Here is a 230,686-nt window from a genome sequence, read left to right as displayed (position 1 = left end):
GAGTTGCGCGAGGCAGCAGTGACGGTACTCTGCAACGGCGCGGAAAAACAATTGGAGCTGATTGACCAACAGTTGGTCGTCGGGGATGTACTGGGCGCAGTACCTTCCACATTGGCGGTGCCACCGCTCAAGGCTGATTTTGAGCAACAGGCGAAAAGTTGTCGTTTGAAAAAAAACACGCAAGAAGAGGTGCTCGAACTTGACTTGCGCAAAGAAGCACATTTGCAAAAAAGCCGATTGTTGCACCGTCTCAACCTCTTGGGGGTGGCTTGGGGAAAAATGCGGGAAGTCGGCGGCGGCAAGCAGGGGCGTTTTCACGAGCATTGGCAACTCAAATGGCTGCCCGATTACGAAATCAGGCTCATCGAAGCAGGCACATGGGGCAACACAGTGGAAGATGCCGCATCGAGGCGCGCTTGGCGCAAGGTGCGCGACTCGGACGAGCTGCCCGAACTTACTCAATTGCTGGATACGACGCTCAAGGCCGACCTACCCGCCATCGTGCCCGATTTGCTCCATAAACTCCGCACGGTCAGCGCCTTGGCCAAAGATGCGCTATTGCTCGCCGATGTGGTGCTGCCGCTGGCCGAAGTGCTGCGCTATGGCGCTGCCCGCCAACTCAATCTCGACGCGGTGGCGCAGCTGCTCGGCCAGATTGTGCCACGGGTGTGCATCCAGTTGCCCGCCGCCAGCACTGGCGTGGACGAGACCGCGGCTGCCGTTATTTTGAAAAAAATACTTGCCGTCAACCGCGCATTGGGCATTTTGCAAATGCTCGATTATGAGACATCTTGGGGCAAGACGCTGGAACACATCACCCAACTGAACAACGCGGCACCCCTGCTCGCCGGGCTTTGCTCCCGGATGCTCTTCGACAAGGGCATTCGCTCTTCAGCCCAAACTGGCGACTCCATGCGCTTCCGCCTTTCGCGTGCCGAAGTGCCCGCGCTGGCCGCCCAATGGCTGGAAGGCTTTTTGCACGGCAGCGGCCTTTTGTTGTTGCATCACGCCGAGCTGTGGCAAACGCTTGATGGTTGGGTGCGCACACTTTCGCCAGACGATTTCAAGGAGCTGCTCCCCTTGTTGCGCCGAACATTCGCCCAGTTCAGCGAGCCAGAGCGCCAGAAAATGCTGGACTTGGCCAAGAACGACACCCCGCTCGCCGTGAATGCGGGGCAAGAGGAAGGATGGGACGACGAGCGAGCCGCGGGCGTGTTGGCGTTGGTGCAAGCCATCTTTAAGGATGCTACAACAGTCCAAAGCGGCTGACCGCTTGCACGATGTCGTCGCCCACCGGGTGCAAAATGCCGCGAATGCCCAACGCCGCCGCCGCTTCCACGTTGGGGGGCAGGTCGTCGAAAAAAACACACTCCTCCGGCACCATCCCGGCATCGGTCAGCACATATTCATACACCTCTCTGTCGGGTTTGCGCAGGCGAATGAGATGCGAGTAGTAGACCCCGTCGAAATAGCGCGTTTGGAAATCTTCGATTCGATGCTCCCGCACCATGTAGTCGTCAATCCAAGTGGCGTGCAGGTCGTTGATGTTGCTCAGCAAAAAAACCCGATAGCGTGCTCGAAGACGCAGCAACATCTCGAACCGCTCCCGTGGCATTTGAAGGAAGATGGAATTCCAAGCCGCCACGACTTGCGCTGCGTGAAGCGGCGGAACGGAGGCAAAACGAACGGCTTCCACGAATTCTTCCGTGCCAAGCTCGCCTACCTCGTAGCGTTCAAAAACCCGGTCATTCAGGAGTTTTTCTATGGCTGCCGCAAAATTTTCCCCAAAAAGTTGTTTCAAATGACGCTCGATATTCGATAGTTCGAGGTCGAAAAGGACGTTTCCGAAATCAAAAATGACGTTTTTTACAGACTGCATGATGCGGCAAAAGTGAGGATTTATACCCGAACGAAAACGTTTTGCGAGTTTGCTTTGACCGATAAAACAGAACTATTTAGCCAGAGAGCACGCCCCGAAAAATTTGTGGCAACTTCCCTTACCTTTGCCCCCGCTTTAACCATTTATTTCAAAAATAAAAAAAAACGAGGCCGCAGGATAAAAACAAACGTGCCTCAACCCTCACATAATGGCTCGCGTAGAACTTGTGATGCCCAAAATGGGCGAAAGCATCATGGAAGCCACCATCTTGAAGTGGCGCAAAAAACCCGGCGACCGCATCGAACTCGACGAACCGGTGCTCGATATTGCTACCGACAAGGTGGATAGCGAAGTGCCGTCACCTGTGGAAGGCGTGCTGCTCGAAATCCTCTTTCAGGAAAACGATGTGGTGCCAATCAACAAAGTCATCGCAATTATCGAAACGGAGGCGGCCAACGCTCAGCCCGCTGCCTCGCCTGCCACGGCACAAGCCACAGCGACCAACGGCGCGCAGCCACAGCCTGCCACGGGCAGCGAAAGCGCCAGCAGGGCTGCGAGTGCCCAATCCGTGCCTGCCGATGCCGGGGCGCTGGGGCGGCAGTCCTCGTCGGAAGGGCGTTTCTACTCGCCTTTGGTGCGCACGATAGCCAAGCAGGAGCAAATCGGCCAAGCCGAATTGGACCGCATCCCCGGCACAGGTCAGGATGGTCGCGTCACGAAGAAAGACATACTGGCCTACGTCGCCAGCAGAGGCAGCGGCCAGCAGCAGCCCGTAAGCAGCCAACCGCCAGTGCAAGCCCCCGCCGCACAGCCTCAGCGCCCAGCGGTCAGCATCGAGGGGAACGTGGAAATCGTGGAGATGGATAGGATGCGCAAGCTCATCGCCGAACACATGGTGATGAGCAAGCAAACCAGCCCGCACGTCACCTCGTTCGTGGAGGTGGATGTGACCAATCTCGTGAACTGGCGCAACCGCGTGAAGGACGAGTTCAAGAAAAAGTATGGCGAGAATATCACGTTCACGCCTATTTTCATCGAAGCGGTCGCTCGTGCCATCCGCGATTTCCCGATGATAAACATCTCGGTGGACGGCACGCGCCTCATCGTGAAAAAGGACATCAATATTGGTATGGCTGCCGCGTTGCCAACGGGCAATCTCATCGTGCCCGTCATAAAAAACGCCGACTTTCTAAATCTCGCGGGCCTTGCCAAGCAGGTGAACGACTTGGCGAACCGCGCGCGCCAGAACCAACTCAAACCGGACGAGATTCAGGGCGGCACTTTCACCCTCACCAATGTGGGCACTTTTGGCAATGTGATGGGCACCCCCATCATCAATCAGCCGCAAGTGGCCATCATGGCGACGGGGGCGATTCGCAAAAAGCCTGCGGTGCTTGAGACGGAGTATGGCGATGTGATTGCCGTGCGCCAGATGATGTTCCTCTCCATGTCCTACGACCACCGTGTGGTGGACGGCAGCTTGGGCGGCTCCTTCATTCGTCGAGTGGGCGATTATCTGGAGCAGTTTGATGTGAATAGAGCGGTTTAGATTTCAAAAATCCGCTCCATCGGCACCCATTTTTCCCCGGGCTTGGCTGAGGGCAATGCTTGTTGGTATTGCCACATGAGTGTTTCCCATTCTTGCACTTTCGGATTGGCGGCATCGAGCGCGGCTTTTTTTTCAAAAGAAAAATGGTCGTCGGCCTCCAAGAGCATGAAGAGCCTTTCCCCCACGCGGTAAATTTCCAACCGCTCGATGCCCGCCGCCCGAATGCTCTCGAGTATTTCGGGCCACACGGCGCGGTGGTAGTCCTCGTATTCGGCTATGAGGACGGGGTCGGGTTTGAGGTCGAGCGCGAGGCAAAATCGTTGCATGGGAATGGGTGTTGAAAGAGGGTGGAAGCATGAAGTATTGGCGAGGGTTAGAGCAAAGCCGCGCCGAACACGCCTGCGCTGTCGCCGAGTTCGGGTTTCAGGAAAACGGTGTCAATGCGCGTGTTGAACAGGTATTTTTTTGCTTCGGCCACACCGTCGGTGTAAAGGCGCTCGATATTGCCCACGCCGCCGCCGAGCACGATGGCATCGGGGTCCATGATGTTGATGACGACGGCGATGGCTTTGCCAAAAAAGTGAGTGAGGCGCTCCATCGTTTGGGCGGCAGCCTCGTCAGTTCCAGTCTCGGCGGCTTTTGCGATGTCGCGCAGGGGCAAGTGTCGCGCCGTCAGTTTTTCATAATAACGCTCCAAAGCTGGGCCAGAAATCACGGTCTCGACGCAGCCTGTGCGCCCGCAGTAGCAAGGGCCTCCACTCTCGTCGAGAAAATTGTGCCCCCATTCGCCGCCGATGCCTTGCCGCCCGTTGATGACTTTCCCATGTATAACCCAGCCGCCGCCGACCCCCGTGCCCATGATGACGCCAAACACGACTTCCGCATTTGGCACGGCGGCCGGCACTTTCCCCAGCAGGGCCTCTGCCACGGCGAAGCAGTTGGCATCGTTGGCCAAACGAACCGGTACGCCGATTTTTTGCTCCAAATCCACGTTGAAGGGGCGCCCGTTCAGGGCGGTGGTGTTGGCGTTTTTAATCGTGCCGGTATTGGGGTCGAGGGTGCCCGGATGCCCGATGCCGATGTGGGAGGGCCGCAAGCCAGACTCGGCAGCGAGCATTTCCACCAACTTGGCGACTTGATTGACGATGTGTTCGTAGCCTTTGCCCGACTCTGTGGGGATGCGCAGGCGGTGCAACACCTTTGGGTTGTGGCGGCTTTCGAGTATGACACCTTCTATTTTGGTGCCGCCGAGGTCGAGTCCCCAGAGCGGGGCGTGCCCGTTGACCTGACCTGAAGGAAGCGGGATTGCTTGTTGTGTGTTCGGCATGGCTTCTCGTTTTATACCTTGATTCGCTAGGATTTGTCAGTTCACCATGATTGATGTCCGTGATTTTGAACAGATTGCGATTGCAGCCATGCCCAAAAATCTGGTGGCGCGAAGCATACAGTGTGCTGTATGCTCGATTTCTTTGCGGCGAAGATATACCTTGATTCGCTAGGATTTGTCAGTTCGCCATGATTGATGTTCTTGATTTTTAGCAGATTGCGCTTTTAGCCATGCCCAAAACTTGGCGGTGCGAGGCATGATGATTGCTGATGTGCTCAATCTCTCTACTTTTGCTTCGCAAACCAACGACCCATCACCAATCCAACCAGTCACCATCCCATGTCTCTTTCCGAAAAGATTGACGCTCCCTCTGCTCCCAAACCCGTCGGCCTGTATCCTCACGCACGCCGTGTGGGCAACCTTTTGTTTCTCTCCGGCATTGGCCCACGTGACCCGGCGACGGACGGCGTGCCGGGCCTGAAACGCTCTCCGGCAGGCAACTATATGGAATTTGACTTTGAAGCACAGGTGCACTCGGTATTCCGCAACGTGCAGGCCGTATTGGAAGACAGTGGCGCCCGATGGGAGGATTTGGTGGACGTGACGGTGTTTCTCGTCAACATGGAGCGCGATTTTCACACGTTCAATCGCATCTACGCCGAGTATTTCAAGGATAGTCAGCCCTGTCGCACCACAGTGGGCATTGACAGCCTGCCTACGCCGATTGCGATTGAGTTGAAGTGTATTGCCGTGATTTCGGGCTAAACCGCAGAGTCACGGGGAGACGCAGGGCTTGTCTTTTGGAAGAATCTTCTCTGCGTTTTCGCGTCTCTTGTACCTTGATTCGCTAGGATTTGTTAGATGAACATGATTGATGTTCTTGATTTTTAGCAGATTGCGATTGCAGCCATGCCCAAAACTTAACGGCGCGAAGTATACCGTGAAAAAATCACTCATTCGCAACGACTCGAATCCCCAATTCCTCCAGTTGCTTTTTGTTGATAGTGTCCGGCGCGTCAATCATCATGTCGCGGCCTTGATTGTTTTTTGGGAAAGCGATGAAATCACGGATGCTGTTCACGCCGTTCATCACGGAGCACAGGCGGTCGAAGCCGAAGGCGATGCCGCCGTGTGGGGGCGCTCCGTATTCAAAAGCGCCGAGCAAAAAGCCGAATTGAGCCTCTGCCTCTTCGGTAGCGAAGCCCAAGAGTTTGAAATTGCGGCTTTGCAAGTCGCGGTCGTGAATACGGATGGAGCCGCCGCCGATTTCCACGCCGTTGAGCACCAAGTCGTAGGCGTCGGCGCGGATGCCTTTGAGCACGGCGTGGTCGTTCGATTCCATTTTCACGATGTCGGCGGGTTTGGGCGAGGTGAAGGGGTGGTGCATGGCGAAGAATCGGCCTTCGTCTTCGTCCCATTCGAGCAGTGGGAAATCCACGACCCAAAGGGGCTTGAAGTCGTCGGGTTTGCGCAAGCCGAGCCGCGAGCCCATTTCGAGGCGTAGCTCGGATAGTTGTTTGCGCGTTTTTTCGTCCTCGCCACAAAGGATGAGCAGCAAATCGCCCGATTTCGCGCCGCCTTTTTCTAACCAAATTTTCAACTCATCGGCGCTGTAAAATTTGTCAACAGAGGATTTGACGCTTCCGTCGGCTTCGTATTTTACGTAGACCAAACCCTTCGCGCCGATTTGGGGGCGTTTCACCCACTCGGTCAATTCGTCGAGTTGTTTGCGGGAGTATTCGGCGCAACCGGGCGCTGTAATGGCGATGACAGACTCCGCGCTATCGAACACTTGGAATCCTTTCCCTTTCGCAATGTTTGATAAATCAACGAATTCCATCCCAAATCGCAGGTCGGGCTTGTCGCTGCCAAAACGCCGCATGGCCTCGTCGTAGGTCATTCGGGGAAAATCGCCGAGCGTGATGCCGAGAGTGTTTTTAAACAAGTATTTGGTCAAGCCCTCGAAGGTCTGGAGAATGTCCTCTTGGTGGACGAACGACATCTCGCAGTCAATCTGCGTGAATTCTGGCTGGCGGTCGGCGCGCAAATCCTCGTCGCGGAAGCATTTTACGAGCTGAAAATACTTGTCGAAACCCGCCACCATCAGGATTTGCTTGAAGGTCTGCGGGCTTTGCGGCAGTGCGTAGAACTGGCCTTTGTTCATGCGGCTTGGCACCACAAAGTCGCGCGCGCCTTCGGGTGTGCTTTTGATGAGGTTGGGGGTTTCCACTTCCACAAAGCCTTGGCTCGCAAGGTATTTGCGGGTTTCGATGGCCAAGTTGGAGCGGAACAGGAGGTTTTTCTGCACGGTGTTTCTCCGCAAATCGAGGTAGCGGTATTTCATGCGCAGGTCGTCGCCGCCGTCGGTGTCGTCCTGAATTGTGAAGGGCGGTGTCTTGGCCGCGTTCAGCACTTTGAGGTCAGTCACGCGGATTTCGATGTCGCCTGTTTCGCGGTTGGGGTTTTTCGAGGCGCGTTCGCGGACTTGGCCGCTCGCTTGGACGACGTATTCGCGACCCAAGTTGCGGGCGCGTTCGCACAGGGCGGCGTTGTCGTCCATGTCGAACACCAATTGCGTGATGCCGTAGCGGTCGCGCAAGTCCACGAAAGTGAGGCCGCCGAGGTCGCGGCTGATGGCGACCCAACCGGAAAGGGTGACTTCTTTGTTTATGTCCGAAAGGCGGAGTTCGCCGCAGGTATGGGTACGATACATGGTGTTCGTTGTTTGTTGTTTGTTGTTCGTTGTTTGTTGTTTGTTGTTCGTTGTTTGTTGTTTGTTGTTCGTTGTTTGTTGTTCGTTGTTTGTTGTTTGTTGTTCGTTGTTCGTTGTTTGTTGTTTGTTGTTTGTTGTTCGTTGTTTGTTGTCCGACTATTGTCAGGAGTGGGGGCAACGAAAAAAGAGCCGCAAATGTAATTGAAAGCGCCATAAACGATGGGGGAGGGTTTTTACTTTGCTCCCAAACGTATGCGATGTGGCAACAGATTTTGTTTTTGTTAAATCCACATGACGCAATGACAGGTTCGCGGTGGGTTTTGCAAAATTTGCATGGTTTTTGACTTGACGGGAACCCGTGGGTTATGTATCCGAGAGACTGACACATAATCACCTTTGTAACCCATCCAAAACACATACACACGACATACATGGAAGGCAGCCTAACGCAGTACATGGTTGATTTCACCATGCCCCAAGATTTGCCTGAGGAATTTGTTAGCCGCATCCCACATCAGCGCGCTGCCGTCAACAGGCTTCTCAACGAGGGCAAAATCCTCAACTACGCCCTGTCGCTCGAAAACTCCAAATTGTGGGCGGTTTTTTCCGTCCAGTCCGAGGCGGAGCTCTTGCAAATCATTCAAACCTTACCTTTGACCCGCTACATGAAAGTACGCATCAGCGAACTGACTTTCTACAACGCGGCTCATCCATTTTTGCCCGCTTTTTCTGTGAATTGAGCGCGTTGGTTTATTGATGTAACTGCTTGCCCCCACGACTATTGGCTACATCAATAAATTGGCTTTCTATGTGCAAATTTCCTCTCCGTTTCCCTGCCTGTCTGACAGGGTTTGTTTTCCTGTTTTTCACCCATGCGCAAGCGCAGTTGCCTGCCGGGGCCAATGCTTTTGCTTTTTTGCAGCAGCACGATTCGCTCAACATCAGCATCGAGACCGACCTGAAGCAGCTGAAAAGCGACAAGGCCGATGAAAAGTGGCAACCCGCGGTGTTCAAAATTTTGAAAGGCGACAGCGTGGCCGTGCGGCTCAACGTGAAGGTGGCGGCGCGTGGCAATATGCGCAAAAAGACTTGCGAGTTCCCGCCCGTGAAGGTGCGTTTCTACGAACAAAAACCTGAGAACGATAGCCTTGCCGATATCAACGAGCTTAAATTGGTGACGGGCTGCGACCAATCGCCGCTGAACGACGAGTGGGTCCGGCGCGAATATGTGCTCTACGAGCTTTACAACCTCGTGACGGAGCAGAGCTTTCGGGTGAAGCCAGCTCATGTTCGCTTTGATGACACGCAGCGTAAGGGTCGCAGCGCGGAGAGTTTTTCGTTTTTTCTTGAAAGTGAGCGAGAAATGGCTGCTCGCATCGGTGGCTTCCCCATGAAGCCGCGGGTGGGAAGCACCCGCACGCTCGATTCGGTTTCCTACGACAGGATGTGCTTGTTTGAGTTTATGATTGGCAACACGGATTGGAGCGCCCGCTCCCGCCACAATATCAAACTTGTGTACTTGAACGGCAGCGACAAAATAATCGCCGTCCCTTACGATTTTGACTACGCGGGCGCTGTGGGCACCAACTACGCCATCCCCAACCGCGACTACCCGATTCAGACGGTGCAAGACCGATATTACTTGGGATTATGCCGCTCTGAAGCGCACTACCAGGAGCAATTCGACTTTTACCTGAGCAAAAAGGCTGCGTTGCTTGGGCATTGCGAGCGGTCGGCCTATTTGCCAGCCAACGCCCGGCGGCAGATGACAAATTATTTTGAGGGCTTTTTCAAAATATTGGAAGACCCGCGATTGGCCCGACGGGATATTCTGAAAAACTGCAACAAAGGCAGGTGAGAGGAATCTGATAATTTGAGAATGAGATATACCTCGCGCCGCCAAGTTTTTTTTTAGCATGGTTAAAAGCCCCATCTTTTCAAAATCAAGGAGAGCGAGCATGATGAACTGACAAATCTCGACGAATCAAGGTATCGTCCGAGAATCCGAATGTCCGATAGATTTTCAGAAGGACTTTGTGCGCGCAACAAAATGGTTTTTTGCAAAAACCGTTTTTGGAGCCATGAAAAGATTTATCCTACCTGCCTTACTGTTGTTGCATTGCCACCTCTTTGCTCAATTGGAGCACATTCTCGAAGACCCTTCGGTGAATTGGGCGGCAGAATTTGAAATCATCCTGCCTGCCGACCCTCTGGCGTTTGCCACTCACGAGGACCGGTCGGCTTCGATAGCCGTGCTCAAGATAACCTCCGAGTACGAGTCTTCGCTACACAACTATGTGAATCACTCGCTGAGCGCCATTTTGTGGGAAATCGCCGAAAACGAAGAGTGGGATGTGTTTGCCAATGCCGAGCTGACGCGCCCCGTAGATTCGGAAGAGCTGATGCAGATGCTGAGCGGCCCGGACACCATCGTTCGGTTCGACCCCTCCACTTACGAAGAAAAGGTGCAGATTGCTTGGGATATGCGCTCTTCTCCGCAAGATGCGCGGTTCGTGAAGGTGCGCCAATTGCTCACCTACAACGACGAGGCGGCACGATTCCATGTGCACACGTTGGCCATAGCGCCTGTGGCTCGCAACGAGGTGCCTCGTTTTTGGCTCAAAGTGCCCGAAACGGAGGATTTTCGCCCCGACACGCTTATTGCCAATGCCGAGGTGACGTGGGCGGCGCGATATGTGACCAATGTCAGCAGTCCGCGCATCAGCGATTTTCAAGTGTTGAAAGACGATACGGATATGCCCATCATGGAGCGTTTTTTCTACCGCATCATGGCCGATACCTCGGTGCTGCTTTATGGTGGGCTGCTGGACGAAGCGCCGCTGCCCCCCGACCGGCGGGCCTGCCTGTTCTCTTGCATGGACTCGGTCAGCACATTCGATCCGGAGACCTATCTGGAGCACGTGGAAGTGTTTCACACCGAGTTGATGCCCGAGCAAATCATTGATTTGCAGATGATTCAAGAGTTTTTCTGGCACGATGAGGATGGGCTGCTCTACACGCGCCTGGTGGCTGTGGCACCTCGATACAAATTCTATTATCGAGAGGGTCAATGGTATCCAAGAGTAGGTTTCCTGCTGCGCTGCGACGAGTAGGAAAGCGGGGCAAGACAGGGGAAAAGTATTCCTCAATACTTTTTAGACTTGTTGCGGTGGAGGCCTTTGGCGAAGGGAAAGCCTTTTTTCCGACTGGCTTCGTTAAATTTTTCGCCGAATATGCCCGATTTCGACTGCAAAATTTGCCTTGCCAGTCGAAAAAATGACAATCCCCTTCACTCAAAACCCTCCGCCGCAACAAGTCTTTTCATCACCTTATACCTTTGCGCAAAAAACAAGCGGAGCCGAGCTGCCTCCACAATGCACTGCTTCTGCTCCTCCATCCACCGTGAATATCACCGCACTCTCCATTCGCCGCCCCTCCCTCATTATTGTCGTGTTCGCCGTGCTGACGTTTATGGGCGTGGCCAGCTATTTCAGCTTGCCCATTGAGATGGTGCCAAAATTCAGCCCGCCAGTGGTGACGGTGATTACCATTTATCCGGGTGCTTCTCCGAGCGAGGTAGAGAACGCGGTGAGCAAGCCTATCGAGGATGCCGTTTCGTCGTTGGAGGGTATTGAGCAAATTCAAGTCAGCTCGCAGGAAAACTCCTCATTCGTCACGCTCGAACTGGCGCAGACGGTGGATGTGGACAAGGCGGTGCAGGAAATTCAGCGAAAAATCAATCAGATACAATCCAGTTTCCCCAAAGAAGTGCGCAACCCGTTTGTCAATAAGTTCGCTATTGACGAGTTGCCAGTGTTGCGCTTGGCGGTGGCTGGCAATCTTTCCGGCACGGCGTTCTACGATTTGGTGAAAAATCGCGTGGTGTCGGAAATCGCGCAGATTAGGGGGGTGGCGCAAGTGAGCATATTGGGCGGCGAGGAGCGCGAAATCAAAATCAACATCTCTTCGCAGCGCCTTGAGCAATATGGGCTGTCGCTCCTACAGGTGGCTCAGGCCGTTCAGGCGGCCAATCTTGACTTTCCCACGGGCAAGGTGACTGGCTCGGATAGTCAGCTGCGCATTCGACTGGCTGGCAAATTCCTCACACTCGACGACATTCGGAATCTTGTGGTGGGGAGGAGCCGGTTTGGCGCCTCTATCTTTTTGAAGGATATCGCAGAGATTCAGGACGGCGCGCGCGACCCCGACGTGATTTGCCGCACCGACGGACAGCCTGCTGTGGGCCTCGTCATTCGCAAGCAAGGCGATGCCAACGCGGTGGAAATGTCGGATCTGGTGCTGGCGAAACTCAAGACGCTGGAGCAGATATACGCCGCGCAGGGGTTGCGATTTCAGGTGGTGGCCAACACCAGCACCTTCACCAAGGCTGCCACCGATGCGGTCATCCATGATTTGTTCATCGCTGTGTTGCTGGTGGCCTTGGTGATGTTGCTGTTCCTTCACAGTCTGCGCAACGCGCTCATCGTGCTGGTATCTATCCCGACATCCATCGTCAGCACGTTCGTGATGATGAAATTGTTCGGGTATTCGCTCAATTTGCTTTCGCTGCTCGGCCTGTCGCTGGCTATCGGTATTCTTGTGGACGACGCGATTGTGGTGATTGAGAACATATACCGACATCTTGAGATGGGCAAAAACCGGGTGCAGGCATCTTACGACGGGCGCATGGAAATCGGCTTCACGGCTATCAGCATTACCCTTGTGGACGTGGTGATTTTTTTGCCCATTATTTTTCAAGTGGGGCTTGTGCCGAATTTGCTCCGACAATTTTGCATGACAGTGCTGACCAGCACCTTGATGTCGCTGTTCGTCTCTTTCACCTTGGTGCCGTGGCTGACTTCGCGTTTTGCCAAAGTGCACCGCTTCAAGGGGAAAAATCTTGCGGGGCAAGCCGTGTTGCGTTTTGAAAAATTCATCGAATGGCTCACCGATGTCTTTGTGGGAGCGTTGGGCTGGGCCTTGCGCAGCTGGAAAACCAAGGCACTGACACTGCTCACCGCCACGAGTTTGTTTTTCGGCTCGTTCTTGCTGCTGACGGAGGGGTTCATCGGAAATGCCTTTTTTGACACCGGGGAGCGCGGAGAGTTTTTGCTCGACATCGAACTGCCAAAGGATGCCTCGCTCGCACAGACCAACGTCGTCGTCAAAAAAGTGGAAGAATGGCTCCGGCAGCAGCCCGATGTCGTGCGCACTTTTGCTACCGTGGGCGCTAACAACAAATCCTTCGGCGTAAGCGCTCCCTATCTCGCGGAGATTCAAGTCTATCTTACTCCCTATGGCAAACAGCGCGACGTGTCCACGTTGGTGTATGCGCGAAAAACAAAAATAAAGTTGGAGGAAATCATTGCTGGGGCCACCATTCGAGCCTCTCCGGTGGATATCCTCGGCTTGTCGTTTTCGCCCATCGAAGTCAAGCTGAACGGGCCTGATTTGGATAGCTTGCTTGTCCTTTCCGAGCGGGTGGAACGGGAGATGGCGCTTGTGCCTGGCTGTGTCGAAATCACCCCTACCGTCGAAGGCGGCAACCCTGAAGTGAGCGTGGAGGTGAACCGCCAACGCATGGCTGACTATGGGCTGGCTATGGCGCAGGTGGGACTGACGCTGCAAACGGCTTTTAGCGGCAATACCGACGCAAAATTCAGGGATGGCGACTATGAGTATCCCATTCGGGTCGCGCTCGACGCATTCGACCGCCGAAGCGCCGACGATATCCGCAACCTTTCCTTCGTCAATCCGTTGGGCACCACGGTCTATCTCAAACAATTTGCCGATGTGCGTCAGAGCACCGCGCCCACCCGCTTGGAACGCCGCGACCGCACCGCATCGGTCATGCTGACGGCGCAAGTGATTGGCCGACCCAACGGCTCGGTGGGCCGCGACATAAAGGCTCGGCTCGATACCATGCCGTTGCCTCCCAGCACGCAAATCAAGTATGGCGGCGACCTCAAGCGCCAAGAGCAAGGGGTCGGCACCCTCGGCTTCGCTTTGTGGACTTCGTTGGTGCTGGTTTACCTAATCATGGTGGCACTCTACGACAACTGGGTGTATCCGCTTGTGGTATTGGTGTCCATCCCTCTTTCGGTCATTGGGGCGTTTCTGGCGCTGGCGCTGGCACGGGAAAACCTTACCGTTTTCACGGGACTTGGCTTGCTTATGCTGGTTGGTCTGGTAGGGAAAAACGCTATTCTGGTGGTTGATTTTGCCAATCAATTGCGCGAGCGCGGCACGCCCTTGCGCGAGGCATTGCTGCAAGCCACCAAACTCCGCTTCCGGCCCGTGTTGATGACCAATATCGCGATGGTCATTGGCCTTTTGCCCATCGCGCTGGCACAGGGCGCGGGCGCCGACTGGAAAAACGGTCTCGCTTGGGCCATCATTGGCGGGCTGAACTCCTCGATGTTCCTCTCTCTCATCGTGGTGCCGGTGGTGTATTGGCTATTCGACCGAGGGTTGGAAAAGCTGGGTTTGGACAAAAAGGAGAAGGTGGAACTGGAGGAGTGAGGTTTTGGCGGATTTGACCGAGATGGTTGCAAAAAACGTAAAGACTTAGCGTCTCGACCCCTCCCGCCAGGCGGCGGGAGGGGTCGAGACGCTAAGTCTTTACCCAAAAACAAAAAATCCCGCCGCAACCGTTGTGCGACGGGATTTTTCAATTCAAAAACCAAAAAAGTTATTCTTCACAGCGTCATCGGCACTTCCATCAGCAGCAATTGGGCATTCGAGTCTGCGCTGATGTCGAGTTTGTCCACGTTCCAGATGCCAAGGCCGTCGCGGCGGTTTAGCGCCTGCCCATTGATGGTCACGTCGCCTTCGATGACGAAAGCATACACGCCGTTTTTCTCCTTGTTTTTGAGCGTATAATCCACTTTGGTGTCTTTGTCCAAATGGCCGAGGTGGAACCACGCATCCTGATGAATCCACACGCCGTCGTCGTCGGCATTGGGCGAGAGGATTTGCAGGAGCTGGTTTTTCAATTTCGCGGTGTCGAGCGAAATCTGGTCGTAGCGCGGTGTCACGGCGCGTTTGTTTGGGAAAAGCCAGATTTGCAGGAAGCGCACATCCTTGTCCTTGTTTTTGTTGAATTCCGAGTGTTGGATGCCCGTGCCTGCGCTCATCACCTGAATATCGCCTTGCCGAATCACAGCCGTGTTGCTCATCGAATCCTTGTGTTCGAGGTCGCCGGAGAGCGGGATGGAGATGATTTCCATGTTGTCGTGCGGGTGGGTGCCGAAGCCGCGTCCGGGTGCCACGATGTCGTCGTTGAGCACACGGAGCACGCCGAAGTGCATCCGTTCGGGGTTGTAATAGTTGGCAAAAGAAAAAGTATGGTGGCTATCAAGCCATCCATGATTGGCATGGCCGCGTGTGCCAGCCTTGTGCAAAACTGTGTTTGCCATGATGTTTGACTCCGTATTTGGAAGGTGATTGAAACCAAGTATGTCGAGCGGCTTGAGTTCGTCAATGCCGTTCTGGGCGAGGTTGCCCACCGCTTTCGACGCGGCGAAAATGCCTACACCGAAAAGCCCTGTTTTGAGAAAATCTTTGCGCTGCATTTTTCAGTATTTGATAGGGAGTTTTAATGCTTTTGGCGAGAAAATGTTCAATGGGGTGCCTCGAAAAATGCGACGGGAGGTGTTCGAATCAATGCTTATTCAAATACTGACCTCCAGCCATATTCGCACCCCTTTACCGGGTGCGGTCTGCACGTCGAGTCTCCCGTTGATGTCGGCAGCGCGTTGGCGCATATTGGCGATGCCGTTGCCATAGTGGGTGCTGGCGGGGTCGAATCCCTTGCCATTGTCTTTTATTTCCAGCGTCAATTTGCGGCGCTCCAAGCGCAGGTTCACTTCCACTTGATTGCACTCCGCGTACTTTGCTGCATTGTTCATGGCCTCTTTAAAAATAAGGTAGATGTTGCGGCGCGTGTCGGGGCGAAGGGCAAGAGTGGGGAACGAAGTGGGTATGTCGGCTAGGAATTGGATGTTGCGTGCCTCGCTGATTTTTAGCCCAAATGCTCGGATTCGGGCAGCCAAATCCTCGATATTGTCGTGTCGGGCACTAATGGCCCACACGATGTCTTGGATGGATTCGGATAGGGTGGCTGCGCTTTGATTGATGCGGGCGAGCATATTGTGGGCTTCGGCTGAGTGTTTGGTCAGTTGGCTTTGCGCCAGTTCGCTAAAGAACCGAATGCTGCTCACGGTGCTGCCCATGTCGTCGTGCAGGTCGCGGGCGATACGACGGCGGATGGCCTCCAATTGAAGGCGCTGCTGCTGGCGATACCACGCGATGCCCGCGATGATAGCCGCTGCCAGGCCTAACAGCATGAGTCGGAACCAGACCGTTTTGGTGAAGGGTGGTATCACTTTCAATTCGATGCGCACGGTTTCGCGGCTCCAGATGCCGTCGCCATTGCGGGCGCGGACGAGCAGGGTGTAGTTGCCACCGTCCAAGTTGGTGTAGGTGATGGTGTTTTGCTGCGTCTCGGCCCAATCTTGGTTGAAGCCTTCGAGTCTGTACACCAAGACTGTTTTTTCGGGCTGGGTGAAATTGAGTGCGGCAAAGTCGAACGTCACCACGTTGTCGCCGGGCCGCAGCACTATGCGCTCGCCCATGTGCCATGCGAAGGGTTTGTTCAAGACGAATACCTCGACCAGCGCCGTGCGCGGCGGGTAGGGGTTCATGGGCAAGCGGGAAGTGTTGGCAATGTTGAAGGCATCGTTGAAACCGAAAAACAGCTCGCCGTTGGGCAGCATTTGATAACCATCCGCGATGTCGTTGTTGAAAACGCCGTCCGGGCGGCGATACACGTTGACCGCGCCAGTGGTGGGGTAGTATCGGTGCAGCCCGTTGGCGGTGGCCAGCCACATACGGTCTTCCAAATCAATCTCGATACCGCGTATCAAGTCGTTTTGCAGGCCGTTGTGGGTGCCGAGCGCAAACGCGATGCGGTTGTGGTCGTCGAAGCGAAGCAGCCCTTCGCTGGAGGCTATCCAGAATTGGCCCTTGCGGTCGAATGCAAAATCGTTGCAGGCGACATAGGAGCTGTCTTTCAGGACGAAGTGCTCGTGTTGTTGGGTGTTCGGGTCGTATCGCAGGAAGCCAAACGAGTCGCCGACCAAAATGCGACCTTGGGGATCTTCCCCCAGCCCTCTGATGTAGCGTTTTTTGCCGTCCAATGGCACATTTTCAAATTTGCCGGAGGCGGGGTCGAGCCAGTAAAGGCCTTCGTAATTGCAGCCAAACCATATTCGCCCGTCACGGCCTTCCAATACTTTCAAGACTTTGTGGTTGAGACCCGGCGTGGGGAAGGTTGGCTTGAACGTGCGAAACCGCCTCGTAGCAGGGTCGAACTCCTGCACGCAACTTCTTTCCGCCAGCCAGACCTTCCCGTTTTTGGCTCGAATGACCTCAAAAATTTCCTGATTGTCCAGGCCATTTTTTATTTGCTTGAATTCGCCAGTCTGGCGATTCCACTCATAGAACCCTTTCACCCAAAAGCCGACAAAGTAGCGGTCGTGTTGCGAGGCATCTTGTGCGATGCCGGCGAAGCCGCCCATTTGACCCATGCTGAATGAATCGGGCAGCATGATGCGGGTGAATTTCAGGTCGTTGGGGTCGTATTTTTCGAGGCCGTTCTCCGTGCCTATCCACACGATGCCGTTGGTGGGGTCTTTAAAAAAATAACTTGCCGGGGCGTTGTTGTGCGAGAAAGGTTCGCGTGGGCGAGGCGGGAATGGGACTGACTTGCCGTTGAGCAGGGTGCGCCATTCCAACCCATAAAGTCCACCGCCACACCATATAATGGGGCCTGCTCTTGGGTCGCGGTCGAAAAAGAAAACGGACGCGACAGAGGTGTCGTCGGGGTAATCGTCGAACTCGCCGGTCTTTTCGTTGTAAATGAAAAAGCCCCACCCCCACGAGGAGCACCAGATGCGCCCGTACTCGTCTTCTCTAATGTGGCCCGCCACCACGTTTTTGTTAAGGTCATCGTTGACCCTGCCAATTTTATACTCAAAAGCACTGCTTTGGCGATGGTAGAGCAAGATGTTGCCGCCTGCCTTTACCCACATTCGACCTTTGGAATCTTCGAAGACCTCGTGGATAAAACCATATTTCAAGGGAAGCGGATAGAGGCTGGCCTGAAAACTGCGAACATCCAATCGCACCAAAAATGTGTCGCCGCCAGCCCACCCGTAGCCTTCTTGGTCGAACACGAAGGGCGTGAGCGCGAGGGGTCGGTCGCTGTCGGGGTAGTTCAAGGGGATGCGTTCAAAATGGCGAGCGGCGTAGTCCCATAGGCAAAGCCCTTTGTTGGTAGCCACCCACATACGTCCAAACGTGTCGAGTGATAGCCCTGTGATGTAGTTGCCCGGAAGCGAGTGGCTGTCGCCTTCGCGCGGGCGAAAGACGGCGCAGCGTTTCCCATCGAATCGAGTGAGGCCATCAATGGTGCCGACCCATATGAAGCCCTGTGTGTCCTTGACGATACTGGTGACATGATTGTGGGCCAGCCCATCGTCGGTAGTGATATGCCGGAGCGCGATGCCTTCGGGTTGGGCTTGTGGGCGAGCGAGACAAAAAATAAGGGCGATAAAAATCAGCGAGCCATGCTTGAATTTTCTGCGGCGCACACCCCTGCCCGGCGTGCCCCCGCTTGTTGGCGGGAGCGGGGCCGAGCATCGAAGGGAAGCTCTTCTCGATATATTTTTCCGAAAACCCAACTCGAATCGGTTTTTAAAGGCGCAAATTACGGATATAGTGTTTGCCCGACCGTCGAAAACACAGTCGGGTTTTTTGTTTTCCCAAAAACACCATACTCTGCCGCATTACCCCTAAAATTGCCCCGTTGCATCACAGTTGTCTTCAAACACATGGCTCAAGTACACACATTCGAGTTCAATCCTTTTGCGGAAAACACCTACATTGTGTCTGACGAGACGGGCGAATGCGCCATTTTCGACCCCGGCTGCTACACAGCGGAGGAACGCGCCGCGCTGAGGCATTTTATCGAAAGCAAACAACTGCGCCCGGTGCGGCTCATCAACACCCACTGCCACATTGACCATGTTTTTGGAAATGCTTTCGTCGCAAAAACGTGGCATCTCGACCTTGAAATCCATGCGGGCGAACTACCCGTGCTGGAATACTTCCCACAAGTGTGCAAGATGTATGGCATCCCGTTCGCGGAAGAGTCGCCTACTCCTGCTCGATTTATCGAGGCTGGCGATTGGGTGGCATTTGGGCGCACACGCTTGAAGGCGTTGTTCACGCCCGGCCACTCGCCAGCCAGTTTGTCTTTCCACTGCGAGACAGAGGGCTTTGTGTTGGCGGGTGATGTGTTGTTTTTGGAGAGCATCGGGCGTACCGACCTGCCCGGCGGCGACATGGAAACGCTGCTACACAGCATCCGCACCCAACTGTTCGTGTTGCCCGACGCGACATTGGTTTATCCCGGTCATGGCCCCGCCACCACCATACGGCATGAGAAGGAGTACAATCCGTTCCTTTGACCTGTAACTTTGCTCCCCATGTTGCGCTATGTGCTTCGCCGAATCCTGCTCGCCGTGCCCACCCTGCTCGTCATTTCGATGGCGGTATTTGGGCTGAGCAAATGCGCTCCCTACGATTCGAGTTTGGGCTTGGGCGAGGTGGTGCTAGGCAATATGCAGCAACAAGCGGCTGATGCGCTGCTTCGCGCGGAAGCACTTGGCGCGGACAAGCCCACCTTTTATTTTGCCCTAACGACAGCTGCTTTCCCCGACACGCTCCACCGTGTGTTCCCCTACTCGCGCCGAGAGCGCATGAAAAGGCTTTGCGCCCAAACGGGCGATTGGCCGTTGCTGAGCCGTTTTGAGCTCGCGCTGTGGGATTTGGCGGCAGCGACCGACCATCTGCCCGACACGCTGGGCGAGGTGGCGGGCGATTTTCGAGGCGCGGTGTCTCAAATGTTGCGCAACGACCGGGCAGCCCAGTTGGCGCCGCTCATGGCAGACATACGGGCCAAAGCGGGCGGCTTGCCGCCCGATGCACTGCCAACAAACCTCATTGACTCGCTGCAAACACGGGTCGCGGAGATATGCGCCCATTTGAACCCAGGGAGAATGAATGTGCCTGCCATGCATTGGCACGGCCTCGACAACCAATATCACCAATGGCTTTCGGGTTTTGTTGTGGGCAACTGGGGGATGTCCACCTCAAAAAAGCCCGTCTGGGAATGGCTGAAGCTATCTTTGCTCTCCACGCTCATCATCAACGGATTGGCCATCATGTTGGCCTATTTGGTCGCGGTGCCGTTGGGCGTGGCGATGGCGCGTCGGCGCGACCGTTTTTTCGACCGATTCGTTCGATGGGGTTTGTTGTTTCTTTATTCCATGCCCTTGTTTTGGTTGGGCAGCTTGCTCATCATCCTCTTTGCCACACCTCATGTCGGGTTGCACCTCATCAACGGCATCGCCATCGAGATGTATCACAGCAGCGGCAAGACCTATCTCGAATGGTGCCTGAGCAATTTTGACAAGTTCATTTTGCCCATTCTTACGCTCAGCCTTCATGCGCTGGCTATTCTGGCGCTGCAAATGCGCGGAGGCATGTTGGATGCGCTCGGCCAGGATTATATCCGCACGGCTCGAGCCAAGGGCTTGGCGGAGCATGCCGTTCATTGGCGACACGCCTTTCGCAACGCTTTGTTCCCCCTCATCACCGTTTTTGCAAGCGTGTTTCCGGCTATTTTCACTGGCTCGCTTGTGGTGGAGTATCTGTTTCAGTTTCCCGGTTTGGGCACGAAGACGTATGAGGCATACGCGCTTCGAGATTATCCCGTGCTCTTCACCATCCTGATGCTGGCGGCTACGTTTACCGTGCTGGGCAATTTGCTCGCCGATATGCTCTATGCTTGGGCCGACCCGCGCGTGCGTTTTTCGAGAAAATGAAAAAGCCGCCCCTGCCAATGGCAGCGGCGGCTCGAACCAATTGAAAGCGCGAAAATTTGTCAATCTGTCAATGTTCCAAAAAATTGACAAACCGGGATGCGCTGCCCATTAGTTTGGATTGAAACCGTAATTGGACAGTATTTTTTCCTTCAACTCTTTGCGGGCGAAAAAGATGCGGCTTTTCACCGTACCAAGTGGCAAATGAAGCTCATCCGCGATTTCCTGATATTTGAAGCCCTCGAAGTGCATCGTGAACGGAATGCGGATACTGTCGTCGAGCGACGACACCATTGCGTTCAGTTCCTTCAGCATGATGCCTCCTTCGGCTGCATTGGATGTGGAATGATTGCCAGAGTTGATGTAATACTGGTTGTCAGTGGTATCGAGGATGGTATTGGCCTTTACTTTTTTGCGATAGTTGTTGATGAAGATGTTCTTCATTATGGTGAACATCCACGCTTTGAAGTTTGTGCCGGGTTGAAATTTGTCGCGATTGAAAAGCGCGCGATAGGCCGTCTCCTGATATAGGTCCTTGGCATCCTCCATGTTCTTCGTCAGATTGTAGGCGAAAGAGTGGAGCAGGGTGGTCAGGCCATTCAGTTTGGTATTAAATTCCATGCTGGTCATGGTAAGCCTCCTTGTTTGTTGAATTGATGCCTCAAAAGTACAAGCCTGTTTAACAACCACCAAATTTTTCTTCAACAAAAAAATGTCAATAATTGGCAAATTTTGATGTTGCTACATTTAAAATAGATACAAAACATTGATTTTAAATTACTTGCATAATTTTGACAAAATCTATCAAAAGGGTGATTTTCAAAAAAAAATGAAAATTGGGAGAATTTGTGGAATGAAACAAGGGAATAGTTCCACAATTTCGATTGCCAGCCCATTGCAATTCGCGTCTTCGCTGCCAATGAAGCACAAACGCAAATTTTTCCCAAACGAGTGGCCTTTGCCGAACCCTCGCGTCTAACCGCCGTTTCATTCGCTTTTCGTACCTTTGCAGCGAAACCATCACCGGGCATTTTCTTTCACATCACTCCTCTTCAATGAGCGACCAGATTAAGCATGAATGTGGCATCGCGATAGTGCGACTGCTCAAACCGCTTGATTTTTACCACAAAAAATACGGCACCCCTTTCTACGGCCTCCAAAAGCTCCAACTCCTGATGCTCAAAATGCGCAATCGGGGGCAAGACGGCGCAGGACTGGCCACCATCAAACTCAACCCCGCCCCCGGCACTCGATACATCAGTCGCAAGCGCTCCAACGCGACCAACTATCTCGACGACCTCTTCCAAATGGTATGGGCGCGACTCAACGCCGTCGCCCCCGAGCTACGCAACGACCCTGCTTGGCTGAAGGCGAATATGCCTTACATGGGGGAGGTGCTGATGGGGCATCTGCGCTATGGCACACATGGCGACAACAGCATCGAACAGGTGCACCCTTTTCACCGACAAAACAACTGGATAACGCGCAACCTGCTGCTCGCCGGAAACTTCAACATGACCAACGTGGATGAGTTGTTTCAGGAGCTGGTTGACCTCGGGCAATATCCCAAAGAACGCAGCGACACCGTCACGGTATTGGAGAAAATCGGCCATTTCCTCGACGACGAGGTGCAGCGGCTCCACACTTGGTTCAAGCCCGACGGATATTCGAACCAAGACATCAACCACCTGATTTTCGACAACTTGGATATACAAAGGCTGCTGCGCCGTGCCACCAAAAAATTCGATGGCGGCTATGTGCTGGGGGGGCTGTTGGGGCATGGCGACGCTTTCCTCATCCGCGACCCCAACGGCATCCGCCCTGCTTATTGGTACATCGACGACGAGATTGTGGTGGCTGCTTCCGAGCGTCCCGCTATCCAGTCGGTGTTCAACGTGCGCTACAAGCATGTGAAAGAAGTCAAGCCGGGACACGCGCTTATTTTGAAGTACAACGGCCAGGTGGAAGAGCTGCCATTCGCCGAGCCACGCGAGAAACGCGCCTGTTCGTTTGAGCGCATCTATTTTAGCAGGGGCAATGACCGCGAAATTTACCAAGAACGCAAAAAACTCGGCGAGCAACTCGCCCGCCCCGTGCTGGAAGCCGTGAATTTCGATATCAAAAACACGGTTTTCTCTTACATTCCCAACACGGCAGAGGCTGCGTTTTATGGTTTCGTGGAAGGGGTCGAAAAGGAGTTGAACCTGTGGAAGCAAGAGCAGATATTAAAATTGGGCAAAAAAATCACGCCCGAAAAACTCACTGAAATCCTAAACGTGCGCCCGCGATTCGAGAAACTCGTGCACAAAGACGAAAAACAGCGCACGTTCATAGCAGACACCAAAGCCCGCCACAATATGGTCGGCTACGTTTACGATGTCACTTATGGCCTCGTGCAGGATGACAAGGACACGCTCGTGCTGCTCGACGACTCCATCGTGCGGGGCACTACCTTGCGCGATAGCATCGTGAGCATCACCGCTCGCCTGCGCCCCAAGCGCATTATCATATTGAGCAGCGCCCCCCAGATCCGCTTCCCCGACTGCTATGGCATTGACATGAGCAAGATGGGTGATTTCGCGGCGTTCAACGCATTGGTGGAACTGCTCAAGGAGAGCGGCCGCGAGCATTTGCTCCAAGAAACGTATGAACGCTGCAAGGCATCCGAGCATTTGCCCGCCGAGATGGTGAAAAATGAAGCCGTCGCGCTCTACGACCTATTTGAGTATTGCCAAATCAGCCAAAAAATCGCCGAAATCGTCACGCCCAAGCACATCAAACCAGAGGTGCGGGTCATGTTTCAGACCCTCGACGGCCTGCACGCCGCTTGCCCCAACACAACGGGCGACTGGTATTTTTCGGGCCGCTATCCCACACCGGGTGGCAATCGGGTGGCCAATCGGGCGTTTATGAACTTTGTGGAAAAAAGGGACGTGCGAGCCTATTAAACTGGCGCGTCGGCCTTTGCAATATCCTTTTACTACATGCAGTATCTATCTCGGTTTGCCCTTGCAGCATTTTTTGCTTTCGTTTTTTTCTCTGTCCCCACGCTCGCCCAGCATATCAGCATCCGGCCTGCGACGGAATACGACACTTGCGCCCCTTTCCCGTTGACTTTGCGTGCCGACACGTCGGGCATCGGCATCGTGGAATGGCCCGATGGCAGCAAGGCCGACACCTTTGTTATCATTGACTACGGGACGTACTCGACTACCTTCACCACGATTGACACGGTGGTGAGCGCATCTTTCTCCATCGAAAAAATAGACTGCTGCCATCCGGTGCTACCCACCGCCTTCACCCCCAACGGCGACGGCGTGAACGATACCTTTGGGGTGCTGCTTCGATATTGCGAGGTCGAAATTCTCGAATTTAGTGTTTATTCTCGCTGGGGCGAGCTCATGTTCACGGTCAACGAATCCGCCTCTCGCTGGGACGGCACCACGCTCAACGGCACCGAGGCGCCTTCAGACGTATATGTGTATGTGACACGCTACAAAGTGGCGGACGAAGCAACGGAGAAATTCGAGAAGGGCAGCGTGGTGCTGCTGCGCTGAGTCGCGTTCATCGTCGCCTCATCCGGTCTTCATCGAAAAAACCGGCGCGGGTATGCGAACCGCCAGCTCTTTTGCCCCAAAATAGTTTGAAAAATGCACTGCTACGGTTCTCGCAAGTTTGCTGCCCATCATGCCATCCACGCACATCCATTTTTTCAGCACAAGAAAAACAAAAAGAAGATGCGCTTTTTTCTCCCCCTACTCATGCTTTTCCTGCTGGTCGGCTCCATTGTCGTCGGCGTGTTTTACCTGATTGCCAAAGTGCTGGGGCAAATCAATCTAAACCCCGAAAGTCAGGCTTGGAAAAAAACGGTGGAGCAACTCCGCACTCGCCTGAAAACGCTCGCTGCGGGGGCGCTTGTGCCGTGGGACAAGGAGATGCTATCGCTACTCTCGCTCAATCGCTCGAATATGAAAAAGCCCGGCTTTTTCAACAGCACGGCAGAGGGCATTTTTACCACGATTTTTCAAGAGCCGGTACTGGCTTATGCCGAGCAAAAAAGTGGCAGCACCGCAGTCAAAATAGCTCGCACGAGCGATAGGGAATTTATTTTCAGGCTGAAAGGCAAGGAGACCGAAATCTGGCTGAATGGCCAGCCGTTCGGCGTGTTGGTGGATGGGGCGCTCATCGCTGCCGGAAAGTCGGGCCGCTTGTTGGCCCGTCTTGGGCGAAAAACGGGCGAGGCACAATTCCCCGTGCTGCTTGGCGACGCGGTGGCTGCTTCCATTGCCAACCCAGCCTTGGCCGATTCGCCCAACCCCCGTGCGCTTACCTTGTTGCGCGAGGTTTCAGCGGAAGAGGAGAGCGTGTTGTTGGCGTTGGTGGTGGTTGTTTGTTGATGGTTGTTCGTTGCACCCCTTTGTTTCTCTCGTACTGCTTGCTACATATCCTGCTTTGCGAACGGAATAACCAACAACAAACAACCAATTTATGCTCCACCTCCCGCATCCTGCTGGTTGATTTTTTTGAACTGTTTGTCCAAATAAAACAGGTTGCGGTCCTCAAAGCCCATGCGCTCTACGATGGTGATGATTTCCTGCACCTTGCGCTCGGCATCTTGCTGCTCCACCACGAAGGGCTGAAGGAAAATGTAAGTGGCGTGCTCGCCATTTTGCAGGCACCAGGTTGACAGTTCGTTGATGGCCACTGTGACACCGTGTTCCAAGTCAAAGACGTGCCTGAAGGCTTCCAACACGTTTTTGAAATTGTCTTTCACTTTGCCGAGTTTGTCTTCCAAGCGGGCCTCGCCGCCATTGGCGTTGATGTATTTATAGAGTTGGAGCGCGTGGCCGCGCTCGTCGTCGGAGGCGAGGTAGAAGTATTCGGCGATATTGGGCAGGCACTTTTTCTCGGCCCATGTGGCCATGGCGAGGTAAGCGTTGGAAGCATAGGCTTCTTTCTGGATTTGCTCGTTGAGCTTGGATTGGACGGTTTTGGATAGCATATTTCTGGAAGGTAAATGGTGAAAAAAATGTTGGGAAACGAGGTCAGAAACGCCGGCGAATGCCCGCTTCGAGTGTCGGAATCAGTAATGCGGAGCTGCCTCTCGAAAAAACGGAGCCGGGTACTCTGAAAATATACCGAGTCGAGGGCTGCACAAATATGGCAATGCCGCTTGCCGCAGGCTGCCATGCCAGTCCGACCCCGATGCCCAGAGAAGGGCGTAGTTTCGTCCGAGGGGTGTTGGGCGGCTCTATGAAGTCCGCGATGCCGAATTCAGCATCGGCATACCAAGACCAAACGCGGGGAAGGGCCAACCATCGGATGCCAGTAAAGTATTGCAAAACCCTGTCGGTATGCTTGATTGTGACATAGTGTGGAAGATTGGGGTCTGGGATGTAGTTGCCGTCAGCATCAAACTCCGATGGGTATATAATATAATCGCTTTGAGATTCGGCGTTGAAAACGCTGTATCGAAAGCCAAATTTGGCTTGCCATCGTGGGGCGAAATGGGTGGCATAGTCCAGGCTGAGGGCGTAGCCCATTTTTTCGTCGCTGCTTCCACACCCACGACAGATACCCATCATTTTGTGTGCCCAGTTGGGGCCAACAACGAGCGACAGCGAATGTTGTGGGAGAGCGTCCTGTGCATCGGACCACCTTCCCAAAAGAACAAAAGCGAGCGGCAACAACTTTTTCATTGGCAGATAGTTTTGATAAAAAAATTTCCTGCGAAAGTACGGCACTGCCTCAACTTCCCAATCCCTCAACATTCCTCAACCCCTCTTAACTTTTCTCAACAAAAATGCTCCGCGAACGTATTTCCGCCTTTTTCAAGCAATTCGGCGCCTTGCGCAATATCCCGCCGTTTTTCCGAATGATTTGGAATGTGGCCCCGGGCATGACACTTCTCAATGCCGGGTTGCGCGTCGCGCAGGCAGCCATCCCTGTCGTGATGCTGTATGTGGGCAAGGAAATCATTGATACGGTGTTGTTGTTGGTCGAGCAGTACCAAAAAACAAACACCGTAGGCGACACCTACACCTTGTGGCAATGGGTTGGCGCGGAGTTCGCCCTCGCCGTGGCGAATAGCCTGCTGGGCCGAGCCATCACGCTGACGGAGAGCCTGTTGGGCGATTTGGTGAGCAACGACAGCAGCGTGCGCATCATGCGGCACGCGGCCACGCTCGATTTGTTTCAGTTTGAGAATGCGGAATTCTACGACAAACTCGAACGTGCCCGCACCCAGACAACTGGCCGCACCATGTTGATGAGTTTGGTGATGTCTCAATTGCAGGACTTCATCACGATGCTCTTCCTCGTGGGTGGCTTGGCGGCTTTCAACCCGTGGCTCATCGTGATATTGGTGGTGGCGGTCATTCCGTCGTTTTTGGGCGAGACCCACTTCAATCGTCGCTCCTATTCGCTCACCAACTCTTGGACCCCTGAGCGGCGCGAGCTCGACTATCTGCGCTATATCGGCGCGAGCAACGAAACCGCCAAGGAAATCAAGATTTTTGGGCTGGAGCATTTTCTGACCGACCGCTTCAAGACCATTTCCGATAAATACTACGAGGCGAATAAAAATCTGACCCTCAAACGCGCCGCGTGGGGCAGCCTTTTTTCCATCGTCGGCACGGCTTCTTATTACGGTGCTTACGTCTTCATCGTCCTGCAGACGGTGAAAGGCGTCATCACGGTCGGGATGCTGACCTTTTTGGCCGGCTCGTTCCAGCGGATGCAGGGCCTGCTGTCGGGCGTGATGAGCCGGTTTTCAAGATTGTCGGAGACGGCTCTTTACTTGCAAGACTTTTTTGACTTCTTGGAAATGAAGCCGCTTTCGGACAATCATCAGGGGAAACTGCGCGTGCCGCGCCCCATCCGCGAGGGGTTTGTTTTTGAAAACGTCAGTTTCAAATATCCCGGCAGCGACCAGTGGGCGTTGCGCCACCTGAGTTTTCACCTCCGCGCTGGCGAAAAACTCGCCCTCGTGGGCGAGAACGGCGCCGGAAAAACCACCATCGTCAAACTGCTTGCCCACCTCTATGAACCCGACGAAGGCCGCATCCTGCTCGACGGCATAGACCTCTGCGACTACGACCCCGAGGACCTGCGCAGCCAAATCGGCATCATCTTTCAGGATTTCTTTCGCTACGCCTTCACCGCTGCCGAAAATATCGCCGTCGGCAATATCGCAGAGCGCACCGCCCGCCCGCTCATAGAGGAATCTGCCCGCAAGAGCCTCGCCGATGAAGTGGTGAAAAACCTGCCCAAGAAGTACGACCAAATGCTCGGCAAGCGATTCTCCGGCGGGATTGACCTGTCCGGCGGCCAGTGGCAGAAAGTCGCGCTTGCTCGCGCCTACATGCGCGAGGCTCAGCTCATCATCCTCGACGAGCCGACCGCCGCGCTCGACGCCCGCGCAGAGCACGAAGTGTTTGTCCGTTTTTCGGAACTCATCAAAGGGAAAACAGGGGTGCTCATCAGCCACCGCTTCAGCACCGTGCGCATGGCCGACCGCATTTTGTTTTTGGAACACGGCCAACTGCTCGAAATCGGCAGCCACGAGGAATTGCTCACCCAAAATGGGAAGTACGCGGAGCTGTTCAAGTTGCAAGCGAAGGGATATTTGTGAGGATGCGCTCGTCACGACGTTTTTTGGCACGTCTAGAAGCGTATGCGATTCGGGCGGTGATTTGAAATCGCCGCCTGAACAGGTGTTTGAATACCAAGCGCCAAAAAATACTCAGCTTCTTATTTGCATAAATTCACCAACCTCCATTTCCAAACGCACCCTCAGTCCCCTTTGCCTGGGTGCTGCACTTGCTCCCATTTGATGCCCAACATTTCTTCCAAGCTTATTTTAGCCAGCGTCACGTCCGTCTCCGCTTTCAGACGCGCCTCTTGCGCTTGATAGTAGGCAGTGGCAGCGGTGGTGTATTCCTCGAAAGTTTTTTCGTCGTTTTTGTAGAGCTGCTGAATGAGCAGGTAGCTGGCGCTGGCTTCTTGCTCGGCCAGGGTGCGGGTCTTGAAGAGTTCTTTCGCCAGCCTGTACAGGGCATATCGCTGGAGTGTCTCGGCGCGTATTTCGAGTTTTCGTTGGTTCACCCGATGCTCGGCGATTTTGATGTCGCGCTTGCCGATGGTGTTTTTCGATTTTTGGCTGGTGATGTTGTAGAGGTTCAGCCCCAGACCGAAGTTGTAGCGTGGGAAGAAGATGTTGCCGTTGTCGTCGGCTCCTCTCAGATTGCCTTCGTTGAGGTTAAACGTGGCTTGCACATCGCGCATCCATTCCTTGCGGGTGTTTTTGGCTTCGTCATGCGCGTTTTTCACTTCCTCTTGGGCAATGGCGCTTTCGGGTTGGTTGAGCCAAGCGATTTGCACAAGATATTCCGAGAAGTCGCGCGCCTTTGTTTCCACGGGGATGACGACGGCATCGAAATTGGCTTGTTGGGCACTTAGGAGGCCGTTCAGGCAGAGCAAAATGCTGAGGGTAAAGGTGTGGTTGCGAAACATAGTATGGTGTGGATTTATTTCGATTGCGGATGGGAAGGCTATGCGCTTTTTTCCGGCACTTCTGTGCGAGACACGGAATACGGAGCCGGATTGTCTGAAGAAACCGGGGGCGCGTGCTCATTGACCCGAAAAGCAGGGTCAAAATTTTTCAGCGTCACCAAAAGCGCAAGCGACACGTTGTAAATCACATTCATCGGCAATTGCAGAATGGCTTCCTGCGCGTAGCAAGCCACAGCAAGCATGAAAGTCCAAGTCGTTATGCCCGCATAAATAGCCTTGATGAGCGGGTCGCGGCACCGAATGAAATAGTAAAGCCCTGTGCGAAGCACGGCATAGTGAAACAAGGTGTAGAGAATCAAGCCAATCCAGCCCAATTCCACCGCCATGCGCACGAAACTGGAATCGTGAGGGAAATGAGAAAGCTCCGCGTCGGGGTTGAAACGCTTGCCCCACACCCCGCAGCTGCCCAAGCCCCCCCCGATGGGATGGCTTTGGATGAACGGCTGGATTTTTTTCTGGTTCTCCAACCGGAGGTTCATCGAGTCGTCCTGAGTAGGCTTGAAAGCCGACTGGATGCGGTACATCACGCCGCTGCTGGTTGATTTCAACACCAAACCCGCCCCCAGCACAGCAAGTATGCCCCCCACCAGCAGCACCTTGCGGTTCAGGATGAGTCCCGCGTAAAAAATGGCACCCACAGGAACCAAGGCAAACGCCGTGCGTGTCCCGGTGTAAGCCATTGCCCACAACGAGCACATCAACATCACAATCAACGCGATTTTGTGGTTGCGCTTCGTGGGGCCAATTATCAGGGCCAGACAGAACAGCGCAAAGCACGCCATAAGAATCCCGAAGGTGGTGGGGTCGTAGCAAAAAGAGGGCACACGCATCATGTTCCACTGATAGTAGAGCTGAAAACGCTCCGGGTCGGCCATTACCCATGCGGTTTCCGCCGCGCTAAACCCAAAAAATTGCTGTTTCAATCCGTACAGTGCCGCGGCAAAACACAATACGACGATTAGTTTCAAAATGCCAAAAACAGCTTTCCGATTGTGGCGAAAAGCATACGCCCCAATGAAGAACACCACCTGCTGAATGGCCACGCTGCGCACCGTGTAGAGCCATGCCATTTTCGACTCGGCATAAGGGTTGAGCACCTGCATAAGGTTGTAATACAGCCATATGAGAATCATGTAACTCAGCGGATGCTTCGCAAATGACCAATCTCGCTCTTTTATTTGCCTCAATAAAATGCCTACCGCGCCGAGCAATATCAGCAAGTCGAGCAGTGTGCCAATCGGCACGTTCGTGAACTTCAGCACAAAGGGCACCATGAATGCCGTGAAAATCATCATCCCGATGGAAAACGCCACATTGAACAAGCACAACACAATCAAGGGCGCGCCCACCACCACCACATACAGCACGAAACTCGTGCGAATGCTCAAAGACGACATGATGTAGGCAACCGCCAACGATGCCAACAGCAGGAGCGCCACCCCCAAGGGGTTGTTGAGCTTTTGCACCCAAAGCTGTCGCTCCAGCCAAGTTTTGGCCCGGCCCAACGCATTGCTGTTGCGTGTGAAAAGATGTCCGTGGTCGAATCTGCGCATATTCTTGCTATCGTGTCATCACTGCTTCGGCAGCGGTTCGGTTTAGAGGAAAAGGACTTTCACGAAAATCGCCAGCAACGTCACAATGATGAATATGTGCATCATTGTTTCGATAAGACGCTGGTAGCGTGTAAGTTCTATTTTCGGCTCTTTCATTTTGAACACAGTTGTAGTGGCAATTTGGTTTTCAAATTATGGGTTCTTGGCGGCATCGAGCAGGTGGGCATCCATTATTTCCCACAGTTGTTTTATCCGGGTCTCCCAAGTATTCGCGTCGGCCACTTCCACACGGCGCTGTGACAGCTCAGCGCTATTTTCGGCAATGGCTTCATCAATGCGGCGGATGAATTCCTCGTGATTTTCCGACAGGTAAATACAATTTGCAAAACTGCGAATATCCTCTGAAAAACTAGTGGAAACAACTGGCTTTCCTGCCGCCAAATACTCATTGATTTTAAGTGGGTAAATGCTCGCTGTCAGCGTGTTGCACAAAAAAGGAATCAGCACCACGTCCATGTGTTGCAACAAGGGCGGCAACTGCTCCAATGGGCGACTGCCCGCGAAAACCACGTTGGGCAACTTATCCAAACCGAGTGCTTTTGGCTTGGGGCTGTTCACTGGCCCCACGAGCAACAGGGTTTTGTCCATGTTCGCCAACGCAATTTTTTTCAGCAAATCATAATCAATGCGCAGTTCGTCCAAGTTGCCGATAAAGCCGACGACGTGTCCTTTGCGGCCTTCCAGCGCTGCCGGGCGCGGAAATTTTTCGGAAATAACTTTCCGAAAAACAGACACATCGGCAGCGTTGAAAAAAGTGCGCACTCGCTCTGATAGCGGTTGTTTCAGCCGTCTCAAATTGGTGCTCGTCACCAATGTCACATCGGCGTTGCGTATCGCCTCATGTTCCAAATCTGTGCCGTGTTTGGCCGTGTAGGGGTCTTGCGTGATGTCGTCAATGCAGTGATAGATGCACAACCTGGCACCCATTTCCTTAGGCAAACAACCAGCAAAAAATGGGTCGTAACAATTGATATACACATAGTTGCGCACGTTGTGGTCGGAGAGCGCTCGGCGGATGGCACGCAGGGCGACGCGGTTGTTCAGCCTTTGAAAGAAATCATACACCCTCCCTTTGGGTAGCCAATTGATGGGCAACGTCAGCGGTGGTTGCGCGGCCACAAAATTGTGAGGAAGCGCGTCCAACCCCTCATAACGCACCCGCCCGCTGACGAGCCAAGGCATACGCGAGCGCAGCATCTTGTCGCCTCTAAACAAACCCACCACGAGGTCTTTCAGCGAATATGGATGATTCACATAAAAGACCCGGTGCGTCTTCGCCAATTCCTTCGCCATGGAAAGCGAGATGGACGAATACGGGTTGTCTGTGCGAAACAGCGTGAAGAAAACGATGTCCAATTTCTCCTCCATGGGTGCGCTACGCTTTGCGGCCTCGCTTGGTGGGTTCAGCGCCGAGCGGCCATTTTTTCCCGGGCCATTTTCCAGACCATCCCATACACCTCCGGCACATACCGCAACACATTCAAAGCGTTGATTTTGAAATTTTTGAACAAATAAATCTGCATCAAGACAAAACTTGCGGCATACCCCGAAAGGGTTGCAAATGCCGCGCCAAAAAGACCAAATTCGGCCACGAGCCGGTAGCTTAATCCCAAGTTGAGCAACGCTGTGAACAGGGTGTAGGCAAAATTCGTCGCTGGCTGCCCGGTGGAATCCAGCACGGTTCCGAACTGCACCGCAAAAGGCAAGAACAACCCAAAAAACGCGGTCAGCCGCAACACATCCGCAGAGGCCATGTATGCCTCCCCCGCAAGCAGCCATATTATTTGTTCCGCAAACAGCAGCACCAATGCGAGGAACGGCAAAATGAACGCGAGTATGGCCGCCACGCTGCGCTCATAGAGGCGCTTCACGCCGGCCGCCCCTTCCCGCGCCATGCGCTCGGCGCTGTGAGGGAACACCACAGCTGCCGCACTGAACGAGGGCGCTTCCACCATTTGAGTCACTTTGCCCGCCGCGTCGTACACCGCGAAAGCCGCCGGGCCGAGCAAGTGACCCAGCGTCAGTTTGTCTATGTTTTTGTAAAACATGGTGCTTAGGTTGGTGCCCAACACATATTTTCCAAAAGAAAAAAGCCGCCCAATCCACCTAAAATCAATCTTCCTGCTCCACGAAAGATATGGGCGGGCAAAATACCACATCGCAAGGCCCCCAACCAGCGCGCCACCCAACATCGAAAATGACAAGTGAACCAACTCAATAGGCTGGTGCGTGAGCCAACAAAACAACACCCAAGCAAACGGCAGCCCGCGAAAAAAAACCGCCCCCCAAAAGATGCCTCGAAACTCCGAGTTGGCCTGCTGCACAAAGTATCCGTGAGTGTAAGGGGCCATCACCAGATTGACGGCAAAATACACGGGAAGCAAGGCTGCAATTTGTGGCACTTGATATTGACGAGCCACCCAGTCGCCGCCCCACCAAAGCAATGCGTTGGAGAGTAGGGAAAAGAGCAAATTGAGCGTGAAAGACGCTGTGGACACGGCAGCATAGGTGGCGGCATCGTCGCGGGTAAGGGCAAGTTGGCGCACCAATCCGTTCTGAATCAAGCCGCTGCGCCCCATTTCCACAAAATAGCCAACGATGATGAAGACCCCCCACGCGGCAAACTCCTCTTTGCTCACAAGCCTCAGGAGCAGCACCGTGGTGCCGAGGTTGAAGGCCAACGCTGCCACTTTTTCGAGCAGGGAGAAAAAGCCGGAACGAAGCAAACGGGACGGTTGGCTCATGGCCATGCGTTTTGCTGATTTTTCTGAAAAGGAGGCGAAGAGCCGTTCTATCTCAATTCAAGTTCCGTGTGTCAACCTCCGTCAGAACGGCACCAGCAAACTTGTCGCCCATGTTGCGCAAGTAGTCCAGCGAATCTTTGTCGGCAGGCTTGATGACGGAGCGGGCATTAAAGACAGCAATCACTTTGTCAACGAAGGGCACCAGCTCCTGTGCGTCGGAATACTCATTGAGAGAGGCCGACTCAAGGAAAATGTAGTCGTAATGCTCGCGCAAATCGGTGAGGAATTGCCTGAATTGCGTCGGCTCAAGCACTTCGGAAGGCGATTTTTGCAAGCCATGATTGCCGATGATGTCCACCTTCTGCTTTTTGCCAGCACCTCCAAGTGGGGTCTTGAGTTGGAACACCTTGGCCAAGTTGTTTTCTCGGATGGTTTTGTTCAGAATCGCGCTGCTCTGCGTGGGGCGGTCGGTATAGTCCTCTGGTAGCGGTGTCTTGAAATTGGTATCGAGCATGAGCACTCGCTTGTGATTGGCCGCAAGCGAATAAGCCAATGCGTGCATGGTAAAGGTCTTGCCTTCTTGTCCTTTCAGGCTGACGACCAGAAAGACATGGTCGTCCTCATTTTGAAGGAGCAGGGTTCGGATTTTCCGCAAGCTCTCGCGGAAGTGGGTGTACTTGGGCATTTCGCCGTTGGTGGAAAAAACCTGTCCCAAGTTCAACCCCTGCAAAGGCACTGTGCTGACCGCGCCCAACAAGGGGAGGTTGCCTGTGTAGCGCTTGAACAATTCAGGCGAGTGCATGCTGCCATCCATGTAAGCCAACAAGAAAATGGCGATGGTGGTGAGCGTGCCTGCCACCACGGCGGCAAAAAGGCTCAGCAAGACGCGGCGGTCAGGCTCGGGCCACTCGGGCAATTGGGCGTTCTCCACGATGGAAAGCGGGCTTTCCTGCTTGGACAAGTCGAGGCGAGCGTCAATAAGTTGGGCATTTACCTTGTTGAACTCCTCACGGGCGCGCTCTTCGCTCACGGCCAAGCTGGAAGAGTACTCGTCGTCCACCACAATGGAGCTCAATCTGCTTTTCAGCACGGCAATTTTCCCGTTCAGTTGGCTCACGGTCTTCTCGGCATCAATGCGGTTGAGGTCAGCCGATACGCGCTCCTTGTAAAGGTCTTCGCGGGTGCGTTTCGATTCGTCTTTTTCCTTAGGCTTGCCAATGGTGCGAGCCGACTTCTGAATGGCTTCTTGCAGCTGCTGCTTGGCTTCGGCAAGCTCTTCCTCTATATCGGGGTCTTTGCCGCCAGCGGCGATACTTTTTTGCGTGAGCTCGCGCACCCGGGCCAATTGCTCGTCGGTGTCAGTCTTGTCAATGATACGGGCGCGAGTCTCTCCTGCGTCGCTGCTGCCCCTCCGATTCATGTAGTCGTCTATTTTTCGCACAGAGGCCTCCGCCGCGTCGCGTTTGGATGAGGCCAACTCCCTGTCGCGCTCGAAGTTCGAGATTTGAGTAATCAAATCCTCGCTTTGTTTGCCGATGGACGGCAGTCCCCGTGTGCGCAAATAGGCAAAGCGAATTTCTGTGATGGAGTCCACCGTATGCTTGCGCCTCGCAGCTAAATCGGTCAGGAAATCCACCTTTTTTCGCTTCTCGCGCACGGAGAGGTTTTGGTAATAAATCATGAACCGATTGACAAACTCATTGGCCATGTACTGCGAAAGGCGAGGGCTCTCGGTTGTCATTTCGATGCCGAGATAATCGGTGGCCGTGCGGCGTTTCACCAAAAGGCCGCGCAGGATAGCATCATTGTCGTAGCCGTAAGCCCGTGCGATTTTGTCGAGCAGGTAGTCAAATTGCTGGCTGAACGAGGGGTCGTTGATGCTGTCGAGGTTAACTTTCTGCAACTCCTCCAACAAAGTCTGGCGCTCATCATCCGTGAAATTTGAAAGACTTTTGTTGACGCGGCGAAATGGCCGCCCTTCTTCATCATCCTCCGCGAGAAGGTCGTGTCTGAGCATGGAAATAGTTAGCAATTTCACGCTGGAACGCGAGCGGATAAATTCAATGAGGTTGGAAAAAGCGTTCTCGACTTGATATTGCTGCACAAAGGCATCATCGTTGTTCGAGTTGAGCCCCTTGTAGTTGACGATGCCCGTGGACATGATGACCGTCGCCTTGTAGCGCTCCGGTTTTCGCCCAATAAGCAAAAATGTGGCAACCGCCGCCGCCAGCATTGCGAAAATAATGAGCCATTTGCGGCGAGCCAATATGCGAAGAAGGTAACCTACGTCCATTGAAACGATATCAGTTTTGGGTGAAAATTCGATTAAAAGGCAGACTTGGACTCGAAAGCGGCGAGGATATAATAGGCAAAGGTAATGCCAAACGACACATCGGGAAAAATTCAGCACAGAAGCGCCGCAAAAGATTTTCACCCGCTCGCATGCAGCACAAAACCCCTTCTGTCACAAGTTCGTAGAAAAAATGAAGCAACCCGACACAAACGATACATTCTTGCGTTTGTAAAGTCCTGTGCGTGTTAAATTTTGCAAAACAAAACCGCATCGCAAAATCGAAACACTCGTCTGCCTATCTTTGTTAATTCAAAAACCACATCATTAGAGATGTTAAACTCGGAACGCCTCTTCGGCAATTTTGACTTTGATAAATTCCTTCTGGACATGAAACTGAAAACGTCCGTAGTGCTTTTCTCCTTCATTGGCGTCGCTGGCATCGCATTTCTCGTCAGCCAGTACAATCCATTTCAGAGCACAACCAACAACCCCCAGCGAGAAGCCGCCCTCATGCAGGCTATTTTGCAGGGCATGAACCGATTGCATTTTCAACCTAAAACCGTTGACGACAACTTTTCGCAACAAGTTTATGGCCTTTATCTGGACGATTTGGACGGGGGCAAACGTTTTTTCACAAAGGCAGATATTGATCAACTCAAAGTGTTCGAGAAACAATTGGACGATGAAGCCAACCGGGGCACCTTCCAGTTTTTCAACCTCTCCGTGACACTCATGGACAAGGCGGTTTCGAAGACCCAAAATTGGTATCGCGAGATACTGTCCGAGCCATTGGATTTTTCCAAAAACGAAACGCACGAAGGCGATGGCAAAAAGCTCGATTGGGCAAAAGATGACACCGATCTGCGCAACCGCTGGGTGAAGCAGATGAAATATGAAGTGCTTTCGCGCGTCACGGAGGAACTCAGCAAGCAAAGCAAGCCCGATTTCACGGGCGACAAAAAGACATTCGCCCAACTGGAAGCCGAACAGCGCCAAAAAGTGTTGGATACCTACGACAAGTGGTTCAAACGGCTGCAAAAGGCCGACCGCAACCGCCGCTTGGAAGTGTACCTGAACGCCATCACCAACGTGTTCGACCCCCACTCCGGCTACTATTCGCCCAAGGAAAAAGAAAATTTCGACATTCAAATGTCAGGCAAGCTTGAAGGCATCGGCGCACGCCTGCAAAGCGACGGCGAAAAAACCTCCGTCACCGAAATCGTGCCCGGAGGCCCTGCATGGAAACAAGGGGCGCTGCAACCCAAAGACGTAATCCTAAAAGTCGCGCAAGGCGAGTCCGATGCCGAATCGGTGGACGTGATGGGTTGGGACATTGATGACGTGGTAGGCAAAATTCGCGGCCCCAAAAACACAAAAGTCACGCTTACCATCCAAAAACCCGATGGAGTAGAGCGGGTCATCACCATCACGCGCGACGTGGTCATCATGGAAGAGGGGTTCGCCAAGTCGCTCATCCTCGGCGGCGAGGAAAAACTTGAAAAAGTAGGTTACATTTATTTGCCGAAGTTTTACGCCGATTTCACGCCGCAAGGGCTGACCTCATGCGCCCAAGACGTGGCCAAGGAAATCGAGAAACTCAAAAAGGAAAACGTGAAAGGGCTTATCCTCGACCTGCGCGACAATGGCGGCGGTTCGCTCCGCGATGTGGTACAGATGAGCGGCCTTTTCATCGAAGAAGGCCCCATCGTGCAGGTGAAAAACCGTACGCGCAAGCCCGAAATCATGACCGACAATGACCCCCGTGTGCAATGGGGCGGCCCCTTCATCGTCATGGTCAATAGCTTCAGCGCATCCGCATCCGAAATCCTCGCAGCCGCCATGCAAGACTATGGCCGCGCAGTCGTTGTCGGCTCGGCGCACACTTATGGCAAAGGTACCGTTCAGCGTTTTCTCGACCTCGACAACTCCACCAGCAACGAATCTGTGAAGCCCCTCGGCGAGATGAAACTGACGATTCAGAAATTTTATCGGGTCACCGGCAAAACGACCCAGTTGGACGGCGTGAAGCCAGATATCGTGTTGCCCGATTTCTACAATCTCGTGGACATGGGCGAGCGCGAAAACGATTATCCGCTCGAATCCACCATTATAGAATCAGTCCCGTTCAGTCAAAACGCCTATCACATCACAGACATGGGCAAACTTAAATCGGCAAGCGAGGCGCGCGTCAGTAGCAACGAAACCTTTAAAAAAATCAATGACAATGCGGCGCGTCTGCGTAAGATGAAAGACCAATCTCAGTATCCGCTTCAGGCTGATAAATATCGCCAATGGCATCAGCGCCAAAAAGAAGAAGCAGAGCTCTACGAAAATTTGTTCACCCCGATTGATGGGTTTAGCCTGAAAAATCTTGGTGAAGACTTGCAGCAAATCCAAAGCGACACCTCTCGCACCGCGCGCAACGATAGCTGGCTCAAGGACAAAAAGAAAGACATCCAATTGTTCGAAGCATTCAACATCATGCAGGACATGATTCGCTTGGATGCCTTGGCTGGCAAAAATTGAAATCTCAAAAAGTCGTCACCAAAAGTCACCGCCCCGTCGCGCAGCATTCGCGTGACGGGGCGGTTTTGTTTTGCCATAGAGAGGCACATACACCATCGAAAGCCCTCAAAGAAAGTTGTTGGCAATTCGACAGAATGCCGACGAAAAATCTCGCAAGCCCCTCAAAATCAGACGAATCAAAGGGGCAAATAAAAAAAGCCGCTGGACTTTCGTCCAACGGCTAAACCCCAAAAAACCAAATGAAAACAATCTTCCTTTTTTGCTTTGTGTCCCCTGCTCGCTTGCAGGTTACGTCATTAAAACGCTCGGACACAGGTTTTGTCATTCGGGCAAAGGTAGTTTAACGATACATTTAAACAAACGTTTGATTCAGTCAAATTTGTTAACAACACCGACATTCGCATGACCTTTATCACCTCGAGTTTCTCCTTTACCGAACTTCAACAATCTGACTTCTTTGCCCATGACCTCAGCCTCAAGCCCCACATCCAACAAACATTTCTCTCCGCTCGTAGCCCAAACTTGGTGCAAAGTTACAACCTCTTTTTTATTTCTTGCACAATATCTCAACCCAACTTTTTTTCTCGTGTTAAACGCGACGTATTAATTGTTGTTCAAAAAAAATCACAATGCCCACTGTGTTGCTTGCCGGAGGCACTGGTCTCATCGGAACACGCCTCGCCGAAATGCTTCGCGCAAAGGCATACTCCGTCCGCATCCTAACTCGCACTCCCAAACAGGCAGGACAATTTGCTTGGAACCCCTCGGCTGGCACTATGGACGAGACCGCCCTTCAAGATGTTGATTTCGTGGTCAACCTCGCAGGAGCGGGCATCGCCGAGCGCCGCTGGACAAAGGCCCGCAAACGCGAAATCGTGGACAGCAGGCTGCGAACCGCCCACACCTTGCGCGATGCCTTCCAACGAACCAGCGGGCGGCCAAAGGCATATCTGTCTGCCTCCGCCATAGGTTACTACGGCAATTCGGGCGAACGACTTATGACGGAAGCCGATTCGCCAGTAGACCAGAGCTTCATGGTGGAATGTTGCAAACAATGGGAACAGGCTGCGGATGAAATAGCACAACTGGGAGTTCGCACCGTGAAATTTCGCATCGGAATCGTGTTGGCGAAAGAAGGCGGCGCTTTGGCGGAATTTATGAAGCCTCTCCGTGTAGGCATCGGCGGTTATTTTGGCGACGGACAGGCATGGTACTCGTGGGTTCACCGCGACGATGTGTGCCGGTTTTTCATTTGGGCCATGGAGCATGAAACAGTAGAGGGCGTGTTCAATGCAGTCGCGCCCCAACCTGCACGCAACAAGGATTTGATCAAGTCCATTGCCAGCGCCATGCGACAGCCCGCCCTTTTTATCCCTGCCCCGACGTTTGGCCTGCGCATGATTTTTGGGGAGATGTCTGCGGCGATTCTCAACAGCAACCGAGTCTCCGCGGAGAAGGCGCTGAAAGCAGGATTTGAGTACGAATTCCCCGCTCTTGATGAAGCCTTGAAGCAAATTCTTTGATACCTTCTCTTGGAAAAACCCACCACCCGCCTCGCCGAAAAGAGCACCCCGAGTCAGCATCCGATTTCGTTAATCTTTCAACAAACGAACGTTAACACCTTGATTGCCCGCGCCATTGCGCAGCCCGCTAATTCCAAACTATATTTTCTCACCCTCGCATTTTAGTCCCTTCCCCACATTGATTTTTGGAAAAAAGCGACAAAAAAGAATGAAGTTTTAAATCTAACAAAAAACTCCAAACACGCAGCCTTTTCGTATCGTATCTTTGCGCGTGACAAAAAGAGGTATTCCACGTTTCCACTTTTCAAAAGAAAACCTCCGCTTATGCTACTGAATCAAATTTTCTGTGTCGCCCTATTGGCACTCCCCCTGCCGCTCTTTGCACATGGAGAAGAACCAATTGACGACCGCTCCAAGGCGGATGTGGATGGCCCACATGTGTTTTATCGCGGCTCAAACGTAGTGGTAAAAAGTGTGGAGCGATACGACACCAGCACCGTCGCTCGCACCAAAGTGTACACCAATAAAAACATGGTGACGCTCACCTGCCGCATCCCAGAGACGGGCGACCAATTTAGTTTCAAACTTCGCGACTCACTCGCCATAGAACCCGACCACTACGAAATGCCTGCCAGACTGCTGGCGCTATCAGACATCGAGGGCAACTTCAAAGCATTCAAAACCATGTTGCTGGGTGCCAAAGTAATTGACGAGCAGTTCAATTGGACATTTGGGGATGGGCATCTCGTTTTGCTGGGCGATTACTTCGACAGAGGCCTGAACGTGACCGAATGTCTTTGGCTGGCCTACAAACTCGAAGCCGAAGCCGAAGCAGCAGGAGGAAAAGTACATTTTATTCTCGGCAACCACGAGACCATGAACCTAGAGGGCAATACCTCTTACGTCCGCAAAAAATACCTCGAAAACGCCACGTTGATTAACGAAGAATACAAACGCTGGTACGACAACCACAGCGAACTCGGTCGGTGGCTACGCACCAAAAATGCCGTGGAGAAAATAGGCACTTTTGTTTTTTGTCACGGCGGCATAAGCCCCGAACTGGCGCGAACCAAACTGACCCTTTCGGAAATCAATCACATCACCCGCAAAAACCTCGGCATCCCACTCGAATCCATGAGCGGTGCGGCCAGAGCGATATTCGATTACAAAACGGGCATCTTTTGGTACAGAAGCATCGCCAAGAACATCGTTCCTCAAGAAGATGTCAACACCGTGCTTCAATATGCCGGTGCCACCAAGATGATAGTCGCACATACCATCTACCCCGATGTGACGGCGCTATACGGAGGCAGTGTGATTTGCATTGATGTGTTCCACGACGAAAACATCCGTTTGGGGTTCGTCCGAACCCTCTGGGTGGAGGACGGCCTGTGCTACACCCTCGATACTCGGGGCATAAAAACCACTTTGCTGCTGAAATAATTCATGGAAGATTGGGAACTTGACTTCGAATGGCTGCATGTGCAGAACAAGGTAAAAGAGGCCATGCAGCGGGAGACGCTGCCTGACCTCAACACAGTCTTGTTCCTCATCGGCATACAGGAGTTGGGGCGATGGAAAAAAAGCTTTACCAAAGAAGAAAAGCAAGATTTGATGCACATCGCGGTTTGTTGCCTCTTAGGCTACGAAGGATATTTTGAATTCATCGGACGCGACGAAGACGGCTGGCCGCACTATCGTCAAGTGCTGGAAATGCCCCAACAAACCACGCAACAACAGGAAAGGTTGCTTAAAATCAATGCTGTTCGTTATTTCAAAGAGTTGGAATTAGCCTAAAATTTTCCCGATAAAAACGGGACACGATATGTATGCCACAATTAGTTGAACTCGTTCTCCTTCCCGGCGAACGCCACGACGAGGCTGCGCTGCAGCTAAAAGCCGCCCGGCAAGCAGACCTACGCCCCGACCAAGTTTCCCACATCGAAATCCTGAAATCGTCGCTCGATGCCCGCTCACGCCAGCCAGTGTATCGGGTGCGAGCGGAAGTGTACGGGCCTCAAGACATCTTCCGCCCCGAACCCGCCATCCTTGCGGGTTTCAAGCCAGTGGCTACCCAGAAAAAAGTCATCATCGTCGGGGCTGGGCCAGCAGGCTATTTCGCCGCACTCGAATTGTTGGAACAGGGCATTCGACCCATCGTGCTCGACCGAGGCAAGGACGCGCAGACCCGGCGGCGCGATTTGCGTGCCATTCAGCAATTCGGCAAAGTCAACCCACATTCAAATTATTGTTTTGGCGAGGGAGGGGCGGGCACCTATTCCGACGGAAAACTCTACACCCGCTCCATCAAACGCGGCGACGTGCGCAAGGCACTTCGACTTTTGGTGGAACACGGCGCGAAATCGGATATTCTGACCGAGGCTCATCCGCACATTGGCTCCAACAAATTGCCGGGAGTGGTACAAAACATCCGCGCCACCATCCAGCAGTTTGGAGGAGAAGTGCATTTCGGCCAACACGTCACCGATTTCATTCTAAAAAATGGCCGAATCCTCGGAGTCGCCACAGAAAAAGTCCAATCCACTGACGAGCCAACAACCAACCCCTTCCCCCCGATCGAACACTCATCCGGGCCGACAACAACAGAGTGGCTCGCCGACGCGGTCATACTTGCCACTGGCCATTCGGCACGCGACATATACCGATTGTTGCATCGGAAAAACATTCGTATCGAGGCCAAGCCATTTGCCTTAGGGGTGCGTGTGGAACATCCTCAGCCTTTGATTGACGACATTCAGTACAAACGACAACGCAGCCACGAACTGCCCGCAGCCAGCTACAGCCTTGTGTGCCAAATAGGGCATCGCGGCGTGTTTTCCTTTTGTATGTGTCCCGGAGGGCTGATTGTGCCTGCAGCCACCGCTCCGGGCGAAATCGTGATGAACGGCATGAGCATGAGCCGCCGAGACTCGCCTTTTGCCAACTCTGGCATCGTCACAGCCGTAGAATTGGAAGACCTGGCCAACTGGCAGCGCCATGGAGCATTTGCTGCCATGCAATTGCAAGGCGAAGTGGAACAGCGACTCTTCCAAGCGGGCGACGGCAGCCAGAAAGGCCCCGCCCTGCGACTACCCGACTTTATAGCGGGCAAACTATCCGCTACCCTCCCCCCATCGTCCTACATTCCAGGACTATATCCCGCACCTCTTTTTGAACTACTTCCCACGTTCATCTACAAGCGATTGCGCGACGGACTGGCGCAGTTTGGCCGAATGATGCGCGGCTTTCACACCTCAGAGGCCAATGTGGTGGCCACCGAAAGCCGCAGCAGCGCCCCGGTGCGCATCCCGCGCGACCCCACCACGCTGATGCACCCCGACGTGATAGGCTTATTCCCCACAGGAGAGGGAGCAGGCTATGCCGGTGGCATCATCTCGGCAGCGATGGATGGGCAAAGAATAGCCCGCGCAGTGATGGTGACGCTGGAAAACTGAAATTGCCCGCTGTAGATTCCAGTCAATGAAAGGTTGCCGTTGAGTGACCCGCCCAGGGCAAACGCATCAAAATACAACCGACCTCGAAGAGGTTTGACATGGGTAGAAATGGTGTGTTTTTGTGATAATTATCACGACCTCGGAGAGGTCAAATGTCTATAGCAGCAAACAGGTCACCAACATTCGACCCCGCCGGGGTCGTACACACCGCGAAAATGGGGCGTTTCTACCAACATTTTACCTCTCCGAGGTTTGTGCCATTTTGATGCGTTAGCCCTGAGTGACCCGCCCTGTATGAAATAGAGGGACATCCGCGCTCCTCATAGGCGTGGCTTGAGAGTTATTTCGATGTAAAAGCGATGGCTTTCCGGCAACTAATCAAGACAGCCGCAAGAGACATGGCAGGCGCTAATTAGGGTTTTTACATTGGGGCAAGCAGGCGACCCAAAAACCAAAAATGTCGGCAGTTGCGAAAAATGCCAGAAAAGGCATCATTCTTGCCCGGTTTTTTTCGACTCGCTTTCCCCACCACCTCCTTATCCTTTTTGCCCGCTTCGGCATTTTGTCTCAACTTTAAGATGGGAAAGCCCTACATTTGCTCCCCTTTTTGGTACAGCCACCCCCCTTTAACCCAAGCAAGAAGCCCATCATCCGATTTTTTAAATTTAACCTGCCCCGTCTGTGAAACGTGTGCAACTCAGAGCCGCTCAACCCGGCCAAACGAACGATAAAAATGTGGTCGTCCTTGCCGAAAAGGACAGGCTCGACCCACTCGAAGCGACGCTCGCGCCCTCCGAAATGATTTTTCTGCGCCACGGTGCCGCTCAAGACATTACCTCTTTTGTTTTCCCCCGCCGTGCGAGCAGTATTTTCGTCAGGTTGCTCAAACCCGACAAAAACCCTGCGTTCGCGGAGGAAGATACCCGATTGGCCGGCAACGAATTGCTGAGCGAGCTCCGCAAATACAAAGTGACAGAGGTGAGCGTTCGCAACTTTTGCGCTGACGACCGCACGCTGGCGTTTGCGGAAGGCATGGCACTGGGCAATTACCAATTCCTCAAATACTTCTCCGATGCCGATAAAAAAGCACACCTGCTCCGCGAGATTGTGGTGGAAGGCGCTTCCGAGCAGGCAGTAGCAGAGTTGAATGTCCTGTTGGAAGCCGTGTTTCTTGCCCGCGACATGGTGAACGAGCCACACTCCAACCTCAACGCGGTGCAACTGGCCGAAACGGTGACGCACATCGGCAAGGAATGTGGTTTCGAGGTCGAGGTTTTGGGAAAAGAAAAAATCGAGACGCTCAAAATGGGAGGCCTGCTCGCCGTGAATCGCGCCAGCAGTGTGCCGCCCCAGTTTTGCATCCTCGAATGGAAGCCAGCCAACGCCCGCAACGAAAAACCAGTAGTGTTGGTCGGCAAAGGCGTGGTCTATGACACCGGGGGGCTGAGCCTCAAACCGACGGAGGGCATGGACTACATGAAATGCGACATGGCAGGCGCAGCCTCCGTGGTGGGAGCCATGGCAGCCGCCTCCCGCAATCAACTCCCCATCCACCTCATCGGCCTCATCCCTGCCACTGACAATCAAATCGGCGAACGCGCCATCGCGCCCGGCGATGTCGTGCGGATGTATTCGGGGCAAACGGTGGAGGTGCTCAACACCGACGCGGAAGGGCGCATCATCCTCGCCGACGCGCTGCACTACGCCAAAAAATACGCTCCCGAACTCGTGCTCGATTTTGCCACCCTTACTGGTTCGGCGGTGCGTGCCCTAGGCGTTCAAGCGATTTGTTACATGGGCACGGCACCCAAAGACGTGAAGGAAGCCTTGGAAGCAAGCGGATGGGCCACTTATGAGCGATTGGTCGAGTTCCCGCTTTGGCGCGAATTCGGCGAAGACATCAAAAGCCACATCGCCGACTTCAAAAACATCGGCTCCAGCAACGCAGGCATGATTACCGCCGGAAAATTTCTCGAACAATTTGCCACCGATTATCCGTGGCTGCACCTCGACATAGCCGGGCCTGCCTATCTTCGCACCGCCAACGGCTACCGAACCAAAGAGGGGACTGGCGTTGGAGTGCGTTTGATTTACGATTTTTTGAAAAAAAAGTATGCTGGGAAGGTTTAGGCAGCATTGGAAGGTCGAAATAGTTTTTACGTCGCACAGTCAAGTTTTCAGCATGGAGTAAAGCGCCACCTGTTCAAAATCAAGGACATCAATCATGGCCACCTGACAAATCTTGACGAATCGAGGTAAAAAACACGCCCTACCTCATCTCGCCCCTGCCCAAGCCGCCCAAACCCTTTTATACATCATAACAGATAATGAGCAACATAACCATCGGCATTTCTTGCGGCGACATCAACGGCATCGGCTTGGAAGTCATTCTCAAAGCATTGGCCATCAGAAAAGTAGGGGGCAATTTTACCACCATCATCTATGGCAGCACCAAAGTCGTCGCCTACCATAAGAACATCATCACGCAGGAGAACATCCAGTTTCACTCCATCTCCGCGCCTTCCGAAGCACTGCAAGACCGCATCAACATCATCAACTGCTGGCCCGACAATGTGAACATCACGTTGGGAAAGCCCACCGACCTGAGCGGCAAATGCGCTTTTGCGGCGCTTGAACGCGCCGTGAAAGACCTGAAAACTGGCGACTTGGATGCCCTTGTGACCGCACCCATCAACAAGAAAGCGATGCAAATGGCTGATTTTCCTTTCATCGGTCACACGGAGTATATCACGAATGAGTTCAAAGCCAAAGAATCACTCATGCTCATGGTGTCCGATACCCTGCGCGTCGGGGTCGTGACCAACCACTTGCCCCTGAAAGAAGTGACAGCCGCCATCACCAAAGAAAAAGTGCTGCGCAAAATCCTCATCATGGCCGAGACGCTGCGCATCGACTTCAATACTTTGAAGCCCACCATCGCCGTCTTAGGGCTTAACCCACACGCAGGCGACGATGGAGCCATCGGCCCGGAGGACGACAATGTCATTCGCCCAGCCATCGAAGAGGCCAAAGCAAGGGGTGTGTTGGCTTTTGGCCCATTTCCAGCCGACGGCTTTTTTGGCTCTGGGCAATTCAACAAATACGACGGTATTCTGGCCATGTATCACGACCAAGGCCTAGTGCCCTTCAAGGTATTGTCGTTCGGCGACGGGGTGAACTACACGGCGGGCTTGGCATCCGTGCGCACCTCGCCCGACCACGGCACCGCCTACGATATTGCAGGCAAAGGCGAAGCCGACGAGGGCTCCTTCATCAAAGCGATTTATCTTGCCGCCGACATCGTGCGCCATCGCAACGAATACCTTGATATGCACGCCAACTCCCTCGAACGCCGCAAGCAAAAATCACTCATCAGCGAAACCGGCGAGGACGAGCTGGTGGAAGACGTACTCCCAGAAGAATAACCATCGGCGATTGAATGCCCGTTGACACTACATGACACAAGTACTATTTTTAGAATCAGCTTTGGTTTTTCCCCGCTAACGTAATTCAGATTAGCACATTGACCAATTAGCACATTGTGCTTGTTTGCCGCAAATAACCCCGTTCGACTGGACCGTCCGGACGAGCAAATCCGCAAATCAACAAAACGAAATATGAATGCCATCCTCGGTATTGACGTAGGCGCGTCCGGCATCAAAGGCGCGCTGGTGGACCTTGATAAAGGCAAGTTGCACGGTGAGCGATTTCGAGTGCCCACCCCCCAACCCTCCACGCCAGCGGCCATGGCGCAGGCTTTTGCCGAAATCAGCGAATTTTTCAATTACAAAGGCATAGTCGGTTGTGGATTCCCCGCTTTGGTGAAACATGGCGTGGCGCAGTCGGCAGCCAACATTGACAAATCATGGGTCGGGGTCAACATCGAAACCGTTTTTGGCGAGGCAAGCGGCTGCCGCGTCTATGCCACCAACGATGCCGACGCGGCAGGCATGGCCGAAATGCGCTACGGCATCGGCAAAGGGGAAAACGGGTTGGTCATTCTGATTACCATCGGCACAGGGCTTGGCACAGCTATTTTCTACAAAGGCGTGATGATTCCAAACACGGAACTAGGTCATTTGAAATGGAACAACGGAAAGTCTGCCGAGCTATATGCCTCTTCCGGCGCGCGCGAGCGTTTGAAGATAAGCCGGAAAGAATGGGCCAAACGATTCAACGAGTACCTCCAGCATCTTGAGTTGTTGTTTTCACCCGACCTGTTTATTCTCGGAGGAGGCGAGAGCAAATTCTTTGATTCCTACAAAGATTTGCTTCAAACAAATGCTCGCACAGTGCCCGCCAAACTGCTGAACAATGCAGGCATCATCGGCGCAGCGGCGTATGCGGCGGAACAATGACCTAAACCTCACGCGCCCTATGCGCACTATCTCGATGGCCAACATCTCTTTTTCGCCATGTTTGATTTGTTGTTGCAAAATGTCGCCCAGCACATCCGCCTCGATGCCGAAGAGGCACGTTTTTTCACGTCATTGCCCAAAATAAAACACCTGAAAAAAAAGGAATTTTTATTGAGAGCGGGTGAGGTGTGTCGCTTCGAAACATTCGTGTTGGAAGGCTGCCTTCGCAACTATTACCTCGACAGAAAAGGGGATGAACACATACTACAGTTCTCTGTGGAAAGCTGGTGGACCTCTGACCTATACAGCCTGCTGACGCAAACCCCCGCCACCCAATTCATTGACGCTTTGGAAAACAGCACCTTGGCTGTGTTTGAGAAGGACGACTTGGAAAGGCTCTACCAACGTGTGCCCAAATTTGAGCGGTTTTTCCGCATCATGCTGCAAAATGCTTTCGTCGCTCACCAACAGCGCATCTTACAAAACATCGGAAGCACGGGAGAAGAGCGATACCTCGCTTTTAGAGAAAAACATCCCACACTGGAACAGCGGCTGCCGCAACACCAAATTGCCGCCTATCTCGGCATCACGCCAGAGTTTTTAAGCAAAATTCGCGGCAAACTCGCCAAGGACTAGGCCTGATTTCTTAAACTATTTCAATGCACGGTGACAACGGGCACCCCCACTTTTGTCCCGTCAAATCGGCCGGTTCTGACTTTTCATTCAAAAAGTTAAACCTTTCATTTTCAAAAGCATGACAACTTTATTAGCGTCTGGCAACGACTGGACGGGACTCATTCTGCGCCTTACGGTGGGGCTTATCATTTTTCCGCACGGCGCCCAAAAACTGCTCGGCTGGTTTGGCGGCGATGGGTTTTCCGGCACGATGGATTATTTTACTGGCACGGTTCACTTGCCTTGGCTGCTGGGATTGCTGGTCATTCTCCTCGAATTTTTCGGTTCCCTGCTGATAGTTGCAGGTTTGGGTAGCCGCATATTAGGGGCCGCGATGATTGTGCTGATGCTGGGCATCATCTTCACCTCGCACCTCCAATACGGCTTCTTCATGAACTGGTCGGGCGACAAGCCTGATGAGGGCTACGAATTTCATCTGCTTGTGATTGGGCTTTGCACCGGGCTGATAAGCAATGGCAGCGGGCGTTACTCACTCGATGGCTGGCTGTTTTGAGCATTTGTGCCAATGGCATGGGAACCTCAAGGCAAGTGCGTTCCTGTGTCATTGGCAAGCAATGAAAAACTGTCAAAATCAAAGGCAATCCCAGTCATACAACACCCTTGAAAAATCCCTCGCCACGAGGTCTTTTTCTCGGATAAAAAAATGCCCCACGCCCATATCGCCCCACATCAAATCCATGCGCTCGTCCGAATCAAGCTGAAACAGCAGTAGCATCGGGTCGTCGGGGCGACGCGGGTCATCCTGCGTGAAGTAGGCATATCCGCCGATTTTATGCCCTTGCGGACGCACAGCCTTGCCAAGCTCGTCCATGATATCCCACTCTTTTTCTCCAAACTGGCGAAAAAAATCCGACCCAAAAATTTGGTCAAACTGATAGTCCGTGATGGCCGCCACCTCCTCTGCCAGCGAAAACTTCAAGGGATACGATTCGTCAGGGTGGTGGGGCAACTCCTCAAAATCGCGCAGCATGGGCATGGCGGACTGTAGCGCAGCCTCACTCTCCGCTACTTCGAGGTGATAGAGCACGCGAAACGTATCTTGCTGCTCTCCGTCGTCGAAGTTCATGCCATACAAGTCATCGTCAAGAATGAAAAACTGCACGATTCCTTGCGTGGGAAACGGCGGTAGCGAAGGCATTTCGGCAAAATTGATCTGGGCAAGGAAAAACAACGCTCGCCCATCCGGCGCAGTCGGCCATGCTTGGCCTTTGGGCCAATATGGCTGCCCCCCTACTTTACTTTCCCACGGTAGGGTGTTGCGCGAGTTCTCGGCGGTAGCGCGAATGAAAGTTCGTTTTGTTTGGAGCAGTTTTTCGCGAAATGGCTCCAGCGCAGGCGGAAGGTGAAGTGTTAGTTCCATACGGCAAATGTAGCAAGGGCAAACGGTGGTCGGTGCAGTGCCTCGTTCGGTGAGTGAGACACAAATTGGCGAAGCGTGCACACTACTGGACAACATTATTTTTGTGCTTCAAAGACACAAAGGCACAAAATGCGGCAAATCATTGAGTATTTTGCTTTGATTCTTTGTGACTTCGTGGCAAATTTGAAAACTGACAAAATTTAATTCGCTTTTTCCCTAGACCTTTAACACAGTTCGTCCAGTTGTACGGCATGAGATAAATTCCTTGATACTTCACGCCGCCAAGTTTTGGGCATGGCCAAAAGTGCCATCTGTTCAAAATCAGGGAGAGCGAGCATGGTGAGCTGACAAATCCCAGCAAATCAAGATAGAAAATCAATTTTGCGGAACTTGCAACCCAATGATTTAGCATTTTCAAATTAGCACATTCTTCTCAATCATGCAAAATCAACCTATTCTGGACCTGCCCAAAACAGCCGCCGAACGCTGGTTGGACGTGGGTGCTTGGATTTTTGTGGCGGTCAATTTTGCCCTCGCGCTCGGCTACTATCCTGATTTGCCCGAAACCATCCCCACCCACTACAATGCTTCGGGCCAGCCCGACAAATTTGGCCCCAAAGCCACGATATTCCTGATGCCGGGCATCGCATTCATCCTCGCGGCGGGTATGGTGTATTTGTCAAAATTTCCTCACAAATTCAACTACCTCACCAAAATAACGCCTGAAAACGCAGCAAGCGAGTACCAGCGGATGAGGGTGCTGCTGCGTGTGGTGAATGCCCTGACGAGCCTGCTTTTTTTGGTGGTGAACTGGAACACCTTGCAAAACGCGACAGGGGTTTCAAAAGGTCTGGGCATTGAGTTTTTCATCGTGTTCATCGCGGTGGTTATTGTGCCGCCATTCGTCTTGTTGGGCGGGCAGCGCAAAAAAGCCTAACGCTTTTTGTTCAGAACGGGCAACAACACCAACGCCAGTACCCCTCCCACGATGTTGTAAAAAATCTGGATGGCGAAAAAAGCAATGTTGGCATAAGAAAAAGCATCGCCTCCACCAATTCCATAGAGTGCCAAACCTGCAATAGCGAGCGCATGGAACGTGCCCATGCCGCCGGGCGATGGAATGACCATGCCCAAAGTGCCGAACACAAAAATCATCAGCGCCGCGCCCGCGCCTAGCAAAGCGGTGGGCGGAAAAGCGATGAGATTAAACCAGCATTGCAGGTAAAACATGAGCCATATCCCACCTGAATAGAACAAAAACAAGGTGGGGCGCTTCAATTTGAACACACTGCGCAGACCATCCCAAAAACCCTTCACCAATTTGGCGATTTTCTGATAAACAGGCAGATGCGAGATTTTGTCTCGAAAAATAAAAATGCCCGCGACCCCCGCCACCATGAGGCCAAGTATGGTCAGCACCACCGAGTTTTGCAACAAGCTGCCACTCTGCCCGCCACTGCCTTGATTTCTGGCGATAAAAGCAAGCAAGGTTTTCCCCTCGAACACGAATGCCAGACCCACTACAGCCACCAGACAAATAAAGTCCATCAAGCGGTCAACGACCATCGTGCCCACCACCTTCTCCACCGGAATTTTTTCATAACGAGCCAAAGAGCCGGCACGCACCACCTCGCCCATGCGCGGGAACCCCAGATTGGCAAAATAGCCCAACAATATGCTCAGCAGCGAATTGGCGAAACCGACCCGATGCCCCAGCGGCTCCATAAGCATTTGCCAGCGCAAAGCGCGGAAGATGTTGCTCACGGTGAAGGCGGCAGCCACCGCGAGCATCCATCCGATATGCACGGTGGAAAAGTCGTGGAGCAGTTTGTCTGTGAGGCTGCATTGGTCGGATGGGATGCCATCGAGGCGGCATTGCTCCTGAAAGGCAGTATTCTGGCTTCGGAACACAAGCCAGAGAATGCTGACCCCGATGCCAAGAAAAAGCAGGAATTGGAGGATTTTTTTCACGGGGCAAAGTTGGGCAAAATCGCGGAATCACCGCGAGGGTGTTCTGTTTGCTCCATGCGCGATTCCATGAAGTGGTTGATGTCTCTGCCAACAAGGACAGAACACCACGAATCAAAAAAGCCGGGTGCTCGACCCTCAAAGTAGTCGAACACCCGGCTTCCACACGACGACCACAGGCCCTGTCGTCAAACATTCAGATAGTTCATCAGCGAATCGTAGCGGTCGCGCAGACCGTCGGCGTGCTCCAGCTCGCCAAACATATCTTTCACCTCGTAATTGTGGCGCTCCAAGGAGGCGACGACGCGGCTCAGGTCGTGCCGATTGAGTTTGAGCGTCACCTCCACATTGTCGGGGTCAGAGGCAGAGGTGACAAAAGCGTTGAGCACCTTCACGTCATTTTCCTCCACGATGCGCGTGATGGTAGCCAACGAATAGTCGCGGCGAGGCATCTCCATCACCAGCACAGCACCGGATTCCGTAAAGGAGGCCGTGTTGGCAAAATAGCGCAAAAGGTCATTTTGTGAAATCAGCCCGACATAGCTGCCCTCATCATCAACCACCGGAATCACCGTCAGTCGGTGGTCGCCCATCAAGCGCATCACCTCAAACACATGCTCATGTTCATTGACCGCGAAGCGACGAAGCAGCGACAAGTCGAACAATTTGATGGGGTCGGAAAGCTTGTGATTGAAAATATCCTCTTCGGAAAGCAAGCCTACCAATTTGCCATCCTCCACAACGGGGAGGTGCTTTACATGATGGTCGCTCAGCAGATGAAACGCTTCGCGCCCTGTCTGCTCGACGGACAGCGAGGGAATATCAAGCGCGATTAAAGAATGGGCAGTCATGTTGAGTATGCACAGGATTGTGAGCGCCGTTTCGTGTTTTTTTACTGAAACACTTAGACGGCAATTTTGATTAGTAGGACGCTGCAAACAGCCCGACGGCACAAAGTATTGACTAAAAAATTTTTATTCCAAAAAAAAATGGTCGCTTGTCGGGTATTTCATCGGAAAAGTCGCTGCTCATGCAGTTTGTCAGTCGCGGCCAGATGCAAAAGACGCGCTAAAAAAATGTTTTTAAGAGCCAATGCGTTCATGCCGCACCACCGCGATGGAGTATTGAAACAGTTTCTAAGTTTGCCCCATGAATACAGCCCGCAAGCAAACATGGTTCCTGTCGTGGGTCGGATTGGGGTGGTGGGCTTTCGCCATGCTGCCCACCGATGCCGCGCAACCCAAAGTAGCCTCCACCACGGAGCCTAACACCCTCGCCGCGACCCAACGCGATTCGCTTATTTTTTTGGAAAAACAAAAAATGGCGGCACCTGAGAAAACCCTGCCATCAAAAACCCTCGCTATCGCCCATTCTTTTTTGGGAACCCCCTACGTCGGTGGCACACTTGACCAAAACCCAACGGAGCAACTCGTCGTCAACTTGCGTCAATTGGACTGCTGGACCTTGATGGAGAACTGTCTCGCCATCGCCCAGACGGGGCAAGGGGATTTTGCAGCGTACCAATCGCACCTGCGGCAACTCCGATACCGCGACGGCCAAGTGGATGGATATGGTTCGCGCCTACACTATTTTTCGGAATGGCTGCTCCAAGCCGAAAAAAACAGGCATCTGCGCGACCTGACCAAAGAAATGGGCGGCATCCCAAACAAAAAAACAATCGGCTACATCACCGCCCGGCCAACCCAGTACCCCCAGATTAAAAATGCGAAAGTGCTGCGCGAAATCAAAGCCGCCGAGCAGCGCATCAACGCACACGATTGGTACTTCATCCCACAGTCAAAAGTGGCTGCCATGGAACACCTACTAAAAGACGGAGACCTCATCATGCTCACCTCCGCCAAACCCGACCTCGACATAGCGCATCAAGGCTTTGCCGTTAGGAAAAACGGGCGGGTACACCTGCTACACGCCTCGTCCCTCGCCAAAAAGGTCATCGTGTCGGGGCAGCCCTTGCCACAATATGTGATATCGCAAAAAGGGCAAGTGGGCATCATGGTGGCGCGGTTGAACGATTGAGCAAAATGCCTTAAATTTGTCCGCAACACCCGCTATTTAAAACTTTTTTGAAAAAATCGTCTCAAAAAACTTTTTGTTAAACACATTTTGTTTACTTTTGTCGCCTGTTTCAATTCAAACTCGTGCTCAAAAGTGCCCACACCCCGAACACCGAGACAACTGACAACCAAACAACCCTCGCTCTCACCTTCACTCATTTCTTACTTTACCCTCAACCTATGGCAGACGATAGAGAAAGTAAACTCAAGACCCTCCAAACCACCATTGACCGCCTCGACAAAACGTACGGCAAAGGCACCATCATGCGTCTGGGCGACAAACAAGCCATCGAAGTGGAGACCATCCCATCCGGCTCGCTCGGCCTCGACATGGCGCTTGGCTGCAATGGCTACCCCAAAGGACGCATCATCGAAATCTACGGCCCCGAATCATCGGGCAAAACCACCCTTGCCATCCACGCCATCGCCGAGTGCCAAAAGAAAGGAGGCATCGCAGCCATCGTGGATGCCGAGCACGCCTTCGACCGCTTCTACGCCGAGGCGCTGGGCGTGGATGTGAACAACCTGCTCATCAGCCAGCCCGACAACGGTGAGCAGGCGCTCGAAATCGCCGAGAACCTCATCCGCTCCGGCGCGGTCGACATCCTCGTGATAGACTCGGTGGCTGCCCTCGTGCCCCGTGCCGAAATCGAAGGCGAAATGGGCGATTCCAAAATGGGCCTTCAAGCCCGTCTCATGAGCCAAGCCATGCGCAAGATGACGGCCAATATCGGTCGCACGGGCTGCTGCTGCATCTTCATCAACCAGTTGCGCGAAAAAATCGGCGTCATGTTCGGCAACCCAGAGACCACCACCGGTGGCAACGCGCTAAAATTTTATGCCTCCGTGCGGCTCGACATTCGCAAAAGCGGCGCTGCGATGAAGGATAAGGATGGCAACGTGGTAGGCAATCAGGTAAAAGTGAAAGTGGTGAAAAACAAACTCGCACCGCCATTTCGTGTGGCCCAATTCGACATCATTTTTGGCGAAGGCATTTCCAAAGCCGGCGAAATCGTAGACGTGGGCGCCGACTATGATGTGATTCAGAAAAGCGGCGCTTGGTACAGCTACAATGGCGCTAAAATCGCACAGGGACGCGATGCCGCCAAGCAATTCATGCTCGACAACCCGGAGATGGCCGCCGAAATCGAGCAAAAAATCAAGGAAAAACTGATGTCAGGCCCCGTGAAACAAGGAGCCGCTGCCGTCGTGGCAATACCCGCAGGCGACGAAGAGGACGATGATTTTTAAAGCCAACTCGCCACCACAAAAATATTCTGGGCAGCGCACCTCGCGGGCGCTGCCTTTTTGTTTGGGTGCCACGGGATTGGCACTGGATTCCGTCTCGTGCCAAGTATTGGCTCGTCTTTGGCAAGGCTGCATGAATCCCTCACGCAGCGATTGAGTCTTGCGTCAGCAGGGGAAGAAACATACTTCGCGGCACCAAGTTTGGAGCATAGCTAAAAGCGCAATTTACTCAAAATCAAGAATGTCAATCATGCTCAACCGACAAACCCCGGCGAATCAAAGCGTAAAAAGCCTCTTGGATGATTTGGAGATATGACCAACACGCTTATTTTTGCCCGTCAAAGGAACCTCTCATGGACAATCTGCCTCGCCCCGCCAACATTCTCAAGCGCAGCTTGCCGGCACGCATAGTCCGGCACGCTGCGTTTTTTTTGTGGCCGGGGTTGCGTGTATCCAGCCGATTCGAGTTGGATACACGCAACCCCGGCGGGCGACAAAGCGAATTTAACCGTCAATTAGGGGTGACGGGAAAGAAGAGTTAGCGGCAACGACACCGGAAGGCCTAAAAGGGAATGCCACTAACTATGCATGGCCGGACATGCCGCCGGATAAACCGCCGCCACGTCGTCCATGCCGCCGTTAGCGGCAACGACACCGGAAGGCCTAAAAGGGAATGCCACTAACTATGCATGGCCGGACATGCCGCCGGATAAACCGCCGCCACGTCGTCCATGCCACCGTTGTGTCCAATCATACGAATAAATATCTCTTCACCACTAAATCTTTCTGACATGAAAAGACAAAATTGTTTTCTGCGAGGGTGGGAGTTTCGAGCGACAGCGGTCGTTCTCACCATCCTTTTCGTTCATTTGGCCCGTGGGTACGCACAGCAGATTCCCACAAATCCAATAATGACGATTTCTTACGATTTGAAGACCTTGTCGTATGTAAGTTTGGTCTCTGCCGCAGACACACAATTTCTGACAAAACTTGACCGACTTCGGTTCAGAAGATCCTACGAGGAGGAGCATGTAGAAAAATTCATTGACGAAAACGACGACTTGACCACAGTAGTCACCTATTTGAACCCAAGAGAAAATTTGTCGGATTGGTTTCGACCTATCCACAAGATGATTTTTGACAAAACTGGTGTCAAAATGCTCGATTCTCTCGGGAACACGATTCATGCTGAGCAGTTTTACGATGTTGAAGTTTTTCAAAATAACCTGCGTCTGGTGGGCGGTTTACTGGGGGTATCCCGACCCTCGTCTTTGGGGCAAGCAACTTCGATGTCGCCTTCAGCAATATCGGAATTTGAGGCACTTGGGTTTGAAGTTGAAGAGATCAGCAACGGAAAAACCAAAGTACAGAAAAATGACATGGAAATAATTTTTGATTTTCCGGGGAGGGTCATTGAAAGAAATACCTATCGGGAAGGCGACTTGCAAAGTAAAATGACAACTATTTTTGGCGAAACCGCCACAGGTGAAGCAGTGCCTAGATTGGTCATCCAGAGAACCTATCAGACGCTCTACGGTGGCGCGTGTGTAGAGCGAGTTGCGACGCAACGTTATGACAATTACAACATCCAACGGAATACGGGAGGCGGAGAAAGGAGTGCTGGTTTTGGCAATCTACAAGGGAACGAGCCAGTCATTGACGAAATGATTGTAAAAATCTACCCAAATCCAACGAGTGATTTCTTGAAAGTTGAACTCGCCACCAATAAGGGACACTTCCCATCTCAAGCAAGGCTCGTGGATACATTTGGCAGTGTACGGAAGACAGCCGAACTTGCCACAGGTTTGGTTGAAATTGAAATCAGCAGTTTGCAACCAGGGGTTTACTTTTTGGAAACGGAAAGGGGCGGCATTGTCAAAAGAATCAAGTTTGTAAAACTTTGACCGTACTGCCTAATAACTTTCACTTTTAAAAATGAAAATACAATGAAAAAATATTTCATCCTGATGTTGGCTTTTCATGTTTTTGCTGCCAACGACATAAGCGGGCAAAGCGAATGCCGGCAAATACCTTACGAAAAAGCCATTCGGTTTAAAGAACGCCAAAAACTGCCGTTCTACCCGCCTCTTTTTGACCCGTTGCCGTATTCGCCACCCAATGGCGACACTACCAGAATTGTCTGGTGGATGCATGGCCTGGGAGGAAATGCTGGCGCATGGGAAGATGCAGGCGCCGCCGTGCAGGACAATGTCGCCCCGGGCTTTGATGCGCGAAAAGTAGCCTCACGATGGATGGATTACGGCTTGTTCCAGTCTTCGCTTTCCTCGGCGGCTGTCAAGATAAAAAGCGATATGTTTTTTGCAAGCCCGGTGCAAGATACTGCTGCCCGTTTGAGGAACATGATTATCGCGCATAGTCAAGGCGGCTTGGTTAGCCGATATCTCGATATGCACTACGATGAAGTGGCCAATACAGGGCTTTCGCTTGATAGGCGGCGCTTTGGAGGCATTGCCACCTTTGGTTCTGCTCACCAAGGCGCTCAAATCATCAACAACGCTTTGCCTGATGGTTCGGGCGTTAATTTGGCTACCCAGTTTTTTGAGGAAGGTTGCCAAGCACTCAATTCGGGCAAGTTGAGAGAAATAGATGCCATGATTGATGTAGGCATTGCGCAAATTCCGCCTTTCATTCTTTCAAAGTATTTGCTGAAATACCTGTTCAAGGGAAACGTGGTAGAAAAATTGGCAGATTCGCTCTGCTCAACAGTTTCCACCATAATTCCGAACACGTCATATTTTGATGAGTTCGACCAGAAAATTGCGCAGGAATACAAAGTAGGCGCGCCCGAACTGGGAGAGTTGAACGCCGACAGCTCATCCATCCACAAAGTTGCTTTCTTTGGAATAGAGGACGACCCCGTTTTTTGGCGGACATTGCATTATCTCCTGAACGACCCCAACGATGAAACCTATTTCGGAGCGAATAAAGACAGTATCACTGTCGCTTTTGCAGACACTAACCGAATACGGTACAAAACCCGTGCGTCACATTGGAAAAAACTGAACGACAATCTACCGTTCATTTTGTCGAAGATAGCTGGCGGGAATGTCAGCGCTGAACAAGTTTGTCAAGATATGGGCTTGAACCTCGACAGTATCTGCAGCCTCAATATCCTCAACTCAAGTGTGATAGTGGATATTCAGCGTGGCTGGCTAGAAGGCGTTGAGTGGTGGGAAACCTCCGATGACCGTTACAAAGTATTGATAGGAGCATTAGAACCGACCATTCAGCAGACAGGCTGGGAATGTTGGTGCCGAATAAAAAAATCGGACGGAACGGTGGTGACAGATTGGCATTTAAATGGATTCGCCACTCAAAATCCGGACGAATGCAAAACCGCCCCGCTCGGAATAGGCGGCCTAATCGAAGAATGTGAATGGCGACCTTTGCTGGGGACTGTATATGTGGAAAAGCCCAGTGACGGCGTGGTATTGGCCGAATCAGCATCTATGTACCCTGACGGCTTGGGCGGCGGTGCAAAAGCCGTTCTCCTACCAGGAAGCAGCCATATGCAGATGCGCAATGACGAAAATACTAAAACAGCATTGCAAGATTTGTTCGATGGTATGCATGGCACATGGTTTTTCACGGATAAGAAATAGCGCGTAACGATGGGGCGCTGTGTTCAAAGCGCCCCGCTCAAAAACATAAATGTATGAGGATGAATATTTTTCTCCTGCTCATTGCTTGCTCGCTCCTGTCTGACTGTCGAAAAGAGTCTCTATTTCCTATCCCACCCCTAGTCCTCTGCGATACCTGCAATGTTGCAAAAGGGCTGGAGGTGGTTTGGCAAGAACCCCTCAAAAGTGATACGAGCGATGGATGTTATGGCAAACACCATACGGTTGTTGGCAACGATATTTTAATAACCACCATGTTTGGAGGAGCGAAAGATATACTGCGCTTGTTCGATGGTCAAACGGGGACGGAGAAATGGTCATGGGATGACCCGGCAGAAATTAGTGGCGGCGAACTGATTCCAGATTTAGAATATCATAACGGGGAAATAGTGATTTGCTCATATCATGATATTCTCGTCGTCAACGCAGGGACTGGGGCAACTATTTGGAAAACGGATACAAAAACAAAAGGAGGCTCCGGCGGACCGAGAATATCCGTTTTCGACAATCAAATATTTCATTCGCATTACGGGAACAATGCTCCTTTCAATGAGATGTGGTCATTGGTACGTTCTTGCCTTGCATCGCCGAATTGGGACACGTTAGTACTGTTTAATCTGAGCCAAAATGGCAATTACACAGGTTCTTTTGAATCAATCTCGCGACTGCCAAGCCCCAATGGCGACACTATTCTTTTTTTTCAGAACCGACAGTTTTATTTCGATTACCCATTTGGCAACCGACTTGACCTCTATGCTTGGAACATCACACAAAAACGCTACGAGTGGATCATCAATGATCCCGAGCCTTTGGATGGCAATTCAAGTGTGGGTGATCCCGTCATTCATGACGGTAAATTGTATTTTCGAGGCGGTTATACACTCTTTTGTATAGACATAGCCACGGGTGCAATTTTATGGCAGCGAAAATTTGAAAACCACTTGGAACATTTGGTGATATCAGCCTTGGTGCTTGCAGAAGGAAAATTGATTTTGCAAACTGCTTATGGGTTCTTATATGCATTAAATCCCCAAACCGGCTCCATAATATGGAAAAGCGAATGGCACGGAGGCAATTGCAAACAAATGCTATACTACAAGGGAAACGTCTATTTCGCAAGTGGTGGCGACGGGAAACTTCATGCCGTCAGAGTTTCGGATGGAAGAACAATCTGGAAAGAAAAATCACCCAATGCTGGAAAATACGGAACTTCCAGTATTACAACGGGCATTGCTATCAATGAGCAACTTGGCTACCTTTATACTACCGATGACCGATATCTTATTTGCATCAAATTACCCGATTAAATTTTCTTCAAACTTACATTTTGATATTCAAATGAAAGGCATTTCATTGTTTTTCCTTGTATTTCTGCTACCAATGTTAATGTTTGCTCAAGCGGGCAATTCTGCTCTCGGTATTGAAGGTGGCCCAAGCTTGATTTTTATGCGTGGGAATCCAGCCAATGATTCTATCAACGATCCGACCATCGGTTTTGCAGGTGGAATATTTTTCCAATACAATCTCCCCAAGGGCTTTTCTATCAGGACAAATATTATCTTTGAAAGAAAAGGCACTGTTGCATCCGGTAAGATACGGGTGACAGATGATGATGGGAATATCAAAGGGGTTTCGAAATACAAAGTCCACACAAATTTTGACTATTTGTCAACCTCTATATTATTGAGAGCAACTTTTGGCAAGAAAGTAAGATATTTTCTAAACACGGGGCCATATTTCGGATATCTGACTAAACTAACCTTTTCAACTAGGTGGTCTGATTTTTTCCCCGACACTACTATTACTGATACAAATCTTACCAAAAGATTTGACACAGGTATAGTTACAGGGTTGGGAATTTCCGTGCCAGTCACAAAAAAAACATCAATTTCTTGTGAGTTAAGAAACAACTTGGGGTTATATGATTTGAGCAAATCTTCTAACATGGGAGGATTAAAAACAAACTCAACCAACTTTTTAATAAGTTTTTCATATATGCTTGAACAATAGAGGTGAGCATACACACTATAGTCCGAACACTTTTTCCCACAAAATATCATGTGTATTGAATTGTCCCATTCGCCTGAAAATAAAATGGACACAACTTTGCACTCCCGACCATGCCGCCCAAGCCCAGCCCGCAAGACCAACGCAGGGCGGCACGGGCGGGAGTGCCACCGTTAGCGGCAACGACACCGGAAGGCCTAAAAGGGAATGCCACTAACTATGCATGGCCGGACATGCCGCCGGATAAACCGCCGCCACGTCGTCCATGCCCCCGTTAGCACCGATTGGAAAATAAAAACGGCCCGATGCGACGACGCGAATAAATATTTGATTTTCAGCGGTTTTTGGGCGATGTCGAGCTGGCTTGCCGGGATTGGTTGGGGGCATCCGCTCCGGGAGTTCTGACCCCGGGTTTGGCAGATGGCCCGCCGCGACGACGACGATAAAATATTGATTTATAGTAGTTTACGGGCGATATCGGCCGGGTTTGCGGGGGAGGATTCGGGGCGTTGGCCCATCCTCTGCATACTATAAACGCGTCAGGAAGAGCCAACTCAGGTCAGCAGACCAATAAAAAGCAGCGGACGGGCGGGAGTACTGTTCTGGTATGGCGGCCAACTGCCAAGATATCCGGGTATCCCGGGCGGGCGGCTCGGTTTTGGTGAGCGCAGTAAAATTTTTTTAGACGATTGTTTGTGCCGATAAAAAAAGTCAATATTTTTAAATTCCAAAATAAAATCTGATGAAATACACCGCTTAACCAAATCTTTTCTGGGCCAAGCCTCTGCTTCCGAAGTCATGTCGGAGGCAGGGACTTGTTCTTGAATAGTGAGCATAATTTGAGCGTCAGAAGTGACTATAACGCTTGTTTATGTTCTTTGATATTTTTGAAAAAATTGGATTCCAAACCGCTTTCGCTTCAAGAGCCTCTACACATTAACCACTTAAATTTTTTTACATGAAAAAAACGTCCGTTTTTCAGATCTCCTTATTGCTTTTGTTAGTGGTAATTTTTATTACTTGTACAAAAGAAAACCCTCTGAACCACCAAAACTCCTTTCCTGATTCGGCATCTGACCGAACTCCTACCGATCTGTATGCCTTAGAGACCAATGATGTCAGTTGTGTAAATGGAATATTATGTTTTAAGGATAACGTAACCTTTGAAAGGGTCCGACAATCCTTGATTCAAATATCAAAAGACACTTCCATCATCAACCCCTATCTTAGAAGCAAAGGAATTACACCGGGAGTAGATGGCGATTTTCACTACCCTACATATCCGGCCTGTAACAAATTCAATGAAAGGTTAAATTTTACTTCCCTGTTTACTTACATAGAAAGTGCTGAAAATGCCATTCTTGACAGCGGCGGGGACTTCAGCGATTTTCCCGAATCGACCATTGTGGATCCATACCTGGAGTCAATGTTAAATCAATATAATGAGTACAAGATAAAGCGGATCTATTATAAACTGGTTGACGATAACCATTTTTTTATTGTAACCAATGATGATTTAAATGCATTAATTTCTCTCAGAAATGTTGAAGACCCCCTGAATGTCGAACTGGCTCCGAATGTAATTCTGATTGATACGAGGGTACTGGAGGACATCAATACCTATGAGAGTCTGATAATATGCGACGATGGCGACTGTTGTATACCCGCATTCAGCGTGCATAATATCGGCGCTAATACATATAAATTCACAAATACATCCGTAAGTTTTGTTGGCCCGATTAATCCCAATCAAATTTCTTGGAAGATTTTCAACGGACAAAATGCCGTTATCGCAACAGCAACAGGCAACGAATTTGTATACACCGTTCCCTCCAACGCTATTTTCCCTTTAAGCGTTCAAATGAGTATCTTGAACCCGTGCTTTGAAACCAGAACAGTTCAATTTGCCGATTGTTCTACTCCCATTAATATTGCAAACCTGAGTGCGTTTGAAAAGCTACAGCCGGATATAGCCAATGACGAGTTCCCTGATGTTACATTTACATTAACGCTGGAAGGCGTTACGGGTGATTATCAGGTTGTTTGGAGTTTTGGAGATGGCTCTGCCAATGTAACTGTCCAAAATAATTATACTGTCCAACACGATTTCCCCGCCTATAACGGCAACGTAAATTATACTGTTTGTGCAACGGTTATTTCCGCAGGTAATTGTGCAAGGCAAATTTGTAAGACCTATAATTTTGGTTGCGGAGTTACTCCGAATAAACTTGATCATAATTGGGTAACGCCTCAATACAAGTTTAGAACCGAGTTGTACATTGTTAATAAAAATAACAGCAGCTATCATGGAATGAAGTTGACGTGTTACAGAAAAAAAGGAAACAAATACAAAACATCTCCTTTTGAACTGCTGGAAATCCATCTTGGAGGTGATGGGCCCTCCACACCGTGCTATATATTGGGAGACTGCGGACTAATCGGCTTTGATGGCATTGAATCAGGAACAAATAGATCAAGTATCCATTACGTAGATAATTGCTGCGCAGATAAATACCGAGTCAGATCCGGCATGTACAAGGCCACTTTCAGGGTCATCGAAAATGGATCGTTACCGTTCGTTAAAGATGAAGTCCTGTATTAGTTTTTAATAGTTTGGGGAATACAGGATTACAATGATAAAATAAAAGCCAGTTTCATGGATCCGTCTAAATCAGTTCTGTATTCCCCTGAGCATAAAATTACATCATTTCAAAATGATCAGGGATGAACTACAATTATAAAATAAAATTCAATGGATTTGCTGCGTCGAACTCTTCCGATTGTGGCAGGGGGACGTTTCATTTTGTGGCGAGGTCCGTTACGTTGCGATTAAATGCTTGCCATGCATTTACCCTTTTGTTATTTTTCGCCTATAATTTAATTACGGCCCAAACTCTTTCAAAGTCTGTTAATCTGACATTTGAATACGGCGTTAAAAGAGATTTTTATAAAGAATTGCAGGTGCTTGCCAATTCAGAGGAAACCATAAAAGGGTGTGCGTTGAGCAGTGCTTATGCAAAACGTGCCGGTTTTCAGATTGGATATACTTCATCTGCCCATTTTTCATTTGAGATTGGTTTTTTCAGGCAAGATTTTCAAATTGGCTGGAACCTGAAAAAACCACACGGGATTGGCTCAGAACAGTATTTTGAATCTGCCAACCTGTTCCCTGTCCGTATATCGAAGAAGTTTTTTTTCCTCCGTAAAAATCTCTTTATCGCTCCCGGGTGTGGATATGTTTTAGGCTTTTCAAACGAGCAATTATCTTTAGGTGACGGGACGGGTACAACCATGCTTGCGACGAGTGAGCATGTTTATACGATTATAGAGACTTTCCGGCAAGGGAAGGAATACGATGTAAAAAATTTTTGGGGAATGCTGGAGATTCGTTCCAATATCGGTTACAATTTGAATAAAAATTTTGGGGTCTATTTGGGAGGAGGTATCTGGTTCGGTAACAAGATCGTAGGAAGAACAAATGCGGAATATCTAATTGACGGTATACCTACAGGCAAGATTTTCAACGAAAGCAAAGGGTCCAATTTCTTTTTTACCGGCGGCATCACCTACGCATTTTCTATATTCTAATGCCAAAAGCGATGGTAATGTTTCAAAAATGCCCGTGGCGACGACGCGAATAAATATTTGATTTCCAGAAGTTTTCGAACGAAAAACCTGCTCCGAAAGCATGGTTGAAGCTCACCAAATTTGTAATTTGGAGCCGCCTTTGGCGGCCTCGGAAATAAAAAAGGGGTGTGATTCCAATTCGATGTACCCTATTCAATTGTTTTTTATTGAAAATCGAGGCAGGACAGATGTTTTTTATATACTTTTTTTCAATTCTGATAGATGCCGACCTGCTTTTTGAAACCGCTCTCAAATGGCCCCTTGAAAAAGCTTGAAAAGTACATCGAATTGGAATCACACCCTAAAAAAGGTGCTAACAATGCATGGCCGCACAGCGCGGCGAAGGCAACCCGCAAGGCCCAACCCGCCGCGCCGTCGTCCATGCCCCCGTTATGCCCAACTAAAAAAAGAAAAAAATAAAAATATAAATAAATAATGAAGGAATTAGAACCACTGAAAAGCATCTTCAAAGACAGGATTTTTAAAATCCCAGATTACCAAAGAGGATTTGCATGGACATCACGGCAGTTGCAAGATTTTTGGGAAGATTTGGTAAACCTGCCAGCGGATAGATTTCATTACACAGGATTATTGTCCCTGAAAAAGTTAGAAAAAAGCGTTTGGAGTAGTTGGAACGATGAGCGGTGGTTGATTGAGGACAGAGGCTTCAAGGCTTTTCATATTGTTGACGGGCAGCAGCGGCTTACAACTTTTGTCATTTTTATCCAAGCCTTGATAGAACTACTGTCCAATATAAAAGAAAATAAAGATAAAAAAGAAGAAGAAATATATTTAGGCTCGTTCAGTTTAAAAGCAATAAAAGAAGAATATCTGGTAATTGAACGCCCGCCGCAATTTATAATTAGAACGTATAAATTCGGATACGAGGTTGACAACCCAAGTTTCCAATTTCTAAAATATAGGATATTCAAAGAACCCAATAGCGGCACAATTCAGGAGACCTTTTATACTTTGAACCTGAATAACGCCAAAAACTTCTTCGTAGAAAACCTGACCAACTTTTACCAAAAGGAAGGGTTGAATGAAATTGAAATCCTGTTTAGAAAACTGACACAGAACTTGATGTTCAACGTCTATGAAATAAGCGATGATTTTGATGTTTTCGTTGCGTTCGAGACGATGAACAATCGAGGAAAAAAACTGTCAAACCTTGAACTTTTAAAAAACAGACTGATTTATCTCACCACACTTTACGACGATAAAGAGTTAGAGGCAGATGAGAAAACATCGTTGCGGGAAAAAATCAACGACGCTTGGAAAGAAATATACTATCAATTAGGTAGAAACAAGCAAAATCCTTTGAATGATGATGATTTTTTGATTGCTCATTGGATAATGTACTTCCAGTACACACGAGAAAAAGGCGATGATTACATTCGTTTTCTGTTGGACAGAAAATTTACAGCCCAAAATATTTACTCAAAGACAGAGGTAAAATTGAACTCAATTCAATCCTTTGAAGAAGTTCGAGAGGACGAAGAAAACGACCAAGAAGAAGTTGATGTTAATGGCGAAGAAGCAACCGTTGTGAAGCGTTCAAAATTGTCCCCAAAGGAAATCGAAGAGTATGTTGGAAGTTTAAAATCAGCAGCGGTTCATTGGTATAATACCCACAACCCAATAAATAATTCAGATTTAACAAGTCAAGAAAGCCTTTGGATTGACCGCTTGAATAGGATTGGTATCGTTTACTTCCGCCCTTTGATTACGGTATCATTCATCTCGGAGGGTGTAGGTACAAAAGATAGAGTTCGATTGTTCAAAGCAGTTGAAAGGTTCATTTTTGCCACATTTAGATTGAGTAGGGCATTTTCAACCTATCGGAACAGCGAATTTTATAGGGCGGCAAGGCAATTGCGGACAAATGAATTGGACGTAGATACTATCGTTGAACGGCTGGAAGAACGAATGAATTTTTGTTTTTACACCCCCGAAGGCGAAAGTCAAGTATATTTCAATTACAGCCACTTCCAAAAGTTCATCGAAAAGAAGTTCAAAAGTGGAGGCGGGTTTTACTACTGGAATGGACTACGATATTTTCTGTACGAATACGAAATGGACAAAGTTCGGCAACGAGGGAGCCAGAAAATTGATTGGAAATTGTTCATAAAAGGTGAAAAGGATAAAGTGTCCATCGAGCATATTTACCCGCAAACCCCAGAGGAAAAATGCTGGAAAATAAATTTCAAAGGACTAAAAAAAGCAGAGCAAGCCTATTTGCAGGGAACATTGGGCAATCTTCTGCCTCTTTCACAAAGCATAAATTCGAGCCTTCAAAACGACTGTTTCAGCGATAAAAAGAACCCCAAATTCAATGATAGAAATGAGAAAATAAGGCAAGGATACTCTGACGGCTCTCATTCAGAAATTGAAGTAGCCTCATATCCTGACTGGAACGCTGAAACAATCTTGGATAGAGGTTACAAACTTTTAGAATTTATGGAAAGACGCTGGGATTTGAAATTTGAAGACGACTATCATAAAGCAGTCTTGCTATTTTTGGATTTCTTAATTCCAGAAGAAGCCGATGACAATAAATAAAAGGGCATAACAAAGCACTCCTGTCCATGCCCGCCAAAGCCCAACCCGCAAACCCAACGCAGGCGGGCACGGCAGGAGTGCAAACGTTCAACGAAATAAAACAAGAAAAATATGAAAATAAATTGGGGCGCAGTTGGAGCAATTGCTACAATAATTGGCGTTTTCATTGCGATAAGACAATGCCAGATAGCTCAAGACACAACTATATCCCTGACTAATCCAATTGAAAATTCACCAAATACCCCTGATGAAAGACCAAAAGATTTAATGGATGCACCTGAAAATCAACCGAGGATTGATAATACTACCTCAGAACCCCAAAGAAAGCTTTTAGAAGAAATACCTGCCCAAAAAAGCAAGCCAGTAGTTGAAGCAAACCCACCAACTTCCACTCCTGCTAAACCCGTAATTACAGCAGATAATGAAACAGATAAAGATGATTTTAGCACTCAGCAATGTTTTACTGTTCAAGGTAATTCAGATGGTGGTGGTGCGATTCAATTATATAGACATCCAACCAAAGGTATGCAACCGTTAAAAGACAGGCTTGAACCTGGAACAAGGGTCATAATCCTTGCAAAATCAGATAACAAAGAAATGGTGAAAATAAAGGCAGAAAATAGTATTTCAGGCTGGGTAGCCATCGAAAGAGTTCTGCCTTGTCAATAATTCAAAAATGTTATGAAAATGAAAAAGTCAAATCTCTTTTGCCTACTCGTTTTTTGTTGTGCTACACATTTTGCAAATGCACAGGTTAGCACAGTTACCATGCAAGCAAAATGCGGAGATAAATTTGAAGGGGAGTTTCGTGTCCAACACGAACAGCAAGAAATCAAAATCCCATTGGGAGCAGGTGATATTTTGGAATTGTCGATTGTCCCACTTGGTGACTATCTAAAAATTCGTTATCAGTTATGCGACCCTTCTGGTGCATTATTAGTTGATGATTATAATGGAATGTTTGGAAATGATAAAAAAAGTTTAGAAATAAATACAGGAGTTCTTTCAGCGAATGGTGCTTACACTATAAAAATTAGAAACGATTCTGCCTACAATTCAAATGATACGATGGTGGGTGTATACACAGTGTATGTAAAATGCACCAAAAGAAATGGTCAAGTAATTGAACCAGAATAAAATCGTTGAACAACGCATTCTACGCCCATGCCGCCCAAAAAGGCGGCACAGGCGTAGATGCAGCCGTTATGTCCAATTTAAAACAAATTTTTTCACCAAAAAGAGTAAATCATAAAAAAAGCATCTGATTTCAGTTTCTTGGGAAGGGCAAACGGTTTAATTTTTTTCACTGTATGCTACCTTATTTTACCCAATACTGGCCTTAGCCAGGTTCCAACAGTTGTCTTGAATGGCAACTCAATTACCGATTTCATACCACTTCATAGTGAGAAGTACGTTGAACCCAAACTCTTGCCAGAGGTAGACATTGCCGCTGTTCTGGCGGAAGACTTGGCAAATGGAGTTGAAATTCCACGGTTTGGCATAAAAATACCTACTTCAGTTTCAAAAAATGAAGGCGAAGCAGAGAACAACGGAGGTTTTATTATCTGGAAAAAATCGTTTACCGCTCCTGATGCAAAATCTTTAAATTTTGAGTTTACAGATTTAGAACTACCGGAGGGAGCTAAAATTTATGTTTACAATAGTACAGAAACAATGTATTCCGGCCCCATTGAGCGAAAACATGTGCATGAGGGAAAATATTCCACCGATGTAATAAGGGGCAATGAAGTAATAGTTGAGGCAATCGTACCGAAAGAAGCATATCCGTCATTTGCAGTCAATATTTCGAATGTGATTTACGGTTTTCAAGATATTGGCGAGTTTCAAGAAAAAACAGTACAGGACAGGGCATATGATGACTCGCAATTATGCAATGTTGACGTTAATTGCCCGGCTGGGGCAGGGTGGGGAAATCAACGCGATGCAGTTGCATTAATATTTGTAAACAATAGCGCATGGTGCTCGGGAGCATTGATTAATAATTCATGCCTTGATTTTGATCCCTTTTTTTTAACAGCTTTTCATTGCCTGAGTGGGGCAAGTGGATTTTTAAACTGGACCTTCAGATTTAATTATAATAGCCCAAACCCTGTGGCTCCGACATGCCGGGGCTTGGAGCCAACAACATGGATTACGTATTCTGGCGCAAACTTGAGGGCATCATGGAATACTACGGATTTTGCGCTCCTTGAACTCTCCGGTTCAATAACGAGTCAATCCACGATCGCTTTGGCTGGATGGAATAGAAATGCATCAATCCCAACTCAAGCCATGACTGCAATCCATCATCCAAGGGGTGATGTTAAAAAGATTTCTATAGATAATGACCCATTAGATACAAGTGACCCTAATTTTTGGATAGTTAACCAGTGGAGTACAGGTTTAGTTGAACCGGGATCATCAGGTTCTCCATTATTTGATGCTTCGCAACTAATTATCGGTCAATTACATGGTGGTGATAATAATATTGGCTGCTTGAACGGAGGCGGACTTATCGATAATAATGATTATGGGAGGTTTAGTGTTTCTTGGACTGGCGGAGGAACAACACCAACGCGCCTTAGTGATTGGCTTGGAGCAAATGGGAATCCGCAGACTCTAAATGCTATTAGATCCCCATTTATCAATGGGACAGGTCCGATATGCACTTCTAATAAAACATTCTCTCTTACCAACCTTGATCCAGGCAGAATCGTTACTTGGGCGGTATTGCCTACTAATTTATTTGCAACCGGATCAGGTGCAGCCACATCAGGTTCAGGTACTACAGCAACTCTTCGAGCGGCATCAAGTAATAGTTCCGGTTCTGCAACACTTTCGTTTACAATTGATCCCCTCTCTAATTGTAATGGTGCAATAGTCGTATCAATCCCGATATGGGTCGGTACACCTATCGCCACTCTTGAGGGAGATGATTATCTCTGTTTTAACTCCCCAGGAGTTGCGTCCCTTGATTATGGGTTGGGTACTACACCACTATTACAAGGAACCTCTGTTTCCTGGTCCTTCACCGGCCCACTTGGCCACCTATATGGAGGCCCTGCCATTGCAAAATATAAATCGGCAAGAACTGCCGGGTATGGATACATAACTGCGACATTGACCAACTCCTGTGGAGTAACGCAACTTAGTTTCCCATACGAAGTTGCAAACTGTGGGGGCATTGGAAAAGGTGTTTCAATTCAACCCATTCCTAATCCCTCAAGAGGAACGATAACTATATCTGTTACAGAAGAACCAGACGACGATAACAATCGCAAAGTTGTTCAAGTTGTTGATGGCAAATTTAAGATATACAATAAATTTGGCCGTGTTGCTCTCGAAGGAAGTTTATTTTCAAATCACCAGGAAATAGACACTTCCTTGCTAAGCCCAGATATATATATTTTAGAAACTATAATAGAAGGAACCAAGGCAAGTACTAAATTGATGATAATAAAATAATATTCGGGGTAGCTCACCAGATGGGCTACCCTTTTTTTCATTATACCAAAAAATGATTATTATGAGGTCTGGAACATATGTGCTTATAATTTTTATTTGTGCAATAAGTAGTTCTTATTCTCAAAATATTTTTAAAAATCTTGAAATATCATTAGGATTTGCAATAAAAGAGCAAGATAGAAGACTTTTTGAATTCCCAGGTGAATTTGAAGTTCTATATTATGAAGACACCAACCTTGATTTCGATTATTTAGTAAATATGAGTAAAATATTTTTTCCGAAAAAGAAATTCAATTTATTATCCGGAATTAGTTATTCATTATTTCAAACAAAATTCAGCAGGCCATTTGATCATAACTATTTTTCAGGTCTTAGAACATACGAATTACGGTATATCGATAATTATTTGCAACATAGCATTATCTTAAATATTGACCCAAGGATTGATTTAGTTATACAAAAAAATAGCGTTTATTATGTAAATTTCAACTCGTTTGTTAAATTATTATTCAATAAAAACATAAAAGATCGTTCTGGAAATTGGCATTACAATAAATGGCTATTTGAAACGAATGCGTTTGAATCAAATATAGGGATGGGATATAGATACAAAAAAATTGGAATTAATTTAGCATATAGAATCTTCAATATACAAAAAATTGATCGGGTAATATTTAATCAAACTTTATTCAAAGATAAGAATCCTCCTTTTCTTGAAAAAGAATATGAGATAAGAAATGATAACAAGTTTTGGCTTATTATATCGTACCAAATAAGATAAGGGACATAACACCGGATGTGCGAAAATGCCGCCTATACGTCGGCACGTTCGCACATCCAACCGTTAGCGGCAACGACACCGGAAGGCCTAAAAGGGAATGCCACTAACTATGCATGGCCGGACATGCCGCCGGATAAACCGCCGCCACGTCGTCCATGCCCCCGTTCTCGGAAATAAGAGAAAGAAAAAAATGAAATAAATAAAAATAATAAAAATGAAGATAATCCCCAATTTTGGAATTCTTGCCTCGATTTCATGGAATAGCAACAAGTGGCAAGACGACCCCACCGACAAGGACTTGAAGGCATCGAAATACGATTTTGTAATCGAAAATGCCCACATGCACGAAAGCCTGAACTTCGGGCATGAAATATATCCAGCAGAAGAAGACGGGAGTTTTGTGCTTACACGCCAATGTTCAATCGGCTGCCTTCGATTGAAAAATCAAAAGATATAAATATTGTCTTCTTCACCAGTTCTGATTACCAAAATGGCAATCGGAAATGTATCGTAGGATTTTATGGCTTCCCAGAAATAGATGAATGGTTTCCCGGGAAGCAAAGCACCAAAAATTTAAAGAGTATGACGGAGGAACGTAAGAGCCAATGTTGAACACATCATATACTTGAAAACCACCTCGTAATAAATAATGAAAATGTAAGCAAATTAGAGTTGCTCCCCGAAGGCAAGAAAATATCACAGCAAGGTTTCAACTACCTGAATTCCGATAATGTACAAAATATACTAAAACTCGTCTATCAACTCAATCCGAAAAATGAAAACTAAAACGTTTTCTCGAAAATTTCCCACTTGAAGTTGATGCAATTGGAGAGATAAATGAAGTTCAAGAACAACTCGAAGCCCTGACCGATGAAAATGCCGATACTTTGCAAGGCATACGGAAGTTGGAAGATAAAATGAAAAATTACGCCCAGAGATAAAAGAAAGAGTTTCGACCTACATTGAACGAGGGGCAATATCAAATAAGATAAAAAGAATAACAGGATACAAGTGTTTAGTTTGTGAACAACTTGGCGAACCAGCACACGGCTTTAAAAAGAGCAATGGAGAATTTTACGTCGAAAGCCATCATGTTGAACCTGTCTCGAAACAAGGAAAAGGGTCGTTGAGCGCAGCAAATATTATCACAGTTTGCGCCAACCATCATCGCCAAATGCACTACGGAAACGTTGAGGTTATCGAGAGCGAAGGAGATTTTTTCAAGTTCAAAATTGACGGCAATGAATTGACAATCAATAAAATAAAAATATAAATCCGAGAACAATGCACTGCCGCCAATCGCCCGCAAAGCCAACGCTCAAAGCCAACGCAGCGGGCGACTGCGGCAGTGCCACCGTTCAATGCCATTATAAATAAAAAAACATAGTGGCTAAATCAATATTTTCTTAACACTTTAAATCTTCAGACAATGCTCAAGAAAGTAAAAATGATCAGAACGGTTCCGAATTTCTCATCCTTCATCTATCTCTACTTCGCTGTTTTTTGACGGACTTTGGGCATTTATACGCCCAAAATCCGATACCAAACAGAGTAGAGGTTCGAGTAAAAGATGTTTCGTTTTTGCCGGGCGAGACAAGTTTTGCCCCTTCTGTCGTACAACAAGTATATGGCACCTACAACGTAAGCGGGTATGTTCAAAAATACCCAGCAGCGGTTGGCCTAAGTCATCCTTTAGCGGAGGGTTTGACAAGGGTGTATGACTTATTGTGCGATTGTGATGCAACCCAGCTCGAGAGTGCCTTAGCGGCCTTCACCCCGGACATATTTGAGAATGTCTATTTGACCTATGAAGAACAGTTGCTTTCACCCCCTCCGTATCTGCCCAACGATCCGCTAAACGCTCCCTGGAATTTCTGGCGTCACGATCTCATCAATACGCCAGAGGCTTGGGACATCTCAAAGGGCGATCCGGGAATAAGAATTGCCATTACAGATGTCGGCTTTGATATAAACCATCCAGACTTGGTTAATAAAATAGTTTACATGGATGCTAACATTTCATTGGCACCAGACCCATTACATGGCTCGGTAGTGGAAATATTTAACTGACAATGTAATTTTGCGCCATGATAACGGAAGTTCGTCGTTGCCACCGCTGTGAAAGCAGCAACATCGTCAAAAACGGGAAAAACCGCTCCGGCACCCAAACCTACAAGTGCAAAGATTGTGGTTGCTGCCGGGTATTGGACAGCAAGCAACCCAGCAGGAACATGGACCCCGAACTGGTGGAGCGTGCCTACCAAGAGCGGCAAAGCCTTCGAGGCACGGGGCGCTTGTTGAATGTCTCGCATCGGACGGTACTCAATTGGTTAAAAAAAAAAGCCCGGCAACTCCCCCCATTCAAAACCACCATTGAGGAAGGACAAGCCGACGACCAGTTAGAGGCGGACGAAATGTTCACTTACATCGCCGTGAAAATCAATCAAGTACGGGTCTGGATTGTCCAGTGCTGTAGAACTAGGCAGATACTTTCCTTTTTCATTGGCGATGGCTCGATGGACTCCTGCAAGCGCCTTTGGCGAAAACTACCCTACGAGTACCAAAAATGCTTGAGTTTCAGCGATTTTTGGACGGCGTACCAATGCTTGCCCAACGAAACACACTACATGGTCGGCAAGGAGACCGGTCTGACAAACCATGTTGAAAGGCTGAACAACACCTTGCGCCAGCGTATCAGCCGATTCGTCCGAAAAACCCTCTCCTTCTCCAAAAAGGAGTATATGCTCAATCTGCACTTCAAACTATTCGCATACCACTACAACTTAAATGTCATCAGTTAAATATTTCCACTACCGTAAACGGAAGATGGTTCGACAGGGCGACCAACCCAAGTAGGATTAGCACACGAACTAATACATGCCAAAAATAATATGATGGGAACAAATAAACGCTCACAAACAAACACAGGTGTTGTTGACCCTGACTCTAAAACTGGTTCTAAAATCTTGTCACAAGAAGAAATCAATGTGAGAGCAGAAGAACAAGGAATTAGACAAGAACAAGGTGCAAAACCAAGAAGACAAGGAGGTGGACAATGAAAAAACTAATATTTTATACATTACTGTTTTTAGTTGGTTGCAAATCACTCCCCCAATCAAGCGTTTCCTTGACTAACACGATTGATTTCAAATCGTGGCATAACACGGTTATGGATAGTTTTGAGAACAAGACAGGTTATAGCAAGGGCGCTAAAAGAGACTATGGTACTGCATATGGTGTCGTTTATAGTGTTATAAACAATTATTCGGAAACGAAATTGAAAGAACTGTTTGACAGGTCAAATGCAAAGAATGGAGATTGGGATAGAATGTTTATTCTGGATTTGTTTATGGAAGGGGAAACTAGCTATGAAATTACATCTATTCTTCTTTACAAAAACTCGAAGTATTATGGAGTATCATTTGACGGCAATGATTTTTACAACATCAAGTACACTCCTAACTTCAAACCTTGGAAATTAAAACCCAAATTTGAGTATTTAAGCAACAGTTATATTGTAGTTTCTGAATTTGATAAAAGTTGCAGAAACATTGCCAATAAGTTATTTATTGGACCACCTTTCGATGATGTAACTGAAAAAGTATTGAAAATTTATGATAGTAAAATTTTTGACTAACGCAAGAAAAAGCACCTTATTGAAAGGTCTTGTTTTCTCAATCATGATTTTGGTAAGTAGCCCGATTTATTGCCAATCCAGTTACGAAATTGCTTTCTCTACGTTGAAAAATGGATTGGAAGATAGGAATCTTGCTTTCAAAGATGCCGTATTTCTGACCGAAGACACCTATTTTGATAACACACTTTACAGACAGGAATTTGATGACGAACTGGGATTGCTCGCCCATTTGGTCAGGATGCGAGAAAAAAACGACAGCCTGATTTACAAGGGTAAGGATTTGGCAAAAATCAAGACCAATTCGGCGATGTTCAGGACGTTGACCGATACTACCATTGCGCTTTTTTACGATACTGCCTATTATGTTTTTATGCCGTACAGGTATGATTTTGACGATATTTTTGGCAGTAAGGATTGGTCTAATATGTTTGTGACTAAACTCCTGCGTACAAGGAAAGGTAATTGCCATTCTTTGCCATATCTCTATAAAATGTTGGCAGATGAACTTGGAGTTAAAGCATATTTGTCACTCTCGCCCAATCATATCTACATAAAACAACGGGCAGAAAAAGGCGGCTGGTACAACACCGAACTCACCAGCGCAACCTTTCCCATAGATACTTGGCTCATGGCTTCGGGCTACATATCGCTCCAAGCCGTCCAAAACGGCATCTACCTCGACACGTTGAGCGAGAAGGAAAGTATTGCCCTATGTGTGCTTGATTTGGCGCAAGGCTACAACCATAAATACCCAGACAATGACGGCAAGTTCATCATTGAGTGCTGCGACCTCGCACTCAAACACTTTCCAGATTATGTGAACGCCATTCTTCTGAAAGCCGAGACCCGCCTGAAACAACTGCAAGCCATGCAGAAGGAAATGAAATACCCCTACCTGAAAGAAGTAACCGGTATCCCCGAAGGAAAGGCGAAATGGGACGAGATGAACAGCCTCTACATGCAACTCTACAAACTCGGCTATCGGCAGATGCCCGAACAGATGTACGTCGAGTGGCTCACCTCGCTCAAAACGGAGAAGGAAAAGTACAGCAACAAGAACGCACCGGGAGCAACGAAGGACTGATAAAGCATCACCATCAGCGGAATATAAAAAATGGGATAACAACGGATGTGCGCCAATGCCGCCGAAAGCCCACCCGCAAAAGCCCACGCACGGCGGCACTGCGCACATCCAACCGTTAGCGGCAACGACACCGGAAGGCCTAAAAGGGAATGCCACTAACTATGCATGGCCGGACATGCCGCCGGATAAACCGCCGCCACGTCGTCCATGCCCCCGTTGCAGGCAATAAAAAGAAAAAAAATGAAAAATATACTAATATTAATACTTTGGCTCTCACTTTCAAATAATGCGTATTCCCAAAGTGGGAATTCAAAATGTTTAGAAGAAGGTATCAAAAAGGCTAATCTTAAAGACTTCAAAGGTGCAATTGAATTATTCTCGTCTTGTATTACACAAGAACCGACTAATGCGACTGCATATTATAATAGAGGACTTGCGAAGTTTGAAGTAGAGGATTTTACAGGAGCGTTGCAGGATTACGACAATGCAATAAAAAACAATAATAAATATGTAAGTGCCTACTATAACAGAGGTGTTTTAAAGCATCAGTTAGGGCTTGTAGAAAAAGCAATCGAAGACTACGATAAGTGTATTGAAATTGACCCCAAAAATGCACCCGAAGCATTCATTAATAAAGGATTAGCATTAATTCAGCAAGGAAATAAAGAAGGAGGGTGCATAGAAATCGCGTATTCTATTTATTGCCACCAAGAAAATTTAAACACCACTTATTTAATCCTTCTCGACCATTGTGAAGGAACTGCAGGTTATTTTTTTGTCGAAGGCATGACTGAACAGAATTTAGACTCGGCAAAAATTAGTTTTGATAAGGCGATTTGGAAAAAGTCAGATTACACCTCCGCATATTTTGAAAGAGCAAAAATTAACATGAAACTATTAAACTACGATGCCGCATTATTAGACCTTGACCATGTCATTGAAACAGACAATAAATCAACTTCAACAGTTAACGGCAAATATAATTTTTTTCAAGACAACCAAGATTATTCAAAAATTCCCAATTTGGAAGAAGCGTATTTATTAAGAGGAATAAAGACAACATTGAAGGTGAGAGCAATGGACAGTCTATTAAATATTATAAGAAGTACGACAAATAAAAATAGTGAAGAGGTAATTCGAGCAAGGTATGCTTTGGCTGATTATTCCAACAATCCACCAAGTTCAAAAAAGGCACTTGAAGATTTCACGATTGTGACAATAATAAAACCCGATTTTGCAGAAGCCTATTTTCACAGAGCAAATTGCTGGTTATGGTGTAGCACTCCAAGTTTTGGAAGCAAGAATGCATTTTAGGGTAGTGGAAATATTTAACTGACAATGTAATTTTGCGCCATGATAACGGAAGTTCGTCGTTGCCACCGCTGTGAAAGCAGCAACATCGTCAAAAACGGGAAAAACCGCTCCGGCACCCAAACCTACAAGTGCAAAGATTGTGGTTGCTGCCGGGTATTGGACAGCAAGCAACCCAGCAGGAACATGGACCCCGAACTGGTGGAGCGTGCCTACCAAGAGCGGCAAAGCCTTCGAGGCACGGGGCGCTTGTTGAATGTCTCGCATCGGACGGTACTCAATTGGTTAAAAAAAAAGCCCGGCAACTCCCCCCATTCAAAACCACCATTGAGGAAGGACAAGCCGACGACCAGTTAGAGGCGGACGAAATGTTCACTTACATCGCCGTGAAAATCAATCAAGTACGGGTCTGGATTGTCCAGTGCTGTAGAACTAGGCAGATACTTTCCTTTTTCATTGGCGATGGCTCGATGGACTCCTGCAAGCGCCTTTGGCGAAAACTACCCTACGAGTACCAAAAATGCTTGAGTTTCAGCGATTTTTGGACGGCGTACCAATGCTTGCCCAACGAAACACACTACATGGTCGGCAAGGAGACCGGTCTGACAAACCATGTTGAAAGGCTGAACAACACCTTGCGCCAGCGTATCAGCCGATTCGTCCGAAAAACCCTCTCCTTCTCCAAAAAGGAGTATATGCTCAATCTGCACTTCAAACTATTCGCATACCACTACAACTTAAATGTCATCAGTTAAATATTTCCACTACCCAATTTTAGATTACACCAAATATATTGAAACAAATTCAAAAAATAAACCCGAAGCATTTTTGAATAGAGGTATAGCGAAAGTAAAATTAGAACAAATTAGCGAAGCCTGTATTGACTTTCAAGAAGCAAAGAAATTAGGAAATAATTTTGCGATTGACTATATTCAAAAATACTGTAAATAACGAAAATGCCTACAACAAAGCATCTACGCCAACCGCCTCCAAAGCCCAACCCGCAAAGCCAACGCAGGCGGCGGTATGCGTAGATGCCCCCGTTCAATGCCATTATAAATAAAAAAACATAGTGGCTAAATCAATATTTTCTTAACACTTTAAATCTTCAGACAATGCTCAAGAAAGTAAAAATGATCAGAACGGTTCCGAATTTCTCATCCTTCATCTATCTCTACTTCGCTGTTTTTTGACGGACTTTGGGCATTTATACGCCCAAAATCCGATACCAAACAGAGTAGAGGTTCGAGTAAAAGATGTTTCGTTTTTGCCGGGCGAGACAAGTTTTGCCCCTTCTGTCGTACAACAAGTATATGGCACCTACAACGTAAGCGGGTATGTTCAAAAATACCCAGCAGCGGTTGGCCTAAGTCATCCTTTAGCGGAGGGTTTGACAAGGGTGTATGACTTATTGTGCGATTGTGATGCAACCCAGCTCGAGAGTGCCTTAGCGGCCTTCACCCCGGACATATTTGAGAATGTCTATTTGACCTATGAAGAACAGTTGCTTTCACCCCCTCCGTATCTGCCCAACGATCCGCTAAACGCTCCCTGGAATTTCTGGCGTCACGATCTCATCAATACGCCAGAGGCTTGGGACATCTCAAAGGGCGATCCGGGAATAAGAATTGCCATTACAGATGTCGGCTTTGATATAAACCATCCAGACTTGGTTAATAAAATAGTTTACATGGATGCTAACATTTCATTGGCACCAGACCCATTACATGGCTCACATGGTACAGGTGTCGCTTTTACTGCTGCCGGCGATACGGACAACGGGTTTGGGTATTCATCCGCCGGGTTCAACAGTTCGCTTATGTTATTTCCCGCATTCAATTACAACAAGATGTTGGAAGCGGCTAACCTTGGAGCAAGTATTATTAACTGTAGTTGGCTAATATGTGGTGGCTATAATACGAATCAACATAATGTTGTGAAAATGATTACAGATATGGGTGTGATTATCGTTGCTGGCGCTGGTAACGGCAATCATTGCTCAACAGGATTTGACAGCAAATACTATCCTGCATCATACCCCGAAGTAATTTCGGTCACCAGTACAGCCCATTTTGGTTGTCTTGAAACTACGTTTAATTGTTGGGGGCCAGCTTGGGATCCACCCAGAAGACATACACATAATGATGCTGTTGGCATTGCGGCTCCGGGATTTTGCGTAATGACGGCCACCTATGATGACACTTTTGATTTTTCTGTAGGCACCTCAATAGCATCCCCCATGGTGTGCGGCGTGATTGGCTTGATGTTGTCGGTTGACCCATGCCTGGCACCAGCAGAAGTTACCGACATCATCAAAGGCACTTCGCAGAATCTTTTTGATGGCACACTATGCAATGGGGGTAACAATGCAAATTTCCAACAGAATTTACCTGGGGTTGGATTGATTGATGCGCACGCAAGTGTGCTTGCCGTTGACGCAAACGGACAAGAGTTTCATGTGAATTCAGGTCAGACGGTAGTATGGGATAACCAAGACATAGAAGCAAAAGACATATATGTGCACAGCGGAGGAACTCTAATCATAAAAAATGGCTCGGTCGTGAGGATTCAGAAAGGCAAAAGCATCATAGTTGAACGGGAAGCAAAACTTATTGTTGACAATTCTACTATCACAGGGCGTTGCACAAAATCCATAGCCAAGTGGCGCGGTATCTTTGTTCATGGCAATGCCTCTTTGCCGCAGCCAAACTTAAGCGTAGGAAACCTTGGCGCAGTTCAAAGTTATGTATTTGGGAGCGACGAGGCGGGTGTGGTATTTCTGACCAATCAGACGCGAATCGAAAATGCTCGCTACGGTATTTCGACCTCCGCACCAGGCTATGCTTATGACCCGGGACAGACAAGCCGCTGGGGAGGTCTTGTATTGGTGAACAATACAACATTTTACAACGTCATACAAGGCGTTGAATTTATGAAATATGATCTGCCTAACAAAAGTAGGGTTGTTAATTCAAGGTTCACAAAATCTGCGGATTACCAAGCCAACGTGACGGGTATAACTGTATGGGAAAATATAGGGCTTGAGTTTTTGGGTAATACGTTTGATAATATGGATTTTTCCGGAATTGGGGGGATTGATTACAGCGCAAAAATCACAGATGAGAACAAATTTGAAAACTGTAAGTTTGGCATTGAGATTCATTGCACTGCGCCCAAATCATCTTCTATTTTGATCAAAGACAACTATTTTGATGGAAATGACACCCACGTTTATTCTGCAGGCGCAAGTAGTGACTATGGTTTGCAGGTTATTCACAATGAGTTTTTTACCTCTAACAAGTATGGAGTGCGGATTGAAGGGCCGAGTGCCTACAGTATCGACAAGAACGCTTTCTATGGAAACGCCATGTCGGGAGTCGTTGCCGTAAACACGAGCGACAAATTCAGCTATGTCAGGGGCAATTTTTTGGGACAGGGCAAAGAAGGTCTTACCTTTCGCGGCAACAACCAGCGTTCACAGTTCCTTTCCAACTGTTTTGCAATGGACGAAACAGATGTCGCTATTGAAAAATATGGAACTAATTTAGGCAAGGTAAGGACACAGGGAAACTCTGGACTTCCTGCCGGCAATTGCTTCACATCCGGTATTGAGCATATCCGCGCTGTGCAGAGCCAGACACATTCGTTCATCTATTTTATTCCTGCGGGTGGCGAACCGCCAACCAGCACTTGCCCGGGTGTTATTGTACCCAATATAAACGGAAATAATTTTTCACTTGCAGATGCGTCAGTAACCGGATTTACAAGCTGTGGTACATTTGGAAGAGATGAAGCAGAGTATACCTTCAATGACTTGATTACAGTAAGGAATGATAAAGCCGCGATACAGCAGGCTTTATTGGCCACGCCAGAAGATACGACTCTGTTAATGCAGTTAGAACAAAAAGAGGAACTGGAGGGCAATATAGAGGCATTTTTGGAACACGACGCGCTGCAAGCCGGTGATTTTGACTTGGCCGAAAGCATTTATGCGGGATTGGCTGATCGTGATGCCAAGATTTCCCTGTACGGCATCAAACTGAGGCGGCGACAATTCGCACAGGCTCGTTCGATATTGAGCACTCTTGCCACTACATCTATCGATGAACAATTGTTTGCTCAGATACAGCACATTAACCTGGATCGTTGGGAACAGACCAGTTACACACCGGACGAAACAACGCTAAGTTTCCTTTATAGTACCGCCATGAGCAGTTCTGAAGTACGTGCGTACGCAGGGTCGCTCTATTATCTGCTGAAGGGCGAACGCGCCATCCCAGATTTAGACTTCGGCCAGGGTATTGGCGACCGGTCCGAGGCGGCGGAAAAAATTGAAAAGCCCTTGTTGGCACAGCGATATGCAGTTTATCCAAATCCTGCTTCCTCCGATATGATCCTCTCCATGCCAGAAGAAGATCAGAGAGATGGCGTTGTCGAGATATACGATATTGCTGGTAAAAGAGTGTTTGTCATGCCTTTTGGCGCCGCCACGGGTTCATCCCTCATACTGCCCGTGGAAGGCCTATCGAGAGGCTTTCTGATTTTGACAGTTCGTCGGGCTGGACTCTTGACGTTCACGTCAAAGATAATTTTACAGAATTAACAGGCATTGCTAACCATGCCCATGCGGGAAGTGTGTTTTTCCGCATGGGCGTTTAATCTCGTACACATGAGATGGATACTCATTTTGGCGGCTTTGATGGGAGCAAAATATCACATTGTCGGTCAGAATTTTTTCTCTGACAATATTGATCTTGTTGGATATTCAGATGCCGCATGGCAAATCGCTGAGAAAGACGGAAACTACTATATATTAACGACCTCATATTGTGATTTAAGCCCGTATAGATGCGTTGGTATATTGAAGTTAAGCGGTGATTTTTCTGTTATTTGGAAGACAATGGTCAAGGAAACGCGAATTGATCAATTTACCAGTATGGCAGTAGCAGACTCCTCTTTATATGTAAGCGGCAGGTTGCTTCAACCCGCAGACACACTCGAAATCACAGTGCTAAAATTCGATTTTGATGGCAATATCCTTGCGCAATGGTATTATGGGAATCACTTGGATAATACCAGTTATGGTATTGCGCCTACATACGACGGCGGATTTATTTTTCTATACAACGAATTCCTGCCAATGGGATGGTTAGTAAATAAGACGTATATGACACGTTGCGACGCATTGGGCAATGTTTTGTGGCAAAAAGTAGTCGGTGACACAACAAGACTTTTCTCTATACATGCTACTCCAGACAGCGCCTATGTAATGGGAAAAGTTTGGCACAAAAAAATCAACAATAATAAGTACCAAACGTCAGGATTCGTGCTAAAAATAGATGACGATGGCGGTGAAGTATTCAGATTGGCACGCGACACATCAGAGACCATGTTCCAAGGCAACACCTTTGCTACCTACACCAAGGATGGCGGGGCGGTGTTTTCTCGGCTCAGAGAAGCCCCTCCGGGCGTGTGGGAAAAACAAGTATTGCACAGGGTGGACAAGACGGGTAACCAACTTTGGGAATACGATTACCCGGCGCAGGATTTCCACAGAATTTGGAGCATAAAAGAAATGCGGAATGGTGATATACTGGCGGTTGGTTTCAACGAAAATCACCCGTTTATTGATACTACCGAAGAATATGAAAGATATTGGGGCGGGTGGTTGATTCGCCTTTCGCCAGCAGGTGAGAAAAAATGGGAACGCATCATTGGCGATTTAAGGTATCCGAGCGGTGAGTTTGGAGATATATTGGACGTGGTGGAGGCGAGTGATGGTAGTTTGGTAGCCGTCGGCACCATTCTCGATACTTTCCCCAACGGTATTCCTGCCCCGTATAATCGCGATGTATGGCTGTTGCATTTGGACAGCATGGGGTGCGTTCAACCCGGTTGTACGGGTGTGTTTCAAGGCATAACAGACATCACTAAAGTATTCAATTTGACCAAAGAGGCGATAGACTTTGTTGTGTCGCCCAATCCTGCTGAAGACTGGATATCTGTTTCATTACCTGAAGGCATAAATGTTAATGGTCTGGCACTAACATTAACCGATCTGACAGGGCGCATTAGATTTGAAACAAATTGGCCGAGGGGACAAAACACATACTCTCTAAACGTCGCCTCGCTACCGGCAGGAGTTTATCTGCTGACGTTGAAGGATCAAAATCGTATCGGCACAAAGAAAATTTTTATTCAAAACTAAGGTACAATCATGAGCATGAAACCCATCTTTTTTTCTTTGATTCTCTGCTTTGCTTCTCTCGATATGTTGGGACAGTTCCAGGCTTTTGCCCCAATGGGCGCTCAATGGTATTACCGCCCACACGAACTAATGCCCAAGGAAAACACGCTTTACACCTTTAGCGTTACCAAAGATACCGTATTGGATGGCATATTGGCTAAAGAATTGTCATGCGCTCAATGGGTAAATGGTCAATTTCAGGATTTCCCGAATTTGAACAAGTACGTTTATTCCGGCTCGGATTCTGTTTTTTATTATGTTGATAATCAATGGGAACTCTTATTCAATTTTGGTGCAATGCCCGGCGATACGATAGTATCTAAAGTAGCATATTTTGACATTTTTAATGGGTGTATCGGGCCTGATTCCGGTCAGGTATGGAATTTTGCATACCGGATAGATTCGGTAGCCATAGAGCAGATTGGAGGATGGCCGTTACGGGTTCAATACATCAGCAGTATTTGTCCGGGTTCCGGAGATGGTTGTTGGCGAATACAAAAAATCGTAGAACGTATTGGCGTGATTGATGCCGGCTATTGGTGGGGACAAGGTGACTTTTGTATTACAGGCGGCGAGCGCGGCTACCTCAGGTGTTATGCGGATGGCCTTGTTCAATACAAAGGAAGTATCGGAAATTCACCTTGTGATTATGTAAGCATAAATGAAATTGATAGCTACGATATCAAGATTTTCCCAAATCCTACCAATGGAATCTTAAATTTCTCTTTTGCGCCACTTAATTCTATTCTTGTCTTCAGGGCGTTAGACGGTCTCGGTCGCACCCTTGAAACGGGTAGGCTTTCGGTCGGCGACATCTCATTTCAACTGAGTTTTGAATCTGCACCTTCAGGTATATTCTATGTCGAATTTGTCTTAAAAGATCAAACAAAAAGATACAAAATCATAAAAATATAGACAAGGCATTGAACAACGGATGTGCGAAAATGCCTCCTAAACGTCGGCACTTCGCACATCCAACCGTTAGCGGGAAGGAGAGAAAAAAATAGGCCCGACAACTACGGGTCACAATTGTGTCGAACAAGTCCCCTACGCGACGTCGAACAAAAAAAGACCCAACGCGACAGCCCAACGAGATGTCCTACAAAAAGTGGACGGGAAAACGCCGAGAAATCAAAGCGTGCTGCGCATGGGCAGAAATCATGGGTGGCTCCTTGCGCTAAGATACTGAAAGACAGAGAAAAATACCGCCAACAACGCATCAACCCCATTAAGTTAAGCCTCGCCACCGCCCTATAGATCGCTTGCCCCGGCGCTGGTGGTGCGCCGCCAACACACCAAACCACAGACCATGGGGCTGTCCACGCAGGGCGGTCAATCCCCTGCCGGTCCGGGCGAAGTGCCGGAGCTGGAAAAAGCCCCAAAAAGGATTAGCCTCAGAGGGCGTGACGGTAATTGAACTCGAAATTGTGTCTTTCGCCGAGGCGCATCATTGGAGGCTTTCTGGGGCGGTAATTGATTTTGCGGGGCTCGAGTTGTTTGAGGAGGTATTTTTTGAGTCGCGCGATTTCGGCGTCGAGGTTTTCGCGCGGGCGCAGGAAAAGCCTGACGATGAAAGACTTGAAAAGCCCGACGCTGATATTGCGGTTAGCCTGACAGGGCGTTTTTCTGCGGGCATTGATCCGGTCAATGTCATCTTGCATGCTGTGGTGGAGCGCCGACAGGAAATTGTACACGATGAGGGTGGCTCGAGGCCTGCCCCCGCTGGAAGGGGATGCCAAGGGCGCGGAGCGTCCGTTTGGAGCGCACGTTAAGCGCTTCGCGGACAATGAGTTGTCGTTTTTGGAAGCGACGAATTCCTCGACGACGGTCGAATGGGTGAGGTCAGGCGACCAAGCAATGTGAACCGAAATAAAGATGCAGCCAAGGGATGACCTGCGCCGGGAAACCCCGGTCGTAAATCATGAGCACGTCTGAGGGTACGGTATGAATATGCCATGGGGCGATGAGGGATTCGGATTCATAACGGGTGTGGAAAAAGGCGTTGACAATGATCTGGTTGAGCACGTCGAAGTGCGCCAGACGCGGCCGAGGCCACCGCCGAATGCTGGTTGACGTGCCAGCCGAACTCCTCGCCCAACTCATCGGTGTCAGGCAGGCGGAACCCCGACCCGTCGGTAGCCCACAAACGGAAAGAACGCCAGCGCCGCGCCTCAAAACAGTGATAAAACAACTCGGCGCTTTGCCGCAGCAAATCCCTGAAAAACGTGTGGTGGATTTTGTTGCGCGCCTGTACCAGGGCGCTTTTGGTGGGTATGTCATCCACAGCGTCGAGACGTTGGAAAAAATGGCCGAGCTCGACGCACAGGCTCTGGCGCAACAGCGATAACACCAGCCAGACCGTTCGCTCGGCTGGCAGCAGGCGACGACCACAAAAATCCCGCCCCGGACGGCGGAAGTATAGTTCCGGTGAGTTGGCTATATTTGCAACCGCGAGCCGTATGGCCCGGAAATACTTGCTGAGAGGCGACCCCATGATAGAGTGGTATTTATCACAAAGGTCGTCTCTCGCTTTATTCCAGTAGGCTTATACCTCGCGCCGCCAAGTTTTCAGCATGGTTGGAAGGATGATATCACGTTTACTAAACTTTTGAAGTTTAGTAAACGTTACCCTAGACGATGCTGAAAACTTGGCGGCGCGAGGTATAACTTAATGGGCATGGGATAAGTGGTGTATTTCACACCACGAGGTTCAAGAGGTTACAAACAAACAATTTAGGCAAATTTGCCTAAATTGCAAAAAGCCTTTACGTTTGCCGCAACAAAACATTGTTTCACCCCGACGGCAAAGGGGTCCCCACCAGCGCGAGGCAGGAAAAACCTAAGGCTGTCAAAACTTCTTTATTTTATGAAACGCTTACCAACGTCTGGCTTCCGCCCAGCTCTCATCACGTTTTTTTCCTTACTCTTGCTTCTTGGCTGTGAAAAAGATGGCTTTGCGCCATTTGATACTCCTGATGAGATAGGCGACTATTCTCCAAGCGTGAATTATCCCATTAGCATTTGGGAGGCGATGACTTATTATGGTCATTTAAATTCATTCCCCCCCACTTCCTCTTAATGGCAATGACACCACCTCGTTTAGATTGGTGAGGATGGAGCCTGCTTGGGAACAGGGTTTCAGAGCATTTGGACAGGGCCATCGGTGAACGTCAGCGGGTGATCATAGACGGCGTGGAGCGCCCCATATTGCGTTCAGGGGACAACGAAACGCAACAAGAGGAATTCAGCGGTAAAAAAAAGACATTGCGTCAAGAACGTGCTGATTTCGGGCGACGATAAGAAGATTATCTACCTCAGCCCGACCTATAGCGGTTCCGTTCACGACAAAACCATTGCAGACGAACAGGATTTTCAATTTCAAAGAACGATCGATTTGCTTCAAGACAGCGGCTTTCAAGGCTTCAAACCCAAAAACGCCAACATCGTCCAGCCTCTCAAAAAGCCCAAGGGCAAGGAACTGACCGATGAACAAAAAGAACAGAACAAGGACAAATCAAAAGTTCGGGTTGTTGTTGAACACAGCATCCGTGGTGTCAAAATCTGGCGAATAGTCAAGGATGTGTGCCGAACTTGGAGGGTTGACCTGCGAGATTACCACATTTTCGTCCCCTGCGGGCTTCACAACTTCCGGTTGCGAGCGCGCGGCAGACTATCACACTAATTCTGTATACTGTCTATTGCACGAAACTCTTGTCCCCCGCACCTTTGACCACAAACCTGTAGCCAAACACCCCCATCCACCACAACGCCCCTGCCCCCATCACTCAATGGGAGCAGGGGCGTTGATATTCGGCGTAAATGGCCGAGGACATGCGGATGAGTGTGTTCTTGCGAACAAACATAGGGGGCCTCGCCTTCCCGCCAAACAGGGTATCTCAAAAAGAGTAGGGCTGTCAGGTAAGTGACTTTTTTTTCTGCGACGCAGGAGGGAACCCTCATTCACTTTTTAGCGAGTGCGCCGGATTTGCCAAGGCAGCCTTGATGCTCTGATAACCCACGGTCAGAAACGCCACCGCCACCGCTACTGCACCCGCCCCGGCGAACATCCACCAGCTCAGCTCGATGCGAAAAGCATAGCCATCCAGCCATTGGCGCAAAGCGTACAGCGCCACGGGCGCAGCCAGCAGGAAGCCCACAAGTACCAGCGTCAAAAACTCACGGCTCAACAGCCGAACCACAGAGGCGGTGGAAGCGCCAAGCACCTTGCGTATGCCGATTTCTTTGTTGCGCCGCCAAGCCATGAAAGCGGCCAGCCCGAACAAGCCAAGACAGGAAATCAGCACCGCGATGCCAGTGGCCACCCTGACGAAACGCGCCAAACTGAGGTCGGCCTCGTAAATATCGGCGAGGGTCTCGTCGTAAAACTTTGCCTCAAAAGCCTCTCCGGGATAAACGCCCTGCCATGCGGTCTCGATTTTTTGCAGGGCGGGCTGCCAGTCTGCCGGGCGCTTGCTGGCAAGGCGCACGTTGAGCGTGCTCCACTCGGCGGGGTTATGGAGCAAGGCGGTTGGATATATTTTTTCTGAAAAGCCCATTGTGTGGTAGTCCGTCACCACGCCCACGACCTGCCAATTGGTCGGCGCTTCGCCGGGGCCGTTGTCTTCGCTCAGCACTTTCCCTATGGCCGCCTCTGGGCTGCCCAGCCCATAAGCCTTGACCGCCGTCTCGTTGATGACATAAGCCCTTGCCGAATCGCCGGGCATCAATTTCCGCCCGGCCAGCAAGGGCAGGCGGTAGAGCTCCATCAGGTTTTCGTCGGCGAGTTTGCGGTACACGTTCACCTCGATTTTTTCCCCCTTTTCGTCTGTAAGGGTGTGGTTGTTGCTGGTGTAACTGCTGCTCAACAAGGGGTCGCCGAGCGCGACTTCTTGAATTTCAGGCATTTTTTGGAGCAACTCAGCCAGCACTGGCAGTTTGTTTTTCAAGGCAGGGTTTCTGTATGCGTTGATAGGCTGCTCCATGGTCAGCACCGCTTCCTTATCAAAACCCAAATCGGAGTGGCGCATAAAGTCGAGCTGCAGCCCGACCACCAAAGCCCCGATGATGAACACTTGTGCGACGAAAAACTGAAAAATGATAAGCCCCCGCCGCAAGTGTGTCCCGCGAGCGCCGCGGTTGAGCGATTGGCCGGAAAACTGACCGCGCAAAAGCGATACCGCCTGAAAACGGGATGCCAACCAGCCCGGATACAAGCCTGCCAAGAGGCTCACGCCAGTCACCAGACAAAACAGAAACAGCCCCGTTTTTTGCCAACTGGCAAAGCGCAGCACGTCCTCAGGCAAGTCGTCTTTAAAATAGCCAAACGCCCAGTGGGTGAGCAAAGCGGCCAACACGACTGCCAACAGACAAGTGACGGCGGTTTCCAGCAGAAAAGCGCTCACGATGCCCGCGCTGCGCCCGCCCAGTGTCTTGCGGACACCAATCTCGCGGGCACGCATGGGTATCTGGGCCGTGCTGAGGTTGATGTAGTTGATGCAGGCCAACACCAAAAGGAATATGGCTACCGCACCCAATACACCCAATACTCGCGGGTCGGCGGCGCGGATATGGCTGGCGTATTCTGGAGAAAAATGCACCTTGGCCAGAGGCTGCAAAGCCAGCTGGCGCTTCATGTTCCAACGCTTGAGTTGGTCGCCCGTGTGGTGGTCGGCCAGTTCGTTGAGCGATTTTTCCACTGCTGAAGCATCGGCACCATCTTTCAGGACGAGCCAAGCCTGCTGGTTAGAATTCACGCTTCTCCAATTGTCTTCTTTGGGGACCGTGATGCTCAACAAATCCTCGGTGTGAAAAGTGGTGGGGAAGCCCAAGTCTTCGACCACACCGACCACCTCCACCCTGAGCGTGTCACTAAATGTCTCATACTGCACAGTCTTGCCCAACATCTCCTCGGGGCTGTGCCGAGGAAAATACTTCTCAGCCCGGCTGCGTGTCAGCACTACTTGGTCGGGCTTGCTGAGCGCAGTGGCAGCAGACCCCGCCAGCCAGCGGTGAGGCACCAGTTCAAAATATGTGGGCGTGGTCTTGCCCACCCTCCGCATATCGTTAAAACTTTTTTTTGCCCCTTCTGGCAAAATGGAAAGCGTGTACATATCCCGCACAGGCACCGCTTGCTCGATGCCCGCCAATTGCTCCGCAGCACGCCATACCGGCTCGGGACAGCCGGAATTGGTGTTGAAAACATCGTCGTTGTCTTCAAATTTTGATACCACGCGATAAATGCGCTCCCGGTTGGGAATGTCCCGGTCGTGGCTGTGTTCAAAGTCAACATACTGCCAAACGAGCCAAGCGGCGCTCAGGCCGATGGCAAGCCCGGCAATGTTCAAAAGAGTGTAGCCTCGGCTGCGCCACAGGGCGCGGAATGTGTGCTTGAGATAGATTCGGAGCATGGCGGTGTATGTGTTTTACATCTGTGATTGAACTATTCATTACGCAGCGATTTCACGGGGTTTGCCAATGCAGCCTTTATGCTTTGAAAACCCACCGTCAGGAATGCGATGGCTATGGCAGCCAAACCCGCCGCGACGAACATCCACCACTGAATATCAATACGATAGACGAAGTCTTGCAGCCACTTGTTCATCGCCCACCACGCGACAGGCGAAGCAATCAGAATGGCGACCAGCACGAGTTTCAAAAAATCTTTGGCCAAAAGACCCGTGATGCCGGCCACCGACGCACCCAATATTTTGCGGATGCCGATTTCTTTGGTGCGCTGCTCCGCCATAAAAGCCGCGAGCGCAAACAGACCGAGACAACCAATGAACAAAGCCAACCCCGTGAAAACGCCTAATACCGAACTTGTTTTCGCTTCCGAGCGGTAGAGCCGGGCAAAGGAAGCATCCAAAAAATCGTACTCAAACGGCGCTCCCGGCACCGCGGATTTCCAAAGCGCAGAGGTCTTTTCAATAGCCGATTTTTCGGTGCCGGGCTGCAAACGTACGGCCATGTAAGCCCCCCAAGTCCGGTAAGTTTTTGACGATTCGTGGAAAATCGCCGTTGGCTCGATGGTCATTTTCACCGAGGCAATGTGAAAATCGCGCATCACGCCTACGACCTGAAACCGCTGGTTTTCGTTGCCGGGGTAGCGCATCCATTTGCCGATAGGATTTTCCCAACCGATGGCTTTCACGGCGGCTTCGTTCAGGATTACCGAGGTTGAGTCAATGGTGGAGTTAGGCAAAAAATTTCGCCCGGCCAGTATTTCGATGCCCAGCGTCGGCACAAAATCGGCATCGGTCAGGAAAGAACTGACAGGCAGGTTTTGCACCACCGGGTGGCTTTGGTCGCCCTGTTCCGGCTCATAAAAATCGCCGAAACTGCCCAGCGATGGCAAGTAGGTCGAATGGGTGGCGCTGACGGCTTCGGGCATCTGCAACAGTTGCTGCCGAAACGCCTCGCGGGCCGCGGGCTCGGTCAGGTGCCGCACATTGGGGAGCACCAACACGTTCTCGCGCTGCAAACCCGGCGACTGTTTTTGAGCAAATTCCAATTGCCGATAGACGACGAACGAGATGAGCATCAGTGCGATAGAAACCGAAAACTGAAGCACGACCAATCCGCTGCGAACCCCCGCATGGCCCCCTTTGGCAGACGTGGGTGCTGTTTTGAAAATTTCCGCCGCTTTGAATGTTGACAAATAAAAAGCCGGGTAAAGCCCCCCGAACAGCCCGGTCAGAAGCGGTAAAACAGCCACAAAGCCAATGGTTTGGAGAGAATAAAGGTCGGAGAAACACAGGTTGAGTCCTGTCAATTGATTGAAAAAGGGCAACGCCGCACTCGCCAGTACTCCCGCCAGCAACATAGAGACAAGGCTAAAAAGCAGGGCCTCTGTCAAAAACTGAGCGGCCAAAGCGCCGCGTTGTGAGCCAAGCGCCTTCCGCACGCTGACCTCGCGAGCCCTTTTCATGGAGCGAGCCGTCGAAAGATTCATAAAATTGACACACGCCAGCAGCAGAATCAGGCCACCGACGATGCCGAATATCCGCACTTGCCGCCCGTCGCCGAGCGTGGTCAGCCGCGATATCAGGTTGCCGCTGTCGAGATGCAGGTTTTTTAAAGGTATTAACTTGATGTCGAGGCGGTCGCCCCGTTTGAGTTGCTCCTCGAAATTCTGGCCGATGCGTGCATACGCCGCAGGTGCGTAAGCACGCACCATCGCTGGAAATTTTGCTTCCAAACTGGCCAAACTTTCGGCATTTGGCGCTTGGCGAAGCCGCACCCAAGTGTCCACTTGCAACCAAATCCAGCTCCACGAAAACCGTTCTACTACATTAAAATCGGTCATCGGCAGTAAGAAATCAAACTGGACCGTAGAGGTAGAGGACAAGTTTTTGACAATGCCAGTGACCGTGAAAAGACGGTCGTTCACCAAAAGCGACTGACCGATGGCGGGGGTATCTCCAAAATATTTTTCCGCCATTTTTTCCGTCAGCACAAGGCTGCCGGGTTTGTCCAGCACCATTGATGCATCGCCTGCTGTCATCGGGAAGCCAAACAATTCCAAAAAGGCCGTGTCGACAGCCATTGCTGCTTCTTCGTTGAAAATCAACGGCGTATGATCCGAACCGTCGCGCCGAACGACCACGCTACCCAAGTGAAACGTGCGTGCCGTCATTTCAATTTCGGGGAAATCTGCGGCCAATCGCGGCCCGACGGGCGGCGGCGTGTTGGTGGTCAGACCTTCTTGGTCGCCCATTTTCAGGTCAAACGCGACTGCGCATATACGGTCGGCATGGGGCAAAAAAGAGTCAAAATTTTTTTCGTGAAAAACAAAAAGTCCGATGAGCCAACAAGCCGCCAACCCCACAGCGAGGCCGCTGATATTGATAAAAGAGAAGAATCCGTTGCGGCGCATATTGCGCAAGGCGATAAGGAAGTGGTTGTGAATCATGGACTTAATGCCGACTATCGGTCAGCGCTGTTATTTGTGAAAATGGGATGTCCGCCAATTGGCAGTTGGCGTTGTGTCACTCACTTCGCAATGACTTCACAGGATTCGCCAGTGCCGCCCGCACGCTCTGAAAACTCACCGTCAGAAACGCTACTGTTACTGCACCGGCCCCTGCCACTGCAAACATCCACCACTGGATGTCAATGCGATAAGCAAAGTCGGCCAACCATTTATCCATAAAATAATAGGCTACAGGCGAGGCGATGACAATGGATATCAGCACGAGTTTTAAAAAATCTTTCGTCAACAAACCGGTGATGCCAGCCACGCTCGCGCCGAGTACTTTTCGCACCCCGATTTCCTTCGTGCGCTGCGCGATAGTGAGCGTGGCAATACCGAACAAGCCAAGACAAGCAATCAAAATAGCCAGCCCCGTAGCCATACCGACGAGTTGACTCAGGCGGCTTTCGGCGCGGTATTGTTTGTCGATGTTGTCATCGAGAAAAGCGTAATTGAAGGCTTGGTCGGGCGCGATTTTTTGCCAAGCGAGGCGCAAGGTAGAAAGTGTGGCTGGGAGATTTCCGCCAGCGACTTTGACGGAAAGTTTGGGGTTGGGCGTGTCGTTAAAATTCCAGTCCGAGGCTGTGCGGATAATGCCAATGGGGTCGTAGGCAAGCACCAGCGGCTGCACCGCCGTGTGCAGGCTTTCAAAATTAAAATCCTTCGCCACGCCGATGACTTCAAACTCGCGGAATGGTTCCGGCATTTTTTGGCCGCTTTCCACGCCGAATTGTTTGGCGTAAGCCTCGTTCACGATGACGGCTTTTGTATCTGAAATATTTTCCCTTAAAAAATTGCGACCCGATGCCAATTCTACGCCGTGCATCGGCAGAAATTGGTCGTCCACGCCGTTGAACATGAAATTGCGGAATTTCTGACTCGCGGGTTCTGTGTAGCCGATGCTCATCCAGCCGGGTGTGCCGAAAGTATGCGCCGACATCGCCATGTTACCAAACCCGGGTTTGCCGCTCAATTCGTTGCTCAACAAATCCAGCGTTTTTTTGCCTTCCGCCCATTGGTCGGTCAGCCGTGCACCGGAGCGTTTGTAAGGCAGCACTACGATTTGCTCCTTGTCGTAGCCGAGGTTTTTGTTTTGCAAAAAATTCATTTGTCGCAGCATCACGAGTGTGCTGATAATAAGCAAAACGGAAAGCAAAAACTGGAAGCCGACCAGTCCGCGCAACACCGTGTGCCGATTGTCGCCTATTTTTGAAACCACTCCGCGCAGGGTCAAAGCGGGTTTGAAACCCGACAGCACCAACGCCGGGTAAATGCCCGAAATCAAACCCGTCGTGAGTGCCAAACCCGCCAGCAAGAATAGCGTTTGTGGAGAAAAATTTAATGCCAACTGCTTGTCCGCCAAATCATTGAAAAATGGCAACGCCGACCAAGCCAGCAACAGGCCAAGCACTACCGACACGCCTGCTGTGAACACCGCTTCGTTCCAGAATTGCGCCATGAGTTGTCCTCGCGTGGCGCCAGTCGCCTTGCGCACGCCGACTTCTTTTGCCCGCATCACCGACCGACCGACTGCCAGTGTAGTGAAATTGATGCAGGCCAAGCCGAGTATAAGCAGCGCGATACCCGCTAAAATATATGAATAACGCTTATCACTCACGGGCGCAATGCCGAGCGGGAAATCCCTGTTCAGGTGGATGTCGGTTAGGGGTTGGAAGCCGACGACGTACTCGCCGGGCTGGTAATCGGAAGCGACCTTGCCATCCACAAAGGGGGCGAGTTTGGCTTCGAGTTCCTTCACCTTGTTCGCCTCGTCAAGCAAGATGTAGGTCTCGACAATGACGTTTGTCCAACTCGTTCTCGCCTCTTCCGACATCTGCGATTTCCCCTTTTCAAAGGGCACGACGATGCCGTATTGGATGCTCGAATTACCCGGCGCTTTTTCTATGACACCCGTCACGGTGAAGTGCGTCCACTCGCCGTTAGTTTGCAGCGTGAGCGTTTGGCCGATGGGGAAAGGGTCACCAAAATATTTGAGGCCGATTTCTTCGGTGATGATTGCCGAGTGCATATCACTCAACACATTTTCTGCCTTGCCTCTCAACAGTTTAAAATCAAAGACTTTGAAAAAAGACGGCTCGGCAAAATGCACCTCTTCCAGTTCGGAAAAGTTGCCTTTTTTTGTCAGCGTGTTCACCGTGTAATAGCGGGCGACCTGCTGGATTTCGGGGAAATTGTCGCGCAATTCCTGCCCCAGCACCACTGGCGTGACGGTGTTGAAAAACACGTCGCCTTTGAAATGCTCTTTTGCCCAAGCGCGATAGACACGGTCGGATTTGCTGTGGAAACGGTCGAAAGTCCATTCGTCCCACACATAGAGCGACAGCAGAATGACGATGGCCGTGCCGATGGATAGGCCGGTGATGTTGATGAAGCCAGGGCCTTTGTGTTTAAGAAGGTTGCGGAGGGCGAGTTTCAAGTAATTTTGTATCATAGCCGTAACACCGACAGACTGTCGGCTCTACAACTCCCCACACCTCGTGCCGAAATGGTTATTGCCTGATTTTCAATTTTTTATGAGATAAAAAGACACTTCGGGTTGTTCGGTTTCGGACGGCGGAGTGTGCGGGAGCGGACGGGAAGGTTATTTATCTTTGAAAGTTTCACTTTCTCTTTGGACAAACCATCGACACAAATGACCAACAAATAAACCCAGCCCGGCGAGCTGCCCGCTTCGATAAAATGGTGGTCAACTCCATTTCCTGCTTGCGTTGCTACAATCGTCCCGCTCGAATTGTGCAGCGATAAACGACTCGTCCAAACTTTTCGGCATCTCGACCCAAAAACCATACGTCGCTGGAACGTAGTGAATTCGACGTGCGCACATGTTTTCACCGCGTGCCTCTCGCAGAGAAAAAACACCCGGCGCGGCGAACAAACATGCGGCCTCTTATAGGGTTTTCCGTATATAGTCGCAGATTTTGATATCAATCTGCTCATTTCTGCACAAATTTGGAGGGAATGGCTCTACGGCGCGTACATCGGGTGAGCTTTATATTCATCTATTCCGAGCGAAGACTTTTTACCGGGTTCGCCAGCGCCGCCTTCACACTCTGAAAACCCACTGTCAGAAACGCCACAGCGACCGCCGCTGCTCCGGCCACTGCGAAAATCCACCACTGAATATCAATACGATAGGCGAAGTCGGCCAGCCATTTGTTCATAAAAAAGAAAGCAACAGGTGAAGCGATAACAAGGGCAATCAGTATGAGTTTTAGGAAGTCGCCGCTGAGCAAAGTCACAATGGAACTTAAGGAGGCGCCGAGCACTTTTCGGATGCCGATTTCTTTGGTACGCTGCTCGGCGGTGAACGCCACGAGGCCGAACAAGCCCATACACGAAATCAGAATAGCGATGGCTGATGCCGCGCCGACGAGTTGTCCGGTTTTCCGCTCTTTTTCGTATATTTTAGCGATGCCGTCGTCTAGAAAAGTAAATTCAAACTTTTTATCAGGATAGACGGCTTCCCATTGCTGCCGGATGCTCGCTAAGGTTGCCGTCGCGTCGCTCAGTTGTTTGCCTTTCGTCGCCAGTTTGACGGCGATATTTTTCGATAATTGCGGCATATAGGCAATAAAAGTCGGTTGAATGGCAGCGTGCAGTGATTGTTCGTGAAAGTCGGCCACCACGCCTGCAACCGGGCATTTTTCGCCGTTAAAATCGAGTACAGCACCTACCGCGTCGGCAGCTTGCCGGAAACCAAGGGTTGTGGCGAAAGTTTGGTTGATGACAATTTCGCGGAGTGTATCGCCGCCGGGCATGAAATTGTGCCCCGCCAGCAAGCGCAATCCGTATATCGGGATAAAATTTTCGTCGCCGATTTTAGCGGACACGTCCAGTTCAAGGTTAGTGGAGCCACTGTTATATTTCATTTTAGTCAGCATAAAACCGTCACCCATGGGGGCAAACCACTGCATGGCGACGCGGTCAACGCCGGTCAGTTGCCGAATTTTTTCACCGAGCACTCGACTCTTATCATCGTGTGGCGTATTGATTAATACCACCGCATCGCTCGAAAAACCCAAGTCTTTATTCCGGATGAAGTTCAACTGGTATTCAACGACGATGGTGCCGATGATGAACATCAAGGAGAGAGCGAACTGAAACACAATCAACCCTTTGCGCAAATACCCTTTTTGATTGCCGCGCAGGGCATTCTGGCCTTTCAACGTCACTGCCGGACGATAAGACGACAAAACCCACGCCGGATAAAAGCCTGAAAGCAAAGCGGTAACGACGGTAACAGCAAGCAAGAATGACAGCGTCCGGGGACAGGCGAATGAAAATTCAATGCCCTCGGGGATAAATGCCCTGAATACTGACAACGTTAAAGGCATGGCGAAAACCGATACGCCTGCGGCCAAAGTCGTTAGCAGAAAAGTCTCTCCCATGAGTTGCCCCATCAAGGCACTGCGGCTGCCGCCCAACACTTTCCGCATTCCTATCTCCTGCATCCGCTGCGCAGACTGTGCCGTGCTTAAATTGATAAAATTAATGACCGCGATAAGCAGAATAAAGAGCGCGACGCCCATGAGACCGTAAAGCGTGGGCAAATGCGCTTTGCGCGAATAATTGTCCCTGTAGTCTTCGTTGAAATGCAGGTCGGATAAAGGCTGCAATTTCGGAACAAACAAAAAATCGCCTGTGCCGCGATCCGGCCCGAAATGATTTTGAGAAAATGCCGCAAGTTGCACTTCCACATGGGCAGCTGTTGTGCCGGGGGCGAGTTTTACGAAAGCTTGCGACGCCGACCAGACGTCGTTCCATTCGTCGAGGTTGATTTCCTTTTGGAGTGGACTGGCGCTTATTGTGCTGTAAGACAGGAAATCCGTAAAGGAAAAATCAGTGTTTCCCTCCCACTCCCGCACGATTCCGGTCACTGTCGCTTGTATAAAGTCCCGGTAAATAAGGGTTTTGCCCAGCATTTCTTGCACGGGAATCTCGCCAAAATAAAGCCGCGCTTTGCTTTCTGAAAGCACCACAGCGTTCGGTTCGTTCAACGCCGTTTGCGGATTCCCGGCCAGCCATTCGTACCGGAAAATGTCGAAATACTGAGGTTCTGCCACAATGACTTGCGCTTTGCCGCCAGACATGTCGCGGCGTTCAAAATGCTTCGGTTCGCCGGATTCGCCGGGTACGAGCACTTGCGTTTCAAGGTTGTGAAAGGCCGCTACCGTCTCTAAGCCGCTCACTTCTTCCCGAATAGCGTTCGGGACGGCGCGAGGGGCAAATCCCAAAGGCTTGAATTCATCCGATTTTCCAAATTTACCCTCCCCGACTAACCGATATATCCGCTTGTTGTCGGGGTGAAAAGTGTCGTAACTCAATTCAAAATTGGTGATGGTGTAAATAGCCAGGCAGGCCGTTATGCCCAAAGCAAGCCCAAGCAGATTGATCAGTGCGCCGGACTTGTGTTTATTCAGGCTTCTCAGCGCGATATGGAGATAATTTTGAAACATGCAGTATGAGTTGATGACTGAAGAGGCTGCCTCACAATGTTTTTTGACAGGGTCTACAAGATGACAGTTTTTTTATTGAAAATCAATCACCTAATTCATATCAATCTGTAAATCCTGTCAAACATTTAGCTCATGATACAAACTCGGTTTTTACGAAAAACAAAACAACGTTCCGGCTTGTCATCACTCGCTTCTAAGCGATTTAACAGGATTCGCCAGCGCCGCCCGCACGCTCTGAAAACTCACCGTCAAAAACGCGACGACCACGGCGATAATACCCGACAAGGCAAACAACCACCACTGAATGTCAATACGGTAGGCAAAATCCCGCAACCATTTGTCCATGGCCCAATAAGCGATTGGTATGGCGATGACAATGGCGAACACGACAAGTTTCAAAAAGTCTTTGGCCAACATGCTGACCACAGAAGCGACGGAGGCACCTAGGACTTTGCGGATGCCAATTTCCTTGGTGCGTTGCTCCGTGGTGAACGCTGCCAAGCCAAACAAGCCAAGACAAGACACTAAGATGGAGAGCAAGCCAAAAATGCCAGCGATAGTGCCGACGCGCTGTTCCGCTTCGTACATCCGGGCAAAAGCGTCATCCATAAAACGGTAACTGAACGGCTGGTCGGGCGAGAGGCTTTTCCAGTTCCTTTCCAATGCAGCGATGACCGATGCCGTCTCCGCGCCTTTGTAGCGGAAGCAAGCATGGCCGCGAGAGGCTCCCAATTGGAAGCACAGGGCACCGATATTGTCGCGTAGGCTCGACCAATGGAAATCTTTCACCACCCCGATAATGGTCAGAGCCATAAAATCTTCCGGTTTGGGAGCCTCCTGAAAATTGCGGTTGGGTACATAGATTTTTTGGCCAATTGGGTCAGCGAAGCCAAACTGCCGGGCAGCCGTCTCGTTCAGAATGACTCCCGTGCTATCTGTGACGCGAGCGGGATCGAACCCCCGGCCTTGCACAATTTCAATGCCCATGGTGGCAAGATAGTCGCCATCCACCCGCCAGTGTTGCATCGAAACGGCATCATTCTGGTCGAAGGATTGGCTTTTTGAAAATATCTGGTCGCTGCGGTTGCTCGGCACCGGCAGGAAGCCCGATACGGTGGCGCTTTCGATAGCCGGGTGCTGGAGCATTTCCTCTTTCAATCGGTAGATTTTGTCGCCAAGCGCATAGGCATCGTTGAGCACGATGACCTGACTTTTCTCAAAACCGAGTTTTTTGTTTTGAATAAAATTCAATTGATTGAAAACCAATATGGTGGCAATGATTAGCGCGACGGAAATGGTGAATTGAAACACCACGAGCACACTGCGAAAACGCCCCCCTTTGCCCAAGCCAGCCACTTGACCTTTCAACACCCGCAAGGAATCGAAGGCGGACAGGAAAAACGCGGGATAACTCCCCGCCATCAAACCCACGAGTCCTATGGTGCCGAGCAGCAAAAGCCAAAACAAGGGATGCCCCCACGGCATGCTCAGGTCGCGGCCCGTCAAGTCGCGATACCACGGCATGGCCACAGCTGCCAACAACACCGCCAAAGCCACCGAAAAGGCCGAAATGAGCGAAGACTCGCTCAAAAACTGACCGACAAGCGACGAACGCGTGCCCCCCAATACTTTGCGCATACCCACCTCCTTAGCGCGACCCGACGAACGGGCGGTGGCGAGATTCATAAAATTGATGCAGGCGATGAGCAGGATAAACGCTGCAATGGCGCTGAAAATCCACACATAACGAATGCTGCCGTTGGGCGCCAATTCTGCCTTGAGGTCGGAATGCAGGTGAATATCGGTCAGGTTTTGCAGGTAGTAGCGGGCATATTGGCCAGTCTTTTCCACCTCTTCTAAGGTGGTGCCGAGTAGGGCCCGCACTGTAACCCTCACCTTTTCGGTGACGAGTTTTTCAAACTTTTGATTGAACGCCGCAAGGTCAGTGCCCTTGCGGAGCAGCAGGTAAGTGTTGAAGTTATTGTTACTCGCCCAAAAAGGCGGGTCGTTTTTCAGCTCCTCGTTGCCATTCATGGATAGCAGCAAATCCGCTTTGAAATGCGTGTTGGCTGGAATGTCTTCATAGACGGCTGTCACTTGCCAACGCTCGTTGTTTTCGAACACGAGTGTTTGGCCCAAAGCTGCTTGCGGTGATGAAAAATACTTTTCCGCTCGGCTGCGCGAGATGGCGACCGTCTGAGGTTGGGCGAGACAATTGCGAGCGTCGCCCTCCAACACTTTTATGGGGAAAACCTCAAAAAAAGAACTATCCACCGTCAGCACGTGCTCTTCCTTTATATTTTGCTGAGCGGGTCCGTCGCGTTTCACCAAATACGAGCCGTAACTCCTGAATCGGCACCACGCTTCTATTTCGGGCAGTTCGGCTGCTGCTTCCGGTGCCACGACGGAGCCTACTGTCGCCAGTTGGTGATGGTGGCCGCCAAATTGAATATCGGCGCAAGGGCGGACGATTCGTTCCGAATATGGATTCCAACGGTCGTAGCTCAGCTCATGCGCCACATATAGCACGATGAGCAAGCAGGCGGCAATGCCGATGGCCAGTCCCGCGATATTGAGCGACGAATAGAGGGTGTGCTTGCGAAGGTTGCGGAGCGCGAGCTTGAGATAATTTTGAATCATGGTCACAAAAGCTTGATGTGCTATACCATGCTCCATACCTCATGCCGAAACAAGTCACTCCTGAAAATCAGTCTATTGTGGGGAAAAGTGCCGGAGCGGGATGTCCGATTTCGGACAAAATTGTGCGAGAACGGACGAGGCGACGATTTCAAAAATCAGAAAACCCAGCCCATTTGTTGCCGAATTGTTCCCAGAACGCCAACACCTTGCCTCGTGCGGGGTATTCAGAGTAAATCTCCCCTTTTCGGATGCATTGGAGCACATGAAGGGTGGGCTTGGAAACATCGTCGGGCAAGTTGTGGATAGGCAGCCACGCTACGTCTTTGAACTTTTTAGGCTCCAAAGACTCCGGCTCGCCGTGAAATCGCGCGGCCTTGAAATAGAGCACCAGTAGGGTCTCGTCTTTTTTCAGTTTGTGGCGGTGCAACACATGGACCAATGTCAGGTCTTCCGGCTCCACATGGATGCCTGCTTCTTCGGAGGCTTCGCGGGCGAGCGCCTCACGGGCGAACTCATGTTCTTCCACGTTGCCGCCAATGAGCGAGTAGCGCCCGCCATTTTTCTTGGTTTGCCTTAGGCAGAGTATCTTTCCGTTTTCCTCAATGATGAGCCGCACTGCGAAAATGAGCATGGCGAACGAGCGGATTAAGAATGAAGAATTTTTTGTCTGTCGGCGCAAGTTAGGCGCAAGTCAGGAAAGGTGATATAAAGTTTTCGTGAAAACACAAAAAGTAGCGGCCGGACGGCAAAGGACAGGACGCTACAACAAGAAGAATCAGCCCATCATTCTGCGTAAATTTCCAAAAGCGCCGCCTGCAAATCATCTTTTGAAAGATTTTTGGGTGTGAGTTCCTTGCGCAAGTTGGCACGCTGGACGCGCACCTCCGACTGGGTTTTGTTGTACAGGTCCACTTGTTCTTTGGTGCGCAGGATGCGGCGAATGCTCCCCAGCGTGCCTTTTTGCACGTTTTCCAATTTGCTTAGGTATTGGCTTCGATTGCTGGACTGAAGCGGGGCAATCTCTTCGAGGTTGCGAAGTTTGCGCTGCTGCACACCATACATTTCCTTGGCTTGGTCGGCGTTGAGGGTATATTTTGTCACCAGCTTGTCGGTGGCTTCGCGGGCCACGGCATCGTTGGCAGAAGCGGCACCGGCCGGGGGCTTGGCCATCACTTTTTGGGCGAAGGATGCAGTGGCAGTCAGGAGGAAAAGGGAGAATGCGAGTATCCGTTTCATAGTTTTTGAAAAATCAGATTTGAGAAAAGAGCTCCAAAAGTAGGGAATGTTTCGAGAAGGCGGGTGAAATGCTGGTACAATTAGGGGGGCAAATCAAAAGTGTCTTCCTCCGTGAACGTGTCTGGATTTACGAAAGAAACACCCCCCTACGTTTTGGCAGGTGGTTTAATTGTTTGCATCAGCGGAGCCAGAATTCTCCGATTGCGATGGGCCGCACTTCAAAGAATCTATAGTTGTTGCGGTAGAGGGCTTTGAGTATAGGGGAGGGATAAACTCAATGCAATTGAAGAAACACGGCTAGTGAAATAAGCTGAACATTGCGGATAGGTGCCAACGTAAGCAGGTCTTTGTCGCCAGTGACGATAAGGTCGGCTTTTGCAGATTCCGCGAGTTGAAGGATGTAGTTGTCATCTGGGTCACGGCAGATATTCGGCAGAGGAATATTTGGTTCGACAATTATGGCAACTACTTGATTCAAGGCATCCAAAATGCGATTAACCTTGTCAGCAGGTATGCCGAATTTTTCGGTCAGCACTCTTGTCAATTCATTGACAATGCGAATCAAGGGTTAGAAAATTGACTTCATTTTAAGCGACTTACGTTTACGAAACTTTTGAAAGTTTCGTAAACGTGGGTGCTTAAAAATATGATTTTCAACACTTCGGACTTTCCAACTTCCCTCCCAAAAACCTTCCCGTATAACTCTCCCCCACCTTCACCAAAACTTCCGGCATACCTTCAAAAACAAGATTCCCGCCCTCTTTGCCACCTTCCGGCCCGAGGTCAATCACCCAGTCCGCCGATTTGACGACCTCCATATTGTGCTCCACTACGAGCACCGAGTGGCCTTTTTTGCTTGGAGGATTTTCAAATCTGTTCTGAATGTGACTCATTGTCCGTTGTCGAATCCGTCACACTCTCGGACTTTTGTCAAAAATGCTCTGGTGGACAACAAGTTGCGAATTTTCGGAAACAAGGTTAAAACGCTTAGAGAAGAAAAGGGAATGAGCCAAGAAGCACTCGCCTTCAAGGCCGGATTCGACCGGACGTATATCAGTTTGGTGGAGCGGGGTAAGCGCAACCTCTCACTGCTCAATATCTGTCGTTTCGCTGAGGCATTGGATGTAAAACCCTCTGAACTCTTGAACGACTTTTGACATGGCGCTCCACTACACCCAACCGCTTCCGGCCACCAACATTGAATTCAAGACTACTTTTGGCCAATCGGTTTTGATTGATAAGTCTTTGATTTCAAAAGCGATAAACCAAACACACGAGGTTTTGGATAAAATCAACAGGTTCGAGGTGGATATTTTTGAAATCTTGGGAATGAGAAATTTGAGTGCGTTTATCGGAGAACTTTTCGCGGCTGCGCTTGCCAAAAATTCAAAAGGCTTTTTTCTGAAAAATCCGCACCAAGATGGCTATCCCGATTTATTGGTGATGGATGAGCAAGGAAAACAACTTTGGGATGACCTGAAACTTCGTTTGCGCGACAAACAACCTTTCAGCCCATTTGCCAATGGCGGAATTGAAGTAAAAGCAACTTGCGGGAGCTTGCCGACACCTGCTGTATTTCTCAAAAAAGGACTTGCCAAGCCAGAAATCGGAGACCAACGAATTGACTTTTTGACTGGTTATGATTGGAAAGCACATCACCGCGACACTAATAACTTGATTGGATTGCTTTGGGATTTCATTGGTGGGGTACCGCGCATTGCGGCGGTTTTCTTCTCCGCCGATTTGTCGCCTGCCGATTGGGGCGAGATTATTCAGCCGAAAAAAGGGGGCGGCAGAACCACAAGCGTCTCAATTATGCCTCGAAGTGGCGTGAAAAAAATGTACGAGGGAATAGTGTATGTACTTGACGATAAAGATATATCACCTTCTTGAACAAGTACAACAACAGCAATCTTATCCCGCTGGCTCCTGCACGGTGAACAGTTGCAGTTGAATATGGTGACGTTGCTGAAAAGAAATTTCTTCCAACTTTTTGCCTTGCAACACATCGCACAAGAGCCGCACGATTGGCTCCAACCCTTTTGGAGGAATACTCTCCCCAATGATTTCCCGGATAGATTTGTCGCTCAACGGCTTGCCGTCGGCGCGTTTCCAGAAATACTCATATTCGGCAATCGTGTGAATGATGAATGCCTCGTAGAGTGACAGTGTCCGATGCTGTTCCGGGTGCAGTTTGCTGTCGCTGCAAGCGTAGGAGAGGTTGGTCGTGAGCGCGTTTTGGCCGGAGCATCCCAACGCATCCGTTTGTAGGCACTGGTAAAACCGTTCATCAGGCGGTATTCGCCATTTTCAATGACCCAAGGGCGCGGCAAAACAGCGTCGCAACGCTGACAACGAATAGGCGTGTCCTTTTTCGCCCGGTTGATTCCTTCTTTCGTTCGCTGGCTGCCATGTGTGGAGTTCCGCTCAAACCCGCATTTAACACATTGATTGTCAAATGCACTTCGTTCAGGTGGCGCGTTGGAAACCCAAAAATATTTCTCGTCGTCCAGCAAGGGAACCCGATGGTATGGAATTGAGGAAGTAGCTGATTTTGGATTTTGCGCATCCAACTTGGGCAAATGAGAAATGGCATCGCGCACTGTCCGCCAACGTTTTTTGCCATAAGTTGGCGTATCCGCATGGGTAGTTTCTGGGATAAACGAACCGACCAATGAAAAATATTCTTGGCAGCTGGTATCGTTGGAAAAAATGGAAATGAGCCTTTGCCGTTTTTGCGGAACACCGTAGTCGGCGAACTCAACTGTTTCTCCCTTGCCGATGTATTCTTCACCCAATTCTTCTTTGATGTATTCCAAAATCAGTTTGAACTCGCCATCAGGAGTTTCAATCAGTGTGTTCTCCATTTCTGGCACGTTCTCCAACAAAATCAATCGAGGGCGGAGTGCTTTGGCGATTTCAATTACCGGGATAATCAGCCGGTTGCGCTCATCCGGCTTTGGGTCGAATCCCTTTGCGAATGTTGTTCAAAATCGTTCCTCGCCCGTTTTTCGACATTCCTTGACACGGCGGCGTGGCATAGAGAATATCCAATTGTTTCCCATTCAAACGCTTTTTTGTCTCTGCAATAATCTCCTTTTGCAAAGCCCACACATCTCCATGAAAAACATGGGTCTCCGGGAAATTGCACTTCAAAACCTCACAACGGTCGGCCAGCAATTCGTTTGCCACCAATAGGTCAATTGAGTTGGCACGCAATACCCAATCGCCGATGCCACCCGATGCGAATAAGCTGACTGCCGTAAGATTCATTTGTGACGAATTGTCTGCAAAGATAATCAATTTTTTTTGCCATTCAGCTTCTGTCCCAAAAACCTTCCCGTGTAACTCTCCTTCACCTTTGTCAAACCCTCCGGCGTGCCCTCGTACACAAGATGGCCGCCTTCCTTGCCACCTTCCGGCCCAAGGTCAATCACCCAGTCTGCCGATTTGATGACCTCCATGTTGTGCTCCACCACGAGGACCGAGTGGCCTTTTTCCACGAGCGCGTTGATGGCTTTGAGCAGCTTTTGGATATCATGGAAGTGCAGCCCCGTCGTGGGTTCGTCGAAGATGAAAAAGATGTGGCCGCCGGAATTTTCCCGAATCAGGAAAGAGGCGAGTTTCACGCGCTGCGCCTCGCCGCCGGAAAGGGTCGAGGACGATTGACCAAGATGCACATAGCCCAAACCCACATCGAAGAGTGGCTGGATGCGCTCCGTGATGTCTTTGTTGCCCTTGAAAAAATCAAGCGCCTCCTCGATGCTCATGTTCAGCACATCAAAAATGCTTTTGCCTTTGTACTGCACGTCGAGCACTTCCTGCCTGAAGCGGCGGCCTTTGCATTCCTCACATTCGAGGTGGACATCGGCGAGGAATTGCATCTCCACCACCTGCTCGCCTTCGCCTTTGCAGGTCTCGCAGCGCCCCCCTTCCACATTGAAACTGAAATGTTTGGGCTGAAAGCCACGAATCTTCGAGAGTTGCTGGCTTGCAAAAAGGTCGCGGATGTAGTCGTAGGCTTTGACGTAGGTAATCGGGTTGGAGCGGCTGCTTTTGCCAATCGGGCTTTGGTTGATGAACTCCACGCGGGTCACTTTTTTGAAATTCCCTTCCAAGCCATCGAAGGAGCCGGGCTGTTTGCCGGGGTTGTCGGGCAGGTGTTGCATCAAGGCTGGGTAAAGAATGTCGCGCACGAGGGTCGTTTTGCCAGAGCCTGAAACGCCGCTCACGACCGTGAGGCAATGCAGCGGGATTTGGACATTGATATTTTTCAAATTGTGCTGGCGAGCGCCTTTCAAGAGCAAAAACTCTTTGGCCGGGCGGCGAACTTTTGGGGTTTCAATCGCCATTTTGCCGCTCATGTATTTGGCCGTGAGGCTTTCCGGCGCTGCGGTGCTTATTTTGGAGAAATCCCCCGCATAAACCACGTTGCCACCATGAACGCCCGCCTCCGGCCCCATATCCACTAGGTAATCAGCGTTTTTGATGACTTCCTCTTCGTGTTCGACCACCACGACCGTGTTGCCCAAATCGCGGAGTTCTTTCAAAACCTTGACCAAACGCCCCGTGTCGCGCGGGTGCAAGCCCACAGAAGGCTCGTCGAGGAGATACATCGAAGCCGTCAAGTTGGAGCCGAGCGTTCGGGTCAGGTGGATGCGTTGGGTTTCGCCGCCGCTGAGGGTGTTCGAGATGCGGTCGAGCGTGAGGTAGCCGAGGCCGAGTTCGACCATGAACCGCAGGCGGCTGTTGATTTCCAAAAGGATGCGTTTGGCGACTTGGCGGTCATGCTCGCTGAGTTCAAGATTTTGAAAAAATGACAAGACCTCGTCGAGCGGCACGCCCGTGAGTTCCGAGATGTTTTTGCCGCCAATTTTCACGCACAATGCTTCTGGGCGCAACCGTCCGCCTTCGCAAGTGGGGCAGGTAGTTTTGCCTCGATAGCGAGCGAGCGCGACGCGGTTCTGGATTTTGTAGGTTTTGCTTTCCAACTCCTTGAAAAAAGCGTCAATCCCGTAGAAATACTGGTTGCCGCTCCAAAGCAATTTTACCTGTTCTTTGGTCAGTTGCTCAAATGGCGCATGGACGGGAAAGCCGAACCGGTGGGCGTGTTGGAGCAATGGCGAAAGCCATTCGCCATACTTTTCGCCTTTCCACGGAGCCACCGCACCGTCGTAAATTGATTTGGTTTTGTCGGGGACGACTTTGTCGGGGTCAATGCCGAGGATGCGGCCATAGCCTTCGCAGGTGGGGCAAGCGCCGTAGGGGTTGTTGTAGTTAAAGAGTTGCGGCGTGGGTTCGGGGAATTCGATGCCGTCCAACTCGAAGCGATTATTAAAATGTTGTTGGTTGCTGGTTGTTGGTTGCTGGTTCGTAGAGTTGACAATTTCGATAAGGCATTCCCCTTCGCTTTCGTAGAATGCCGTGTTCACCGAGTCGGCGAGGCGCATCCAATCGCTCTCTTCCATGCCGGAGGTGGAAAAACGGTCAATGAGGATGTGCAAACCTTTTTCATTGAAAGTGTAGGCTGGCTGCTTTTTGTCGAAGCGTTTTTCGGTGCCTTCGAGGATGTCCTCGATGCGGAGCGTCTCGGTTTCAAATTGCACCCGCGTAAAGCCTTTTTGCAACAAAAGGTTTAGTTCTTGTTCGAGGGTGCGTTCTTTATATTTTTTCGGGAAAGGAATCAAGACGAGGCCGCGGGTGCCGTCGGGTTGTTTTTTAATAAAATCAATGACATCGGAAACTTCGTGCTTTTGAACAACCTGACCTGACACGGGCGAGTAGAATTTGCCGACGCGCGCATAGAGCAGCCGCAAAAAGTCATACACCTCGGTCATGCTGCCGACGGTGGAACGGGCGTTGCCCGTCGTGACGCGCTGCTCGATGGCGATAGCCGGGCAAATACCCCGGATGTAGTCCACATCGGGTTTTTTCATGCGCCCGAGAAACTGCCGGGCATAACTGGACAAGCTTTCCACATAGCGGCGCTGGCCTTCGGCGTAGAGCGTGTCCATCGTGATAGACGATTTGCCGGAGCCGCTGACACCCGTGACGACGATGAGTTGGTTCTTCGGCAGGCGCAGTTCCACGTTGCGCAGGTTGTTCGTCCGTGCACCTTTTATGATGATGTGTTCGGGGTCAACGAGGTCGGTATCGTTGTTCGTTGTTTGTTGCTCGTTGTTTGTTGTTGCGAGGGAATTTTTCAAAATCGTGTCTGTCATTGCGCAGGAGCATAAGGGCGCAAAATTGCGAAAAAACTTTTTGTTTGCAAAGTAGCGCCAGCTTTCCAGTTGGCGAAGGTGCGCCAACCTTCTGGTTGGCGTTACGCGCAGGTTTTAAAAACCCCAAAGAAGATGGCGAGCCAGACAAGTCCTTTGATAAAAAAAAATAAAAAACCACCGACGCCCAGTCGGCGGAGCCATGTTTTCCAGTCTTTTTTTTCCATGTTCAGAAGTGGATTTTCCGGGTTCGGCAAAGTATTGCGAAATGAGCAGCAAGCCGTCCGGTAGTTTTGCGTTTTATATTTCACGCCGTCAAGTTTTTGCCATGATTGAAATTGTATTCCATCCAAAATCAAGGGAAGCAATCGTGAGCATTTTAAAATCTTGGCGAATCGTGGTCTAACAATTGGTATCCCCCCGACAAGCCGCCTCCGCACATTTTGCCATGCAACGTTACGCCCTCTTTACATTTTTGCTCGTCATTTTCCTGTCATCGGCCATGCCGGCCTGCAAGCACGACCCGTCCCTGCCCGGCGGGATTGACCCCGACCCCACAGACACTACTGACACCTCCACTGGTGACAACACAGGTGTGCCATGCAGCCCCGACTCGGTATATTTTGAGAATCAGGTATTGCCAATACTTGTTTCCTATTGCACTGAATCGGGCTGTCACAATGAAGCGGACAGACGCGAAGGCGTGGTGTTGACCTCCTATCAAAATCTTATGGCTACTGTCAAGAACGTGACCAGTAACAACTGGGACAAAAATGAGTTGATGGAAGTGCTGCTCGAGGATGACCCGGACAAGCGAATGCCATATCAGAAACCCGCCTTGTCGCAAGCACAAATCAACCTAATCGCCACTTGGATCGAGCAAGGGGCCAAGAATAATGGCTGCAACGAAAACTACGGTGCCTGCGATACCGTAAATGTCCGATACAGCGCCTTCGTGCGCCCGCTCATTCAAGCCAAATGCCAAGGCTGCCACAGCGGAAACTCGCCGCAGGGCGGCATCAACCTCACCACCTATTCAAATGTCAAAACACTGGCGAGCAATGGAAAATTATATGCTGCCGTGACGCGCTCGGTGAACTGGATGCCCAGCGGCGGCCCCAAACTTGACTCATGCACGTTGAGCAAATTAAAGACATGGCTTGACGCAGGCGCTCCCGAAAATTAAGAAACGACTTTTAGTAAAACGAGCGCTGCCACTACTATTATCTTTGGCTGTCAAACGTTCAACTTTTTTCTCAAAACATGAAAAAAACACTCTTTGCCAGCAGCTTGCTCGGCGCATTCGTAATGCTTTTGGCGGCCCCCTCTGGTTGTTATTACGACAACGAGGAAGACCGATTCCCCGATTCCAATTGCGACACGCTCAATATGAGATACAGCGTCGAAATCACACAGATTCTGCAAAATAACTGCTACAAATGCCACAAACCCGGTGGCGCGACTTACTCTGAAATCCCTTTCGAGACCTACAATCAAGTGAAAGCTATCGCTGACAACGGGAAACTCGTGGCTCGCATCAACGATGCCAACGCACCCATGCCCCGAGAAGGACTTATGTCGCTCTGCAATCGCCTGAAAATAGAGGCTTGGGTAAAGGCCGGTGCCCCGAACAATTAGGTTCGCCCGTCCGACAAGTCAATCAGCCAACAATCAAAAAATAACCAATCACCATTTTTTTGAAATGAGACGCATCATCTATTTCCTACTCGCACTCGCTTGCTTAGGCGCCGCGATTGGCTACTACCTCTGGAACAAACCCCATGCGGATATGCAATCGGCCAAGACCGATTTGGTCGTGGAAGCGGCTGCATTGTTCGGCGAATTCGACACCGACGAAAGTGCCGCTGATGCCAAATACCTGAACAAAACCATTGCGGTGTCGGGGAAGGTCAAAGAAAGCACCAAAGCCGAAGATGGAGCAGCGAAGGTGATTCTCGACACGGGCGGGGACTTCGGAGTGCTTTGTGAGCTCGACCCCCTAAGTCAACACCCTCGAACCGACTTTCCCATAGGCGAAACGGTGACCTTCAAGGGTATCTGCACAGGCTTTAACTTCGATGTGCAGTTGACCCGATGTGTGGAAGTGAAATAAAGGGTCATTTAAAAAGGTCATTAAAAGTCGTTTTTGAAATTAAAAAAATGACTTTTAATGATCTTTAATGAACCCTAATAACTTTAAAATTTCAAACTCAAAACCTGACATCTCATGCAAAAACGCTTGTTCATCCTCGCTGCCCTGTTCGTGTTCGCAGCCCCCACATTTGCCCAAAAATACTTCACCCGCGACGGCAAGGTGAAATTTTTCTCCGATGCCTCCATGGAAAAAATCGAAGCCGTGAACAAGAGCGCCACCGCCGTGCTCGATGCCGCCACCGGCAAAATGGAGTGGAAAGTGCTCATCAAAGGTTTTTTGTTTGAAAAAGCCTTGATGCAGGAACACTTCAACGAAAACTACATGGAGTCGTCGAAATACCCGAACGCTACGTTCAAAGGAGAAATCACCAATCTGAGCGAAATAGACCTCAGCAAAGACGGCACTTACAAGGCTAAAGTCAAAGGCAAAATGAACATCCACAACGTGGAAAAAGACATGGAAACCGCTGGCACCATCAAGGTAAGCGGCAATGCCATCACGCTGCACAGCGAATTCCTTGTGAAATGCTCCGACCACAACATCAAAATCGAAGCGGGCAAAGTCGCCAACATCGCCAACGATATCAAGGTCACGGTGGATGCCACATTGAATCCGATGAAGTGATGGGGAGCGCAAGGTTGGTTGAAGGGCTTGGAAGGCTCAAACAATTTGATTTCAGCAAGTTAAACTTTCTTCTCAGCCCTTCAACCTCTCTCGCACCCACGTTTTTCTAAACCATCTGCAAGGAAATCAATCTCCTATATGAAAAAAACAAACTTCTTCCTCCTGCTCTTTTTTCCCCTGAATGTCGTTGTGCTCCATGCGCAGAACGACGACTTGCTCTCGCTCTTGGGCGATGAACCAACCACCGATTATGTCACCGCAACCTTCAAAACCACTCGCATCGTCAATGGGCACTCCATCGAAAATGTCGGCGAGGGCGTGCTCGACTTCAAAATCTCGCACCGCTTTGGCCCCGTTCGCAATGGGCTTTATGATATTTTTGGCCTCGACGATGCCACCATCCGTATCGGTCTCGACTATGGCATCAATGACCGCCTGATGGTCGGCGTGGGGCGCGGCGGGCGCGAGAAAGTGATTGACGGCTTTGCCAAATACAAATTGCTGCGCCAAAGCACCGGCAAACGCAATATGCCCATCACCCTTTCTTTACTGACCAACATGGAGGTGAAGACGGTGCGATTCGCCGACCAAGAGCGCGACAACAAGTTTACTGACCGGCTATTTTTTGCCAATCAACTGCTCATTGGGAGAAAATTTGGCGAGCGCCTCTCCTTGCAAATCATGCCTACCCATGTGCATCGCAACCTCACGACCACTCGCGACGACAAAAATGATGTGTTCGCCGTGGGAGCGGCGGGGCGCATCAAACTTTCTCGCCGCGTCACCGTGAATGCCGAGTATTATTATGTGCCAGAAGGCCAAGTCGCCACCCCCTACGCCAATTGCCTCGCGCTTGGATTCGAAATCGAAACGGGCGGTCACGTTTTTCAACTGCATTTCACCAACACCTCCTTCATGAACTATTCGGGATTCATCACCCAAACAGCAGAAGACTGGTTTTTCAACAATGGCGGCGGAAAACTGATGAGCGGTGCGCGGTTCGGGTTCAATATCTCAAGGGTGTTCACTTTGAAAAAGCCAAAGGGATTTGAGTAAAAAAACTGAAAAAGCTATCTCAAAAGGTTGATGAAGGTTTATCAACCCTCATCAACCTTTTGAAATCCTCTCAATTTTTCACCACCAGCTCCGCCCCCTCCTGCCCCACCAGCGTCCCAATCGCCACACCCATGCCGCTGAGCCGAACGGCAACCGCCACATTGGGCGACACTTGCTCGACAATCGGTTTTTTCACCGGGCCAAGACCGAGAATCCCCGTCCACCAAGCATCAATTTCGACTTGCTGCTCGGGACAGATAACCTTCTCCAACAACTCGAGCAAAGCCCTCCGAATCAGCTCGTTGCTGCCGAACTCATCCGTTTTTTCTTTTTCCAAATCCAAATTTCGACCGCCGCCGAGCAGAATGCGCCCGTCCAGATTCCGAAAATAAAAATAGCCCCGGTCGTAGTGAAAACAGCCCTCCACCGCGAGTCCGCGAATCGGCTGCGTGACCAAAACCTGATTGCGGGCCGGGTACACGTCGGCTTGGGGGAGCAGGCGTTTGGCAAAACCATTGACCGCCACCAAAACCTTCGGCACCCGAATCGTCCAGCCCGACTCCATTTCTATCTCGACCCCTTGCGACGAATCCGTTAAGTCCTTGATAAAGATGCCGTTGAAAATTTGAATCCCATCGTCGAGCGCCTTTTTCAGCAATGCCGACATCATCTTTCCCGTGTGCACCTGACCTTCTGCCTGATTCAAAATCAGGTGTCGCACCCCTTGAAACCCGAATCGCGGGAGCCGTTCGTCCACGACTCTATATACCTCCGGGTGGCCCGTTATTTTCCCGATTTTCTGATTGAAGTCGGAAATTTGCGCTCGGCATTTTTGAAAAATAGCCTCCTCGTCGTCGGTGAACATCTCATAGCCGCCGAGCATTTGAAAATCAAGGTGTGCGTCGCCCACGAGCGCACGCAGCCGCTGCAAGCCGCGCCAGCGTTTTTCCACGACGGCCAGCACATCGTCCTCGCTCATGTTTGTGAGGTCGTCGAGCAGTTCGGTCATGGAGCCGAAACAGGCGAAACCCGCGTTGCGCGTACTCGCGCCTATGGGCAAAGGGCCGCGTTCGAGCACCGCGACCCGGAGTTTGGGGTCGAGCGTTCTCAGGTGAATCGCTGCCGCAAGACCGACGATGCCGCTGCCTATGACCGCGACATCGAGGTCTTTGAAAAACGTTTCGCGCTCCCAATAACTGAGTTCGTATTTTATCATGACTGGTTTGTTGAACTTTGCCGCGAAAATGACTTTACCTACGCTCTCGCCACCCGTTTTGCGTTCGCCGCTGCGCCGCCGCGTGGGGCGTTTTTTTTATATTCATAAACGGCGTTTCGAGTGGTTTTTTGACAACAAAAAATATGCGAAGCAAATTGAAAAACCACTTGAAGTGGTTGTTTTTCAACACCATACACCTTTGCTGAGGCAGTTGAAAAACGTGGAAATGTATTTGCAACACAACAAGGTGACGAACTTGCGTTTGGCCGCGGCGAAGATAGATGGGCTGATGATTTGGCCGGACGAGACTTTTTCATTTTGGAAGACAGTGGGCAACCCGACGGCGCGGCGCGGCTTCCTCGAAGGTCTGGTTTTGGAAAATGGCAGGGTTGGGAAAGGCATCGGTGGCGGTTTGTGCCAAATGGGGAACCTGCTTTATTGGATGGCGCTGCACAGCCCGCTCACGGTAGCCGAACGCTGGCGCCACAGCTTTGATGTGTTTCCTGACGAAGGCCGCACGCTGCCTTTCGGCTCAGGCGCGACGCTGGCATTCAACTACATTGACCTGCAACTCCGCAACGATACACAGCAGCCCTTCCAGCTTCGCGTCTGGCTTTCGGAAACACATTTGCACGGCGAAATCCGCACCTCGAAACCGCTTGCGGAGCGATACGAGGTCTTTGAAAAAGAGCATTTTATCCGGCACGAACCATGGGGCGGATACTCAAGGCACAATCGCATCGCCCGGCGTGTTTTCTCGGTCGAGAGCAGCGAGTTGCTGCGCGAAGAGCCAGTGACGGAAAACCACGCACTCATGATGTATCAACCTTTTTTAGCGGATACGCGATAGACTGTTGACATCAGACAGCTACTTTTGCCACCGCGAGAAACCAATAGTCACCCAGCACATCAAATATTGCCATGATTCAACGCATACAAACCATTTTTCTCCTTTTGGCATCGGCGGCGGGTTTTGGGCAGTTTGCTGCTCCATATCTAAGCACTGAACCGGGCAATTCCGCCACTACTTTGCCTGTTTTGGCCGACCATGTAGTCAACCCTATGGACAATCCGGGTCTATTGGGCTTGTGCATTTTGAGTGGGATAACTTCGTTGGCGGCCATTTTTCTGTTCAAAAACCGCCCATTGCAGGCGCGATTGGCTGGCGGTGCGGCGATTGCTTCTGTTTTGCTGGGGGCGCTTGCGGTGTTTGTCGTTTTTCAGACCAAACAGCAGTTGCCATCCGATGGGGCAGTAGCCTATGGGCTTGGCTTGGCGCTTCCGGCGGCAGCGATGATATTGAACTGGCTGGCTGCTCGCTATATTCGAAGGGATGAACATCTGGTGCGTTCGGCAGATAGGCTCAGGTAAGCACGATTATTAGACTTGTTGCGGTGGAGGGCTTTCCCTTCGCCAAAGCCCTCCACCGCAACAAGTCTATTCCATCGCAGACAGCGCAACCGCGATTTCGCCCGCCAATTTTGCATTGTTGACCACCAGCGCCACGTTGGCCTCCAAGCTTTTGCCTCCTGTCAGCGCCTCTATTTTTGCCAGCAAAAAAGGGGTAAGGGCTTTGCCGCGTATCAGCCGCTGTTCGGCTTCTTGAAGCGCATGCTCAATCACGCGCTGCATTGCCTCAAAATCAAGCTGGTGTGCTTCCGGGATAGGGTTGGCGACGACTGCCCCTCCGCGCAGTCCCATCGCCCATTTTACTTTCAACAAGTTGGCCACCTCTGCTGCCGAGTTCAGGCGATAGTCCACACCAAAGCCGCTTTTTCGAGCATAAAACGCAGGAAAATCATCTGTTTGGTAGCCGATGACTGGCACTCCGAAAGTTTCCAGATATTCCAACGTCAGCCCCAAATCGAGGATGCTTTTTGCTCCGGCGCTCACCACCGCTACGGGGGTTTGCGCCAATTCCTGCATGTCGGCGGAAATGTCCATCGTAATAGAGGCGCCTCTGTGTACGCCACCTATGCCGCCTGTGGCAAAAATCCTTATCCCCGCAAGGTGCGCGATGAGCATGGTGGAGGCCACCGTTGTCGCGCCGTTTTTCTCTTGGCTGATTAAATAAGGCAAATCTCGGCGGCTTGCTTTTGGCACGGTTGTTCCTGTTTTGCCGATGAGTTCGATTTCGGCGGTGTTGAGCCCTGCTTTTAGTTTTCCATTCAGGATGGCGCAAGTGACAGGGATAGCACCAGTTTGGCGCACCGTTTTTTCCACGAGCAACGCGGTTTCCACATTTTGAGGAAATGGCATCCCATGCGCGATAATCGTGCTTTCGAGCGCCACCAAAGGGCGGCGGTCTTCAAGTGCGGCCCGGACTTCTGGATTTAGTGCTAAATGCTGGATTTTCATCGGCCAAAATTTTTCGGGAACAAAGGTTGTATTTTTTAAACACCTGAAAGTACCTTTGCCCCGCTTTTGAAATAAGCAGCCTCATTAGCTCAGTCGGTTAGAGCGGCGGACTGTTAATCCGTAGGTCCAAGGTTCAAGTCCTTGATGAGGCGCAGAGAGCCACCGTAAGCGCGGTGGCTTTTTTTATTTCATCATCAAATCAAACATCGAATGAGTCTTCTCGCAGTCGGAACAGTCGCTTTTGACGACATCGAAACTCCCTCCGGGCGTGCCGAAAAAGTCGTCGGCGGCGCTTGCACCTACATCTCACTGGCCGCCTCACATTTTGTGAAGCCTGTCCAAATCGTCTCGGTCGTGGGCGATGATTTTCCAACCGATGTGCTGGATTACCTGCGGAAACGCGGCGTTGACCTCGAAGGGTTGCAAATCAAACAAGGCGAAAAATCCTTCTTTTGGGCAGGCAAGTATTACCGCGACCTCAACACCCGCGACACGTTGGACACGCAACTCAACGTGCTGGCAACTTTCGACCCTGTGTTGCCCCAAGCGTATCAAAATGCCGAATACCTGATGCTGGGCAACCTGACCCCACAGGTGCAAATGCGGGTGCTGCAACAACTCAAGCGCCGCCCCAAACTCGTGGCGCTTGATACCATGAATTTTTGGATGAACACAGCACTTAGCGATTTGCTGAACGTGCTAAAAAAAGTAGATGTGCTGACCATCAACGACGAGGAGGCCCGCCAACTTTCCGGCGAACATTCATTGGTAAAAGCTGCGAAACTCATTCACAAAATGGGACCTAAATTCCTGATAATCAAAAAGGGTGAGCATGGTGCCCTGCTCTTTCAGCAAGGAGAGGTCTTTTTCGCGCCAGCACTGCCGTTGGCAGAAGTGACCGACCCCACCGGAGCGGGCGATACCTTTGCGGGAGGCTTCATGGGCTGGATGAGCAAAACGGGCGACCTATCTTTTGACAACATGAAACGCGGCATCATATACGGCTCGGCAATGGCTTCCTTCTGCGTCGAAAAATTCTCCATCGAACGACTGAAAGGATTAACCCCTGCGATGATTCAAAAACGGGTACAGCAATTTGCCGACCTTGTGCATTTCAAAATTTGAGGCAACCTCAAATGTCGGTTTCGTACCTTTTCAACGAACTGTGGGCTATACTTTGACCGCTCTGACGGCGTTTATTTGACCTAAAATTTCGATTCGGATGCGACTTCTTTTTCTCTTTTTCTTCTCATTTCCCCTAATTGCCAATGTTTTGACCGCACAAACGGTCTCTGACAAGCTCGAGGCTTACTTTTCGTTCAACTCTTGCAAAGGCGTGGACGACAGTGGGAACGGCTCCAGCGGCGCACTCATTGGAGACGTTGAGTGCAGATGCGGCATTGGTGATTCCTCGTTTTATTTCAATGGCGACGACGCGGCCATTTACTTTGTCGGCCCCTTCGCAGAAGTCTTCACGACGAGTGATTTCACGGTCAGTTTTTACATGAAAACTCCGCAAGGACAGCAACAGGGCGGTTCGCAAATAGTGATGTCCAAACAACAAAGCTGCGACACCAAGCGAGCCTTCTGGGTGCGCTACGCCGCCAAAACGCGCAAAATCACTTCGGGCATCAGCGAAAGCGACACTTTGCTGGTGACGGTTTCCGCCGATTTGGACAAAGGCCCTTGCTGGCAACACATCACGCTTACCCGTAGCAACCAGCGTTATTCCATTTATGTGAACGGTGTGTTGAAAGACCAAAAAAACTCCACCGCGCGAATTGACCTCACGAACAATGCGGTGTTCAAGGTAGGGGAACCCATTTGCCCGCTCGACCAACCGTTCATCGGCGAAATTGACGAGGTACGCTTCCACAGCAAGGCACTAAATGCCGATGAGGTGAAACGCTACGACCTCAAGGCGGACAAAATACTGAATGGAGACACGCTGATTTATCTCGGCAACTCTTTTCAGACCATCACTTACACACCCTGCGCCAAGCAGTTTCTTTGGTCGCCCGCGACGGGTGTTTCAGACCCGCTCAGCCCCAACCCCATTATCACGCCAGCAGCACCCTCGCTATACACGGTGACCATCGTACACGACAACAACTGCCAAGCCGTTGACAGTGTTTTTGTGAATGTCATTGACCCCGACACGTTGGATTGCTCCCGTATTTTTATTCCCAATGCGTTCACGCCGGGTGGCTCGCCGGGAAGGAATGATGCCTTTGGCATCAGCAATCCTTTTGCGGTTCGAGATTTTATCTCCTTCGAAGTGTTCGACCGATGGGGCGGGCGCGTGTTCAATGCGCTGACGCCCTTCGACACTTGGGACGGCACGTTTGGAGGGAAACCCACCAATCCCGGTGTGTTTTTGTATCGCTTGCGCTATAAATGTGAGGGGGAGGAACTCGTGCGAACAGGGAACCTGACCCTGTTGCGATGATGGCTTGATTGTATCGCCCGCCATAAATGTTAGCCCCTGCCGGAGAAATCCTTTTTCTTCAACAGGGGCTAATTTATACCTTAATTCCCAAAAAAATCAATCAAACAACTATGATTGTCCTTCCTGATTTTGAAGGAACCGCAAACTCAATTCTGTCGAAATCTTGATGACATCAAGTCCATTGACTCGCGTTTCTTTCTGGCCTTTTCCGCAAACTCAAAAAGCCCACCCTATGCCGAACTCCGCAGAGGGAACAAAATTTCCGCTCACTTTCCCGTAACTGGCGCCAGCCTCCACAAAGATGTTTTTTGCAACATTCCACCGAAGGCCCGCGCCACCAAAAGGCGAAAATTCCGTCGCCAAAGGCTCGATTTCCAAAGGCAGAGCAACGCCCGCGATTTCCGCCCCGCTCTCGCCTTGCATAGGGAACTGACCGCGCACACCACCGCGCATATATGGGCGAACCCTCCCTTCCGTGAAGAAAAAAGCCAAATCAGCCTCCGCTAAAATTCCTGACGACGCGGCGCTCAATGTGCCTTGAAGCGTTTTCGGCTGCGGGGGGTCGTGAGGAAATGGAGGCATGACCAGCACCGGAACCGTGCCCGACCATTTCGTTTGAAAATATTGGCCGCCAGCACGAATCTCAAAACGCTTGCCGACCCGAACACCCAAGCGAAGGCCGGGCATGGCGCTCGTCGTTCCGCTCATTTCGACGCTTTGCGAAGGTTGGCCGGAGGGGTTGCCGATAAAAAATTCGCCGCCGAGCCTTTCAAAAAGTTGCTCAAAAGTGCCGGGGGTAAAGGCAGCCTTTTGGAGGTCGGCGAAGGGAACGTTTTCAGATGGAACGTCGCCCAGCGGGAAGGCGCCGATAAAACTCACGTTGAATCTCTGCGATTTGGCAGTCGGGACGATTTTGGCCTCTGCGCCGACGAGGGGGATGTTGTTCCAAATTGATTGAGCGCAAAGAGAGGAAACAACGAGCAGCAGCACGAGCACGCTTATTGGGATACGGAGAAGCAGCGACTTTTTCATAACAATTGCTTTTTTAAGTGGAAAGGGGAAAGGCTTTTTGGGGTCGGGAAAAGTCATTTCAGGTCTTTGCAGTCGCCAAACAAACCTTTCCGCACCGATTTGCCCCCTACTGCCTTGCAATCGGCTTCGGTTTTTACGCTGCCGAGGTAACTGCCAGCCGCGCAACCTTTTTTGTCGTAGCAAAGGAGATAATCCGGTTCTTTCTTGATTACTTTCGCTTCGTTGCCCACGGCTTGGAAGGTGTTCCAAAAATCCACCACGCCGCCTTGCACCTGGTTTTGCGTTTCGGCAGGTTGTTTTTGGTAATTCTGCCCCGTAGCAGCTTCGTACTGCTTCACCGTGTTTTTGGAGAAATCGTCTATTTTGTAGCCTGTGCCGGTGAGTTCGGCGGCGTAAATCCAAAAAGTCTGCTGAATGACCGACTCGCGTTCCTTGTCGGGATTGCCCGAAAACGGCGTCGAGATGTTGCCACTGCTTTTCATGCCATCGTAGGCAGCGGTGATGCGCGTCAAGGCTTCGAGCAGGACGGGCGCTGCTTCTTTCGGGTGTTTTACGAGGTCAATGGTGTGGCCGAGAGGGTTGGAAGTGCCGGGGTTCAGCGCCGAAGAGCCTGCCGCGGGTTTCCAGCCATTGGCGTTCGAAGGCATCCAATCGGCGGGCAACGAACCTGGGGAAATCCAATCTTTCACGGGCGGCATCGTGCCATTGGCAGGCACCGGTGGCGTGTGGATGTCGGCGCAATAGCCTTGCAACGGCACGTTGACGGTGGAGCCGGGTTGCACCGTCACAGGAGTCACATTCGGCACGACGTAGGGCTGATGCTGGCCGTCGGACGGAATGAAAAACGGGCCAACTTCAGTTGTAACTGCCTGGTTGGTTGGGTTATACAGGGCCAAGGTCGCAATGTGGCCTGTGGTGCGGCCTGTGCCGGTGGCCGAGCAAACCAATGCGCTCTCTGGGAGGTCGGGGACGCTTACCAAAGCCCCTTGTTGAATTTCACCGATTCGCTTACCATCCCTTGTCCAATACCAACTTCGCACCTTCGTTTTCTCCTTGAATTGTATAGTGATAGAACTGCCATTGGCTACTGTTCCACCAGCGTAGTCTTGGGGCGATTTCCCTTCTCTTGGGAAGTCGGAAAATATCCCGCCAACCTTCTCGATGCCCATAACTTTTTCAATATTAACGGGAGGTGTGCCTTCACTTAAAAGAATATGCAGGTCATTGGCATCTTGTCCGGTATTGTTCGGGAAAGTGAAGACCGTTTTTTCCTTGCTTTCGTTTTGAGCCGCGATGTTTGCAAGAGGAGCAGTGATTATAAGTGCATATAGTAAGATATGCCAGATTGAGTTTTTCATGACTGTACTTTTTTGTTGGTGAAAAAATCAGGTTTGAACTCGAAAAGAGTTTTGCGCAAAACCTGACACAAAGATTGGCCGGCGAGGAGGCGGCGAGCAAGTACAGTTGAAGTGGCTTTTCAGCGAAAAAACAGGCTGATTTTGGCCGCTTGGCGAGCAATTTATTTTTCTAAAAAATTGATTTTCAAAAAAATGGCTTTGAAAACAGCTTGTACGCGAAAACGGCTTTTTCGCAAAAAACCTGTACGCCGGAATGGGATTTCAGTGAAAAAAAGTAGTTGCCGGAATATCATTCCGGCGTACTTCGTACTTCAGCGCCCCAGAAACTCAAAAATCGTCTCGATTTCGTCGAACGATTTCACGCCCACTTTCTCCTCTTCGCTGCCGACGAGGCTGAGGCCGGCGGGTTTCAAGGCTTCCAAAATCAGGGGGAGTTGTTCAGCAGCCGCATCAATTTGGAGCAAGAGGGGGTAGTCGGCGCAGGTTTTTTGCCAAAAATCTTTTCGCTCAAAAACGGCAGCCACGCTCGGCATTTTCACCAAAAAATACGAAACGCAGGGTGATGCCGCGTGGAAGAAACGCTCTTCGGCGCTATTGGCCTCTGTCTCCAAAATAACGGCAAGCCCCTCCAAATCCGCCAATTGCGCCGCGTAGTTGGCCGTAACCTGCACCGCGTCCAAGCCGAAAAACGAGGCCGCCTCGCGCACGTATTCGACGCGGGCGCGGGAGAATTCGCCGACGATTTTCGGCCCTTCCACCCACTCGCGGATGGCCTTCATGTATATTGGGTCGAGGTAGCCCTCCGAGCCTTCTTCGAGGTTGAAGCCGAGAAAATCAACTTCTTTGGCAGCAAAGTAGCGCGCGTCGGTCAGGTTGGTGATGCGGGAAGCCTTTATCAACATGGGTTCGATGGCTTGATAGATGTGTCCACACGGCTTTTGAAAGGGCTGCCGCGAAATGCGGTCGGGGCAAAGATAGGCGGTTGGTCTAGAAGTGTGTCTTTTGCTTTGTCGGAGGAATCGCGTTTCGGGGCCACGCAACAGCCCAAAAAGAATTGCCATTTTTGCGGCTTCAAAATTTTCGCCCGACCGTAATATGCACTACGAGAACACCCTCGAATTTGCGCGTGCCCAAGATGCCAACGACCCGCTCCGTTCTTATCGGGAACAGTTTGTCTTTCCTCAACACAATGGCACCAATGTGCTCTATTTCTGCGGCAACTCACTCGGCCTTCAGCCGAAAACCGTTCGCCAGGCGCTCCTCGACGAGCTGGACCAATGGGCCGTGCATGGCGTGGAAGGCCATTTTCGCGGCGACTTGCCATGGATGCACTATCACAAATTTCTCACACCGCAGACTGCTAGATTGGTGGGGGCTTTGTCGCACGAGGTGGTGGTGATGAACACGCTGACTGTCAACCTGCATCTGGCAATGGTTTCTTTTTATCGGCCCACGGCTCGCCGCTACAAAATCATCATGGAAGCAGGTGCCTTCCCCAGCGACCAATATGCCGTGGAAAGTCAGGTGCGCTGGCATGGGCGCGACCCTGACCGGGCGATAGTGGAAGTGGCGCCGCGAGCAGGAGAGGATGTGCTGCGCACGGAGGATATTCTGCAAATCATTGAAAAAGAGGGCGATGAGACAGCATTGGTGCTGTTTGGCGGGGTGAACTATTATACCGGGCAGTTTTACGATTTGGAAAAAATAGCCGCAGCGGCGCATCGCGTGGGTGCTTATGCAGGCTTCGACCTTGCACACGCCGCAGGCAACCTCCCCCTTCGCCTGCACGACTGGGACGCCGACTTTGCGGTGTGGTGCAGCTACAAATACCTCAACAGCGGCCCCGGCGGGCCAGCAGGCCTGTTCGTGCATGAGCGCCATGGCGACAATGCCTATTTGCCGCGTTTTGCGGGTTGGTGGGGCCACGACGAAGACGAACGGTTTCTCATGCAAAAAGGCTTCAAACCTATGCGCGGCGCCGAAGGGTGGCAACTGAGCAATGCACAAATTTTTGCGTTCGCGGCGCACAAGGCCAGCCTCGATATTTTCGACAAAGCGGGCATGGGAAATTTGCGCGAAAAAAGCTTGCGCCTCACGGGTTTCCTGGAATTTGTGCTACGGGAGGCCAATCGAGAAAAAAATCTATTCCGCATCATCACGCCCGCTTCACCCGACGAGCGCGGCTGTCAGCTTTCTCTGCTTACCGACGGGCGAGGAAGGGCGCTGTTCGATTACCTCACGGCCAATGGCGCCATTGCCGATTGGCGCGAGCCTAATGTGATTCGGTTCGCGCCGGTGCCCCTCTACAATTCATTTGAGGATGTGTGGCGCTTGGGCGAACGAGTGAGGAAGTTTTGAGGGTTTCAGCCCACATGGATGTTCATCCGGGTGGGCCGAAACCCTCATGCCCACGAACCTCATATCCCCAATGCTTTGCCTACAAAGCCGCCCAGCCCGCCTGCTATTTTGCTCGTCAATCGGACGGCGAAGGCATATTGATGGTACTTTTTCTTGAATTTGGGAGCAAGGTCAACAAATGAGTTTAGGTAAGGCTTCTTGGTCATGCGCAGGCCCAAATCCACTTTTTCGACGGCATTGAGTTGCCCTTGCCATTTTTGGGTGTCGCTGAGGATTTTGTCAATGTAGCGTTCGTTTTGGTCGTGGTATTTTTTCACGAACTTCACGCTGTTGGCGGGATTGACAAAGTTGAGGCTTTGGTCCATGAATTTTACATAGCTCTGGGCGAGGCCATCGAGTTTTTGTTCTGCCGGGATGTTGCTTTCGGCCAGGCGTTTCAATGTTTTGTGGTGCTCGGTCAGCCAGCGATTTTGCTTCCAAACGGCGCAATTTGTTTGGGTAAAGACTAACCCCAAGAGGAGCAGGAAAAAGGTGATTTTTTGCATGAGAAGTGCTTGAAAAATGTTGGCGGTAATAACGCCTAAATGTTGGCGGCTTGTTGCCATCGTCGCCATATTCGTTGAATAAATTTGAATTAGGCGGAGGCTTGCTTCATTTGCCCCTTGATTTTCATAGACCTTTGCGACACTTCGGGGCGGAGCAATCGCGACCCGAGATTTTGAAGAAATTTTGACTGCATGAGACCGCAACTTCCTGATATTGAAGCCTATTACAATGGCACCGATTTCGATTATCGCGCCATCTGGAACCGCCGGCGCTCTGAGGTGGCGGTGCATTTTGGGTTTTACGACGACCATGCTCGCCACCACGCCGCCGCGCTCGACAACATGAACCGGGTGTTAGCGGATTGGGTGGGTATAGCGGCAGGGGAGCGGGTGCTTGATGCGGGTTGTGGATTGGGCAATGCGTGTTTTTGGCTGGCCCGGCATCGCGGGGCGCAGGTGGTGGGCCTCAACATCGTGGAGCGACAGATAGCCGACTGTCAAAAAAGAGCGCGGCAGCAACAGGGGCTGGGCATCTCCTTTGTGCAGGGCGATTTTTGCAAAATGCCGTTTCAAGACCAAAGTTTCGATGTGGTGTGGGCTTGTGAAAGCGTCTGTCACACGGCTGAAAAGGCGCAATTTTACATGGAGGCTTTTCGAGTCCTGCGCCCGGGCGGGCGATTGGTGATGGCCGAGTATATGCGCACGACACGTCCCGTATCGCCGGCGGGCGAACAGTTGCTGACAAATTGGTTGCGCCCATGGGCTATTCCAGATATTGACACGATGGAAGAGCACCGTTCCCACGCTGCATCGGTGGGTTTTCGAGAAATTGAGATGGTGGACGCGACACCCAATGTGCGCGTTTCGCTTCGCAATTTGCACAATATCTCCAAACGATGGCTGCCGCTAGGGCGCTTGCTGCACGCTGTGAGGTGGGTAAGTGACGTGCGTCTGGGCAACGCACAGGCCTCCGTGCGACAATACGAGGCGTTGCTAGCTGGCGCATGGGTGTATGGGCTGTTGCGGGCGAGGAAAGAGAATTTTTAAAGGCCTCTTGCCGCCCCCCTACCGAAAGCAGCAATACTATCCCTCTCAAATCAGCCCGCGCGATTTCAACTCCAAGTATTTGTTGATAGTGTTGAGCGTCAGGTCTTGCGGCTTGGTCAGAATGGCTTGTATGCCATATTGCCGCAGCTTTTGCACCATCTCCTTTTTTTCCTGCAAGAACTGTCGCGCCACTGTTTGGCGATAGATGTCCGCTGTTTTTTGCACGTCCTCTTGGGCGAGGCGGCGGATTTCGGTATTTTCAAAAAAAACGACCACGAGCAGGTGGGAGCGATTGAGGCGACGTAGGGTAGGCATGGCTCGCTCCAAGGCATAGCTGCTCTCGAAGTTGGTGAACAGTAGCAACAACGAACGCGCACCGATGAGCCGACGCACGGCTTCGTAGAGCAACTCAAAGTTAGACTCGCCGGGGCGCTCTTTTTCGCGGTAGAGGGCTTCTAATATGCGGCTTAGTTGGCTGGTATCGCGTTCGGCTTTAAGCGTGGCACCAATGACATCGGAAAAGGTCAGCAGCCCAGCCTTGTCTTGTTTTTTCAGGATGATGTTGCTGATAGCCAAAGTGGTATTGATGGCGTAATCCATTAGGCTCAAGCCCTCGAAGGGCATCCGCATGACCCGGCTTTTATCCACGATGCAATACACTTGTTGGCTGCGTTCGTCCTCGTATTGATTGACCATAAGTGCAGCGCGACGGCTCGAAGCCTTCCAGTTGATGCTCCGGTAGTCGTCGCCTTGCACATAGTTTTTTATTTGCTCGAACTCGTAGGAATGGCCGATGCGGCGCATTTTTTTAATGCCGGTTTCGTGAGCAATCTGGCGCATGGCTCGCAGCTCGTAGCGTTTCATTTGAATGATGGAGGGATATACCGCCACATCTTGAGGTTGCCCGAATATCAGGCGGCGTTCCAGCAACCCCAGCCGCGTTGCCACGAAGACGTTGATGTTGCCAAATGAGTAAATCCCACGCGAAAACGGTGTCAGATGATGCTCCAGTTTTCGGGGCGCTCTGGGCGGTAGGTTCAACGCGACCTCAAAATCGCGCCGCTGAAATTGGAAGGGCAGTTCATCGGCAATCGTCGCGCGATAAAACACATTGCCTTGGTTTTCAAGATGCAAGGTCACAGGGTTGGGGTCGCTCAGAGAGAAAACAGGGTTGAGGATGCGCTCGCAGACAATCTTGGGCTGGCGGCCATAGAGCAACGCCGCATCCGCCACCGTCAGCGCGAGCGCCACTATGAGCGCGGTCTGTGCCAAAGGGAACAACCAGCCAAAGGGATATGCCAGCGCGAAGAGGGCGGCCACGCTGCCAAAGAGCCAGAAAAAGCGATTGCTGAGATACATGGTTGGGCGATTCCTATGGGTTTTGCACCCATTGACCTTTGTTCACAATGCCAAGCACCTTGCCCGTGAATTTTTGGCCGATAAAGGGTGTGTTGCGCGATTTTGAGCGAATATCGTTTTCCCCAAAAACCCACTCGGCATCAGGGTCGAACAGGGTCAGTTCGGCACGAGCGCCGGGTTTTATTTCTGGCAGCGGCAACCCCAGCACGTGACGGGGTGCCACTGCCATTTTTTCCACTATATCAGTCAAGGAGAGTTGTTTTTTGAGAAATGTTCGGCACAAGGCAAAGGTCGTTTCCATGCCGAGCATTCCGAATTCCGCAAAGGGAAACTCCAAGTTTTTTGCTTCCTCATCCCACGGGGCGTGATTGGAGCAGATAAAATCAATAGTGCCATCGGTCAGTCCTTCAAGCAAGGCCTCTGTGTCGGTTTGGCTGCGCAGGGGCGGCAACAACTTCCAGTTTGAGTCAAAATCAGCCAATTTTTCATCGGTAAAACAGAGATTGGCTATGGCGACCGAAGCCGTGACGGGAAGTCCGGCCATTTTCGCCTCACGCACCAACGCCACGCTTTTGGCGCTCGACAGCAGGTGCAAATGAAGCCGCCCTTCCGCGTATTCGAGCAGCTTGAGGTCGCGCTGCACTATGATTTCTTCCGCCAACGCGGGGATGCCTTTCAGGCCCAGCGAGGTACTGACCACCCCTTCGTGCATCTGCCCTCCCGCAGCGATGCTTTTGTGGTGCGGCTCATTCATGATGAGGCCATCGAAAGCTTTGGCATACTGCATAGCCCGTAGCAAAAGGCCTGCATCCTGCACAGCCCGCCGACCGTCGCCGAAGGCAATCGCGCCAGCCGAGCGCATATCAAACAATTCTGCCAAATCCTTGCCCTCACAAGCGACAGAGACGGCACCGATGGGGTGAAAAGTGACCGGCTCGCGCTCGGTTTTGTTCTTCACATACAGTACTTCGGACTTTGAGTGAATGGCAGGATGGGTGTTGGGGAAACACGCCACCGAAGTGAATCCCCCTACTGCTGCGGCTCGGGCGGCTGTGTGCAAATCCTCGCGGTGTTCGTAGCCGGGGTCGCCAGCCTGAATGCCCACGTCGAACCAGCCGGGCGAGACGCAGGCGTTGGCCGAGGCCCACACGGTAGCTCCTTTTTCGGCGGGCAGGTTTTCGCCAATGGCCTCTATCACGCCATCGCGGATGAGTATGTCCTTTGGGCGTTTATCTTGTTTTTCGCCGACGACGCGGACGTTTTTGAGTAGTAGCAACATGGCTTTATATTTTGTGCCAATAGTTGTTTTTCGACACCCAACCCGGCTCTCGACGGTAAAGATTGAAATCTTTTTGCCGAATCAGCACCTCATCCAAGAAAAAAGGCTCGAAGACCCCTCTTTTTTGAAGAAAAATGCGCACATCGGAGTTGTCCTCATGAACGGTGAATTCCAAGTCGAACAAAGCCCAGCCCTCCACAAGGCTTTTCAGATAGAAACGCAGCCCCTCGTGTCGGAAGTTGATTTCGTGTCCGCCGGCGCGGCTGTGTTGAAAAATCTTCATCTCGTGGGTCATGCCCATATCCTGCTTCACATATATCCAAAGGCTGATGTGGTAGTTGCCAGCTGGCATGGTGTTGTTCCATACCCACGCAGTGTCGCCCATGTTCCCTTGATATGCGCCCTTTCCTTGAAAAAAATGAGTCGTCGAGGAAAGTGAGTCGTAGGATTGATGATAGAACCACCCTTGCGCTTGGTCGCTTTTCCAATTTCTGCCGACCGTGTGGGATGCAGTGTTGTCCATTTCAGCCGACACGGCGAGGGAGTGGTTTTTGGCCCAGACGCGCACGCTATCGGGGAGGAGCGACATGATTTTCATGCCTTCGTATTCTTTCACCATGACGGCAGGCCCCAGTAGGTGCGGATATCTGGCCTGCACTTGTTCCCATTGTGTGGGGTTTATCATCAGCGCGATGGGTCGGTTGTCGGGCAATTCATCGAGTAGCTGCGGCGATTCGAGTGGCTCGAACGAGAATTGCACGGACTTGATGGTGCGCCCTACCGAAGTGCGGCTCATGAACACGCCCATGTCTGGCACCCCGCTGTGAAATGCAGTGGTCAACATTCGGCGAAAATGAAAGCCGTCAATGTCGAGCCAGATGTTTTCCGAACCGACATGATAATAGGGTAAGGGCATCAATGCCTGATAGGCCGAGAAATCCACCTCTGCCAGCCAGGGGCAATCGGCGATGGCCATGTCGCGTTGGCCGTAGTTGGGATTGAGCGGTATCCGCTTTATCTGTTGAAACACACGGGCTTCGTAGAGCAGCAAAGCCAGTGGAAGCAGGGCGATGACCCATCGAAAATGTCGGGAGAAGGGGATTGTTGTATCGGCTTTTGTTTGCCCTGTGGGCACCGTGTTTTCGGCGGGGTTTGCGTTGGCGTCTTTGTCAGCAGTAGGGAGCTTTTCAGGCAAGTCTGTGTCAACGGCCTTTTTGGCTGTTTTTTCTTTTTTAAAAAAACCTTTGAACCGGGCGCTGTAATTCCAAACGACATAGAACATCACCACATTTATCACATAAAAGAACGCCCAATTGAATCGGCCCAAGCCTCTGAACTGACGCAACGGTCCAAAATAATCGGCTATCCATTCCAGCCCTTCAATGGCAAATGGGAAGCCGCAGGCAAAGATGAGCAGCACAAAGGAAGTGATGAAAATGCCCGACAGGTATCGCTTGTGGGTGCGGTGATAGGCTGCTTTCTCCCACGAAGGCTCAAACAACCGAAAGCGGCGAAAAAACACGGCCCAAAGCGTAAAGGCAAAAGCCGCTATCCCGATGTATGCTCTTGATTCAAAATCTATGCGCCGAATGGGGACTATATTTTTGTCGAGCCATTGATAGAAGGGAAATTCGGGATAGGGCAAAAACACGCCTTCCCAATAACCTATAAAAGAGGTGAAACCATAAGGGCTGGAGGGCCGGTCGGTAGCAAAATCGGACCAGCGAATCCAGATGTTGAGCAACACAAAAGGCAGTATCACCATGACCACCAAGTGGCTGAGCCTTACCCGAAGATTGCGCCACGACGGGTCGAAGCATAGCTGAACCAACGTGTATAAGCCCAAAAACAGAGCGGATATCCCGAAATAGTAAAAATGCAGCTGCGCGGCGAACCAGACGAGAAAGCCGATTTGCAGGCTTTGGTAGCGCCGACTGTATCTTTCTTCATAACGACACAAGAGCAAGAGCAACAACGGAAGCACCCATGTGTGCGCGAGCGCAAAGTGACCGTCAATGCGGTTGTTTTGCGGCGACAAGAACAGCATCCCTAACGACACCAACCCTGCATACCAAACAGGCAAGTGCAATTTGCGCAACAAGAGAAACAAGACTCCTGCCCCGAACAGAAGCGAGATGGCCACGATGACGTTCATGATGCCCGTCGTGCGCCCGCTTATATCCGACACCTTTGCGCTCCACCACTGCATGGCAGCACTGATAATCGGCTGGTTGTCAGTAAAAAGCACATGTTCCCCGAATGGATAGCTCATGCCGCCGTAGTGCACATAGCTTGAGTCGTGGGCAACGTGCCATGCGGAGGTCATGTAGTTTTTAAGGCCATCGGGCGATTCGCACAACATATAGTCGTTCGGTGCCTGCAACCAGATGCCGTGCTTCGCCCATATCAGGACAAACGCTACTGCCAGCACTGCCAGTAGCCCCCAAAACGTGTACGACCGCTTAGGGTGAGTGAGGTCGTGGAAGGTGTGTTCTATTTTTTCAACTCCTTTCATCTTTTTGACTGTCTATGCCGTTTTCCTCCGGCGCACCAACAACCAGATGAAGTTGCGCCCTTCGGTGGCAAGTATGCGCCAACCGACCTTGCTGAACGTGACGCCCTCGCGCAATTCCACAGCAACAGGTGTGACGGAGACTCGCCCGTTGGCCAGCATGAGAAATTCGAGGTCGAACAGGAATCGGTCAATGCTTGTCTCCAGAAATACCCGTTTCCCTGCCGCATCAAACCCTTTCAATCCACACTGTGAGTCCCCGATGGGTTGGCGCAACACATTGCGAAGCAGCCAACGCAACCCTTTGGAGAGCCACCTCCGAAAGGCTGGCACTTGGTCATAGTAAGCTGTGTCGCGGTTGCCCGCCGCGATGCCGCCGTGTTCGCGCAATGTGATTGCGATGCGTCGCATACTTTCTACGGTGTAAGGAAAGTCAGCGTCGGTTACCAAGTGAAAATCCGCCTCCGAGGCTTTCACCCCCTGCCGAAGCGCATAACCTTTGCCGCGATTGCCGGCATAGGTCACTATCTTCACCTCGGGCAAAATTTCTGACAAACGATTGAAAATCAATTCGGCATTTTCGCTCGTCGAGCCATCGTTCACCACGATAAGCCCCGTGTTGTCCACTACATCGGCCACCGCTTCTCTGAAAAGGGAAAATCGCGCAACCAACGCATCCGCCCAACCCGTTGGCGGGTTGTAGCATGGCACGATGACGTTGAGGCGCGTGGTAAGTGTTCGCAAAATATGGGCTAACCTGTTTTGGCGGGCAAAAGTAGGAAATGTAGAGGGTGTTCGATGTATGAACTGGTTTTATACCTTGATTCGCTTGGATTTGCCGGATGGCCGTGATTGATGCACCTGATTTTGAGCAGATTGATATCGCAGCCATGCCCGAAACTTGGCGGCGCTAGGTATAGGTTCATCCGCACCCATGAAGCTCTTTTATTTTTTCTGTCGCATCCGAAAATCCAAGGTCGAAAAACCGCCCGCGTCGAAATGCTCTATCTCGATGCGGTGTTGCCCCCCAAGTCTGACCGTGATTTCGTCGGTTGTTGGCTCATGCACGTTCCAGTTGTCAATGAGCAGCTTGCCATCCAGAAAGAGCCGAGCGCCGTCGTCGGAAGTGAGCTCTATGACATATTCGCCCGGTGCAATATCGAAGGCGGTGGTGCTGTGCGTGGCAAATCGGTCTTCGTTGACTCCCTCGCCGGGGCTTCCCCACCAAGCAAAGGCCAGTTCATTAGCTGTTTTTTCCATTGCGGGTTTTTGTTTTTTCAGCAGGGAAAAATGCTGCTCATGCCGCAAGGGGTCGTTAGTGTCGTCATAGTTGAAAAAACGAATCAGCCAATCAAACTTTTTTTCAAATCGCTGAAAATCAAAAAAATGGGGTTGACCCGCAGGTGTTTTTTCTCCAAATTCCGACACTATTTCCTGTTGGCCAACGTATTCAAAAGCGACGTAGACGGCCTCGCTTCCGGGAATGCTTTCGAGCGTCAAGGTGTGAGGCAAAGTGCCACGAGGGTTTGGGGGCGAGGCAAGCCCTCTGATTTGTGCGATTTTCCATTCGCCGGGTGGGCCGGCAAGTCTCAAAGTATAAGTCATGGAGCCGTTGTTGCCGGGTTCCATTTTTTCCAGTATTGCTGCGGGGTATTTGAAGTTATACGGCCCCCATTCGCCCATGATGATGTGCTGGCGGCCTTTTTTGTCGTTGGGCACCATGGCGAGCATACCTCCCGGGAGGCTGTCAGGTTCGTTGAGCTCGCCGTATTGCACATTAAAGACCGCATAAGGATTTTCGGGGTAGCCATCTTTGCTGAAGTTCAAATTTTTAAAGGGAGCGAGCTCGGGGTGTGCCCATAGGTCTGCGAGTTGCGCTTCGGTGCCATATATCTCGTTGCGCCAGAATTTCAGATTTTCGTTGGGCTTGGGTGTTTCCAACAATTTTTTGAATTGCAGGAAAATGTTCTCGCCATTGACGAGCGTGTTTTGTGAGGCGCTGATGTGAAGCGGTACGCGCGTTCTCAAAAAAATATTGCGGTCAATCATGTTGCCTCGGTTGCGCGTGTCGCGTTTTTGCGCATAGCCCCAATCGGCAGGTTGGCTTTCGCGTGCCCATAGGCGGATGCCCGTCGAGTCGTCCTGAATCAAATTGAGCTGGATGGTGTCGTTTTGTCCGTGTTCTATGGCGATGGCGGTTTGGCATCCCGTTATCATGTTGGCATAGATGCGAGAGTCATAGCTATAGCCTCCCCATATACCATAGGTGCAATCGGCGATGAGATTGCCCTGAATGCGATTGCGCGAAAAAGTGACTTCCACCCCGTTGGTAGGGGCATAGCTGAAGTCGTTGCCAAAAATGAGATTGTCGTTGCATCCGCCCTCGCCCGTGTCCATGGTCGTCTGGCCTGCCCAAAGGAATAGCCCGTCGCCGGAATGGGTAGCCGTGTTGAAAGCGATGAGGTTGTTGCTGCTTTGCTCATAGACGAGTATGGCGGCAGAGTCCTGCCCTCGTTGGTAGAATCCATGCGAATAGCCGCGTACGTTCCAGCCCAAGCGATTGTGCATCACGCGGTTATTGTTGCTTCGATAGAGACCGACACCCAACCCCGAATTGAATTGGAAGGCATTGTTGAATACTGTGCCCTCTGTGCAGCCCGTCATCAGTAGGGCATTTTGGTTGCCTGTGATGTGGCAGTTTTTGACTGTGGGGCGGAGGCAATTTCTGAGGTAAATGCCTGCCCCGTAGCGCAGCCACTCGTCCTGCTCGTTGTGATGATAACTGAGCCAGTCCGAGAAGTCTTCCCGCTCGCGGATGGAGCGAAGGCGTGGGCGATAGTTGTAGGAGAAGTCACAATTTTCGAGGGTCAATGCTTCTGCGCCATCGGCCAACAAAGCTACTTTGTAGCCGTGAGCCTTTGCGTTTTTGAGCACGATGTTTTTCCCTTTTATCAATATGGCGAGGCCATAGAACTGGTTGGGCAGCTGGCTCGGTTTGCCACCATTCAGGGTGGCATCCTGAAAATCAACCGTGATGTTGTTGCCTGATATGGTGATGACGGGTCGAACCGCCGAGGGCACAAAAGCTGGCACTTTGTCGAACAGGTCTGTCGAATCGCCCGCGAGCGAATACTGCGCCGTTTTGACACGGCACGACTCTTTGATGGTCATGCCTTTTTTGAGCGTGATTTCAGCGGTTTGGGAGAAGAGCAATTGGGGCAGCAATGGCAGCAACAACAGAAAAAGGCGCATGGATTCTTTCTTTATACCCAGATTAAAGAGGATTTGAGCCTGGCCGTTGATAAGGCAGGGATGCTCTGGTTGTTTTATGTGATTGTCAAAGGATTGCGAGTTCTCTTTGTTAAAAAGTGGTTTGTCTTGATTTTATACTTTGATTCGCTGGGATTTGTCAGTTCAGCATGCTCGCTCTCCCTGATTTTGAAAAGATTGCGCTTTTGGCCATGCCCAAAACTTGGCAGCGTGAAGCATAACAAGGGGTTGTGCCGATTTTGAGTGATATTCCGTACTGGGTTCATCGTTCATCACTCATAACTTATCACTAACCTGCGAAGGTCAACGTTCTCACGGCTTGGTTCCGCTTGTCTCTTTCAGATTTTCTTTGAAAAACTGTTCAATTTTCTCGAACAAATGCACCCGGTCTTTGCCCAACACATTGTGCTGATGTTCGGGATAAACGAAGTAGTCAACCTGTTTGCCTTTGCGCACGCACTCGCGTATGTACCGCATCGAGTGCTGCCACAACACCACATCATCAGAAGAGCCGTGAATCATCAACAAGCGGCCTTCGAGGTTGTCAATGTACTTGAAAAGACTGCTTTTTTCATAGCCCTCCGGGTTGTCTTGCGGGGTATCCATGTATCGTTCGGTGTACATGATTTCGTACATGCGCCAATCAATCACTGGCCCTCCCGCGATGCCGCATTTGAACACGCCTTTTGCCTCCGGGCGGGTCAGCAATGAGGTAGCCATGAACCCCCCGTAGCTCCAGCCATACACCCCAATGCGATTGGGGTCAATGAAGGTTTGTGCTTTCAGATAATTGGCGCCAGTCAGTTGGTCCTCGATTTCGGCATCGCCCAAACGCCGATGAATGGCGCTCTCAAAAGCAAAACCGCGATGGGCAGACCCTCGCCCGTCGAGCGAAAAAACAACAAAGCCCTGCTGTGCCAGTCGGTGCATCCATAAGTCGCCACCACCCAGCCACGAGTTGGTGACCATCTGAACATGCGGTCCATTGTACACATTCACGATGGCCGGGTATTTATTTTTCGCGTCAAAATCGGGTGGCAGAATCATGCGAGCATTCATTGTGGCACCACCGATGGAAGGAATGGTCACCAATCTCGTAAGTCCTAATTGATATCCTTCCAAGGGATTTTTAGCACCAAACACAATGCGTCGGTCGGAAGGATTGGCGATGGACTGGACATAGATGAAACGTGGGATGGCGGTGTTGTTGAACACATCAAGCGCCCAATCGCCGGTGCTGTTGATAATGCCAATGTGCACGCCTTCTTCTTCGTTGAGGCGAGCGATGACACCAGTTTTGAGGTTTGTGGAAAAAATATAGCGATTCAGCCCCGTCTCGTCGGCTATCTGGTAAAAACAATTGGAGCCATCGGCGGAAAAGCCGTAAAATTTGGTCACTGGCATGGCTCCTTTGCTCAATTGGCGCAGCATTTTCCCCGACATATCGTAGAGATAGAGGTGGTTGTATCCGTTCCTTTCGCTTTGCCAGACGAACTGCGCATTGTTGCCCGGCACAAATTGGACGGGGGCTTCCGGCTCCACCCATTTGTCGCTTGTTTCTTCAAAAAGGGTTTTGACGAAGGCCCCCGTGGTCGCGTCGAATTGTTTGAGCCAAAGATGTTTTTGCTCACGATTGACGACGGCGATTAGGATAAACTTGTCGTCGGGTGTCCAAGCGATATTAGTCAGGTATTGCTCTTTGGGTTCGCCAGTTTGAAGGTAAATCGTCTTGGCATTTTGTGTGTCGAAAACGCCGACGGTGACATGGTGGCTCTCCATGCCTGCGTAAGGATAGCGAATGAATCGTGCTTGTGCAGGCATGGAGTCCAGCACATAAACTGGATACTTCGTCACCCTGCGCTCATCCATGCGATAGAAGGCCAGATAGCGCCCCGAAGGACTCCAAAACGTGCCTTTGTAGATACCAAATTCCTCGCGATGGACGCTTTTGCCGTACACGATGCCATCTTCCTCGCTTTGTGCCACACCCAAGTCCTTGCCACCGATACTCACCCAAAGGCCATTGTCCTTGGTGTAGGCTACATGGTATGTTTTATCGTGAATATCAATGTTTTCCGCATCGCTCGGATGCCAGTTTCTCGATTTTAAGCCTTCTGAGGGCGAATAGGTGAAAATTTCCTTTTCCGTGTGAAACCAAAGTTTTTCCGCATCTACCCAACTCATGGGCGGCATCCCATCGAGCGGTTGCAGTCCCTGCGCTTTGAGGCCCTCGTTGATGACGGGTAAAAAGTCCAAGGTGTCAATCGTCATATCCGGCGCGTTCACACGAACGATTTTGTTGTTCACGACGTGTGTGAATTGGGATGTCCCGGGCACCCACTGCAACTGCCGCAAACTGGCGGGGGCCAACACCGAACGCCCTTTCAAAATCGCGTCGGACATCGTGATGGTGCTGGGTTGGGCGGCAAGAAAAAGGGGCAAAAAACAAAGCAAGGCAATCGGCGCAAGTCGAATAGCAGTAGTCGAATGACGAAGGAGTATTTTTTTCATGTCGGAAATACCAGTTGAAAAGAACCGCAAAAGTAAGAAGGCTTCGCTGGACAATGGCCGAAAAACCGACAGAGGGCATCATGCAAGTCTTGATTCGACCAAGGTCGTTACTTGTCGGTGCTCGTGTTACCTCCAAAAAACCACCTGTGCTCGTAGGGCGGGTTCCTATTGGATGAAACTGTGTACCCGACGCGAAACTGCCGAAGCTGCGCCTCCAATAAAAATTCAAGTTGTTGTCAGCAATGGCGATGCCATCAAAAGAAGTCAAAACATAGCCTTGGTTGGCGGGGTAGATGTGGGAATAGGGAGCGTTCTCTACTTTTTTTTGAAACAACTGGTTTTGCGCCTTGCCCGGCGTGGGGAGGGTGATGCAAGCAACCAATGAAAAAATTATCGGAAGTAGAGCGACGACCAATTTATACCATCCAAGCTGGTTGAGACGGCTGCTGTGTATATTTTGAATTGTGGGCTGGAAGAAAACTTCAATTGGATTTTTCATGACGACGTGCATTTTTTCAACAAAAATGACTGTCGTTGGGCGGTGTGGGCAAGTACAGATTATGGCAGTATTCGGGCGGAGCTGGGCGGTTTTTGTGTAAAAATCAGGTTTGTTGAAATGGCAAAAGCGTGTTTTTCAGCCCATTGCACTCAAAAAATCTTGTAGGCCAAATCAGGGTTTTCATAAAAAGGCGGGTGAAACGGGAGCGCATTCCTTGCAAAAAGGTCAGGCGCTGACCTCTTTTTCGAGCTCTTCCACCCTCACCTTGTAGATATACTGGGGGGTACGGGCATAAAGGTTTCGATAGAGTGTCAGTGCCTTTAGATGATGTTGTGTGGGATGGTCGGCCACCCTGCGCAGCTCGAAGTGTACTGCCGCCTCCTCGCGCTCCGTGCGGGCGAGTGCCATGAGTTGTTGGAGTTGGCGTATGGCCTCTTGGCGATTGCCTTCGGAAAGGATGACTTGTGCTCGCAGTATGTTGGCACCGAAAGTGAGCTCCGAGTTGCCCAAAGCTAGGGCAATATCGCGGCCCTCTTCCAGCAGTTGACGAGCGGTGGAGAGCTCCCCTGCGTGAACGTGCACCACGCCTTTTTCGATAAGCGAGTAGCCCAACACCAATTTGTTGCCCATCTCGCGGGCGTGTTCGATGGCCTCGTTGTAGAAGGCTATACTTTTTTTGTAGTCACCTTTGTAGAACCAAGTATCGCCCAACGTATTGAGCGCCTTCGCAATGCCTTTCTTGTAGTTCAATTCGCGGGAAAGTTGGAGGTTTTGCTCTAAGTATTCAATGGCACGGTCGAAGTCGCCAATGACGGATAGCAGGTCGCCGATAAGGCCACAGGCGATAGCGGTGCCTTGTTTGTCGCCCAGTTCTTTGCAAAGCACGAGGTCGCGCTCGAAGTTCTGCATTGCCTTCGGGTAATCGCCTTTTTTCTCCCACACGGAGCCAATCGAACCGATGCATATAGTCATGAAGAGTTTGTTGCCCAATTCTTCCGAAAGTGCCAGCCCCTTTTCAAGACACAGCAATGCCGAGTCGAGCGAACCTTTTTCCAAGTAAATGATGCCCAGGTTTGTGTAGAGCGTCATCAATCCCTGCTTGTCGGCAGCTCGGTCGGCAATGTCGAGCTGTTCTTCTAGCCACCGGACACCTTCATCATAATGGCCTTGGTTCATGAAAATGAGGCCGAGGTTGGCGACAATGGCGGCGTTTTCGGCATCGCGCTGCACGGAGCGGTTTATTTCGATGGCTTTGGCAAACCAGCTCTTCGCCGCGTCGTAGCTTCCCTGCCTGAAGAAGAAAGTTCCGAGGTTGCCATACGTTTTCGCAATGCCCACTTGGTCGTCGGCCAGTTCGAAGCAGGTGACGGCGACATCCAAGTGTTTTTTGGCATCGGTGTAGTTTCCGCGCAGCATCAGGAGTTGGCCAAGGCGGCGGTTGCTGCGCCCGATGAGGTACCAATCGTTGAGGCTTTTGGCGCGGTCAAGCGCGGCGCGGTAGTCTTGCTCGGCTTCGTCCCACTGACCGACGAGCTCGTTCACCGCTCCTTTGCGCAGCAAGAACTTGATGGTTTTTTTGTTCTTTTTGGAACTGCCCTTGAGGTTGTCAATCAGTTTTTGATAAAATTTCAATGCCTGACGGTTCAGGTAGTTGCGCTGCGACCAACGAGCGGCTTTTTCCAAAAACCTGTTGGTCTTTTGTTCGTCCTCCGCTTGCTCGTAGTGGAAGGCCAAATCCACAAATCGTTCTTCCGAGTTGGGGTACAGCTGCTCTATCGCTTCGGCAATCTGATGATGCAGCTCGCGCAGGCGGGTGCGCAATTGCATATCATAAGCCGCCTCTCGCAGCAGAGAGTGGCGAAAAATGTAGCGCAGCTCATTCATCGCGTGCCAGATTTGCCATTTCTCGGCGGTCTGAATTTGCTCTTTCAACACTATCTCAAGGTCGCCATTTTCCCGAATAAATTCCTCTTGCTTAGCCATCACGGCAGACAAAACAGGCAGCTCAAACTCTCGCCCAATAACAGCCGCTGCCTTCACTGTTTCTTTTACAAGACCGCTTAGCCTATCAATGCGAGCCATCATGATCGTTTTGACCGAATCGGCAATCTGAAAATCCGCCGCATTGTTGAGTTGCAACATCCCGTCGCTGGTTTTCAGCAAATTGGCCTCCGTGAAGTAGTCCACCATTTGCCCGATGTAGAATGGGTTGCCTTGAGTCATGCGTTGCAACAGCTCGAGCAAATCGGGATGGAGTGTGCCGCCCAGTCGAGTTTCGGCAAAAGCCTTCAAGTCCTCTGGAGAAAGAAAATTCAAATCTACTTCGGTGTGGCGCACTCCTAGCTCGTCGAGCATGGAGGGGCGAAAAATCCATGACTTGGAGCCATCGTCCTCATAGCGGCTGGTTGCCACAAACATCATCTGATAGCTGCGAGCTCGCCGGATAAATTGTTGCAAGAATTCTCGGCTCATCTCGTCGTACCAATGGGTGTCTTCCAATTCGATGACCGTCGGTTGGAGCAGCGACTCCGCCACAAAAAGGTTGGCAAGCGCCGAAAGACTGTTTTGGTAGCGCCCGCGGGCATCCAGCTGTTCCCACAGCGAGCCTGGATAATGAATGCCGACCATAGCCGCCAGCACGCTTTGGGTTCGCGCTATTTCTCGGCGCACGGCATCGGCTTCCGGGTGTCGGCTTTCCGTGAGTTCATATTGAAGTTCGAGAAAGTTGCTTTCAAACAGCTCGCGGTTGTGTGCCGAGTCGTTTTCGGGGCTTTGCTCGAAATAGTTTTTGAGCAAATAAATAAAGGGGTTGAATGGCTTGCGCAGAATCTGGTCACTTTGACAAGTAAACCATGTGACTGCCATGTTTTCTCGCAGCTGTCTGCGAAACTCGTAGCTAATCCTGCTCTTCCCAATGCCCGCCTCTCCAAAAACGAATGCGACCCCCGAAAACCGATGCTCGCGCAAAGGAGTGGCGAATTCGACCAATGTCTTCAGCTCGGTCTCACGTCCGAAATACTCACCGGAGAAGCTCGTGCGTCCGGCCAGATTGCGTCCTGTCAGCACGAATGTCGGAATCGCCTGCTCAAAACCTTTAAAATATCCTTCGCCGCGAGCAGTGAACTTAAAATTGCGGTTGCGCTGTACATTTTCGTCGGTCATTACTTCGCCCCATTCGGCCTTCATCATGAGGCGAGCGCCAAGATTGACGCGAGCGCCCACGGCGGCATATTGGCAGCGTTCGCCGCTCCCAATCACGCCCGTGAATGCTGTGCCGGAAGCAATGCCGGCGCGGTAGCGAGCGCCTGTAAGCTGCTCCAGATGCCTCAAGTCGTCTTGTATCGCGACGATGTATTCGAGTGCGCGTTCCGAATTGTTTTCAAACGAAACAGGCGCGCCGAAGATGCAAAACATGACTCCTCCCTTGTCGCCAAAGTCTATTTCTTTGAAATACCCGCCAAAATTCTCACTCTGCCCAAGCACCACCGAGGCAAAATGGTCGAGTGCCTCGTGCGTATCCACCCCTTCAAAAGAAAGGAACACACTCACCACGTTGCGAAACTCGCCAATACCGGGGTTTTCAAAAACCTCTTTTGGCAGAAACTCCGCCATGATGGCCGGGTCGGGCGAAGGCAAAACTTGTTTTGAGGATGGTGATGCCGGATGAGGGCGCTTGTTAGTGGCGTTTGAATCAACAGGCGGTATGTTGGGGGCGAAATGCTCTAAATTGAGTTTGAAGAACCCATCGCCCAACGATTCGCTAATGACAGCTTGGGGGTCCAAGTATTTCAAAAATCGGGCATCGGACACCACTTCCAGACTGCAAGCCAGCACCTGCGCCTGAGAGCAGCCCTCGATGGGTTCTCCACGAAAATAATAGCCTTTGCGGCCCTGCCCCACGATGCCCCATTCCACCTCTCCTTCCGAAAGCCCGATTTTGATACCAATCTGATGCTCTGACAGCATAGAATCATCGTCTTCGCGGTCGCTCATAAAGCGCCGAAGCGTGGCGCACGCGGTATGCACGACCGTCAGAGCCAGTTGACGTTCATCGTCCACCGATTGATTTTGGGGGGCAATAGGAAATATCGCCGTGAAACTATCGCCAGCAAAGTAAGGGATGAATCCGCCTCGCTCATAGACCAATTCTACCGTGGGCTGAAAAATGTGGTTGAGGATGCGGGACATTTCCTCTGCGCCTTCCGAACCTTCCGCCATCAGTTTTTCCGTCAGACGAGTGAATCCGCTGAGGTCAACAAACATGGTAAAGGCATGAAGGTGGCCCTTCATGTTCCCGGCGCGGAAGTTTTCCTGAATGAAGTGTGGCAGGAAGTGTTTCAAGACTATGTGGTGACGATTTTGTTTGGGCGTGAAGTTACGACAAAACGGAAAATCGCCTTGTTCAGGTGTCGGCTGCAAAGCGATTTTTTCGTCGAGAGGTTCTATGCGTTCCTCCTTGCAGTTTTGGAGAATAAAAAGAAGGGATGCGTTTCGTGCACCCCTTCCTGCTGTTTATTGTTCTCTCAAGCCGGATGGCTCTGTCAGAGAACTATCGTTCATAGTGTTTTTCAAATCAATCCAGCGACTGGCTGGCACTGTTGGCTTGGTTCACCATCTGCTGATACTCTTTGGGTGTCAGGTTGTCCATGCAAAAATTGATGGGGTTGACGGGATTGCCCTTGTAGTGAACTTCATAGTGCAAGTGCGGCGCGGTAGAAAGACCCGTGTCTCCAACCTCTCCGATTTTTTGCCCTTTTTTGACTCTCTCGCCCGGCCTCACTATGATTTTGTTCATGTGTCCATAGACTGTCTCATAGCCGTATCCGTGTTTGATTTTCACGCAATTGCCATAGCCTGAGTGCCAACCGCTTTCGACGACCACCCCGTCGCCAGAAGCTTGAATGGCGGTGCCAACACGCGCAGGAAAATCAAGCCCTGCATGGAATTTTCTGATTTTATAGACAGGGTGCACACGATACCCGAATCCAGAAAGCGTCCCAATGCTTTTCTGCAACTTGTCTTCTCGAACGGGCTTTACACTGGGCAAGGAGGCAAGCATTTGTTGTTGGTTGTTCGCTAAATCCTGAAGGGTATCCAATGATTTGCTTTGCAACGTCAGCTGTCGGCTGAGCATATCCACCCTTTCGAGGGTAGCGCCCAGCGTTTTGCCACCATATTTGAATGCAGAGAGCTCGGGGTGAGCTTCGTGGCCACCGATGCCTGCGCCCCAGACGTCTTGGTCTATCGGGTCCATGCCGAAGACAGCACGGTGGACATTGGCATCACGTTGTTGGATATTGCTCAACACCTTCGACATCATGTCTAATTGGCCGTTGAGCTGGTTGTATTTGTATTCCATTTTCCCGATTTCCTGTATCAGCTCTTTTTCGCGCGGAGAAGGAAAAAGCGAGTAGAATACGGCAAGCATCGCTGCGGAAGTGACAAGAACGACGGAGAAAAATCCGAAGGCTCGTAGGATGCGGGTTTTGAGTGGGATTACGACTTTTTCGTAGGTTAAGGTGTGGATGTTGTAAACGAACTTTTCTTTCCTGCCCATACATTTAGAGTTTACCAGGCGAATCATGACGATTGCGTTGCCTCGGTGTTTTGCGAATCAGTCCGGCGGACGTTCAGGGGATGTTGGATTAAAAAACGGTTTTCTTGGAGGGGAGAAAAACGTCTGCGCCAGTGATGCTCCTGGTTGTTAGAGTCGGGTAACTCGGCTCTTGGATATTCTGGAGGAGGCGCACAAAAGTAGTAAAGGGTTGAAAACTGTCAAGTTTTTTTTCCGAAAAATCAACTATTTGCGGTGAATAAGGCAAATGACGCGCCATTTGATACAAATTTTTCTGTCACTTGCCTGTCACAAACGGGTTAAAATCACAAACTTCGTGCTGCGGTGCCCGCCGTTTCCATCTTTCTATGGGGTGGCAAAAAACGTGAATGCGGTTGGTATTTTTGAGCCTACGGCATTATTTAACATTTAGTGGTTGGCCTACAACAAAACGGGGCCTCTGCCATGATAGGCAGAGGCCCCGTTTTGTTGTAGGCAAAAGGCGCAAAGAATCAGTTCTTCTTGACTTCAATCGCTTGGAAAACGCGCCCTTTTTTGCTTTCCAGCGCAACGACATAGGCTCCTGTCGGAAGGGTGGCGATGGAGTATGTCTGGTTGGTGGCGGCATTGAAGGTGGCGACCTGACGTCCGTCGCGGGCGAACACCAACACGCGGCCTACTTCTTCGGCGTTGTCGAGCGAAAAGTATTCCGTCACCGGGTTGGGGTAGAGCTTCACATTGGCGAGGGGCTGGGGATTGTTTGTGCTGGTGGTTTCTATGTTGAACACATAGATTGAGGTTTTTGTGTTGCTCGGGTTGTCCACATCGGTATAGACCATTTGCACGACGGCATTGTAAGGGTCCAATTCCTCTGGGTTGAGCAGGTGGATAATCATGGTGATGGTGGTGTCGCCCACCAACGGGAAGGTTCTTGTGTCCACAAATGGGGCGTAGCAGAGAATGGGGTCACACACCTGAACGTCCAGATTGCCCGGGTTGACGAGGATGGTACGTTCCCATCGGATGGTGATGGTATTGTTGGTCATGTTGGTCATCTCGTTGTGTGCTTCCACATCAAAAATGTCGGGGGTGGCAAACACTGTGACTGTATCGGGGCTGATAGTGAACGATTGGGCGAGCACCAAAGAGGCGGTAAAAAGGGAGAAAACGAGTGTAAAAAGCAAGTTCTTCATAAGCAAAATGTCGCTGGTTGGCAGGTTTCACAAAATTTTCACAAAGGTACGTCGCCGCGCTGTTTCCCTTGCCTATTTTTGTTCAGCCTAATGCGTTTTCGCAAAAAGTGGACAATAATTTGACACAATATACCATGAATACTCGGCTGGCAATTTCGCTCCTCCTCTTCTCGCTAAGCCTTCGGCTTACGGCACAATTGCCGCCCGGTAGTCAAGCACCGGATTTCACCACGCAAGACATCAAAGGCCAGACTTGGCATTTGCACGGGCTCCTTGAACAAGGCAAAATCGTTCTGCTTGTTTTTGGTGCGACGTGGTGTCACCCTTGTTGGGCTTACCATAACAGCCAGGTTTTGCAGCAACTTTTTCAGACGCACGGGCCAGAAGGAAGCAATATGCTGCAAGTCTTGTTCGTGGAAAGCGACCCCAACACCAATGCCGAATGTCTCAGTGGTCAGCAGGGGTGCAGCAGCTTTTCATTGGGCAATTGGGTAGGTGGCGCTTCTTTTCCATTTATTGACAATGCCGCTCTCGCGGATAGTTTTCAGGTCAATTATTACCCGACCATCTTCATTGTTTGTCCAAGCAAGAGGGTCTATCAAGTAGGTCAGTCAAACGTTGAGGCTTTATGGGAAAAAGCGCTCGAATGTCCGGTTGCCGCAGGTGTCAACAATGCAGGCATTTACAATTACACAGTTGGCACCGCGCAGCGGGAAGTTTGCCAATCGTTGGGTGTCGCGCCGTCTTTTTCTTTGGTCAATCTCGGTGCCAACCCACTGACCCAAGCATCGCTCACCTTGCATTGGAATGATTTGTTGCAGCAGACCCAGCAGTGGCAGGGCTATTTGCCGCAATATGACGAAGCTATCATCGAGTTTGATTCGATGACGCTCTCTGGGGCTGGCGTTTTAAAAACTACGATTGCCTCCATCAACGGCCTGGTTGGCGACGACGATTTTTCAAACAATATCTATTTTGACCATTACGCCTCGGCATCCACTTTCAGCACCACGCAAATCATCCTAAAAATAAAAACCGACGATTTCGGCGCAGAGACTTACTGGGAACTTCGCGACGAGCAAGGGGTGGTGCTTCACAAAGGAGGAAATAGCAACGTGGGGCCTGACGGCGGCGGTAGGCTTGGGCTGACATTGCCCGGCCCTGGCTCCTACAACAACAATACGCTCATCAACAAAACACTCGCCCTGCCCAGCGATGGGTGCTACTCTATTCTTTTTGTGGATGCTTATGGCGATGGAATGTGCTGCAACTATGGCAACGGCTACTACCGAGTTTTCAATGCCAACAACCCTGTGATACCAGTGATTTCAGGGGGTGAGTTCGGAGCCGTGGAGCATCGCGGATTTGAGGTGGCCAGCATCTCTTCCGTCCTTCGCCCCGCCGCCGAGCCTATCCAGTTGCGATTTTACCCCAACCCAAGCTCGGATATACTTCACGTCGCATTTAGTCTCAACAACTCCTCTGAGGTATCGGCCACCATATTCAACGCTGTGGGTCAGTTGACCCATCAAGTGTCTCCTGAAAAGTTGGCTTCTGGTGAGCACAGATGGACTTTTTCCTTGGAAGGCTGGACGAGGGGCACCTACTTCATCCGATTGCAAGTAGGTGATGTTGCGGTGATGCAAAAATTTGTTGTCGCTGAATGAAAGGCATCAAAGATGATATTTTTCCAGACGTCGGTACAGTGAGGCGCGTGTGAGACCCAGCTCCGCTGCCGCTTCGGTGATATTGCCATGATGCTTCTGCAACGCCTTGGTTATCAGCTGCTTTTCCACTTCATCCAAATTCATGGTCGGCAAATCCAAATTGTTGCCATCCGCATCAGCCTGCCGGAAGAAAAAGTCCTCGGGCTGTAGTTTCTCCCCTTTTGCCATGATGACGGCCCGTTCCACGGCGTGTTGCAATTCGCGCACATTGCCGGGCCACGGGTAGCGGAGCATTTCCTTCAGCAAGGAAGCGCTTAGACCACTTACAGGCCGATTGTATTTGCGAGCGAATACTTTTTGGAAATGATGGGCCAACGGCTCAATGTCGTCGGCGCGTTCGCGCAACGGGGGGATTTGAATTTCTATGGTGTTGATTCGGTAGAGCAAATCCTGCCTAAATGTCCGATTTTTCACCGCCTCGAACAGGTTTTGGTTGGTGGCGGCGATGACGCGCACATTCACGGGGCGCACCCGGTTGGAGCCGACACGAGTGATGGTTCGATTCTGTAGCACGGTGAGTAGTTTGGCTTGCTGGCCGAGGGACAGATTCCCGATTTCGTCCAGAAAAATAGTGCCTCCATCAGAAGCCTCAAATCGGCCGGGGCGGTCGTCGCGTGCATCGGTAAACGCTCCCTTCACATGACCGAATAACTCGCTTTCAAAAAGAGTTTCAGTCAGCGCCCCCATATCCACCTTCACAAAATTTTCCTGCGCCCGACGGCTGTGCGCGTGGATGGCTTGCGCTATCAAGTCCTTGCCCGTCCCGTTCTCACCAAGCAACAGCACATTGGCATCCGTCTCTGCCACGCGCTGCACCGTTTCAAACACCTGCTGCATGGCCTGACTTCGGAATATGATTTCCGGCATATCGCGCTGCTCGGCCAGATTTCGTCCCAGTTGCTTGGATTTCAGCTGATTGTTTTCATCCTGACTGGCTTTCAATTTCAAGGCTGAGTTGAGCGTGGCCAAGAGCTTGTCGTTGTCCCAGGGCTTGAGAACAAAATCGGTTGCCCCATTTTTGATGGCTTTCACCGCCAGTTCCACATCCCCATAAGCCGTGATAAGCACCACCACCGCCGATGGGTCGAGTTCGAGAATCCTGCTCAGCCAGTGGAATCCTTCCTGCCCCGTATTTTTGGCGCTTCGGCCAAAATTCATGTCGAGCAAAATGAGGGAATAGCGCTTTTCTTTCATAAACCCCGGAATGTCCTCCGGGTCGCGGGTGGTATCCACCTCGGCAAAATGACGCTTCAAAAACAGTTTGCCCGCGCTGAGCACGCCGGGGTTGTCATCCACGATAAGGATATTGGCTTCGTTCATTTCCATGGTCCGTCGCTTTTCGCCGTTTGCTTTTTGACATTGGCTTCATTGGCGCAACATTGATGGCCAACGGCTCGACTGCCGCAAAGACAATGCCCGCCACTAAGGGTGTGCAAATGAAAGCATTTTTTTCGGGCAAGTGTTCATTTTCGGACACCCGCGTTCAAGGATGAACACAATCTTATTGGGGGAATTTGATTTTTACCTCGTTCGCACAACCTTTCCCGTTTTCACCAATGTCCCGTCCTGCCGCGTCAGCGTGAAGAAATATGCTCCTGCCGAGAGCTCGCTTAGGTTGACTTGTGCGTAGGGCGACACACGAAGCCCCTCCACCGAAAAAGTCAGCCTTCCTAAGGCATCGTACAACCGTAGTGTTAACGGCTCTGTCCACTCGCCTTCTGCAGAGAAGTGCAGCAGGTCGGCGGCGGGTACGGGCCACACTCGAATGTTGGGCGCGGCGACGGGTGGCAACCAATGTGTGCTAACGGTCAGCGTGTCGCAGGGACTACCTTCGGCCTCATAAAGCCGATAGTAAGGCAGGTTGGGCAAGGTGCCGAAATTGTCAGCCGGTAAAAAGATAGCGTGTTGTATGACATTACAAGAATCGCCGGCCAAATTCGGTTGGTCAATGACGTGGATATAGCGCGAGTTGAAGTTGGGGATGTTGCCGTAGATTTTGCCATCCGGGGCAAGCAACAGGCCGTAAAACCGTGTTGGCACACCGTTGCCATCCAAAAAACCATCGTATTCGGCCACTACTTGTTCGGAAGCGAGAATATCTGGCGCTTCCAAGTCGTACTGGAATATTCTGGTGTATTTCGACACATACAAGTATCGAGAGTTGGGCGAAAACGCCACCCCACCGTACGATTCTACACCAGGATAAAACTTGTAGTGCGCGTCGCGCAAAAGACCGGTGCAGCGGTCGAAACGGTAAAAATGAACGGAAGCTTTGGGGTTAGAGGTATGCCCATAAGCGTTGTAATGAGCATACCACTCTCCGTTAGGCGAATAGGCTGAATAACCTACGCTATTCGGGACGGCCTCGCCTATGGTTTGTTCTCCCACAGCGTTTATTCCTTGGTCTGACAAAAGGAACCTTCTGAAAATATTTGATTCAAATTTCATCGTCAATATCCACCAATCCCTTCCGTTACCATGTCTAACGGCGCTTAAATGACCGATATTGAGGGTGTCAGTTGAGTTTGGAATCGTTAGTGTTTTTTCCGTGACTTTACCCATTCCACTATTCCAATTCATGTCAATTATTGAATAACGGGTAGTGGAAATATTTAACTGACAATGTAATTTTGCGCCATGATAACGGAAGTTCGTCGTTGCCACCGCTGTGAAAGCAGCAACATCGTCAAAAACGGGAAAAACCGCTCCGGCACCCAAACCTACAAGTGCAAAGATTGTGGTTGCTGCCGGGTATTGGACAGCAAGCAACCCAGCAGGAACATGGACCCCGAACTGGTGGAGCGTGCCTACCAAGAGCGGCAAAGCCTTCGAGGCACGGGGCGCTTGTTGAATGTCTCGCATCGGACGGTACTCAATTGGTTAAAAAAAAAGCCCGGCAACTCCCCCCATTCAAAACCACCATTGAGGAAGGACAAGCCGACGACCAGTTAGAGGCGGACGAAATGTTCACTTACATCGCCGTGAAAATCAATCAAGTACGGGTCTGGATTGTCCAGTGCTGTAGAACTAGGCAGATACTTTCCTTTTTCATTGGCGATGGCTCGATGGACTCCTGCAAGCGCCTTTGGCGAAAACTACCCTACGAGTACCAAAAATGCTTGAGTTTCAGCGATTTTTGGACGGCGTACCAATGCTTGCCCAACGAAACACACTACATGGTCGGCAAGGAGACCGGTCTGACAAACCATGTTGAAAGGCTGAACAACACCTTGCGCCAGCGTATCAGCCGATTCGTCCGAAAAACCCTCTCCTTCTCCAAAAAGGAGTATATGCTCAATCTGCACTTCAAACTATTCGCATACCACTACAACTTAAATGTCATCAGTTAAATATTTCCACTACCTGGATACTGCGAGCTGGATTGGAAGCCATTTCCATTCTGCATGATTTTATGCTGCTTGTTATACAGATTCAAACCATTTGTATAACAAATCAATGCCCCGGCAGAGTCAGACACTATGGATGCAGAGCCAAAAAATGGTATGGATTGATACAGTAATTCAGCTTTGAAAGTGTCTTCTCCAAAAGATATGTAGTTGAGTTTATATGAGCTGTCGGGGTCGGTGCTGCCAGTCCCCATAATCCAGTTGTAGTCTTCTTTTTGAGCAAGCGTGATTTGGGATATCAAAAGCAGGAAATAGAGTGGTTGTCTTTTCATGGCAGAAAAAGATAAACGCACACGGGCAGGTCATGCGACCTGCCGATAGTACTCGAAAATTGATAAGGAATGTCAATGGTCAGCGTTGCGTTGGCAGGCACGGAGATACACGGGCCATTGTAGATACCCGGCGGCAATGTGCTGGCATTGACAAGTGCATTGAGCGAAATGGAAGTGCCAGTTAGATTAATGCCGTTCGCGCAATTGCAGTTTTGGGCATGTATTCCTGAGGGCAAAGTGAGAAAACCGAGCGCGAGCAGTAAAGCTGGCAAAATTAAAATGTTGGCTGTTCGGGGGGGGGGGCAGAAATCGTTTGACGGAGACAGCGAGAAGTAACCATAGAATAAAAATTTTGGTGAGAAATTCGATGAAAAAGTTCGGTGGTTTTTGTGTGTTAAAGATAAATTCAGTTTTTGAAAATCGGGCGAATAAAGTATAATCTTAACATAAAAGTGACCTTAGCCCTGCTAAGCAACTTTATCCTCGCATTCTGTGAAAGGATTTCTGTGAAAAAATTTGAGTGCTTACAGCGTGTGCCAAGTGTTCATTTTCGGACACCCGCGTTCGCAATTGGACGAATGTGATTCCGAAGGTTTTCAACGAAAAATCTGATTTACAGCACTTTAGTATTTTGGCACAAGGTTGAATTTGAAGGTGGAGAACGTTTGTTCCGACACACATTTTTCATCCATCCATCATTTCGCAAGTGGACAGACCAATCAAAAAGAAAAAATGGACGCCTCAGCGCATAGGCATAGGCATCGCGGCATTGGCTTTTGCTGTATTCTCGGTGTATAGCATCGCTTTTGCCGGGAAACAGAGCAGCCTCAACGTGAACCGTGAAAAAATTACGGTGTCGAAAGTCGAGCGTGGTGTATTCGACGAATTTATCGTCGTCACGGGGGTGGTGCAACCCCTGAAGACCTACCAGCTCGATGCAGTGGAAGGGGGCTATGTGGCACAAAAACTTCTGGATGGTGGCGCATCGGTGAAACAGGGCGATTTGATTCTGAAACTTGAGAATCAGCGCCTCACGATGGATTTTGTCAACCGGGAAACGGAGATGTATCGCCTAATCAATGAATTGGAAAACACTCGGCTTCGGCTGAAACAAGACAAATTCGCGCTGCGCCGCAACCTCGCGGAATTGGACTTCCAAATTCAGCAAGCCAAAGCCGACAACGACCGCAACTGCAAGCTGTACTCGGACAAAGTGGTAAGCCTGCAAGAATACGAACGCACCAAAATCACTTATGAGCGCCTGGTGAAACAACGCGAAATCGAAATCGAAAACCAGCAGTTCCAAGAAGAAAACAGTCTTGTGCAAATCAAGCAGTTGGAAGGCACCTTGGACCGTACCCGCCTCAACCTCAAAATGATGAAACAAAATCTCGACAATCTTTCCGTCAAGGCACCCGTGTCAGGCCTGCTCTCAAGGGTGGATGTCGAAATCGGGGCCAGCATCACCGCCGGTCAGAATATCGGCCAGATAGACGACCTGAACGGCTTCAAAATGAGGGTGGAGGTGGACGAGCACTACATCTCGCGGATATTCCCCGGTCTGGAAGGCTCTTTCGACTTTAGTGGGGCCACCACCCGACTTATCGTCAGCAAAGTGTACCCGGAAGTCCGCAATGGCCGATTCCAAGTGGACATGACTTTCGACAAAAAAATACCCGATGGCATTAGGCGTGGCCAATCGGTGCCTGTCCGCCTGCAATTGGGCAAACCAGCAGAGGCCACTCTGATACCCACGGGTGGATTTTTCAGCGATACGGGTGGCAATTGGGTATATGTGCTCAACAGCACTGGCTCCAGAGCCGAAAAACGAAAAATCTCGTTGGGTCGAAAAAACCCTCAATTCTACGAGGTGCTCAGTGGTTTGGAGCCGGGCGAACAGGTGATTACGAGCTCGTACGCCAACTTTGGGGACAAGGACATTTTAAATTTGCAATAATAAAAGTTGATAAGGGTTGATTAAGGTTTATTAAGTTGATTATCAACCCTCATCAACCCTCAAGTCAATAATTCAACAATGATAAAGACAGTCAATCTGCACAAGATTTTCACCACTGACGAGGTGGAAACGACAGCCCTCAATGGGGTCAGCATCGAAATTCAGCCCGGCGAGTTTGTCGCCATGATGGGGCCTTCCGGCTGCGGCAAATCCACCCTGCTCAACATCCTCGGCCTGCTTGACAACCCCTCCGAAGGCGAGTACCACTTCTTCGGCACAGAAGTAGCCAAAATGAGCGAACGCAACCGCGCCAATCTGCGCAAGGGCAACATTGGCTTTGTGTTTCAGTCCTTCAATCTCATTGACGAGCTCACGGTGTATGAAAATGTCGAGCTGCCATTGCTCTACCTGAAAACACCCGCCAGCGAACGCAAGAAAAAAGTGGAAGGACAGCTCGAGCGCATGAATATCATGCACCGCCGCAACCACTTCCCGCAACAACTTTCGGGCGGTCAGCAGCAACGCGTGGCCATTGCTCGTGCGGTCGTCGCCAACCCCAAAGTGATTCTCGCAGACGAACCGACCGGTAATTTGGACTCCACCAACGGCCTCGAAGTGATGAACTTGCTGACCCAACTCAACCAAGCAGGCACCACGATTGTCATGGTGACACACTCGCCACACGACGCGGGATTCGCACACCGCATTGTCAATCTATTCGATGGAAAGGTGGTGACGGAAAATTTTCACGTTTGAACATTTACCAACGAATAAACACAAAAACTACTCCCAACGCAATATCGCAGCCGTCCGAGTCCTTCAGCCCATACTGTCTAACCTGCCTGTTAGTCAGCCGTCTTTATCCAAACACACACGGTTGGTGGGTCGTAGCGGCTGCGCTTTTTTTTTCAACGACAACACAACATGCTCGAACTCAAGAATATCGAACGGTATTATCAAAATGGCGCCCTCAAAACCTACGTCCTGCGATATGTGAACGCCCACATCGCCGAGGGAGAATTTGTAAGCATTATGGGGCCGAGCGGCAGCGGCAAGAGCACCCTGCTTCACATTTTGGGAATGCTCGACGAGCCGACGGCGGGCGAGTATTGGTTTTTGGGTGAGGCGGTACACAAATTCAATGAGCGCCGACGCACCGAGCTCTATCAACAATACATCGGGTTTGTGTTTCAGGCATATCACCTGATTGACGATTTGACGGTTTATGAAAACCTTGAAACCCCCTTGCTTTACAAAAAAGTACCCTCCTCCGAGCGAAAGAGCCGCATTGCCGACATACTTGACCGGTTCAACATCGTGGCAAAAAAGGACCTGTTCCCCAACCAATTGTCGGGGGGGCAACAACAACTCGTCGGCATTGCTCGTGCTTTGATTGGCAACCCCAAACTCATTCTGGCCGATGAGCCGACGGGTAACCTGCAAAGTCAGCAAGCCAAAGAAATCATGGAAGTGTTCAAAAAACTGAACGAGGAAGATGGCGTGACCATCATTCAAGTCACGCATTCAGAGGCAAACGCGCACCATGGCAACCGCATTTTGCACCTCATGGACGGTCGGGTGGAAAACGAAGAATTGGTAAAACACCAATAGACCGCGTGCCTCAACTTCTTGAATAGTTGGGCGATTCTCGCGTGATGATGATGTTGTGCGGGTGGCTTTCGCGGTGAGCGTTGCGTCGCCGCTCGCGATACTGCCTAGTGTTTTCGCCAAGCAGGGCGCGGAAATCACCGTCTGAATAAGGGTTTGAAAGTCAAACACTAAAGCAGAACGAACTCCAACTCGCCTCGATTATTTTCTCCACGCCTCAATAATGCTTTCCAGCGTCGTCATAATTTCAAGCGATACACCGGATTGGGCATAGAGTACTTTTCGAGTACTTACATCCACTAAAACGAAGGTAGGATAACCAGTCACGCGAAGTGCAGTACTCAACTGGCTTTCAGCATCCAATAAGGTCGGGTAAGACACCGCTCGTCTCACCAAAAATCGGACGAGGTCGTTAGCATCCTTGTCACGGTCGTTCACGCCGTATAACGTCACCCCCTTTTCGCTGTATTTTTGATGAAGGTCTTCCAGAAATGGCATGGCCATAAGGCATGGGGCGCAGCCTTTATACCAAAAATCCAACAACAACAATCCGTCGAGCATATCCAAGGTGTTGACCATGCGACCATTCAAATCAGGCAGCGCAAAATGGGGGAGTGTATCGCCCGCGGCAATGAGCGCAGGGCGTGCCGGGGCATTGAAAGAAGTGATTTGCTGCGTACTTGTCCAGCCCTCGCGCCGCAATGAATCAAGATTGAGCATGAGCTCGAATGTGACCGTATCAGGCAAAGGACAAATAGGAGACAAATGCTGCTCGGTATATTGCGGTTCGAGCGAGAAATGTATCCACTCTGTTTTTTTGCGAATATCCAAGTCGGGCAAGGTTATTTCGAGCGTTTCCCTGACCCGTATCAGTTCAGGGTCTTTGTTGCTCATTTTCACGTCGTTCGCAAATGAGTCGAGCCGAACAAGGCGCAGAAAAGATTCCTTATCGGCCACAATTGTATCAAGAAGGGATTCGCCATAGCGTTCTGGCTTGAAGGGAGGGGACGCGCCCTCGGCAAGGTAGTGCTTGAACATCCCCAAGTGCAGGCCTTTCCCACTAAGCACTTCCATTATACCTCCCCTCTCTTTAGTGGGGGTAATGATAACCGACTTATGCTTATTGTTGAAATGATAATAATTTTCCCCGTCGTATGCTCCTGAAAAGTAGCCCGTCACAATAAACCGTGCGACGCTATCCTCAGTGCCATTATTTCTGAAAAACCATACGCGACAGGTGTTTTCGAGGGTGTCTGAATAAAAAGCTGACTTTCTTAAAAAATGGCAATCAAAATAACCTTGTCGAATGCCTGTTATTTTTTGATTCAATGCAACGACAAGTGCTTCAGCTTCATTTGTTGCTGCCTGAGCATGAAGAAGCGGGCCGAACAATATAGCAAACAGTAAAGAAAAAAGTAGTTTACCCATTTTCAATCATCTATGATGTGGACATTGTCTGCTTCAACAATAACCCCCCCGCCAATGTACCTAAACTTCAATTTATACCTCACGCCGTCAAGTTTTCAGCATGAGGGAAATAGTTAAAAAGAGGAGAGACATGTAAATTTGAGTTGCTAAACTTAAATACAATGCCTCTCCGAATTGTACACATCTGCCAAGCAGACGCAGACGCTGCAAAATACGACATGTTCAATCATCCTGATCCATTGGTTCAAAAACGGGCGCTATGCCTGCACATGAAGGCGCTAGACTTCGAACACGCGGCCATAGCCAAGGTCTTGGGATGTAATCGTGGTACGGTAGCCAACTATCTTGACCTTTATGAATCAGGAGGTTATGAGGGGCTATGCCGTATCGCCTATAACACACCAAGAAGCGATTTGGATGCTCATCGGCTTAGTGTTGAAGCATCGCTTCGCCAGCAGCCGCCACGGAGCATAAAGGAGGCAACCCATCGGATCAAAGAACTTACCGGCGTAGAACGCAGCCCTTCACGTGTGCGGGCCTTTCTGCACCGCATTGGCATGAAACCCCTGCGAACAGGCCAAATTCCAGCAAAAGCGGATGCGCAAGTACAGCAAAAATTCCACGATGAGACGCTTCAACCGTTGCTCTCGCAGGCCAAAGCAAAAAAATGCCATGTCCTTTTTTTAGACAGCGCACATTTCGTGCTGGCTGCTTTTGTCGCCATCGTTTGGTGTTTCGAGCGGGTTTTCGTCAAAACGGCGCCCGGGCGCTTTCGCCTCAACGTCATCGGTGCCATACATGCCTCCTCCCAAGAACTCACAGCCCTGTACAGCACCACCTATATCACTGCCACCACCGTGGTGGAACTCTTGGTGCATATCGCACGCAAATACGCCGGTCTGCCCATCCACATCGTTCTGGACAATGCCCGATACCAGCATTGCCAGTTCGTCAAAGATGCCGCCAAAAGATTGAACATCAACCTTGTTTTCCTGCCTCCATATTCCCCAAACCCGAACCTCATCGAACGGCTGTGGAAATTTGTCAAAGCAGAGGTCTGTGCCGCAAACTATTTTCCCGATGCACAGACTTTTCAAAACGCCATCGTCAACTTCCTCAACAGCCTGCACTCAAAACCGCTAAAAAATGAACTCAAGTCCCGTTTGGCTCCTAATTTTCAACTATTCCGCCATGCTGAAAACTTGGCGGCGTGAGGTATAAAAGCTAGTGCCCAATTTCTTTCTGATGGTCTCCAAACCACCGTGCATTGTTGCTTGAAATATTATTTTGGTAGACAGCCATTTGGCTACGCGACCACACTATCGAACATTTTCAAATTTGCCACGAAGCCACAAAAGCGCAAAGCAAAATACTCATTGATTTACCGCATTATGTGCCTTTGCGTCTTTGCAGCACAAAAAAATGTCAAGTAGTGTGCTCCGCAACAGCTATTCTCGGTTTGCAAGAGGTATCATCTTTTGAGGAACGAAAAAGGTGACATTTCGGCCTGTTTTTGAGATGTCACCCCTCCATTCTTCCGGGATGACACCTCAGAACCCGACAAAGCGAGAATCGCTGGCTCCGCAACATACTTTCGCGGCTTATTCAAAATCGCTATATCCTCAATCGTTTTGGGTGGAAAACGAAGAATTGGTAAAACACCATTAGACCGCGCGCCTCAACTTCTTGAATAGTTGGGCGATTCTCGCGTGATGATGATGTTGTGCGGGTGGCTTTCTGTCATGCCAGCATTGGTGATTTTGACGAACCGGCCTTTTTCCTGCAACTCTGCCACCGTCGCGGCACCGCAATAGCCCATGCCAGCCCTCAAGCCGCCAATGTACTGAACCATCACCTCTTGCAACGTACCCTTGTAAGGCACGCGGCCCTCGATGCCTTCGGGCACCAATTTCTTGATATCGTCTTCCACATCCTGAAAGTAGCGGTCTTTAGAGCCTAATTGCATAGCGCCGAGGCTACCCATGCCGCGATAGGATTTGAATTTGCGCCCATCATAGATGATGGTCTCGCCGGGAGACTCCTCCACGCCTGCAAACAAAGAACCCGCCATGATAGTGCTCGCACCTGCCACCAATGCCTTCACGATGTCGCCCGTGTAGCGAATTCCACCATCGCCAATAATAGGCACCCCAGAGCCTCGAATCGCCTGCGCCGAATTGAAAATGGCCGATAGTTGTGCAACGCCCACGCCTGCCACAATGCGCGTGGTGCAGATACTGCCCGGCCCTACCCCAACCTTCACGGCATCGGCGCCAGCATCCACCAAGGCCTTGGCACCATCTCCCGTAGCCACATTGCCGCCGATGATTTGCAGCTGGGGAAATTTATTCTTCAGGTGTTTCACCGCATCCAACACACCGCGTGAATGACCATGAGCGGTGTCCACACACACCACATCCACGCCGACTTTGACCAAGGCGGCCACACGCTCCTCCACATCGGAAGTGACACCCACCGCAGCACCCACCACAAGGCGACCAAAGGAATCCTTGCACGCATGGGGAAAATTCACCCCTTTCATGATGTCTTTGTAGGTGATAAGCCCGACAAGGTGGAATTTGTCATCCACCACAGGCAGTTTTTCGATTTTCCGAAATTGGAGAATGTCGCGGGCTTGCTCCAACGTGGTGCCGAGCGGGGCGGTCACGAGGTTTTTTTTCGTCATCAGCTCGCGCACAAAGCGGTTGCGGTCAGTCTCGAACCGCAGGTCGCGGTTGGTGAGGATGCCCACGAGCTTGCCCCGGCGGTCGGTGACCGGTATGCCACCGATGCTGTATTTTTTCATCAAATCCAGCGCCTCGCTGATACGCGCATCGGGGTGCAGGGTGACGGGGTCAATAATCATCCCGGCCTCGGAGCGTTTCACCGCCCGCACTTGCTCCGCTTGGTCTGCGATGCTCATGTTTTTATGAATCATCCCGATACCTCCCTGCCGGGCAATGGCAATTGCGAGATTTTTGTCCGTCACGGTGTCCATGGCGGCAGAGACAATAGGGACATTGAGGCGGATGCCTCGCGTGAGCTGGCTTGAGATGTCAACTTCTCTTGGTAAGACTTCGCTGTAAGCAGGGACGAGCAGCACGTCGTCGTAGGTGAGCGACTCGCCGAGGAATTTTGATTCGGCTGTTATTTTCTTCGTTTCCATGCGCAAAGGTCGGAAGCAGCGCGAACATTAAAACAGGACAGGTGCAAATTTTTTGCAAATACAGAATTTGCCGGCTATGCTCCCAAGCGATTCACAGGATTCAATTGGAGTGGTCTTTTTAGTCAACGCAAATCCAGCCATTCTCGCTTTGGGGGGGGGCCGAGGTGTCATCCCGGAAGCATGGAGGGGTGACATCTCAGAAACAGGCCGAGATGTCACCTTTTTCATTCCTCAAAAGATGAAACCTCTTACAAACCGAGAATGGCTGACGCAAATCAGCCCCGTCGCTTCGAGAGTGTTCAGAAAAGTGTGTCAAACCATACCGGGTGTTTTCTTTTTACGCAATACACGCCGCGCTTAAAGGAATGTAAATTATTGAAAACCAAAACTCTGTGCCCTTCGTGCCTCTGTGTTTTCTTATCGTCTCCATTGGGATGACACAGTTTTCTGAACACTCTCTCCGCTTCACTTGGCCGGGCAAGCCCCTGAGTACAGGGCCTGACAAGGCGGTTTTGGACGAACGGTGCTCGCAATCGTTTGAAAATCGTAAAAACTTAGACAGGACAGCAGGCATTGAATTTTTGACAGGATTTACAAGATTTGCAGGTTCAATGAAGTGGCTTCGACGCCAAAAACCTGTAAGCCTGTCAACCGAGTCTTATGCGCTTGGGGCTGCCTAAGTTTCTACGTTTGTTTAAAAAGGCCCTAGCAAGGTTGGTTATCTACCTTAAATCTCCAAACGCGCAGAAGAATTTGCCGAAAAAGGCCTATTTTAGCCGCCGATTCATCAACACCCCGCCTTCACATGAAATCGCCCCGCTGGCAACTCACCCCCACTGACGAGCATCGCGCGCAATCGCTGCAAGAGGCGTTGGGCATTGCCCCTATTTTTTGCCGGCTGCTTGTCCAACGGGGCATCACCAGCTACGAGGATGCCCGTGCCTTCTTCCGCCCCAGCCTTTCCGACTTGCACAATCCTTTTTTGATGAAAGACATGGATGCGGCGGTGCATAGGCTAAGTGAGGCTTTTCGCCGAAACGAACGCATATTGCTTTATGGCGATTACGATGTGGACGGCACCACCAGCGTGGCGCTCATGTATGCGTTTCTATCAAATTTCTATCAAAACTTAGACTATTACCTGCCTGACAGGGAAAAGGAAGGTTATGGCGTGAGCCTTGCCAGCGTGGAATATGCCCGCGAGACCGGGGCCACGCTCGTGGTGGCGATGGATTGCGGCATTAAGGCCCATGAAGCAATAAGGCGGGCAAAAGGGTACGGCATTGACTACATCATCTGCGACCACCATCTTCCAGAGGGGGGGCTGCCCGAAGCAGTGGCCAATCTTGACCCAAAGCGCGATGATTGCCCTTACCCTTTCAAGGAGCTGAGTGGCTGTGGCATCTCTTTCAAACTGGCACAGGCACTGGCGATGCATCACAACACCCCTTCCGAAGAGTTGGATGATTTGCTCGACCTCGTGGCCGTCAGTACTGCGTGCGACATCGTGCCGATGGTCGGGGAGAACCGCACACTCGCTCGTTTCGGCCTTCAACGGCTCAACCGCTCGCCCCGCACCGGCCTTTGGGCGCTCATCCAACGCATCAACCGCTCGCTGCCCCTGACTGTCGCCGATGTGGTATTTGGCTTGGGGCCGCTCATCAACTCCGCAGGCCGACTGGGCGATGCGCGGGATGCCGTGCGGTTGCTGTTGGCCGCCGAGCGCAATAGCGCACTCAACCACGCTGGCACACTTGTGCACCGAAACAAAGAGCGCCGCGAAGTGGACTACGCTATGGCCGACCAAGCCCGCCGCCGATTCACGGAAACGCCCGATTGGGAACAAAAGCGCAGCATTGTCCTATTTGACCCTTCATGGCACAAAGGCATCATCGGCATCGCAGCCAGCCGCATGACGGAGACTTTCCACCGACCCTCGGTCATCCTGACGCAAAGCAACGGGCGAGCAGTCGGCTCGGCTCGCTCGGTGCCGGGGTTCGACCTTTACGCGGCGCTGCAAGATTGCGAAGACCTATTCTTTTCTTTTGGAGGCCACGCACACGCTGCCGGAATGCAAATGCCGATAGAGAACGTGGATGCCTTTGCGTTGCGCTTCGAGTCCATTGCGCACCAAAAAATCACCTCCGACAACGAGCATCCGGTGATAGAGATATGTGCCAAAATCAGGCTCGACGACCTATCCGCAAAATTTTGGAATACGCTCAAACAGTTCGAGCCTTTTGGCCCGCACAATCGAAATCCCGTTTTCTGGGCCGAAAATGTGATGGATACTGGCCAAAGTTGCCTGCTTAAGAACAATCACGTCCGGCTGTCGCTCCGACATTCGGATGGGAACACCGTGTTCAAAGGAGTAGGCTTCGGCTTAGGCGACAAATTTATGGAAGTGAAAGGCCGCCCGTTCGATGTGGCCTTCAATCTGCGTGCTGAACATTGGCGCGGAGAAACGACGCTGTCCTTGCAAGCCAAAGATTTCAGGCCGACGGAGCTGGCGTGATTAAATCCCTCACAACCCCATCTTGAAGACCTTTGTAAATGATTTGTGATTGTCAAAAAAGCACTAAATATCACCCTACTTTTGCGACGTGAAAAATTCAACCAGAATTGGCACAATGGTGTTTGCCCCCTTGCTTTATTATTGTCTGATAAGCATGGGCAATGTTCATTCCCATCACCATACCCAAGCATACAATTCTGAGCAAACACACAACATCTATGCATCGGTAAGCGCGACAAGCCTTTTCTATCATGTTGCCTCATCCGAACCTTCCGTCGGCGCCTCAAACACTGCTTCACCATCTTCCTCTAAAAGCCTGTTTGATTGCTTTTGGGGAGTTGCCAATAGAATAGAAAATCTATTAGGGTTTGAAGCATTTAAGCGCCTTTCTATCGGAAGTTATATTCTTATCAATCTTCGAGGCATAGATATTATCTTCCCCTTCCACTATTTCTGGTAGTCCATTTCTAAGAAATATCGCCCTTGTCGGCGACCTCTCGTCATGTCGAATTGGCATTGTCTCGCACAATGCTCGTTTGTCTAATTCAATTTTCTAAACAGCATAAAATGGACATAGGAACTTTTGTCGTCGGGATATCCCTGATGACCCTTTGCATATTACCCTTTGTGGCAATGAGCCGCATCAAAAAAAACAAAGAAAAACAACTTTTAAAATCACTTTCGGCAATTGCCAACCAGTATGGCGGCAATATAGTCCAGCACGAAATTTTTGGAAATTTCATTATCGGGCTTGACAACAGCACGAATAGCGTTTTTTTTCTAAAAAAGGACAAAGAAGAGGAAGTGATTAAGCACGTCAGACTTGCTGAGACGAAGCATTGCAGGGTCGAGGAGACAGGTAGGACAATTAGCAATAAGGATGGCAGCCACAAAATGGTTGATAGACTCGACCTGCACTTTACCCCCACTGATTCGAGCAAGCCGGATATCTTGATGGAGTTCTACAACGCACAAGATTCTATGCAGCTAAGTGGAGAGCTTCAGATGATTAGAAAATGGGAAAAGACCATAAATGACCAACTAAAGCATCTCAAAGAGTGACTCTAAAAAAGCCCCGTGTATCCATCACGGGGCTTTTTATTGCAATAGTAGCGGAGACTATTTCATCAAAATGGGAAACGTCAGAAAAACACCCCTGTTCTAAGAGCGATAAGGCCGATGTTGGCTTTCGATTTTTCTTCGGTAAACTCGCCGCCCGGCTCACGCTGCACACGGCCTTTGCCTTTGGCATTGGTGAATTGTTGTTGAAAAGAAAGCCCCGCCACCAAGGTGGCTCCAGACATTTTATACTCCACGCCGCCTCCAAAACCCCAAGAAAGGGCCAAACCGTTGACATCATCCCGGATGTCCTCGTCGTTTTCATTGCGGTCGTTCGTTCCCCGAATGTCGCCTTGGGCGCGTGTCAGAAAGCCTAATGTGAACACCGGAATTTCAAAATAGTATTTGATGGTTTCGTCGCTTCCGCCGCGCAATTTAAGCCCCATCGGAATCTCCACATAAGTGAGCCGATAGTGATACTTGCCGTTTTGGGGGATTGCATGGAGCTCGTTTCTGCTCAGTTGCGAGTCTTTCCAAAGGTCGGCGGTCGGGTAGCCATTGAGTATGTTGCCACCTTGATTGAAGCCAAAGCCCAACCCCGTGACGAGCGCATAGTTGGGAGCAAAGTAAAACTCTCCCAGCATCCCAAACTTGAGTCCCCAGTTGGAACCCGTGCCTTCCAGTTTTTTATCGTTCGTTCGCATCCACGACCAAGTGGGGCTGGCCTGCACGCCGAAGCGAAAACCCACGTCTTCTTGCGCCATGAGCACGGACAGGGTGAATGTCAAAAAGCAAAAAGTTGAGGCAATTTTTTTCATAATCAGTTGTTGTTTTGCGTGTTAAAATATGGACTTCCAAAATCGGCCGCTAAAATCGAAGTTTTTTTCATGAGTTTGTTATCAAAGGCGAAATACAACGCGACAGGATTAATCTTGCTGGTCATCTGTGCTGTTTTGAACGGTTGCATAGGCGATTCCAGCAATGCTCCCGATGTGTCGCACATCGAGCTGGACATCAAGATTCGCAGATTTGACCAAGACCTGTTTGCGCTCGACACCCATCAACTCGAAGCGGGAATGCAACGCATGGCGCAAATGTATCCCGAAATGTTCCCGCTCTTTGCCGTCAATATCATACATGATGTGACCAACCCGAAAGAAACACCGCTCGAGGCGGTGCGGGGCTTTCTCACGGCTCCCGAAATTCGACATCTTTACGACACGGTGCAGCAAGTTTATGGCGATTTGCGCTGGTTGGAACGCGACTTGACTCAAATGTTCAAATACTACAAACATTATTTCCCCGACAAACCCGTACCCGAAGTGGTAGCCATCGTGTCCGAATTTGTCACGGATGCCTTCACGGCAGGCGACAGCCTGTGTGGCATCGGGCTGGATATGTACCTCGGAGAGGATTATCCCGCCTATCTTGCCAATGAAAACACCAAACCCGCCTACATACGGCGGCAATTTCAAAAAGACTACATCGCCGTGCGACTCGCCAAGGCCATTGCCCAAAATCTCAATGATGCCCCCCCCGGGGAGCGCCTGCTCGACCAGATGCTGCACAACGGCAAGCTGCTCTACGTCGTTGACCGTCTTTTGCCAAAGGTGCCCGATAGCTTGAAGATGGGCTACACGCGAGAACAAATGGAGGGATGCTACGCCAACGAGCAAGAAGTGTGGGCGCGTCTGCTGGAGCAAAATCTGCTCTACTCCACCGATGCCCGCAAACTCAAAAAATTAGTCAGCCCCAGCCCCAATGCCCCCGTCGTTTTCCAGGAGGCCCCCGGCGAAATCGGCAATTGGATAGGGTGGCGAATCGTGGAAGCATACATGAAGCGCCACCCCGACACCACGTTGGAAGCAATGTTGAGTCTCACCGATGCACAGAAGTTTTTGGAACAGTCGAAATACAAACCCCGACGACAGTAACTTTGTCGGCAACAGCAAAGGGGCTGTTCGGCCCCGCGAAAAAAATGCTTTTCAGATGAACTGCAACTTGCCATCGCTCATCCGAACTTTCACAAACACCCGACGCTGGCGGGCGATAGGTTTATTGTTTGTTGTGCCGAACTTGCTTTTCGCGCAAACTTTTGAAGTCAAGTCGAATTCCAAAGAAGTCGTGTTGGGCAGTTCGTTTGAAATAGCCTTTTCGCTCAAAGGTGCGCGAGGCGAGCGCTTCAAGGCCCCCGAATTCTCGGACTTCAAAATAGTGGGCGGCCCCAACGAAATGCGTGGCGTGGTCATCATCAATGGCCGCTCGTCGTCTCATCAGACATGGAGTTATGAGCTGGAACCGCGCCGCACCGGCACCTTCACCATCGGCCCCGCCAATGTCGTGGTGGACGGCAAGACGCTCTCCACCCCCACGCTCACCGTAAAAGTAATGTCCCCAAAATCGAAGCCCAGCGTCAACCTGCCTCCCGGCATTTCGGACAACCTGTTCATCGTGGGCGAGCTCGACCACAATGAAGCTTACATCGGCCAACAAATTACTTGGCGCATCAAACTATACACCCAACTCTCGCTCGAAGGTGCCGACATCATCGAATTGCCAGACTTTGAGGGCTTCTATTCCAAGGAAAAACGCCGTTTCGACACTCGCGTGACCTACCAAACCGTCAATGGAAAAAAATACGCGGTGAAAACCCTCCACGAGGAAGCTATATTCCCTCAAAAAAGCGAAGACCTATTTATAGGAGTGGCAAGAGTGCGCGTCGGGGTGGAAGAGCCACCCGGCACCTTCAGGTCTTTTCTGGGGCCAAAGCCCGTGATTCTCCAAACACAGCCACTTACGCTGGCCGTGAAAGCCCTGCCCGACCCTTGGCCTGACAACTTTACCGGAGGCGTGGGGCAATACAACTGGCAGGTGGATATAGACCGCGACACCCTCTCAACCGATGATGCCATCACGCTGACCATTGCGCTGCGAGGCAACGGCGACTCCAAGCGTTTTGCCGCTCCCAAGCTCGCGTTGCCCGAAGGATTGGAAGGTTTTGAGCCGCGCATCGCAGAGGAAGAAGTTTACGAAAACGGGGAAGAGTTGGTCCACTCCAAAGTGCTTGAATATGTGATATTGCCCAAAGAGCCGGGCGAATACAGCATAGTACCCTCTTTGACCTATTTCGACCCCGACAGCAACCGCTTTGTCGAGCTAAAAGCAGACCATTTGCCCGCCGTGAAAATAAGCGCAGGCAAAAATTACCATCCCGACCAAGCAGACATTGACACCCCGTCACTACCCACCACTTCCCGCGGCATGGAGGCATGGGAAAAGGTCTCAGAATGGCTCCATTCTCCAATCCTATGGAGCTTGATTGCCCTGCCCATTTCCTTATTCGGTATTTTTTATTTGTTGAAAAAACAAAAAAATAAACCCGCCAAGCCCATTTCCCCCCCTGAGCCACCCATCAATCGGCCTTCGGCAAAAGCCATCCGCGAACGCTTTTTGAGAGTCGCGCCCCTGCTCCATAGCGGCCAGCCTCGAGCCTTCTACGACGAACTGTTCAAGGTGCTACAGGGCTATCTTGCGGCTCGTTTTCAATTCACCCCAGCCCAGATGACACAGGAAAACATCCGCATAGCCCTGACCGAGCGCGGGGTGCCTGCCGGGACCATTCAGAATCTGCTGGTCGTCTGGCAAACCTGCGAACAGGCTCTTTTTGCCGGGCAGTCCCTCTCTGCACAGATGGAAAGCACTTGGCGGGCTGCCGAATCGGTGGTGCAAGACTTGGAGCGAACGCCCCGCCATCAAAGAAGCTCGTAGTTCCTGTACTCCCCCGGTCGCCAGCCGATTGTTTTTTCCAGCCACATCGAAGCGCGGTCTTTCCACGACCAGCGCACTTGCGAAGGGTCGCCTTCAAACTGCCAGTTCATCGCACGAATGCGAGGCAGCATCACCGCCGGGTGCGAACCCTCAAACCAGCTGAGCGGCTCCTTGCCATCGTATTGATAAACCGCTTTTTCTCCGGCCATTGCTCTGGCTACATCGTCGGAATGCCACCAACGATTGAAACTTGCTTGCTTGCGCTGTTGCGCCAAGGGATGCTTCACCCAGCCGTAGTGATGGATGTGCGCAGGCAACAGACGGACGCGCAGCTTTTCTGCTTCCTTCAATGATTCGCTTGGCGATGCGACATCCACGTTTTGATGCCGGGCGATGCGAAACCCCTGTGCATCTTTCCACGAGCGAATCCTCTTGTCGTTGCGCACAATCCGCACCTCGTGGCGATACCAGCGCCGACTCGCTCCGACAAAATCGTAGGAACCGTAAAAATGGAGATAATGGAACAACAAGCCTTCCGTGAGCGGGTCGGCAAGGTACTGTTCCATGCCTGTTCGTATGGCAGGCAGAGCGTCTTCATGCACACACTCATCTGCTTGGATGTAGAAGCACCAGTCATATTCTGGCGGGATGGCATCGAACGCTTTGTTGGTCTCGACAGCCAATACCCGCCCTCCTTCGCGCAACGACTCGTCCCACACCGTCTCAAGAACATGAATTTTTGAGTCGCCGATACCGCGCACCAAATCAAGCGTCTCGTCGTCGGAACGACCAACCGCCACCAAAAAATAGTCGCAAATCGGGAGAATGGAAGTAACGGCTTCCACTACCGGATAGTCATAGCGCAGCGCATTGCGGATAAAAGTGAAGCCTGCAACTTTCATGGAGCAAAACTACGCTGCTTGACACAGGGCAGGTATTTTTTTTACAAAATGTAAAACATACTTTACTTTTAGTCGTTTATTGTTTGCATAATGTCATTAAAAAACGACTAAAAATGAAAAACTCATTGCTTTTGTCTTACAGATGGAAAACGTTGGGCTGGACAATGACCATTCCGTCCGCCCTTGCGGGTTTGTATTTCCTGCTCATTGAAGAGCACTTCGAATACTGGTGTGTTGCTCTTCCCGCATGGGCAGACCATTTCCTGTGGATTGACCATTTCTCAACATCCAAAAGCATCTCAATTTGCCTTTTGGATGAGTTCATTTCGCTTAGCCTGCTCGTCGGGTTGCTCTTGTTGACATTTTCAAAAGAACGGGTGGAAGACGAATGGATTCAGCGGGTGCGCTTGGAATCGTTGCAATGGGCGATTTTTATCAATGCGGCGTTGCTTATGTTGTTCATCATTTTCGTGCACGGCATACCTTTCCTCACCGTCATGACTTTCAATATGTTCACACCACTATTGATTTTCGTGGGGCGCTTCCATTACATCTTGCACTTGAAGCCCTTATTTTCAAAAATATAGACTATGAAAAACAATATCCGTGTTGAGCGGGCCATCTTGAACATATCGCAGGCCGAGCTGGCCGAACGGGTGCAGGTGACCCGCCAAACGATTAATGCCATCGAACTGGGAAAATATGTGCCGTCAGCAACTTTGGCCATGAAAATCGCACGGGCGTTTGGCAAAAAAGTAGAGGAGGTGTTTGAGTTGGAGGAAGGAGATTAGGGCACCGTCAGTTCTCAATTTGGGCTTATCCGCTTCTTCGAGAAATGCGCGGGTTTGGTTCTGTATAGGCCATCGGTGGCATCCGATTGCTCCAAGGCATCCACAGGCTCCAATGGCGGGACGAACCCTTCTACGAGATTGCCTTGCAGACGGTGAAACGCTGCCTCAATTTCCATAAGGGCACTCTCGATGTCGGGCATAAGCGGTCGAGTGATGATGAGCCGTATGATACCTTCGGGGTCAATGATAAAAGCCAGACGGTCGCACCCGGCTTGTGGGCGTCGTCCGGAGGCCATGCCGTAGAGGTTGGCGATATTGAAATCCAAATCCTCCAGCACGGGTGCCTTGAGGTGGATTCCTATAAAACGGCGCGCCTTGTCCGACCAGTCGTTTTGGTTGATGGGGACGGTCGAAAGGGCCAACGCTTTGGTATTTCGCTCATTGAGCCAGCGTTCTTTTTTGGCAAGGAAAGCCGAGAACATCGTCCAAGCCGAAGTAAAATTGGCGGGGTGCGCGAAGAACACGCACCAATAGCCCTGACAATACGCAGGAAAAGATATTTCTCCTTGTGGCGTGGGGAAAATAAAGGAGGGGGCTACATCGCCGACTTGCGGCAGGTTTGAATGGTTGACAGGCATAGCTGCAATAAAAGTAGATATGTATTCAGAGGGTGGGTTCGCAAAACCAGTGAAGAACGTTTTTTCAACACAAAAGTTATGCGCCGAGTTTTTGGTGTCTTGACGGTTTGCACATTGTATCTAAACACCCCCAAAAGTAATCGCTTTCGGAGAACTAATAGCGGGCGTTCGACATAAAGACCAATTTATACCTTGATTCGCTAGGATTTGTCGGATGAACATGATTGATGCCCCTGATTTTGAGCAGATTGCGATTGCGGCCATGCCCAAAACCTGGCGGCGCGAGGTATAAATGGACTGCGCTTTTTACCGTACCCGGAATTTGACAGCGCGGAGTAAAGGCCAGAAAAAACACCGTGTTTGGCCCCCGACACAACTAAAAACCGAGACCGACAGGCAGTATTCAGGCAAAATGTATTTTTGCCACCCTATGAAGAACTTTTTTTTTCTCGCCTCGCTTGCCTCGCTGCCTATGTCCGCCACCGCCCAAAACTACACCGCTCCTATCCGACAGACCATCAATGTCGCTTGGGAGTTCCGCCAAGCCAACACCGAAGCATGGAAACCAACGAAGGTGCCCGTCAGCGTGCATACGGCGTTGCTACAAAATGGCATGATTGAAGACCCCTTCTACCGCGACAACGAGGAAAAGCTGCAATGGATTGAGCGCGAGGACTGGGAATTCCAATGTGCTTTCGATGTGGATTCCACGGTGTTGCAGCGCAAACACGTCGAGCTCATTTTCAAAAACTTGGACACTTACGCACAGGTTTTTCTCAATGACAGCTTGATTCTGCAAACCAACAATATGTTTCGCACTTGGAAGGCGGATGTCAAGCGCCATCTCAAGCCGAGCAACAACAGACTCCACATTTATTTTGAAAGCCCTACCAAAAAAGTCGAGCAAGACTGGAAGAACTTGGGCTACGAGTTGCCGGGCGGCATCCGCACCATGACGCGCAAAGCCCAGTTTCATTATGGTTGGGATTGGGGGCCACGTTTTGTGGGTTGCGGCATCCTCAAAGCACCCGAAATGGTTGCTTGGGATGACGTTTTGATTGAAAACATCTTCGTCACCACGCAAAACATTACGAAGCAAAATGCCCAAATGGTGGCACGCATCCGTTATCGCTCCGACATTGAAGGCAAAATCACCTTGATGGCTCAGTATGAAAAACGCCGGTCGGTGGAAGAGCGGGAGCTTCGAATCGGCGTGCACGAGGACTCCGTGACTTGGGACGTGCCCGACCCCAAATTATGGTGGTGCAACGGCATGGGAGAGCCTCATCTCTACGACTTCTCGGTAAGCATCAAGCGCGGGGCCATGTTCATCGAGAAAGCTGATGTGCGCACTGGTATCCGCACCATCGAGCTCGTGACGAACAAAGAGCCCAAGGGGGAAAGTTTTTATTTCAAACTCAATGGGATGCCAGTATTTGCAAAAGGAGCCAATTATATCCCCCTTGATATGTTTCAAGACCGCGTGACCCCAGCGCAATACAGACAGATATTGGACGATGCCGTGTCGGCCAACATGAATATGCTGCGGGTGTGGGGAGGCGGCATCTACGAGGACGAGCTGTTTTATCAGCTCTGCGATGCCCGAGGCATACTTGTTTGGCAAGATTTCATGTACGCCTGCGCCATGTATCCGGGCAGCGGGAGTTTTTTGAAAAGTGCGGCGCTCGAAGCCTTTGAGCAGATAGAGCGACTCCGCCAGCACCCCTGCATCGCGTTGTGGTGTGGCAACAATGAGAACAATGAGGCTTGGCATAATTGGGGCTGGCAAATGCAATTCAACGAAGGCCAACGCAACCAGATTTGGCGCGACTATCAAGTGCTGTTCAACGATTTGTTGCCTACCTATGTGGAGAACTACGCGGGCGGAGTGCCTTATTGGGAAAGCTCTCCCAAATACGGGCGACGCAACCCCAAGTCGAACACCGAAGGCGACTCACACTATTGGGGCGTGTGGCACGATGAAGAGCCATTTGAGGTGTTCAACAAAAAAGTGCCGCGCTTCATGAGCGAATACGGTTTTCAAAGCTTTCCCGAATGGCGCACCATCGAATCGTTCACCCTGCCCGACGACCGCCGCTTGGAAAGCAAGGTGATGCTCACGCACCAAAAACACCCACGCGGCAATGCCCTCATCGCCGAATACATGAAACGCGACTTTCGCCCCACCAAGACGTTCGAGGATTTCGTCTATGTCAGCCAAATCCTTCAGGCCGAGGGGATGCGCACAGGTATCGAGGCACATCGCCGCAACAAGCCCTATTGCATGGGCACGCTCTACTGGCAGCTCAACGATGTGTGGCCAGTAGCGTCGTGGTCGAGCCGCGATTACTTCGGCCGCTGGAAAGCACTCCACTACTACGCACGCGAGGCATTTAGCCATGTAGCCGCATTGCCGCTCGTGGATGGCGATATCCTTAGGCTGTACGGGGTGTCTGATTTGTTGGAAAAAACAAGCACGACCCTGCGAGTACGCGCCTTTGATTTTGACGGCAAATTGCTAAGCGACGTGACACAACTCGACACGGAAATCCCTGCCGATTCGAGTCGGATGATTTGGCAAGGCTACTTAAAAACGGTGCTTGACAAGAACAAAATCGAGCAGTCTGTTATTGAAATAACGTTGAGAAATGCAGCGGGCGAGCTCGTTTATCGCCGATTGCACTATCTATGCCCTCCGCGCAAATTGTTCTTGCCCAAGACAAAAGTCAATCTGAAAGTGACCCAAGCCAACGACGGCTATTTGCTCACGCTCCAAAGCGACAAGCTTGCCAAAAACCTCATGATAACAACAGAGACAGATGGCTTCTTCACCGACAACTATTTCGATATGTTGCCCGGCGAACGCAAAACCGTGCTTTTCAAAACACAGCGAATCTTGGACGACCCCGCCAATGCGTTTCGGGCGAAGAGTTTGGTGGACACCTATTGATTGAACAAAACCTCTCAACTTCCATTTTTAAATTCTGTTCTTTTCCCAATCTTGTCGCTTCAAACATTGTACTTACACCCCTCCGCCTCATTCACAATTTTTAAAACTAACTACGCAAAATGATAGACAAGCCTTGGCTACAGCACTACCCCGCCGGCGTACCAGCCAACATTGACCCAGAGCAATATCCGCGCGTGATAGATGCGCTGGACGAGTGTTTCAAAAAATATAGCCATTCGCCCGCCTTTGTGTATATGGGAAAAACGCTCACGTTCAGAGAAGTGGACGAAATGAGCAGGCACTTTGGCGCCTACCTCCAATCGCGTGGCCTCGAACCCGGCGACCGCGTCGCGCTCATGATGCCCAATTTGATACAGTACCCCATCGCGTTGTTTGGGTGCCTTCGGGCAGGGTTGGTGCTGGTGAATACCAACCCGCTATACACGCCGCGCGAGATGCGGCATCAATTTGTGGATTCAGGTGCCAAGGCGATTATCATTGTCGAGAATTTTGCGGCCAACTTGCAACAAATCATCGGTGAGACGCAAATCAAGACTGTCATAGTCACCAGCATAGGCGAAATGCTCGGCTTCAAAGGGTGGGTCGTCAATCTGGTGGTGCGGCACATCAAAAAGATGGTGCCGAAGTTCAGCCTACCCAACACTGTCAACTTTAAAACTGCCTTGAAACAAGGGCGGCAATTCACCATCAAGCCGTTTCAGAGCGGCCCCGACGATGTCGTCGCGCTCCAATACACGGGCGGCACCACTGGCGTGTCGAAAGGTGCCATGCTGACCAACCGCAACCTCGTGGCCAACATGATGCAAATCCGCGCTTGGCTTTCGCAAGTGCTGACAGAGGACGGGCTCACTGCCCTATGCCCGCTGCCACTCTACCATATTTTTGCCTTCACGGTCAATTGCCTCGCTTTCATGAACTGCGGCGCTCGCAACGTGCTCATCGTCAATGCCCGCGATTTGAAGGCACTCATCAAGGAGTGGCGCAAAAACCCGCCGGATATCGTGATTGGCCTGAACACCCTGTTCAACGCCTTGCTCAATCACCCCGACTTTGCCTCATTGGATTTCTCCAGCGTAAAAGCAACCGTCGGCGGTGGCATGGCCGTGCAGCGAGCCGTCGCCGAGCGTTGGCAGCAAGTCACTGGTTGTGGCATCACCGAAGGCTGGGGCCTCACCGAGAGCAGCCCAGTGCTTACCGTCAATCCACTGGGTGCCAATGCCCGCATCGGCACCATCGGGATGCCCGTGCCTTCCACCGATTTGCGCGTGGCTGATGAGCAGGGCAATCCGCTGCCGCCCGGTCCCGAAAACGTGGGAGAACTGCAAGCCAAAGGGCCGCAAATCATGAAAGGTTATTGGCAGCGCCCCGACGAAACCGCCAAGACCATCCAAGACGGTTGGCTGTGCACGGGCGATATGGGGTTCATGCACCCGGATGGTTTTTTCCAAATTGTTGACCGCAAAAAAGACATGATTCTCGTGTCAGGCTTCAATGTGTATCCCAACGAGGTGGAAGATGTGTTGGCCATGCACCCCAAGGTGCTTGAGTCCTGCGCCATCGGTGTACCTGATGAAAAATCAAGCGAGGTCGTGAAAGTATTTGTGGTGAAAAAAGACCCTTCGCTCACAGAGGAGGAAATCATCGCGCACTGTCGCGCCAATCTGACCGCTTACAAAGTGCCGAAACACATTGAGTTTCGCTCAGAACTACCAAAGACGAACGTGGGCAAAATACTGAGGCGGGCCTTGCGGGATGGGAATTGATGCCTCAAAGCATCCTTTCCAACACCTTGAAAGTGTAGGCACATTTGTTTTTCTCGTCGGGTAGGTGATGCTCGCTCCATGTCTCGCGCCATTCCTCGGGATGGAGCGTGGGGAAAAACACGTCGCCCTCCACCTCCAAATCAACCTCTGTCAGATAAACCTTGTCCCAGAGGGCCTGACTTTCCTCGTAAATCATGCCGCCACCAATGATGAAGGCTTCCGTCTCTCCATTGTCGTAGGCCATGCCCAGCGCCTCTTCGATAGAATGGGCGACCAACACCCCATCCGCCTGAAAAAATGGGTCGCGGGTGATGACGATATTGGTACGCTTGGGCAGCGGCTTGCCTATGCTGTGAAAAGAGTTGCGCCCCATGATGACATGATGCTCCAGCGTGGTTCGCTTGAAATAGGCAAGGTCGGCAGGAAGATACCAAGGAATCTGGTTGTCTTTTCCGATAACATTGTTTTTGGCGACGGCGACAATAGCGGATACAAGCATAAGCAACAGGGATTCAAATCGTTTCCAATAATTTTTTAATCACCAAACTCAATCGCGGCTCGGCAGCACGCCCCATCTCAATCACGTCTTCCACAGTCGTGACCTTGATGACAGATGGCGGATAGGCCACATTGCTCACCATGGAAAGCATCAGCACTGGCAAATCACTGTGTCGCGCCACCAACACCTCTGGCACCGACGACATCCCGGTGCAGTCGCTGCCAAGCCGACGAAGCATCGCGTATTCAGCGGGTGTCTCCAAGTTCGGTCCTTGCATGGCCGAATAGACCCCTTCCATGACCCGGATATGATGCGACTTGGCGATGGCAAGTGCGCGACGACGCAACTCGGCATCGTAGGTGTGCAACATATCTGGGAAGCGCGGGCCGAGGCGCTCGTCGTTCGCTCCTCGCAGCGGATGTTCGGGCAGTAGATTGATATGGTCGCGCACCACCACAAGGTCGCCAGCCTGTAGATGAGGGTTCACCCCGCCGGAGACGTTCGTGATGATAAGTCGCTCTATTTCAAGAAATTTTAGCACCCGCACGGGAAAGGTCACCTGTTGCATGGCCCAGCCCTCGTAGTAGTGAAACCTGCCAGCCATCACCGCCACCGGATGCCCCCCTAAATGACCCAATATCATTTTCCCTTTGTGACTCGTCACAGTACTTGCAGCAAAATGCGGGATATCGCTATAGGCTATTTCGGCCTCCACTTCCACATCGTCTGTCAAATCGCCCAATCCCGTACCGAGGATGATGCCCGTGCGAGGGCGGAAGTCTGTCTTGGAACGAACGAAGGCGACGGCTTCCTGTATTTGCTCATAAAGTGGCATGAAAAGATGCTTTATGTTTTTTTTCGGCGGCCAAAAGTAGGCATATTGTCCAAGATGGAGGCTACTCCTTTGAGGCCGTCGCCGGGCGATGGCCGTAACTCAAAATGCGCGACATCTTCCAGCCGCCATCAGCTTGCAGGAGCCAGACATGCGTGAATCGCGCCCGACCGTCCAGATACTCCGCTCGGTCTTTTCCCCAAATGTAAAAAACGTGTTCGCCTGATAGGATAGCCCCATAGATGCTCCCGTCGTTTTCCAATGGAAACACCTGAACACTGCCCGCCACTGCCTCCCGCCTCAGCCGGAAATGCTCGTTGCTGCAAAGATTTTTCTTCGTATCGGCCATGAGACGCTCCCTGCCATACGTCGGCCCGCCTTTGTCGTGGTAAAACTCCACATCTTCCGTGAAAAAATGCCTCGCCTGCGCCGTGTCACAGTCGTTGGATACTTCGCGCCGTTAGGTTTTGGGCATGGCTGCAATCGCAATCTGTTCAAAATCAAGAACATCAATCATGTTAATCTAACAAATCCTAGCGAATCAAGGTATAAGTTTTCCAAAACAGGCTGTCTTGATGCAGGATGGTAGCGATGAGTTTTCCCAAATCCGTTTGCGCCAGCAGCGTGTTGGGGATAGTGGAAAATGCCAAAAGGAGGATGGGAAATGATTGGAGGTGAGCGTGTTTACGCAACTTGTGGCTAGCCATTTTGGGGGGGAAAGGTAGGTGGTTTTCACTTTCCTGCCACACTTGCCGTTGTCGTGCGTCTCGCCGACAACAAGCGGCAGAGATCGATGCCAGTGAAATGTGTGAGGCTTTAATCTGGCCTCGCGCGCGAGGTGTTGTGGGCGGAATGCCAACAACGGCAAAAAGTATCAGCACTTTTCCATCAAAAATAGATACTCCAAGTGTTTTTTGTCGCTGTTGACCCACTCGTTTGTCCAGCGCATAGTGGCCATGACGTTGTGTTTGTAGTCAATCTCAAGCGCCTTTAGCAAGGTGCCGGAGGTGTTGATGATGTCCATCAATTCTTGCTTGGTCGCCCTTCCGCCCGAACTATACGACAGCAATATGTACCGCGCATTGGTCTCCGATATCAGCCTGCGAATGGCCTTCATCGCTAACAAGTTGCCATCGTTGTCTTTTCTAAATTCTTCAAAAACAGAAGCAGAAATCTGGTCGCGGGTATCCTCGCGTCTGTTTACTTTGCCAAACAACCGAGGTTTGTCGTTCAAGACGACAGTGGTCCAAATGTGGTAATAGGCGGCATATCGGACCCTGCTCGGCGGCATTTTGTCATTGTTGGAACCGTAGGGCGGGTCGAAGTAGGCGAAATCAAACCAGCGGTCTTTTACCGTTTCAAATATATCCCCCCGAATGACCTTGTTTGAGCCTGTTGGAACAAACAAATTGGGCACTTTCAGCATCAGGTCGTTGCAGGAGCGGGGCGACCAATCTGCCAGGTAAGCCGCGTAGTGGCCCAAGGTGCTGTCCACAGAATCAAGGGCCAAAATCAGGCTCGTCAGTGCGACGGCTTTTTCAACTTTATTCAAGTTCAGCCGCTCTATTTCGTCGCGTATTCCGTCAAGTTTTTGCGTGTTTTTTCTTTGAAAAGGTCGCTTGTCGGCATCCGTTTCGTCGCCCCCATAGTGCTCCGTGAACCAGCCGTCGTAGCCTTTTACAGAGTTCAGATGCCTGATAAGTTCCTGGTAAAACTTTGGGGGCTTATCGTTTAGCAAATAGCATGTCGCAAATGTTTCAGACCAAGCAGAAATATCGCTTGAGGTGGTATCAAACCCAAGTTTTGCAAACGCCTGGCTTACCCGTGTCGAACCGCTGAATCCGTCCAAAACATGAGAAACGTCCAGTTCGGAGATGATGTCAACAATGTAGGGAAGCAGTTTCAATTTTGAACCCGCGTATTTGATGCCTTCCGTATCGGGCACGGCCAAGGTGGCGCCACCAAATATGTCAAATTGCATGGTCTAAAGTGTTTTTAGTCGGTCCATTCGAGGTGTTGTTGGCGGGATGCCAACAGTGGCAAAAGGCAAGAAACAATTGAAAATTTCAGTCCCCCTCACACCACCTGCAACTTCGCAAACTTCAGCACAATCCGCCGCTCCGGCATATCGTCGTTTTTACAGACTCGAAAGAATTTCCATAAACGCCTCCATGCGAATCACTTGAACCGGCGGAAAATCGTTGGGTTTGAGCACGCTGAAATGGCGGTCGTTGCTAACGAGATAATCGGCGCCGGCGGCGATGTAGCAATCCACAAACTTGTTGGCGTCAGGGTCGTTGGCGATGAGATTCCAGTTGTAGAAAATTTCCTGCAAGCGCACATTGGGAAGGAGGGTGAGGAGTTCGAGCAGGTTGTGCGAAATGGAAGGCGTGGTTTTTTCTTCGATTTTCTCGGCATATTCCAGCAAGATTTCGGTAGAAACGGCCAACTCGTATTCCCCTCCAACAACGCGCTGTAAATGGGTCGAAAAGGCGAGTTTTTAGCGAAAGACGCGATGAGCACGCTGGTGTCGAGAACGACTTTCATTTTTCATTGACCATCGTGACTTGTTCAGGCGCTTTTTTGTAAGAACGCAGGTGTTCGTTCGCCCATTCGCGCATGGTTTCCTCTGTCCAGCCTTTTTCTTTCCAAAGTTCGTCCATTTCTTCGTCCACTTTTTGGGCAAAGTATTTTGCCAACAACTGCCTGATTTCCAGCAGTTGTTCTTCCGGGAGTTCGCGGCTAAAAACCTTCAACATCTCGAGTTGGAGGTTTGTCAATTTCTTTTGAGCAGTCATAACTTCAAATATTTTTTCAGCGCGAAACGCTGTACAAATGTAGCGATTTTCGCTCACACCACCTGCAACTTCGCAAACTTCAGCACAATCCTCCGCTCCGGCATATCGTCGTTTTTGAATTGGATGGTCGCCACCTTGTTGTCCTTCGGGCCTTCCACGCTCACGATTTTTCCTTCGCCGAATTTCAGGTGCAGCACCCGCACGCCCGGCACAATGTCCTCCAGCGGCGAGGCTTTGAAGTCGGCGGGAATGGCGACAGGCGCGGCATTTTTTTGCATGGCGCGCAGGCGCGGGTTGGCGAAATTGCCGCTCACGCTGGCGCGGGGCTGCAGTTCGGGTCGTGCCGGCTGCGTGTTGCGTGCCGAGCCGATGCCGCCCAAGAGTTCGTAATGTTGTCCAGTGATTTCATCCAAAAAACGCGACGGCTCGCTCACGCGGATTTGCCCGAATCGGTAGCGGTTTTGGGCAAAACTCAAAGTCAAAAACTCTTTCGCCCGCGTCACAGCGACGTAAAACAGGCGGCGCTCCTCGTCCAAACCGTTCGGCTCTTCCAGCGCCATGAAGGAGGGGAAGAGGTTTTCTTCCAGGCCCGTGACGAAAACACTCTTGAACTCCAGCCCCTTCGCCGAGTGTACGCTCATCAGGGTGATGTGGTCGTTGCTGTCGTTTTTTTCGTCGGCATCGGTGAGCAGAGTGATGGTTTGGAGGTAAGCCGCTAAGGAGCGGTCATTAGGGTAATTAGGGTCATTGGAGTCATTAGGGTAATTAGGGTCATTGAGGTCATTAAGGTCATTGTTGGCTTGGTTGTCAGTAAATTCGGAAATAGCGTCGAGCACGGCGTTCACGTTTTCGAGGCGACCGATGCCTTCGGGGCTGGTGTCGCCTTTGAGCAGGTCGAGCAGGCCGGACTTTTTCAGGATGTCGGCGGCGAGGCGGTAGGCCGACTCGGAGGCGGCGCGTTTTTGCCAGTCCTGCACCATGTTTCGGAAAGTCGCCATAGACTTTTTGGCGCGGTCGGTTACGTCGAGCGCGGGGTCGAGCATGGCCTCCCACATCGTCATGTTGGAGGCTTCGGCGAGGGCGCTGAGTTTGTCCACCGTCGCGTCGCTGATGCCGCGCGCGGGTAAGTTGACGACGCGGCGCAGGGCTTCCTCGTCGCGGGGATTGACAGCGAGGCGGAGGTAAGCGATGAAGTCTTTGACCTCCTTGCGCTGGTAAAACGACGTTCCGCCAAAGACGCGGTAGGGCAGATTGAGCTTGCGCAAATGTTCCTCGAACTTGCGGCTTTGCGCGTTGGTGCGATAGAGGATGGCGATTTCCGAGTTCGGCAAGTGGTAGCGGTGTTTTTGTTCCAAAAGCAAATCGGCCACTCGGCGGCCCTCCTCGTCGTCAGTGAGGCATTTGAGGAGTTTGATTTTGTGGCGGTCTTCCTTGTCGGTCCAAATTGTTTTTTGCAGCTGGCGGCGATTGAAGGAAATCACTTCGTTGGCCGCCGACACGATATGGTGGGTGCTGCGGTAGTTTTGTTCGAGTTTGAAGGTTTTAAGGTTGGGATAATCTTTTTCAAAATCGAGGATGTTGTCAATCGTCGCGCCGCGGAAAGCGTAGATACTCTGCGCGTCGTCGCCCACGACGAACACGTTTTCGGGGCTGCCCTCGTATTTCACCAAGCGGCGAAGTATGGCGTACTGCAAAAAATTGGTGTCCTGAAATTCATCTACGTGGATGTAGCGGAACTTGCGCTGGTATTTTTCCAACACATTGTCGGGGTTGTCGCGGAAGAGGCGGTAGAGTTGGAACAACAAATCGTCGAAGTCCATCGCGCCGGAGCGTTGGCAGCGTGCCACGTATTTTTCATAAATATCCACGACGTAAGGGCGACGGGCGGCACGGTCTTGCGCGAGCATTTCCTCGTTGTCGCGGTAAGCTTTCGGCGAAATCAAGTTGCTCTTGCACAGCGAAATGCGCGAGCGGATGGCCGAGGCATTGTAGGCGTTGGGGTCGAGATTCATTTCCTTGATAATGGCACGCAACACACTCATCGTATCGTCCGTGTCGTAAATGGTAAACGACGAGGGATAGCCGATTTTGCTTGCTTCCACGCGCAGGATGCGGGCAAAAATGGAGTGAAACGTGCCTGCCCAAACTTGCTGCGCTTTCGGCCCCACCACTTTTTCGATGCGGTCTTTCATCTCGCGGGCCGACTTGTTGGTGAACGTCAGGGTCAGGATTTCCCAGGGGGCCACGCCATTTTGCAGGAGGTGCGCGATACGGTAGGTCAATACCCGCGTCTTGCCAGAGCCGGGGCCTGCGATGACGAGCACCGGGCCTTCGGTGGTGGTGACGGCAGCGCGCTGCACATCGTTCAATTCATCCAAATAACTCATGGGCTGGCGGTTTAGGGCGAAGGTAGGAAGTTTGGAAATGAGAGGGGAGTTTAGAAATAAAATGTTTTGAGAAGGAAATTTTGCTTCAAATGAAAAATGGTGAAAGGGGTTAACTTGATGCCGGAAAAATCAGCGTATGAAACCGAACCTTGCACAATACCAACGTATCGTGAACCCATCTATTCTAGGTTTGTAAGAGGTGTCATCTTTTGAGGAACGAAAAAGGTGACATCTCGGCCTGTTTTTGAGATGTCACCCCTCCATGCTTCCGGGATGACACCTGCAGAACCCGACAAAGCGAGAATCGTTGTCGTAAACCTCCATGAGACCGTAAATGGCATCACCAAAATCACCGACAAAATCAATCTCTGATGCAGTTTTCTTCTGTCAATATCAGTTTTGAGACAAAGTCTTTTCTGTGTGACCTATGGGGGAAGAGTGAAGATTATACCGCTGTAAATCAGGAGTTAAAGTCTGTTTGCGGTATCGCGGATTTTTTTGAAAACAAGGAAGATTACGAAGAACTAAGAAGATTTTTAGCCGATGAACAAACCTCCGTTCAAGAAGCTGACCGAGCGGAATACGGCGATTTTCAAACCAACTCAAATCTTGCCAATCGAATTGCCTCTTTCTTAAAAACGGAAGGCATTTCTCCCGAAGCTTTGGTCGAGCCAACTTTCGGAAAAGGAAATTTTATCCTTGCAGCTTTGCAGCACTTCCCACAACTCCTGCAAATCAGAGGAGTAGAGATTTACAAACCCTACGTTTGGGAAGCCAAGTTTGTTATTCTCGATTTTTTCCTCCTAAATTCTGACCGCTCCAAACCGGACATTCGTCTTTTTCACCAGAACGTTTTTGATTTTGACTTTGAGAAGCTAAGTCGTGACCTCAGCGGAGAAGTTTTGATTTTAGGCAATCCGCCGTGGGTCACCAACGCGAAATTAGGGGTTTTGAACTCTGAAAACCTGCCAATAAAGTCGAACTTCAAGAACCTGAATGGCCTCGACGCCATGACTGGGAAAGGCAATTTTGATATTGGCGAATACATCACGCTGATGCTGCTCCGCGCATTTCAAAACCATTCCGGTCGAATGGCCTTTTTGGTAAAAAACTCGGTCATAAAAAACATCGTGTTTGACCAAAAGGCTGCTAAACTGCGAATCGGGGAATTGAAACAGTTTCCGATTGACGCAAAAAAAGAGTTTGGCGCGGCAGTAGAAGCGTCGCTATTCTCCTGCAAATTGAATCAGATTCCTGAATATCAATGCGCTCAAACCCAAATGATTCCTGCCTCAGAGCCTGATTATCATTTTGGCTGGCAGGAAAACCGATTTGTAGCCAACACTGAAAAATATGAATCATTTGAAGCGTTCGACGGAATTTGCCCCTTCGAATGGCGGCAAGGATTGAAGCATGATTGCTCGGAAGTGATGGAATTTGAACGCCTAAATGGCTATTTTGTAACGAACCGAGGCCAGTCTGTTGAGTTGGAAAACGATTTGGTTTATGGCATTTTGAAAAGTTCTGACTTGAAAGGAGGAGTTGTCTCCAACGCTCGACGGTTTACGATTGTCACCCAGCGCAGCGTAGGACAGGACACGACGTACATTCAAAATTTACTTCCCCAAACCTACTCCTATCTTTATTCTCACAGAGAGCATTTTGCCAATCGCAAGTCAAGCATTTATCGCAGCAAGCCATCGTTTTCAATTTTCGGCATTGGCGATTATTCATTTCTACCTTACAAAATTGCTATATCGGGGCTTTACAAATTGCCAACGTTTACGCTTGTACTGCCGGAAAACGACAAACCTTTGATGCTGGATGACACCTGCTATTTTATTGGTTTTGAAAAATTTAGCGATGCTGCCATTGCTTTTGCACTGTTAAATCATCCTTTTGTAACGGGCCTGCTAAACGCTATCACTTTTTCAGATGCCAAAAGGACTTTTACAAAAGATGTGCTCATGCGAGTTGACCTGCGAGGAGTGGCAAATGCCGTAAGCTTTGGAGAAATTTTAAAAATACTTGCACGGGCAGGAGTGAAAAGTGCCATTGAGGAGTCGGATTTTTATCGTTTTCGCCATAATGCGGACGCTTCGACTCAGTTGCAACTCTTCTGACCCCTCCTTCAAAAAAGCGCGGGTTCATTCGGCCTCACCGAACAAACCCGCGCTTTTTTTTCTCAAAAAATTTCCCTATTTGATTACATGCACTTCCTCTACCTGCAGCACCTCTTTGTCGGGCGAAGCGCCGCGATGCACGAAAGCCACCACGCTGCAATGCTTTTCCACCCAGTCGTTGGGCAACACGAAATTATAGTTTCGGGTGAGGGTGGATGAAGGGGTAAGCGATTCTGAAATCACATCGCCAGTGGGTTGTGTCAATATCTTGCGCAGCACATGGCGGTGATAATAGTCGGGAATCGTCTGGAGGCCGTCCTTTTGGTAGTCCTGAATACTGTCTTGCGTGATGAGCACGGTGAGGCGATGGTCGCCTGTGAGTGTTTGCTCGGGGGCGATGGTGACTTCAACCCCGAGTTTGCGACTTAGGGAGTCGAAGGTGGTGTTCATAAACACGCCGACGACGGGCGGCTTTGAGAGTTCCTCGCTTATGATGCCCGCCCAGATGGAGCGCGGCAGATACGGCTCTATTTCGGGCGGCACGATGCGACGGTTGATGGAGGCCGTGGGGAAAAAAGCGGCGGTGCCGATATATTTTGCCATGGCAGTGCCTTCGTCTGTTCGGAAATCGTACTTGCTTTGCGGATATGGCACATCGTAGCCCGGGGCAGCGTGCACGCCTACTATCACGAGGTTTTTGCCAATTTGCTTGCTCAATGCCACCAGGGCTGCCGTGCCGTCGGGGCAGTTGGGACAACGCACACCGGTGAGCTCCTCCACCAGCACTTTACGGTCGCCCACACTGAGCTCGGGGATGGCTACGGGGACTTCTTTGCAAGCCTGCAACGCGGCCGCGACGAGAAGCGGGAGAAATAATTTGTGTTTCATATCCTATTGTTGATTTGTTGATTTTGGTTATTCGTTGATACGGTCATTTGACACAATCTCAACCGAATAATCAATTTTAAAATGAAGAACTGACATTCAAGCGGACACCGCTAAACGTTGGCTCGTAGCGGCAGATACCACCCGCGCAATTGATGCCTTCCACTTGCTTGACGTAAGCAAGCGAAAAACGGTTGGCGCGATGGGTGTAAACAACGCCTACTGTCGGGTAGTGCAGCCCGTCGTAGCGTGTCTGTTCGGGCGTAAATTCCCCGGTCGAGCGGTGCTTGATTTTGTACATATCCGAGACGTAGAACAGCCAATGTGGCGCCCAGCCCCATTCGGCCAATACATTCACCCAAGAGCCGAATTCATCGTCGGTCAAGAGGTACTGTGCCTCCAATCTCAATGACTTCTTGGGGGTGAATTTATAGAGAATTTCAGTGTATGGCGTGAAGGCATCCACAAAATTCTCCCTGCCTTTGCCTATCCAAGGCAGTATGTCTCTGGGGTCTTCCGGGTCGCCTTTGAACTGGTAAATGGCGATGTTGTACTTTAGGAACTGAAGCCCCAGCAGCGCCTGCCATTTTCGGTCTTTTTTGTAAGTGATCTCGGGCGCTATTTCGCGGTAGAGTTCCACGCCATCGAGGTTGTAAATATCCGCGACATTGAGACCGATTGAAAGCCGCTTGTTGATGGAATACTTGGCATCGAGTTGAAGCCCTCGCTCGCCGAGTTCCTGTGTGTTGGGGGCGAATCGAGCGGGGAGCCTGAAAGTGTTTTGCCGTGCGATTGGCGGGAGGTAGTTGATTTGCCCCTGCACTCCTATCTGAAAGGGGTCGGTTCGGAAGCGAAAATTTTTTGTGTATTTGCCCTCGAGCGTGATGCCCAATCCCCTTTTGGCAAAGGTGAGGCTGGTGTAGGCCATGTAGCCATCGGTATTGACGAGCTTGCCATTGGCTCCCGTCACTTGCCGCTCAAATTCGTTGAAGATGACATCTTTTGTTTTGTAAGCGCCCTCCATGTACCAAGAAAAGTCGCCAGCGGTCAGGGTATTGAAAACCGTCATGGCGTAGGTATTGTACTGCGCCCCGATGCTGTCTTGCGGGGCGTAGGAGGCTACTTCGTTCACGATGCGATTGATGGTTTCGTCGTCGTTGGTTCGTGCCACTATCCCGGCTCCGGGGGCGAGCGTGAAGTTTTTCGTGGAGTCGGGTCTGATGAATCCATCCACGGCAGCGCCGCGAATCACAGAGCCATAAATGTTGAATTGTCTTTTCTGTCGCCCTGTGAAAGCTTTGACTTTCCAGTTGTCATTGATGTCGTAGCCTACTTTGACCCCAAAAAGCGCGTTGTCAATCATCAGGGCGCGTTCTTCGTACGCCCTGAAAATGATGCCGGAACCGATTTGGTCGTAGAGGTACCCCCCCGCAAGGTCGAACTTGTCAATTTTCTTGTGCACATACCAGCGGCCGATACCTTCATCTGTATAAGCGCCGGATGGATTGAGAAGGTTGGAGTTGTTGAAAAGGTCGAATCGAATGCCCATGTCAAAACCCCAGTTGGAGTAATTGAGGGCGAGCCAGCTCTCCGCGCCAAATTTTTGAAAATCATATTGCGGGGGGCCGGGTTGCGGGGGGCCGGCAGCTCCGATGATAGAGTCTCGTATGAAAAAGTTGCCGTTTGTTTGCAGGTTGCCAGTGATGCGGGCGGTGTTCTGTGCCGTCAATCCGGATAAGGTAAGTGCGAAAAGGGCGATGGGTAAAAGGTGCTTCATGCGTGTGGGTTCCAAAATATGTGTTCGCAAAGGTAGCATCTCACCAAATTTCCCTTAGTGTTCCATGCGAAATATGGTCGTGTGCCGACAAAAAGGCCAAAGTAGGGGTGCAGGAAAAATGAGAGCGGGTGCCCGTGGTGAGGCACCCGCTCTGAAAATTGTCTGTCGTAAAAAATCTCGAGCAAGCCGTCTTGGCTTACGAGCCGCAGCTTTTTCGTCTATCGGCCTCCTCCGAGTATGTTGCCGAGTATGCCTCCCAATCCGCCGCCGCCTTGCTGACGGCCACCACCCAACACGCCGCCTAATACTTGGCCGAGCAAATCGCCCATGCCACTTTGCTGCGCACCGCTTTGGGCCGACCCCATGAGGATGTTTCCCAAATTGCCGAGGTCTAAGCCGCCTTGGCTTTTGGCACGCCCCAGCACGCCCATGACGATGGGAGCCATGACGGGCAAGAGTTTCATCACTTGATTCATATTCAGCCCCGAAGATTGGCTAACCTGTTGTGCCACCGCCTCTTGTTGGTTGCCCAGCACATGGTTGAGGATACCGAGGCCATTGGTTGCGCCATGTCCTTGTCCGCCATTCTGCATCAAGTTGCCCACGATGCCAGCGAGGTCATCAAGGACGCTTCCATCGTGATTCTTGTCGAGTGCCGACAGGAGCGAGGACAACCCGTTCTCGGAAGCGGCATTGTTGGCCATGCCTCCCAGAAGCGAAGCGAAAATGCCGTTGGCTGCCACGGCGGTTTGTTGGGGGGTGGCGCCAATTTGCTCGCTCATTTGCCCCAGAAGGTTGTCGTCGAGCTGGCTTTGTAGAATCTGCATCAAATCCATGTTTGAGTTGTGTTTGTGGGTGAAATAATTAGGAGAATTAGAGTGAGAGAAAGTCAAGTGTTCCGTTGAAAGCACTTACTTTTTACCAAAAAGGCCACCGAGCACACCGCCCAATAGCCCGCCGCCTTGTTTGCCACCTCCTGCCAGCACGCCACCCAACACTTGGCCCAATGCGCCTCCAAGCCCCGACTGTTGGGCACCATTTTGCGCGGCTCCGAGCAGCATGTTGGCTATGTTGCCGAGGTTGAGCTGGCCGTTGTTTTTCAGTTGGCCAATCACCCCCATCACGACGGGTGCCAACACGGGCAGCAATTGCATGATTTGGTTGGCATTTAGTCCCGATTTCGCGCCGACTTGTTGGGCGACGGATTGTGTTTTGCCGCCGAGGATGTGATTGACAATGGCCATACCATTGAGCGCGCCAGTACCTTGGCCGCCGCTGTTGATGAGTCCAGCCATGTCATCGAGAATGCTGCCGTTGTGGTTTTTGTCGAGCGCCGCCATCAGGCTGTTGAGGCCTCCGCTGGCAGCGTTGTTTGCAAGCCCGCCGAGCAGGGCGGAGAAGATGCCTGTCGCGGCAGCTTTTGTCTGCTGTGGGTTGGCGCCGATTTGTTGGCTCAGTTGATTGAGGGTGTTACCAGCAATCTGGTTTTGGAGGATTTGCATGATGTCCATAATGTACCCTGTTTTGTTTTGTGAAAAATTATTTTGTAATGTTGTGAGATTGAAGCATGCGCGTGGGCAAGCTGTTTCGTCTCGGATTTCAAAAGTAGGCGCAAATGTGCAATTGGAAGCCGAAAAGCGGCACAAAATTGGCGAAGAGGCAAAATATTTTTTCCATTTCGTTTCGTTTTGGGAAAAATGCGGATTTTTACGCTGCCTGTCGTCCAACAAACGCTTGCCCAATGGCGTTCACCTGAACACCGAAACCGCGCTCATGGATTACCGCTCCGCCAAACAATTCATTCTCTCCAAACTCCGCGACGAGCTTTCCGACAAGCTCTACTATCACGGGTTGCACCATACTATGGATGTGCTCAGGATGGCCAAGGAGATTGCCGCCAGCGAAGGTGTGGTTGGGCGAGACTTGACCCTTTTGAAAACCGCCGCCCTGTTCCACGACGCGGGTTTTGTGAAAGACAAACACGCTGGACATGAACAAGAAGGGTGTCTGATGGTGCAGGACATGCTGCCGCGCTTCGGATACACTTCCGAAGATGTCAAAGCCATTTGCGGGATGATAATGGCGACCAAAATACCGCAGTCGCCCACCAACCTCTTGGAGGAAATCATCTGCGACGCAGACCTCGATTACTTGGGACGCGACGATTTTTACCGCATTGGCGATTCGCTCTTCGAAGAGCTCAAGGAATATCACCTTATCCACGACGAGCAGGAATGGAACCGCCTGCAAGTCAGTTTTCTTTCCGCGCACAAATTTCACACGCTCACCAACAAATCGCTCCGCGAACCCGTGAAGCAAATGTATTTGGAGGATTTGAAGGGGTTGGTGGCGACGTATTGAACAGGCTACTCTTTTGTTTTTTCCAAAAACGCTTGCTCGCTCCATATCTCTACCGTCCCTAGCTCTTGGGCTTTCTTCAATTTTGAACCCGCCTTTTCGCCCACCACGAGGATGCTCAAATGTTTGCTCACGCCACTGGCGATGCTGGCTCCGGCAGCGGCAGCGCGTTTTTCGGCCTCCTCACGAGTCATTTGCGAAAGCGTCCCTGTAAACAGGATGCTTTTGCCGTAGAGCACGCCTTCCGTGTTCACATCGGTTTTTTTGTCTTCGTTGGTCTGGCAAAGATTGACACCGAGGCGCTCCATTGTTTCCAACAACTCGATATTGTGCGGGTTCTGGAAAAAGTTGAAGACGTTTTGCGCCAGCACTGGGCCGATGTCTTTGATGGTCTGGTATTTTTCCAAATCCCAATCTTTCAAATCAAGGACGTGCCCCACTTCGGCAGCCAGAAGCGTGGAGCCTTTGCGCCCCAAATGGTGGATACTCAGCGAGTGCAGCAACCGGTGAATCGGGTTGCGCTTGGCTTTTTCGACGGCGTTGCGAAGGTTTGTGGCTGACTTTTCCCCAAAGCCTTCGAGTTGCGCTATTTTTTCATAATCAAGGCGGTACAAGTCGGCGATGGAGTGGAGCCAACCGAGCTTGTAGAATTTTTCGATGGTGCTTTCGCCCAGCCCCTCTATGTCCATCGCGTGTTTGGAGGTATGGAAAATCATGCGTGCCAACACCTGCGCCTCACATTCCGCATTTTCGCAGCGCCATATCGCCTCATCTTCGGGCTTGACGAGCTCTGATTGGCAAACGGGGCAGTGTGTGGGATAGTGAATCTCGCGTTCGTCACCAGTGCGCAGCTCGCTAAGGCTTTTCACGATGTAGGGGATGACATCGCCTGCGCGCTCCACCAACACTTGGTCGCCAATGCGAATGTCTTTGGAACGGATGAACTCTTCGTTGTGCAGGCTCACGTTTTGCACGATAACTCCCGCCAGCGGCACGGGTTCGAGTTTGGCAACCGGGGTGATGGCTCCTGTTTTGCCGACTTGAAATTCCACATCGCGCAAACGGGTGGTGGCTTGTCGAGCCTTGAACTTGAAGGCTATGGCCCAGCGCGGGTGGTGGCTCGTGGAGCCGCACCGCTCCTGCAACTCGAGGCTATTGACTTTTACCACCATGCCGTCAATCTCGTAAGGATATTCGTCGCGGAAATCCTGCCAAGCCTGACAAAAATCTATGACTTCCGCTATGTTTCGGCAAGTCTTGGTTTCTTCCAGATGGTTGCCGGGTTCGGGCTGATGGAGCGGGACTTTAAATCCGAGTTGGCGCAAGAGGTGTATGCTCTCGTCGTGGGTGCTGAATTTTTTCAGCACATTGCCGCCTTCATGGTCTATGGCATAGCCCAATTGGTAGAGGAAGGCCTCAAGTCCCCGCACAGCGGTCTCTTTGGGGTCTTTCATGCGCAAGCCACCTGTAGCCGCATTGCGCGGATTGGCAAAGAGTGCCTCGCCCGCTTCTTGCCGCTTCTTGTTTATTTTCTCAAAAATATCTTTTCGGATGAGGGTCTCACCGCGCAGCTCAGCCTTCGAGATGCCATGTTTTGAAAAGGATGCCCGCAACGGCACCGATTTGAGTGTTTTGATATTGAGCGTGATATCGTCACCCACGAAGCCGTTGCCGCGGGTGGCGGCCCGAACGAGGCTGTCATGCTCATACACGATGGCGATAGTGCCGCCGTCGAACTTGGGTTCCACGCAGTATTCCACGTCGGCATCCTTGTCGAGCTTGCACAGCTTTTTCACCTGCTCGTCGAAATCGTTGAGGTCGTCGGCGTTGTAGGAGTTGTCGAGCGAGAGCATGGGGGTGAGATGGGGCACCTGCACAAAATCTTCGATGAGGTCTTTGCCAACCCTTTGTGTGGGGGAGTCGAGTGTCACCAAGTCGGGATTCTGTCGCTCGATGGCCTCAAGTTGTTTGTAGAGCTGGTCGTACTCAAAGTCGCTGATGACAGGGGCGTTCTGCACATAATACCGCCATTCGTGATACCGGATGACTTGGCGAAGCTCTTCGGCGCGGCGAGAGGCTTCCTCCCCGAACAGGTCGGTTTGTGGGGTGTAGAGGAGTTTTTTGGAAAGCTCGTAGAGTGTGCGTTGTTCGGTGGTGGAATACATGGATGAACTTGTTTTGGACGGGCGAAAGTTCGGGGTTTGCCCGGCATTGAAGGTTTGGAATTTTATGGCTGGCCGAGGGCGGGTGTGTGTAGCGAATTAAAGGAGCACCTGGGCACCCTTATTCCCGCCACGAGTTGTTGGCAGGGGCGCTACATTTTTTTGAGCGCCACTTCGGCCACTTCTATTGCTTTTTCCAAATTATCGTGCGGCACATCTTCGTAGTTGAGGGCAATGCTCAACACATACTGTCCTTTTTTTACCAAGAGGGTGACGGTGTTGTTGCTCCACAAAGCGCCCTCGCCGATACCTGGCACATCCTCATTGTATGTGTCGCGGCGGTCGCGCTTGAGCATCTCTATTTGTAGGCGCGCATGTTCTTCCGAATGGTAGTTGAATACCTGCACGATGAGGCTGTTGTGAGGGTCGAGGTAATTGGTGGCATTTTCTTTTTCGTTGGCGCTTTCGCGTTCTTTCCAGTCGAGCTTGTTCCATGTGCGCAAACAGAACGCTTGGTCGGGCAAGGTGCGCGTGTTGAGTACGTCGCGTTGGGGGTCAACCTCGAAGAGTGCCTGCACGTCTTCGTCGCTCACAATGTCACAGCCGTGATTTTTCCAATGGTCGGCTCGCCAAGCTGCCCAATTCGTGGAATCTCGCGCTGCCTTGGCTGCGGCGACGGTGGCTTGATGTCTCTCTTTTTGGTCGCAAGCGGACAACCCAGACAGCAGAGCGATGACGAGAATGGCGGGCAAACGCAACATGGCAATCGGATTTTGAAATGAGTAAAATTCTGGTGAAAGGTCGGGAAAACAGAGGCTTTCAGACATGAAAAAAACTATTTTTCCAAAAAAAGCGGGCAAAGATAACGTGGAGTTCGATGCCGCCACTTCCTTTCTACGGCTGTGAAAGCATTGCAAAACAAGCGTCGTATGTGTTGGAATTGCGCTATCCCGATTTTTCTTTCCGCAAGCGAAAGGCCTTGCCAAAGAAAAATTCGCACATTTGCCCGCACTATTGGCCACCCGCCCTCTGAACGAAGGGCGACGGTCTTGCAAAAACGCAGCACTTTTCTTCAACTTTAAACAGCAGTTATGGCATCACAGCAACACGAAATCTGGGGACACCCACGCGGCCTTGCGCTCTTGTTTTTTACCGAAATGTGGGAGCGGTTCAGTTATTATGGTATGCGGGCGATTTTCTCCCTCTACATGATTAACGCGCTTCTTTTTTCCAAAGCAAAGGCTTCGGAAATCTATGGGAGCTACACCGGGCTGGTATATCTGACTCCTTTGATTGGCGGCTATGTGGCAGACCGTTATTGGGGCAACCGCAAATCCATCGTGGCAGGTGGCTTGCTGATGGCAATTGGTCAGTTTTTCATGTTTTTTAGCGCATCGGCTTATCAGAATGTCGGCACCGCCACCACGTTGATGTGGACGGGACTTGTCTTTCTGATTGTGGGCAATGGGTTTTTCAAGCCCAACATCTCTTCCATGATTGGACAGATGTACACGGAAGGCGACCGCCGACGCGACGCGGCTTACACCATATTTTATATGGGCATCAATCTCGGTGCCTTCATCGCGCCTTTGGTCTGTGGCTTTCTGGGCGATACGGGCAACCCCGCAGACTTCAAATGGGGCTTTCTCGCGGCCGGTATCGGCATGGTGTTCGGTACCATCTTGTTCCAAACACAAAAAGACAAGTACGTGATAACGCCTGACGGCAACCCTATCGGCGCCGTGCCGAACACGGCCGTTCAGCCCAACGCAAGCCAGTCTGCCGGTCTCGGCCCGCGCCAGTTGATGTTGGGGGGAGGACTGTTTGTAGCCTCTACGCTGTTGTTTTGGAAAGTCGCGGGGTTCGACTTGGTGGGGGCCTTCATTTATGCAGCCATCGTGGCCATGATTGTCATGATTATCACTGACCCTTCGCTTACCAAAATCGAGCGCGACCGCATTATCGTGTTGTTTGTGTCGGCTTTCTTCGTGGTGTTTTTCTGGGCTGCTTTCGAGCAGGCGGGTGCGTCGCTGACATTCTTTGCGGAAGAGCAAACCAACCGGAGTCTGCTCGGCTGGACTATTCCGGCGAGTTATTTTCAGTCGGTCAATGCGGTGTCGGTCGTGTTGCTCGCGCCGGTGATGGCAGGTATATGGGTCTTTTTGTCAAAGCGCAAGGCTGAGCCAAACTCCTTGGCCAAACAGGCGTTTGGCCTTATCATCCTCGCGTTGGGCTATGTGGTTATTGCTATCGGCGTGAAAGGGCTTGGGCTGGGCATGAGAGTGAGCATGTTTTGGCTCATTGCTTTGTATGTGATACACACGATTGGCGAATTGTGCTTGTCGCCCATTGGGTTGTCGCTGGTGTCCAAGCTCTCGCCCATGCGTTTTGTGTCGCTGCTGTTTGGCGTGTGGTTTTTGGCCAATGCCACCGCCAACAAGGCGGCTGGCCAGTTGAGCGCCCTGTACCCACCATCGGGTGCCGAGTTCGCGCTGGCAGAAAAAAACGGCATAGATGAAAGCACCTATCGCGGCTTGCTCGAAGGCTCCATCCAGCCCACGCCCGAACAGATAGCCAGAGCTCAAGAGGCATCGCTCCCGCTCAAATACCCCAATTTTCTTGGTAGCCCAGTGAAAGACCTCTATCAGTTTTTCATACTTTTCGTGGGAATGTCCGGCATTGCAGGTTTGATATTGTTTGGCCTTTCATTCCCCATGAAGAAGATGATGCACGGGGCGGATTAGAATAAAAGAGTCAATCCTCGCGTGAATGCCCTCGTAAGTTTACACGAACTCACGGGGGTATTTTTTTGCCAAAAATCGCCGAACCGCACTCCGCCTATTGCAAATTCCAACCTTCGCTTACCTTTGAAGCCAAACCATGACTGCACTCAACGGTAATAAAACAACAAGGCTGACAATGAATCTGAAACTGCTACGCCTCTCTTTCTTGGCATTTCTCCTTCCGATGTTCCATACAGGAAACGCTCAATGTGAATACACCCTCAATATGTTCGATTCGTTCGGCGATGGGTGGAACGGTGGCACACTCAACATCACCTCCGGCACTGCGACCTATTCATTCACATTGGCAGGCTTCCCGCTCGATAATGGCTCCGATAGCACCGTGACATTCATCGTGGCCAACGGTCAACCCCTTGTGTTGTCTTGGATGCCCGGCTTTTTCAACCCAGAGGTGTCGTTTTCAATACTGGACTATGATGGCGACCTCGTCTTTCAAACCTCCAATCCCAGCACGGGCACAGTTTTTAGCGGAACAGGCTCTTGCCCCAGCTGCCTCAGACCCATTGATGTGGAGACGGAAAACGTGTTTGATACCTATGCAAGAGTGCGTTGGACACCAGTTAGCCTCGTTCAGCCGCTCGGCTGGTGGGTGATATACGGACCTCAAGGCTTCTCCCTCTCTGCGGGCGAAGGCGACTCCTTGTATGTGACCACCCCCAAAGCCACAATCACCGGATTGACACCCAAAACCAATTACGACTGGTATCTTTTGGAAATGTGCGACAGCACCGATTTCGCAAAGTTGGCAGGCCCTATTTCTTTTCAAACTTACTGGTCAAATGATGTGGGCATTTCTGCCGTCATCACGCCCGAAAGCGGATGTAGCCTTGGGGTTGAAACGGTGAAAATCGTGATGAGCAATTTTGGCGCTAAGCCACAGTCGCTTATACCGTTCCGGTACAGCGTGAACGGGAAAGATGCGGGTGTGCCACAACCACAGGATGGTTACTACACGGGCGTATTGGGCAAAGACAGCTCTGCCGTCATTGAATTTGAGACGACCTACGATTTCTCCGAACCGGGTGAGTACCTCATTTTGGTTTACACACAAATGAGCAACGACGAAGACCGCTCCAACGACACTTTCAGGTATTACATCGTAAACCGTTTGTTGGCACCATACAACCAGCATTTCGAGACATGGAGCGGTGGTTGGTTCGTGGATGCCGAGAACAGCGCCAACCCTTCATGGGAGTATGGCAATCCATCGGCCACATTCATATCCGCCGCAGCAAGCGGCCAAAACGCATGGGTCACCAATTTGGATGGCGACTACAACACGGAAGAAACTTCTTACCTGCAATCACCATGTTTTGATTTTAGCAACCTAACCATAGACCCCGTCATCCAATTCTCCATCATTTATCGCAACTTCTCTACTTTTGATGGCGCATGGCTGGAAATGTCAATCAACGACGGGGACACTTGGGAAAAAGTCGGAGCCTTGGATGAAGGCTTCAACTGGTACACGGATTTCAACACTTCCAACGACTTAGGCGATGTCTGGTCGGGCACGAATGATGGATGGGAAACCGCTCGGATTCAACTACTGGGCGTGGCAGGCGAGAGCAATGTGCGATTCCGATTTGCTTTCAGCAGTTACTTTAGCTTCTCCACGGCGGAAGGAGTGGGCGTGGACGACATTCGTATCTACGTTCCCTTTGAAAAAGACCTTTTCGGCGTGAGCGTCAAGAGTGCAGGGGATGGCAATGATTGCGGACTTCAAAACGACCAAATCACTTTTTCGTTTACCAATTTTGGCACCGCGCCGCAGACGGGGATTCAGGTAGCTTATTCCTTGAATGGCGGCACTCCCGTGGTGGAGACGATAAACGAAACGGTGCTGCCTTACGAACTTTTCACCTACACGTTCAACACACCGTTTGACAGCCGCGATGCTTCGTTCGACATCAAATGTTGGACTAACCTCGCGGGCGAACAAGATTTCACCAATGACACTGCCTACTACAGTGTGAGCCATTTGCCCAAAGCCGTGCCCTTCAAGGAAGACTTTGAGGGCCTCGCCATACCCGAGGGGTGGCTTGTGTCGGGTGGAGGCAGTATCACCAACGCCAACAACAACACATCTTATGTTTTGTCGTCGAACCTTTGGTTTAACAACCCCGAGTTCACTTACGACCTGCCCCGATATGGCCTCATCAGCATGGGCGACTCTTTGACCTTCGAATACAAAATCACCAACTTTGGCAGCGGGGGCACAGCCGCCACCGTGCTGACCGGAGGCTCGAAAATAGAAGTGCAAGTCTCTACCAATTGCAGCACCTACCAGACCATTTACACCATCAACAATATCACCCACACGCCGACCATCCTTATGCGAACGATTCGGCTCAACCTTAGCGGCTTTGCCGGGCAGGCCGTCAAAATTCGCTTCAAAGGCACCTGGGGTGCTGGCGATTTTAATTTCGACCTCGATAACATCAATCTTCGCGCCTGCGCAACTGATATGCAGCTGTCCGCAACCGTGACACCCTCCACCAATGGGCAAAATGGGGCGGCCACCGTCAATGTGGGCTTGGGCAACCCTCCCTACAATTATCTCTGGAGCAATGGCGCCACTACTCAGACCGTGACGGGCCTGCCTGTTGGCCCCATTTCAGTCACCGTGACCGATGCGCGAGGCTGCACGGGCGAGCTGACCATTAACATCGGCACCACCTCCACACACGACATTGATGGGCTGCAAGCATTGACGCTGCGCCCCAACCCCACCTCCGGGCTTGCGTGGCTAAACGTCTCGTTTGACCGCCCCATGGATTTGAATGTGGAAATCACCGATTTGCTTGGTCGGCGCATTTGGGAGGCCAATGCCTCTTACACGACCCAGTTCGCCGAGCAGCTCGATGTTGCAAACTTCCCGAACGGGCTGTATATCATTCGCCTTACGGCAAGTGGTCAAACGACCACTCGGAAATTGGTGAAATCAAATTGAGGAACGTTACATGGCGCGACCGCTTCGGAAATAGTATTCTCACAACGGTCTTGCCAGACCTATGCACTCGTCAGTCGGCTGGCTTGCTCGCACTGTTTTGTGCAAGTCAGCCGACTATTGTGCAGCTTATTCCAAAATTTTTCTACTGAACATTCCACAGTTTCGCCTGTTTCATAGACTTTTGAGGCTGGGTTCGACTGCTGTGAACCGTTGCTTTTTATTTCAAAGAAAATCAAACCCTTAGGAAGCAACGAATCATTTGTCGAGCAGTTTTCAGGAGAAAATAAATGGCGATTTACTCCATCCGAGACTTAGAAAAATTGACGGGCATCAAAGCCCACACTATCCGTATCTGGGAACAGCGGTATGGGATGGTGAAACCTGCCCGCACGGATACCAATATTCGCTATTACACCGATGAAAACTTGCGTCTCCTGTTCAACATCGCGCTGCTCAACCGCCATGGCTACAAAATCAGCAAATTGGCTCAGATGTCGGCAGACGAAATAGCGCATCGCGTGGCGGACATTGCTCAAAACAACGGCAGTCAGAACACACAAATTGATGCGCTCACGCTGGCCATGATTGACTTGGACGAGGCGACATTTGACCGCATCTTCTCCACCTACACTTCTGAACACGGTTTTGAGCAGACGATGGTAGACTTGGTGTACCCTTTTCTCGATAAACTCAATGTGTTGTGGCTCACCAACAGCGTGAGTCCAGCACACGAGAAATTCATCGGCCACTTGATACGGAGAAAACTGATGTGCGCCATTGACAAAGAATCTGCCGAACCAGCCCGCGACGCTGCCACGTTTCTGCTTTACTTGCCTGACGACGAGTCGCAAGAGCTGACGCTGCTTTTTATGCACTATCTATTGCGCAATCGCAGACAGCGAGTCGTTTATCTTGGGCATCGCATCTCACTGAGCGATTTGGAAGATGCCTGTCAGCCGTTGCGGCCCGATTTTGTGTTCACCATTTTGCAGGAACCCATACCACGACAACCTATTCAAGGGTATTTGGATGCGGCAGCGCAAGTAGCCAATCCTTCGCAATTGCTGCTTACTGGAGCTCAGCTATTCGTGAACCCAATCAAATTGCCGCCCAACGCACGAGTGCTCAATGGCTTGCAGGACACCATCCAATTTCTTGATAGCCTCAAATTGAGGCAACGCGGCAAAACCTCGGCTATGGGAGATATTCAAACCCTGATAGGAAGCGCCATGTGATATTGGCCTATTGCCCCTGCTGGTCCAACCATGCGGCCATTTTCATTTCCTGCTCGTCCTTCTCTTTGATGCGTCCAATCCACCGTTTGGCGAATTCCCAGTTTTTATTTTCGATGGCAATCATGGCGCACAAGGAAAACACCGCGTCTTTCAAATCACGCGCGGGCTGCACAGCGGTGACATCGCGGAAGGTCTCGAACGGAGCATTAAAGGTCGCTCCACCCTTTTTCAAAAACTTGAACCCCATCCGAACCCGTACCGAATCTTTCTCAAATGCTTGATATTGACCAAAAATAACCAAGTCGGCAGCACAAGCACGCGCACGGCTTTCGGCATCTTGCGAACTCACCCCATTGGGGTCATCGGCATTGTAAATTCTGGCTTCGGCGGGGAACCCTCCCTTTTGGGTCAACTCCTGAATATCGTCGCGGATGCGTGGCTCAGGGCGAACATTGGGGCCAGCTAGTTTTTCAAAGGGGAAAATAATGACGTGAAGGGCCTGTGCCTCTTCAAATTTCGGACAATCCGAATAGTTTTTTTGCAAAAACAAAAACACCACCACGCTCAACAACAACACACCCCCCAACGCCATCATCAAGCGTAGCCAACGGTGGCCGCCCTGCACCGCCGCCGACACGGGCACTCGTCCCGCCTCAAAATCGTCGAGAATGGTCAGCAAGGTATCATTCACTTTGCTGTATTCGCGCTGCGCCTCTTGAAATGATAAAATGCCCTTGAGCTCCTGCTGCCGGACCGCATTAAAATTGGCTTCCGCGACCCGCAAGATGCGCAACAAATTGCCTTTGAACCGCTTATCTTTTTCAAGCAGGGGAACGAATTGCTCAATAGCCTTACCCGTTTCGCCTTGCGCGAGGAGCGCCCGGACAGATTCGATGTTAGCGCTGTTTTCCATCGGCGGTCAATTTTATCAATGGTGAAAGACAGCAAAAATACGCATTATCAATGCCTTTCACATTCAAAACAGGCTCGTTTTTGCGTGAAAATCGAAAAATTGGCGTTCGGCTGGCATCTTGCGCCATCCTCAAACTTTTTCTTTTTTCTCTGGTTCCATTTTCGCGGCCATTTGCCCTACATTTGCCCACTTTTTTTGACAAAAGAAGGACTTTTGCCCTGAATGTCGGAATTTGATTTCCAAACTGACAGCCAAGGCACTGGGTCTTAAAAATCCAACATCCGTAAGATGATATTCGACTTGAAAATGATTCGGGAGTTTTACAAAAACTACCCGGCTCGCGTGGACGCAGCCAAAGCAAAACTCAAACGCCCACTCACCCTCTCCGAAAAAATCCTCTTTTCCCACCTCCACCCGGATAGCCCCCTCGCCGATTACAAACGGGGAGCGGACTATGTGTTCTTCCAAGTGGACCGAGTGGCCATGCAAGATGCCACCGCGCAAATGGCTTTGCTACAATTTATGACCTGTGGCCGAAAGAAGGTGGCAGTGCCCAGCACTGTCCATTGCGACCACCTCATCACAGCCGAAGTAGGCGCGGCAAAAGACATGGAAGTCGCGTTGAACAAGAACAAAGAGGTGTTCGATTTTCTCAGCACGGTGAGCCAAAAATACGGCATCGGCTTCTGGAAACCCGGCGCAGGCATCATTCACCAAATTGTGCTGGAAAACTACGCTTTCCCCGGAGGCTTGATGATTGGCACCGACTCTCACACGGTCAACGCTGGCGGACTCGGTATGGTCGCTATCGGCGTGGGCGGTGCCGATGCGGTGGACGCGATGAGCGGCATGGCGTGGGAACTTCAAATGCCCAAATTGATTGGCGTGAAGCTGACAGGCAAACTACGTGGCTGGGCTTCGCCAAAAGATGTCATTCTGAAGGTCGCCGGCATCCTGACCGTGAAAGGCGGCACGGGGGCCATCGTGGAGTATTTCGGTCCCGGCGCGCAAAGCATGAGCGCCACTGGCAAAGGCACCATCTGCAACATGGGCGCTGAAATCGGCGCAACGACCTCCACTTTCGGCTACGACAAGAGCATGGCTCGCTACTTGAAAGCAACGGGGCGCGCCAAAGTCGCTTCCCTGTGCAACAAAATCGCCCCTTATCTTACTGGCGACGCGGAGTGCTACGAAACCCCGGAAAAGTATTTTGACCAAGTCATCGAAATAGACCTGTCAAAACTGGAGCCGCACATCAACGGCCCCTTCACCCCTGATTTGGCTTGGCCGCTCTCGAAATTTGCGGCAGCTGTGAAGAAAAACAAATACCCGGCGAAACTCGAAGTCGGTCTCATCGGCTCTTGCACCAACTCTTCCTACGAAGACTTGACCCGCGCTGCCTCCGTGGCGCGACAGGCGAAAGAAAAAGGCATCGAGGTGCGGGCAGAATTCACCATCACGCCGGGTTCGGAGCAAATTCGCTACACCGCCGAACGCGATGGGCTTTTGAAGGAATTCGAGCAAATCGGTGGCGTGGTACTCGCCAACGCCTGCGGCCCCTGCATCGGCCAATGGGCACGGCACATTGACGACAAGAACCGCCCCAACTCGATTATGACCTCCTTCAACCGCAACTTCACCTCGCGGAACGATGGCAACCCGAACACTCACGCCTTCGTGGCTTCGCCCGAAATTGTGACAGCCTTCGCCATCGCGGGAGATTTGACGTTCAACCCAAAACGCAGCGCCCTAATCAATAAAAAAGGCGAAGCCGTCAAACTCGACCCCCCGCGAGGAATCGAACTGCCCAAAGCAGGATTCGCTGTGGAGGATGCCGGCTACATCGCTCCGGCAAAAAAAGGCGGCACCATCAAAGTCGCGGTGGACAAAAAATCGGAACGGCTGCAACTGCTCAAGCCATTCGAGCCAATCAAAAACGAGGAACTGCAAAATATGCGCGTCCTCATCAAGGCTAAAGGCAAGTGCACCACCGACCACATTTCCATGGCTGGCCCGTGGCTCAAATATCGCGGCCACCTTGAAAACATCTCGAACAACTGCTACATCGGCGCTACCAACGCCTTCAACGACGAGCGCAACAAAGTGCTGAACGTGGAAAAAGGCGAATACATGGAGGTGCCAGCTTCGGCACGCCTGTATCAGAAAAAAGGCATCGGCACCATCATTTTCGGCGAGGAAAACCTCGGCGAAGGCTCCAGCCGCGAACATGCCGCCATGGAACCTCGCTACCTCGGCGTGAAGGCCGTTGTGGTCAAATCCTTCGCCCGAATCCACCAGACCAACCTGAAAAAACAGGGCATGCTGGCGCTCACCTTCGCCAACCCAGCAGATTACGACAAGGTGCGTCAGGACGACAAGGTGAGCATTCTGGGCTTCGAAAAATTCGCGCCCGGCAAGCCCCTGCAAATCCGCCTCGACCACGCCGATGGCACTTCTGACACCTTCGACGTGCTGCACACCTACAACGAGCAACAAATCGAATGGGTAAAAGCAGGGAGCGCACTGAATAAAATAAGGAAGGGGTTTGGAATGAAGTAACGCCAACTTTCAGTTGGTTTCTCCATGGCGCTCGCCAACCAGAAGGTTGGCGTTACTGGCTGTTCGCGTATGATGCGTGGGCAGCCAGTTTTTTGTTTGACATTGTATGAAACGATGAGCACAGAGGCAAATTCCACAACCCGCCAATGTAAATATGGCAGACATTTACAGGCTAAGTCTTCCCCTCTCCCAACACTTCACCGAACTTGCTGTTGTTTGCAAAAACACTTTGCATGAGCATCCACCACGTCACCACCACTTGGGTTGGCAAACTCGCTTTTGATAGCGAAGTCAACAACCACGTCATTCGTATTGATTCCAAATCGCCAACAGGCGACGACTCTGGCCCCGGCCCTAAGGCGCTGCTCCTGACCGCGCTCACAGGTTGCACTGGCATGGATGTGGCATCGCTCTTGCCCAAAATGCGCATCTCATTTGACAGCCTTGTGGTGGAAGCGCAGGCAGAGCAGACGGAGGAGCACCCCAAGGTCTATAAGTCCATCCATCTGACTTTCCGAATTTCGGGCAAAGACGTCCGAGAAGACAAAGTGCGTCAGGCCATCGAACTTTCACAAGAAAAATACTGTGGCGTGACGGCAATGTTGCGCGCGCATTGTCCAATAACATGGGAATTGGTGATGGAAAAATAGGCGCTGTCAGAAGCCCGTATTGATGCGCAGGAAAAAGCCGTTCTCCCCCAAATCGTTCCAGCTCCACTCAAACCGAACAGACTTGTTGTAGTAGGCAATAATGTCTATGCCCATCCCATAACCCCACAGCACACGATTGGACAACGGGTTGGTGGCGGCATACCATGGGTCGTTGGCATAGCCCACGTCATTGTTGAAAGACAGATACATCTTCAAGGGAAGGTTGCGAAAGGCATCTAGGGGCACAAACTTGCCAAGGTTGAAAGATTTGTTGAGCAACTGGACACGGAATGCTGTTTTTAGCACACCGAAATCCAAGCCATCCGACACATAGTACTCATAGCCACGAACGAAGTTGCCTCCATAGCCCAGCGCCTGATTGTGAAAATAGGGCGGGCGACAACGCGGCAAGCTTGTCCGTGCGCGAACGACTGTCTCAAGGCTAAGCCGTTTTTCCCAAAAAGGAAAGTATTGGGCATATTCAAAAGAAGCGCGGAACATTCGGAAATCGTCATTGGGCAATAAGCCGTTGTAGCGCAGCTCGCCCACAAAAAGCCAGCCGTCGAGCGGATAAGGATGAATGTCGCGATAATCGAAACGCACGTTGTAAATCACGCTTGCGAAGCGTTGGCGCGCGGCTCCGTTCAGAAAAAAATTGGGATTGAAAAAACGCGCAATCGAATCGGCAGCAGTAATATCCCGATATTCTGCCGTGAATCGGTGAGAGGTGAACAAGCCGGGCCGCCACAGCACGCTGCCTCCCGTGGAAAGCTGGACAATCTGCCAAATATCGGGATTGACATGGAAGAGGAGCTTGTTCCCTTCCGTTGCGTAAGCAACTTCGTGCGACCTTGTGTAAGTGATGCCTGCCTCAAAGCCCACCGTTTTGCGACGATTGACCACTGGGCGCCGGTATTGGAGTTCGTATTTGTTGGAATAACCGAATTGCGCTTTCGCTTTTAGAATATCCGCATTGCCCGTAAGATTAAGCTGCGTCCAATCAAGGCCATAGTTTACGCGCCTGAGCGAACGGTTGAATTCCTTCCACCACACGTTGAAGTTGCGGTCAGCCAGTTCAAATATCGGCGAAGGATAGATGTACCAAGATTCGGTAAGCGTGATATGCAGCACCACATGATTGCCCTCCGCCCATCGGGTCACGTTGATGCTAGCAGCATTGAATATGCCCAGGTTCATCAATCTCAGGCTGTTGCGCTCCAAAGTAGCTCCCAGATTAGCTGTGGCAAGCGAGTCGCCGGGGGCAAATTCCAGTTCGCGCAAGACAAGGCTGGGCCGGGTTTTTCGGTTGCCCTCCATTGTGATGGAGTCAATATAGATAAATGGAGCAATTGTCTGAAGTTCGTCTTGCGCATACGATTCGGGATAGGAGAAAAAAAACAGCAGCAACGATTTGATTGTCAGCCAAAAAACGGAGTGACGACTGTAGTGCTGTTTCATGCGCAAATCGGTTGTTGAAGCGAGCGGCACGAGCAGGTAGGATATACGGCGCTTGCTTGGATTTTTCGGTAAAAAATTTCTATGCGAAGTTCTAAGATATTGATTGACAAAAAGTTTAGAAATTTGCGTTGCAAATCTGCCGTCCTTTGGTTGGCTCAAGAAGAACTTGTGCACCAAACGAAACCATCATACAGTTTGTTCGGCATAACGCACAAGAGCGCAAGATATGTGCAAAAGGCACAGTTTTCGCATCTTTCGTGCCACCTTTGGTCAAAAGAAAAATCACTCGACCATGAGCGAGTTCTTGGAAGATCCTGTTTTTTATTGGTTGGTATGGGCCATTTTTACCGTTGCGGGTGCCATCATCGGGTGGTCGCTGCGTGCCAACTTCCCCGAAAAAGACGTGCGCCGCGCACTTGACCGCAGCGAACATGACCGCAGCGTGTTGGCTCGGCTTTACACACACATCAAACACCAACACGACCTCCGCGAGGCAGATTTTAAACGCGCAACACTCGAATTGGACAATTTGCGCGACCGTCTGGCCGTGTTGGAACAGGAACGCATCGCCCATGCCCACGCCGAACAGCTCAGCGCCGCCCGCGTGGAGCAAGCCGAATCCAACGCCGCCCGTTTTGCCGAAAGATTCCGCACCATAGAGATGCAGGCAAACGCACTCCGCGTTCGCAACACACAACTCTCCACAGACTTGGGGCGCTTGCAACAAGAACTCGCGGCTTGGAAAACGCTCTACCGCGATTTCCAAGCAATGCAGCAAAAACTCTTCGCCTTCGAACAAGCCGCCTCCGCTTTGGAAGCCGAGCGCAACCAACTCCGCCAACAACTCGAAGCCGCTCGCGCCGACATCGAACAACTGCAAGCCGCTCAACCCGGCAAAAGAAATCGCTCCAACAAAGGCGGACCAGCCCGCTCTACACCCGGCCCCGACAATCCCGACGACTTGAAAAGCATCAAGGGCATCTCTTTTGCCACCGAACAGCAGCTGCATGGGTTAGGCATCTTCACCTATACTCAAATCAGCCAGTGGGACGACGACGCCATCATCGGCGCAGCAAAAAAACTAGGCATCAGCCCCGGCAAAATTTATCAGGACGATTGGGTGGGTCAGGCTCGCCAATTGGGGGGAGAGGAGCGAGTATGACAAATTTTGTCGTATTTGCTTACGTTTGCGGCGAACTTAATCGTGAATTTGAATGCTACGTTATCTTTTTTCTTTTTCCCTCGTCGCTTCTTTTCTAAGCGCTTCTTTGGCACAAACCTCCCTATTCCTCCCGCGCAACCTGCAAACAGCCTATGAAAAGGGCACCCGAAACAGGGATGGCAAACCCGGCCCCAACTATTGGCAGAATCACGCCAGCTATGTCATCAATGCCTCGCTGGAACCTAAAACCCACCGACTCAGCGGAGAGGAAACCGTCACCTACTTCAACAACAGCCCAGACACGCTCAAGCTCATCCGGTTCAAGCTGCAACACGACCGCTATCGCAAAGGAGCCCAGCGAGCATTCGATGTGGCCGCCTCCGATGTGACCGATGAGGGCGTACGCATTGAGTCACTGACTTACAATGGACAAAACGTAGAAACCTCCCAACAGCGCCGTTACGCCACATTTCTCGACATTGATTTGAAGGAAAAACCCTTGCCCCCCAACAGCAGGGCTACCATGAGCGTCAAATGGTCATACACGCTGCCCGCTGAAAAGGGTTCTGCCCGCGAATGTGTGTGCGACAGCACCACCTTCTTTGTGCCCTACTGGTATCCGCAAATCGCCGTGTACGACGATGTGCGCGGCTGGGCCGACGCACCATATACCGGGCAATATGAGTTTTATCACGACTTTGCAGATTACGATGTGACGATTTCCATGCCTGTGGGTTTCCAAGTGTGGGCAACAGGCGAATGGCAAAATGCCGCTGACATTTTGGAAAAAAAATACCTGGAGCGCTGGCAAAAAGCACATACAGCCCCTGATGTGATTTCTATTTTTTCGGAAAAAGAATTGCAAGCAGGAGGCATCTACCGAAAAACCGGCCCTCTTGTCGCTTTTCGTTTCAAAGCGACGGATGTGCCCGATTTCGCATTTGCAGCCAGCGACCATTACAATTGGGACGCGACTTCCGTTGTTGTTGACGACCGCACAGGCCGCCGGACATTCGTCAGCGCAGCATACAACACCGCGTCCACCGACTATCCCGAAGTGGCACGCATTGCCGCCGACGGCATTCGCCTGATGAGCACTTGGCTGCCGGGCTACCCTTTCCCCTATCCAGTAATGACGGTGTTCAATGGGGACGATGGCATGGAATACCCGATGATGTGCAACGATGCCAGCACCGCTCCCCGCTCCCCCATGACGCTGACCATACATGAAGTAAGCCACACTTATTTTCCTTTTATGATGGGCATCAATGAGCAAGATTACGCTTGGATGGATGAAGGCTGGGCCTCCTTTTTTGACTATATGCTTTCGGACTCGCTCAGCAACCACACCATCGGAAACGTGCGCGGCTATTCCTTCATCGCAGGCACGGACAATGATGTGCCGCCCATGGTCAAATCACGCAATCTCAGCTCCGCCTATCGCGTGGCTTCGTATCAACGCCCGCAAAATGCCTACCTAACGTTGTATGATATACTGGGTTATGAGACCTTTCACAAGTGCATGGTCGAGTACATGAATCGCTGGAAAAGCAAACACCCCATACCCTTTGATTTCTTCAACACTTGGAACGACGTATCAGGTCAAAATTTGGATTGGTTCTGGCGGCCATGGTTCTTTGAATGGGGCTACCCCGATTTGGCAATTAAAGAGGTCTTGAAAAACGAGCCCCTCAATACCCAAACCATCGTCGTAGAACGCAAAGGGAACCTCCCCGTACCCGTGCATCTCGAAGTAGAATACACCGATGACTCGCAACAAACCATCCGCAACACTGCCAGCGTTTGGAAAGATGGAGGCACGACTTTTCGCGTCACCTGCCCCGCCGGGAAAACCCTCAAGGCTGTTCGATTGGGCGACAAAATCATACCTGACACGAACCAAAAAGACAATTCATGGAAAAATTGAGGGCTAATTGGACTTTCCACCACTAAACCAACGTTTTAACATCCCAACAAACGCTACCTTTCGCCGACGCAAACCAGATTTCTTAACCTTTCAAATGAACGACTGCACAATATGAAATCGAATACATTGCTCACCTATCTGCTCTATGCGCTGCTCGCCACGCTCATCCTTTCTGCTGGCTACAAGATGTGCCAAATGCAGAAAGACAAAGAGCGAAAAGCCAAGGAAGAAGCCGAATGGCAGGAAACGCTCAAAAAACTCTACCCCGAAGGTGACACGACGGCTAGTGGCAGCTCCTACTCGGACTATGACTCCACTCGGCAAACCACAGCCACTAGCCCCCCCCCCTCTTCAAACAGCGGCACCCCACCCCCTGCTTCCACCGGGGCCGCCACCAAGCCAACCACGCCCCAGTCCACGACCTCGCCCTCCACCACGACACCCTCTACCACCACCACCATCCCAAAAACCACCACAAAAGGCGGTGGCACAAGCGTGCCGGGCGTGGGTTCGGGTCAATGGGAGGTGCGTGCCGGCACATTCCAGTATATGGATGGCGCGCGCGAACGCCTCGAGCAAGTTATTCGCATGGGCTACACCAATGCCGAAATCAAAAAGACCAGCAATGGCTGGGCAGCCGTAGTGGTTTTGCGCACCAACGATAAGAATCGCGCCATCCAGACCGTTGACCAATTGGAGCGTCGCGGGGTGGATGCAGCCGTTTTTAAGCGATAATCACATTGATTTTTAGCCATGTCAACACGCCTTGCCCACCCTCCGCGGGCAAGGCGTGCCTATTGTTAGCAGATTGGTTTCTTACATTTGCCCGCAAAACAATTATCCATGATAAAATTTCAGCCATATCTTTTGCCTGTCATCGCCCTTGTCGCGATAGGAATTTCTTCCCCGCTGTTTTCGCAAAAGACCTCCGTAAAGGACATTGATGCCCGAGTCGAGGCACTACTTGCCAAAATGACTCTTGACGAAAAAATCGGGCAACTTCACCAAGTTCCCGGCGACATCAGTACTGGCACCGATGTCGCTAAAGACGATTTGCTAACCCAAATCAAGGCTGGCAAGGTTGGCAGCATATTGAGCCACACCAATTTTGACAACAAAATCGCCATGCAACGCGCCGCGGTCGGCACCCGCCTCGGCATACCGCTCATTTTCGGTTTCGACGTGATACATGGCTACAAAACCATCTTTCCCATCCCATTGGCACAAGCAGCAAGTTGGGATATGGGTGCCATCGAACGCGCCGAGCGAATCGCTGCCGAAGAAGCCAGCGCCGATGGGCAAAACTGGACGTTTTCGCCTATGGTGGATGTATCGCGCGACCCGCGCTGGGGCCGCGTCATGGAAGGCTCGGGAGAAGATACCTATCTCGCAAGTCGCGTGGCTGTGGCTCGCGTGAGGGGTTTTCAAGGCGACGATTTGAGCAAAAACAACACCCTTGCCGCTTGCGTCAAACACTTTGCCGGATACGGATTCGCCGAGGCAGGACGCGACTACAACACGGTGGATATGAGCGAACAACGCCTCCGCGAAATCGTGTTGCCCCCATTCAAAGCCGCCGCCGACGCAGGCTGTGCCACTTTTATGAATGCGTTTAACGTGCTCAACGGCGTACCTGCCAGCATGGACAAACACTTGCTCACCGATATTCTGCGCGGCGAGTGGGGCTGGAAAGGAATGGTGGTGAGCGATTGGAATTCGTTCGGCGAGACCATCATCCACGGTGCTGCTGCCGATGAGGCCGACGCTTCCGCCAAATGCCTTTCGGCAGGCAGCGACATGGACATGGCTGGCGGCACCTTCCAAAAAGGCTTGAAAAAAGCATTGGAGAGCGGGCGAGTCACGCAAGCCCAAATAGACGAGGCCGTGCGTCGCGTGTTGCGCCTGAAATTCTCGTTGGGCCTCTTCGACGACCCATTCCGCTACCTCGACCCTAAACGTCGCGCTGCTACGCTTGAAAAGCCCGAATATCGGCTTGCTGCACGCGAATTGGCGGCCAAGAGCATGGTGCTGCTTAAAAACGAAGGCGGTCTGCTACCCCTCCGCCCCGATGGGCCATTCAAAAAAATCGCCATCATTGGCCCATTGGCCGATAGTCGCGCCAACAAGAACTATATGAGCTTCTGGACGCTCGGTCTCGGAGATGTCAGCCAATACGATACCACCAAAGTAGTCACGCCCGGCATGGCATTGAAGTCCTCTTTGGAAGAAGCAGGCTTTGAGGTCACTATTACCGAAATTTGTTTCAATGCTGACTGCACCGAAAGAGACTTTTCGGCGGCTTTGAAAGCAACAGCGGCAGCAGACCTGACCATTGTTTGTGTGGGCGAGACGGGTATTGATTGTGGAGAAAGTCGCTCCGTGACCGACCTCAATCTGAAATACAACCAAGAAATCATCATGAAAATAGCCGCTCGCGGCAATATGCCCACCGTGATGGCGCTGTTCAACAGCCGCCCAATGACCTTCCAATGGGCCTCGGAAAATATCCCGGCCATTCTCGTGTGCTGGCAGCCCGGCTTTGAAACGGGCAACGCCTTGGCAGACATCATCACCGGGGCGGTGAATCCTTCCGGCAAATTGCCTGTCACTTTCCCGCGCTCCGTCGGGCAAGTGCCCATCTATTACAACACCCTCAACACGGGCCGACCGCAGCAGCAACAAGGGCAAATGTGGACAAGCGGCTATCTTGATTCGCCCACCTCACCCGCCTACCCGTTTGGTTTTGGACTGAGCTACACCACGTTCTCTTATTCGGACATAAAACTCAACAAAACCAAATTAAGAACTGGCGAGACCCTTGAAGTCTCCGTCACCGTGAGCAACACGGGACAACACGCCGGGGAGGAGGTGGTTCAGCTATACATCCACGACCCTGTTGCCGACATTGCTCGGCCAGTGAAAGAATTGAAAGGTTTTGAAAAAATAAAACTCGACACCTACGAAAGCAAAACGGTTACTTTCCGACTCACGGAACAAGACTTGGGTTACTGGAATCACGAATTAAAATTCAAGGCCGACCCCGGCAAGTTCAAGGTGTTCGTAGGGGGCAGCTCGCGCGATGTGAAAGAGGCCGAGTTCGAGCTAGTGCGCTAATTTGGCGAAATTATCTCCGCGCTATCCGATGGTCAGGACTTCGGAAAATACACGCCTGGTGACAAGTCCCCGGCGTGTATTTTTGTTTCTGTCGGGTCAAAAACTTGATGCAGCATCTACTGCTAAAAACAAGAGCTGCCTATCATGCTTCCACGACGACAAGCAGCTCATGTTTTTAATCAAAACTCCAGCTTGTAACTCAATACAGGAATCAACGGAGTCTGATAATAGTATTCGATGGTGCCTTTCTTTTCATTGTAGTAGCGCCCGAACACGTTTTGCCGATTGGTCGTGTTTTGCAGGTCGAGACTCAAGGTGGTGGTGAGTGCACGATAGTTGCGCTTGAGCCGCACCCCCGTGTCCAGTCGGAAATAAGCGGGCATTCGTTCTTCAAAAGCGCGGCTATCGTCGCGCACCGTCTCGCCTTTTTCACGGGATGCGGCCAAGTCAATCGGTGTTTCGCGCAGGCCTCCAAGGGTCGTCAATTTAAGGTTCACGCCGAAAGTGCGGTTCTTTTTCCATTCCCATTCCTTGCCTGCCGTGAGCGTGTTCACATAGTTAGAGTTGAAACGCGTGTTGTGCCACACCCCGTCGCTGCCTCGATATTCCGATTGGAACAAAGAAGAAGCCAGCAAGAAGTAAAAACCTCGCGTCAGGAATTTTTCCACCGTCAATTCGAGGCCGTAGTTGCGCCCCAGCCCATCGTTCACCAAGCTTTCGTTGACGAACCCTTGTGTCAGGTTGAGCATCGAAAAGGCATCGGGTACTGCCCCATTTACCGGCACGTTGGTCAGCGATTGATAGTAGATTTCGGGTTTTATATGCCAATTGCCAGATAGCGACTGGTCGAACGACAGCACAAAATGGTGCGCTTTCGTCAGGCCAAGGTCACGGTTGGGGGTGGTGAATGAACCATCGTCCCCTGTTATTTTGGCAAAATAAACCCCCAAAGGTTGAATTTGCGAGTGCAGCCCATAGCCGAGACTAAGCGACTGCGCATCCGAAAATGCGTATTTCACTGACGCGCGCGGTTCCACCGAGGCGGTGTTGTTCAGGAGAAAAAACAGCCCGTGCAGCCCCGCGTTCAGCGTGAGGCGCTCGGTGGCGCGGAATTGCCATTGCGCAAAGGTGTTGAGGGTAGTGCCACTGCCCGAATCCTTTATCTGCTCTTCCAAGCGATTGTTTTCCTCAATAAATTCGTGTTGGCTGAAATTGAAGTTTAGGAAATTGACATAGCCACCCGCCCGCAGAAAATGCCGAGCATTGAATTTATGGCTGAGCGTGGACGACGCGGTAATTTTTGTCTGAATATGTTCATTGTCGAACTGACGGCGCATCGAGTAGTCGTCGAGCAGTTTATCGGTGCGCTCGCCATTTCGTGTGCCAGAAGCAGTCACGACTGTTTTCAAATATGTCTTATCGTTCAAAATCAGGCTGTGCGTAAGACCCGCCACGCCCGTATTCGCCACAAAATCATAATCGTATCGCTTGAAATCATCCTCTTCCCAAAGCAAAGAATCGGCCTTGCCCCGTTGAGTTTGGTCGCTCAAGCCTCCCATCCCGAACAAGGTGAACACGCCCGCTTTCCCCGCTGGCAGCCACACGTTGAAAGACAAATCCTGAAAATTGGTGACAGCGTCGCCGATATTGACCCCCATTTTCGACAGGACGGAAAGCGTGGAATAGCGATAATTGATGAGATATGAGCCTGTTTGCTTGCCCACACGGAACGGCCCTTCGGTAGCGGCATCAAGACCCAACACGCCCGCTTGCAACGTGAATTCGCGGCGTTCGGAATTGCCCTTGCGAAGTTTCAAATCAAATACGCCCGAGAGCGCATTACCGTATTCCGCGGCGAACGCCCCAGTCATAAAGTCGGAGTTGGTCAGCAATTGGGCGCTCAAAATAGAAATGCCGCCGCCTGACGTGCCCACCGAGGAAAAGTGGTTGGGGTTGGGGATGTCCACACCCTCCATGCGCCAGAGCAGACCGTTGGGCGAGTTGCCGCGAATCGAGATATAGTTGTTGCCATCGGCAGGCATCGCCACCCCCGCGAACGACGAGGCCATACGGGCTGGGTCGTTCACGGCGGCGGCGAATCGCTGCGTCTCCTCTACCGAGAAGGTGCGGGCACTTACCGTCGAGAGTTCGTTGAGCGGTTTTTGCTTCTCAATGCCCGCCGTGATGACCACCTCTTTCGATTGCATGAAATCTTCTTCCATTTCAATGACGAGTTCGGTTTCTTTGCCAGAGTTTACGGTCACGTTGGCAGTCACAAATTCTTTGTAGCCGAGGTAGGTCACTCGCAAAGTCTGCTTGCCCACCGGCACATCTGTCATGCGGAATCGCCCATCCAAATCGGTCACGGCACCGCGTTGGGGGTCAGTGCTGAGCAAAGCGACCGTAGCCCCAATCAGGGGAGTCTTCACAGCCTTGTCGAGCACCGTGCCTTTGAGGGTTTGGGTGTACGTTTGTGCGTTGGCTGCAGCTGTCAAGAACAAGAGAAAGGCGGAGAAAAAAATGTTTTTGTGCATAGCTTAATTGTTCGTTGTTGTTTTCAAAAAATCGGAGAGAGGCAGGCACCTCCCTCCTTCAATTTCCGTCTCACCCGTAAAATGATTTGGAAAATTTGCCCTGAGACACACAGCCGGAAACTTTACCCTGATGTGCGATGAAAATTTTTTTTAAACCTGCCCGCATCAGGGTGTCGTCACACCTTGTGTGTCATAGGGTGTTCAAAACCCGTAAAATTTTGGAACAACCAAACACTCAGACCCAAATAGCAGCCCTTCGGAATGGCGACGAATCGGCATTTGATGCCGTTTTCAGGCGTTGGTACGAGCCGCTTTGTCAATATGCCTGTCGGATGACAGACAGCGATATTGATGAAGCGGAAGATATTGTGCAGCAGGTTTTTGTGAAAATTTGGGAACAGCGTGAGCGTCTTGCCATCGAGTGGTCGCTCAAAGCTTACCTATACAAGACCGTGCACAATGCAGCCCTCAATAGGATTCGCGCCAGCCAGACCCGTTCCAAATATCTGGACTTCAACGCCGCACAATTGGACAACAAGCAAGCTTTGCCCGACGACCACGCATCCGAATTGGGCGAGCACCTCCAAAAGGCGCTTGACCTGTTGCCGCCACAATGCCGCCACATATTTGAGTTGAGCCGGTTTGAAGAGTTGAAATACCGTGAAATAGCCGACCATCTCGGCATTTCAATCAAGACAGTGGAAACCCAAATGGGAAAAGCCCTGCGCATCCTTCGCCTCCAATTGGCCGATTATCTTGTCACGTTGTTTGGCTTTTGGTGTGTGGTGGGGGCATTCATTTGACCAACGCTTTTTCAGAAACGATGCACTCAACAGCACTTGTTCCGACCAAACCGAACCGAACCAAGATGTAGTCTATGGAAAACTTCGACGAATATATTGATGCGCTCATCGCCCGCCACTTGGCCGGGGAAACCGCTTCCGATGAGGATGTCGAGCTGCAAGCTTGGGTGGCACAGTCGCCCCAAAACCAACGTTATTTTGCTGATTTGCAGGCAATCTGGCAACGATCAATGTCCGCAAAACCAACCGCGTCGCGCCCTGTGAATACGGAAGCGGCGTTGCGAAAAGTGAAGACTCGCATGGGCGCAGGTGGGCATTTTCGCGTCAGCCCCATTCGGTTGGGTTATTGGTGGAGAGCTGCCGCGGCTGTGGCGCTGTTGCTCACCGCTGTTTATTTTTTGTGGCTGCGCAACCCCTCAGCCCCCGCAACTGTCATAGCTGCCACTGATGCACACCTGATTGAAACACTTTCCGATGGCTCCGTCATCACGCTTGCCCCACAGTCGGGATTGACCGTTATCAAAGGCTTTAACACTCGTGAACGCAGGTTGCGAATGCACGGCGAGGCATATTTTGAGGTAAAATCCGACACAACTCGGCCCTTCGTTGTGGAGATACAAACATTGGAGGTACGAGTGGTCGGAACGGCTTTCAGGGTGGATGAGGCAAGCAATCCGGGACAAGTCATTGTCGCCGTCGCCGAAGGAAAAGTTCGAGTCAGCACGCGCGAGCAATCGCTGCTTTTGCAGGCTGGCGAATCGGCAGTTTATGATAAACAGCGTGATATTCTCTCACGACTGAACGCCTCACAAAATCCCCTTATGGAAAACCGAATGTTACAGTTCGATGCAACATCGCTTAGAGATGTCGTAAGACAAGTTGAAATACTCTATGACATAAAAATAACATTGAAAAACAAAAATCTGGAACATTGCATCCTTACCGCCCGCTACAACGATCTACCTCCAGAACGTGTCTTGGACCTCATTGCCGAATCTTTTTCGTTACGACTAATTAAGGTGGATAATGGAGCGTATATCCTCGACGGTGCAGGCTGTGATGAATGATGCCGCCCCATGAGCCTTGGCCTCTTCCAGATTTTTTATATCTCGATTCGCTAGGATTTGTCAGTTCGCCATGAGTGCTCTCCTTGATTTTGAACAGATTGCGCGCCTTTATCCATGCTCAAAAATTAACCGTGCGGAGTATAGATGCCCCACAACGTGCAAAAATGAACAAGACTATGAGCTTTGAAAATAACGCACGCCTCATCGGGCTTGTCTTTCTTATTTTTTTCCCCTTTCTATTCCCCAACACCCTTTTTGCCAATGACGTGTTGGAAAAACGCATCCATGTCGCATTCTCCGAAACCCCACTAAAAACCGCGCTCGACGAAGTAGCTCGCCTTGGCGGGTTTGAATGGTCGTACAATACCCGCATCATTGATACCGAGCAGCGCGTAAGCCTTCCTCCCGGCACCCGCTCCGTTCGTGAAACCCTCCTTCTGTTGCTTGGTGATGATTACACGTTCAAGCAAAGCGGCGAGTATCTTATTTTGAAGAAAAACAAAAAACCGCAACAAAAACTGAGCGGATACATTTCTGACCCTCGCACAGGCCAAAAAATCTCGAATGTGACAGTCTATGACCGCCAAACCCTGCGCTCCGCCACCACCAATGTAGATGGTTTCTACGAACTGCCTGTGTCGACGCGTGCTGAAATCGTGGTGTCGCGCCTCGACTACCGCGACACGGTGCTGCAAATCACTTCCATGACACCCCGATTTGTCAAAATCGAATTGCAGCCCGACACGCCATCACTCGCCTCCCGCCCGTCGCTCCGCCAGCAGCTCAACCGCGCGTCGCTCTCGCTCGAAAACTTTTTTGTAAAAACATCCCAAAAGCTGGCTGCCCTCAATGTAGAAGATTCGTTGCACCGCCGGTTTCAATTGTCGTTTCTCCCCGGCATCGGAACCAACCACCGATTGAGTGGGAGTGTCGTGAATGATTGGTCCGTCAACATTTTGGCGGGTTATTCGCGTGGCAACCGCAAAGCTGAAATTGCTGGTTTGGGCAATATCACCCGCGAAAACATGACGGGCTTTCAAGGAGCGGGCTTGTTCAACAACTTGCGCGGCAACGCGAGCGGCGTGCAAGCGGCTGGTATCTACAACTATGTGGGCGACACCTTGCAAGGCGCACAAATGAGCGGCATACTCAATGTGGCTCATTATGGAGAGGGTGTGCAGGCAGCTGGGATATTGAATATCGTGCCGCATGGCCGCTTTGCCGTGCAGGCCGCCGGGATTGCCAACCAAACCGACACGATGACGGCCCTGCAAGCCGCCGGAATCTGGAACAGCGCAAAAACGCTCCTGCATGGGGTACAAGCGTCCGGGATAGGCAATCACGCTGCCTCTGCTGATGCTGCGGCACAATTCGCGGGGTTGACCAACAGTGCCGGGCGTGGAAAAATACGGGTACAAGTAGCGGGGTTGAGCAACGTAGCCGATAGCCTTCACGGAACACAAATCAGTGGCTTGTTCAATTACGCCAGACACTTGGAGGGTGCTCAAATAGGAGTCATCAATATCGCCAAAGAAAACAAGGGCCTCCAACTTGGCTTGCTAAATATCTCAAAACGAGGCGGCTATATCGCGTTGGAGGCAAATGCCAACGACGTGATGTGGGCAAATCTGTCTTTCAAATCGGGAGTGCCCACATTCTATGTCACCTTGACCGCAGGAGCCGAACAAGCCGAATCCGAACCCAGCGACTTGCTTTGGGGCTATGGTGTTGGGTTCGGGTCCAGTACTCGTTTTAATAGTTGGTGCGGACTGACTTTTGATTTGACAAATCGCCACGTCAGCCATGGCAGCCATGCAAACGCCGTCCAAGAATGGGTGCAAATAGCACCAGCCGTCAATCTGCACCTCGTTGGAGGACTACATATCGCCGTAGGCCCTACATTCAATTTTTTCATCAGCGACCCAACCGATTTGTCAAGTGTCGCCCTTCGCTCGAGGGTCGTAAAAAACAACTTACTCCCTGCCGACGCGGGTGATGGGTGGTTGGGGGCTTGGCTGGGCTGGTCAGCGGGGTTGCGCTGGCGATTTTGAAAATAGCTGCCAATAGCACCTGCGGCGAGCAGTCGAACCTTGAAAACGCGCGTCGGTGCCGCTCATTTTGGGGCCGTTTGCATTTATGAAGGCAAAGGCGACATTTTCTGAACCAACAACGCCTCAATTCCGCCGCAATTACCCTACTTTTCCCGCTAAAACAAGGCGACGATTTTGTCAATCGTTTGCCGCAATCACCCATCGTCCCATGAAGATAAAATTCTGCGGAGCCGCTCGTGAAGTCACAGGGTCGGCGCATTTGATTGAGCTGGATGACCATTTCAAAATTTTACTGGATTGTGGTCTTTACCAAGGCGGAGATGTTGACGAAGCATCGCCCACCGATGAGCAAAATCGAAATTCGGATGAACGCTCCTACGCCCGCTTCAACGAAAAATGGTTGTTTGACCCACGAGAAATTGATTGCCTCGTGCTCAGCCATGCCCACATTGACCACACGGGTCGAGTGCCAAAATTGGTAGCCGACGGTTTCCGAGGGAAGATATACAGCACCCATGCTACGCGCGATTTGTGCGCCCTAATGTTGCTTGATAGCGCCAAAATACAGGAGGGCGACGCTGACTACCACAACCGCCATAAAGCGTTGAATGAAAAGGATGTGGAGCCGCTCTACACTACGGGAGACGTGGCAAGAGCGATGCGCCAGTTTGCCAGCTTCAACTACGAACAATGGTTCCACATTCACCCAAACGTGCGCGTGCTGTACCGCGACGCAGGCCACATTTTGGGCAGCGCAAGCGTCACGCTAGAGATAAAGGAAAATGGCCAAACCATTCGCATAGGATTTACAGGCGACATTGGCCGACCAGACCGCCCCATTCTCGGCGACCCGCTCCCGATGCCAGAGGTTGACTACATCATTTGTGAAAGCACTTATGGCGACCGCGAACATGAATCCGGCCCGAACGAAATCGAGCATTTTTTGAAAATCGTGCACCATACCTGTGTCGAGAAAAAAGGCAAGCTCATCATCCCGGCCTTTTCGGTTGGGCGCACACAGGAAATCGTGTATATGCTCGACAAACTTCATCACAACGGGCAACTACCAAAAGTCCCGGTCTTTGTGGATAGCCCTTTGGCCGTCAATGCCACACAAGTGTTTGTGAACCACCCAGAGTGCTTTGATGACGAGGTGATTCGCTACATGACCGAAAACGAAAATCCTTTTGGCTTCAACGATTTGTACTACATAAGAAGCTCGGAAGGTTCCAAGCAACTAAACCAAATCAACAAACCATGCATCATCATCTCGGCATCAGGCATGATGAACGCAGGGCGAATCCGACACCATTTGGCACAAAACATCGAGAATCATCGCAACACCTTTCTAATCGTCGGTTATTGTAGCCCCAACACCCCGGGAGGCCAACTGCGCGCCGGCGCAAAACACCTACACGTCATGGGCAAATTCAAGCAAGTGTTGGCCGATGTAGAAATCATGGATTCTTTCTCCGCGCACGGAGACCGCGTGGAAATGCTCGATTTCTTAAAGAATCAAATCCCGTCGTGTCGAAAAATCTGGCTTGTGCACGGCACCCTCGACCGTCAGGAAAAATGGCGCGACCATCTGCTCGAAAATGGTTTCAAAAATGTCGGCATACCCAAGCTGGGCGAAGAGGAAACGCTTGATTAGCACTCCTTTTTCCACCATCGTTATAATCCAATTTACCATGCGCCCAAGTAAGGCCTCGCCCTTTCGAGCCATTGCTTGTCGGTCAGCGCCACAATCTTCGTCAAATCATCCACAGATGCGAATGCCCCATGTTGCTCACGGTAAGCGACGATGAGCTTGGCTTGTTTTTTAGAAATGTACGGATGCTTGCCCATATCCTCTTCCGATGCCGAATTGATATTGATGGCCCGAACTTGATAGGGAGCCGACACAAGCATCGGCTGAATGCTTTGGAACACACTATCAGGCAGTCCATACACCTCCTTTACTTGTTCGACAGACAAAAAACCGCCCAATGCTTCGCGGAAATTGACAATCTGACGCGCCCTTTTTTCCCCTATGCCGGGCAGTCGCTGCCAGTCTTCCATGCTGGAGCGGTTGATGTCGAGCGAGCCTTTTGCCCCGAGGTTGGGTTGAGTACCCTGCCCCTGCGTCCCGCTCCCTGAATAGGTGACGGGACGGAGCCCTTCCTCAGCGGTCGCAATGGCAGCCTGTTGAAAAACAATGTAGGATTCAAGACGCTCGTAGTCATCGTCGCTCAGGGTGTATATTTTTTTAAAATCCTCCTTTTTTCTGAAAACGCCACCCTTTGAGCGAAAATTGAGGATACTCCTGACCGTCCATTGCGGCAAGCCCAGCCGCAGCAGTTCCTGCTCCGTAGCCAAGTTGGGGTCGAACGAAAACGGCTCGCCCACCTGCTTCGCCCATTTTCTCTCCAAAGGCTCACGCCCTTCCGATTCCATGCGAATAAATGGCAGTAGCCGCTCAAAATCTTCTTTCGACAAGCTCCAAATCTTCTGAAGATCCTCCGGTCTGCGAAACTTGCCTCCCTTGTCGCGGTAATTGCAAATGACGTTGGCGACCTTCTCAGAAAGCCCCAATCGAACAAAGTCGTCGAAAGAAGCCGTGTTCGGGTCAAAGTAGAACAGGTTGGCGGCAGACGCGTCCGCTGGCATTTCGCTGGCCTCCATCGCCGCTCGAAAGGCCAATATATCCGCTTGAAACTGTGAAAAATCTGAGGAAGGCCGAGCAGTATATTGGCGCACAATCTCGGGCAAAATGAAAACTAATGCGCAAATAATAGCAAGTGCAATGGTGCCAAGACGTTCCTTGCGGGAAAAATGAAGATAGTTGAAGATGAAGCGTTTCATTGTCCAAAAGGTGTTTTTATGATTGTTCAGATATTGGTTAACCGTTTCTTCGTGGGGCACTATCAATCCGACCTATGCCACACCCAAGCCCCCTGCTCCCGCACATCGTGGAACGGGACCCCCAGTCGCTCGCATTCTTCCTTCCACCGCCCCGCCTGTTTCCAGCTGTTGGAAGCATCAAAAACCACCATTTGAAATGGAAATCGCTCCTGACATTCGGCGATGCTGACTCTCGGGCTTTGTGAAAGCATCAGGACATCAACCGGCAAGGGCCGTGGGTTCCCCTTTTTCACCCAACGGGCATCATCAATCATCGCCATTCTTTTCTCGAAAAACTGCGCAAATGGAGGGTCGAACAGAAAATTGAAATACGCGAAGACCGTATCGGAAGCAAAATTGAATTCCGTCAAATCACGAGTGCCCAAGGCCAAACGATTGGAATGTGCCGCGAACAAAACCTGTTTGGCTGTTGCCGAATCCGACAACGAAACCACCGATTGTCCATCAAAAAAGTCCATCAAGCGGTTTTTGTTGACGTAGTAGATAGCCAGTTGCGCTTGCCTCATTTGTTGGGTCTCTCTCACCATTCGGCAAACACCAAGAAACAGAAGCACACTTAACGCCCCTATGAGCCACTTGGCCCTTTTGTACTCCAAAAAGGCACCCAACACCACCACGAGAAGCCCAATAGCAAAAGCCGCCCACGATGCGAGCCAGATGCCGCCGAGAACACTACCCGGCAGTCCCTGTATCCCGAATATCAATTGGTTGAGACCCCACAACAGCCAGTAAAGCCCCTTGCCAAGCCATTCGGCCAGCCAGGGCCACAGCCCATCCATGAGCACCAATGCCGCCCCGCCCGCCATATAGAGCGCCCCACCAAACACAACAGCCCATCCTGCCAACCAAAAATACACGGGAAACTGGTGAAAATAGTAGAGCGACAGTGGCAACGTCCCCAATTGTGCCGCGACACCCAAAAGCAGGATTTGGACGGCACCATCCCCCCATTTGGGCAAAAGAGGCATCAGTTTATAGAAGCGCGGATAAAAGAAAACGATACCCGCCACCGCAGAGTAGGACAACTGAAAGCCCGCGTGAAAAAGAAAATACGGGTTGTAGAGCAACAGGGCAAAAGCCGACGCTGGCAACACGTTCCACACAGATGCTCTCCGAAAAAAAGCCTTGCCAAGCAAGTAGGTACTGAACATCACCGTTGCCCGCAATACCGAAGCGGTCGCACCCGTCAGAAAAGCAAACCCCCATATAGCCGACACCAAAAACAGGGTCTCCACCATGCGCCCCTCGCGGCCTCGCAGTCTCAGCCGCTTCAAAAGAAAAAATAGCCCCGCATACAACATTCCGACATGAGTGCCCGAAATAGCCAAGGCGTGCATGGAGCCTGTGGCCGAATAGGCAGCCCTCAACTCATCCGACAAATCCTCCTTATATCCGACCAACAATGCCGATGCCACCGCATACTCGTTTTGCGTCGGAAAATGCCTGTGGAGCAGCGACAACAATCTGTCCCGACAATGAAAAGCCGCCTGCCACACGATATTTCCGTTGCCCGATGAGAGCCGAACAAGCGAGCCCGATTTTACAAATGCCTGAAAATGTATGTTTTGAAAATGGAGATAACGGCCATAGTCAAAAGCATGAGGGTTTTTTGCCGATTCTGTTGAAAACACATTGGCATATATTCCAAGCCGGTCGCCATATCGCAAACCCTCCACTTCCGGCGAAAAATCAAGGAAAAGAAGCAAATTTCCCGATGCGGGTCCCATTGAATCAGGCGATGGGCCAATGGCCTCCACACGAATCGGCACCTTCATCTTGGAGCCTTTGCCCGGCGTGTCGTAGATAGTCCCGATGAGATAGCGTTCCTCTTTTATTTTTTCGGAAAAATGCGAGGGTCGCCTAAGCTCGTTGTAATGGACGACATGAAAATACCCCGCTAAAAAGAGCGCGAGCGAGCAACAAGCCCCAAAAACCCAGCGGTAACGGTAAGAAAATTTTTGCAAGGCAAGCAAACAGACTACACACGCCATGAGCACCACGGCTTTGCCGAGGTGAGGCACTGGGTAGTCAAGCCACGCGCCCAACATCAAGCCGAGCGCAAACGGCACGAACAGCCGCATACAAGGTGAAGCGCGGAGGTTCATAAGGCGGGGGGATTTTGTTTCCGAATGGTGTTAGCGAAACAAATTCGTTTGCCAATTTTTTTCTCGGATAAAATTGGGGTATTCAAGCGAAACAAAAAAGCAATGTTTGAAAAAAAGCCAATTTTAAACACAAAACATCCAAAGTTGACTTTTTTGCCAAAATAGAACAAAGCAGAATGAACTCCCCTTCACTCATTTGATTCAACCTTGTGCATGGCCGTTTGTCCAATTTTTATTTGGAATCAAAGCCCCCAAGCGGGGCTTTTCAAAATTATCCTCCGAATGTTTGCTTTTTGTTTGGAAATTTCGTGGCAAAAACTTGCAGGTGTTTCAACATTTATTTTTCTATCTTTGGCGGCTTTTTCAAGGGGGGGCGTTGGTCAAGCAATCCTGGCACGCACCCTATTCTTTTTGTAAGGCACTACACATGGTGTTATTAAAAGAACCCTGACGCTCGTTCGTCCAAAAAATCTCTTTGAGCACACTTGATTACCCTAATAATTCTTAATTTCATCAGCTGAAAAACAAACGGTCGAAAGACCAGTTCATGGCGACAAAAAGACCCGCCGCCGTGGCATATTATCACACATAAAAAGAGACGGAGCACACCGCCTGACGAACAAAAACTAATCGCACAGAAGATGACAGCGACTGCAACTGAACACGATGTTTTACTCGAGAACCTCCAGAAGTATTTCGGATTCGACGCTTTCAAGGCCGACCAAGGTGCCATAATCCAAAGCCTCCTCGACGGCAAAGACACTTTCGTAATCATGCCTACGGGTGGTGGCAAAAGCCTATGCTACCAATTGCCCGCATTAATGCTGCCCGGCACGGCCATTGTCATTAGCCCGCTTATCGCCCTAATGAAAAACCAAGTGGACAGCCTGCGCGGCTACTCCGAAGAGGATGAGGTAGCACACTTCCTCAACTCTTCGCTCACGAAGGCGCAAATGAAAAAAGTGAAGCAGGACATCACCGATGGCCGAACAAAAATCCTCTATGTCGCTCCCGAGACCCTCACCAAAGAAGAGAACATAGAGTTTTTCCAAAACAGCGACATCTCCTTTGTGGCGGTTGACGAAGCGCACTGCATTTCCGAATGGGGCCACGATTTCAGGCCCGAATATCGCCGCATTCGCGTCATGCTTGATGCCATCGCACGCGATGTGCCCATCATGGCTCTCACGGCGACAGCCACGCCAAAAGTGCAGCAGGACATCTTGAAGAACCTCGATATGACAGGAGAAAACACCTTTATCTCCTCTTTCAATCGCGACAACCTGTTCTACGAGATTCGCCCGAAAATCAAAAAAGACCAAACCATCAAGCAAATCATTCAGGTCATCAAGGAGGAGTTTCGCAACGAATCGGGCATCATTTATGTGCAAAACCGCAAAACGGCCGAAGACCTTGCTCAAGTACTTGTCGTCAACGACATCAAAGCTGCGCCCTATCATGCCGGCCTTGACCCTAAAACCCGTGCCAACACACAAGATGCCTTCCTAATGGAAGACATTGATGTCATTTGTGCCACAATTGCCTTCGGTATGGGCATTGACAAGCCCGACGTGCGCTTCGTCATTCATTATGACATGCCGAAGTCCATCGAAAACTATTACCAAGAAACCGGACGTGCCGGCAGGGATGGCCTTACGGGAAAGTGCATTGCTTTCTACAACTACAACGACATTCTAAGGCTTGAGAAATTCTTGCGCGACAAGCCAGTCGCAGAGCGGGAGATGGGTGTCCAATTGATGCAAGAAGTAGTGGCTTACGCCGAAACGGCCTCTTGTCGCCGCCGTTTTTTGCTCCACTATTTTGGCGAGGAATTCAATGAGGAAAATTGCCACAAAATGTGCGACAACTGCAAGAACCCCAAAGAAAAAATGGAGGTAGTGCAGGAAATCAAAAATGTCATCCAATGTATTCTCGACCTCAACGAGAATTATCTGATGAAGACGGTGATGGATTATCTGATGGGACGCGAGACCAAAGAAATGAAGGATTTCCGCTTCACCGAACTGGATAACTTTGGCGTAGGCGACGATAGGGATGAGAACTTCTGGAGCTCCATCTTCCGACACGCCATGATTAACAACCTGATTTACAAGGAAATAGAGGAGTTTGGCATACTAAAAGTCTCAGAGGCAGGGCATGACTACCTTAAAAACCCATATCCCATCACGATTACCATCAACCACGACTATGAGGATGGCGACTATGACTTTGATGACGAGAAAGGAGGCACAGCGGTGCTCGATGAGACCTTGATGAATATACTCAAAGACCTGCGCAAGAACATCGCCAAGAAGCATAACCTGCCGCCATACGTCATCTTCCAAGACCCATCGCTCGAAGAAATGGCAACCCAATACCCTATTTCTATGGAAGATATGTCCAAAATCGTGGGTGTTTCGCAAGGCAAAGCGCAGAAGTATGCTCAGCCCTTTGTGGATGCCATCAAGAAATACTGCGAGGAAAATGAAATCGAACGCCCGATGGACATCACCATCAAAACGGTGGCAAACAAGTCCAAAACAAAGGTGAACATCATCACGGCCATTGACCGCAAAATCCCGCTGGAAGATATTGCCAAGTCCAACGACCTCAGCATGCAGGACCTGATGGAAGAACTTGATGCTATCGTCAATACAGGTACAAAAATCAAACTCGACTACTACCTCAACAAAGTAGTGGACGAATATGTGCGAGAAACCGTGATGGAATACTTCAAAGAGGCCGAGACCGATTCCATTGACGCAGCATATAAAGAGCTGAAAGATGACGAAATCACTTGGGAAGAAATTCAGTTGATGCGGCTGAAATTCCTGAGTGACTTCGCAAATTAAATTTTCGACTTACTTTTCGGCCACTAAACTCGGTGCCGAATGAGCTACTCTCTTGCTCATTCGGCATTTTTTTTTCTCACCACTCAGTACGTTTTTGTTATGAGGAACAATCTTTCCACGCTGTTCTTTCTGCTGCTTGGCACCGCCGCCGCCGCGCAAGCGCCCATTATTTGCGGCAACGAGGTTTTCTCACACATCGTGCAAGAACACTACCCTGCTCTGCATGACGCATTCAACACCACCTTTGAGCAGGCCAAAGCGCCACGCGCTACCGACAGAAGCCCGCTCACTGTGAACGTGGTTGTCCACGTCGTTTGGAAAAACCCCGAAGAGAACCTCCATGACAGCATCATCCTCGACCAAATGGCCGTGCTAAACGCTGATTACAACCGCATGAACGCGGACACCGCCAACCTGCGCTCCATTTTCAAGCATGTGGCGGCCAATGCCGACATTCACTTTAATTTGGTGGATGTAGTGAGGGTGCAAACCAGCAAGGAATTTACGGTCGCGCTTACGGGCAACAACCTTTTGGCCGAATTGAAAAGCTCCAGCCAAGGCGGTAGCGACGCTTGGGACACAGAGCAATACGTCAACATTTGGATTTGCAAAATACAACCTATCACATTCGGCGGCGTGGTGCTCGGTCAAATCCTCGGTTTCGCCTTCCCACCCAACAACCTCGGCCATTGGCCAGCCAACAGCGGCGCACCAATGCCCCAACAAGACGGGGTGGTTATTGACTATCGGGTGTTTGGCAGCAACAACCCCCACACCGTCCCCGTCCCCGGTGGCACGGGCAACCTCATCGTGAAAGGCCGCACGCCCGTGCATGAAATGGGGCACTACATGGGATTGCGCCACATTTGGGGCGATGGTGGCTTGTTAGGGTTGCCCAACAATTGCAACCAAAGCGACGGCGTGGACGACACACCATTCGCCAATGCCCAGTCCCCTTTCGATTGTAACAAGAACAAGAACACCTGCACCAAAATTGACTCTTTCTACAATGCCGATATGCCCGATTTGGTGGAAAACTATATGGACTATGCCAGCGAGGATTGCATGAATATGTTCACACAAGGCCAAGTTGACATCATGCGCAACGTGTTGCTCGGCCCTCGTGCCGGCTTGCTCAGTCCTATGGTAAATACTCAATCCCCTGTGTCACAAGCCATTGATTTTCGCATATCGCCCAACCCGGCCTCTGACCAAGTCGCCGTGCGATTTAATTTGCAGGAAAAAACAAACGTGACGATACGCCTCTTCAACGCGGCGGGTCAGCCAATCGGCTTGCTCGAATCCGAACCCTACCCCGCAGGAATGCACCAAAGGATATTAGAAACACACTTGCTTACGCCAGGCGTTTATTTTGTGGAAATGCGCACCGAGCAAGGCTCGGCTCTTCAAAAATTGCTGGTGCGTTGAGTATCCGAATCTGCGATTAAGATGCTGGAAACTTGTGCTATTGAGGCCCCCTTACATGTGATATTCGTTATAGGATTGACAAGATTTGTAGGGTTTTCGCATTTATTTATGAAAGAACCTACAAATCTTGTCAATCCTGTCAGCGACATCCCCTGAATAATAATCACATCCGATACCGCACGGCACGGCTGACCTGTTCGGGCGTTTTCATGCTTTCAAAGATGCCTTCCTCATCAGCCGAGGTGGTGGGCGCACGAGTCGCTGGTGGGGGAGCAAAGATTGCCTTGCCGTCGTCAAACAACGCCAGCATCTGCTCCACCGATATTTGTGGAGCAGATGCCCCTTCCTCTTCGTATTGCTCCAAATCCTCCACGCCCAACACGTCGGCACCGATGTAGCGCCCCAATTGGTAGTAGGACTCCCACTGAATTTCGTCAAAAAACTGGTCGCTCGTGGACTCGTGCGGAAAGTCCGGGTGATAGATTTTATACTTGTAGGTGCCGTATTTGAGCGGGTCCTCTTTTTCCGAAAGATAGGGCTTGCCCATGGGGGCCAGCACGGCGGATTTCACATAAACTAAGGTGCCCACCTTGCGAGGCTTGTCGAAATTGATGATTTGCTCCACCTCTTGCTGAGTGGCCGTGTCAATCACTTTCCCATCCTCCCACCATTGATAAATGTCGGCCAATGCAAATCGTTTTTGAGAATAGACCTGCGAGGGGCGCGGACGAATAATGTCCTCAGGATGTTGGCCGTCACGAAATCTGATTTCGAGACCCAACTCGTTGCGTGCTCTAATAATAAGATTGTTAAGGTCAAAAAATGTATAATTCTTGTCCTCACCCGCATCAACGGCTACAATTAGGCGGCATCCCCGCCGCAGGAGCTCATACACACCCAGATTTTCGATGTGTCCCCCATCAGAGATGTTTATCTTCTTGTTGTCCAAACCGATGCGCCCCAACAACTCCTTGAAAAAATAAACAGGCCACCACACGATGGCGCGTGTTTTTTCCAATTTCAACGGGTTGGAAATCCAAAACCCGAGCCGCGCATTGAAAAGCGTCATCAGGATGCTTAGCGTCTTGCTGGAGTAAATGCCCAAGCCCGGATTGACCGCAGCCGCTGAAATAGTGACCGCAGCCGGAAGGGTCATCTGTTTATAGTCGGCATAGCGGTCGGTAGGGACATATCGAGTAAGTTTGGAGCCGCAATAGAACGGGCTGAGCAGAAAATAGTCGCTGGCTTTTGCCCCTTTGAATTTATCGTCGCCAACCGGATTTTGCAGGTTCAAACAAGTGTTGATGAGCGGGTAGGGGGCCAAATAATCCGTCTTTTTGTCCGTGTTGGCATTGAATACATCTTTCAAGGCCATGTTCTTGTGATTGCCAGCAAATTGAAGGAACAAATCGGCCAATTGTTTCCGATAAAAGCGGTGAAAACTCAGTGCATTGGGATTGGTGAAAAAGCCAAGCACAAAGAGCAACAAGGCGTTGATAGCGAAGTCTGTCAGCATCGAATGAGAAACCTCGTGCTGGCCCGTTTTCATATCGGCCAGCACAATCCACCCATAAAGGACCAACCCGACAACCGCCAAGACAGACTCGGCCCGATTGAAATGCTTGGAAACGTCAAGATTGAAGTTCAGCAAGATATTCACGATGAAGTGAATCAGCATCAAACCGCCCACCAACACCAACGCCCACCATTCGATGTTGTGCGCCAATTGTGAGGTCGCTGTCAGCGGGTTCCCCCCTATCAGCCCTACTATTATTTCCAACACATAGTAGAGTATTCCGGCCACGATAATGGGGCTGATAAGACTCATCACCCAACTGACCACAAAAGCAACAGCCAACAAAAAGGTATTGCCAGTTTTCCAGATGCCCTGACCCGGCGTGAGATATTCGCCGTGTTTGCGCAGGTTGGCGATGTGCTCAGGCGTGAATAGTCGGCCCAAATCGCCCGTTTCCTTTGCGGTGGCCTGCACATAAGAGTGAGTGTATCCACCACCCGACACCGTGCTGAGGTAATCTGCTTTTTGCAGAATGCCAAACTTGTTGAGCGTTTGTAGAAAACCAAGATTAATCGTGGCTGACCGAATGCCCCCCCCCGACATGGCTATGCCAAACCAATTCTCTTGTTCGGGGGTGCCATGCTCTTGCGACAATTTTTTGCGGCGAATGCGAAGCTGTTCCTTTTCGCGCTGGATGACCTCATTAAATGATAGACTGCTCATCGTTAGTGTGGTTTTAGGCATGAAAACTTGGGCGAAGTAAGCAATTCACCTTTATTCCTGCATTATTTTATCAAGAATATAGTCAACACAGCGTGGTTTTGAACAAACTATGCTCGCGTTACTCTGAAAATCAGGCAAATCAATCAAAGACATCATTAAACCCTCTTTAACCTGGGCATTGCTTCACTCCTGCCAATAAACCCTTTTCACGCGCTCTGAAATGTTGGTAAACACCTCGTAAGGAATAGTCTGCAAGCAAGTCGCCAGCGCCTGCACAGAAGGGTTTTCCCCAAACACAATCACTTCGTCGCCCTCTTCTGCGGCGGGGATGTGGGTGACATCAATCATTGTCATATCCATGCACACATTGCCGATGGTCGGAGCCAATTGACCGCGCAACAACACCGAGTAGCGCCCGCCGCCCGCCAACCGCAACAAACCATCGGCATAGCCAATGCTGATGGTCGCTATGCGTCGCGCACGGTCGAGCGGGCCACTGTTCCGATTGTACCCCACCGTATCGCCCGGCGGTACTTCCTTGATTTGACTGACCGTGGCTTTCAATGTGTTCACCACACGCAGTCGCTCTTGCAACCCGCTGGCATCAATGCCGTAAAGCCCAATGCCCAAGCGAACCATATCAAAATGATAAGAAGGAAATCGCGCGATGCCTCCCGTATTGACCAAATGTCGCAACGGGGCATAACCAAGCCCGGTTTTTATTATTTCAAACATTTCGGCAAACCGCGCCGCTTGCTGGTGAGTGAACGAATCGTGCTGCGGAGCGTCACTGGCCGAAAGGTGTGAAAAAACAGAGCGCACCTCCAAATTCTCATGTTGTCGCAAGATGGAGGCCAGCTCCGCCACGTCTTTAGGCTCGAAGCCGAGCCGATGCATCCCCGTATCCAATTTCAGATGAATTGCTAACCGCTTAGCCTTTCCGGCAAAACGCACCAATTCGTCTAGCAAGCGCAGACCATAGACCTCAGGCTCCAAGCCGTAGCGATAGATTGCGTCAAAACTCGCCGCGTCAGGGTTGAGCACCAAAATGGGCAAACGAACGCCCGCCTGACGCAACTCCACCCCCTCATCCGTATAAGCCACCCCCAAATAATCCACTTTATGGAATTCCAACAACTTCGCCACCTCAGCAGAGCCACTACCATAGCCAGAAGCCTTCACCATAGCCAGCATTTTCGTGCCGGGTCGCAGCAGTTGGCTGTAAATGTTCAAATTATGAATCAAAGCACTCAAATTTACTTCCAATACCGTCTTGTGCGCTTTTTGTTCCAACCGCCGAGCAATCCGCTCAAACTCATAAACACGCGCCCCCTTCAACAGAATCAATTCATTTTCAAATTCCACATTTTGTATTTTTTGCAAAAAATCCTCTGTGTCATGAAAAAAAATCGCCTCAAACCCAAGCGGCAAACTATTCCGGATAGCCACAACCTCCTGCCCGATACCGATAAGCCGCGTCACTTTTTTTTCCAACATGGCAGCTGATACCTTCGCGTATAGTCGGTCTGTCGGCTCACCGCTTTGCAAAATATCCGACAACACCACCGTAAATCGCCCCGTTCTTGCTTGTTGAGCCGCAAATTGCAGCGCAATCCGCAAGGAGTTCAAGTCATTGTTGTAAAAGTCGTTGACCAGCACACATCGGTTGATGCCCGTTTTCAATTCGAGGCGCATTTCCACCGGTTCCAATCGAAACATCCGAACCGCTATTTCCTCGCGCGCAATGCCAAGCACATACATGAGCGCCCAACAATGAATAGCGTTCTCGATACTTGCAGCATCCGTAAAAGGGATTTCAATCGTTGCCGGATGGGCAGAAGAAACAAAAGCCCCCGTGATGCGGGTAAATCCGTTCGCCATCATCTCGATGCCCGTGATTTGCATGTCAGCGGCCTTTCCTTCCTTCGACCAACAAAACACTCTTTTTTGGGAAGACCTATCAAGAGCACCATGTTCGGAGCGAACGGCATCCTCAATTTCCGAATAATCGCAACAGTAAATCAGTGTTTCCGCATTCTCAAAAAGGCGCATTTTTTCCCTAACCTTTTGAGATTTGGAGGAAAAGCCTTCCCGATGCGCCGTGCCGATATTGGTAAAAATGCCAATGGTGGGGCGAATGATGCGTGCCAACCGCTCCATTTCGCCCGGCTGCGAAATGCCCGCCTCAAAAATGGCCAACGTATGCTCGGGCTGCATTTGCCACACAGAAAGCGGCACCCCCACCTGCGAATTATAGCTTTTGGGGCTTCTTACGATGTTGTAATCGGGCGAGAGCAGTTGCTCCAGCCATTCTTTCACCACCGTCTTGCCATTGCTACCCGTGATGCCCACCACGGGAACGTGAAATCGGGAGCGATGATGCGCAGCTACCGCTTGCAGCGCAGTCAGCGTGTCGGACACCTGCAAAATGTTTGCTTCCGGCAAATCCGCTGGTTCTATCTGCTGACTCACCACAAAATGACGGACACCAGCCTTGTGCAAATCAACAAGATAGCGATGCCCATCGTGACGTTTGCCGGGTAGGGCAAAAAACAAGGAAACAGCAGGCGCGGCGATATGGCGACTGTCGAGCAACAAAAACTCGACGTGCGCCGAGGCATCGGTCTGTTGAACCCACTTAGCGCCCAAGATTTTTTGAATGTCCGCAATAAGATATTTCATTTGCTGCGAAAGTCAGTGTTTTTGGCGAAAAACATGGCGACATTGATATTTTTGCGTCCCTCAATCAGCCATTAGACGCCCTAAGTCATCAACAATACGCAGACTAAGGGTTGAGGCAAAATGCTGAAAATGTATGCTATTGAGGCGTTGATTTGAAATCAATGCCTCAATAAATCCCTGAGCATCAGACGATAAAAAAGTTAAACCTCTAATTCGCATAAAAATTCATGTGCCTTGCAAACTAACATGGAAACACAAACCTCCACCAACTTTCATCATCTCTTGGAAATCATCGCACATTCCCTTTCCGAACTGGATGCTTCCATTCCTCATGTGATAGAGGCGCTCGCCGGAAGGCGCAAAATCGCGCTGTATGGAGAGATGGGAGCTGGCAAAACAACTTTTGTCAAGGCGTTTTGTCGACACCTCGGCGTGCGTGAGACAACCGCCAGCCCAACTTTTTCGTTGGTGAATGAATATAGCTATACGGAAAAAGACGGTTCCAAGGCGCTGTTCCATCATTTGGACCTATATCGCCTACAATCGCCTCAGGAAGCTTTGGACATTGGTATCGAGGATTTGCTAAATGACCCTTGGTATTGCCTCGTCGAGTGGCCGCAATTGGCAGAACGGCTCTTCCCCGATGATGGCGCAAAAATTCAAATTGAAATAACGGGCGAAACATCTCGACGTTTGCTAATTTTGTAAAAAGTGCAAATTAGGAATTGAATTTTCTTGGTGTTTGATAACCAATCGCCTATTCACTATTCAATCGCTTATTCAGACAGTGAGTTGAAACCACCGCCTGAATGGCAAACATTTTCAACACATTACCTCAATCCCCAATTCGCGTAAAAATAGCCCCCCAGACTTAACCCACTGATTGATTCATGGAGACACTCTCGATACCACGCACCCAAACCGAAACGCTGGAAGTGTTGCCCAAACACCAGCGCCTTTTCATTGGCATCCCGAAGGAGGCATCCTTGCAGGAGAACCGCGTGGCGCTCGTGCCTCACTCTGTCGCCACGCTCACCGCACATGGCCACCGCGTCGTGGTAGAGGCTGGTGCCGGAGAAAAGGCAAAATGCAGCGACCTCGACTATGCCGAAGCAGGAGCTGAAATTGTGCGCAGCCGTGAGACGGTGTTTCAAGCCGACGTTCTGTTGAAAGTAGGGCCGCCCACTTTGGAGGAAATAGACCTAATGCGTCCCAATCAGGTGGTTTTTTCGCCGATTCATCTGCCCTTGATGACATCTGAATACCTTGTGAAATTGCAAAAAAAACGAGTCATCGCGCTGGCTATGGAATATATCCGCGATGACGAGACGGGGGTGTTCCCCATCGTCCATGTGATGAGCGAAATCGCTGGGATAAGTGCCATACTCATTGCCGCCGATTTGCTGGCTACCGCTCGAGGGGGGGCCGGGGTGTTGTTGGGCGGAATCGCTGGGGTGCCGCCTGCCAAAGTGGTCATTCTTGGCGCAGGTGTTGTAGCGGAGTTTGCCACTCGCACAGCCTTGGGACTTGGCGCGGAGGTGCGCATTTTTGATAATAATGTCTATAAACTGACTCGCCTACAAAACCAAATCGGTCGTCAATTGCATACTTCGGTGGTTAATCCGCGGCATTTGGAAAAGCAACTCCTGAGCGCCGACGTGACGATTGGTGCCATCCACTCACCCCAAGCCAGTTCACCTATCGTAGTTTCCGAAGACATCATCCAAAGAATGAAACCCGGCTCGGTCATCGTGGATGTCAGCATTGACCAAGGGGGCTGTTTCGAGACATCCCGTGCTACTACCCACGACAAGCCCACTTTTGTGAAACACGGGGTCATCCATTATTGCGTCCCCAACATCCCATCTCGTGTAGCTGGCACGGCTTCCGATGCCATTAGCAACATCCTCACCTCGCTGCTTTTAAAAGCAGAAGCTGGCGGCATACTACCCCTCATCACAAGCCACGAAGGGCTGCGCAACGGGGTCTATACCTACAAAGGCTGCCTGACGAATGTGTATTTGGGAGAGCGATTTTCGCTGAAAAGCACCAGCTTGGATTTGTTGATCACTTCGGATTATTAGTTGAGCGCGGCGTGCACATCCATTCCGCTCGAATTTTCCTGTCTGGGGATTTTTGCTGGGAGAGCAAAAAAGAAGCCCCCGGCGCCGCGAGGCGCCGGGGGCGAGGGTTGTGTTGGGTTGGCGCCGACCTACTCTCCCGGGGCATCGACCCCAGTACCATCGGCGCTGGCGGGCTTAACGGCTCTGTTCGGAATGGGAAGAGGTGGGTCCCCGCCGCCAAAGACGCCAACATGTCTTGAGGGGCCCGCGCGGAGGCGGCCCGTCCTGTTTCTTTTTCGCCGGCCGCGACGGGCGCGGGCGACATGACAAGGGGCGGGAGGAGCGAGGGGGCAGGGGCGCAGGCGGCGCGGCGGCCCTCATGCCGGGGGGGCATGAGCAAATCAAAAAAAAAAGGAAGCTTGCGGGCAATTAGTACGGCTCGGCTCAACGTGTCGCCACGCTTCCACCTGCCGCCTATCAACGCAGTCGTCTCCTGCGGCCCTTACATCGGAAGACTCATCTCGGAGTAGGCTTCGCGCTTAGATGCTTTCAGCGCTTATCCCGGCCGAACGTTGCTACCCTGCGATGCGCCTGGCGGCACAACAGGCACACAAGCGGTTCGTCCAACACGGTCCTCTCGTACTGGTGTCAGGTCTCCTCAGTCTTCCCGCGCCCACAACAGATAGGGACCGAACTGTCTTGCGACGTTCTGAACCCAGCTCACGTGCCGCTTTAATGGGCGAACAGCCCAACCCTTGGGACCTTCTCCAGCCCCAGGATGCGACGAGCCGACATCGAGGTGCCAAACCTCCCCGTCGATATGAGCTCTTGGGGGAGATCAGCCTGTTATCCCCGGAGTACCTTTTATCCTTTGAGCGATGGCCCTTCCATGCGGAACCACCGGATCACTTTAGCCGTCTTTCGACCCTGATCGGCCCGTCGGCCTCTCAGTCAAGCGCCCTTGTACTAATACGCTCTGCGCACGATTACCGTCCGTGCTGAGGGCACCTTTGCAAACCTCCGTTACGCTTTTGGAGGTGACCACCCCAGTCAAACTGCCCGCCATGCACTGTCTCCCCGAACCATCGGGGGTTAGGACTCAACTAGTCAAAGGGTGGTATTTCAACGTCGGCTCCCCGACGGCCTGAACCGCCGGATCAATGCCTCCCACCTATCCTACGCATCGAATAGCCAAGCCCAACGCAAAGCTGCAGTAAAGGTTCACGGGGTCTTTCCGTCCCGTTGCGGGTAATCGGCATCTTCACCGATACTTCAATTTCACCGAGCTCGTGGCTGAGACAGCGCCCAGATCGTTACACCATTCGTGCAGGTCGGAACTTACCCGACAAGGAATTTCGCTACCTTAGGACCGTTATAGTTACGGCCGCCGTTTACCGGGGCTTCAGTCAAGACCTTCGCGCTCGCGCGCTAAGCCCCTTCCTTAACCTTCCGGCACCGGGCAGGTGTCAGGCCATATACTTCATCTCGCGATTTGGCATAGCCCTGTGTTTTTGCTAAACAGTCGCCTGGGCCTCTTCACTGCGCCCCGCCTCGCGGCGGGGGTCTCTTCTCCCGAAGTTACGAGACCATTTTGCCTAGTTCCTTAGCCACGAATCACTCGAGCGCCTTAGGATGCTCTCCTCGACTACCTGTGTCGGTTTGCGGTACGGGCGGCGCGTGCCTGACGCTCGGGGGCTTTTCCTGGAAGTCGGTCGGGCGCGCTATCCGCTCTCCCCGAAGGAATCGCGGTACTATCCCGCGCTCGCGCGCGGTTCAACGCCGAATTCCGTCTCGGCGCGGCGCCTCCCCGCCTTCGTCCCCCCCTTCGCAGCACGTGCCGGCGCGGGAATGTTGACCCGCTTGCCATCGGCCTCGCCTCTCGGCTTATCCTTAGGACCCGGCTCACCCTGATCCGATGAACGTAGATCAAGGAACCCTTAGTCTTGCGGCGGGACGCTTTTCCAGCGTCCTTATCGTTACTTATGCCTACATTTGCTTTTCCGCTGGCTCCACCACCCCTCGCAGGGCCGCTTCGTCGCCGCGGAATGCTCCCCTACCTCCCGACCTGAGTCGGAACCATGGCTTCGGTACGCGGTTTGATGCCCGTTTATTTTCCGCGCGGGAACGCTCGACTAGTGAGCTGTTACGCACTCTTTAAATGAATTGCTGCTTCCAAGCAAACATCCTAGCTGTCACTGCATTCCCACCTCGTTTATCGCAACTTAACCGCGTTTGGGGACCTTAGCCGATGGTCTGGGTTGTTCCCCTCTCGCCCCGTGACCTTCGCACCCCGGGGCTCACTGCCGGTACTGTGTGGCGGCATTCAGAGTTTGTTAAGGGTTGGTAGGCGGTGAAGCCCCCTAGCCTTCTCAGTAGCTTTACCTCCGACACACATTGCCCGACGCTGCACCTAAATGCATTTCGGGGAGTACGAGCTATCTCCGAGTTTGATTGGCCTTTCACCCCTATCCACAGGTCATCCGAAAGGTTTTCAACCCTTACCGGTTCGGCCCTCCACTCCGAGATTATCGGACCTTCAGCCTGCCCATGGATAGATCACTCGGTTTCGCGTCTATCCCCACTGACCTCGAACGCCCTGTTAAGACTCGCTTTCGCTTCGCTTCCGCCCCTGAAGGGCTTAGGCCGCCAGTGAGGAATAACTCGTAGGCTCATTATGCAAAAGGCACGCCGTCATCCGCCGGATGGCGGACTCCGACCGCTTGTAGGCGCATGGTTTCAGGGTCTTTTCACTCCCTTGCTCAGGGTTCTTTTCACCTTTCCCTTACGGTACTGGTTCGCTATCGGTCTCCCGGTAGTGTTTAGGCTTGCCAGATGGTGCTGGCGGATTCAGACAGGGTTTCTCCGGCCCCGCCCTACTCAGGATACTGCTAGCGCGCCGCGCGTTTTCGCCTACGGGACTTTCACCCCCTACGGTGCCCCTTTCCATGGGCCTCGGCTAACGCACGCCGCCTCACGGCGCAGTCCTACAACCCCGGCCCGCACGCGGGACGGTTTGGCCTCCTCCGCTTTCGCTCGCCACTACTCGCGGAATCACTACTTGTTTTCTTTTCCTCCGCCTACTTAGATGTTTCAGTTCGGCGGGTTCGCGACTTGTGTCTTCACGCCTTCAGCGTGACGGGTTGCCCCATTCGGACATCGGCGGATCTGCGGTCGTTTGCACCTCCCCGCCGCTTTTCGCAGCTTACCGCGTCCTTCGTCGCCTCCGGGAGCCAAGGCATCCCCCATGCGCCCTTGTCTCG

Annotated in this window: 178 protein-coding genes, 1 tRNA gene, 2 rRNA genes and 2 pseudogenes (2 of these 183 running past the window's edge); 101 read left to right on the top strand and 82 right to left on the bottom strand. The window is 50.9% G+C overall.

Features of this window, described 5'->3' with window-relative positions:
- Positions 1 to 1,269, top strand: the 3' portion of a protein-coding gene (locus KIS77_13555; protein ID MCW5923365.1) for a hypothetical protein. 1,014 nt of this gene lie to the left of the window's left edge; 1,269 of the gene's 2,283 nt are visible here — the last part of the coding sequence; its start codon lies beyond the left edge, outside the window; it ends in the stop codon at positions 1,267 to 1,269.
- Here KIS77_13555 and KIS77_13550 read toward each other — a convergent pair.
- On the bottom strand, positions 1,247 to 1,879 hold the full coding sequence (locus KIS77_13550) for an HAD family phosphatase (GenBank protein MCW5923364.1): 633 nt from the start codon (positions 1,877 to 1,879) through the stop codon (positions 1,247 to 1,249). The genes KIS77_13555 and KIS77_13550 overlap by 23 nt on opposite strands.
- Before the next feature lie 208 nt (positions 1,880 to 2,087).
- Here KIS77_13550 and KIS77_13545 point away from each other — a divergent pair, with 208 nt between their 5' ends.
- Positions 2,088 to 3,428 (top strand): 2-oxo acid dehydrogenase subunit E2, encoded by a 1,341-nt coding sequence (locus KIS77_13545; protein ID MCW5923363.1) that lies wholly within the window; start codon positions 2,088 to 2,090, stop codon positions 3,426 to 3,428.
- On the opposite strand, the gene KIS77_13540 is transcribed toward KIS77_13545, so the two are convergent.
- Complete coding sequence (locus KIS77_13540) at positions 3,425 to 3,754, bottom strand: L-rhamnose mutarotase (protein MCW5923362.1); 330 nt, start codon at positions 3,752 to 3,754, stop codon at positions 3,425 to 3,427. The genes KIS77_13545 and KIS77_13540 overlap by 4 nt on opposite strands.
- Positions 3,755 to 3,801: 47 nt before the next feature.
- The gene (locus KIS77_13535; GenBank protein MCW5923361.1) at positions 3,802 to 4,755 is read right to left on the bottom strand and encodes an ROK family protein; all 954 of its coding nucleotides are present in this window, start codon (positions 4,753 to 4,755) and stop codon (positions 3,802 to 3,804) included.
- Between the two features lie 339 nt (positions 4,756 to 5,094).
- Between KIS77_13535 and KIS77_13530 the strand changes: the two genes are divergently transcribed.
- A complete protein-coding gene (locus KIS77_13530; GenBank protein ID MCW5923360.1) occupies positions 5,095 to 5,520 on the top strand; it encodes a RidA family protein in 426 nt (141 codons plus the stop codon).
- Between the two features lie 184 nt (positions 5,521 to 5,704).
- Here KIS77_13530 and aspS read toward each other — a convergent pair whose 3' ends face one another.
- Positions 5,705 to 7,468 carry an aspartate--tRNA ligase gene (aspS, locus tag KIS77_13525; protein MCW5923359.1) on the bottom strand — a complete coding sequence of 588 codons (1,764 nt, stop codon included), beginning with the start codon at positions 7,466 to 7,468 and terminating at the stop codon, positions 5,705 to 5,707.
- Positions 7,469 to 7,899: 431 nt separating this feature from the next.
- Here aspS and KIS77_13520 point away from each other — a divergent pair, with 431 nt between their 5' ends.
- The 4 genes from KIS77_13520 (at position 7,900) to KIS77_13505 (ending at position 13,990) form a co-directional block, all read left to right on the top strand.
- Positions 7,900 to 8,208: a hypothetical protein gene (locus KIS77_13520; protein MCW5923358.1), complete on the top strand. Its 309-nt coding sequence runs from the start codon at positions 7,900 to 7,902 to the stop codon at positions 8,206 to 8,208.
- Between the two features lie 68 nt (positions 8,209 to 8,276).
- Positions 8,277 to 9,326: a hypothetical protein gene (locus KIS77_13515; protein MCW5923357.1), complete on the top strand. Its 1,050-nt coding sequence runs from the start codon at positions 8,277 to 8,279 to the stop codon at positions 9,324 to 9,326.
- A 223-nt stretch (positions 9,327 to 9,549) separates the two neighbouring features.
- Complete coding sequence (locus KIS77_13510; protein MCW5923356.1) at positions 9,550 to 10,581, top strand: hypothetical protein; 1,032 nt, start codon at positions 9,550 to 9,552, stop codon at positions 10,579 to 10,581.
- Between the two features lie 163 nt (positions 10,582 to 10,744).
- Positions 10,745 to 13,990, top strand: coding sequence for an efflux RND transporter permease subunit (locus KIS77_13505; GenBank protein ID MCW5923355.1), 3,246 nt, complete (start codon positions 10,745 to 10,747; stop codon positions 13,988 to 13,990).
- 176 nt (positions 13,991 to 14,166) lie between these two features.
- On the opposite strand, the gene KIS77_13500 is transcribed toward KIS77_13505, so the two are convergent.
- Both KIS77_13500 and KIS77_13495 read right to left on the bottom strand, forming a co-directional pair.
- A complete protein-coding gene (locus KIS77_13500; protein MCW5923354.1) occupies positions 14,167 to 15,042 on the bottom strand; it encodes a pirin family protein in 876 nt (291 codons plus the stop codon).
- Between the two features lie 99 nt (positions 15,043 to 15,141).
- On the bottom strand, positions 15,142 to 18,123 hold the full coding sequence (locus KIS77_13495; GenBank protein ID MCW5923353.1) for an ATP-binding protein: 2,982 nt from the start codon (positions 18,121 to 18,123) through the stop codon (positions 15,142 to 15,144).
- 240 nt (positions 18,124 to 18,363) lie between these two features.
- Between KIS77_13495 and KIS77_13490 the strand changes: the two genes are divergently transcribed.
- Both KIS77_13490 and KIS77_13485 read left to right on the top strand, forming a co-directional pair.
- On the top strand, positions 18,364 to 19,002 hold the full coding sequence (locus KIS77_13490; GenBank protein ID MCW5923352.1) for an MBL fold metallo-hydrolase: 639 nt from the start codon (positions 18,364 to 18,366) through the stop codon (positions 19,000 to 19,002).
- A 30-nt stretch (positions 19,003 to 19,032) separates the two neighbouring features.
- Positions 19,033 to 20,421, top strand: a complete 1,389-nt coding sequence (locus KIS77_13485) for an ABC transporter permease (protein ID MCW5923351.1) — start codon at positions 19,033 to 19,035, stop codon at positions 20,419 to 20,421.
- Between the two features lie 108 nt (positions 20,422 to 20,529).
- Here the strand turns inward: KIS77_13485 and KIS77_13480 are convergent, their stop codons facing one another.
- Positions 20,530 to 21,048 carry an RNA polymerase sigma factor gene (locus KIS77_13480; protein ID MCW5923350.1) on the bottom strand — a complete coding sequence of 173 codons (519 nt, stop codon included), beginning with the start codon at positions 21,046 to 21,048 and terminating at the stop codon, positions 20,530 to 20,532.
- Between the two features lie 425 nt (positions 21,049 to 21,473).
- Between KIS77_13480 and KIS77_13475 the strand changes: the two genes are divergently transcribed.
- The 3 genes from KIS77_13475 (at position 21,474) to KIS77_13465 (ending at position 24,815) form a co-directional block, all read left to right on the top strand.
- Positions 21,474 to 23,366: an amidophosphoribosyltransferase gene (locus KIS77_13475; protein MCW5923349.1), complete on the top strand. Its 1,893-nt coding sequence runs from the start codon at positions 21,474 to 21,476 to the stop codon at positions 23,364 to 23,366.
- Between the two features lie 36 nt (positions 23,367 to 23,402).
- A complete protein-coding gene (locus KIS77_13470; GenBank protein ID MCW5923348.1) occupies positions 23,403 to 23,975 on the top strand; it encodes a gliding motility-associated C-terminal domain-containing protein in 573 nt (190 codons plus the stop codon).
- A 180-nt stretch (positions 23,976 to 24,155) separates the two neighbouring features.
- Entirely contained in the window at positions 24,156 to 24,815 is a 660-nt protein-coding gene (locus tag KIS77_13465; protein ID MCW5923347.1) for a hypothetical protein, read from the top strand.
- An 89-nt stretch (positions 24,816 to 24,904) separates the two neighbouring features.
- Here the strand turns inward: KIS77_13465 and KIS77_13460 are convergent, their stop codons facing one another.
- The gene (locus KIS77_13460; protein ID MCW5923346.1) at positions 24,905 to 25,420 is read right to left on the bottom strand and encodes a ferritin; all 516 of its coding nucleotides are present in this window, start codon (positions 25,418 to 25,420) and stop codon (positions 24,905 to 24,907) included.
- A 43-nt stretch (positions 25,421 to 25,463) separates the two neighbouring features.
- On the bottom strand, positions 25,464 to 26,117 hold the full coding sequence (locus KIS77_13455; protein ID MCW5923345.1) for a hypothetical protein: 654 nt from the start codon (positions 26,115 to 26,117) through the stop codon (positions 25,464 to 25,466).
- Positions 26,118 to 26,221: 104 nt separating this feature from the next.
- Here KIS77_13455 and KIS77_13450 point away from each other — a divergent pair, with 104 nt between their 5' ends.
- Positions 26,222 to 28,051: an ABC transporter ATP-binding protein gene (locus KIS77_13450; protein ID MCW5923344.1), complete on the top strand. Its 1,830-nt coding sequence runs from the start codon at positions 26,222 to 26,224 to the stop codon at positions 28,049 to 28,051.
- Positions 28,052 to 28,212: 161 nt separating this feature from the next.
- Here KIS77_13450 and KIS77_13445 read toward each other — a convergent pair whose 3' ends face one another.
- The 5 genes from KIS77_13445 to KIS77_13425 all read right to left on the bottom strand — a co-directional run bounded on the left by KIS77_13445 (position 28,213) and on the right by KIS77_13425 (position 35,642).
- On the bottom strand, positions 28,213 to 28,932 hold the full coding sequence (locus KIS77_13445) for a TolC family protein (GenBank protein ID MCW5923343.1): 720 nt from the start codon (positions 28,930 to 28,932) through the stop codon (positions 28,213 to 28,215).
- Between the two features lie 38 nt (positions 28,933 to 28,970).
- Entirely contained in the window at positions 28,971 to 30,545 is a 1,575-nt protein-coding gene (locus KIS77_13440) for an O-antigen ligase family protein (GenBank protein ID MCW5923342.1), read from the bottom strand.
- A gap of 192 nt (positions 30,546 to 30,737) precedes the next feature.
- Positions 30,738 to 31,973 (bottom strand): glycosyltransferase, encoded by a 1,236-nt coding sequence (locus KIS77_13435; GenBank protein ID MCW5923341.1) that lies wholly within the window; start codon positions 31,971 to 31,973, stop codon positions 30,738 to 30,740.
- Positions 31,974 to 32,008: 35 nt separating this feature from the next.
- The gene (locus KIS77_13430; GenBank protein ID MCW5923340.1) at positions 32,009 to 33,349 is read right to left on the bottom strand and encodes an oligosaccharide flippase family protein; all 1,341 of its coding nucleotides are present in this window, start codon (positions 33,347 to 33,349) and stop codon (positions 32,009 to 32,011) included.
- A 52-nt stretch (positions 33,350 to 33,401) separates the two neighbouring features.
- A complete protein-coding gene (locus tag KIS77_13425) occupies positions 33,402 to 35,642 on the bottom strand; it encodes a hypothetical protein (protein MCW5923339.1) in 2,241 nt (746 codons plus the stop codon).
- Between the two features lie 387 nt (positions 35,643 to 36,029).
- On the opposite strand from KIS77_13425, the gene KIS77_13420 reads away from it, so the two are divergent.
- The 10 genes from KIS77_13420 to KIS77_13375 all read left to right on the top strand — a co-directional run bounded on the left by KIS77_13420 (position 36,030) and on the right by KIS77_13375 (position 48,693).
- Positions 36,030 to 38,168, top strand: coding sequence for a carboxy terminal-processing peptidase (locus KIS77_13420; GenBank protein MCW5923338.1), 2,139 nt, complete (start codon positions 36,030 to 36,032; stop codon positions 38,166 to 38,168).
- Between the two features lie 629 nt (positions 38,169 to 38,797).
- Entirely contained in the window at positions 38,798 to 39,691 is an 894-nt protein-coding gene (locus KIS77_13415; GenBank protein MCW5923337.1) for a TIGR01777 family oxidoreductase, read from the top strand.
- Positions 39,692 to 40,015: 324 nt separating this feature from the next.
- Positions 40,016 to 41,134 carry a metallophosphoesterase gene (locus KIS77_13410; GenBank protein ID MCW5923336.1) on the top strand — a complete coding sequence of 373 codons (1,119 nt, stop codon included), beginning with the start codon at positions 40,016 to 40,018 and terminating at the stop codon, positions 41,132 to 41,134.
- Positions 41,135 to 41,137: 3 nt separating this feature from the next.
- Positions 41,138 to 41,488: a hypothetical protein gene (locus KIS77_13405; protein ID MCW5923335.1), complete on the top strand. Its 351-nt coding sequence runs from the start codon at positions 41,138 to 41,140 to the stop codon at positions 41,486 to 41,488.
- Positions 41,489 to 41,520: 32 nt separating this feature from the next.
- Positions 41,521 to 43,146, top strand: coding sequence for an FAD-dependent monooxygenase (locus KIS77_13400; protein ID MCW5923334.1), 1,626 nt, complete (start codon positions 41,521 to 41,523; stop codon positions 43,144 to 43,146).
- Positions 43,147 to 43,836: 690 nt separating this feature from the next.
- Entirely contained in the window at positions 43,837 to 45,276 is a 1,440-nt protein-coding gene (locus KIS77_13395) for a leucyl aminopeptidase (GenBank protein ID MCW5923333.1), read from the top strand.
- Between the two features lie 197 nt (positions 45,277 to 45,473).
- Positions 45,474 to 46,571 carry a 4-hydroxythreonine-4-phosphate dehydrogenase PdxA gene (gene pdxA, locus KIS77_13390; GenBank protein MCW5923332.1) on the top strand — a complete coding sequence of 366 codons (1,098 nt, stop codon included), beginning with the start codon at positions 45,474 to 45,476 and terminating at the stop codon, positions 46,569 to 46,571.
- Between the two features lie 192 nt (positions 46,572 to 46,763).
- Positions 46,764 to 47,504 carry an ROK family protein gene (locus KIS77_13385; protein ID MCW5923331.1) on the top strand — a complete coding sequence of 247 codons (741 nt, stop codon included), beginning with the start codon at positions 46,764 to 46,766 and terminating at the stop codon, positions 47,502 to 47,504.
- A gap of 57 nt (positions 47,505 to 47,561) precedes the next feature.
- Positions 47,562 to 48,140 carry a Crp/Fnr family transcriptional regulator gene (locus tag KIS77_13380; protein ID MCW5923330.1) on the top strand — a complete coding sequence of 193 codons (579 nt, stop codon included), beginning with the start codon at positions 47,562 to 47,564 and terminating at the stop codon, positions 48,138 to 48,140.
- Between the two features lie 118 nt (positions 48,141 to 48,258).
- On the top strand, positions 48,259 to 48,693 hold the full coding sequence (locus tag KIS77_13375) for a DoxX family protein (protein ID MCW5923329.1): 435 nt from the start codon (positions 48,259 to 48,261) through the stop codon (positions 48,691 to 48,693).
- A 78-nt stretch (positions 48,694 to 48,771) separates the two neighbouring features.
- Here the strand turns inward: KIS77_13375 and KIS77_13370 are convergent, their stop codons facing one another.
- Positions 48,772 to 49,560: a DUF1963 domain-containing protein gene (locus KIS77_13370; protein MCW5923328.1), complete on the bottom strand. Its 789-nt coding sequence runs from the start codon at positions 49,558 to 49,560 to the stop codon at positions 48,772 to 48,774.
- A gap of 439 nt (positions 49,561 to 49,999) precedes the next feature.
- Here KIS77_13370 and KIS77_13365 point away from each other — a divergent pair, with 439 nt between their 5' ends.
- Complete coding sequence (locus KIS77_13365; protein MCW5923327.1) at positions 50,000 to 50,497, top strand: DUF1648 domain-containing protein; 498 nt, start codon at positions 50,000 to 50,002, stop codon at positions 50,495 to 50,497.
- On the opposite strand, the gene KIS77_13360 is transcribed toward KIS77_13365, so the two are convergent.
- Together KIS77_13360 and KIS77_13355 are read right to left on the bottom strand one after the other, a co-directional pair.
- Positions 50,494 to 51,531, bottom strand: coding sequence for a flippase-like domain-containing protein (locus tag KIS77_13360; protein MCW5923326.1), 1,038 nt, complete (start codon positions 51,529 to 51,531; stop codon positions 50,494 to 50,496). The genes KIS77_13365 and KIS77_13360 overlap by 4 nt on opposite strands.
- Positions 51,532 to 51,716: 185 nt before the next feature.
- On the bottom strand, positions 51,717 to 52,379 hold the full coding sequence (locus KIS77_13355) for a CBS domain-containing protein (protein ID MCW5923325.1): 663 nt from the start codon (positions 52,377 to 52,379) through the stop codon (positions 51,717 to 51,719).
- Positions 52,380 to 52,677: 298 nt separating this feature from the next.
- On the opposite strand from KIS77_13355, the gene KIS77_13350 reads away from it, so the two are divergent.
- The 6 genes from KIS77_13350 to KIS77_13325 all read left to right on the top strand — a co-directional run bounded on the left by KIS77_13350 (position 52,678) and on the right by KIS77_13325 (position 60,502).
- Positions 52,678 to 53,565 carry a DUF1460 domain-containing protein gene (locus KIS77_13350; protein MCW5923324.1) on the top strand — a complete coding sequence of 296 codons (888 nt, stop codon included), beginning with the start codon at positions 52,678 to 52,680 and terminating at the stop codon, positions 53,563 to 53,565.
- 218 nt (positions 53,566 to 53,783) lie between these two features.
- A complete protein-coding gene (gene recA / locus KIS77_13345) occupies positions 53,784 to 54,854 on the top strand; it encodes a recombinase RecA (protein MCW5923323.1) in 1,071 nt (356 codons plus the stop codon).
- Between the two features lie 788 nt (positions 54,855 to 55,642).
- Complete coding sequence (locus KIS77_13340; protein ID MCW5923322.1) at positions 55,643 to 56,755, top strand: T9SS type A sorting domain-containing protein; 1,113 nt, start codon at positions 55,643 to 55,645, stop codon at positions 56,753 to 56,755.
- A gap of 243 nt (positions 56,756 to 56,998) precedes the next feature.
- Positions 56,999 to 58,474, top strand: a complete 1,476-nt coding sequence (locus KIS77_13335; GenBank protein ID MCW5923321.1) for a hypothetical protein — start codon at positions 56,999 to 57,001, stop codon at positions 58,472 to 58,474.
- Positions 58,475 to 58,533: 59 nt separating this feature from the next.
- Entirely contained in the window at positions 58,534 to 59,799 is a 1,266-nt protein-coding gene (locus KIS77_13330; GenBank protein MCW5923320.1) for a PQQ-binding-like beta-propeller repeat protein, read from the top strand.
- Entirely contained in the window at positions 59,762 to 60,502 is a 741-nt protein-coding gene (locus tag KIS77_13325; GenBank protein ID MCW5923319.1) for a PorT family protein, read from the top strand. Before KIS77_13330 ends, KIS77_13325 begins: the two co-directional genes overlap by 38 nt.
- 551 nt (positions 60,503 to 61,053) lie before the next feature.
- On the opposite strand, the gene KIS77_13320 is transcribed toward KIS77_13325, so the two are convergent.
- Positions 61,054 to 61,335, bottom strand: coding sequence for a hypothetical protein (locus KIS77_13320; protein MCW5923318.1), 282 nt, complete (start codon positions 61,333 to 61,335; stop codon positions 61,054 to 61,056).
- A gap of 122 nt (positions 61,336 to 61,457) precedes the next feature.
- On the opposite strand from KIS77_13320, the gene KIS77_13315 reads away from it, so the two are divergent.
- On the top strand, positions 61,458 to 63,101 hold the full coding sequence (locus KIS77_13315; protein ID MCW5923317.1) for a hypothetical protein: 1,644 nt from the start codon (positions 61,458 to 61,460) through the stop codon (positions 63,099 to 63,101).
- A 122-nt stretch (positions 63,102 to 63,223) separates the two neighbouring features.
- Entirely contained in the window at positions 63,224 to 64,087 is an 864-nt protein-coding gene (locus KIS77_13310; protein ID MCW5923316.1) for a hypothetical protein, read from the top strand.
- A gap of 248 nt (positions 64,088 to 64,335) precedes the next feature.
- Here KIS77_13310 and KIS77_13305 read toward each other — a convergent pair whose 3' ends face one another.
- Positions 64,336 to 64,509 carry a hypothetical protein gene (locus KIS77_13305; GenBank protein MCW5923315.1) on the bottom strand — a complete coding sequence of 58 codons (174 nt, stop codon included), beginning with the start codon at positions 64,507 to 64,509 and terminating at the stop codon, positions 64,336 to 64,338.
- A gap of 52 nt (positions 64,510 to 64,561) precedes the next feature.
- Between KIS77_13305 and KIS77_13300 the strand changes: the two genes are divergently transcribed.
- From KIS77_13300 to KIS77_13210, 19 genes and pseudogenes are all read left to right on the top strand, one after another.
- The gene (locus tag KIS77_13300; GenBank protein MCW5923314.1) at positions 64,562 to 66,688 is read left to right on the top strand and encodes a DUF262 domain-containing protein; all 2,127 of its coding nucleotides are present in this window, start codon (positions 64,562 to 64,564) and stop codon (positions 66,686 to 66,688) included.
- Positions 66,689 to 66,799: 111 nt separating this feature from the next.
- On the top strand, positions 66,800 to 67,357 hold the full coding sequence (locus KIS77_13295) for a hypothetical protein (GenBank protein ID MCW5923313.1): 558 nt from the start codon (positions 66,800 to 66,802) through the stop codon (positions 67,355 to 67,357).
- 18 nt (positions 67,358 to 67,375) lie between these two features.
- On the top strand, positions 67,376 to 67,825 hold the full coding sequence (locus tag KIS77_13290) for a hypothetical protein (GenBank protein ID MCW5923312.1): 450 nt from the start codon (positions 67,376 to 67,378) through the stop codon (positions 67,823 to 67,825).
- A 225-nt stretch (positions 67,826 to 68,050) separates the two neighbouring features.
- On the top strand, positions 68,051 to 70,153 hold the full coding sequence (locus KIS77_13285; GenBank protein MCW5923311.1) for a trypsin-like peptidase domain-containing protein: 2,103 nt from the start codon (positions 68,051 to 68,053) through the stop codon (positions 70,151 to 70,153).
- Positions 70,154 to 70,214: 61 nt separating this feature from the next.
- A complete protein-coding gene (locus KIS77_13280; GenBank protein ID MCW5923310.1) occupies positions 70,215 to 70,934 on the top strand; it encodes a hypothetical protein in 720 nt (239 codons plus the stop codon).
- A gap of 214 nt (positions 70,935 to 71,148) precedes the next feature.
- The gene (locus KIS77_13275) at positions 71,149 to 71,391 is read left to right on the top strand and encodes a hypothetical protein (GenBank protein MCW5923309.1); all 243 of its coding nucleotides are present in this window, start codon (positions 71,149 to 71,151) and stop codon (positions 71,389 to 71,391) included.
- 480 nt (positions 71,392 to 71,871) lie between these two features.
- Positions 71,872 to 72,207 carry an HNH endonuclease gene (locus tag KIS77_13270; GenBank protein ID MCW5923308.1) on the top strand — a complete coding sequence of 112 codons (336 nt, stop codon included), beginning with the start codon at positions 71,872 to 71,874 and terminating at the stop codon, positions 72,205 to 72,207.
- A gap of 230 nt (positions 72,208 to 72,437) precedes the next feature.
- Entirely contained in the window at positions 72,438 to 73,004 is a 567-nt protein-coding gene (locus KIS77_13265; protein ID MCW5923307.1) for a hypothetical protein, read from the top strand.
- A 17-nt stretch (positions 73,005 to 73,021) separates the two neighbouring features.
- The gene (locus KIS77_13260) at positions 73,022 to 73,735 is read left to right on the top strand and encodes an IS1 family transposase (GenBank protein ID MCW5923306.1); all 714 of its coding nucleotides are present in this window, start codon (positions 73,022 to 73,024) and stop codon (positions 73,733 to 73,735) included.
- Positions 73,736 to 73,759: 24 nt separating this feature from the next.
- Positions 73,760 to 73,993 (top strand): annotated as a pseudogene (locus KIS77_13255) (hypothetical protein).
- Positions 73,990 to 74,571, top strand: a complete 582-nt coding sequence (locus KIS77_13250) for a hypothetical protein (GenBank protein ID MCW5923305.1) — start codon at positions 73,990 to 73,992, stop codon at positions 74,569 to 74,571. Before KIS77_13255 ends, KIS77_13250 begins: the two are co-directional and overlap by 4 nt.
- A gap of 43 nt (positions 74,572 to 74,614) precedes the next feature.
- Entirely contained in the window at positions 74,615 to 75,655 is a 1,041-nt protein-coding gene (locus tag KIS77_13245; protein ID MCW5923304.1) for a hypothetical protein, read from the top strand.
- A 240-nt stretch (positions 75,656 to 75,895) separates the two neighbouring features.
- Entirely contained in the window at positions 75,896 to 76,969 is a 1,074-nt protein-coding gene (locus tag KIS77_13240; GenBank protein MCW5923303.1) for a tetratricopeptide repeat protein, read from the top strand.
- 39 nt (positions 76,970 to 77,008) lie between these two features.
- Positions 77,009 to 77,323 (top strand): IS1 family transposase, encoded by a 315-nt coding sequence (locus KIS77_13235; protein MCW5923302.1) that lies wholly within the window; start codon positions 77,009 to 77,011, stop codon positions 77,321 to 77,323.
- 11 nt (positions 77,324 to 77,334) lie between these two features.
- The gene (locus KIS77_13230; protein MCW5923301.1) at positions 77,335 to 77,721 is read left to right on the top strand and encodes an IS1 family transposase; all 387 of its coding nucleotides are present in this window, start codon (positions 77,335 to 77,337) and stop codon (positions 77,719 to 77,721) included.
- The gene (locus KIS77_13225; protein ID MCW5923300.1) at positions 77,708 to 77,917 is read left to right on the top strand and encodes a hypothetical protein; all 210 of its coding nucleotides are present in this window, start codon (positions 77,708 to 77,710) and stop codon (positions 77,915 to 77,917) included. The genes KIS77_13230 and KIS77_13225 overlap by 14 nt, the downstream gene beginning before the upstream one ends.
- A 238-nt stretch (positions 77,918 to 78,155) precedes the next feature.
- Positions 78,156 to 81,569 (top strand): S8 family serine peptidase, encoded by a 3,414-nt coding sequence (locus KIS77_13220; GenBank protein ID MCW5923299.1) that lies wholly within the window; start codon positions 78,156 to 78,158, stop codon positions 81,567 to 81,569.
- 66 nt (positions 81,570 to 81,635) lie between these two features.
- A complete protein-coding gene (locus tag KIS77_13215) occupies positions 81,636 to 83,174 on the top strand; it encodes a T9SS type A sorting domain-containing protein (GenBank protein ID MCW5923298.1) in 1,539 nt (512 codons plus the stop codon).
- 15 nt (positions 83,175 to 83,189) lie between these two features.
- Positions 83,190 to 84,128 (top strand): T9SS type A sorting domain-containing protein, encoded by a 939-nt coding sequence (locus tag KIS77_13210; protein ID MCW5923297.1) that lies wholly within the window; start codon positions 83,190 to 83,192, stop codon positions 84,126 to 84,128.
- Positions 84,129 to 84,607: 479 nt separating this feature from the next.
- Here KIS77_13210 and KIS77_13205 read toward each other — a convergent pair whose 3' ends face one another.
- Together KIS77_13205 and KIS77_13200 are read right to left on the bottom strand one after the other, a co-directional pair.
- Complete coding sequence (locus KIS77_13205; protein MCW5923296.1) at positions 84,608 to 84,952, bottom strand: hypothetical protein; 345 nt, start codon at positions 84,950 to 84,952, stop codon at positions 84,608 to 84,610.
- 239 nt (positions 84,953 to 85,191) lie between these two features.
- On the bottom strand, positions 85,192 to 85,707 hold the full coding sequence (locus KIS77_13200) for a hypothetical protein (GenBank protein ID MCW5923295.1): 516 nt from the start codon (positions 85,705 to 85,707) through the stop codon (positions 85,192 to 85,194).
- Between the two features lie 372 nt (positions 85,708 to 86,079).
- Between KIS77_13200 and KIS77_13195 the strand changes: the two genes are divergently transcribed.
- Together KIS77_13195 and KIS77_13190 are read left to right on the top strand one after the other, a co-directional pair.
- The gene (locus KIS77_13195) at positions 86,080 to 86,292 is read left to right on the top strand and encodes a hypothetical protein (protein ID MCW5923294.1); all 213 of its coding nucleotides are present in this window, start codon (positions 86,080 to 86,082) and stop codon (positions 86,290 to 86,292) included.
- Between the two features lie 150 nt (positions 86,293 to 86,442).
- Positions 86,443 to 86,895, top strand: a pseudogene (locus KIS77_13190) (transposase).
- A gap of 274 nt (positions 86,896 to 87,169) precedes the next feature.
- Here KIS77_13190 and KIS77_13185 read toward each other — a convergent pair.
- The 9 genes from KIS77_13185 to KIS77_13145 all read right to left on the bottom strand — a co-directional run bounded on the left by KIS77_13185 (position 87,170) and on the right by KIS77_13145 (position 102,430).
- Positions 87,170 to 89,620: an ABC transporter permease gene (locus tag KIS77_13185; protein MCW5923293.1), complete on the bottom strand. Its 2,451-nt coding sequence runs from the start codon at positions 89,618 to 89,620 to the stop codon at positions 87,170 to 87,172.
- Between the two features lie 32 nt (positions 89,621 to 89,652).
- Complete coding sequence (locus KIS77_13180; GenBank protein ID MCW5923292.1) at positions 89,653 to 92,124, bottom strand: ABC transporter permease; 2,472 nt, start codon at positions 92,122 to 92,124, stop codon at positions 89,653 to 89,655.
- A gap of 76 nt (positions 92,125 to 92,200) precedes the next feature.
- Positions 92,201 to 94,621, bottom strand: coding sequence for an ABC transporter permease (locus tag KIS77_13175; protein ID MCW5923291.1), 2,421 nt, complete (start codon positions 94,619 to 94,621; stop codon positions 92,201 to 92,203).
- A 583-nt stretch (positions 94,622 to 95,204) separates the two neighbouring features.
- Positions 95,205 to 97,661 (bottom strand): ABC transporter permease, encoded by a 2,457-nt coding sequence (locus tag KIS77_13170; protein ID MCW5923290.1) that lies wholly within the window; start codon positions 97,659 to 97,661, stop codon positions 95,205 to 95,207.
- Between the two features lie 183 nt (positions 97,662 to 97,844).
- On the bottom strand, positions 97,845 to 100,301 hold the full coding sequence (locus KIS77_13165) for an ABC transporter permease (protein MCW5923289.1): 2,457 nt from the start codon (positions 100,299 to 100,301) through the stop codon (positions 97,845 to 97,847).
- A gap of 148 nt (positions 100,302 to 100,449) precedes the next feature.
- On the bottom strand, positions 100,450 to 100,932 hold the full coding sequence (locus KIS77_13160) for an NUDIX domain-containing protein (GenBank protein ID MCW5923288.1): 483 nt from the start codon (positions 100,930 to 100,932) through the stop codon (positions 100,450 to 100,452).
- A gap of 152 nt (positions 100,933 to 101,084) precedes the next feature.
- Positions 101,085 to 101,537, bottom strand: a complete 453-nt coding sequence (locus tag KIS77_13155; GenBank protein MCW5923287.1) for a hypothetical protein — start codon at positions 101,535 to 101,537, stop codon at positions 101,085 to 101,087.
- 274 nt (positions 101,538 to 101,811) lie between these two features.
- The gene (locus tag KIS77_13150; protein ID MCW5923286.1) at positions 101,812 to 102,102 is read right to left on the bottom strand and encodes a putative toxin-antitoxin system toxin component, PIN family; all 291 of its coding nucleotides are present in this window, start codon (positions 102,100 to 102,102) and stop codon (positions 101,812 to 101,814) included.
- A gap of 88 nt (positions 102,103 to 102,190) precedes the next feature.
- Positions 102,191 to 102,430, bottom strand: a complete 240-nt coding sequence (locus KIS77_13145) for a hypothetical protein (protein MCW5923285.1) — start codon at positions 102,428 to 102,430, stop codon at positions 102,191 to 102,193.
- A 111-nt stretch (positions 102,431 to 102,541) separates the two neighbouring features.
- Between KIS77_13145 and KIS77_13140 the strand changes: the two genes are divergently transcribed.
- Positions 102,542 to 102,694 (top strand): helix-turn-helix transcriptional regulator, encoded by a 153-nt coding sequence (locus KIS77_13140; protein ID MCW5923284.1) that lies wholly within the window; start codon positions 102,542 to 102,544, stop codon positions 102,692 to 102,694.
- Positions 102,695 to 102,818: 124 nt separating this feature from the next.
- A complete protein-coding gene (locus KIS77_13135; GenBank protein ID MCW5923283.1) occupies positions 102,819 to 103,430 on the top strand; it encodes a hypothetical protein in 612 nt (203 codons plus the stop codon).
- Positions 103,431 to 103,451: 21 nt separating this feature from the next.
- Here KIS77_13135 and KIS77_13130 read toward each other — a convergent pair whose 3' ends face one another.
- The 5 genes from KIS77_13130 to KIS77_13110 form a co-directional block, all read right to left on the bottom strand.
- Entirely contained in the window at positions 103,452 to 103,628 is a 177-nt protein-coding gene (locus KIS77_13130) for a hypothetical protein (GenBank protein MCW5923282.1), read from the bottom strand.
- Positions 103,625 to 104,476, bottom strand: a complete 852-nt coding sequence (locus KIS77_13125) for a DNA cytosine methyltransferase (GenBank protein ID MCW5923281.1) — start codon at positions 104,474 to 104,476, stop codon at positions 103,625 to 103,627. Before KIS77_13125 ends, KIS77_13130 begins: the two co-directional genes overlap by 4 nt.
- Before the next feature lie 10 nt (positions 104,477 to 104,486).
- Entirely contained in the window at positions 104,487 to 104,810 is a 324-nt protein-coding gene (locus KIS77_13120; protein MCW5923280.1) for a DNA cytosine methyltransferase, read from the bottom strand.
- 26 nt (positions 104,811 to 104,836) lie between these two features.
- Complete coding sequence (uvrA, locus tag KIS77_13115; protein MCW5923279.1) at positions 104,837 to 107,758, bottom strand: excinuclease ABC subunit UvrA; 2,922 nt, start codon at positions 107,756 to 107,758, stop codon at positions 104,837 to 104,839.
- A gap of 101 nt (positions 107,759 to 107,859) precedes the next feature.
- The gene (locus KIS77_13110; GenBank protein ID MCW5923278.1) at positions 107,860 to 108,066 is read right to left on the bottom strand and encodes a hypothetical protein; all 207 of its coding nucleotides are present in this window, start codon (positions 108,064 to 108,066) and stop codon (positions 107,860 to 107,862) included.
- Between the two features lie 137 nt (positions 108,067 to 108,203).
- Between KIS77_13110 and KIS77_13105 the strand changes: the two genes are divergently transcribed.
- From KIS77_13105 to KIS77_13085, 5 genes are all read left to right on the top strand, one after another.
- Positions 108,204 to 108,941, top strand: a complete 738-nt coding sequence (locus KIS77_13105) for a hypothetical protein (protein MCW5923277.1) — start codon at positions 108,204 to 108,206, stop codon at positions 108,939 to 108,941.
- A 77-nt stretch (positions 108,942 to 109,018) separates the two neighbouring features.
- Positions 109,019 to 109,393 carry a hypothetical protein gene (locus KIS77_13100; protein ID MCW5923276.1) on the top strand — a complete coding sequence of 125 codons (375 nt, stop codon included), beginning with the start codon at positions 109,019 to 109,021 and terminating at the stop codon, positions 109,391 to 109,393.
- Positions 109,394 to 109,457: 64 nt separating this feature from the next.
- On the top strand, positions 109,458 to 109,868 hold the full coding sequence (locus KIS77_13095) for a hypothetical protein (protein ID MCW5923275.1): 411 nt from the start codon (positions 109,458 to 109,460) through the stop codon (positions 109,866 to 109,868).
- A gap of 114 nt (positions 109,869 to 109,982) precedes the next feature.
- Positions 109,983 to 110,534 carry a YceI family protein gene (locus tag KIS77_13090; GenBank protein ID MCW5923274.1) on the top strand — a complete coding sequence of 184 codons (552 nt, stop codon included), beginning with the start codon at positions 109,983 to 109,985 and terminating at the stop codon, positions 110,532 to 110,534.
- Positions 110,535 to 110,672: 138 nt separating this feature from the next.
- The gene (locus KIS77_13085) at positions 110,673 to 111,590 is read left to right on the top strand and encodes a hypothetical protein (GenBank protein ID MCW5923273.1); all 918 of its coding nucleotides are present in this window, start codon (positions 110,673 to 110,675) and stop codon (positions 111,588 to 111,590) included.
- A 70-nt stretch (positions 111,591 to 111,660) separates the two neighbouring features.
- On the opposite strand, the gene KIS77_13080 is transcribed toward KIS77_13085, so the two are convergent.
- The gene (locus KIS77_13080) at positions 111,661 to 112,806 is read right to left on the bottom strand and encodes an FAD-binding oxidoreductase (protein ID MCW5923272.1); all 1,146 of its coding nucleotides are present in this window, start codon (positions 112,804 to 112,806) and stop codon (positions 111,661 to 111,663) included.
- A 28-nt stretch (positions 112,807 to 112,834) separates the two neighbouring features.
- Between KIS77_13080 and KIS77_13075 the strand changes: the two genes are divergently transcribed.
- Together KIS77_13075 and KIS77_13070 are read left to right on the top strand one after the other, a co-directional pair.
- A complete protein-coding gene (locus KIS77_13075) occupies positions 112,835 to 113,656 on the top strand; it encodes a VanW family protein (GenBank protein MCW5923271.1) in 822 nt (273 codons plus the stop codon).
- Between the two features lie 71 nt (positions 113,657 to 113,727).
- Entirely contained in the window at positions 113,728 to 114,177 is a 450-nt protein-coding gene (locus tag KIS77_13070) for a DUF4293 domain-containing protein (GenBank protein ID MCW5923270.1), read from the top strand.
- 66 nt (positions 114,178 to 114,243) lie between these two features.
- On the opposite strand, the gene KIS77_13065 is transcribed toward KIS77_13070, so the two are convergent.
- Complete coding sequence (locus tag KIS77_13065) at positions 114,244 to 115,164, bottom strand: pseudouridine-5'-phosphate glycosidase (GenBank protein MCW5923269.1); 921 nt, start codon at positions 115,162 to 115,164, stop codon at positions 114,244 to 114,246.
- A gap of 78 nt (positions 115,165 to 115,242) precedes the next feature.
- Here KIS77_13065 and KIS77_13060 point away from each other — a divergent pair.
- From KIS77_13060 to KIS77_13050, 3 genes are all read left to right on the top strand, one after another.
- Positions 115,243 to 115,316 (top strand) — tRNA-Asn (locus KIS77_13060).
- 58 nt (positions 115,317 to 115,374) lie between these two features.
- Complete coding sequence (locus KIS77_13055; GenBank protein ID MCW5923268.1) at positions 115,375 to 116,289, top strand: bifunctional hydroxymethylpyrimidine kinase/phosphomethylpyrimidine kinase; 915 nt, start codon at positions 115,375 to 115,377, stop codon at positions 116,287 to 116,289.
- 97 nt (positions 116,290 to 116,386) lie between these two features.
- Positions 116,387 to 117,613 carry a gliding motility-associated C-terminal domain-containing protein gene (locus KIS77_13050; protein MCW5923267.1) on the top strand — a complete coding sequence of 409 codons (1,227 nt, stop codon included), beginning with the start codon at positions 116,387 to 116,389 and terminating at the stop codon, positions 117,611 to 117,613.
- 216 nt (positions 117,614 to 117,829) lie between these two features.
- Here KIS77_13050 and KIS77_13045 read toward each other — a convergent pair whose 3' ends face one another.
- The 3 genes from KIS77_13045 to KIS77_13035 all read right to left on the bottom strand — a co-directional run bounded on the left by KIS77_13045 (position 117,830) and on the right by KIS77_13035 (position 121,064).
- A complete protein-coding gene (locus KIS77_13045) occupies positions 117,830 to 118,645 on the bottom strand; it encodes a hypothetical protein (protein ID MCW5923266.1) in 816 nt (271 codons plus the stop codon).
- Between the two features lie 53 nt (positions 118,646 to 118,698).
- Positions 118,699 to 120,003 (bottom strand): hypothetical protein, encoded by a 1,305-nt coding sequence (locus KIS77_13040; GenBank protein MCW5923265.1) that lies wholly within the window; start codon positions 120,001 to 120,003, stop codon positions 118,699 to 118,701.
- A 311-nt stretch (positions 120,004 to 120,314) separates the two neighbouring features.
- Positions 120,315 to 121,064 carry a hypothetical protein gene (locus KIS77_13035; protein ID MCW5923264.1) on the bottom strand — a complete coding sequence of 250 codons (750 nt, stop codon included), beginning with the start codon at positions 121,062 to 121,064 and terminating at the stop codon, positions 120,315 to 120,317.
- 34 nt (positions 121,065 to 121,098) lie between these two features.
- On the opposite strand from KIS77_13035, the gene kynU reads away from it, so the two are divergent.
- The gene (gene kynU, locus KIS77_13030) at positions 121,099 to 122,361 is read left to right on the top strand and encodes a kynureninase (protein MCW5923263.1); all 1,263 of its coding nucleotides are present in this window, start codon (positions 121,099 to 121,101) and stop codon (positions 122,359 to 122,361) included.
- 59 nt (positions 122,362 to 122,420) lie between these two features.
- On the opposite strand, the gene KIS77_13025 is transcribed toward kynU, so the two are convergent.
- Positions 122,421 to 122,906 carry a hypothetical protein gene (locus KIS77_13025; GenBank protein ID MCW5923262.1) on the bottom strand — a complete coding sequence of 162 codons (486 nt, stop codon included), beginning with the start codon at positions 122,904 to 122,906 and terminating at the stop codon, positions 122,421 to 122,423.
- A gap of 192 nt (positions 122,907 to 123,098) precedes the next feature.
- Here KIS77_13025 and KIS77_13020 point away from each other — a divergent pair, with 192 nt between their 5' ends.
- A complete protein-coding gene (locus KIS77_13020) occupies positions 123,099 to 123,953 on the top strand; it encodes a methyltransferase domain-containing protein (GenBank protein MCW5923261.1) in 855 nt (284 codons plus the stop codon).
- Between the two features lie 45 nt (positions 123,954 to 123,998).
- Here KIS77_13020 and KIS77_13015 read toward each other — a convergent pair whose 3' ends face one another.
- The 9 genes from KIS77_13015 to KIS77_12975 form a co-directional block, all read right to left on the bottom strand.
- Entirely contained in the window at positions 123,999 to 125,312 is a 1,314-nt protein-coding gene (locus KIS77_13015; GenBank protein ID MCW5923260.1) for a DUF58 domain-containing protein, read from the bottom strand.
- 13 nt (positions 125,313 to 125,325) lie between these two features.
- Positions 125,326 to 126,591 (bottom strand): dihydroorotase, encoded by a 1,266-nt coding sequence (locus tag KIS77_13010; protein ID MCW5923259.1) that lies wholly within the window; start codon positions 126,589 to 126,591, stop codon positions 125,326 to 125,328.
- A 4-nt stretch (positions 126,592 to 126,595) separates the two neighbouring features.
- Entirely contained in the window at positions 126,596 to 129,106 is a 2,511-nt protein-coding gene (locus tag KIS77_13005; protein ID MCW5923258.1) for a hypothetical protein, read from the bottom strand.
- 12 nt (positions 129,107 to 129,118) lie between these two features.
- Complete coding sequence (locus KIS77_13000) at positions 129,119 to 129,847, bottom strand: glycosyltransferase (GenBank protein ID MCW5923257.1); 729 nt, start codon at positions 129,845 to 129,847, stop codon at positions 129,119 to 129,121.
- Positions 129,848 to 130,048: 201 nt separating this feature from the next.
- Positions 130,049 to 132,355 carry a right-handed parallel beta-helix repeat-containing protein gene (locus KIS77_12995; GenBank protein ID MCW5923256.1) on the bottom strand — a complete coding sequence of 769 codons (2,307 nt, stop codon included), beginning with the start codon at positions 132,353 to 132,355 and terminating at the stop codon, positions 130,049 to 130,051.
- A gap of 330 nt (positions 132,356 to 132,685) precedes the next feature.
- Positions 132,686 to 134,884: a DPP IV N-terminal domain-containing protein gene (locus tag KIS77_12990; GenBank protein MCW5923255.1), complete on the bottom strand. Its 2,199-nt coding sequence runs from the start codon at positions 134,882 to 134,884 to the stop codon at positions 132,686 to 132,688.
- A 724-nt stretch (positions 134,885 to 135,608) separates the two neighbouring features.
- Positions 135,609 to 139,724, bottom strand: a complete 4,116-nt coding sequence (locus KIS77_12985) for a tetratricopeptide repeat protein (protein ID MCW5923254.1) — start codon at positions 139,722 to 139,724, stop codon at positions 135,609 to 135,611.
- Positions 139,725 to 139,956: 232 nt separating this feature from the next.
- Entirely contained in the window at positions 139,957 to 140,940 is a 984-nt protein-coding gene (locus KIS77_12980; GenBank protein MCW5923253.1) for a M23 family metallopeptidase, read from the bottom strand.
- Between the two features lie 509 nt (positions 140,941 to 141,449).
- Positions 141,450 to 142,130, bottom strand: a complete 681-nt coding sequence (locus KIS77_12975; GenBank protein ID MCW5923252.1) for a T9SS type A sorting domain-containing protein — start codon at positions 142,128 to 142,130, stop codon at positions 141,450 to 141,452.
- 107 nt (positions 142,131 to 142,237) lie between these two features.
- On the opposite strand from KIS77_12975, the gene KIS77_12970 reads away from it, so the two are divergent.
- Positions 142,238 to 143,797 carry a T9SS type A sorting domain-containing protein gene (locus tag KIS77_12970; GenBank protein ID MCW5923251.1) on the top strand — a complete coding sequence of 520 codons (1,560 nt, stop codon included), beginning with the start codon at positions 142,238 to 142,240 and terminating at the stop codon, positions 143,795 to 143,797.
- Between the two features lie 6 nt (positions 143,798 to 143,803).
- On the opposite strand, the gene KIS77_12965 is transcribed toward KIS77_12970, so the two are convergent.
- Together KIS77_12965 and KIS77_12960 are read right to left on the bottom strand one after the other, a co-directional pair.
- Positions 143,804 to 145,183 (bottom strand): sigma-54-dependent Fis family transcriptional regulator, encoded by a 1,380-nt coding sequence (locus KIS77_12965; protein MCW5923250.1) that lies wholly within the window; start codon positions 145,181 to 145,183, stop codon positions 143,804 to 143,806.
- Between the two features lie 195 nt (positions 145,184 to 145,378).
- Complete coding sequence (locus KIS77_12960; GenBank protein ID MCW5923249.1) at positions 145,379 to 146,245, bottom strand: T9SS type A sorting domain-containing protein; 867 nt, start codon at positions 146,243 to 146,245, stop codon at positions 145,379 to 145,381.
- A 249-nt stretch (positions 146,246 to 146,494) separates the two neighbouring features.
- On the opposite strand from KIS77_12960, the gene KIS77_12955 reads away from it, so the two are divergent.
- Both KIS77_12955 and KIS77_12950 read left to right on the top strand, forming a co-directional pair.
- A complete protein-coding gene (locus tag KIS77_12955) occupies positions 146,495 to 146,809 on the top strand; it encodes an IS1 family transposase (GenBank protein MCW5923248.1) in 315 nt (104 codons plus the stop codon).
- Between the two features lie 11 nt (positions 146,810 to 146,820).
- Entirely contained in the window at positions 146,821 to 147,207 is a 387-nt protein-coding gene (locus KIS77_12950; protein MCW5923247.1) for an IS1 family transposase, read from the top strand.
- Here KIS77_12950 and KIS77_12945 read toward each other — a convergent pair.
- A complete protein-coding gene (locus tag KIS77_12945; GenBank protein ID MCW5923246.1) occupies positions 147,204 to 147,536 on the bottom strand; it encodes a hypothetical protein in 333 nt (110 codons plus the stop codon). The two genes, KIS77_12950 and KIS77_12945, sit on opposite strands and share 4 nt — an antisense overlap.
- The gene (locus tag KIS77_12940) at positions 147,533 to 147,808 is read right to left on the bottom strand and encodes a hypothetical protein (protein MCW5923245.1); all 276 of its coding nucleotides are present in this window, start codon (positions 147,806 to 147,808) and stop codon (positions 147,533 to 147,535) included. The genes KIS77_12945 and KIS77_12940 overlap by 4 nt, the downstream gene beginning before the upstream one ends.
- A 434-nt stretch (positions 147,809 to 148,242) precedes the next feature.
- Here KIS77_12940 and KIS77_12935 point away from each other — a divergent pair, with 434 nt between their 5' ends.
- The 3 genes from KIS77_12935 (at position 148,243) to KIS77_12925 (ending at position 151,104) form a co-directional block, all read left to right on the top strand.
- Complete coding sequence (locus KIS77_12935; protein ID MCW5923244.1) at positions 148,243 to 149,493, top strand: efflux RND transporter periplasmic adaptor subunit; 1,251 nt, start codon at positions 148,243 to 148,245, stop codon at positions 149,491 to 149,493.
- A 78-nt stretch (positions 149,494 to 149,571) separates the two neighbouring features.
- Positions 149,572 to 150,249 carry an ABC transporter ATP-binding protein gene (locus tag KIS77_12930; protein MCW5923243.1) on the top strand — a complete coding sequence of 226 codons (678 nt, stop codon included), beginning with the start codon at positions 149,572 to 149,574 and terminating at the stop codon, positions 150,247 to 150,249.
- A gap of 168 nt (positions 150,250 to 150,417) precedes the next feature.
- On the top strand, positions 150,418 to 151,104 hold the full coding sequence (locus KIS77_12925) for an ABC transporter ATP-binding protein (GenBank protein ID MCW5923242.1): 687 nt from the start codon (positions 150,418 to 150,420) through the stop codon (positions 151,102 to 151,104).
- A 198-nt stretch (positions 151,105 to 151,302) separates the two neighbouring features.
- Here KIS77_12925 and KIS77_12920 read toward each other — a convergent pair whose 3' ends face one another.
- Positions 151,303 to 152,529, bottom strand: a complete 1,227-nt coding sequence (locus KIS77_12920) for a TlpA family protein disulfide reductase (protein ID MCW5923241.1) — start codon at positions 152,527 to 152,529, stop codon at positions 151,303 to 151,305.
- Positions 152,530 to 152,747: 218 nt separating this feature from the next.
- On the opposite strand from KIS77_12920, the gene KIS77_12915 reads away from it, so the two are divergent.
- A complete protein-coding gene (locus KIS77_12915; protein MCW5923240.1) occupies positions 152,748 to 153,743 on the top strand; it encodes an IS630 family transposase in 996 nt (331 codons plus the stop codon).
- A gap of 464 nt (positions 153,744 to 154,207) precedes the next feature.
- Here KIS77_12915 and guaB read toward each other — a convergent pair whose 3' ends face one another.
- Complete coding sequence (guaB, locus tag KIS77_12910; protein MCW5923239.1) at positions 154,208 to 155,695, bottom strand: IMP dehydrogenase; 1,488 nt, start codon at positions 155,693 to 155,695, stop codon at positions 154,208 to 154,210.
- A gap of 805 nt (positions 155,696 to 156,500) precedes the next feature.
- On the opposite strand from guaB, the gene recJ reads away from it, so the two are divergent.
- Positions 156,501 to 158,210, top strand: coding sequence for a single-stranded-DNA-specific exonuclease RecJ (recJ, locus tag KIS77_12905; GenBank protein ID MCW5923238.1), 1,710 nt, complete (start codon positions 156,501 to 156,503; stop codon positions 158,208 to 158,210).
- A 567-nt stretch (positions 158,211 to 158,777) separates the two neighbouring features.
- Positions 158,778 to 159,272 carry a hypothetical protein gene (locus KIS77_12900; GenBank protein ID MCW5923237.1) on the top strand — a complete coding sequence of 165 codons (495 nt, stop codon included), beginning with the start codon at positions 158,778 to 158,780 and terminating at the stop codon, positions 159,270 to 159,272.
- Between the two features lie 80 nt (positions 159,273 to 159,352).
- Here KIS77_12900 and KIS77_12895 read toward each other — a convergent pair whose 3' ends face one another.
- Positions 159,353 to 160,087 (bottom strand): PorT family protein, encoded by a 735-nt coding sequence (locus KIS77_12895; protein MCW5923236.1) that lies wholly within the window; start codon positions 160,085 to 160,087, stop codon positions 159,353 to 159,355.
- A gap of 69 nt (positions 160,088 to 160,156) precedes the next feature.
- Here KIS77_12895 and KIS77_12890 point away from each other — a divergent pair, with 69 nt between their 5' ends.
- Both KIS77_12890 and KIS77_12885 read left to right on the top strand, forming a co-directional pair.
- Positions 160,157 to 161,203 carry a hypothetical protein gene (locus KIS77_12890; GenBank protein ID MCW5923235.1) on the top strand — a complete coding sequence of 349 codons (1,047 nt, stop codon included), beginning with the start codon at positions 160,157 to 160,159 and terminating at the stop codon, positions 161,201 to 161,203.
- A gap of 55 nt (positions 161,204 to 161,258) precedes the next feature.
- Positions 161,259 to 163,037, top strand: coding sequence for a protein BatD (locus KIS77_12885; protein MCW5923234.1), 1,779 nt, complete (start codon positions 161,259 to 161,261; stop codon positions 163,035 to 163,037).
- On the opposite strand, the gene KIS77_12880 is transcribed toward KIS77_12885, so the two are convergent.
- Positions 163,022 to 163,939 (bottom strand): glycosyltransferase family 2 protein, encoded by a 918-nt coding sequence (locus tag KIS77_12880; GenBank protein MCW5923233.1) that lies wholly within the window; start codon positions 163,937 to 163,939, stop codon positions 163,022 to 163,024. The genes KIS77_12885 and KIS77_12880 overlap by 16 nt on opposite strands.
- Positions 163,940 to 164,052: 113 nt before the next feature.
- Between KIS77_12880 and KIS77_12875 the strand changes: the two genes are divergently transcribed.
- Positions 164,053 to 164,526 (top strand): hypothetical protein, encoded by a 474-nt coding sequence (locus KIS77_12875; protein ID MCW5923232.1) that lies wholly within the window; start codon positions 164,053 to 164,055, stop codon positions 164,524 to 164,526.
- Between the two features lie 3 nt (positions 164,527 to 164,529).
- Positions 164,530 to 164,730 (top strand): helix-turn-helix transcriptional regulator, encoded by a 201-nt coding sequence (locus KIS77_12870; GenBank protein MCW5923231.1) that lies wholly within the window; start codon positions 164,530 to 164,532, stop codon positions 164,728 to 164,730.
- Positions 164,731 to 164,744: 14 nt separating this feature from the next.
- Here KIS77_12870 and KIS77_12865 read toward each other — a convergent pair whose 3' ends face one another.
- Positions 164,745 to 165,368 (bottom strand): redoxin domain-containing protein, encoded by a 624-nt coding sequence (locus tag KIS77_12865; protein MCW5923230.1) that lies wholly within the window; start codon positions 165,366 to 165,368, stop codon positions 164,745 to 164,747.
- 430 nt (positions 165,369 to 165,798) lie between these two features.
- Here KIS77_12865 and KIS77_12860 point away from each other — a divergent pair, with 430 nt between their 5' ends.
- A complete protein-coding gene (locus KIS77_12860) occupies positions 165,799 to 168,318 on the top strand; it encodes a glycoside hydrolase family 2 protein (protein MCW5923229.1) in 2,520 nt (839 codons plus the stop codon).
- A gap of 119 nt (positions 168,319 to 168,437) precedes the next feature.
- Positions 168,438 to 170,102, top strand: a complete 1,665-nt coding sequence (locus KIS77_12855; protein ID MCW5923228.1) for an AMP-binding protein — start codon at positions 168,438 to 168,440, stop codon at positions 170,100 to 170,102.
- 4 nt (positions 170,103 to 170,106) lie between these two features.
- Here KIS77_12855 and folA read toward each other — a convergent pair whose 3' ends face one another.
- From folA to KIS77_12815, 8 genes are all read right to left on the bottom strand, one after another.
- Positions 170,107 to 170,601 (bottom strand): type 3 dihydrofolate reductase, encoded by a 495-nt coding sequence (gene folA / locus KIS77_12850; GenBank protein ID MCW5923227.1) that lies wholly within the window; start codon positions 170,599 to 170,601, stop codon positions 170,107 to 170,109.
- Between the two features lie 13 nt (positions 170,602 to 170,614).
- Positions 170,615 to 171,436 carry a purine-nucleoside phosphorylase gene (locus tag KIS77_12845; protein ID MCW5923226.1) on the bottom strand — a complete coding sequence of 274 codons (822 nt, stop codon included), beginning with the start codon at positions 171,434 to 171,436 and terminating at the stop codon, positions 170,615 to 170,617.
- A 61-nt stretch (positions 171,437 to 171,497) separates the two neighbouring features.
- On the bottom strand, positions 171,498 to 171,833 hold the full coding sequence (locus KIS77_12840) for a DUF4440 domain-containing protein (protein ID MCW5923225.1): 336 nt from the start codon (positions 171,831 to 171,833) through the stop codon (positions 171,498 to 171,500).
- Between the two features lie 133 nt (positions 171,834 to 171,966).
- The gene (locus KIS77_12835; protein ID MCW5923224.1) at positions 171,967 to 172,125 is read right to left on the bottom strand and encodes a hypothetical protein; all 159 of its coding nucleotides are present in this window, start codon (positions 172,123 to 172,125) and stop codon (positions 171,967 to 171,969) included.
- A 182-nt stretch (positions 172,126 to 172,307) separates the two neighbouring features.
- Positions 172,308 to 173,414, bottom strand: a complete 1,107-nt coding sequence (locus tag KIS77_12830) for a DNA adenine methylase (GenBank protein MCW5923223.1) — start codon at positions 173,412 to 173,414, stop codon at positions 172,308 to 172,310.
- 156 nt (positions 173,415 to 173,570) lie between these two features.
- Positions 173,571 to 173,861: a hypothetical protein gene (locus KIS77_12825; protein ID MCW5923222.1), complete on the bottom strand. Its 291-nt coding sequence runs from the start codon at positions 173,859 to 173,861 to the stop codon at positions 173,571 to 173,573.
- A gap of 115 nt (positions 173,862 to 173,976) precedes the next feature.
- Positions 173,977 to 174,231: a hypothetical protein gene (locus tag KIS77_12820; GenBank protein MCW5923221.1), complete on the bottom strand. Its 255-nt coding sequence runs from the start codon at positions 174,229 to 174,231 to the stop codon at positions 173,977 to 173,979.
- A 53-nt stretch (positions 174,232 to 174,284) separates the two neighbouring features.
- A complete protein-coding gene (locus KIS77_12815; protein ID MCW5923220.1) occupies positions 174,285 to 176,618 on the bottom strand; it encodes a UvrD-helicase domain-containing protein in 2,334 nt (777 codons plus the stop codon).
- A gap of 371 nt (positions 176,619 to 176,989) precedes the next feature.
- Here KIS77_12815 and KIS77_12810 point away from each other — a divergent pair, with 371 nt between their 5' ends.
- A complete protein-coding gene (locus tag KIS77_12810; GenBank protein MCW5923219.1) occupies positions 176,990 to 178,741 on the top strand; it encodes a hypothetical protein in 1,752 nt (583 codons plus the stop codon).
- 75 nt (positions 178,742 to 178,816) lie between these two features.
- Here the strand turns inward: KIS77_12810 and KIS77_12805 are convergent, their stop codons facing one another.
- From KIS77_12805 to KIS77_12790, 4 genes are all read right to left on the bottom strand, one after another.
- Entirely contained in the window at positions 178,817 to 179,629 is an 813-nt protein-coding gene (locus KIS77_12805; GenBank protein MCW5923218.1) for an Omp28-related outer membrane protein, read from the bottom strand.
- A 76-nt stretch (positions 179,630 to 179,705) separates the two neighbouring features.
- Positions 179,706 to 181,403, bottom strand: a complete 1,698-nt coding sequence (locus tag KIS77_12800) for a hypothetical protein (protein MCW5923217.1) — start codon at positions 181,401 to 181,403, stop codon at positions 179,706 to 179,708.
- 218 nt (positions 181,404 to 181,621) lie between these two features.
- A complete protein-coding gene (locus KIS77_12795) occupies positions 181,622 to 182,230 on the bottom strand; it encodes a DUF937 domain-containing protein (protein MCW5923216.1) in 609 nt (202 codons plus the stop codon).
- Positions 182,231 to 182,314: 84 nt separating this feature from the next.
- A complete protein-coding gene (locus tag KIS77_12790) occupies positions 182,315 to 182,914 on the bottom strand; it encodes a DUF937 domain-containing protein (GenBank protein ID MCW5923215.1) in 600 nt (199 codons plus the stop codon).
- A gap of 262 nt (positions 182,915 to 183,176) precedes the next feature.
- Between KIS77_12790 and KIS77_12785 the strand changes: the two genes are divergently transcribed.
- Positions 183,177 to 183,764, top strand: coding sequence for an HD domain-containing protein (locus KIS77_12785; protein MCW5923214.1), 588 nt, complete (start codon positions 183,177 to 183,179; stop codon positions 183,762 to 183,764).
- Positions 183,765 to 183,769: 5 nt separating this feature from the next.
- Here the strand turns inward: KIS77_12785 and ligA are convergent, their stop codons facing one another.
- Together ligA and KIS77_12775 are read right to left on the bottom strand one after the other, a co-directional pair.
- The gene (ligA, locus tag KIS77_12780) at positions 183,770 to 185,926 is read right to left on the bottom strand and encodes an NAD-dependent DNA ligase LigA (protein ID MCW5923213.1); all 2,157 of its coding nucleotides are present in this window, start codon (positions 185,924 to 185,926) and stop codon (positions 183,770 to 183,772) included.
- A gap of 149 nt (positions 185,927 to 186,075) precedes the next feature.
- Positions 186,076 to 186,684 (bottom strand): hypothetical protein, encoded by a 609-nt coding sequence (locus tag KIS77_12775; protein MCW5923212.1) that lies wholly within the window; start codon positions 186,682 to 186,684, stop codon positions 186,076 to 186,078.
- 330 nt (positions 186,685 to 187,014) lie between these two features.
- On the opposite strand from KIS77_12775, the gene KIS77_12770 reads away from it, so the two are divergent.
- From KIS77_12770 to KIS77_12760, 3 genes are all read left to right on the top strand, one after another.
- Entirely contained in the window at positions 187,015 to 188,667 is a 1,653-nt protein-coding gene (locus KIS77_12770) for a peptide MFS transporter (protein MCW5923211.1), read from the top strand.
- A gap of 136 nt (positions 188,668 to 188,803) precedes the next feature.
- Positions 188,804 to 191,680: a T9SS type A sorting domain-containing protein gene (locus KIS77_12765; protein MCW5923210.1), complete on the top strand. Its 2,877-nt coding sequence runs from the start codon at positions 188,804 to 188,806 to the stop codon at positions 191,678 to 191,680.
- A 287-nt stretch (positions 191,681 to 191,967) separates the two neighbouring features.
- Entirely contained in the window at positions 191,968 to 192,915 is a 948-nt protein-coding gene (locus tag KIS77_12760; GenBank protein MCW5923209.1) for a MerR family transcriptional regulator, read from the top strand.
- Positions 192,916 to 192,922: 7 nt separating this feature from the next.
- Here the strand turns inward: KIS77_12760 and KIS77_12755 are convergent, their stop codons facing one another.
- A complete protein-coding gene (locus KIS77_12755) occupies positions 192,923 to 193,828 on the bottom strand; it encodes a hypothetical protein (GenBank protein MCW5923208.1) in 906 nt (301 codons plus the stop codon).
- A 288-nt stretch (positions 193,829 to 194,116) separates the two neighbouring features.
- Here KIS77_12755 and KIS77_12750 point away from each other — a divergent pair, with 288 nt between their 5' ends.
- Both KIS77_12750 and KIS77_12745 read left to right on the top strand, forming a co-directional pair.
- Positions 194,117 to 196,387 (top strand): aconitate hydratase, encoded by a 2,271-nt coding sequence (locus tag KIS77_12750; GenBank protein ID MCW5923207.1) that lies wholly within the window; start codon positions 194,117 to 194,119, stop codon positions 196,385 to 196,387.
- 233 nt (positions 196,388 to 196,620) lie between these two features.
- The gene (locus tag KIS77_12745) at positions 196,621 to 197,037 is read left to right on the top strand and encodes an OsmC family protein (GenBank protein ID MCW5923206.1); all 417 of its coding nucleotides are present in this window, start codon (positions 196,621 to 196,623) and stop codon (positions 197,035 to 197,037) included.
- A gap of 6 nt (positions 197,038 to 197,043) precedes the next feature.
- Here KIS77_12745 and KIS77_12740 read toward each other — a convergent pair whose 3' ends face one another.
- Positions 197,044 to 198,495, bottom strand: a complete 1,452-nt coding sequence (locus KIS77_12740; GenBank protein MCW5923205.1) for a BamA/TamA family outer membrane protein — start codon at positions 198,493 to 198,495, stop codon at positions 197,044 to 197,046.
- 292 nt (positions 198,496 to 198,787) lie between these two features.
- Here KIS77_12740 and KIS77_12735 point away from each other — a divergent pair, with 292 nt between their 5' ends.
- From KIS77_12735 to bglX, 4 genes are all read left to right on the top strand, one after another.
- Positions 198,788 to 199,657: a hypothetical protein gene (locus tag KIS77_12735; GenBank protein ID MCW5923204.1), complete on the top strand. Its 870-nt coding sequence runs from the start codon at positions 198,788 to 198,790 to the stop codon at positions 199,655 to 199,657.
- 52 nt (positions 199,658 to 199,709) lie between these two features.
- Complete coding sequence (locus KIS77_12730; GenBank protein ID MCW5923203.1) at positions 199,710 to 201,584, top strand: M1 family metallopeptidase; 1,875 nt, start codon at positions 199,710 to 199,712, stop codon at positions 201,582 to 201,584.
- A 111-nt stretch (positions 201,585 to 201,695) separates the two neighbouring features.
- Complete coding sequence (locus KIS77_12725; GenBank protein ID MCW5923202.1) at positions 201,696 to 202,319, top strand: hypothetical protein; 624 nt, start codon at positions 201,696 to 201,698, stop codon at positions 202,317 to 202,319.
- Between the two features lie 108 nt (positions 202,320 to 202,427).
- Complete coding sequence (bglX, locus tag KIS77_12720; GenBank protein ID MCW5923201.1) at positions 202,428 to 204,698, top strand: beta-glucosidase BglX; 2,271 nt, start codon at positions 202,428 to 202,430, stop codon at positions 204,696 to 204,698.
- 179 nt (positions 204,699 to 204,877) lie between these two features.
- On the opposite strand, the gene KIS77_12715 is transcribed toward bglX, so the two are convergent.
- Positions 204,878 to 207,232 carry a TonB-dependent receptor gene (locus KIS77_12715; protein ID MCW5923200.1) on the bottom strand — a complete coding sequence of 785 codons (2,355 nt, stop codon included), beginning with the start codon at positions 207,230 to 207,232 and terminating at the stop codon, positions 204,878 to 204,880.
- Positions 207,233 to 207,450: 218 nt separating this feature from the next.
- On the opposite strand from KIS77_12715, the gene KIS77_12710 reads away from it, so the two are divergent.
- From KIS77_12710 to KIS77_12695, 4 genes are all read left to right on the top strand, one after another.
- Complete coding sequence (locus KIS77_12710; protein ID MCW5923199.1) at positions 207,451 to 208,035, top strand: RNA polymerase sigma-70 factor; 585 nt, start codon at positions 207,451 to 207,453, stop codon at positions 208,033 to 208,035.
- 74 nt (positions 208,036 to 208,109) lie between these two features.
- Positions 208,110 to 209,102: a FecR domain-containing protein gene (locus tag KIS77_12705; protein MCW5923198.1), complete on the top strand. Its 993-nt coding sequence runs from the start codon at positions 208,110 to 208,112 to the stop codon at positions 209,100 to 209,102.
- Positions 209,103 to 209,278: 176 nt separating this feature from the next.
- A complete protein-coding gene (locus KIS77_12700) occupies positions 209,279 to 211,153 on the top strand; it encodes a hypothetical protein (GenBank protein MCW5923197.1) in 1,875 nt (624 codons plus the stop codon).
- Positions 211,154 to 211,361: 208 nt separating this feature from the next.
- Complete coding sequence (locus tag KIS77_12695) at positions 211,362 to 212,807, top strand: MBL fold metallo-hydrolase (GenBank protein MCW5923196.1); 1,446 nt, start codon at positions 211,362 to 211,364, stop codon at positions 212,805 to 212,807.
- Positions 212,808 to 212,839: 32 nt separating this feature from the next.
- Here KIS77_12695 and KIS77_12690 read toward each other — a convergent pair whose 3' ends face one another.
- Together KIS77_12690 and KIS77_12685 are read right to left on the bottom strand one after the other, a co-directional pair.
- Positions 212,840 to 213,997, bottom strand: coding sequence for a helix-hairpin-helix domain-containing protein (locus KIS77_12690; protein MCW5923195.1), 1,158 nt, complete (start codon positions 213,995 to 213,997; stop codon positions 212,840 to 212,842).
- A 62-nt stretch (positions 213,998 to 214,059) separates the two neighbouring features.
- Positions 214,060 to 216,162 carry a ComEC family competence protein gene (locus KIS77_12685; protein ID MCW5923194.1) on the bottom strand — a complete coding sequence of 701 codons (2,103 nt, stop codon included), beginning with the start codon at positions 216,160 to 216,162 and terminating at the stop codon, positions 214,060 to 214,062.
- Positions 216,163 to 216,803: 641 nt separating this feature from the next.
- On the opposite strand from KIS77_12685, the gene recQ reads away from it, so the two are divergent.
- Entirely contained in the window at positions 216,804 to 219,014 is a 2,211-nt protein-coding gene (gene recQ, locus KIS77_12680) for a DNA helicase RecQ (protein ID MCW5923193.1), read from the top strand.
- 39 nt (positions 219,015 to 219,053) lie between these two features.
- Positions 219,054 to 220,442 carry a zinc-dependent metalloprotease gene (locus tag KIS77_12675; protein ID MCW5923192.1) on the top strand — a complete coding sequence of 463 codons (1,389 nt, stop codon included), beginning with the start codon at positions 219,054 to 219,056 and terminating at the stop codon, positions 220,440 to 220,442.
- Between the two features lie 163 nt (positions 220,443 to 220,605).
- On the opposite strand, the gene KIS77_12670 is transcribed toward KIS77_12675, so the two are convergent.
- Together KIS77_12670 and KIS77_12665 are read right to left on the bottom strand one after the other, a co-directional pair.
- Positions 220,606 to 222,681: a hypothetical protein gene (locus KIS77_12670; protein ID MCW5923191.1), complete on the bottom strand. Its 2,076-nt coding sequence runs from the start codon at positions 222,679 to 222,681 to the stop codon at positions 220,606 to 220,608.
- A 183-nt stretch (positions 222,682 to 222,864) separates the two neighbouring features.
- Positions 222,865 to 225,363: a bifunctional UDP-N-acetylmuramoyl-tripeptide:D-alanyl-D-alanine ligase/alanine racemase gene (locus KIS77_12665; protein ID MCW5923190.1), complete on the bottom strand. Its 2,499-nt coding sequence runs from the start codon at positions 225,361 to 225,363 to the stop codon at positions 222,865 to 222,867.
- A gap of 246 nt (positions 225,364 to 225,609) precedes the next feature.
- Between KIS77_12665 and tsaE the strand changes: the two genes are divergently transcribed.
- Positions 225,610 to 226,071 (top strand): tRNA (adenosine(37)-N6)-threonylcarbamoyltransferase complex ATPase subunit type 1 TsaE, encoded by a 462-nt coding sequence (gene tsaE / locus KIS77_12660; GenBank protein ID MCW5923189.1) that lies wholly within the window; start codon positions 225,610 to 225,612, stop codon positions 226,069 to 226,071.
- Positions 226,072 to 226,253: 182 nt separating this feature from the next.
- Positions 226,254 to 227,447, top strand: a complete 1,194-nt coding sequence (locus KIS77_12655) for an alanine dehydrogenase (protein ID MCW5923188.1) — start codon at positions 226,254 to 226,256, stop codon at positions 227,445 to 227,447.
- A 115-nt stretch (positions 227,448 to 227,562) separates the two neighbouring features.
- Here the strand turns inward: KIS77_12655 and rrf are convergent.
- Both rrf and KIS77_12645 read right to left on the bottom strand, forming a co-directional pair.
- Positions 227,563 to 227,677: ribosomal RNA gene (gene rrf, locus KIS77_12650) — 5S ribosomal RNA — on the bottom strand.
- 158 nt (positions 227,678 to 227,835) lie between these two features.
- A 23S ribosomal RNA gene (locus KIS77_12645) occupies positions 227,836 to 230,686 on the bottom strand; it runs 7 nt beyond the window's last position.

It is taken from the genome of Saprospiraceae bacterium (genome assembly GCA_026129545.1).
In the GTDB taxonomy this organism is placed as follows: Bacteria; Bacteroidota; Bacteroidia; order Chitinophagales; family Saprospiraceae; genus M3007.
This window is presented reverse-complemented; position numbering and strand designations above follow the sequence as displayed.

What these genes read in the sequence shown, in the direction of transcription:
- KIS77_13550 (MCW5923364.1), bottom strand. Translation starts at nt 1,879, where the DNA reads ATGCAGTCTGTAAAAAACGTCATTTTTGATTTCGGAAACGTCCTTTTC.
- KIS77_13545 (MCW5923363.1), top strand. Translation starts at nt 2,088, where the DNA reads ATGGCTCGCGTAGAACTTGTGATGCCCAAAATGGGCGAAAGCATCATG.
- KIS77_13540 (MCW5923362.1), bottom strand. Translation starts at nt 3,754, where the DNA reads ATGCAACGATTTTGCCTCGCGCTCGACCTCAAACCCGACCCCGTCCTC.
- KIS77_13535 (MCW5923361.1), bottom strand. Translation starts at nt 4,755, where the DNA reads ATGCCGAACACACAACAAGCAATCCCGCTTCCTTCAGGTCAGGTCAAC.
- KIS77_13530 (MCW5923360.1), top strand. Translation starts at nt 5,095, where the DNA reads ATGTCTCTTTCCGAAAAGATTGACGCTCCCTCTGCTCCCAAACCCGTC.
- aspS (MCW5923359.1), bottom strand. Translation starts at nt 7,468, where the DNA reads ATGTATCGTACCCATACCTGCGGCGAACTCCGCCTTTCGGACATAAAC.
- KIS77_13520 (MCW5923358.1), top strand. Translation starts at nt 7,900, where the DNA reads ATGGAAGGCAGCCTAACGCAGTACATGGTTGATTTCACCATGCCCCAA.
- KIS77_13515 (MCW5923357.1), top strand. Translation starts at nt 8,277, where the DNA reads ATGTGCAAATTTCCTCTCCGTTTCCCTGCCTGTCTGACAGGGTTTGTT.
- KIS77_13510 (MCW5923356.1), top strand. Translation starts at nt 9,550, where the DNA reads ATGAAAAGATTTATCCTACCTGCCTTACTGTTGTTGCATTGCCACCTC.
- KIS77_13505 (MCW5923355.1), top strand. Translation starts at nt 10,745, where the DNA reads ATGACAATCCCCTTCACTCAAAACCCTCCGCCGCAACAAGTCTTTTCA.
- KIS77_13500 (MCW5923354.1), bottom strand. Translation starts at nt 15,042, where the DNA reads ATGCAGCGCAAAGATTTTCTCAAAACAGGGCTTTTCGGTGTAGGCATT.
- KIS77_13490 (MCW5923352.1), top strand. Translation starts at nt 18,364, where the DNA reads ATGGCTCAAGTACACACATTCGAGTTCAATCCTTTTGCGGAAAACACC.
- KIS77_13480 (MCW5923350.1), bottom strand. Translation starts at nt 21,048, where the DNA reads ATGACCAGCATGGAATTTAATACCAAACTGAATGGCCTGACCACCCTG.
- KIS77_13475 (MCW5923349.1), top strand. Translation starts at nt 21,474, where the DNA reads ATGAGCGACCAGATTAAGCATGAATGTGGCATCGCGATAGTGCGACTG.
- KIS77_13470 (MCW5923348.1), top strand. Translation starts at nt 23,403, where the DNA reads ATGCAGTATCTATCTCGGTTTGCCCTTGCAGCATTTTTTGCTTTCGTT.
- KIS77_13465 (MCW5923347.1), top strand. Translation starts at nt 24,156, where the DNA reads ATGCGCTTTTTTCTCCCCCTACTCATGCTTTTCCTGCTGGTCGGCTCC.
- KIS77_13460 (MCW5923346.1), bottom strand. Translation starts at nt 25,420, where the DNA reads ATGCTATCCAAAACCGTCCAATCCAAGCTCAACGAGCAAATCCAGAAA.
- KIS77_13455 (MCW5923345.1), bottom strand. Translation starts at nt 26,117, where the DNA reads ATGAAAAAGTTGTTGCCGCTCGCTTTTGTTCTTTTGGGAAGGTGGTCC.
- KIS77_13450 (MCW5923344.1), top strand. Translation starts at nt 26,222, where the DNA reads ATGCTCCGCGAACGTATTTCCGCCTTTTTCAAGCAATTCGGCGCCTTG.
- KIS77_13445 (MCW5923343.1), bottom strand. Translation starts at nt 28,932, where the DNA reads ATGTTTCGCAACCACACCTTTACCCTCAGCATTTTGCTCTGCCTGAAC.
- KIS77_13440 (MCW5923342.1), bottom strand. Translation starts at nt 30,545, where the DNA reads ATGCGCAGATTCGACCACGGACATCTTTTCACACGCAACAGCAATGCG.
- KIS77_13435 (MCW5923341.1), bottom strand. Translation starts at nt 31,973, where the DNA reads ATGGAGGAGAAATTGGACATCGTTTTCTTCACGCTGTTTCGCACAGAC.
- KIS77_13430 (MCW5923340.1), bottom strand. Translation starts at nt 33,349, where the DNA reads ATGAGCCAACCGTCCCGTTTGCTTCGTTCCGGCTTTTTCTCCCTGCTC.
- KIS77_13425 (MCW5923339.1), bottom strand. Translation starts at nt 35,642, where the DNA reads ATGGACGTAGGTTACCTTCTTCGCATATTGGCTCGCCGCAAATGGCTC.
- KIS77_13420 (MCW5923338.1), top strand. Translation starts at nt 36,030, where the DNA reads ATGAAACTGAAAACGTCCGTAGTGCTTTTCTCCTTCATTGGCGTCGCT.
- KIS77_13415 (MCW5923337.1), top strand. Translation starts at nt 38,798, where the DNA reads ATGCCCACTGTGTTGCTTGCCGGAGGCACTGGTCTCATCGGAACACGC.
- KIS77_13410 (MCW5923336.1), top strand. Translation starts at nt 40,016, where the DNA reads ATGCTACTGAATCAAATTTTCTGTGTCGCCCTATTGGCACTCCCCCTG.
- KIS77_13405 (MCW5923335.1), top strand. Translation starts at nt 41,138, where the DNA reads ATGGAAGATTGGGAACTTGACTTCGAATGGCTGCATGTGCAGAACAAG.
- KIS77_13400 (MCW5923334.1), top strand. Translation starts at nt 41,521, where the DNA reads ATGCCACAATTAGTTGAACTCGTTCTCCTTCCCGGCGAACGCCACGAC.
- pdxA (MCW5923332.1), top strand. Translation starts at nt 45,474, where the DNA reads ATGAGCAACATAACCATCGGCATTTCTTGCGGCGACATCAACGGCATC.
- KIS77_13385 (MCW5923331.1), top strand. Translation starts at nt 46,764, where the DNA reads ATGAATGCCATCCTCGGTATTGACGTAGGCGCGTCCGGCATCAAAGGC.
- KIS77_13380 (MCW5923330.1), top strand. Translation starts at nt 47,562, where the DNA reads ATGTTTGATTTGTTGTTGCAAAATGTCGCCCAGCACATCCGCCTCGAT.
- KIS77_13375 (MCW5923329.1), top strand. Translation starts at nt 48,259, where the DNA reads ATGACAACTTTATTAGCGTCTGGCAACGACTGGACGGGACTCATTCTG.
- KIS77_13370 (MCW5923328.1), bottom strand. Translation starts at nt 49,560, where the DNA reads ATGGAACTAACACTTCACCTTCCGCCTGCGCTGGAGCCATTTCGCGAA.
- KIS77_13365 (MCW5923327.1), top strand. Translation starts at nt 50,000, where the DNA reads ATGCAAAATCAACCTATTCTGGACCTGCCCAAAACAGCCGCCGAACGC.
- KIS77_13355 (MCW5923325.1), bottom strand. Translation starts at nt 52,379, where the DNA reads ATGACTGCCCATTCTTTAATCGCGCTTGATATTCCCTCGCTGTCCGTC.
- KIS77_13350 (MCW5923324.1), top strand. Translation starts at nt 52,678, where the DNA reads ATGAATACAGCCCGCAAGCAAACATGGTTCCTGTCGTGGGTCGGATTG.
- recA (MCW5923323.1), top strand. Translation starts at nt 53,784, where the DNA reads ATGGCAGACGATAGAGAAAGTAAACTCAAGACCCTCCAAACCACCATT.
- KIS77_13340 (MCW5923322.1), top strand. Translation starts at nt 55,643, where the DNA reads ATGAAAAGACAAAATTGTTTTCTGCGAGGGTGGGAGTTTCGAGCGACA.
- KIS77_13335 (MCW5923321.1), top strand. Translation starts at nt 56,999, where the DNA reads ATGCATGGCCTGGGAGGAAATGCTGGCGCATGGGAAGATGCAGGCGCC.
- KIS77_13330 (MCW5923320.1), top strand. Translation starts at nt 58,534, where the DNA reads ATGAATATTTTTCTCCTGCTCATTGCTTGCTCGCTCCTGTCTGACTGT.
- KIS77_13325 (MCW5923319.1), top strand. Translation starts at nt 59,762, where the DNA reads ATGACCGATATCTTATTTGCATCAAATTACCCGATTAAATTTTCTTCA.
- KIS77_13320 (MCW5923318.1), bottom strand. Translation starts at nt 61,335, where the DNA reads ATGCTCACTATTCAAGAACAAGTCCCTGCCTCCGACATGACTTCGGAA.
- KIS77_13315 (MCW5923317.1), top strand. Translation starts at nt 61,458, where the DNA reads ATGAAAAAAACGTCCGTTTTTCAGATCTCCTTATTGCTTTTGTTAGTG.
- KIS77_13310 (MCW5923316.1), top strand. Translation starts at nt 63,224, where the DNA reads ATGAACTACAATTATAAAATAAAATTCAATGGATTTGCTGCGTCGAAC.
- KIS77_13305 (MCW5923315.1), bottom strand. Translation starts at nt 64,509, where the DNA reads ATGGACGACGGCGCGGCGGGTTGGGCCTTGCGGGTTGCCTTCGCCGCG.
- KIS77_13300 (MCW5923314.1), top strand. Translation starts at nt 64,562, where the DNA reads ATGAAGGAATTAGAACCACTGAAAAGCATCTTCAAAGACAGGATTTTT.
- KIS77_13295 (MCW5923313.1), top strand. Translation starts at nt 66,800, where the DNA reads ATGAAAATAAATTGGGGCGCAGTTGGAGCAATTGCTACAATAATTGGC.
- KIS77_13290 (MCW5923312.1), top strand. Translation starts at nt 67,376, where the DNA reads ATGAAAAAGTCAAATCTCTTTTGCCTACTCGTTTTTTGTTGTGCTACA.
- KIS77_13280 (MCW5923310.1), top strand. Translation starts at nt 70,215, where the DNA reads ATGAGGTCTGGAACATATGTGCTTATAATTTTTATTTGTGCAATAAGT.
- KIS77_13275 (MCW5923309.1), top strand. Translation starts at nt 71,149, where the DNA reads ATGAAGATAATCCCCAATTTTGGAATTCTTGCCTCGATTTCATGGAAT.
- KIS77_13260 (MCW5923306.1), top strand. Translation starts at nt 73,022, where the DNA reads ATGATAACGGAAGTTCGTCGTTGCCACCGCTGTGAAAGCAGCAACATC.
- KIS77_13250 (MCW5923305.1), top strand. Translation starts at nt 73,990, where the DNA reads ATGAAAAAACTAATATTTTATACATTACTGTTTTTAGTTGGTTGCAAA.
- KIS77_13245 (MCW5923304.1), top strand. Translation starts at nt 74,615, where the DNA reads ATGATTTTGGTAAGTAGCCCGATTTATTGCCAATCCAGTTACGAAATT.
- KIS77_13240 (MCW5923303.1), top strand. Translation starts at nt 75,896, where the DNA reads ATGAAAAATATACTAATATTAATACTTTGGCTCTCACTTTCAAATAAT.
- KIS77_13235 (MCW5923302.1), top strand. Translation starts at nt 77,009, where the DNA reads ATGATAACGGAAGTTCGTCGTTGCCACCGCTGTGAAAGCAGCAACATC.
- KIS77_13230 (MCW5923301.1), top strand. Translation starts at nt 77,335, where the DNA reads ATGTTCACTTACATCGCCGTGAAAATCAATCAAGTACGGGTCTGGATT.
- KIS77_13225 (MCW5923300.1), top strand. Translation starts at nt 77,708, where the DNA reads ATGTCATCAGTTAAATATTTCCACTACCCAATTTTAGATTACACCAAA.
- KIS77_13215 (MCW5923298.1), top strand. Translation starts at nt 81,636, where the DNA reads ATGAGATGGATACTCATTTTGGCGGCTTTGATGGGAGCAAAATATCAC.
- KIS77_13210 (MCW5923297.1), top strand. Translation starts at nt 83,190, where the DNA reads ATGAAACCCATCTTTTTTTCTTTGATTCTCTGCTTTGCTTCTCTCGAT.
- KIS77_13200 (MCW5923295.1), bottom strand. Translation starts at nt 85,707, where the DNA reads ATGGGGTCGCCTCTCAGCAAGTATTTCCGGGCCATACGGCTCGCGGTT.
- KIS77_13195 (MCW5923294.1), top strand. Translation starts at nt 86,080, where the DNA reads ATGAAACGCTTACCAACGTCTGGCTTCCGCCCAGCTCTCATCACGTTT.
- KIS77_13185 (MCW5923293.1), bottom strand. Translation starts at nt 89,620, where the DNA reads ATGCTCCGAATCTATCTCAAGCACACATTCCGCGCCCTGTGGCGCAGC.
- KIS77_13180 (MCW5923292.1), bottom strand. Translation starts at nt 92,124, where the DNA reads ATGATTCACAACCACTTCCTTATCGCCTTGCGCAATATGCGCCGCAAC.
- KIS77_13170 (MCW5923290.1), bottom strand. Translation starts at nt 97,661, where the DNA reads ATGTTTCAAAATTATCTCCATATCGCGCTGAGAAGCCTGAATAAACAC.
- KIS77_13165 (MCW5923289.1), bottom strand. Translation starts at nt 100,301, where the DNA reads ATGATTCAAAATTATCTCAAGCTCGCGCTCCGCAACCTTCGCAAGCAC.
- KIS77_13160 (MCW5923288.1), bottom strand. Translation starts at nt 100,932, where the DNA reads ATGCTCATTTTCGCAGTGCGGCTCATCATTGAGGAAAACGGAAAGATA.
- KIS77_13155 (MCW5923287.1), bottom strand. Translation starts at nt 101,537, where the DNA reads ATGAAACGGATACTCGCATTCTCCCTTTTCCTCCTGACTGCCACTGCA.
- KIS77_13145 (MCW5923285.1), bottom strand. Translation starts at nt 102,430, where the DNA reads ATGAGTCACATTCAGAACAGATTTGAAAATCCTCCAAGCAAAAAAGGC.
- KIS77_13140 (MCW5923284.1), top strand. Translation starts at nt 102,542, where the DNA reads ATGAGCCAAGAAGCACTCGCCTTCAAGGCCGGATTCGACCGGACGTAT.
- KIS77_13120 (MCW5923280.1), bottom strand. Translation starts at nt 104,810, where the DNA reads ATGAATCTTACGGCAGTCAGCTTATTCGCATCGGGTGGCATCGGCGAT.
- uvrA (MCW5923279.1), bottom strand. Translation starts at nt 107,758, where the DNA reads ATGACAGACACGATTTTGAAAAATTCCCTCGCAACAACAAACAACGAG.
- KIS77_13105 (MCW5923277.1), top strand. Translation starts at nt 108,204, where the DNA reads ATGCAACGTTACGCCCTCTTTACATTTTTGCTCGTCATTTTCCTGTCA.
- KIS77_13100 (MCW5923276.1), top strand. Translation starts at nt 109,019, where the DNA reads ATGAAAAAAACACTCTTTGCCAGCAGCTTGCTCGGCGCATTCGTAATG.
- KIS77_13095 (MCW5923275.1), top strand. Translation starts at nt 109,458, where the DNA reads ATGAGACGCATCATCTATTTCCTACTCGCACTCGCTTGCTTAGGCGCC.
- KIS77_13090 (MCW5923274.1), top strand. Translation starts at nt 109,983, where the DNA reads ATGCAAAAACGCTTGTTCATCCTCGCTGCCCTGTTCGTGTTCGCAGCC.
- KIS77_13085 (MCW5923273.1), top strand. Translation starts at nt 110,673, where the DNA reads ATGAAAAAAACAAACTTCTTCCTCCTGCTCTTTTTTCCCCTGAATGTC.
- KIS77_13080 (MCW5923272.1), bottom strand. Translation starts at nt 112,806, where the DNA reads ATGATAAAATACGAACTCAGTTATTGGGAGCGCGAAACGTTTTTCAAA.
- KIS77_13075 (MCW5923271.1), top strand. Translation starts at nt 112,835, where the DNA reads ATGACTTTACCTACGCTCTCGCCACCCGTTTTGCGTTCGCCGCTGCGC.
- KIS77_13070 (MCW5923270.1), top strand. Translation starts at nt 113,728, where the DNA reads ATGATTCAACGCATACAAACCATTTTTCTCCTTTTGGCATCGGCGGCG.
- KIS77_13065 (MCW5923269.1), bottom strand. Translation starts at nt 115,164, where the DNA reads ATGAAAATCCAGCATTTAGCACTAAATCCAGAAGTCCGGGCCGCACTT.
- KIS77_13055 (MCW5923268.1), top strand. Translation starts at nt 115,375, where the DNA reads ATGAGTCTTCTCGCAGTCGGAACAGTCGCTTTTGACGACATCGAAACT.
- KIS77_13050 (MCW5923267.1), top strand. Translation starts at nt 116,387, where the DNA reads ATGCGACTTCTTTTTCTCTTTTTCTTCTCATTTCCCCTAATTGCCAAT.
- KIS77_13045 (MCW5923266.1), bottom strand. Translation starts at nt 118,645, where the DNA reads ATGAAAAAGTCGCTGCTTCTCCGTATCCCAATAAGCGTGCTCGTGCTG.
- KIS77_13040 (MCW5923265.1), bottom strand. Translation starts at nt 120,003, where the DNA reads ATGAAAAACTCAATCTGGCATATCTTACTATATGCACTTATAATCACT.
- KIS77_13035 (MCW5923264.1), bottom strand. Translation starts at nt 121,064, where the DNA reads ATGGCAATTCTTTTTGGGCTGTTGCGTGGCCCCGAAACGCGATTCCTC.
- kynU (MCW5923263.1), top strand. Translation starts at nt 121,099, where the DNA reads ATGCACTACGAGAACACCCTCGAATTTGCGCGTGCCCAAGATGCCAAC.
- KIS77_13025 (MCW5923262.1), bottom strand. Translation starts at nt 122,906, where the DNA reads ATGCAAAAAATCACCTTTTTCCTGCTCCTCTTGGGGTTAGTCTTTACC.
- KIS77_13020 (MCW5923261.1), top strand. Translation starts at nt 123,099, where the DNA reads ATGAGACCGCAACTTCCTGATATTGAAGCCTATTACAATGGCACCGAT.
- KIS77_13015 (MCW5923260.1), bottom strand. Translation starts at nt 125,312, where the DNA reads ATGTATCTCAGCAATCGCTTTTTCTGGCTCTTTGGCAGCGTGGCCGCC.
- KIS77_13010 (MCW5923259.1), bottom strand. Translation starts at nt 126,591, where the DNA reads ATGTTGCTACTACTCAAAAACGTCCGCGTCGTCGGCGAAAAACAAGAT.
- KIS77_13005 (MCW5923258.1), bottom strand. Translation starts at nt 129,106, where the DNA reads ATGAAAGGAGTTGAAAAAATAGAACACACCTTCCACGACCTCACTCAC.
- KIS77_12995 (MCW5923256.1), bottom strand. Translation starts at nt 132,355, where the DNA reads ATGCGCCTTTTTCTGTTGTTGCTGCCATTGCTGCCCCAATTGCTCTTC.
- KIS77_12990 (MCW5923255.1), bottom strand. Translation starts at nt 134,884, where the DNA reads ATGAAAAAAATACTCCTTCGTCATTCGACTACTGCTATTCGACTTGCG.
- KIS77_12980 (MCW5923253.1), bottom strand. Translation starts at nt 140,940, where the DNA reads ATGGGCAGGAAAGAAAAGTTCGTTTACAACATCCACACCTTAACCTAC.
- KIS77_12975 (MCW5923252.1), bottom strand. Translation starts at nt 142,130, where the DNA reads ATGAAGAACTTGCTTTTTACACTCGTTTTCTCCCTTTTTACCGCCTCT.
- KIS77_12965 (MCW5923250.1), bottom strand. Translation starts at nt 145,183, where the DNA reads ATGGAAATGAACGAAGCCAATATCCTTATCGTGGATGACAACCCCGGC.
- KIS77_12955 (MCW5923248.1), top strand. Translation starts at nt 146,495, where the DNA reads ATGATAACGGAAGTTCGTCGTTGCCACCGCTGTGAAAGCAGCAACATC.
- KIS77_12950 (MCW5923247.1), top strand. Translation starts at nt 146,821, where the DNA reads ATGTTCACTTACATCGCCGTGAAAATCAATCAAGTACGGGTCTGGATT.
- KIS77_12945 (MCW5923246.1), bottom strand. Translation starts at nt 147,536, where the DNA reads ATGAAAAGACAACCACTCTATTTCCTGCTTTTGATATCCCAAATCACG.
- KIS77_12930 (MCW5923243.1), top strand. Translation starts at nt 149,572, where the DNA reads ATGATAAAGACAGTCAATCTGCACAAGATTTTCACCACTGACGAGGTG.
- KIS77_12925 (MCW5923242.1), top strand. Translation starts at nt 150,418, where the DNA reads ATGCTCGAACTCAAGAATATCGAACGGTATTATCAAAATGGCGCCCTC.
- KIS77_12920 (MCW5923241.1), bottom strand. Translation starts at nt 152,529, where the DNA reads ATGGGTAAACTACTTTTTTCTTTACTGTTTGCTATATTGTTCGGCCCG.
- KIS77_12915 (MCW5923240.1), top strand. Translation starts at nt 152,748, where the DNA reads ATGTTCAATCATCCTGATCCATTGGTTCAAAAACGGGCGCTATGCCTG.
- guaB (MCW5923239.1), bottom strand. Translation starts at nt 155,695, where the DNA reads ATGGAAACGAAGAAAATAACAGCCGAATCAAAATTCCTCGGCGAGTCG.
- recJ (MCW5923238.1), top strand. Translation starts at nt 156,501, where the DNA reads ATGAAATCGCCCCGCTGGCAACTCACCCCCACTGACGAGCATCGCGCG.
- KIS77_12900 (MCW5923237.1), top strand. Translation starts at nt 158,778, where the DNA reads ATGGACATAGGAACTTTTGTCGTCGGGATATCCCTGATGACCCTTTGC.
- KIS77_12895 (MCW5923236.1), bottom strand. Translation starts at nt 160,087, where the DNA reads ATGAAAAAAATTGCCTCAACTTTTTGCTTTTTGACATTCACCCTGTCC.
- KIS77_12890 (MCW5923235.1), top strand. Translation starts at nt 160,157, where the DNA reads ATGAGTTTGTTATCAAAGGCGAAATACAACGCGACAGGATTAATCTTG.
- KIS77_12885 (MCW5923234.1), top strand. Translation starts at nt 161,259, where the DNA reads ATGAACTGCAACTTGCCATCGCTCATCCGAACTTTCACAAACACCCGA.
- KIS77_12880 (MCW5923233.1), bottom strand. Translation starts at nt 163,939, where the DNA reads ATGAAAGTTGCAGGCTTCACTTTTATCCGCAATGCGCTGCGCTATGAC.
- KIS77_12875 (MCW5923232.1), top strand. Translation starts at nt 164,053, where the DNA reads ATGAAAAACTCATTGCTTTTGTCTTACAGATGGAAAACGTTGGGCTGG.
- KIS77_12870 (MCW5923231.1), top strand. Translation starts at nt 164,530, where the DNA reads ATGAAAAACAATATCCGTGTTGAGCGGGCCATCTTGAACATATCGCAG.
- KIS77_12865 (MCW5923230.1), bottom strand. Translation starts at nt 165,368, where the DNA reads ATGCCTGTCAACCATTCAAACCTGCCGCAAGTCGGCGATGTAGCCCCC.
- KIS77_12860 (MCW5923229.1), top strand. Translation starts at nt 165,799, where the DNA reads ATGAAGAACTTTTTTTTTCTCGCCTCGCTTGCCTCGCTGCCTATGTCC.
- KIS77_12855 (MCW5923228.1), top strand. Translation starts at nt 168,438, where the DNA reads ATGATAGACAAGCCTTGGCTACAGCACTACCCCGCCGGCGTACCAGCC.
- folA (MCW5923227.1), bottom strand. Translation starts at nt 170,601, where the DNA reads ATGCTTGTATCCGCTATTGTCGCCGTCGCCAAAAACAATGTTATCGGA.
- KIS77_12845 (MCW5923226.1), bottom strand. Translation starts at nt 171,436, where the DNA reads ATGCCACTTTATGAGCAAATACAGGAAGCCGTCGCCTTCGTTCGTTCC.
- KIS77_12830 (MCW5923223.1), bottom strand. Translation starts at nt 173,414, where the DNA reads ATGCAATTTGACATATTTGGTGGCGCCACCTTGGCCGTGCCCGATACG.
- KIS77_12820 (MCW5923221.1), bottom strand. Translation starts at nt 174,231, where the DNA reads ATGACTGCTCAAAAGAAATTGACAAACCTCCAACTCGAGATGTTGAAG.
- KIS77_12815 (MCW5923220.1), bottom strand. Translation starts at nt 176,618, where the DNA reads ATGAGTTATTTGGATGAATTGAACGATGTGCAGCGCGCTGCCGTCACC.
- KIS77_12810 (MCW5923219.1), top strand. Translation starts at nt 176,990, where the DNA reads ATGCAGTTTTCTTCTGTCAATATCAGTTTTGAGACAAAGTCTTTTCTG.
- KIS77_12805 (MCW5923218.1), bottom strand. Translation starts at nt 179,629, where the DNA reads ATGAAACACAAATTATTTCTCCCGCTTCTCGTCGCGGCCGCGTTGCAG.
- KIS77_12800 (MCW5923217.1), bottom strand. Translation starts at nt 181,403, where the DNA reads ATGAAGCACCTTTTACCCATCGCCCTTTTCGCACTTACCTTATCCGGA.
- KIS77_12795 (MCW5923216.1), bottom strand. Translation starts at nt 182,230, where the DNA reads ATGCAGATTCTACAAAGCCAGCTCGACGACAACCTTCTGGGGCAAATG.
- KIS77_12790 (MCW5923215.1), bottom strand. Translation starts at nt 182,914, where the DNA reads ATGGACATCATGCAAATCCTCCAAAACCAGATTGCTGGTAACACCCTC.
- KIS77_12785 (MCW5923214.1), top strand. Translation starts at nt 183,177, where the DNA reads ATGGATTACCGCTCCGCCAAACAATTCATTCTCTCCAAACTCCGCGAC.
- ligA (MCW5923213.1), bottom strand. Translation starts at nt 185,926, where the DNA reads ATGTATTCCACCACCGAACAACGCACACTCTACGAGCTTTCCAAAAAA.
- KIS77_12775 (MCW5923212.1), bottom strand. Translation starts at nt 186,684, where the DNA reads ATGTTGCGTTTGCCCGCCATTCTCGTCATCGCTCTGCTGTCTGGGTTG.
- KIS77_12770 (MCW5923211.1), top strand. Translation starts at nt 187,015, where the DNA reads ATGGCATCACAGCAACACGAAATCTGGGGACACCCACGCGGCCTTGCG.
- KIS77_12765 (MCW5923210.1), top strand. Translation starts at nt 188,804, where the DNA reads ATGACTGCACTCAACGGTAATAAAACAACAAGGCTGACAATGAATCTG.
- KIS77_12760 (MCW5923209.1), top strand. Translation starts at nt 191,968, where the DNA reads ATGGCGATTTACTCCATCCGAGACTTAGAAAAATTGACGGGCATCAAA.
- KIS77_12755 (MCW5923208.1), bottom strand. Translation starts at nt 193,828, where the DNA reads ATGGAAAACAGCGCTAACATCGAATCTGTCCGGGCGCTCCTCGCGCAA.
- KIS77_12750 (MCW5923207.1), top strand. Translation starts at nt 194,117, where the DNA reads ATGATATTCGACTTGAAAATGATTCGGGAGTTTTACAAAAACTACCCG.
- KIS77_12745 (MCW5923206.1), top strand. Translation starts at nt 196,621, where the DNA reads ATGAGCATCCACCACGTCACCACCACTTGGGTTGGCAAACTCGCTTTT.
- KIS77_12740 (MCW5923205.1), bottom strand. Translation starts at nt 198,495, where the DNA reads ATGAAACAGCACTACAGTCGTCACTCCGTTTTTTGGCTGACAATCAAA.
- KIS77_12735 (MCW5923204.1), top strand. Translation starts at nt 198,788, where the DNA reads ATGAGCGAGTTCTTGGAAGATCCTGTTTTTTATTGGTTGGTATGGGCC.
- KIS77_12730 (MCW5923203.1), top strand. Translation starts at nt 199,710, where the DNA reads ATGCTACGTTATCTTTTTTCTTTTTCCCTCGTCGCTTCTTTTCTAAGC.
- KIS77_12725 (MCW5923202.1), top strand. Translation starts at nt 201,696, where the DNA reads ATGAAATCGAATACATTGCTCACCTATCTGCTCTATGCGCTGCTCGCC.
- bglX (MCW5923201.1), top strand. Translation starts at nt 202,428, where the DNA reads ATGATAAAATTTCAGCCATATCTTTTGCCTGTCATCGCCCTTGTCGCG.
- KIS77_12715 (MCW5923200.1), bottom strand. Translation starts at nt 207,232, where the DNA reads ATGCACAAAAACATTTTTTTCTCCGCCTTTCTCTTGTTCTTGACAGCT.
- KIS77_12705 (MCW5923198.1), top strand. Translation starts at nt 208,110, where the DNA reads ATGGAAAACTTCGACGAATATATTGATGCGCTCATCGCCCGCCACTTG.
- KIS77_12700 (MCW5923197.1), top strand. Translation starts at nt 209,279, where the DNA reads ATGAGCTTTGAAAATAACGCACGCCTCATCGGGCTTGTCTTTCTTATT.
- KIS77_12695 (MCW5923196.1), top strand. Translation starts at nt 211,362, where the DNA reads ATGAAGATAAAATTCTGCGGAGCCGCTCGTGAAGTCACAGGGTCGGCG.
- KIS77_12690 (MCW5923195.1), bottom strand. Translation starts at nt 213,997, where the DNA reads ATGAAACGCTTCATCTTCAACTATCTTCATTTTTCCCGCAAGGAACGT.
- KIS77_12685 (MCW5923194.1), bottom strand. Translation starts at nt 216,162, where the DNA reads ATGAACCTCCGCGCTTCACCTTGTATGCGGCTGTTCGTGCCGTTTGCG.
- recQ (MCW5923193.1), top strand. Translation starts at nt 216,804, where the DNA reads ATGACAGCGACTGCAACTGAACACGATGTTTTACTCGAGAACCTCCAG.
- KIS77_12675 (MCW5923192.1), top strand. Translation starts at nt 219,054, where the DNA reads ATGAGCTACTCTCTTGCTCATTCGGCATTTTTTTTTCTCACCACTCAG.
- KIS77_12670 (MCW5923191.1), bottom strand. Translation starts at nt 222,681, where the DNA reads ATGAGCAGTCTATCATTTAATGAGGTCATCCAGCGCGAAAAGGAACAG.
- KIS77_12665 (MCW5923190.1), bottom strand. Translation starts at nt 225,363, where the DNA reads ATGAAATATCTTATTGCGGACATTCAAAAAATCTTGGGCGCTAAGTGG.
- tsaE (MCW5923189.1), top strand. Translation starts at nt 225,610, where the DNA reads ATGGAAACACAAACCTCCACCAACTTTCATCATCTCTTGGAAATCATC.
- KIS77_12655 (MCW5923188.1), top strand. Translation starts at nt 226,254, where the DNA reads ATGGAGACACTCTCGATACCACGCACCCAAACCGAAACGCTGGAAGTG.